The organism is Wolbachia endosymbiont of Rhagoletis cingulata (genome assembly GCF_048537655.1).
Classification (GTDB): domain Bacteria; phylum Pseudomonadota; class Alphaproteobacteria; order Rickettsiales; family Anaplasmataceae; genus Wolbachia; species Wolbachia pipientis.
Genome location: NZ_CP175927.1, coordinates 980,414 through 1,211,099, shown reverse-complemented (window position 1 = coordinate 1,211,099; position 230,686 = coordinate 980,414). Strand labels below are relative to the sequence as shown.

Here is a 230,686-nt window from a genome sequence, read left to right as displayed (position 1 = left end):
GGAATCCAGTTGTTCAACACATCAAATTCTATGCTGTTAGCATGCTGTTTAATGTTGCTGGCTCTTATGCTACCATTCTCAAACCCAAACGTTATAGAATTACCCGCATCATAATCGATGTCTACAGAATCAGGTAAAACTGCAGAACCTGCATTATTCACGAATTGGGAAAATGCATTTTTGATATTATCAAATGTGCCGTAATAATCTATGTGGTCATTGTTGATACTTGTTATGACAGCAATCTTTGCAGGGATTTTTAGCATAGTTCCATCAGACTCATCAGCCTCGATCAGAAAAGTGTCACTCCCTCCAAGTTTGAAGTTGCTCTTATAGGAATTTAATATCCCTCCTACAGTTACAGTCGCATCAATGCCAGAATGATCAAAAATGGAAGCAATCATAGCGGTTGTTGTTGTCTTTCCGCTTGAACCTGAAACCGCTATCACATATTTACCTTTCATAATTTCAGCAAGTATGTCTGATCTATGCAAAACGGTTTTATTGTTATTTTTTGCCGCAATTAACTCCACATTATCAGATTCTATTGCAGAAGAATGTACAACTATTTGAGCTTGGCTTATATTATTAGCATTGTGACCAATAAAAACCTCTATACCTAGCTTTTGTAACTTATTTATATTGTCGTTTGATTGTGCATCACTGCCTTGAACTTTGCAATTGGAATTGTGAAGAATTTCAGCAATGGCACTCATTCCGATTCCACCTATACCAATAATATGTATTATTCCTTTTTGAGTTTTGTTAATATTTAGCAGTAGATGTTTACTCATTACTAAATTTATTATAGTATAATTTAAAATCCTCATAGTATCGAACCCTCTTACCGAATACAATGATAAAAAACCTAACCTTTCTATGTCTAATATTTGTTTTGATAAGTAGCTGCAGTTTTAGCAACAGGTTTAACTGCACTGCAGGTCATTATAAAATTGGCAGCAGCTACACAATAAATGGTATAACTTATTATCCAAAAAACTGTAAACACTATGAAGAGATAGGGATAGCATCGTGGTATGGAATAGAAGATCATGGCACACTTACAGCAAATGGTGAAGCGTTTAACCGTCACTTGATCTCTGCAGCGCATAAGACTTTGCCCTTACCCTGCTTTGTTCTTGTCACTAATTTAGAAAACGGAAGAAAGCTTGTTACAAGGGTTAACGATAGAGGGCCTTTTATTGAAGGCAGAATAATAGACTTATCAGAAAAAGCAGCTCAAGTCTTAGGATTTCATAAATCTGGGCTTGCAAAAGTAAAAGTTCAATACCTAAGAAAGATGTCAGAACAATTGATACAAAATACTCCTCATTACAGAAAGCAATATGAAAAAGAAATGCAGAAACGTCATCCGAAACAAGACAGTGCAGAAAGTAAGGGATATGTTGCATTTTTTAAAAGTGCTCAGGCTGCTAAATCAGCTGCATCAAAGCTTCGCAATCAAGGAATAAAAAATGTTAGATTGCTTTTTAAGAACGATCAATATTGCGTGAAAGTGAGTTATAGGTAGTGGTGAGTGCAGAATTTGAAAGATTTGGTTAATGTAAGGAACGCTGGCTAACTATTGTAAGTTAAAAATGTGATATAAAAAAGATATCAACAATTTATAGCTATACCACCGCGATATCTCTTAGCCGCTAACACGTAGCGGAATGACGAGCTTATCGTCACGCCACCGCTAACCGTCATACCGCGATTTATTCGCGGTATCTCAGCCGCTAACAAGTAGCGAAATGACAGCAATCCTACGTCATGCCGCCGCTAACCGTCATACCGCGATTCATTCGCGGTATCTCAGCCGCTAACAAGTAGCGGGATGACGAGCTTATCGTCATGCCACCGCGAACCGTCATACCGCGATTCATTCGCGGTATCTCAGCCGCTAACAAGTAGCAGAATGACACCAATCCTACGTCATACCGTCACGGTATCTCTAGATCCCGCTAACAAGTAGCGGGATACTTGACCTTTACAGGAATGACAGTTGTCGTTTAGCTATAAATGTTAAGAAATTTACCAAATAAAAAAAAGGCAAAGAAACCCTAGGGTAGCTAGTATTCAAATTCTCCCTTGTCTATTTGACGTCTTTTACTGTCTTAAACACTTTATAAGCGCGTTTCGGCTTGTATAGGTAGAAACCTAAAAGTTTTATAAAGACATGAGGTGCACATAGTGCAAAAAATTAAGCATGATTTACGCCAAATACATTAAGTTTTTTGTCATTAATCCACTGCAGAGATTGCGAAGATAAATAAATAGCTTCAGTTTCATAATAAGGGGGTTGGCAAAATGTGTCAAGCAAGTTTTTTCGTTTCTATAAATCTGGATTTCAGCGTTATGCGCTGGAATGACAACGTGAGGTAAATTTTTCAACATCCCAAAATTACAGAATTCAGTCTGTTTAATTAAGTGTGAACTGTTACACGAAAATTTTGTAAACAGATTAATATACCCTGTTTTTGCTATTCATCTAAAAATGGAACCATAGAGTACGTTGAGGAGCGTAAGCAAATTTTAATGCAAAAATTACTATCAAAAAATAGATTATGCAAGAGGTCTAATTATTCTGCCGCAATTTTGCTCTATCACACTTGCCACATTTAATATTCCAGCTTCATCATAATAATTTCCAATCACTTGCAAGGCAAGTGGTAAACCCTCATTGGAGAGCCCAACAGGAACAGAAATAGCAGGCAATCCTGCCAGACTTGCCGGCACAGTAAACACATCATTGATGCACATAATTAGCGGATCTGGCTTTTCATTTAAGCCAAAAGCTTCTGTTGGAGCAGATGGCACAAGTATGTAATCTATTTTTTCAAACGCTTTTATAAAATCATTTCTGATTAATGCCCTGATACACTGTGCTTTTTCGTAATATTCATTGTAATGACCTGAGGAAAGCGCATAAGCGCCAATTAAAATTCTTCTTTTCACCTCTTTACCGAAACCTTCTGCTCTTGTTAGTGAATACATTTCTTCAAGGGTATCAGCATCAACCCTGAACCCATAACGCACACCGTCATAACGAGCAAGATTGGATGAAGTTTCAGCAGAACAAATTAAATAATAGACTGGTATTGCATATTTAGTATGTGGCAGAGTAACGTCAACAACTTCAGCGCCATTTTCTTTTAAATAGGAAGCAACTTTCTCCCAATTATGGACTATTTCCTCTGAAATTCCATCCATCCTATATTCTTTTGGTATACCAATACGCTTACCCTTGACATCACCATTTATAAAGCTAGAAAATTTAGGCACTGGCTTTTCGCTTGATATTGAATCTTTTGTATCATAGCCACAGATTGCTTCCAGCATTAATGCTGAATCAGAGACAGAACGAGTAATGACTCCTGCTTGATCTAGAGAACTCGCAAATGCAATCATACCAAAACGCGAGCATCTTCCATAAGTTGGCTTTATTCCAACCACTCCACAATAAGCTGCTGGTTGGCGCACAGATCCACCGGTGTCACTCCCTAGTGCTCCAGCGCATAAAAATCCAGCCACCGATGCTGCAGATCCACCAGATGATCCACCAGGAACAACTTTTTCCCCATCGCTTTTTCTAATCCACACATTTTCAACAGGGCCAAAATAGCTATTTGTGTTCGCAGAACCCATAGCAAATTCATCCATATTAAGCTTACCGAGCATGGCTGCTCCACTTTTTAAAAGCAAGTCAGACACCGTAGATTCGTAAGTCGGAACGAAATTTTCCAGCATTTTTGAGCATGCTGTTGTTTTTATTCCTTTTGTACAGAATAGATCTTTGATGCCAACTGGTACACCCATGAGCGGCGAGATTAAATCATCCTTTTGCCTAGAGAAATGTTCATCTGCAGCTTTAGCAGCTTTCATTGCTATCTCTGGGGTTTTTGTTATAAATGCATTTAATTTCTCATTTTCAACCACACTGATGTGCGCCTCTACGAGTTCAACGGCAGAAAAACTCTTTTTTTTGAGCCCGTCATGCATTTGTGTAATACTTAACTTTCTTAGTTCATTCATCAATATTTAATTTTTAGCAAGACGTTAATTATAACATGGCACGATAAAAAATCCATACATTTATAGTTACAGCTAGAAATGTAGCTAAGGTAACTTAGATTCACCGACAATCGTCATCCCGCTACTTGTTAGCGGCTAAGAGATACCGCAGCGGTATGACGTAGAAGCTATACTTTTATACTCACCAACTCAGTATCCAATCCGGATTGTATCTTAAAAAGGTCAAAAGACTATAATAAGCAAAGGAGTGATACTGTGTCTGAGTGAAAATCGTTGAGATCCCAGTGTCTGCTGCTTGCATAGCATTTATTTACAAAAAAATAGTCATGCAAGAGACTTTGCTTGGATATTTGATATAATTTAGGTCTATTAAAGCAAAAAATACTAACATGAATGAAGTGATAACATTTGGTTGTCGTCTAAATTTTTACGAGAGCGAGTTAATCAAAGAAGCATTAAAAAAAGCAAAGAGAGAAAATGTTGTTGTGGTGCATAGCTGTGCAGTGACAAACGAAGCAGAACGTCAGGTAAAGCAAAAGATACGTAAGATTTACAAAAATGATCCAAATAAAGAAATTATCGTAGTTGGTTGTGCTGTTCAGTTGGATCCAGAAGTTTACAGTAGCATTCCTGGTGTAAGTAAAGTGCTCGGTAATCAAGATAAGCTAAAAGCTGAAAATTACTTACTAAATGACGATAAAATCTTGGTCAGTGATAACCAAGTAGAACCTGTTCTAATTAATGGATTTGAAGATAAGTCAAGGGCATTTATTGAAATTCAAAATGGTTGTAATCATAGCTGCACATTTTGTTCAATTACTGAGGCAAGAGGGAATAATCGATCTGTGCCAATAAACAGTATTATAGAGCAAATCAGGATCTTTGTAGAAAATGGATATCAAGAAGTAGTGTTTACAGGGGTTGATATTACTGACTTTGGTACAGATTTGTTGGGTAAGCCATCACTTGGTTCAATGATTAGGAGAGTTTTAAAGGATATACCAGAGTTGAAGAGGCTAAGACTTTCCTCTATCGATGTTGCTGAAGTTGACGACGAATTAATGGATTTAATAGCTAATGAGTCAAGACTTATGCCTCATTTACATTTGAGTCTACAATCTGGTAATAATTTAATACTAAAGAGAATGAAGCGTCGTCACAACAGAGAACAAGTGATAGAATTTTGTCATAAAATGAAGAGCTTGAGGCCTAATATAGCATTTGGCGCTGATATTATTGCTGGATTTCCAACAGAAACTGATGAAATGTTTCAGGATACAGTTGATTTACTGAAAAAAACAAATATAGTTTACCTACATGCTTTTCCATATTCAGAGCGGAAAAATACACCTGCTGCACGAATGCCACAAGTACCAGAGAATGTGCGTAAAGAACGAGTAAAAAATTTAAGAGAAGTAAATAAAGAAATTATGAGCAGTTTTTGTCAATCCTTGATCAACACTAAGCAAAGTGTTCTGGTTGAGCAAAATAATGTCGGTAGAGCAGAAAATTTTGCATTAATAAAGCTTGAATCAAAAGCTCAAGCCAAGAGTATTGTGAAAGTTAATGTTAAAGGAGTGGAAAATAATTATCTAATTGGAAATATTTTTTCTTAATTTTTGTACATTGAAGAAATATACGATATAGTAATTATACTGTAAATGATAATTGTGAATTCATTTATGATAACTAGAATATCTATTACTTTATTTTTGATTTTCATTTCATGTGTCTATTTTTTTATTACTTATATTAGTAATGATACACACATTGAGCAAGTACAACCCTTAAAATTAGAAACAGACAATAATAAAAGTGTGATACGTTCTGAGGAGGTTACTGCAAAAGAAATACCAATAAAATATCAAGAACTTGAAAGTAGTCCACCTTCTGTTTTCCAAGTAGCTGATCAGAAAAATATGTGGTCACGTATTGCAGATCAAGCTGAGCCTACAAAAGAAAAATCAAAAAAACTTGATTTTTATGTTAGCGCTAACGGTGGTAAGGTATACCATGATAATTCAGAAATATTTGTAAAGGGTATACAAGAAATAGGAAAAAGAGTCCTAACTTTAGTTGAAAGTCATTATGGTTTTATAATAAAAAATATAGTGGCAGATGAAATTAAAAGTATACAGCAATTTGATGGTAAAATTGATTTCCAGTGGTTTAGCAGCATGTCTTTAGGTTACTATGCTGGAGAAAATGGTAAAATTGATTTTGAAGCCGCGTATTCTATAGCCAATATTGAAGATAGTAATTCTCCTCCGGTATTTGATAAATCAGCAAGTATATTTGCGTTTTTGTTAAACTTCTATTATAATCCCAGCGTTCAGGATACACAATTTGCTCCGTACATCGGTCTTGGTATAGGACCAACAGTTTTTAGATTAAAAAGGATTAATGGGTCACCCCAAAATTCAATGCCACTGAATGTTCCTTGGTTTGCTTATCAAATAAAACTTGGTGTTGATTATTCAATAATCCCAGAAATCAAAACCTTTCTCGGCTATCGTTACTTTAGCGTTCCGATACCTGTTGCAGATGACATATCTACTCACAATATTGAAGTTGGTTTGATATTTAATTTTTAGTGATAATTTAATATATATATAAATTCTTATCTTTTCTATCTAACAAACCAAATGTTGGTACTATTGTTGCTTTTAAAAAAATGACAGTTTCTACTGTTCTAATATTATTCGCTAGCCTTTTTGATTTCTGATGCAATAAGCTTTGCTTATCTTCTCTATGTTCTATAAGCCCGCCGATTACCATAATTTCACCGCTCTTAATTTTTAACATAGAGTTCATTTCTCTGATTTCAACAATTGGAATGTCGCTATTTAATTTCATTTTACTCTGCTGTGCGACGTACTCTATATCTGGATCTTTAGTGTAGCCGTTAATTCTTGATAAAGTTGGATGTATATCCATGAATATTTCACTAGTATCAATGTTAATGCTTGGGTGGATTATTAGCACAACACCTATTGGGACGCTATTCATCTTGGTAATTAAGGTCTGATTAGAGTTTCTAGTATCTTTTTGTATATCGGAGGTAAAATAAATATGGTTTTTAGTAAATGAAATCATCGCTTGCTGATTATTTATAGCATGTACTCTGGGGCTTGAAATTACAGTTGAAGTGCCAAATTTGTCTAAATTTTTTACTAAATCTCCTAGATCATTTGCACCAAAGTTCATTGCTAGGTTAATAATGGAGTTATCTTGATTTATTATAGACTTAGTTCCATCTTGTAAGTCATTTAAGTTCATACCAGAAAGGTATTTGTCATCTAGCACAACTTCAACTATTTTTGCCTCTATCATTACTTGAGAAGACGCTAACTTCTTAACCTTATTAATATATTCTTCAACAGCTTTGTGGATATCTTTTCTAGCATTCAAAATAATAACACCAGCTTCTCTGTTGGATGAAAGGAATTCGCCATCATCCACCCCGTTAACATCCATTATTGCATTCAAGCCTTTTTCTAATGAATTCCATAAGTCACTACTGTATTGAGACTTCATAACATTGTTATAGTCCCTATCAACGTTACTTCCATCACTGTTAGTAATATTGTTATTAATGACGAAACTGCTTTGAGCAGAATGTTGAATATTGATGAAGTCTACGTAATAATTTTGTGCGTATGGCAAGTCCTGCTCAATTCTAATTACACCATTACTTGTTGAGTAACGCAGTTTGGCGCTATTTGCTATACTCTGAATTACTTCGTTTATATCCTTATCTTTTAGCTTTAAAATAATATTACCTGATATTTTTGGGTCCATATCCAAGTTAACGTCAGAAAGTTTTCCTATCTCAATCAGCAAATCCTTTACTGATACTTCTTCACTAACATTAATAGAAATAAGCTGATTACTGATTGTGAGATCGGGAAACTCTATTGGTAAAGGCATAATTTCTGGTATTGCCGGTTCATTAATCTCCAAAGAGGTGTTATATTGTTGCAACGGATAATCGTGCTTATAATTGTCTATGTTAATAGGATATTGCTTGGTAGGTAGATGTGTGCAAGAAATAATGAAGAGGAGTATTAAGCATTTAAAAATAGCCATTAGAACAGCATACAAAATCTATACTAATAGATTTCTATAAAAATATTAAAAATGTATTTAGAGGTTGTCCGGAAACTAGTAAATTCAAGCATATTCCCTCTTTAACATAACCCTACTCATAGCTAGGTATATGAAATTCTCAGTGGATGTTGTGAGTAAATCATACTCCTTCGATAGCCTTCTATTCCTATTAACCCAAGCAAAAGTCCTTTCTACAACCCATCTTCTTGGCTGTACTTTAAACCCTTGTTCTCTTGTTGGTAGTAGCTCAGGTGGCGTATCTTTGTGCACCCAAAATCTACATGGAGGCCTTTTAACAATTTCAATATCTATGTCATATTCTTCCTTTATGTGATTCTTTAAATTTCTTCCTTGGTATCCCATGTCAGCCCACATTTTTTTAACTTTAGTATATTTTGTTCTCATATTGTTTAATGCTATTTTAATACCATCTCTATCATTTTCGTTAGCAGCGCCTACGTAACAACCTAGTATAAAACCCTGAGTGTCTGTAATTATATGCCTTTTTCTACCCTTTACTTTTTTACTTCCATCATAGCCTTTGATCCCCCCTTTTCTGTAGTCTTTACAGATTGACTATCTACTATACAGGCACTCGGCTGCTCATTCCTTCCTATTTTTCTTCTACTATATTTTGTAATTTCATAATTCATTTTCTCAAAAATTCCCTGCTTCTTCCATTGCCTGAACTGCTCATACACAGTCTTCCATAGCGGAAAATCATTTGGTAAATACCGCCATTGACACCCTGTACGCAATACATAGAAAATTGCTTCTAATATTTCTTTTTTGCTATACTTTGGCAGCCTTCCTCCTTTCTTGTATGATACTCTGAAGTGTTTTTCTATTCTTGCCCATTCCCTTTCGCTTAGATCTGTTGGATACTTTTTTCTCATCTTTACCCCGTACTAAAATTTCAGATATTATAGCCTTTTACTTGTTTCCGGACAACCTCTAAAAGAGTTTTCTGATCTTATTGATAAAATAAAAGAACACCCTTTTAATGTTGAATTGATAAATAATACATTAGATTATGAAAAATTCAAATTCTACCTTCAGCAGGATTTTCTGTATTGTATAGATTGCGCTCGTGCTTTTTTAATTGTTGCAGCTAGAGTTGATGATATTGAAATGATGAGTAGTTTAATCAATTTGGCACAAGGAGCATTTTATGTTCGAGAACAGTATAAAAAATATTTTGAAGATTGTGATCTATCTGATGATCACAAAAAGTCAAGAGCTTATTCTGCCTTTACTGACTTTTTCATGAGTGCCGCATATCACAATTCTGTTAATGAAGCTTTAGTAGCATCTTATTCTTGCTTTAACATATACCAAATCGTTATACGCCATATGGTAAATGAGATAACAACTAAAGGGGTTAAAAATAACAAATACAAAGAGTGGATCAACATTTATAGTAGCGAAACAGTAAATGCTGTAATTGATGAGGTTACTGATATTACAAATAAGCTATATAAAAAAGCTAGTGACTGTGAAAAAAAGAGGATGTATGAGTTTTTTAAGAAAGGGCTGGAATTAGAAATAATGTTTTGGGATGAGGCATATTACTCTAATATATCTAGCAAAGAATATTAGCAGCGGATTATTTACGTTAACTTGATCTTTTATCGGTAACTACAGTGTTCAGTGGCATAATTAGGAGCTGTTACGGGTCAAATCTTTTAAAGGATATAATTGAGCATCCTTTTAATGTTGAGTTAGCGAATAACACCCTAAATATAGAGAACTTCAAATTCTATGCTCAACAAAAGACGTTGTTCTTAGGTGATTATATTCGTACCACCTTAATTACTGCATCCAAAATGGAAGATTATAGTAGTATTATCTCGCTTGCTGAAGTAGCCCAAAGAGTAGTGACTGTTAATAGAATGCTATATGACTACTACTTTACTATGTACGGTATAAGTCGCGAAAAGAAATCTCTTGAGTGTTTTAATTTCACTAATTTTCTTTTATCCATCTCGCATAGTAATACCTATGAGGCTATGACGGTTTTGTATTCTTGCATGTTTATATACGAGACTGTCGTTGATAGCATGAAAAATAGATTCAAGAAAAATAATAGATATAGGGATTAGTTTAATTTTTGTTACAGTGATTCAGTAAAGTCTGGATGCATTATTTTGGAAAATATTGTTGATGGATATTGCAGCAGAGCAAGAGAAAACGAAAAGAGCAGAATGCTTGAGTTGTTTAGAATAACTGCACAATTTGTGTTAGATTTTTTGAACGGTGCATATAATTTTTCAAGATTCAATCAATTTCCTAAGGAACATTGACAATTTTAAGCTAATTTGTATCCTTAATAAGTATTTTTTAAAATGCTATGAAAAGTAAAGAACATGATTTTCATTTAGTGGATCCAAGCCCTTGGCCAATTGCTGTATCAGCAGCAATTCTTATTCTTGCACTTGGATTAGTTGGCGCGCTTCATAAACAAATTGTCGGAATGTTTTGTTTAGTTTTGGGAATCTCCGCAGTATCAGGGGTGCTGTTTTATTGGTGGAGAGATGTAATAAGGGAGGCCATTTATGACAAATGTCACACTGCCATTGTAAAACATGGACTCAAATTTGCAATGTACTTGTTTATTCTCTCGGAGGTCGTATTTTTTATAGTGTTCTTTTGTTCATTCTTTAAAGCCTGGCTTGATCCAGTTTTTTTATTTGAGGCGTTTTCTCCTGCAAAAAAAGTTGAATGGCCCCCTGAGGGAATTTTGCCACCTGATCCGTGGTCACTACCATTCATGAATACATTAATATTATTGCTTTCTGGTACAACAATTACTTGGGCAAATCACTCTTTACTTAAAAATGATAAAAAGAGCATGATTAAAATGCTGTCCATAACTATATTGCTTGGAGTTTTTTTTATAATAGTGCAAGCAATAGAGTATCATGAAGCGAGTTTTTCTCTACAAGAAACAGGAGAAAAGCTTATTTATACATCCAATTTTTATATGATTACCGGTTTTCACTGCGCACACGTTATAATAGGAATAATATTTTTATCAGTGTGTTTATTTAGAGCACGGAAAGGCCAATTTACACTTCAGGACCATTTGTGCTTTGAGTTTGCCTCCTGGTATTGGCACTTTGTAGATGTAGTCTGGATATTTTTATTTTTGTTTGTCTATTGGTTAAGCGTTTATTAAGTGGTTAAAATAATAGGTCTAGATCCAGGAATAAGCAAGACTGGGTGGGCCATTATCAGCCTGAACGAAAAAAATAATATTGAATTTTTGGGCGGCGGTACCATATCAACTGATGGTAAATTGGGTACAGGTGAACGCCTACATATAATTTTTGAACAATTAAAGAAAGTAATTTCCCTATACTCTCCGAATGAAGCTGCGGTGGAGAAAATTTTTGTTAATAAAAATCCTAAATCTTCACTAACTTTAGGATATGCAAGAGGGGTTGTAATTTTAGCGTTAAAAATAACAAAGCTAACTATGAATGAATATGATGCAAACTATGTAAAAAAAAGCATTACCGGAAATGGCCATGCTGATAAGGATCAGATTATATTTATGGTGAAGCAAATAGTTAAAAATTTGAGTATAAAATGCCACCATGCTGCTGACGCTCTTGCTGTAGCAATTTGTCATGCTTATACGAAAGGTTCTTGTTTTGTTGAGTAACTTTTATATGGGATTCAGTTTGAAGATTTCCAGATCTGGAAAAACTATTTGATTGTATTTATCTTGTCTAACGTTCGTTGCAAAATAATACATGCGGAGATTTTATCATCTATTTTTTTCGATTTTGTGATTGATATTCCAGTAATTTTTAGTGTATGAGTTGCGATAGATGTTGAGAAGCTTTCGTCTTGTAAGTATATATTTACTTTATATTTTTTTATTATTTTATTTGCGAATTGGATTATAGTTTTACACCATTTAGTTTCTTGCTCGTCCATTTTTAATGGTAGTCCTATTACCATTGATCCAGATTCATTTTCTTTGAATATTCTATGCAGATAACCTAAATCTTTGCTCATATTTTTTCTGTGATATATGCTATGAGCTGTGGCTATGAGCTGTGTTTTATCGCTAAATGCTATGCCTATTTGCTTTTCTCCCATGTCAAGGCACATTATGCGCTTATCTTTTGGAATAGACTTTAGAAACTCATCTGGATTTCTATGTAGCATCTATTAGACTTCCTTTAAAGTGACCTTACCAAAAAAGTGGAGAGAAAGTTAAGAAAATTTTTTACAAAAAGAATAATGAATCAAATTGCTCAGGAATGCAATAGACTTCTTGCATAACCCAAACTAAGTAGAAAAAAGGTATCATCTAAGTAGCTGACACTGGTTTCCATCCAAAAGGGCAGTGCCCCTATGATGTCATTCCAGTGCTTGACACTGGAATCCAGACTTTAATTGTTATACTTGTAAATAAGTCTGGTGAGAATAGACGTTCATCTCAAAATGCAGTATTTTTGTTGAAATAGCTCAACTGGATTCCAGCGTCACGCGCTGGAATGACACCTTTGTGTTTGCATAGCTGTACGAACATTGTGATTTGAGAGCAATCTCCACAAGGGAGGATGTCATTCCAGTGCCCAGACACTGGAATCCAGGAAAAAGAATGGTGTCATCCAAGTAGCTGACACTGGGATCCAGAAGACTTAATTTCAACCAAATAATAAAGGCTGGATCCCAGTGCTTGGCACTGGAATGACAGCAATCCTACGTCATACCGCAATTCATTCGCGGTATCTCGGCCGCTAACAAGTAGCGGGATGACGGTTATCGTTTAGCTACAAACATTAAGAAATTTACCAAACGAAAAAAAAGGCAAAAGAAGCCCCGTGGTTGGCTAATTACTTACATTATACTTTCAAGTATGGCGTTTTTTTATTCTAAACACTTAATAACCGCGATTCAGTTGCTTTTAAACCGCAACTAATCTAAATTATAAACGTTAAGAAATTTACTAAACAGAAAAAAAGGCAAAAGAAACCCTAGGGTAGCTAGTTATTCACTATCCATTTTTTAAGTTGGCGTTTTTTTATGTTTTAAACGCTTTATAAGCGCGTTTCAGCTTATGTAGGTAGAAGTTTGATAAAGACATAAGGTGCACATAGTGCAAAAAATTAAACATGAGACGCCAGATACGTGAGTTTTTTTGTCATTTAATCTGTACAGAGAAGATAAATAAATAGCTTCAATTTTATGATAAGAGGGCTGGCGAAGCTTGTCAAGTAATCTTTTGCATTTAACCCGTTTCTATGGGTAAAACAATCTGCATACCACTTAGCTAACATGAGTTTTGTTTTGACTTTTTGTGCTAATTTTGCAGAATATTAAGATTATCATTTAAATAAAATACATGACGAAAGAGGATTGGGAAGAGGTAATTGGGCTTGAGGTGCATGCTCAAGTTTCTTCTAATACGAAGCTATTTTCTAGCTCATCAACGGAATTTGGTGCTGAGCATAACACTCAAGTTTCTCTAGTTGATGCGGCAATGCCAGGTACGCTGCCAATACTAAATTATTACTGCATAGAGCAAGCAATACGCACTGGTCTTGCACTTTCTGCAGAAATTAATAAGTATTCTTACTTTGATCGGAAAAATTATTTTTATCCTGATTTACCGCAAGGTTACCAGATAACCCAGTTTTTTGAGCCAATAGTTAAAAATGGTAGAGTATTTATCAACGACAATGAAAAGGAAATAAGAATTGCGAGAATTCATTTAGAGCAAGATGCAGGAAAGAGCGTTCATGAGGAAAGCAAAACTTATGTAGATTTAAATCGTGCAGGGGTTGCTTTAATGGAAATTGTTTCAGAACCAGATCTCCGTTCATCTGCGGAAGCTGCAGAATGCATGAAAAAATTGAGGCAGATTTTGCGTTACATTGGTTCGTGTGATGGTGATATGGAAAAGGGATCACTTCGTTGTGATGCAAATGTTTCTGTCCGCCTAAAAGGCAGTAGTACATTTGGCACTCGTTGTGAAATAAAAAATCTGAACTCGATACGTTATATTGTGCAAGCTATAGACTATGAAATACAAAGACAAATTGAAATTTTAGAAAGTGGAGAAGAAATAAGTCAAGATACCTTATTGTTTGACGTTGCTTCGGGAAAAACAAAAGTGATGAGAAGCAAAGAGGATGCAAGCGATTATAGATACTTCCCTGAGCCTGATTTATTACCTGTTGAGGTAAGCCAGGATAAAATTGATTTAATTCAATCATCTTTGCCCGAGTTGCCAGATCAAAAAAAGCTGCGATACATTGAGGAATTGGGTATCAATGAATACGATGCAAACGTCATTACCTCCGATAAAGCAATTGCTGATTATTTTGAGGAATTGATAAAAAAACATGATTCAAAGCTCGCCGTTACCTGGTTAACCGTAGAGCTTTTTGGTCGTTTGAATAAAGCAGGTATTGATATTGTGAGCTCCCCAATCAAAGCAAATGCTTTGTCCGAACTCTTAGATTTTATCGTTGATGGAACAATCTCTGCTAAACTTGGCAAGCAGGTATTCGATAGTATGTTTGAAACTGGCAAACCTGCATCTTTAATTATAGAAGAGCAAGGCCTAAAACAAATAACCGATAGAGGTCAAATATCAGAAGTTATCGACAAAATCATCAATAACAACCAAGATAAAGTTCAAGAATACAAAAGCGGTAAAACAAAGTTATACGGATTCTTTGTCGGCGAAGTTATGAAACTTACCAAGGGAAAAGCCAGCCCTGATGTCGTGAATTCAATTTTGAGTGAAAGATTAAGTAATTAGTCACATTTTTTTATTTACATAACAGCACATCTCGTAGATATTCTCAGATTTACGCTACGATATCTGTATATCATGACATATAACTTTTTTACCATTTGTTGGTACTATTTTTAAAATTATGTGAGGTTGAGGATGCTTGAAGATCATCCTGTTTAGGGGGCAAAATGTTCTCGCCATGGTATTGACTATCAAGAGTTGTGGCTCATATTATTTCTCATGCGTGTGATGGATAAAAAATGTCCTTTCCGCTTAGCTACAGAATTGAAGTCAGCTGCAGGCTTTGATGATGTTGTTCTCCAATGTAAGCAAAATAAAACAACAATACATAGGTTTGTGCAAGTCAAACACAAACAAGATGGAACTGAAAAAATCAGTGTAGGTAGCTTATTAACAAAGAGTGGTGAGTTTAATTTGTTGAAATACTTTATTGCTTATTTAAAGATCAAAAGTAATGGAAAGTTTAAGGGTGAGATGAAGTATTTTGCTATTGTTACGAATATTGATTTTGATTTCACAGATTCAGCACAACATGAAGTGAGAAAGCTGAGAATGATGTCGAGTGGAAAGAATAAAGAAAAGGAAATTTCAGTTATAAGAATAGACACACAAGATGAGTTTCTGGATGTAGGTGATGGTGTAAGATATAAATTTGATAATAGTATTATCTCATACTTGCAGGAAAATAAGGATTTTATAAAGGGTAAGGTAGGTAGAGAAGTCAGTGATAAAGAAGTCGAAGACTTTTTAAATGAACTAGTGTTTGCGGTTAATTTGCCCAATGAAAGTCAGCTAAAAGAATTGTTTAAAGGTGAGATGAGTGGTAGATTGGCCAAAAAGTTTGGCTATGTTGGTGACAATGAAATCTTTTGCAATGACCTTCTGGAGAAAATATCAGACTGGGTGAAAGATATAAAAGGACGTTTTCTTTCGCCAGAAGAAGGAAAAGAATTTTTCCAAAAAGTGGAGCTATGGGCCAGCACTCTATGTGGGATAGAACGAGGGGTAAAGAAAGGGAATAAAGGAATTGATAAAATAGCAAAACAACAGCATAAGGATAGTAAAACACTGAATGAAATACATGCAGCTGTAACAGCGCAAAATAACAAGCAAAGACCCCATAAAAAACCTTATGGTCCTCGTGACAAAAAATCGAAAGCAAGAGAAGAAGGAGATATAGAAGAATCAGATGAATTTGATGAAATAGAAGCTTTAGAATTTGTTAAAAGGGCTTTGAATATAGAAAACAATTTACAGAATAAGGAAATAAAAAAGCTAGCACAGGAACTACAATATTCCCAATTGGCTTTAAAACTAGCGGTTACATATATTAGTGAAGAAAATATTGTATTTAGTCATAGGGGTAGAAAAAGGATTAGAGTTGGTGGCTATCTGAAAAAGTGTGAAAAGATAGCAGAGAAGCTACTTGACTTTAAGTCCGAATATAAAAGTGATCGTTATGCTAAGGCAACTTTCATAACTTGGAAAATTACAATTGATGCTATAGTGCAAAAAAAATTTGGGCCGGAAGCATTGAGCATTCTCGAGATAATGGCCTATTTTTCTCCTAATGAGATTTATATAGAAGAAATCTTTTCACAGCAAGTAGCTAATGATAAAGAAGCGTTGTGGAATGCTGTTGAGTTACTTAATCGATATTCAATGATTAAATTAAGGAAAGGAGTAGTAAATATTTACAGACTAGTGCAAAAGGTGACTAGATTAAAATTACAAGAGAAAGGCCGAGAAGAAGAGGTCTTAAGGAAAGCTCTAGAATTGATAAACAGTTATGATGTATTAATAGATAATTCTATTGTTGCATCTGTTTGGGGATATGTGAGTAAGTATGGTGAGTTAATTGACGAATTTTACTTTAATCCTATTTATGGTAAATGGAAATATACACCGTTGCATTCACTTGCCGAAAGTGGCAGTTATGAGGCAGTTAGGTGCGTATTAACACATATGGAAGAAAAACACCCAGATAAATTTAATTGTGTTGTTAATGCTAGGGATGGATCTGACAGCACTCCATTGTGTTCAGCTGTTGAGAGTGGAGGATTGGACATAGTGCAATATTTTATCAATAAGGGTGCAGATGGTGTGCCGTAGAGATACAAAGAATGTTCAAGTAAGAGCAAACTAAGTGCAAAAGCTGCACAGTAGATGAGGGTAGGTCCCTCGGAGCCGGTTTACAAGAGCAGGCTTCAAACAACCATAAGCTGCTTTGGTAAAGAGCCAAGGTAGTGAGCGTTATGGAAAAGGCATAATTATATGTCATGTAAGGAATAGAGAGATGAACGAAAGTGAACCACTGATGAAGTGTCGAAACCTTTTAAATGACGTCAAAACCAGGGGGTCGTTTGTAACCTGGGATAAATCTATCGGGAGCTTGTTTACTGGATAGATGGCGTCCGGCATAAAGGTGGCATGAATCCATTTCAGGCTATTGTGTGGAACTACGGGAACCTGTCGTTTCGATGATAAGGGAGAAATCCAAGGAGCTAAACTCTAAGGATGAGAGTACCGATGCGAAAAACAGGGGCGGATCAGCTCGTAGTAGTGAAGAAGTTTCTGTAATGGAAATCGAGAGAAGGGGCTGAGTTATTTAGTTTTAATGATTTATCAACCGAAAGGGAGGAGTTAATGAGTAAAACAAAGTCTTTTGATATATCAAAGCAACTTATTTGGAGAGCTTATAAACAAGTATCGAAAAATAAAGGTGCTGCTGGTGTGGATGAGGTTTCGATAACAAAGGTTGAAGAAAATCTAAAAGATAATCTGTACAAACTATGGAATAGGATGTCATCCGGAAGTTATTTTCCAGAGCCGGTAAAAGCTGTTGCGATACCAAAAGATACAGGAGGGCAAAGAATTTTATGTGTTCCTTCAGTATTCGACAGGATAGGGCAAACGGCTGCTGCTATGTATCTAGAGCCGCTGGTAGAACCAAAATTTCATGAGGATTCATATGGTTATAGACCAAATAAGTCTGCACTGGATGCGGTAGATACAGCTCGTAAAAGATGCTGGAGGTACGATTGGACGATAGATCTTGATATATCTGGATTTTTCGACAATTTGGACCACGGCTTGGCATTGCAAGCTATCAAAAAGCACACAGACTGCAAATGGGTCATACTGTATGTTGAGAGGTGGATGAAAGCCCCCATTCAGCAAGCAGATGGCAGTAAGGTAGTTAGGGATAAAGGAGTTCCGCAAGGAGGTTCAGTTAGCCCAATCATCTCTAATATATTCATGCATCATGTGTTTGATATATGGATGAAAAAGAACTACCCGACGGTACCATTTGAGAGGTATGTGGATGATGCGATAGTGCACTGCAGAACAGAGAAACAGGCAGAGTTTGTGAAAGTAATGATCGAAGAAAGATTGGCTGAGTATAAGTTGAAATTACATCCTGAAAAGACACAGATAGTGTACTGTAAGGATGACAATAGGAGTGGTGGATTTCCTAAACAAAGTTTTGATTTTCTGGGTTACACATTCAGACCCAGGTTAGCAAGAAATAAAATAGGGAAATATTTTGTCTCATTTCTCCCAGCAATTAGCAACAAGGCCAAGAAAAAGATTACTACAACCATAAGGTCATGGAAAATGCTACGAAATACGCATATAACATTAGAGGAGATGTCAGGAAAAGTAAATCCAATAGTCAGAGGCTGGTATCAGTACTATGGCAAATTTTACAGAACTGAAGTATACAAATCTCTAAAGAATATAGAGCGGCATCTAGAAAAGTGGGTGAAAAGGAAATATAAGAGACTCAGGAGTCACGGAAGACTAGCAAGACAATTTCTAGGAAAGGTGAGAAAGAGGTCTCCGGATATTTTCTATCACTGGACACTAGGGTTAGGCCAAAAGGCTGAATAATGGAAGCTGTATAAATCAAGAGGTTTACGTACAGTTTTGCGAGAGACTGGTGGGGAAGTTCCACTGGTCTACTCTCCTCAATGCTAAGAGCAGATATGGTATCACTCCGTTACATCAGGCTGTTTATGATGGAAGGGTTGATATAGTAGAATACCTTATAGGCAAAGGGGCGGACATTAACGCTAAAGATGAAAGTGGCTTCACTGCGTTACACTGGGCTACTATGATGTATAGGGTTGACGTGGCTAAGGTACTATTAAAACATAATGCAGATGTTAATGCTAAGGATAAAGATGGCGATACTTCGCTACATCTTGCTACTAAGATGGGTAGGGTTGCCGTAGCTAAGGTACTATTAGAACATAATGTAGATGTTAATGTTAAGAACGAACAAAATAGAATTTCGCTGCACTATGTTGCTAGAAGTGGAAGTATAGAAACGATAGAATGCCTCATTGAAAAAGGTGCCGATGTTAACGCTAAAGATGAAAATGGCAACACTCCGCTACACTTTGCTGCTATTATGGGAAATTTTGACACGGCTAGAGTGCTACTAAAACACAATGCAGATGTTGATACTAAGAATAATAGGGGAATGACAGCATTGCATTATGCCACTGATTTTGATCACCAAGAACTTGTGGAGTTACTTTCAGCTCGTGATACAAATTCTATTGACGATGGGATGTGTATGGTTGCTTTAGCTAAGACACTATTGAAACACACCACAAATGTTAGTGTTAAGAACGAATGCAATAAAACTCCACTGCACCATGCTGCTAAAATTGGAAGTGAAAAATTAACAAAATACTTCATTAAAGAAGGGGATGATGTTAACGCTAAAGATGAAAATGGCAACACTCCGCTACACTTTGCTGCTATTATGGGAAATTTTGACACGGCTAGAGTGCTACTAAAACGCAAAGCAGATGTTAATGCTAAGAATAATAGGGGAATGACAGCATTACATTATGCCACTGATTTTGATCATAGGGATCTTGTGGAATGGCTTTTAGCTCATGGTGCATCCATCCTGTGACTACTGAAATTTTGCATTTAATTTATAGCTCCGCTTCTATCAGGGCATAGGATGACAGAAGTGGGCTTTAATGGCTGTAGTACTATAGCTGTTATACTCCAAAAGTAAGTATTAGATATAACAAATAGAAGAAATTAGATAGAATGATTAAAGGGGCAAGGGTATAAAGGTTTAACTTAAAATAACCTGATAAAATTTGAATCACACTTCCAAGTGCTGGCACCCATGAAAGTAATGTAACTGCACAAATCAGTAGATTTTTTACGATTTTTGGTGTTTTATGCTCGTTCTCTAGTTTGCGGTATGATTTTCGTATAGAGATTGTTATTCTACCTAAATACCAGTTAACTATTCCACCAAGGCTTGATCCTAGTACTCCAAAAAATAACATCAGTAGTGGAGTGTGATACGACCTGAAATAAAGCATGGTATTGAACACAAAACCTTGATGTATGGGTAAGACTAATGATGATACTAGACTATCTGTGAATAACAGAAAGTAATTTTCCATATGAGTTTACCAGGTTGTTGTACCATCTTCATTGTCAGAAATTGTAATCCCCATTTGTTTCAACTGATCCCTTATTTTGTCTGCAGTATCGTAATTTTTATTTTTTTTTGCAATTTTTCTTAAGTCTATCAACCTTTCTATTTCTTGATGATTTACATCCACAGCAAACCACTTTTCATAACTTGACTCAAGAAGACCAATAAATCTGGCACTCTTAACAAAACTCTCAGTTAATTTTAGCTTTTCACTTTCATTACTCATTTTGTTAATTTTTGCAGCCATTTCATGTAATATAGCTAGAGCTTCAGGAATGTTTAAGTCGTTTTTTAAAGCGTCTATAAAATCTTTAGAAATCTCTGCGTTACTTTCATCAATATTTATTGTATCTAAACCACGTGATAGCCGATAAAATTTATTTAAGGTTTCCTGTGCGTCAGAAATAACGTTTTCTGTCCAATCAAGTGGTTTTCTGTAGTGAGTTTTGAGCAGTGCATAGCGTATTACTTCACCCTTTATTCCACTATCTAGCAAATCTCTTACTTTGACTATATTAAATAAGGACTTGCTCATTTTCTCTTCATTTACTGTAAGAAAACCGTTATGTATCCAGTATTTTGCAAACATTGATCCAGCAAATGCAGACTTACTCTGTGCAATTTCATTTTCATGGTGAGGAAATTGTAAATCTATGCCGCCACCATGAATATCAAAATCTTTGCCAAGGTAAGCATATGACATTGCTGAGCATTCTATATGCCATCCAGGTCTGCCCTCTCCCCATGGGCTATTCCAATAACTTGAAAGTTTGTAGTCAATATCATTTGCAGGCTTCCACAGCACAAAATCTTCCGGGTGCTTTTTATTTTCATTAACTTCAACTCTGCTACCTGGAACCAATTCATCAGTTTTTTTTCCTGATAAAGCACCATATTCATGGTAAGATTCTATATTAAAATACACATGTTTGTCAGATTCATAAGCGTGGCCTGATTGCAGCAAATGTTCAATTAATTTTATAATATAATCTACGTTTTTCGTTGCTTTTGGCTCGTGTGTTGGCTCTGCACAATTTATGCTTCTCATATCTTCATGAAAAGCCTTGGTGTAATATGTGCTGATACTTTCTATGTTGCTATTTTTTTCACTTGCTGCATTAATTATCTTATCATCAATGTCGGTTATGTTACGCACATAGGTAACTTTGCCATAACAAAACTTAAGTAGCTGAAATAACACATCATACACAACAACAGACCGTGCATTGCCTATATGTGCTGTGTCATATACTGTTGGTCCGCAAACATACATTTTCACATGATCTTTATCGATAGGTGTAAAAAGCTCCTTTTTTTTTGTTAAGGTGTTGTAAAGCCTAACCATATACGAAGCTTTTGAGAAAAGAAAATGCCCCAATGATAAGTTGTGGCCCTTTGACTACTACAACAAGAGTAAGCAATAGCCCACACAATGATATTAAAACTCCCAATATGGATAGAAACCCATCTTTACTCATAATGCCAAGCGAAATAAGAGTCGTACCAATTGCAGGAATGAAGTTAGTAAGAGGCAATGGAAGAGCTATCGATAATGCAGAAAGCAACATTACAAAAGCTAAAATCTTTTCACCGGGCCCATAGAAAATAAAAGACATTCTTGGTTTCATGAACTTTTCTATTTTTTTTAATGCTGGAGAAGTTTTCTCTACCACAAAAGCTAGTGTTGAACGCTGAAAAGACCTTCTTTCCAACCAATGCGGCATCCAAGGAGAATCAAATCCAAATAGAAGCTGCAGTGAGAATAAGATTAAAGGTATAGAAAGAATAGTTGTATAACCAGGTGGAACCGGTATAGGCACCGATAGCGGCAAGGAGAAGATGATTATTAAAATACCAAAACCACGCTCATGCAAAGCTGTTTTAATGTCAAACAAAGTTACTTTATCGCTATCATTGTTATTGGTATCTGCAACTTCTTTTAGAATATCAGAAGCTAATTTATCACTTTTAGTCAACTTATCATTTTTTGACACGAAAAACCTTTGATAAAAATAATTCTTAACACAATTATTGTTTTATTTCAATATGCATTATTCATTTTGCGCTAGTAATTCGTTCTTTTGTTAAAGTGTTGTAAAGCTTTTAAGAAGAGAAAGTGCTCCGGTTATAAGTTGTGGTCCTTTGACTATTACAACAAGAGTAAGCAACAACGCGCACAATGATACTAAAACTCCCAATATGGATAGAAACCCGTCTTTACTCATAATGCTAAGTGAAATAAGAGTTGTGCCAATTGCAGGAAGGAAGTGAGTAAAAGGTAATGGAAGAGCTATTATTATTGCACAAAGCAACATCATAAAAGCCAGAATCTTCTCACCAGGCCCATAGAAAATGAAAGACAGTCTTGGCTTCATGAATTTTTCTATTTTTTCTAATACAGGGGAAGTTTTCTCTACCACAAGAGCTAGTGTTGAACGCTGAAAAGATCTTCTTTCTAGCCAACTGGGCATCCAAGGAGAATCAAATCCAAATAGAAGCTGCAGTGAGAATAAGATTAAAGGTATAGAAAGAATAGTTGTATAACCAGGTGGAACCGGTATAGGCACCGATAGCGGCAAGGAGAAGATGATTATTAAAATACCAAAACCGCGCTCATGCAAAGCTGTTTTAATGTCAAACAAAGTTACTTTATTGCTATCATTGTTATTGGTATCTGCAACCTCTTTTAGAATATCAGAAGCTAGTTTTTTATCTTTAGTTAGTTTCTCACTTTTTTGCACAATTATCCTTTAATAAAATATTCCTCTTAAGCTAACATAGTTGTTGCTGTATTTCAATATTTGTTATTTATTTCATACCAACACTTCATCTCTTTCATTCTTTAACCTGACTAAGTTTTTAAACAGATGACATGCACTAAGGTGCATGTCACGAAGTATGAGGACGCTAACGATCTGGTTCATTAGACGATAATTTTTCTGAGTCCTTAAGCTCCTGTTTAAGGTTTTTGATGCCTTTTCCTAAATCACCCATAACTTGCGGTAATCTGCCTGCACCAAACAGAACTAAAATTATTATTAAGACTAGAAACAATTGCCATGGTCCTAAACTCATTTTCACCTCCATTTAAAATATTGACCTTTAAATATTAAAACTTGACTGAAGTCAAGTAACACATAGATTATATCACCTTTATTTAATTATAAATCAAGGTTTTTTAATTATTTTATAACAATCCCAAACTAGATTATTTTCTTGCAGCGAATAAGTGGAAACTTTTCGCTTAACTGTAGAGTAGAAGAGAGCTCACTAAAAAACTTTGCTAGCGTATCATCTTTAGGCTTATGGTATATATCGCTAGAAACTCCTGATTGAATAATTTTACCATTTTTCATTACGTAGATAAAATCTGCAACTTTCAATGCTTCTTGCGGGTCATGAGTTACTATTAGCACAGGGATATTTTTACTTCTAAAAAGGGACAATATATGTTGTCTTATTCGGCACTTGAGCAGTATATCTAAATTAGAAAATGGTTCATCTAACAACACAACATCAGGGTTTTGTGCCATCACTCTTGCTATTGCAACTAATTGTTGCTGTCCTCCAGATAAGGCGTTAGGGTACATATTTTCATATTTTTCTATATTGAGTAACTTCAAGATTTCCAATGCAATTAGGTGCTTTTCTCTCTTGGAAGAGCTGCGGATAGCAAAGGTTATATTTTCTACTACTGTTTTATGAGGAAATAATGCAGAATGCTGAAAAATCAATCCGATATTTCTATGCTCTATAGCGACTGATGCCTTATTACTTGCAACTAACCTATCATTTATAAAAATAGTTCCAGATTTTGGATTTTCTATCCCCGCAATTAATTTCAAAATTGTTGACTTGCCACAGCCAGAATGCCCCAATAAACATGCAACATTTCCTTTCTTTACTTTAATGTTTATATTGCTTAAAGCAAAGTCGTTTTGATTGTTATAGAAATAACCAATATTGTTAACTAGCATTAATCTTACTTAAACCATGTTATTAAATATAATAGCATTATACTCAAGAAGTACAGAAATGTTTTTTGTCGTCATAAATTGGTTATGCAAGAAATCTAGAAAAGAAAGGATTTTTTGCTATAACTTTACATGAATGGTAGGAAATACGGGACTATAGCTCAGCAGGATAGAGCGTTGGACTCCTAATCTGAAGGTCGTGCGTTCGAATCGCACTAGTCCCACCACATTGCTTCACAAATTTTATGGAGATTTTTTTTCACAAATACGCACACCTTTTTTTGCGGTTTTAAGATATAAATTCCCTAATAATAAAACGGGTTTTGTGTCATTCCAGTACTCCTCTCTTATAATTCACGTATTTAAGAATGACTTCTGCTAAACCTTTACTAATTCCAGGTACGTTTTGAATTTCAGCCAGAGAAGCTTTGCTTATATTTTTCACTGAACCAAAATAAGACATCAACGCTTTTTTTCTTTTGTTGCCAATGCCGGGTATTTTGCTTAATTGTGAAACTATAAACTGTTTATCGCGTTTTTTTCTATGTGAAGTTATCGCAAAACGGTGGGCTTCATTACGCAGCGATTGTAAGTAAAGCATGACTTTGCTGTCATTTGCCAGACTGAATTCTTCCCTGCCCAGCATATAAAATCTTTCATTTCCTGCGTTACGATCAGGACCTTTTGCCATACAAGCAAAAGGAACGTTTATATTCAATACTTCCAGTACATTCTGTACTATGGAAACATGTCCTGGTCCACCATCAATCAGTAAAAAATCAGGTATTATGCCTTTTATATTGCCGGAGAAACGTCTGGTTAGCACTTCCCTCATCATTTTATAGTCATCGCCTGAAAATTTTTCCTTTATAGTAAATTTTCTGTACTCACTCTTTAAAAAACCCTCCTGCCCTGCAACAATCATCACACCAATTTGCTGGCTTCCAGAAATATGGCTATTATCATAAACCTCGATACGCTTTGGAATGTTTGGTAACAAGAAGATTTTGCTAAGCTCCTCAAGCTTTTCTAGGTTATTTCTATAATCGATAAGCTTCTGCTCTAAGCTATGCTGAGAGTTATCATAAACAAATTTCAATAAATCACGCTCTTTTTTATTCTTTGCATGCAGAACTTTTACTGGCTTTTGAGCAACCTTATATAGTGCTTGTTCTATAATTTCCTTATCCACAATAGAATCTGGAACGTAAATTTGTATTGGAGGTATGTTAGCTGAATTATAAAAATTGACCAAAAAGGTGGATAAAATTTCATCATTTGAGTGATCACCACAGTTCTCGGCAAAGTAAGGAGTGCTGCCGTAGTTGTCTTTATTTCTAAACGATAACACACTAATACATGCTAGATCCTCTTCACGTACAATACTGAAGAAATCTGCATCTTTTTCAAAAGAAAAATCCGTGTGCTGTATTTGAATTTGCTCAAGAAACTTTACCCGATCTCTATATATAGCAGCAAGCTCATAGTTTTCTTCACTGCTGCACTTTCTCATTGTGAAAAGTAACTGTTCTTTCACTTCCTTATTTCTTCCAAGCAATGTATTTCGTGCCTGTTTTACTGATTGGCAGTAGTCGTCTTTTGTGATTTTGTTTATGCATGGTGCTGAGCAGCGCTTAATTTGATATTCAATACATGGTCTTTTTGTTGAGGAAAAGTATTGATCTGAACATACTCTTAGGAGAAAAGCTTTTTGCAATGACAATATAGTTTGCTTAACAGCAGCGGCAGATGTAAAGGGACCATAATAATGAAACTCATTTTTCTTAAATTTGCCTCTATATTTTGCTATTCTTGGATAATCGTGCTTGGAAATTGTTATATAAGGATAAAATTTTCCATCCTTGAGCACAATATTATAAAGTGGTTTCAATGATTTTATTAGCTGTGCTTCAAGAAGCAGTGCTTCGATTTCATTCTCAGTGATGAATATTTCAACCTTAATAACCTGTAAGAGCATAACTCTAATTCGTTCAGAAAGGTTTTCGAATTGAAGGTAGTCGGATAACCTTGACTTTAAGTTTTTTGCTTTTCCAACATATAAAACTTTATTCTTATCTCCAACCATCTTGTACACGCCACAGGATTGTGGAGATGATTTGATTTGTTCTTTATATTGCCTGAGCATTTATCCATTGTTTAACCTGTATGAGGTTAAAATCTGCTACTAAATGAAAGATGGAAACTACATTTTCAAGCAAAGATAATCTGTTTCTTCTCAGCTTATCAGAATCACAGTTAATCTTTATACTGTCCATAAACTGATTGATAAACGGAGCAAAACCAGCAAGTTCATCAAGTGCTACATTAAAGTGGTTATTTTTTATCGCTTGTTTTATGTTTTTACAAGCAGTTATAGCACAATTTGATAGCGCAATTTCTTCACTTTCAATCAAAAACCTCTTACCGTAAGATGCACTATAAGTAGTGCCATCACTTTTCCTTGCTTTGCTCATCATGTTACTGACTCTTTTGTAAGTGCTTAGAATTTGTTCACCTTCTGGAGTACTAAGATAACGATCCAATATAACAGTTCGCTTTTCTGCTGTCAGCAGATCATTAATATCGATTTTATATAGTATTGAATCTACAACATCTTGCCTTATATCTCTATTTTTTAAAATAACCTTGAATCTTTCTAAGCAAAATCTAAATACTAGTTCTGAAATTTGTTTTCTATTCGGCTTATTAACTGACGCTGTATTTTTATTAAATAGAAGCCTTGAATATAAAGATACTGACTTGTCTATCATTAGCCTAATTGGAACATGCAAATTATTTTCAAGTATTGTCCTAATTATACCAATTGTCATTCTCCGCAAACCAAATTGATCATACGAACCAGAGATTTTCTCACCTGCTGCAATTAAACCAACTAAGCTATCCACTTTGTCTGCAATTGACACAGCAATTGCAGAAGGAGATTTAGGACACTCCTGCTCTGGCCCGATTGGCTTATAATGCTCAGTTATAGCTTCCACTACTTCTTTATCTTCTTGAAAATAAGAAGCATAATATCCACCCATTACTCCTTGTAATTCTGGAAACTCTCTGACTATCGATGTTGCCAAATCAGCTTTTGCCAAATATGCAGCACGTTCAACTTTTATCAGCGAAGCATGTGGAATAAATATAGCTATATACTTTGACAGAGCCGTAATACGCTTCACCTTTTCCCCCACGCTGCCAAGTGAAGCATGAAATAATATCGAACCTAATTTTTTGACATAATAATCTAGATTTTCCTTTTTATCTTGAGATATTAAAAATTGGGCATCAGCAAGACGTGCTTCTAATATTCTTTCGTGCCCTTTAACAACTTCACCATTGTTGACGTTGACAACAGTGACAAAGTGTGAAATTCTCTTTCCATTACTTAAAGCAAGGTATTTTTGTTGTGTATTAACTATACTAAGTATTACTTCCTTCGGTAATCCAAATGACTTTTCTTGATTCACTTCACCAAACAGTACGATTGGCCACTCTATAAGCCCTGTCAATTCATTTAGTAAATAATCATTTTTCTCAAGTTGTAAATTCTGCTCTTTTGTGAATTTATTAATCTGATCTAGTATAAATTGCTTTCTTTTGTCCATTTGGAGAATTACACTGTTTTTTTCTAGCAATTCAAAATAGTCTTTAGGTGCTTTAACAGTTAACGCTGTACCACTTGAGAGAAATCGATGGCCATATGTTGTGTTAGATGCTGTGATCCCTGCAAAAGACACAGGTATTATTTCGTCATTTAAAATGCATAAAATGTTTTTGATTGGCCTAACCCACCTTTCTTTTCCTTCGCCCCATCTCATGCTCTTCAACCAAGAAAAGTTTTTGAGCATTTCCTCCAGTTGATTTTTGAGGAATTCTCTGATGTTAAATGAGCAGCTTTCTCTTTTAATGAAGTAAAAATCCTCATTATTTACTTTTCGAACGAGCAAATCTTCTTCATTTTTCTGATATTTTCTTAAAAAACCTTCGATAGCACTTTTTGGTGCGTTAATGTTTGGTCCCTTAACTTCGTTATTGGAATCCTTTAGCTCCAAAGCATTTATGTTGTCGACAAATAGGGTAATGCGACGTGCCGTTATAAAAACCTCCATTGATGTAAATTTTACATTATTTTTGTTAAAAACATTGGCAATACAGCTTTTAACTTGAGTTGCAACTACATTCTGCATTCTCGGTGGTATTTCTTCTGAAAGGCACTCAAATAATAACTGCAACGACATACGCTATTTACTCATGTACAATTCACAACATTTTTTTGTTAGCTCTCTAACTTTACCAATATAAGCTGTACGTTCATTCACACCAAGCACACCTCTTGCATCAAGCAGATTAAGTAGGTGACTAGTTTTAATACATTGGTCATAGGCTGCCATTGGTAGCTCCTTTTCAATAAGGAACTTACACAATTTTTCCGTATCTTCGAATTGCTGCTGTACCACTTTAGTATCATAATAATCTAACGCTAGATAAGAAAATTCATATTCTCTTTGTTTAAAAATATCTCCGTAAGTTACACCGTTATCGTTCCAAATTATATCGTAAACATTATCTACACCTTGTATGCACATTGCTAAACGTTCCAACCCATATGCCACCTCACCAGGAATCATCTTGCAGTCAATCCCTCCAACTTGCTGTATATAAGTAAGCTGTGTTACTTCCATTCCATTGCATGTAACTTCCCATCCAAGTCCTGATGCACCAACGCTCGGATTTTCCCAATCATCTTCAACAAACTTAATATCATATTTTTCTGTAGATATGCCAAGAACTTTTAAGCTATCTAAATAGACGTCTTGTAAATTATTACCAGATGGCTTTATTATAACTTGATATTGGTGATGTTGATACAAACGATTAGGATTATCACTATAGCGTCCATCTGCTGGCCTAATTACTGGTTGTAGATATGCAATTTTTGCCGGTTTTGTATCAATTGCAGACATAATTGTTGCAGGATGTAATGTGCCAGCACCAACTTCAGATGTGTATGGGTGAAGTATAACACATCCTTCACTAGCCCAAAAATCTTGTAACTCTTTTATTATACTTTGTAAGTTCACACAAATTGTACACTTTTTATACTAAATATATAAATAAATAAGTACTATTCAATACCTATTTTTTTAACAGTATCATGTAAATAATCACCTAAAACTGCTGAACTTTCCCTCACATACTGAATTATGCTTTTATTTAGGACAATTGCATCATGCATAGTTAAATCGCAGAATATAAATGCTGTTAAATACAGTAAAATCACCGCATAAAATGTGTGAAAAATCCCCTCAAATGTAATTGACATTGCATTATTATAGCTGAGCTGTATTGAACTTATTGGCCATGGTTTTATCACTTCTACGACATTAAAAAATACGTAAGGTATCATAAGAAAAAAGAAAAAGTGCATAAAATCATTAAACCAAAATGGGCATTGAAACATCTGCTTACATATATTCCCATAGAGTTTACTTACAGCATAATAAATCGACATCATTGCCGGCATTGAAAGTGCTACAGTCAGTACTTGCCCTGACGCTATTTGTATTACTATTTCTTCACCACTGTTTGCTGAAGGGTCTTGAGCATGAAAAATAAATATTCCAATTAATTGCATTACTAACATAACTATTGCCAATTTTGTAAAAACAGCAGCTACAACTATTCCTGAGTCTGGCATTTTATATAGTAAGTATTCGCCTCCATATGTAAGAATTAATATAACATCGACAATAAATAATATTAAAAAAGAAGACCAATAGTTCTGCCAACTTGGTAAATATCCTATTCCTAAAAGAGAGCTTACTGTTTTAGCAGGAAAAACCTTGCCTAGCATCTTTCCCAAAAATTTAAAAAAAATCCCCATGTTCTAAGTAACACTTGGTTTATATTATTTATAATACTGTATTGTAACGGACTTATCAACAACTTAAAACATGTATTGGAAAACTTTAAGTAATATGCAGCAACAGTAGAAGAACGTGCGCCAAAAATTTAATAATTTTATAGGGCTTATGCACTTAAATTTTTTGCAATATCAAGTGCAGCGTAAGTGAATATTGCACTTGCACCCGCACGTTTGAAACCAATCAAAGATTCATAAATCACCTTGTCATAATCTAGCCAGCCATTATTTGCAGCAGCTTTTATCATTGCGTACTCACCGCTTACTTGGTAAGCAAAAATCGGAAAATTAAACTTATCACTTGCTGTTTTGATAATATCTAAATATGGCATACCTGGTTTAATCATAATAAAATCTGCACCTTCATTTATATCCATTTCAATTTCGCACATTGCTTCGTGCGCATTTTTATAATCCATTTGATAACCACTTTTGTCTATAGAATGTGATAGCCCACATGAACCAACGACTTGCCTGAATGGAGCATAGAAGCTAGAGCAGTATTTCACTGCATAAGATAATATTAATACGTCTTGAAAGTTGTTATCATCTAATGATTTTCTGATTCTTCCTACTCTACCATCCATCATATCAGAAGGAGCAACTATATCACATCCTGCCTTCGCTAAAGCAAGTGCTTGCTTACACAGTACTGATATAGTTTCATCGTTTTCTACATCCATCTGATTATCTTTTAAAATGCCGTCATGGCCATGAATAGTGTATGGATCCAGTGCAACGTCTGCAATAATACCAATTTCAGGTACCTTTAATTTTACAGCACAAATTGCTCTGCAGATTAAGTTGTCAGAATTATATGCTTCTTCAGCGTTTTCAGATTTTAGTTTACTATCAACTACAGGAAAAATTGCAACAGCATTAATTCCTAAATCTTTAGCTTCCTTAACTATAGACACTAATCCATCTATTGAATAACATTTTACGCCTGGTAAGCCAGAAATTGGTTCAGTTGTTTCTTCTCTGTCATGAACAAACAGAGGAAGAACCAGATCATTTACTGATAAACTATTTTCACTTGTTAAATTGCGAACCCATTTGCTCGAGCGCCTGCGTCTTAATCTTGTATTTGGAAAATTAAACATTGGATCCAGGCAAGTTCCCAGTAAAGAGCAACACCCCTGAAATGAGTATCACCCAAAGCACCGATATTGGTAGAAATACTTTCCAACCAAGGCGCATTAGCTGATCATATCGATAACGAGGTATTGTTGCTCTAATCCAAATAAATATAAACAAAAGTATAACTATTTTCAAAATGAACCAAATTAAACCTGGAATTTTGTAAAGTAAACTGAACTCCAGCGGCGGATACCATCCTCCTAGAAAGAATATCGTCATCATAGCACTTGCTAGAATCATATTTGCATATTCTCCAAGAAAAAAGAGGGCAAAAGGCATGGATGAATATTCAACGTTATATCCAGAGACAAGCTCTGCTTCAGCTTCTGGTAAATCAAATGGGTGACGATTAGTTTCTGCAAGCAAAGAAATAAAAAATATTATTCCTATAGGCATTAGTAGCAAATCAACCCAAAATGGCATATTGTGTTTCGCTACCACCATCTCTCCAAGATTTAATGTTCCAGTGGTAATAACGACTGCAGCAACTATTAAGCCTATTGAAACTTCATATGAAATCATCTGAGCAGCCGACCGTATAGCGCCAAGGAATGCATAATTGGAGTTGCTTGACCAGCCTGCAATAATCACGCCGTATACTCCCAGCGACGATATAGCTAGCACGTAAAGCACTCCAACATTAATATTTGCTATAACCTTAGGAATAACTACTTGCTGGCCATTTTCTACAATTACTTCAGCACCAAACGGTATAACTGCCCAGGCAATTAATGCCAAGATAAAGGTAAGCATTGGAGCCATAATGAACAGTATGGTGCTCGCTCTAAATGGTATTATCGGCTCTTTAATCAGTAGCTTAATAGCATCTGCAAATGGCTGCAATAGCCCAAAAGGTCCAACTACACTCGGGCCGTGCCTTAGTTGAATTGCAGCAAGGACCTTACGCTCAAAGTATGTCAAATATGCAACTGAAAGTAGTAGCGGTACTAAAATAAATAAAATATTAACTAGTGTGTTCATAAAAAGCTTTAGTACAATCTGCCATTATTTTTGAAGCGCGACTTATTGAATCCGTCATATAAAAATTACACTCCTTTAAAGTAAAAGGTGTATCACTTAAATTTATTTTACCATTGCTAATTGGCACCCATGTGTTTTTTATCACTTGATCAGCATTTCTAAACTGTGGACCGATAGTATCTAATTTTTTTCTCACGTCAAATAAACTATCATATGGTAAGGAGAGATCCAAATATTGCGAGAGATTTTTAATAATTAACCAGTCCTCCTTTGCTTCACCTGGAGGAAATACAGCTAAATTTGTTCTTTGCACTCGACCTTCAGTGTTTACATAAGTTGCATATTTTTCTGTATATGCAGCACCAGGCAAGATAACATCTGCCACATGTGCACCCTTATCACCGTGATGACCTTGATAAATTACAAATGTGTTTTCTAACTTTGATGTGTCAATTTCATCTGCACCAAGAAGATAAACAACTTCTATTTCACCACTTTCTGCATGTTCCAATATTTGATTAATATCCCTTTCGCCTTTTTTAGGAACAAACCCAATATCTAGCCCACCAACTCTTGCTGCAGCTTTATGCAGCACATTAAAGCCATTCCAGTCATCTCTGACCATGTTAAATTCTTCTGCAATTTTGCCAGCTAGAATTAGAATTGATTCAGAATCGTCTCTTACTAATGCATCTTGACCGATAATCAGCATAGGGCTCTGAGCAGCACTCAGCAGCTTACAGAACTTATGATTTCCATTTGCTATTTCACTCAAAATATCAGGATTATCGCCCAATTTCTCAACATGATACAAATATTCAATGTTAGGACCAACACTTGCAACAGGAAAGTTGCCCTGTAAATATCTCTTTCTCAATCTTACGTTAATGATAGGTGCTTCTATCCTTGGGTTTGTATTTATAAGCAGACACAAATCCGCATTCTCTATACCTTCAATAGTGGTATTGAACACATACGATCCACGATTATTTGGTATAAGTTTTGCACCATCCTGCCTGCAATCTATATTTCCCGAGCCGAGCTTCTGCATCATTTCTTTAAGTAGAAGCATAGACTCACAATCTGCTAAATCACCTGCAATTGCAGCTATTTTATTTGATTTTGTATTCTTTAATTTCTTTGCAGCAACAGTTAATGCCTCATTCCAATCAACTGGGGCTAATTTACCATCTTTTTTTATATAAGGTCGATCAAGACGCTGAACTTTTAGTCCATCATAGGCAAAGCGGGTTTTATCTGATATCCATTCTTCATTTACCTCTTCGCTCAGCCTTGGTAATATCCTCATAACCTCCGGGCCACGATAATCAACTCTAATTGCGCTACCCACAGCATCTAGCACATCTATAGTCTCACAATGTGATAGCTCCCATGGACGCGCTGTAAAGGAGTAAGGCTTTGAAGTTAAAGCTCCTACCGGGCAGAGATCTATGATATTTCCGGATAATTCAGAACTAATATGCCTTTTTATGTAAGTGCTAATCTCTACATTTTCTCCCCTTCCGATTCCTCCAAGTTCATTTGTACCTGCAACATCAGACAAAAATCTAACACACCGAGTGCAATGAATGCATCGATTCATCGCGGTCTCAATCAGTGGTCCGAAGTGTTTTTTTGGCACAGCCCTCTTATGCTCATCAAGTCTGCTGGTTCCTTTCCCATAAGCCATCGTGATATCTTGCAAATCGCATTCACCACCCTGATCGCAAATTGGGCAATCAAGCGGATGGTTAATTAGCAAAAACTCAAGCACACCTTCACGTGCTTTTTTAACCTTAGGGGTATCAGTGTGAATAACCATCCCTTCTGCAACTGGCATTGCACAAGAGGCTACTGGTTTTGGAGGTCCACCCTCCACTTCAACCAAACACATTCTGCAATTACCAGCAATTGCTAAACGCTCATGATAACAAAAACGTGGAATTTCAACGCCCACGACTTCACAAGCTTGAATTATAGTGAGCCCATGCTCTACTTCACATTCCTCAGAATTAATAGTAACTTTAACCACAACTATTATACAGCTTCCCACTTTATAGGATTGCCGCTTACCTCATCTTCAACCAGATTGCCGTTGTCATATTGAGCAGACATATAATTCATGCGCGAATCACGATCTATATATCTAACAGGTTTTACCGGTTTATCTTTATACATTTTTTGCTCAGCTTTCTTACGCTGAGTAGGGTTATTTTTACTAGCTGTCTTTGCTTTCCCACCTGCTGCCATATAAACTCCTAAAAACTTTTCATTCTATTTTAACACTTAAGTATATAGCGTCAATATTTAATAACTTTAAAATTTCAATAGATCTCTTATTATAATCATTTTACAATCATTGTTTAAATAAAAAGTTACCCCTTGATGCCATTCCAGCGCATGACGCACAGCTGTACGAACATTGCAATTTGCAGGCAATTTGCGTGGCAGATTCAAGTAGCTGACACTGGTTTCCATCCAAGACAGCAGTAGCCCTTTCGGTGTTATTTCAGTGCTTGACACTGAAATCCAGGATTTTGATTGGATACTGAGTTGGTAAGCATAAAAGTGTAGCTAACGCGAGCTCTACGTCATACCGCGATTTATTCGCGGTATCTCAAAGCATAGATCCCGCTGCGGGATGACGATTGTCGTTTAGCTATAAACATTAAGAAATTTACCAAACGAAAAAAAAGGCAAAAGAAGCCCTGGGGTTATTATCCGCTTTAAAATATTGGCGTTTTTTATGTTTTAAACGCTTGACAAGCAAGATTAAGCTGCTTTTAATTGCAACTAACTTACGCTGCAAATGTTTAAGAAATTTACTAAGCAGAAAAAAAGACAAAGAATCCCCGAGTTAGCTAGTCTTTTACTATCTCTGTCGAGTATTGGCATTTTTTGATGTCTTGTAACGCTTTATAAGCGCGTTCAGCTTATTTAGATAAAAATCTAGATGTAGATGAAGTTTTGTAAAGACATACAGTATCTATATACTGCAAAAAATTGAACATAAGACGCCGATACATTAAGTAACCCTTACCTTTTAATCTGCAGATTGGCGAAAGCAAATACAATAGCTTCAATTTTATGATAAGGGGGCTGGCGGAGTTTGTCAAGGAAGTTTTTTCGTTTCTAACGATTGTTAACATGCTGCAAAAAACTATGCAAGAGGTCTACCACTTTATTAGGTATTTGTGCAGTTATTGGTGTTATCAAGATACTCCCTAATCTTCTTCAAGTCCTCCCAGGCTAAACGTTTTTGTGCCGGTTGGCGAAGTAGGTAAGCTGGATGAAATATAGCGGCTGTGGTGATTGAATTGGACAAATATTGGTTAGTGTACGTATGAAATCTACCACGCAAATTCGATATAGTTTTTGTGCTGTCAAGAAGGCTATAACATGCGATTCCCCCGACCAAAATTAAAATTTGTGGTGAAACTAGTGCAACGTGTTTTTCGACAAATGGTCTGCACATATCAAGCTCTAGGTCGGTTGGCTTTCTATTGCCAGGTGGACGCCAAAATACAGTATTGCTTATGTATACCTTAGTGCGATCAAGATTGATTGCATTTAACATTTTATCGAGCAACATTCCACTTGCACCACAAAATGGTATGCCTTGAAGGTCTTCATTTGCTCCTGGAGCTTCACCAACGAGCATAACTTTTGCGTTTGGATTACCATCGGAAAAGACAGTATTAGTTGCAGTTTTTTTTATCTCACAACCTTCAAATGATTCAACTGCACTTCTTAGTTCATCCACACTATTACATTTGCTTGCAAGTTTCCTTGCTTCGATTATCCAGTCACTTGGAAACATGTCTTTTCCATCTTTAGTGTCACCCCAGCGCGTATCTGCATCTTTCTTCTTGGTCCCAGTTTGGATAACAGAGGGTTGTACACTCTCTTTGCTCTCCAATTTTTTTTCCTCTTCACCCTCTGTTAGTGTGCAATCAACGCCCACTTCATGGTAAAATTTTAATAATTCTAGGTCTTTATTGCTCATAATGCTTTTTAACCTTTTGTGCTTTTTTCATGGCCATATCATACTTTAATTTAGATAAATGTCTAATATATAATATGCCGTTTAAGTGATCTAATTCATGCTGAATACACCTTGCAAGCCAACCACTAGCTTTTAGTGTTTGTTCTTCATTATCTAAGTCTTTATATTTCACAGTTAGATACTTTGGACGCTTAATTTCATGACTTTGCTCTGGAATTGAAAGGCATCCTTCCTTGAGAATTACTTGTTCATCGGATAATTCTGTAATCTCAGGATTAATCATGTAAAATTTGCCAGTTGAGCCATATCCTGCTGGCTCATTTTCAATCGTTTCTAGCTGAATATCCATAACAAAAATTCTCTTTAACACTCCAACTTGCACTGCAGCAAGGCCAAGACCTTCTGCATCATACATAGTTTCGAACATGTCGTTTACTAATTCTTTAATTTTATCGTTTATATCTGTTACTTCACTGGCACGTGTGATTAGTCTTTCATCAGGGGCAATTACAATTGGTAATATGGACATAAAAATTATAATTCTATGTTTTGCTTTTCCTTTTGTCCAGAATTTAGTGTATATTAAAATGTTGCTATATCTATAATAGAAATATAAATTATTAAAGGAAGCTACAATTTAAATGAAATTGCGTAATAAGGTTAACTAATGTACTCTGCAGTAATAGCAAAACCAAAGAGAAATGTTTTTGCTGTTTTAGACATAGGTACAACAAAGATTATTTGTCTAATCGTTAAGATAAATGGCAACTTCAGCTATAAAGTAACAGGAACGGGTTATAAGATTGCAGAAGGTGTAAACGGTGGATCAATAACTAATGTAAAACACGCAAATTACTCCATCTCATCAACTATAGGTTTAGCTGAACAAGTATCAGAAGAAACCATAGATCAGATATATGTGAACATTGCTGGATGTGGCATCTCATCTTTCAATGTACATAATGAAATTATTGCAGCTAACCATGAGATTTCTGAGCGTGATATAAGACGTGTAGTTTTTCAAACATTTGAGAAATATATTGAAGACAATGTTATCATTCACAATATACCACTAAAATATCACTTAGATGACATGACTGACATAAAAGAAGTTGGTGGATTGTACGGAAAAAGACTATCTGCTGATGTTAATGTTGTCACTGCTTCGCGTCCAGCGCTTACCAATATTGAAAACTGTATTACCAATAATGGTGGATTAAATATGGCAGGTTGTATTGCTTCTGCATATTCTGCAGGTCTTGCCTGTCTGAGTGGAGATGAAAAAGAGCTCGGGACTGCTATTGTTGATATAGGCGGTGGGTGCACTGCAATTGGAATTTTCAAAAGAGGGAAACTTGTGTATGCAAGCAGCGTTCCAATTGGTGGTGTTCATATCACTCGAGATATTGCTTACGGGCTATGCACAAGCATAGAACGTGCAGAGTATATAAAAATACTGTATGGCAGCACTATCGTAACTTCAATAGATGAGAATGAGTACATTACAATGCAAAACAACGAAAATGATGAACCTACTCAAGTATTCAAATCTGAGCTTATTAACATCATAAGACCAAGAGTTGAAGAAATACTTGAAATGGTAAGAGAGCAATTTCAAGAGCAGAAAGATCCAATTAATAAAGTAGTGATCACAGGTGGAACTAGTCAACTCACAAGCATGAAGGAAATTGCAGGCTATATATTCAATAAGCAAGTTCGAATTGGGTGCCCTGAGTCTTGTAGCGGTCTTGATGGCGAATATGATAAAAATCCTGTATTTTCTGCTGCTATAGGCTCTATAAAGCTAATAGTTGACACTTTTTATAAGAATAATTCTGGTATTTTAGGTCAGGATGGTAAAATGAGTAAATTGTATAATTGGGTTAAATCAAAAGTTACAGTCTAGATTTCTGTTTTACCACCTTTCATACAAATGACTTGACACTAGGATCCATAGGACTTATTTTTATAATATGTAAAATTATTATGTTTATGTACTTGCGAGTAAGCGTACCAATTACAATAAGACATGGAAAATATGAACATAACTATACACTCACAAGAAGATTTTGAATTTATGCGCAAGGCTGGCAGGCTTGCTGCTGAAACTCTTGATTTCATTGCACCGTACGTAAAGGTAGGGGTGACAACTAATGAATTAAATGATCTATGCCATGACTTTATAATTAATGCAGGTGCAATTCCAGCACCACTAAATTATAGGGGGTATCCAAAATCAATCTGCACCTCAAAAAATGCCGTTGTGTGCCATGGTGTTCCTGATGATACACCGCTTAAAGATGGGGATATTTTGAATATTGACGTTACGGTGATTTTAAATGGCTGGCATGGTGATACAAGTCGCATGTTTTGGGTTGGCAAGCCATCAATAAAAGCAAAACGTTTATGTGGCGCTACTTATAATGCGTTGATGGAAGCAATCAAACAAGTTAAGCCCGGCAATAAGTTAAATGAAATAGGGCTTGCTATAGAGAAATATATTAGAGATTTTGGATATTCTATCGTACGCAGCTACTGCGGACATGGTATAGGAAAAGTCTTTCATGCTCCACCAAATGTAGTGCATTTCTATGATCAAGATGAAGATCTTGTCTTAAAGGAAGGTATGTTTTTTACAATAGAGCCAATGATTAATGCTGGAAAACATGAGACTCTGCTCAGTAAACTCGATGACTGGACAGTAACAACACGCGATCTTTCACTTTCTGCTCAATTTGAGCATACACTTGGAGTAACAAAAGATGGTGCTGAAATATTCACATTATCACCTAAGAATTGGCATTTCCCACCTTATAATTAGATTTTTTTAAATTCTGCTATACTGCAACTATACTTGGTTTACTTTGGGTAATTTTGAAGAAAGCTCACCCTTAATTTGCGATATAGCAACTAGCCCAATTAATGCACAGAAAATCATGTAAAAACTAGCTGAAGTCTCTTGTCCTGTAACCTTGATAATTGTTGTGCATATAAATGGTGCAAGGCCGCCAAAAAATCCAGCAGCTATATTTCTTGATAAACCAAATCCACTGTACCGAACCTTTGTTGGAAATAATTCGCACATAAGTGCACTGACAGGACCAAGCGATGCAGCTATTGGAATTATAAAAAGAATGTGTGCCAGCAAGTAATTGCCACTACATAACATTGAAAAAACTGGATAACTCACTATTACAAAAGCTATAAATGCAAATTTCATAACTTTTTCTCTTCCTACCTTATCAGAAAGTATTGCAAACAATATTGTCAATCCTCCGAGCGCAATTTGACTCAGTATTTCCACTATATGATTAAAATGAGTATTTACTGTTAATATTTTATTCGTAAGCACATTGAAAAATACCAAATATATATAGAGAGACGCATTTTCAACCAAGTCAATACCTATTGATATTAGAACAGGCTTTTTGTAATTGTTTAATAACTCTTTTAGTGGCAATTTAGACGGATTTTTTTGTCTTTTATACTCTGGGCTTTCATCAAGTATATATCTCACATATATGCTAATTAATCCCATTGCTAAACTGAAAATGAAAGGTAATCTCCACCCCCAAGATTCAAAATCAGATACTTTTTTGCATATGAGTACCGCTATCAGGCTTAATACTGAACCAAAAGTTGCGCTTAATACTTCAATGCTGCCAAAAAATCCTTTTTTGTTTTTAGGAGCATGTTCTATTAAAAATGGTGCATTTCCTGCTTCTCCTCCAAGGGATATACCCTGCAATAGCCTTAAACAAACTACCAGAATTGATGCTAGTATTCCAATGCTTTGATAACCTGGAACAAAAGCAATTAATACGGTTGATAAAGTCATTAATATAATCGAGAGCAATAAGGCAACTCTTCTGCCATGTTTATCACCAATGTGACCAAATATAGCAGCACCGACTGGTCTCATTAAGAAACCCACTGCAAACACTCCAAAAGCCTTCAATACGCTGGTTAGTTGATCATCCGATGGAAAAAACACACCACCTATTATGTTTATTAAGTGGCCAAAAAGCATGTGGTCATACCACAATAAAGTGTTACAAATCAAACTTGAAAATATTACTTTTGTTATTTGCTGCATAATTTCCCTATAGCCTGTTTGATCTTATATATAAAAAAAAATGTGAACGTTATATGAATATTATATTAACAATATTAAACCTTGATTTTAATATTATTGCTCATATATTCCGATAAGATACCATATTTTGGCAAGAAAATCTATGTACATAAATAAAATTGATGTGAAGAGTAGAGTAGAGTAGGATATCTACACCAACTGTACTTAAATTTTTTGATATGACACACACTCCAGTTTTGTTAAAAGAGATGCTATCACTACTATCACCGCAGGATGGTGGCATATACGTGGACGCCACATTTGGAGCTGGAGGGTATAGCAAAGCAATATTGGAGTCAGCTGATTGCAAGGTATATGCAATTGATAGAGATGAAACGGTAACTAAGTTTTATGATGATTTAAGCGTTAGATATCCCGATAGAATAAAACTATTCATTGAGAAGTTTAGTAATATTAAAAGTATACTAAGCAGCGTTGAGCCATCTCCTGTCATCCCAGTACTTGATACTGGAAAAAATAACTGGTCACGCGCTGGAATGACATCAAACGGAGTGGATGGAGTGGTCTTTGACATCGGGGTTTCATCTATGCAGCTTGATAACGGAGATAGAGGGTTCTCATTTTTACATGATGGTCCACTCGATATGAGCATGGATAACTCTTCTTATATAAACGCTTCAACGTTTGTTAACGCTTTACGCGAAGAAGAAATCGCAAATACTATATATAACTACGGAGGCGAACGTCATTCTCGCAAAATTGCAAGAGCAATAATAAATGCACGGAAGAAGAAAACTATCAAAACTACATTTGAGCTTGCGGATATTGTACGTTCCGTGGTATTTCGTGGAAAAAGCAAAATTGATCCTGCAACCAGAACATTTCAGGCAATCAGAATATGGGTAAACGATGAGCTGGAAGAACTTGAAAAGGGTATTAAAGCTGCATCTGAGATTTTAAGTGAGAATGGCAAATTAATTGTCGTCACCTTTCATTCCTTAGAAGATCGTATAGTCAAAACTTTTTTTAAAGATTTATGTGCTACTGATTGCAAGACATTCTCTCTGCTAAATAAAAAAGTGATCGAAGCAAGTATAGAAGAAGTAAGTGCAAATCCGCGTTCACGCTCAGCAAAACTAAGAGCTATACAGAGGTTGTCGTGAGAACTTTCTGCATCATCTCAATAGTTATGTTTTTTCTTAGCATTGTAGGACTATTTAAGGTAAAATTACATGTTCAGTCGTTAAATAGAGAGCTAATAAAAATAAAAAGTGAAATTAATTTAGTACAAAGTGATATGAAAGTTTTACAAGCAGAATGGAGCTATTTGAATAATCCAAAAAGACTTGCAAGCCTTGTAAAGAAATACCTGAAAAATAACTCTTTAATACTGGCTAGCCAGGTTAAAAATCTTGACTCTCTAAATGGCCGCAGTGTGCTAGCACAACTTAAAATCCATGATCAACAGTGAGATTAAGTCTTATTTTTTACAGATGAGCACATCACAATAAAACTTACTTTGTATCCGTTCAGGATAGCGGCAAGGTAGTATAACCATAGAGTAAAAGTGAGTTTACAACAAATGGTGTCATCCCAGTGCTTGACACTGGGATCCAGCCTTTCCATAATCATCAAAAACATTGTATTTTAACGTAAAACAGCTATTTTTATGCTTACCAACTTAATAAAATTCCTGGATCCCAGTGTCTGGGCACTGGGATGACAAAGGAGAGCAGTGTCAGCTACTTGCATAACACCATTTGTTGTGCAACTTACTTTAGTATGAAATTGCTTGCGTAAGATTTTGGCAGCCTCTTAACATTTTTTGGCATTTCAATTATGTATTTAACGTTGCGTTTTTTTGCGTAGAATACTGCTTTTTCAAGAGAATCAAACTTTAATACAATCTGTTTTTTTGGATCTTTTGAGCCAACCCACCCCATCAAAGGTTCAATGTAGTAAGAGCCAGATTCAATTTTTAGGTGCCAGAAATTTGTATTACCTAAACCAGATTGTGTTGCAGTTCTTGTTGGTTTATAAATCCTAAAAACTACTTTATCGTCAATGCCCATAGTTCTTGTTAAATAAGCTTAAATATATATCTAAATAAATCCTTTCACAAACAATTAGTATGAAAGAATGAAGTTTGAAATAAATATTTTTATGTTATATTATTGTTAAATTATATTAAAAGGATTAGCTGAATAGGAGTAACCGATGACGCAACAGGAAATAGTAACAATTAATGCAGAGTTACGTGATATAACAAAAACAAAAGCGATGCATTCTCTAAGGAAGAAAGGAAACATCCCTGGAATCATATATGGAAAGGGCCATGATAATGTAAATTTGACATTGTCTGCAAAGGAATTCACAAAGCAATATAAGTCAGGCTCTCTTTCTGCACATTTGATAGAGCTGAATATTTCGGGCAAAAAGGAATATGCTCTTGTTCGCGATATCCAATTGCATGTAGTAAAGGATACTGTGCAACATGTTGATTTTCAGTTTGTTGATAAAGGCAGTGAAATTAAAATAGACATACCTCTATCATTTGTGAATGAAAGTAAAGCTCCAGGAATCAAATTAGGTGGAGTGCTTAATGTTTTGTGTCGTTCTATTGCTGTTAAATGCTCTCCTGATAAAATACCTCAGGTTATTGAAGTTGATTTATCCGGTAAAATGATTGGCCAATCTATACATATCAATGATGTAAAATTACCAGAAGGTGTTAAGTTTGTAGCTCATGAAGAAGAAAATTTTACCATTGTTACAATTTCTGCTGCCGATAGTGACGTTGAAGAACCTCAAGCAGAAACAGAGGAATAGTGCACCTGATAGTTGGGCTTGGTAACCCTGGTAGTCAATATGAGTTAACTCATCATAATATCGGCTTCATCGTAGTTGATACAATTTGCAAATATTGGAATTTCCATTCGTTCTCTAAAAAAGCCGATTATCTGATAACCTCTGGCATAATTAATGATAATAAAATTATGTTAATAAAGCCTTATTCATTTATGAATAATTCAGGCATCCCTGTTGCAAAAATACGAAACTTTTACAAATTATCGCTAGATAATATCGTTGTCATACACGATGACGCTAATTTGGAACTTGGAAGAATAAAAGTAAAGAAAGGTGGTAGTTCTGCTGGACATAATGGACTTAAATCCATAGATAGTTTTATTGGCAACGATTATTGGCGCTTGAGATTTGGAGTGGGTAGACCTGAAGATCAAAGAAGCTTAGCAGATTATGTGTTATCAAAATTTTCAAATTTTGATAATGTTACTCCCTTAGTGGAAAAAATAGCAAAAAATATACACTTAATGCTGCAAGGAGATAATACAGCTTTTATCAATTTGATTGTATAATATTACGAAACACAGGAAGTGTATGGTCCCAGAGTGTGATGGTGTGGATTTAGTATGAACAATTCAGGAGATTTTGTCCACTGTAAAGATATAAACTCAAAAGGTGTAAGACCCTTAAGAGTTTTGAGTCTTTTAGCATAATTGTAGGCCATAACAAAGTCATAAAGATGCTCTTTGAGTTGCTGGCGAGACTGATAGTAATACTTCTTAACAGTGGCATTCTTTAAAGTTTTGTTCATACGCTCAACTTGCCCATTTGTCCAAGGATGGCTAACTTTTGTTAGACGGTGTTCAATGTCATTTTCTTCACAAGCTCTATCAAATATATGTTGAAAAGCGTATTTATGGCGTTTTTGGTTGGTAAATTGTACACTGTTATCTGTCAAAATAGTGTGGATTTTATATGGTAAAATTTTAATCAAATTACGTAGAAACTCAGCAGCTATAAGTTTTGTAGCACTTTTATGCAACTCAACATACGTAAATTTGGATGTTCTATCTATTGCAACAAACAAATATAACTTTCCTTCTTCTGTTCTGACTTCTGCAATATCAATATGGAAATAGCCTATAGGATATTGTTTGAATTTCTTTTTTGGTTTAACTTCGCCATCAACATCTGGTAGTCTGCTAATGCTGTGCCTCTGTAAGCAACGATGTAGACTAGAGCGAGTCAAGTGTGGGATTGAGGTTTGCAAAGCGTAGAGACAATCATCTAATGGCAATAGAGTATGCTTACGAAATGCAACAATTACAGCCTCCTCTTCTAAAGTTAAAACAGTTGATCTTGCATGCTTCGGACCCATATCAGCGTCTTTGGCAAAAGACCGTTTTCTCCATTTAATGATAGTTTTTGGATTAAGGTTATAGTACCTGGAGAGTTTTGCTATGCTCTCTTTACTATTTTGTATTGCTCTACGAATTGTCTCTGTTGTTTTGGCGCACCCATGTAATATTTGTCCCATAATTCCTCCTTTGATGGTATTGTTTTCTCATATTTTATCATACCATCACACTCTGGGACCATACATCCCCCCCCTCCCCCCCTAATTCCTATATCAAACCTTTCTTTACTAGATTATATAGTCAATATAAAAAGCCATATAAAATTGCTTCCACTGCTGCCATGAGGAAATTGCTTATTCTTGCTAACTCTTTAGTCAGAGATGACAGGGTTTTTACTGAGGAATATAACTCTCTGTCTGTTTCTATCTAAGAGCCAGTATAGCTGTGGATAAGCACGTTTATACAGATAAAAGTACTTATCCACAGCTACATCAATTTTTCTATTGACTTTTAACACAACTGCTGAACAGATACATTCGTCATCCCGCTACGTGTTAGCGGCCAAGATACCGCGGCGGTATGCCGTGGGAAACCTGACTTGCATTAGCTATAAAATAGTGATTTATATAAATCCCATAGCATGCCGAATGAAGCGTTTTTTGAGGAAATTTGAATTTTCAACTGCAATCAAGCCAAGATTTCTTAGTGCTTTAGCGCAGAATATTCTGTTGGAAAACATCCTATTTAATCCATCAGTTGCAAGCGCCATTGTAAAATTATCAAAGTATCTGTTACGTGAAATTTTCTTTAATAAATAACTACTGCCAACATCAATACCAGATGCTTTTGCGGCAACTACGTGCTTTATAATACTTTCTACATCTCTAATTCCAAGATTAAGCCCTTGACCTGCAACTGGATGAATTGAATGTGCTGCATCGCCGATAAGCAAAACTCTACCCTTATATAACTTTTTTGCGAAAACAAAACTTAAAGGATAAAGTTTTCTTTCACCCTCTAATTTTATCTCTCCTAAATAAGAACCAAATCTTTTTTTAAGCTCTATAATAAATTCTTCTTCAGACAGATCCATTAGCATTTTTGAAATTTCAGATTTTTCTGTCCAAACTATCGAAGAAGTATAGCCACCCTTCATCGGTAGAATTGCAAATGGACCGCCAGGGAAAAAACGCTCCACAGCTAAGTTTTGGTGATGCAGTTCATGCTTTACATTAAATACTATGCTACTTTGTTTATAGTCAAATTTCACTGTCGGTATAGAAAATAACTCTGGTAATTTAGAGTTTTTGCCTTCAGCACAGATAAGTAGCGATGATATTAATTCCTGGTTATTATCAAGAATCACTTCCACATATCCTGAATCACAAGCAATTGTTTTATAGGAATGTGGAGAGTATATATTCAGTTTATTTAGAAAATTATTGTTGATTGCATTCCATATAGTAGCATTGTTGATAACATAACCCATTGGCTCTTCGCTAACCATTTTATGATTGTAATGCACAGTAACCGCATCTAATATGCATATATCAAGTATTGGCTCAGCTTCACTTTCCACAAACTGCCAAATCCCTAACTTTTCCAATATTTTTTTCGAGCCTTGAGAAATAGCAAATGCTCGATTATCATCTACTACACGTGGTAGACTATTTTTTTCAATCACAGCTACAGACACAGAGTCACAACTGAGGCCAATGGCAGTAATAAGACCAAGTAACCCACCACCTGAAATGATTACATCATAATTCATTTTATTTACGCTAATTGTAAAATTATATTTTATCTGTTTTGAAAATAGTTTAAACAAACTTTATAGACAAAGACCTATAGCTAACCCAAGAAAGGTTTCCCTACGTCATACCGCGATTCATTCCATAGCTGTACGAACATTGCAATGTGGCACATAGTAAACGATGTCATGAAAGTAGCTGACACTGGAATTCAGAAAAAAGGATGATGTTATTCCAGTGCCTCTATGATGTCATCCCAGTGCTTGACACTGGGATCCAGCTTTTTCATAATCATCAAAATGTTGTATTTTAACATAAAACAGCTACTTTTATGCTTACCAACTTAATAAAATTCCTGGATCCCAGTGTCTGGGCACTGCCCACTGGTGGCCCAAACTACAACGTTCGTACAGTTGTGCGCGGTATAGATTCCGCTAACTAGTAGCGGAATGACGGTTTTTCAAATTGTCGGTAAACCTAAGCCACTTTAGCTATATCATCTTGAGAACACCTAAAAGTAAACTTCTGTAATAAAATGTTAATTACTTCATGCTAAGATAGATCTTATTTTATTAAAGGTATTAGTTTATGACTACAGATTGCAAAGCAAAAATGTTAAATTGCATTAGTAAGTACAGAGAAGAACTTGGAGAAAACAAAGCAGCAATCAAACAAACTTTAACTAATGATAAAATCAATATAAGCGATCACTTTTACCAGGGTGATAAAATCTGCAACGAAGAAATATTTAATGTAGGAGGCGAGTGTCAAGATACAAAACATGGTAACTCAGAATATACGTATGATGACTGGAAGCAAAAAATTGAAAAATCTCATGCTAAAGATTTGCTAAAAATGCTACAAGATAAAGCAAAAGACAAAATATTAAAGAGTTTTGAAGATTATGAAAAGTATCATGAAAATGCTGTTGAAGCTATAAAAAGAGAATTAGACATAGATTCGAAATTAAAGGCAATATTCAGAGAAAAGCAACAACCAGAAACTGATGAAACTCGAGCATATTATGACATTATACGAGGTTTGTATGAAAATGGAGACATGGATTCTCAATTAAAGTGCAGAGATCTTGATTGTTTTGATAGAACAATAAAGGATAATCTATCCCAAAAACAATCGGAATTAACTAATATAAAGAATAACTTTTTAGATGATACACAAAACATCTTTAAATATATTCAAGTTGAAGATAATATTTGATAGACGAATATCTATTTTATAGTAAAGAGGACAGACGAATTCTTAAAGTCTCTTTGCGTAAAGCTGTGTTTTTTTTAGAATTTTACAGCTATGCAATGTTTTACTGTTTCCAAAGCAATATCTTTATAAATTTTTGCCAAATCCTCACTTAACATTAAAGGATTTCCGCAATCAGAAGCATGGCATATTTGTGGATCTAGAGGAACTCTGCCTAGAAGTTTGATGCCCAGCTCCTCAGACATTTTTTTTGCACCGTCTTTTCCAAATATGTATATTTTTGAGCCGCTTTGAATGAAATAACTCATATTTTCTACAATGCCAATAACCGGTACGCTGAGCTTTGTAAACATATCATAAATTTTGCGAGCATCGATTAAAGAGAGCTCCTGTGGAGTTGAAACTATTATCGCCCCAGTTAAGTTAAAATTTTCCATAAGACTTAAATGCACATCGCCAGTTCCAGGTGGTGTATCAACTATCAAATACTCTATATCGGACCATTTTGTTCCCATTAGCAGATTATAAAGTGCTTTTGTAATCATAGGTCCGCGCCATATTGCTGCACGATCTTTATCGATAAAATAGCCAATTGAAATAGTATGCAGTCCATACTTTTCTATAGGCATTGCTTTACTATCCTGTATTTCTGGCTTTAATTTTTCAGCGCCAAGCATTTTAGGAATTGAAGGACCATATATATCTGCATCAACCAGCGCAACTTTGTGTTTTAACTTTGCTAATGAGAGAGCAAGATTTAGCGCAACTGTGGACTTGCCCACACCGCCTTTACCAGAGGCCACAACGATTATATTTTTCACTCCTTCGATATGTAATTTAGCTTTTTGTTGCCCAGTTTGTTTTTGACAAGTAGCAACCACGGTCACTTTTGTCACCCCCGGTATAGCTTTAACAGCTTGCTCACAATTTCTTCTTAATTCTTCATTTGCTTGCGTGTTACCGGCAACTTCAAGCACAAAACCAACATCTTGACCTTTAATAATAATTGAGGATATTATGCCAAGAGCGATCACATCTTTACCGCTTTTTTGCTCTATGACTTTTTTTAAGTTCTCTCTTACAATTTTTTCGTTGATCATTAGCCTTTTAGGTGATTTCTTCCTGAAGTCGTTTAATCTCAGCTTGAGGAAGGCCGGTTGTCTGAGAGATAATATCAATAGAGATGTCAGCCTTAAGTAGGTTTTTTGCTACTTCAATCTTTCCTTCAATCTTTCCCTCATCAAGTTTTTTAGCGAGGATGCCTTCTTCTTTCCGCAGATCCATTATTCTTTCTTCATATGCTACTAAATCTTTTTCATTCCAGCTAAACCTGTCTAATTCATCGTAGGCTAACTTTATTATTGGTGCTTTTTCTGCTATTTTCCTTAAGTCTTCTTCCGTAGTTTCATCTGCATATTGTTGTCTAAGTGAAGAAGGTCGCCCCTCCTCACTCGACTTCAAAACCGTACGTGAGACTTTGCGCCTCATACGGCTTCTCTCCAATTTGGAGCTTTTCATGCACACATCCTGTGTAATTCATCGTGACAATGTCCATGTAACAAAGATAAGTTTTTGATCATGTTGTTTCGTCTATTCCGGTCTTTGTGATGTATTTCTATTGTATCATCACTTTTAAACCATAGTCTACAATTATCACATTTACTTTGTTGTAACTTCAATAGTTTTATTACTCTTAATGGCTTATCTGGTATTTTTCTCAGACGTTTACCCCAATAAACCCAATCACCATCATATGGAGATCTGGTTTTTTGCACTTTGATATGTCGTTTAATAACATGATCGCTGTGTATAATAAAATGTATCTTGTTACTTGTCATAAAACGCCAGTTATCGTTATTATACTTTTTAAAGTATTTTCTTTTTATCCAGCATTTCCCTTTGTTTGGGTGCCTAAAGACTGACCTTACCCAGAAAAAGTGGAGAGAAAGAAAAGAGTTTTTTTGGGTAAAATAAAATTTTGGAGGATTAGGTGTGCCGTAGAAGCGATCAGTTGAAGCTGCACAATAGATGAGGGTAGGTCCCTCGGAGCCGGTTTACAAGAGCAGGCTTCAAACAGCCATAAGCTGCTTTGGTAAAGAGCCATGGTAGTGAGCGTTATGGAAAAGGCGCAATTATGCGTCATGTGTAAAATGGAGAGGCGAATGCAAATGAACCACTGATGAAGTGTCGAAACTTCATAGAAGATGTCAAAACCAGGTGTTCTAGCCTAACCTGGGATAAATCTATCGGAAACTTGTTTACTGGATAGATGGCGTCCGGCATATAGGTGGCGCGGATCCATTTTGGGCTATTGTGTAGAACTGCGGGAACCTGTCATTTCGATGATAAGGGAGAAATCCAAGAAGCTAAACTTCAAGGATGAGAGTACCGATGCGAAGAACAGGGGCGGATCAGCTCGTAGTAGTGAAGAAATTTCTGTAATGGAAATGGAGCGAAGGGGCTGAGTTATTCAGTTTTAATTATTTATCAACCGAAAGGGAGGAGTTAATGAGTAAAACAAAGTCTTTTGATATACCGAAGCAAGTTATTTGGAGAGCTTATAAACAAGTATCGAAAAATAAGGGTGCTGCTGGTGTAGATGAGGTTACGATAACAAAGTTTGAAGAAAATCTAAAAGATAATCTGTACAAGCTATGGAATCGAATGTCATCTGGAAGTTATTTTCCAGAGCCTGTAGAAGCTGTAGCAATACCAAAAGGTACAGAAGGGGGACAAAGAATTTTATGTGTCCCTTCAGTATCGGACAGGATAGCGCAGACAGCAGCTACAATGTATCTAGAACCGTTAGTAGACCCGAAGTTTCATGAAGATTCATATGGTTATAGACCAAACAAATCTGCACTGGATGCGGTAGGAACTGCGAGGAAAAGATGCTGGTGGTACGATTGGACGATAGATCTTGATATAGCAGGATTTTTCGACAATTTGGACCACGAGTTGGCATTGCGAGCTATCAAAAGGCACACAGACTGCAAATGGGTCATACTGTATGTTGAAAGATGGATGAAAGCGCCAATTCAGCAAGCAGATGGAAGTAAGGTAGTTAGGGATAAAGGAGTTCCGCAAGGAGGTTCAATAAGCCCGCTGATCTCAAACATATTTATGCATCATGTATTTGATGAGTGGATGAGACGAAAGTGCCCAACAATACCATTTGAGAGGTATGTAGATGATGCGATAGTGCACTGCAAGAGTAGTAGACAGGCGGAATTTATGAGGGTAGCAATTGAAGAAAGACTGGCTGAGTATAAGCTAAAATTACATCCTGCAAAGACACAAATTGTGTACTGCAAGGATGACAATAGGAAAAATGAATTTCCTAAACAAAGTTTTGATTTTCTGGGTTACACATTTAGACCCAGGTTAGCAAGAAATAAAATAGGAAAGCATTTTGTTTCATTTCTTCCCGCAATTAGCAACAAGGCCAAGAAAAATATTACTACAACCATAAGGTCCTGGAAAATACTACGAAATACACACAAAACATTAGAGGAAATATCAAAGACAGTAAATCCAATAGTCAGAGGCTGGTATCAGTACTATGGCAGGTTTTACAGGAAAGAGATATATAAACCTCTGAGAAACATAGAGCAGCACCTAGAAAAGTGGGTCAGAAGAAAGTATAAGAAGCTTCGAAATCATGGAAGACTAGCGAGGCAACTTCTAGGAAAAATGAGGAAAGAAGGGACAAATACTTTTTACCACTGGACACTAGCTTTAGGTCAAAAGACTGAATAATGGGAGCTGTGTGAGTCGCGAGGGTGCGCCGTGGTACGCATTAAGAAATACTTAGCAGAGCTAAGCGGGGTTCAGAATAAATGGCCTCGAGGTGAACAACTAACTTTAACCCGAAAGGGAAGGAGGACAAGAGCATGTATGTAAAGCGAGAGTTATCTGAAGATGTGTAAGATAACGGCTTGCAACACCTGATCAATATGGTTAAAGCTAAACTGCTTGAATTCTAATCTTCAGGGGTGGGACTTCACATCCATGGGTATCGCATTTAAAACCCCATGTCTACGGTAAGCACAGATTAAACTTTCGTTTGTGTGACATTCTGGCTGTAGAACGATAAGTAGTGAACTTATTTAAGAGGATGAATGGAAAACCTAAGTTGATCTAGAACAGTTCTTAGTGACGGAACATGGGATGACCTAAGGAACGCGAGTTCTATGGTTACGGAGTCATCGTAGTAGTCGTGAAAGTAACGAATCACCGGGGAGCGTGGGAAAGCCACATACAGGGCAAAGGGTGACAGATAATTGAATGTTGAAATTGGGAGGTACGCAAGATGCGGAAAGCTGAAACAATACTTAACATTATACGTGAACGTGGACAAAGAAATTTGCCGGTTAAAAACGTATATCGCCTACTTTATCAGCGTGATCTTTACCTTCGAGCGTATGGCAAACTTTGTCGTAATAAAGGTGCTATGACAGAAGGTGTGACAACTGAAACAGTTGATGGTATGTCTTTGGAGAAAATCGATAAAATCATAGAGGATTTACGCTATGAGCGATATCGGTGGACACCAGTAAAACGTATCTATATTTTAAAGAAGAGTGGTAAACGCAGGCCGTTAGGATTGCCAACATGGTCAAATAAGTTACTTCAAGAAGTAATCCGATTAATATTGGAAGCCTACTATGAGCCTAAATTTAGTGAATGTTCACATGGATTTCGACCAAAGCGTGGATGCCACACTGCATTAAGAGCAGTAATGCAAAAAGGCAGAGGTACAAAATGGTTTATAGAGGGAGATCTCAGTGCATGTTATGACTCAATTGATCATACTATGTTGTTGAAAATACTGAGTGAAAGCTTCCAAGATAACCGTTTTATTCAGCTAATCAATCGACTGCTAAAAGCAGGATATATGGAAAATTGGAAGTACAATAAGAGTCATAGTGGGGTACCACAAGGTTCTATTATTGGTCCAATTTTGAGTAACATATTACTCGATCGGTTAGATAAACATGTGGAACATATACTAATACCAGCAAATAACCGAGGTAAGCGAAGAAAGACAAATCCAAAATATTTAAGGTTAACCATGCAAGTATCGATGATGAGAAAACAAGGGAACTGGGATCAAGCAAAACAACTGCGTCAATTAGTGCAGGGTATGCCATCTAAGGATTCTTGTGATCTAAATTATCGACGTCTTTGGTATGTTAGGTATGCTGATGATATTCTGGTAGGGTTTGCAGGACCAAAAAATGAAGCTGAACAAATTAAAAATGAGATTGCTAAATTCCTCAATGAGGAGCTCAAACTTATGCTTAATGAAGATAAAACGCTTATTACACACGCGTGTGATAGCAAAGCCAATTTTTTAGGTTATAAAATACACGTCTTGCATGCAGATGATAAACATGATCATCGGACACAACGATGTATTAACGGTAGTATTGGGTTACGTGTACCACATCATATAAAGCAGAAAAAGTGTTCTGAATATATGCGTTGTGGAAAGCCTATACATTTACCTCAACGTACACTTGATACAGCTTACAGTATTGTTGCTCAGTATCAAACTGAATATCGAGGAATTGTACAATATTACAAAATGGCCTACAACCTTCACACACTAAGTTATTTGAAGTATGTGATGGAAGTATCATTAGTAAAGACTTTAGCATCTAAATACAAAACAACTTGCAGGAAAATTTATAGAAAATTTGGTGCAATGATTGAAAACGACGAAGGTGAAAAACGAAAAGTCATCCAAGTCAGAGTAGATCGTTTACCATCAAAGATACCATTAATTACACACTTTGGTGCTGTGTCACTAAAATGGAATAAATGGGTAAGTATAAGTGATAACCTTATACCAATATGGAATAAGCGTAGTGAAATAGAGCAAAGACTATTGGCACAAACTTGTGAATTATGTAAATCACAAGAGCAGATTGAAGTACATCACGTACGTAAACTTGCTGATTTGCTAGGTAAACGTAATACTGAGCTACCGAAATGGAAAAAGAGAATGATTGAACGACAGAGGAAGACTCTTGTTGTTTGTCATGAATGCCATAAGAAAATCCAATATGGAAAATATGATGGTGACTCCTTAAAACGTTAGATTATTGGAGAGCCACGTGATACGGAAACGATCATGCGTGGTTCGGAGAGGGGTTGTTGGAAAAGTACTTAACAAGTAACTCGCTGGCTGCCCACTCTACTTCATGCACAGTTCTGCGAGAGACTGGTGGGGAAGTTCCGCCGGTCTACTCTCCAAATGGTAAGAGAATATACGGCAGAATTCAAATTGGAAGCTGTTAAACTGGCAAATGAACAAAGAAAGGCAGGTCAAACAATTACAAAAATAGCAAGAGATTTAGGAATAAAGGGTGGTTTATTAGGAAAATGGATAAAGAAACACAACGAAAAAAAGTCGGCGGCAAATGCATTTCCAGATGTAGCACCTTATGACAAAGAGAGGTTTGATTTACAAAGCAAGAGTAACAAGGGAAAGAGACATTTAAAAAAAAGCCCTGGCCAGTCAAAAAGAGTAAAATATTTTTTTATATAGTAACTGCTATAAAGTACAGGAATTATGTAGGATTTTCTGCTAGTGGCTACTATAAGTGGACCACAAGAAAAATAAGCAGTAGAGAATCAGCAAATAAAGAGCTACTCGCAGCTATTCAAAAAATATATCAAGTTTCTAAATGTAGATATGGAGCTCCTAAAATTCATGCTGAATTGAAGGCTTTGGGTAAAAGTTGCAATTTGAAAACGGTGCAAAGTATTATGCAGAAAAATGACATCAGGGCTATACTGAGAAGAAAGTTTAAAATTAAAAAACAACAAACAGATAATAGAGCTGTAGCTCCCAATATACTAGATCAAAACTTTATTGTTGATCAACCAAATAAAGTATGGGATTACTTACATCAAAACCAAGGAGGGATGGCTATATTTGGCAGCAATAATTCTCACGTATGGTAGTTAATGAGTAGTGCAATAAATAAACAATTGGTTATGAACTCTTTATTAATGGCCATTAATAGGCGTAAACCTGTTAAAAATCTACTGCTGCACAGTGACCAAGGTTCACAATATACTGCGCAAGGGTATCAATATCTCTTAGCTGTAAAGAATATAGATGAGTAATAAAGGCTGTTGTTACGACAATTCTGTTGCAGAAAGCTTCTTTAGCTCATTGAAAAGAGAAATACTTATTGATACTTCACAACACTCTGCTCAACAAACTAGAACTGCAATATTTGAATACATAGAAATTTTTTATAACAAACAACGTCACTATTAACTATTGCATTCCAGAACAATTTGATGCATCATTCTTTTTGTAAAAAACATTCCACACTTTCTCTCCACTTTTTCTGGGTAAGGTCACTGACTCAATACCCAGTCAATATCCTTTCCACCAGTTCTTTTACTGCCGGTACGTAGCCATTCTCATAAAATGGATCTTGCTTAAATTTGTACACATTGTGCCCGGAAAACATGAGTTCGTTCTCAATATCACCATCGTGTATAACGTTTTGCAGTGTTTTTTGTATGCAAAAACTACGCGGATCTGGCTTTCGTCCTGTTGAATGGTCACCATGATCTTTCCAATTGCTAAACAAACAATGGCTCAAACATCCCATACAATTGATTTGATCTTCTCTTATTTGTTTAAATTTATCTGGCGTCACAAAAATAACAATTGAATCTGGGGTTTTCATTGCTTCTGTGTACCCTGCTTTAGTCCATGTATTTGCCAGTTCTTTGTCTTTTGCAGTAAGGTAGATCTTCCTACCTCTGCTACCCATTGCAAATTCACTATTGGATTCTTCGCTGGCATTTTCTGAAAAATTTACTTGATGTAATTTTCGTTCCTGTAACTCACGTATAAAATTATTCCTCACCGCAGATGAGTAAAACCCTGTTGGACTGAATTTATTTAAAAATACATCACCTTCTTCTAAAGTGAGTAGCTTCTTTTTCCACTCTGCAGAAATTGGGCTTTCTTTCGTCAAAAGTGGACGAGTGCCAAACTGAAAAGCTATTGGTCCAATTTGCAGATTGTCAAACCAATGTTCCCAATCTTTCAAATGCCACACTCCTCCTGCCATAACAATTGGTGTTTCTGAAAGACCGATCTCGTTCATGAAAGATCTAAGCTCTGCAACTCTTTCAAATGGAGCCTGTGGTAGCTCTGGGTCTTCACTGTTACTCAGTCCATTGTGCCCTCCAGCAAGCCATGGATCTTCATACACTACTCCACCAAGCAAATAGGAAGATATTCTTTGGTAAGCACGCTTCCATAATGCTTTAAAAGCACGCACCGATGAGATAATAGGGTAATAATAAACCTGATATTTAGCTGCAATTTCTCCAAGCCTATAAGGCATACCAGCACCGCAGGTAATACCATGAATCAAACCTTTCGCTCCTTCTAATATGCCATGAAGTACGCGTTCTGCTGCTCCCATCTCCCAAAGTACATTCATGTGTATTCTTCCATGACCTTTTGATATTTCATTTGCTATTCTTGCCTGACTAATTCCAGCTTCAATACTATACTCAATCAATTCACTATGCTTTTCATTTCTTGTTTTGCCTTTATAAATTAGTGGCACTAACTCGCCATTATCATCAATAAGCTTAGCATTTGCACCAGAAAATGTACCCACAGCATCTGCTGCAGCAAATGCTCCGCTTGATCTCCCATCACTAACTGCAATGCCTTTACCACCTTCGATGATTGGCCACACTTCCTTTCCTGAAATTACTATCTTTTTTATCTTATTTTTCAAAACTTCCTCGCAATCTTTCACTCTATTTTACTTAATTACTAAAAAAATGATAGCTGTTTATTTTTTCTTGTATCATTAAAGCTTCTGTAGCTACTCATGCTGTTGTAGTTTGAGAGCAGTTCCCATCGGAAGGGTGTCATTCCAGTGCTTGACACTGGAATCCAGTTTTTGATCAAAAATGTTGCTATAGTGCACAATCAATTTTCCTGGATCCAAGTAGTCTGGGCTACTTGGATGACACCATAGGGGGCTACTTGGATGACAGGGGAGGGAGGCTGCTGGGATCCTGACAACCGTCATCCCGCTGCTTGTTAGCGGGATCTAGAGATACCGCGGCGGTATGACGTAGAGCTACGTGTTTAGGTTTAATGAATCCACTATATCTTTTACTTGAGAAAAAACATACTCTTTGCTTACACTGGTATCGATAATAAAGTCACTCATCTTCCTTTTCTCCTCAATAGATAACTGAACATCGGAGATTAGATTAAGCTTTTCTTTATCTATGTTGCGTTCGTTAAGTCTTTGAGCTTGCACAACGCTATCTGCATGAACAAAAACAATAAGGTCGCAATATAAATAAAATTTTGTTTCTAATAGAAGTGGCACATCTAAAACTAAAAGTTTTCTATCGATCTTTTTTTCCTTGGCAATAAAAAATTCTAATTCACGCAGCACAGCAGAGTGAACCAAAGATTGAAATTGTTTCCAATTTTCATCGTAGGCTAAGAAATATTTAGACAGTACTGTTCTATCTATTTCACCATTTACTACCACTCCAGGAAAATTTTTCTCTGCATAACTTATTATGCTTTTATCCACTTTATAAAGTTGGTGTACAACAGAATCAGCATCAAATACAACAGCACCAAACTCTTGAAAGCAATTAGCTACAAAGCTCTTTCCTACCCCAATTCCGCCTGTTAGACTTATAATCATATAACAAAATACATTCGACTTCTTTTGAAACTATAGCTAAGGTTTCTCTATATATATTAACTAGATTTTCTAGATCTCAGTGTCAAGCACATAACTATACGAACATTGCAATTTGTAGGTGGTGTTATTCCAGTCTGGAATCTAGCTTTTATGTTGTATAGTGCACAATCAATTTTCCTGGATCCAAGTAGTCAGGGCTACTTGGATAACACCCTACTTAACCGTCATACCGCCGCGGTATCTCTTAGCCACTAACACGTAGCGGGATGACGATTGTCGATAAATCTAAGTTACTTTAGCAACAGTTATTCTCCACTAAATTACTCTGAATTTTGGTTATATTATTTGCGGATTTCACTGCTGAAATCTCAAGTTTTGAGCTTGTGTTCAAAAATGATTCAACTGACCTGCCAAAAAAATCATATCTCCATCCCTTGAATAATTTATCTGTCTGTCCAGATATTGACCCGGTTAACTCATCTTTTGAAGAAACTAATTTCCTTGATATGTTACTTTCTTTACATTTACTATCTAAAATAATTGAGAGTATATCAAGTACAGATTTGTCATAATTACTCGATAAGGTGTTGTTTTGCTGCATCCAATTTCTCTCATTTTCATTAAAAATATTCACAAACTCTAGTAAATCCGCATCTTTTATATTTTTTGTATTCCTCTTGAGATCATCTAAAATCTCATCAACATGCTCTACATTTTTTTCAATAAAATCAGCTATTACAGCATTATTGATTATTTTATTACGGTTCATATTATAGCGCTGTGCTAAGGTTTCTTGCCACTCACTAACTGCTTTAACAGTTAGTATCAATCTTGGATTTACTTCATAATTAAATTTAATCCTCTTCCATGCATCTTTTGGGCTATGTAAATACTTATTTATATCAACTATTGATTCCATCTCTTCTTGAAACCAACCCATCCTATTATTTTCTTCAAGTTTATTGCACAATATTTGGTATAGGTCATATAGGTGTACCACGTCGTTTACTGCATAATCTAACTGATCTTCGGACAACGGACGCCTTAACCAATCTGAATTTTTAGCTTTAATTTTATCCAGTGCTATTCCTTGATATTGCTCCACTACTTTTGAGTAACCAATAAAGTCATGATAATAATGACAAAACATAGCAGCAACTTGGGTATCAAAAATGGGAGTGGGAATACATTTAAACACAGTGAGTAAGGATTCTATATCCTGCCGGCAGCTATGAAACACTTTGGTTATCCCCTGATTTAGCATTATTTTCTTAATGAATGATAAATCAATTTCTGGCACTAATGCGTCTACAATAAAACTCTTCTCTCCGTAAGAAATTTGAATTAACGATAATTTTGGGTAGTAGATTAAATTATTTCTAATGAACTCCGTGTCAACTGCTATAAATTTCGGCTTTTTTGCTATTAACTCTTCACATGTATTCTCCAGTTCTGATGTTGTACTAATTAGCATATATTTTTTATTCAGTGGATTTATTTTATAATTTATATTAAATTTTTGCAATTAATGACTTCTTGCAGAACTTTCTATCACTCATTGGCATCACACAAATAGCCTTTTCCATCCCAATCCCAGTGCTTCCTTCTCCTGTCATCCCAGTGCCCTGACTACTTGGATCTAGCAAGCTTTGCTTGCAAATAAGTCTAATACGCGTCGCGTTTTATGCCAAAACACAATTGGAGTTACATGCAAAATAGATCCCAGACTGGGATGACAAAAAAAGGAGCACTGGGATGACAGCAGTCCTACGTCATACCGCCGCGGTATCTCTAGATCCCGCTAACAAGTAGCGGGATGACGATTGTCGTTTAGCTATAAATATTAAGAAATTTACCAAATAAAAAAAAAGGCAAAAGAAGCCCTGGGGTTATTATCCGCTTTAAAATATTGGCGTTTTTTATGTTTTAAACGCTTGACAAGCAAGATTAAGCTGCTTTTAATTGCAACTAACTTACGCTGCAAATGTTTAAGAAATTTACTAAGCAGAAAAAAAGACAAAGAATCCCCGAGTTAGCTAGTCTTTTACTATCTCTGTCGAGTATTGGCATTTTTTGATGTCTTGTAACGCTTTATAAGCACGTTCAGCTTATTTAGATAAAAATCTAGATGTAGATGAAGTTTTGTAAAGACATACAGTATCTATATACTGCAAAAAATTGAACATAAGACGCCGATACATTAAGTAATCCTTACCTTTTAATCTGCAGATTGGCGAAAGCAAATACAATAGCTTCACTATCATGATAAGGGAGCTGGCGAAGGGTGTCAAGTAAGTTTTTCGTTTCTATAGCTACTACCACGATTGTATAGGTAATTCTTCACTTATAATAATGATTCAAGCCTTCAGCTCCTCAAACACTTCACTTGCTCTATTTAAAACAGAATCAGGAAAACCAGCAAGTTTTGCTACATGTATTCCATATGACTCATCTGCAATGCCTTCAATTACTTCATGTAGAAAAATAACCTCTCCGTTCCACTCTCTTATTTTTACACAAAAACATTTCACGTTCTTCAAGTATTTGCTTACTTTAGTTAATTCATGATAATGAGTTGCAAAAATGGCGCGGCACTTATTTACATTGTGAATATGTTCAATCACCGCCTGTGCAATAGATAATCCATCATACACCCCTGTGCCCCTACCAATTTCATCAAGTATCACCAAGGAACGGTCCGTTGCCTGATTTACTATCGTTGCTGTTTCAATCATCTCTACCATGAAGGTAGAATAACCAGCTGTTATATTATCCGTTGCGCCAACCCTGCTGAATATCTTGTCAATCACTCCAATATGTGCACTCTCTGCTGGCACAAATGACCCCATGTGAGCTAAAATTGCAATGAGAGCGTTTTGCCTCAAGAAAGTGCTTTTTCCAGCCATATTAGGACCAGTAATTAGATGTATACCAGCTAAATTGATGCTATTTGCAATGAATTTATCGTTAACTTCAACCACTGGATGTCTTCCGCTACAGATATTGAACTCTTTGCTGTCATCAATAATGGGTTTTACGTAATTATTTTGCACTGCAAGCTCTGCAAATGCGGTTCTAATATCAAGTTTTGCCAAAGCATTTGCAGCAAGAGCAATTTTTTCAGATTCTTTAGCGACTTCACTACACAGTTCACTAAAAATTTTCATTTCTAAGCCGATTGCAGCATCACGTGCCGTAAGAATTTTATTTTCTAGTTCTTTCAATTCATTAGTAGTGTAGCGCATGCTATTTGCTAAGCTTTGCCTATGAATAAATATATCCGAAGTTATTTTGTGATTTGCCGACACTTCAACGTAATAACCAAGTATGTTGTTGTGTAATATTTTGAGTGCGGCAATGCCAGTAAGATCGCGATAAGATTCACGGAGCTTAGTTACCAACTTGTTACTGTTGTTCAATATATAAGATAACTCAGATAATTCTGAGTTGTATTTTGAGTGAATAAATCCTCCTTCTTTCACGGAACTGAGGTTATTATCGAGTATAGCACTATTTAACAGTTCAAATAGGTCTTTATGATTGCCAAGGCTTTTATGTATTGTGCTTAGTTCACTCTCGTCTGATTTTACTGTTATTCCAGCGCGTGACGCTGGCTGGATCTCAGTTTGGATGACATATTGTTGTGGGAGAGATCCATTTTCACCTGATTCAATTTTACATAAGAACTCAGACAATTCTAAAGTCTTTCCTAGGCCTATTTTCAATAGGTTCATATCCTTTGGTGAACCACGCCCTAGTATTAAGCGCGATAAAGACCTTTCAATATCCGGAATGTTAGATAATATCTCTCGTATTTTTCTGCGTGAATCATGATTATTTACAAAAAATTGAGCGGTGCTGAGCCTCAAATTGATTGCCTTGGAGCAAGCAAGGGGTGAAGCGAGCATTTGTTTGAGCAGGCGTCCACCAGAAGCTGTAACTGTATGATCAATAACTGAAATTAGTGAACCTTTCTTTTCACCAAATTGAGTTGAAAACAACTCAAGATTTCTCCTTGCTGAAGCATCAATAAGCATGAAATTTTGTTGCTTATAGGTTTTTGGGAATTCAAGCCTTGGAATAGAGCCCCTTTGTGTTACTCTGACATATTCAAGCAGTGCACCACACGCCATGATTTCTACTTTGCTGAAATTTCCTATACTCCCAAGTTCCCTGATTTTATAAAACTCGCATAATGTTCTGTGAGATTTACTATACTCAAAAAAGCTCTGTGCGTGTTGCGTAATTGATATTTTATAATTTTTTAAAATCGATCTAATTTTTTCATCCTCAGTGAATTTTTCAGAAATTAATAATTCTCTTGGTGATATACGCAATAAATCACTATCTAGAGCTTTCAAACTCGTTAAAGTGTGAAAAAATTTTCCCGTCGATAATTCAAGCCAACTAATAGCATATTCGTCATTTTGTTCAACTATGGATGCGAGATAATTATTGCTTTTATCCTCCAGTAGTGAATCTTCTATAATTGTACCTGGAGTTACAACTCGCACTACATCACGTTTTACTATGGATTTATAGCCCCTCTTTTTTGCTTCATCAGCAGTTTCTAATTGATCACAGATTGCTACTTTGAATCCTAAATCTATTAGCTTGTGCAGGTAAGATTCACTACTGTGTGCTGGCACTCCACACATTGGTATTTCTTGCCCACACGAATTACCTCTCTTAGTGAGCACTATATTCAGCAATTTCGCAGCTTTAATAGCATCATCGAAAAACAATTCATAAAAATCTCCTAGCCTATAAAATAGCAGATGATCTTTGTATTGAGCTTTCAGGTTCAAATACTGCTCCATCACAGGGGTGTTTTTTTCTTTTACGAAGCTCATAATATTTTTTAATATATTGTATTGATAAACGTTATTATAGATTATATTGCACATGTGAATAACATAAATTTTAAATAGGTGTATAGAGGGGAAAATTTAAAACAATTAAATTTCTTGGATCCAAGTAGTCAGGACACTTGGATGACATAAAGAGTAGGAGTATTTGATGACAAAAAAACAAAAACACAGTTGTCATTCCAGCGCGTGACGCTGGAATCCAGAATATCCTAATTACAAGGTTTATTATTTAGTTTGAAAAATACTATAGCTTTTTCTATGTAAGTTGTGGCCCCTTTTTACCATTTGCGACAGTTGTATCATCAACAGATATTTCAGAGCTAACAGTGCTAATAGTTTTTTCTATCGCTTTAGCCTGTTCATAGTCTTGACTCAAAAAATACATGGCCAGTCCAATAGCTATACTAGCAACAAGAGAAGATGCTATCATTACACCTAGTATCATACCACCAGAAAGACTTACTGCAACACACACACCAGCTCCAAGTACAACACCAAGAAAACCACCAATTATTACGCCAGGCACCAAACTGCCTACCATAGCGCTTTCTTTTTTCGTATTAGCTTGTTTTTTCATACTTTTAATAAGCACTTCTTTTGTTTTTCCTTGAGCTAAATCTGAAGGAACTTTATTATCCGCGTTTTGTATCAAAGGATTTGCACTATATGTAACAAGCAGGGTGGTTATTTCTTCAGTTTTATTACCTATAACTGCATGATGTAGTAATGTATTTCCCTCTTCATCTTTAAAGTTTATATGAGTACGAAATTCTTCATCTAGATTTCTTATTGGGTTGTTTTTTGCATATATCCTAGATTGTATTGCTCCATCTAAGTATTGTATTACTTGTTCTAGTGATTGCTCGCCAGGATTTTGTATAAAATGAAGCAGAATTTCGTGTACTATCGCTTCCTTTGTAGTTTGTGGGCATTGTAAAGCGTAATTAAATGTCTGTGTAGTAATAACTTCTTCTTTTCTTTTTTTAAGAACAACCCTTAAATCTTCAATCGCCTTTTCACCATCTTTTATTCCAAGAATTATTGAATCCAAATTATTTATCATGCTATCCTCCTTGGTTTGATTGCATTACTCATTAATAAATAATATAATAAATCCTGCTAAAAGTCAAGCAATTAATTAATAAGTTAATATAATCCTCCAAAAGGAGCTCCTTACTTTTTGTTCAGCATGTCCATTGGATCAGACTCTTTAAGCTTGCTGTTTGCTGAATTTATTCATCACAATAGCTACAATGTGCTATCGAAGTTCTCTGTAATCTTAGTTGGTTCTTCTAGAATATTCAAAATATCAGTTGCACAATAAACCCGATCTCTCTTTCCTTGAGAAGTTTGTGAAACGATGCCTAAATCTTCAAGCTTTACGATTGCTCTTTGGGCTGTTGTAAATACGACACCTAAGTTTTCAACCACTTTCCTTATAGTAAAGTAAGGGTTTAAAGACTATTCACTAAATCATTGTCCCATTCAAATTTTGGTGGCAAGGGGCTTGGTATAAATGCCTGATAACCAGCGAATACTTTGCCTGATGGTGATCCTTTAATATACATTCATTCAACCTAGCACACTATTTTTATAGTATATATTATTTTCAAATAAAGTCAAAAATGAAAATAAGGCTTTATCTTATTTGCGTGCATGAAAATAAGAAACTCTCTTATTATTGATTTTGCTCAAAAACGAAAATAGAAGAAGCTGCTGAACTTTATATATCCTGTTTTTCTGGAGAACTGCTATAAAACTTCTGAGTGAAGTCACTTAATTTTTACACATCTATTGTAGAGTAAGAAGAACCGAATTTGAAACAAAAATGCTAACTGATGCTTGGACTTTACTGACACTTACACTACTTGAAACTATACTTAGTGTAGACAATTTAATCTTTATTTCTCTAGCAATAGATAAGGTACCAAATGCGCTGAGAGAAAGAGTGCGCCTTATGGGCCTTGGATTAGCACTATTAATGCGTTTTGTAATACTATTTTTTACATCATCTATATTATCAATGCAAAAACCTATATTTCACACTGCATCAGCAAGGGATTTACTTATGATCGCAGGGGGATTATTCCTTATTGTTAAGAGCTCTATGGAGTTACGGGATGACATCTTTGTATGTAAGAAAAATAAAAAGAAAGCAAACGTTAAATCAAAATTTTTTTTAGTTGTGCTACAAATTATATTAATAGATTTAGTTTTTTCGGTTGATTCGATATTAACTGCTATAGCACTAACTTATAACATGGTAATAATTGCTACAGCATTTACATTTTCCATGCTAGCAATGCTGTTTTTATCAAGTTATACTGCCCAGTTAATCAAATCTAACCCAGGGTTAAAAATAATCGCCATTTTATTTGTTTTACTTGTCGGTGTGTACCTCATACTTCATGGATTTCATATAGAATTACCAAAAGGATATTTGTATTCTTCATTTATGTTTGCACTGCTTGTGGAAATTATAAGCAAAATAAAGAAAATTAACCGTCATACCGCGATTCATTCGCGGTATCTCTAGATCCAGCTAACAAGCAGCGGGATCTTTTTGATTTACTCCCACTCAATAGTTGCGGGTGGTTTAGAAGTGATATCATAAACAACTCTATTTACTCCGGGAACATTATTAACAATTATACTGCCGACATTGCGTAAAAAATCCCAAAATACTAGCAAGTGTTGATCCTTATCTTCAAATGGAAATGCATCGGCTGTCATACCATCAGATGATGTTACAGCCCTTAAAGCACAAACATATCCATACGTACGACCATCTCCCATAACGCCTACAGTTTTTATTGGTAATAATACAGCAAAAGCTTGCCATATCTTATCATATAGATCGTAATTTTTCATCGTATTAATATATATTTTATCTACTTCTTGCAATATTTGCACCTTTTCTTTATCGACTTCACTTATAATCCTCACTGCAAGTCCGGGTCCAGGAAATGGATGTTGAAATATTATCTCGTCTGAAAGCCCAATTTCTTTTCCAAGTAGCCTTACCTCATCTTTAAAGAGGTAACGTAAAGGCTCCACTAACTTCAGATTCATCTTTTCTGGCAACCCACCAACATTATGGTGAGACTTAATTGTACTAGTGTTGTCTGAGGCATGCCCTGACTCAACTACATCAGAGTAGATGGTACCTTGCATCAAAAAATCCACATCACCTATTTTTTTTGCTTCTTCTTCAAACACTTCAATAAAAGTGTTACCGATAATTTTTCGCTTTTCTTCTGGATCAGTTATTCCCTTCAACCTACTCAAAAATAAATTTGATTTATCAACGTAATTTATCGGAATCTCTTTCAACATAGCGATGGTTTGGTTCTTGCGTAACAACCCAGTATCGATAAAAATACAGTTCAATTGTTTTCCTATAGCTTTATGTGTGAGAGCCGCTGCAACGCTTGAATCAACCCCACCACTTACTGCAGCGATTACTTTTTTCTCTCCTACTACATTTTTGATTTTTTCCTTTTGCTCCTCAATAAACGACTTCATTGTCCAGTCTCTTTTGCAATTTGCAATATCCAAGAAGTTAGAGAGCAATTTACTGCCATTTGTTGTGGGCTTAACCTCAGGATGGAACTGAGTACAGTAAATCTTCCGCTGTTCGTTGACAATCATTGCAATTGTTTGATTTATCACACCTGATGCGATAACAGTAAATCCCTGTGGTATAGTATCAACACTGTCCGCATGGTTCATTAATACATCCACTTCAGAATTAACATCCCAGGTATCCTTTACAATGGGGGATTCTTTTAGTATCTTGATTTTAGTTCTACCAAACTCCTGTTTGAAACTCTCTTTTACTTTTGCTCCAAGATAATGACAAATGAGTTGCTGTCCATAGCATATTCCAAGTATAGGAACGCTTGTTGCCTCATTAAGTTTTATAATTTCATGTACTACTCTACTTGTTTCAGAACAATCATCATTTACAGATTGTGGTCCTCCAGAGAGAATAAACCCATTGAATTTTGATATTGTTTCAAAACTGATGTTGCTTGGAAATATCTCACAATAAACACCCATTCCTCTTACTTGTCTTGCGATAAGCTGTGTAAACTGTGAACCAAAATCAATAATGGCAATTGCTGACAATTTGCTCCTCCATATTATTTAAAATGATATCTGATAATAAAGAAAATAATGGAGTAAGTAAACCAAGACCTGTTTAAAAGCTTTAACGCGTGGTACAAGTTAGCTATATAGCTAATTTTCCTACACCATACCGCTGCGGCGCTAACTAGTAGCGGAATGACAGCAATCTACGTCATACCGCCGCAGTATCTCAGCCGCTAACAAGTAGCGGGATTATCTTCATGCTGCCACGAACCGTCATACCACCGCGAACCGTCATACCGCGATTCATTCGCGGTATCTCAGCCGCTAACAAGAGATCCCGCTAACAAGCAGCGGGATGACGAGGTATAAACTTTATCGTCATGCCACCGCGAACCGTCATACCGCGATTCATTCGCGGTATCTCGGCCGCTAACAAGTAGCGGGATGACGATTGTCGTTTAGCCATAAATATTTAAGAAATTTACCAAATGAAAAAAAAGGCAAAAGAAGCCCCGTAGTTGGCTAATTACTTACATTATACTTTCAAGTATGGCGTTTTTTTATTCTAAACGCTTAATAACCGCGACTCAGCTGCTTTTAAATGCAACTAACCTTAGCTATAAATGTTTAAGAAATTTACTAAACAGAAAAAAAGGCAAAAGAAACCCTAGGGTAGCTAGTTATTCACTATCCATTTTTTAAGTTGGCGTTTTTTTATGTTTTAAACGCTTTATAAGCGCGTTTCAGCTTATGTAGGTAGAAGTTTTATAAAGACATAAGGTGCACATAGTGCAAAAAATTAAACATGAGACGCCAGATACGTGAGTTTTTTTGTCATTTAATCTGTACAGAGAAGATAAATAAATAGCTTCAATTTTATGATAAGAGGGCTGGCGGAGTTTGTCAAGGAAGTTTTTTCGTTTCTATTCCCAATAAAAGTGCGTTATATGGTTATGCAAGAAGTCTATTTACCCATTTGCTTAACTTTCTCTCTACTTTTTCTGAGTAAGGCCGCTATTGGCATGACAGACATTCATCGTAGTCAATATCTGTTTTTTGTTGCAATATTTCACTTTTTTTGAATATGTCATGCGAGACCTTATCGGCTCTCTGCATTGATTGTGATCTGCAGTAATATAAGCTCTTCAATCCTTTTTTCCAAGCAAGCATGTGTATTTTGTGCAAGTAACGTTTATGTACGTTGGCAGGTAAGAACAGATTTACTGATTGAGATTGACAAATATACGAAGTTCTATCACTTGCATGTTCTATAATCCATCTTTGGTCAAGCTCGTACGCTGTTTTAAATGTCAATTTTTCATGCTCACTAAGAAAATCTAAATGCTGAACGGAACCCTCGTTTGTTGAAATTGAAGACCATATTTTATCATTGTCTTGATTTTTTTCTGCTAATAGTTTTTGCAAGAATTTATTTCGCACTACAAATGAGCCTGTAAGTGTCTTTTGTATGAATACGTTTGCTGCGTATGGTTCTATTCCAGGGGAGGTATTACCTGCAATAATGGAGATCGAGGCAGTAGGAGCAATAGCGAGTTTGTGTGTAAACCTTTCCATTAGATCAACTTCTTTGGCATCAGAACATGCTCCCTTTTCTTCTGCTAATTTTTTAGAAACTATATCTGCTTGCTCGCGTAAATACTTAAATATTTTTTTATTCCATTGTTGTGCTGTTACTGATTCAAAAGGAACCATTTTGCTTTGTAAAAATGAGTGAAAGCCCATCACACCAAGACCAATACTGCGTTCTCTGGCTGCAGAATATTTTGCTCGCTGCATTTCATTCGGTGCTTTATTTATGAAATCTTCCAATACATTATCAAGAAAGCGCATTATATCTTCTATGAAGAGTTTATTGTCTTTCCATTCTTCGTAGTACTCAAGGTTTACGGATGATAGACAACACACAGCAGTGCGTGACTTATTCAGGTGATCATAACCTGTGGTTAAAGTTATTTCACTGCATAGATTTGACATCTTGATGTCTAAGTTGAGCTTTTTGTAAGATTCTGGCTTATTGTTATTTGTTGCATCAAGGAAAATAATGTAAGGTTCTCCAGTTTCAACTCTTGCTGTTAATATTTTGATCCATATATCCCGCGCTTTTACAGTTGAAATAACCTTATTGTTGTGAGGGCTTATTAAATTCCATTCTTGATCATTCTCAACAGCCTGCATAAATTTATCTGTTACTATTACAGCATGATGTATATTTAACGCTTTGCGATTTGGGTCACCGCCTGTTGGCTTGCGTAAATCTAGAAACTCTTCTATCTCCGGATGAGATACAGGAAGGTAGACTGCTGAACTTCCTCGCCTTAGGGATCCCTGACTAATTGCAAGTGTTAGAGCATTTTGCACTACAATAAATGGAACAATTCCTGATGTTTTGCCGCTACCCTTTACGCTTTCGCCTATTGAGCGTAAATTTCCCCAATAACTACCTATGCCTCCTCCACGTGCAGCAAGCCAAACATTTTCGTTCCATAGATCAACTATTCCCTGCAAGCTGTCTTCGGTTTCATTAAGAAAGCAAGAGATAGGTAACCCTCTCTTAGTGCCACCATTGCTGAGTATTGGTGTTGAAGGCATGAACCACAAGTTGCTCATGTAGTCATAAAGACGCTGCGCATGTTCTTTATTATCAGAATAGTAATTAGCAATACGTGCAAAGAGGTCTTGATAACTTTCATTTTCTATTAAATACCTGTCTGATAGAACTGCTTTTCCAAAGTCGGTTAATTTGCTGTCCTTTGCGTAATTAATGGTAATGTTATTCATAAAGTTCCTTTTATTCTTTTATTATATATAGGTACTTAAAAGTCATTTTGAGCGATTTTTAAGTTAGGTTTTTCGGATTTTTTTGTTGATGCTGTAATGCAAACAAGATACCGTCAACCTGACTGCCATATATTTTACAGTAACTCATATAACTTATTTGCATATTTATTTCTTTTGCAACATGTTGAACATAACTTTCTGAGTGACGAAAATAGTCTCCTTTGTTTACAAAGTCAATACCTTCACCTTCCTTTCTTCTTATTAAACATACAATAACTCCTTTTTTGCTCGTAGATCTTTTTGCTAATTCCAACTCTTCTTGAAAGTCATGTAGATAATGTAGCACTTCAGCAAAGATAATTACATCATACTGCTGGTTTTTCTCTTGTTTAAGAAACTCTTTCATTTCCATATGTATTAATTCATTGTAAACAGGCTTACCTTTTATAAAGCATCCTCTTGCGATATTTAGCATTCTACTTGAAATGTCAATTCCTGTTATATGGTTTCCAATACTATTTATTTTCAAGAAATGACCACATATTCCAGTTCCACAACCAAGGTCGAGTATATTGAGCTCAGAAGTGGAGTTGTTGAAGATTTTTGTAATTATCATGTGTACAAGTTCATGCCCTCTATATTGTTTGGCAATCAACCAATGCTCAACAAAATATTCACCTGTGTAATCAAAATATTGTCTTATGAGGTTTTTTGGCAATTCTGTAATAGGCGCTGAGTTTGTCATTTTTTTTATATAGTAAGACGCCTCCTCGTGGTCATTATCTAATTTTAGTGCCCTTGTTAAATAATTATAAGCTTTGTTAGTATTCCCTACCGCAAAATGACACCTTCCGATGTTATACCAGACTATAGGTAAATGGGGGTAAAATATGCTAATTAACCAAAATCGTAACTTTGCATCTGATATGCTACCTTTATAAAAGTGATATAAACCGATTTCAATGTTGGTGTTTAACAGGTTCTTAGATTTTTTAAGAAGCACTGACATTTCTTTATGAAGAGTATTATATTTATTCACAATGAAGTGTTTTACTTTCTTAATATTTAATACGCCAATGAGCTTAGACATACAATTTAAAGCAACGTTTTTTATAAAAGAGAGATTACTTTTCATACGTTAGAAATACTCCGAATGTTTATTATCATTTTTAGGCAATTGATTTTAACACATTTTATCTTACAAAATATCTTTTTTATTAATTTTTACTGTATATATAAGTTTACCACATATTTCTCAGATTATACTGTTTAGGATTGCTAGTATATTGTTGTTGATAATATAAGTAAATGTTTTGTGCAAAAGGGGTTTGACTTTTTTTTTTTTGGTTTAAAATATAAAAAAATTTATTTTGTTTTTGGGGTTTTTGGCAGGTTTTTGGGTGGGATTTATTTTATTTTAATTTCATTTTTAATAATATTTAACTCTGCATATTCTGCATATAGTCGGATAAATAAATTATTAAGAGCACTTGATGGATGCCTTGGCGTTAAGAGGCGATGAAGGACGTGGCAGGCTGCGATAAGCTGTGGGGAATTGTCAACAAATTTTGATCCGCAGATTTCCGAATGGGGAAACCCAACTAGTTTAGCTAGGTTATCATACATACTAAGTATGCGAGGCAACCTTGGTGAACTGAAATATCTAAGTAGCCAAAGGAAAAGAAATCAACCGAGATTCTGTTAGTAGTGACGAGCGAAAGCGGAAAAGGCTAGTGATTTAAGAATAAGAATTAGAATACTCTGGAAATAGTAACCATAGAAGGTGATAGTCCTGTACAAGTAGAAAGTCTTTTAAATCCTTGAGTAGAGCGGGGCACGTGAAATCCTGTTTGAATATGGGGGGACCATCCTCCAAGCCTAAATACTCCTTAACGACCGATAGTGAACAAGTACCGTGAGGGAAAGGTGAAAAGAACCCCGGGAGGGGAGTGAAATAGAATCTGAAATCAAGTGCTTACAAACAGTTGGAGCTCTATATCAATTTATTGATATTTAGAGTGACAGCGTACCTTTTGCATAATGGGTCAGCGAGTTAATCTATGAAGCAAGCTTAAGCCGTTAGGTGTAGGCGTAGCGAAAGCAAGTCTGAATAGGGCGTTTAGTTTTATGGATTAGACCCGAAACCAAGTGATCTAGTCATGACCAGATTGAAGGTGTGGTAAAACACACTGGAGGATCGAACCAGTTAATGTTGCAACATTATTGGATGAGCTGTGGTTAGGGGTGAAAGGCCAATCAAACTTGGAAATAGCTGGTTCTCCGCGAAATCTATTTAGGTAGAGCGTTGTATGTATGTTGTTGGGGGTAGAGCACTGGATAGACTAGGGGGATTCACCGTCTTACCAAATCTAACCAAACTCCGAATACCAACAATTAATTATACAGCAGACACACTACGGGTGCTAAGTCCGTGGTGAAGAGGGAAACAACCCAGATCACTATCTAAGGTCCCAAAATTACAGCTAAGTGGGAAAGGAAGTAGAAAAACCATTACAGCTAGGAGGTTGGCTTGGAAGCAGCCATCCTTTAAAGAAAGCGTAACAGCTCACTTGTCTAAATAAGTTTTTCTGCGCCGAAAATGTACCGGGGCTAAAGCTGTATACCGAAGATGTGAGTGCTTATTGATTTCGATCAATAGGCGCGGTAGCGGAGCGTTCTGTAAGCCTGTGAAGGTGCTTTGTGAAAACGGGTGCTGGAGGTATCGGAAGTGAGAATGCTGACATGAGTAGCGTAAAAGGGTGTGAAAAACACCCTCGCCAATAATCGCAAGGTTTCCTACGTTACGTTAATCTGCGTAGGGTTAGTCGGCCCCTAAGGCGAGTCCGTAAAGGAGTAGTCGATGGGAAATAGGTCAATATTCCTGTACCGATGTGTAGTGCGATGTGGGGACGGAGAAGGTTAGCTCAGCCAACTGTTGGATATGTTGGTTCAAGCCTGTAGTCGTGCCTGGTAGGCAAATCCGCCGGGCTTAGATGAGGGGTGATAACGAGTCTGCTTGCAGACGAAGTGAGTGATACCCTGCTTCCAGGAAAAGCCACTAAGCTTCAGCTACACACGACCGTACCGCAAACCGACACTGGTGCGCGAGATGAGTATTCTAAGGCGCTTGAGAGAACTCTGGAGAAGGAACTCGGCAAATTGATACCGTAACTTCGGGAGAAGGTATGCCGCAAGTAGGTGAACTTGTACAAAGGGAGCCCAAAGCGGTTGCAAAAAATCGGTGGCTGCGACTGTTTAATAAAAACACAGCACTCTGCAAACACGAAAGTGGACGTATAGGGTGTGACGCCTGCCCGGTGCTGGAAGATTAAATGATGGGGTGCAAGCTCTTGATTGAAGTCCCAGTAAACGGCGGCCGTAACTATAACGGTCCTAAGGTAGCGAAATTCCTTGTCGGGTAAGTTCCGACCTGCACGAATGGCGTAACGATGGCCACACTGTCTCCTCCAGAGACTCAGCGAAGTTGAAATGTTTGTGATGATGCAATCTCCCCGCGGAAAGACGGAAAGACCCCATGAACCTTTACTGTAGCTTTGTATTGGATTTTGAACGGATCTGTGTAGGATAGGTGGGAGGCTTTGAAGTGAGGACGCTAGTTCTCATGGAGCCGACGTTGAAATACCACCCTGGTGCGTTTGAGGTTCTAACCCAGGTCCCTTATCGGGATCGGGGACAGTGCATGGTAGGCAGTTTGACTGGGGCGGTCTCCTCCCAAAGCGTAACGGAGGAGTTCGAAGGTACGCTAGTTACGGTCGGACATCGTGACGATAGTACAATGGCATAAGCGTGCTTGACTGCGAGACTGACAAGTCGAGCAGATACGAAAGTCGGTCATAGTGATCCGGTGGTTCTGTATGGAAGGGCCATCGCTCAACGGATAAAAGGTACTCTGGGGATAACAGGCTGATGCCGTCCAAGAGTTCATATCGACGGCGGTGTTTGGCACCTCGATGTCGACTCATCACATCCTGGGGCTGAAGTCGGTCCCAAGGGTATGGCTGTTCGCCATTTAAAGTGGTACGTGAGCTGGGTTTAGAACGTCGTGAGACAGTTCGGTTCCTATCTGCCGTGGGCGCTGGAGATTTGAGAAGGCCTGACTCCTAGTACGAGAGGACCGAGAGTGGATATACCTCTGGTGTATCAGTTGTTACGCCAGTAGCATTGCCGAGTAGCTAAGTGTGGAAGAGATAACCGCTGAAAGCATCTAAGCGGGAAACTCGTTTCAAGATGAGATCTGCCGGGGCCTTGAGCCCCCTGAAGGCCGTTGAAGACTAGGACGTTGATAGGCTGGGTGTGGAAGCATGGTAACATGTGAAGCTAACTAGTACTAATAGCCTGATTGATTTATTTGCTTTCTATATGTGTGTATGCAGTGTTAAATATTAAGTTAAAATTGTTAAGTTAGAAATTTTTATTGACTTGGTGGCTATAGCAAAAATGAACCACCCGATCTCATCTCGAACTCGGAAGTGAAACTTTTTAGCGCTGATGGTACTTGAAAAGGGAGAGTAGGTCGCCGCCAAGTTTATAAAAATTTCTTTGTTAATTAGACAGTAGGTATACTTATATTTTAACTTTCTTGTTTTGTTACTATTCTTTAAGTTTTTACTTTAACTACGATATCTTTTTTTTCTTATATGTTCTTGGTCATTTTCTACATTATTTAGCATTGTTCCTACTTCCCCTAATTGATTCCCTTTTGAAGGAGAATTACTGACTTCTGGTAATATTACATTACCTCCCACTTTTTTAAATAATTCTTCTTGTTGGCGAAATGCTGACCTCCAATCTGTTCCTGTTCCTTTAGGAAGAAATAAGAATTGATACATCTGACCAAAGCCTGTGTTATTTACCTCTTTTATATGCTCTACCATTCACCACACCCATTAACTATTTTTAAAAATTTTACCTATATTATCATAAAAAATATAGTTGTAAATACCTTAATTGAGATTTTTTTTATTTTATCTTTTTTAAGCAAATAGTTAGATCTTTTTGTAAATTTTTATAACTTGCTTGCATAATGTTTCTATGAGTTAGTATTATGTAGTAGTGCCCTATATTACTTATATTTAAAATGCTAATTTTAGCAAGCATTCGTAGTTGCCTTTTTATTTTATTTCTTTTTGCTGCTTTTCCGGTTTTTTTACTGATAGCCAGAGCTACTCTAATAGTATGAATGTACTTTTCAGGTTCTCTTTCTTTTATAGCGTACAGTGATATATAAAGCCCACGATAAAAAAGACTGTTGAGTGCTAACTTATTTTTGAAAGCAGAAGAAAAATCTTTTTTTTTATACTTACTATGCGCATAATTTGTTACACCCTAATGAACGGCGCCTATTAAGGATTTTTCTTCCAGCTCTTGTTGCCATACGTGAACGAAATCCGTGTCTGCGCTTTCTTATCAAATTTTTTGGTTGAAATGTTCTCTTCATTGTTTTTATATTAATATAATTATTTATTTTAAATTGTTTTACTTTATTGTCAAATAATGGTGAACTTGTATGACATTTTCGTAGAATAAAATTTGATGCATGGAAGAATGAATTCGGTGATAGTCATACCTGTCTTACTAATCCTTTTATTTTGTTTTAGTAGGTTTCAAGAAGTAAATAAGGTTAAATCTTATCTATATCTTAGTTGTGTATGGATGCTAACTTGGTTGTTAGTATTCTATAATAATTGTTTTGTAACTTTTATTTCTATAGCGTTACTTTTTTTCATGCTTGCTTTTATCTTTAAAAATAAAAGAAATAAGATAATAAAACTTTCGTTATTTGTGGCTTTGGCCATATCATTTTTTATCACTTTATTTATAATGCTGTCTATTTTTATTCAATCCATTAGTTTTTTTAATAAAGTAGCTATTTCAGAATTCTTGTTTTGCTTGAAATGGGGCCACAATGTAGTCACTATCAATGAAGAGAAGATAGGATGTTTTGGTATAGCGCCGCTTTTAGTTGGTACATTACTTATAACTATTATAGCAATGTTAGTTGTCGTTCCGCTTGGTTTATTTTCTGCAATATATATTAGTGAATATGCGAGTGAGAAAGTGCGTTATATTGTTAATACAACTTTGCAAGTTTTGTCTGCTATTCCTACGGTTGTATATGGATATTTCGCGGTTGTGTTTTTGTCTTTCTTTATAAAGCAGGTAGCAAATTTTTTTGGTTTAAGTATACACTCAGAAAGTGCCTTAGTTGCCGGTTTATCGATTGGGATAATGATTCTTCCTTTTATTATTTCTTTACTCGAAGATGCCATAAGATCTGTTCCAAAAAGCTTGCGTTATGGCTTCATGGCACTTGGTGCAACTCCAGCGGAAACTATATGGCATATAACAATACCTTATGCAATGCCTACAATTTTAAGTGCAATTTTATTGTCAATTTCAAGAGTGATAGGTGAAACAATGATTGTGCTAATGGCTGTGGGAATCAACGCAAATTTGACTTTTAACCCTCTTAATTCAGTTACTACCATTACCGTGCAGATCGCTACATTACTTACCGGAGATCAGGATTTCAATAGTGTACAAACTCTTGCTGCTTATGCGCTTAGTTTAGTATTGTTTATTATTACTTGGCTATTAAATGCATTTGCATTGTTTGTAATGAAGCGTAACTAGTAAGCGTTTTAATGTTGCAAAATTTCTATTAATAATATAAAATTTATTTTCTTTAGAAGTTCTTTTATGGAATTATAGTGTTAGGTGATAAAAATAAAGAGATGAATATAGGTAGAGCGATTAAGGTAACTCAAGCAGTTGTTGATATAAAATTTGAAGGTGAATTGCCTAAAATATTTAATGCTTTAAAAAGCAAACTAAAATATAAGGATAAGGAGCTGGTTTTAGAAGTTTCGCAGCATATAGGTGACAATATAGTTCGTTGTATTGCTATGGATAGCACAGATGGCATGTCAAGGGGGGATGAATTTGTTGATACAGGTGCACCAATATCGGTGCCAATTGGGCGTTCAACTTTAGGAAGGATTTTTAATGTTGTTGGAGAGCTTATAGATGAGTGTGGTCCACTGAAGGGAAAGTATAACTTAGAGCCTATACACAGAGCACCTCCAAGTTTTACTGAACAGAGAATACAGGAAGAAGTTTTAGTTACGGGAATAAAAGTTATAGATCTTCTTGCACCTTATCTTAAAGGAGGAAAAATTGGCTTATTTGGTGGAGCCGGTGTTGGTAAAACAGTCCTAATAATGGAATTAATTAATAATATAGCAAAAGCTCATAAAGGATTTTCTGTGTTTGCCGGGGTAGGGGAGAGAACGCGTGAAGGTAACGATCTTTATCACGAGATGATCACTTCAAATGTAATAAATATAAATGAGCATGAAAAATCTCAAGCTGTTTTGGTTTATGGTCAGATGAATGAGCCTCCTGGAGCAAGGGCTAGAGTTGCTTTAACAGCACTTACTATGGCAGAGTATTTTCGTGACCGTGAAAACCAAGATGTTCTATTTTTTGTGGATAATATCTTTAGATTTACACAAGCTGGTTCTGAAATTTCTGCTTTACTTGGAAGAATACCGTCAGCTGTTGGTTATCAGCCAACCCTTGCAACTGATATGGGTGCAATGCAAGAAAGAATAGCTTCAACAACTTCTGGCTCTATTACTTCTGTGCAAGCTATATATGTTCCTGCGGACGATTTGACTGATCCAGCCCCAGCAACTACATTCTCTCACCTTGATGCAACCACAGTGTTGTCAAGGCAAATAGCTGAAATGGGAATATACCCTGCTGTTGATCCACTTGATTCAACTTCTCAGTCTTTATCTGCTGAAATCATTGGTGAAGAACATTATAATGTAGCTTCTGAGGTGAAACGTATATTGCAAACTTATAAATCACTGCAAGATATTATCGCAATACTTGGTATGGATGAGCTATCTGATGAAGATAAAATTATTGTTGATAGGGCTCGGAAGATTCAGAAATTTCTTTCTCAACCTTTTCACGTTGCAGAAATATTTACTGGCATGCCTGGTAAATTTGTTTCACTTTCTGATACTGTTTCCAGTTTTAAAGGGATTGTTGAAGGCAAATATGATCACTTACCAGAGGCTGCTTTTTATATGGTGGGGAATATAGATGAAGCAATAAAAAAGGCTGAATTAATACAAGCTGAAGCTAAATAAAAGTTAAAGATTATGAATACTTTTAAAGTGCAATTTTTCTCTCCTGATGATCAAATTTCATTCAGTGGAGTGGTTTCTCTTTCAGTAACTGGGCTCGAAGGGGAGCTTATGATTTTAGCTCACCATGCTCCTTACTTAATTTATTTATTGCCTGGTATGATTACTGTTAAAATGAGTAACCAAACAGAAAAGAAGGTTGTAATTGATAGTGGCGTATTAGAAGTTGCAAATAATAATTGTAGCATTATAACAAGTCAAATTCAGGTTTTTGATCGTGCAATTCATGATGAGAAATCGTTTAAAAATAAGAGAATTAGTATATATTTAAGTTATCTTGATGAGAAGTTTCTTTCTTAGTTATTTTAGGCAAAAAGTCAATTATCATTCAAGTGGCTATAAGATTTTTGCTCAGGGGGCTCTTTTTTGTCATCCCAGAAACCCCGGGGTGTCATCCCAGTGTCGGAGTACTTTAGGTGTATGATCCCAGAGTGTGATGGTATGGGACCATACACCTAATCAAATAAAAATTAAAGAAGGAGAGTTGGTTGTAACGGTTGGAGATAACGACTTTGTTTTACCTGGAATTTACGTTGGATAAACTACAAAAAATAACAGGTAAAAATCAACGTAAATTTAAGATAAATCGATTTTATTAGTATTATTAAATCAAAATCTGTTTTTAATTAATCAATAATACTTTTTTACATATTTTCATCCCCTTTCATGGATTTTTTAATTTTATAGATGATATCTAATATTATTAGAAGCATTGTAAAATATCTTATGAGAAAAGTTATAAAATATATTAGCATTATTGGTATTGCATGTTTAGTATTGTTATTTTTTATATCTAATGTGGAAACACGCGTAAAAACACAGGAAGAACAATTATTCCTAGCTGTAGAAGATGGTAATGCACAAGAAGTAAAACTATTACTCAAAAATGGTGCAGACCCAAATTGACCTTACCCAGAAAAAGTAGAGAGAAAGTTAAGACGTTTTTATCATGAGAATAAATTGTGCAGGAATGCAATAGTTAATAGTAGAATGTCTACGTTATTTGTTATAAAAGATTTCTATGTATTCAAATATGGCAGTTCTGGTTTGTTGAGCGAGAAGTATCAATAAGCAGCTCCCTTTTAAGTGAACTTTTCTGCAACAGAGTTATCGTAACAACAGCCCTTATGGCTCATGCTGGAAATGATGTTTTTTGTATTCAATAGAAATTGGTAATTTTGAGAGGTATACTGTGACCCTTGATCGCTATGTAACAGCAGATTTTTATCGGGTTTGCGTTTATCAACGGCCATCAATAAAGAATCTATAACTAATTATCATGTTACTCATTAACCACCATGCGTGAATATAGGTCAATTATTGCCGCCAACAACCTTCTTTAGTTTTTATGTAGGTAATCCCAAACTTTATTTGGCTGATCAGTAGTAAAATTTTGATCCAATGTGTTCGGAGCCACAACTCGGTTGCTTATTTGCTGTTTTTTATTTTTGAACCTTCGTCTAAACTTGGCTTTAATGCCATTTTCTTGCATAACACTTTGTACTGTTTTAATTTTTGCCTAAAGCTTTTAATTCAGCGTGAATTTTAGGGGCTCCATATCTGCATTTAGAAGCTTGATTATTTTTTGAATATCTGCTAGAAGCCCTTCTTTTGCTAATTCTTTACTGCTTTTTTCCTTAGCAACCCATACCACCAGTATAAAACCCTACATAGTTCCTGTGTTTTATAGCAATTTCTATATAAAAGAATACTTTACTCTTTTTCTTTGCCCAGGGCTTTTTTTAAGATGTCTCTTTCTCTTATTAGCTCTTTTTTTAGATCAAATCTTTCTTTGTCATAAGGAGCCTTTGCCTGGAAATGCGTATGCTCCAGACATTTTTCCATCATATTTTCTTACCTAACATACTACCATCTATACCTAGATCTTTTGCTATTTTTGTACTTGCTTGACCTGTTTCTTTAACCAGCTTAACAGCTTCTAATTTGAATTCTGCTGTATATTCTCTTCTATTTGTCATATTTTGAAAAAACGTTTTATTTTACTCCAAAAACGTCTTAACTTTCTCTCTACTTTTTCTGGGTAAGGTCACTACTTGGATGACAGATAGTAGTGCGAAAGTCTCTTACAACTTACTTTTAATTAGTCTAACCCATGCGTGCCAATCCCTCTCACCAAGATTGCTTTCAAAAGATAGGAGATCCTTTACAGCTTTTGAGCAAATTTCTTCACTTGGAATTGATAACTCCTTATTCATTGCTAACGTTAAACATTGAGTTTTGCACGCTTGTTCTAAATGATACGAGTAAAACATTGCTTCTTGTATAGTCCGACCACACGTTATAGATCCATGATTACGCATTAACATGACAAAATTTTCTTTCAGATCAGCTATTAACCTCTTTCCTTCTGTATCGCTAAGTGCTAGGGAATTATAATTATGGTAAGAGATTTTATTGTAAAAGTGCAGTGCCCATTGACTTATAGGAAGCAGCCCATCTTTGAGAGAAGAAACCGCTACAATAGAAGGTGTATGCAAGTGAAAAATTGCTTGAATATCTTTCCTTGCTTGATAAACAAAACCATGAATTATATAGCCAGTTCTATTATATTGATATTCTTTGCCTTCAATTACATCTCCATCAAATGATACTTTCATTAACGAACGTTCATCTACTTCATCAAAACGCATACCAAACGGATAAATATAAAACGACTTTTGATCTTCAGAACGCACTGAAAGGTGAGTATATGTATGATCATCGAACTTAAGGTAGGACAAAATCTGATAGGCATAGACTAGATCCCTTTTTACTCTGCTCTTTGTTAACAACACAATCCTCTGTTAGAATCTTCTGAAGGTTTATACGCGAAAAGAGACTTGTAGTAAACTAATAAGTCTATGCCACTCTGTCTTGCTTTCTGAATACCAAACACTTTTGTGTTGTAGCTTGCTTAAAAATAGTTATCGTTATTATAGAGTTTATATACAGAATTTATGTTTTTAAATTACATAATATCTTAACTACAAAAGTAATTTTCTATATAATATTTCATATGTTTTAAAGCTTCATTTTTATGTTATTATAAATGTAAGTTTCAAGATTGAAAATAATATGGTAAATATTAACACAAAAAAACAGCCAGCAGGATTTTTCATATATCTCTCTGGTCTTTCGGGAAGTGGTAAACTTTCCACAGCAATAGAATTATCTAATATGATAAACGCATTAATTGTAAATAGTAAGTTCTATAACAATGTTCAAGCTTGCTCTATATACGATGGTGTCTTTGAACGTGATCAAATACCTAAAGAAGTTCAAGATAGAATATATGGCATTATGCAAATTATGCTTCAGGTAATAGAAAATTATCCGATTCACTCAAAAAATTACATATTTATTGATGAGTTGATGGAAAATAATGACCAGAACATGAGGATGTATGATTCAATAGTAAGGCTTAGTAAAAAATGAACACAGAAATCCTTCCTGTGGTACTTAGGTGTGATCTACCGACATTACAAAAGCGTATTGCATTAAAAAGGCAAAGAAAAAATAGGAAGGTGATTAATCTAAATAGCATTGTAGAGAAATTTAGGACTGACGATTTATTTATACCACCAAGTGCCATAGAGATAGAAAATTCAGATATGAGTATAAAAGAAGTAGCTCAAGAGATAGTAAACCAGATGCACAAGCTTAGTAACATTGCATGTACGCGAAAGAATAGTCTATAATGATTTCATATACTGAGGCTCATTTAAATATAGAGCTTCAACTTCATTTAATTTTTGCTTGTTCTCTAATCTATAACGGACTAATAGCCCTGCATGGCTAGCATTTAAATTGCAATCCATATGTGTACTGCTTGTAGCGTGACACTGGGATCCAGGTGCAGATAGTGGCAATAAATTGAAATCAAATAACTGCGTATAAAACCCTTGAGCATTTTTGACTATAGCTCTGATATTTTTTTTGTTATTCGTACAAAGCAAAGATATTGCGTAGGCTTGAACTTCCAGCGCACTAACTCCGTATAATGGCTTATTTGTAGCAAGATTTATACCTTGTGCAGCTGATATACCAACTCTAATTCCAGTGAAACTTCCTGGTCCAACTACTACCACTAAATGATCTATTTTATCATAATTATAGTTGTGCTTATCAAACAAAGTATTCAGAATTTGAAAAAATGATTCTGCATGATTGTTGCTGGCGGAATTGTGCTCTACAAAACAGTTACCATCATAATCAACTATTGCTATTGAACTACCAATACCTACAGTATCAATCGCTAAAATAGACATTACTTAAGCTTATCATAGAGTTTTGTAAACATTATAGCAAAGGCACCATTACCCATAACGTTTGCTGAAGTGATTATTGGATCAAACACTATATACAGTGCTGTGATTAACGAAAGCATTTCTGGAGAAAATTTGAGGTATTTCTCAAGAATAGGTAGCATTACCATAATTCCTCCTGCCGGAACTGCCACGATAGCAAACTTAAATAACAAAAAATAGAGAAGGAAAGTTACATAGTCTGTTGTGCACAATGAATAACCGGAGGCAATTATCATTGATAATATTATAATAAAAAAGCAATCACCTACTAAATGAAAGCTAGCAGTTATTGGCACAACAGACGATGCTATGTCAGGTTGCTTTACATTTTTTTTGCTTCCTTCAAGAGTAAGCGGCATAGTTGCATTACTAGACATTGTGCTCATTGCAGTAATAAATGCCGGTATCATATTGCCTATACTAGCTATCCAGCTTGTGATCTTGAATGAATTTGCTGCTCCATATAAGAGGAAAACATAAAGGTAGGTTGCAGATGCTATAATAATGAAAATTATTGAGTAATCCTTAAATATTATAGATAAAACTTGATCATGCTGCATTTTTAAAGCAAGCCCAAGTACAAATATTGGAATAATCGGCGTCAAAAACGTCTTCAAAATAAAGAGAGTTAAATCTAACATTTTGTTCGAAAGCTCTCTGCTTTTTTTGGGTAGCAGTGTGGACACTACTATGCTGGACACAAATCCACAAGCAAGGGCATAAAAATTAGAAAGCAATGCAGGCAGTCTAAACGACCATAAGGGAACAATTGTTTCTTCATACGTTATATCTTGTATTGAATAAGTGTTTTGTGTGATAAAATGCCCAACAGAATAAGCTATTAAACTTGAAGCCAGATTCGATAAGAAGATCATTATAATAAGTAACAATATGAACTTTATAGCTGACTGCTTAAGATTGTTAACACTGCTAAAGATTAACGCAAAAATAATAAAAGGCATTATAAATAGCAAAACCTCTTTTATACTAAGGCTCGTTGAGTACAAGAAGGTTTTTACTTCCATTGGAACTAAATGACCAAAGAATGCAGCTGAAGTGATGACCGTGAGTAAGATTAATAGTTGTAGCACGTTCTTATATACCAATGTCCTATGGACATATATATGGTAAGTTAGTTGTTAAGTAAAGCAAAACTGTCTAAACTGCACAGCAAATGGTGTAATGAAAGTGGAATGACAAAAAAGAGTGAAATTAGCATTCACTTATTATTCGTGTCATTTTCAGTAAAAGCTTCTTCCCACGTGCCTTGAGTTGCTGCGCGGCTATACTCTGTTACTCTATTTTCAAAGAAATTCGTATGTTCAACGCCATTTAGTATTTCATCAAGCCACGGAATAGGATTATCATTGACATCATATATGGACTCAAGACCTAATTGCATTAACCGTCTGTTTGCTACGTAGCGTATGTAATTGCACACTTCTTCTGCGGATAGTCCTTCAACATCTCCTAAATCAAAGGCAAGCTTTATGAATTCGTCCTCAAGTTCAACGATGGTGCGACATGCAGAATATAATTCCTCTTTAAACTCGTTGTCCCAAATTTCATTATTCTCTTTAATAAATGTATTAAATAACATGATAATTGAATTGGTGTGCAAAGTTTCATCACGGGCTGACCAGGCGATTATCTGCCCCATTCCTTTCATTTTTCCAAAACGTTGGAAATTGAGCAAAATTGCAAATGATGCAAATAACTGCAACCCTTCAGTGAATGCACCAAACACTGCTAGAGTTTTAGCTACATGTTTTTTATCGTGTTTTTTGCTTTCCTCGAATTCCAACATATATTCATATTTCTTTCTCATAGCATCATACTTTAAAAATGCTTGATACTCACTTTCTGGCATGCCAATTGTGTCTAAAAGATAAGAATAAGCTGCAATGTGTATGGTTTCCATATTGGAAAAGCTTGCAAGCATCATGCATATTTCTGTTGGCTTAAATATATTTGAATAATGCCTCATGTAGCAGTTATTTACTTCAATGTCTGCCTGAGTAAAAAATCTAAAGATCTGGGTTAGTAGATTTTTTTCTACACTTGAAAGTTTAGTTTTCCAATCCTTCACGTCATCAGCGAGCGGAACTTCTTCAGGTATCCAATGGATTCTTTGTTGCTGCAGCCACGCATCATACGCCCAAGGGTAATTAAAAGGTTTGTATATTGGATCTGCTTCTAACAATGACATAAGACACCTATTATTTTCTAAAGTAAATATTATATTAAGTGATATTGAGAATCAGTCAATTTAACTTTTTTGAAATTTGACGGCAGATAATTTATTAGTGTATTATAGCTTCAAGTAATTTATCAACAGAAATGCGAGTATTAATATCTTTTATTTTATTATTTACAGTGAGCTGCACTCACACTATTCACAATCACGGAGCTCCTGGCATTAGTGTTGAATTGTGGAGCAAGATAAAAGTAGGTGACGATAAAGAAAAAGTGGTTCACACTTTAGGATCACCAACATTAGTATCAAAGTTCGATGACAATGTTTGGTACTATGTCTCATATAAAATTAAACAAGCCAATTTTTTAGGAAAAAGGAAGTATAGTAGTAAGTCTCTGCAAATTTCATTCGACCAGGACGGTAAAGTTGAAGATACAAAAGAAACTGACATCTTAGAGAGATCTTTGGCTGTTTCTGATTGAAAGTTTGCTCAGATCTTCCTACGTCATACCGCGGTTCATTCCATAACTGTACGAACATTGCGATTTGGGCCTACCAGAAGGGTGTCATGAAAGTAGCTGACACTAGTTCCTTTATGACGGCAGTGCCCAGACTACTTGGATCCAGGAAACTTAATTGCAAGTAATGCATTGGGTTTGGTAAGTATGGGTTTTGCGTTATAGAATGAAGCACTTTTGGTGAATTTGTAAAGAAAACTGGATCCCAGTGGGCTTTGTTGCATCGCTAGCTATGATGGATTAAAGATAAAAAAGATAGGGAATATCAGTAGCTTATTATTCTGGTATTTATAACAAGAACGGTCAATGAATACCTAAATTTGAGTAAAAGAAATTTCACTACCATTTACCAATCCGGCTAAAATTCAAGAATTTCAATGCTTTAGCTATTTTCAATAGAATTAAATTTATTAATATAAATAACAAATTACTATTCTTAAATTTGATCAGATTGATTGCAAAAAAACAAGATTTTCAATAGGTTGCTTATAATCCTAACTATAGTTAGCCTTTCATAAGTAGCGATGCAACAAAGCCATCCCAGTGTCAAGCACTGGGATGACACCATTTGTTGTAAACTCACTTTTACTCTATGGTTATACTACCTTGCTGCTATTCTGAACGGATACAGTGGGCTTATTAAATTATAGAATTACTTTAGCTATAGAATAAAATCTAGTGTTACTTCACGCCAAATGTGGTGGTGCTGAGTAGGCAAGCCGGTCAATGGGCTACATTTATATACTGCACGCATTGCATTATCTGCTATCGACCTGAAAAGTGGATTATTTCGATAGGAATCACTGTCTGCTACATCCGCCATAATTATCTCGCCTTGACTGGATAACAATAAGTTAATTTTTATATTAAAATTTTCTTTGTAAGCTATGCTTTCAGGAATGCTCCAGCATTTTGTGAGCTTGTCTCTTATAGAGTTAATAATTTCTGTTACAACTAATTCATCCTTTTTGCTCTCAACGCTTTTTTCGTTTCCTATTTCATTTTTTGCCCCTCTAACATCCCTTCTTAGTTTTTTCTCTACACTTTTTTTTCTTTTTGGAATTGGAATGAATTCTTTACCCTCGTTAATAATGACTTCTTCTTGCATTTCGATAATTTGCCTCGGTTGTGCTGCAACAGTGTGCTCAACTATTTCTTTTTTCCTTTGTGGTATAGGAACAGCTAACGTATCATTCGTTTGGGCTTTTGTTGAAGATAACGAAAAAAGCAAAAAACAACATAAAGACAAAAAAAGAATATAATTCGAATAGAAAAAACGCATATGTTAAGCAGCTTGTTTTACTGGTTTAAAGCTAATATTGCACGTAAAGTCAATATATTTTAGTTGATGGACGAGTTTGAAGTCAATAAGGAATCCCTTCAAAGCTGAAGGCAAGCGGAAGATTGTCTTCTCGACAGACAAAGGAATTGTATAATGGATTAAAAGGAACCGTATGACAAAAATTATAGCAAAAGAATATACAGAATTTTTAGAGCAATTGAAGGATCATATTGCAACAAACCGTTATAAAGCAGCACTTGCAGTAAATAGTAAGCTTATTTTGCTTTACCACCATATTGGTACAGAGATCCTAAAACGCCAAAAAGAACATACCTGGGGAGCTAAGGTAATTGATCAATTAAGTAAGGATTTGAGAAGTACATTTCCAGAAATGAAAGGCTTTAGCATGAGAAATCTGAAGTATATGCGTAAGTTTGCCGAAGAATATCCTGATGTTGAATTTGTGCAGGAGCCTCTTGCACAATTAACTTGGTATCACAATATCACTCTTTTGGAAAAAATAGAAAGTCATGAAATAAGATTATTTTATGTAAAAAAAGCTATTGAACATGGCTGGTCACGTAACATTATGGTGATGCAGATAGAACTTGGACTACATAAACGTCAAGGAAAAGCAATAACTAATTTTAAAGAAAAATTACCATCTCCACAATCCGATCTAGCACATTACACATTAAAAGATCCGTATATTTTTGATTTTTTAAGTATAGGTAAGGATGCTCATGAAAGAGAAGTAGAAAAAGGACTCGTAGGGCATATGGAAAAATTTCTGTTAGAACTCGGTGAAGGATTTGCATTTGTTGGTAGACAATTTCATTTAGATGTTGGTAATAAAGACTTTTATGTTGATTTATTATTCTATCATTTAAAGTTACGTTGCTTCGTAGTGATTGAACTAAAAGATAAGGATTTTAAGCCGGAATATGCTGGTAAAATGAATTTTTATCTTTCTGCAGTTGATGATTTACTGAAGCACTCGACAGATCAACCTTCTATAGGGTTAATCTTATGTAAATCTAAAGACGATGTACTTGCTAAATATACACTCCGAGACATGAACAAGCCAATAGGGCTAGCAGAATATCGAATAACTGAAAATCTACCAGAGAACATAAAAACAGCTTTACCGACGATAGAAGAATTAGAAGCTGAATTATCCAAAATTTCAGACGAGGAAAAGTAATGTTACTAAAATCATTCAAACAATTATTTAGCAAACCAAAAGCTCAGTATGAAATGCATCAGGCTCAGGAAGAAGAGTGGCAGCCAATAACTTACTCTCTCATAGCCTTGAAACTTTGGAAGCAAACAGTAACGGAGTAAGTGATTTTTATGGATTACACGCTCTAGGTGCACTATCCTATATATCATACGGTCAATACACTCTAAATGAGATGGAAAGATGAAGGCATCATTATAGCTGCTAAAAAATACGGCGATAAAAACTTAATTCTTTCTCTGTTTACAAAAAATCATGGAAAGCGCAGGGGATTAACTAAGCTAACAAACAATAGCAATTATAAGTTTCAGATAAGTAATCTATTACATGCAGAATGGAGTGCTAAGTTACCTGAAAATCTAGGTTTTTTTAAGTGCGAATTAATCGAATCTCCATTCCATCATTTCTTTCAAGATAGGTTAAAAAGCATTACTATTGTTTCTTTCTCCTCTATTTTAGAAAAAGTGCTTCCAGAAAGTGAACCCTGTGCCATGCTGTATGACAATTTTCGATATTTCATCGATGTAATTAAACACAACAATCAGTCTTGGCAAAGCCATTATCTTAACTTAGAGCTTCTGCTTCTTACGCAATTGGGATTCAAGTTAGACTTATCCAAATGCGCTGTAACAGGTGTTAAGGAAAATTTACAATTTATTTCTCCAAAAACTGGTAGAGCAGTGTCAAAAAAAGTAGGAGATTATTATGCAGATAAACTCCTACCTTTTCCACAAATGTTACATGATGTATACAATAATAACCTACAAAACAGCTACTCATTCCAAGAATTTCAGTTAGGACTGAAAGTCACAGGATATTTTTTAAATAAGTATCTATTTTTGCAGTTAAACGTGAAATTTCCAGAGCTGAGAAACCTCATGTTGTCGCTTTAATCTTAGCAGTCCTACGTCATACCGCGATTCATTCGCGGTATCTCTTAGCATAGATCCAGCTAACAAGTAGCGGGATGACGAACTTATCGTCATGCCACCGCGAACCGTCATACCGTGATTTATTCACGGTATCTCTTAGCATAGATCCAGCTAACAAGCAGCGGGACGACGGTTGTCAGGGTGTCATCCCAGCGCCCCTATGATGTCATCCCAGTGCCCAGACACTGGGATCCAGAAAAGTTTGCTTGTGAACAAGCAAACTAGCATGGAAAGTGGTTACAACGTTTTCGATGAGATTATATGGAAAACTGGATTCCAGTGTCAAGCACTGGAATGACAAGGTATAAACCTTATCGTCATGCTGCCGCGAACCGTCATACCGCGATTCATTCGCGGTATCTCAGCATAGATTCCGCTAACTAGTAGCGGAATGACGGTTGTCGGCAAACTTAAGCCACTTTAGCTATAGCCAGTAACCACTCTATTTCTACCACTGTTTTTTGCTTTATATAAATATTTGTCGGCACGTACTATAAATTCTTTAATATTGTCAAGGTCAGATTCTTGCATTTCTGCAATTCCAATGCTCACAGTTACATCGTGGGTTGTATTTTTATCCGCAAGTATAAAAGGTTTTTTAGCAATAATTTTTCGTATTCTCTCCGCAATAGTATACGCATCTGATACATTGGTATCTGGCATTACAACAACAAACTCCTCACCACCAAACCTAGCTAGTAAATCTGTCACTCTGATATTTTCAGAAATTCTTTTCTGTATTTGCTTTAAAAGTTCATCTCCAGCACTATGCCCAAAACTGTCATTCACTATCTTAAAATAGTCTATATCAAGTATCATAAGAGACAACCTTCTATCCTTTTCCACAGAGTCCTTAACAATGTTTCTTAAGTGTGCATCAAAATATCTTCTATTATAACAGTTAGTTAATGGGTCCTTTATAGACATTTCCGCATTATTAAATAAATTCATTCTCAAGGCATCTTGATATCTTTTGCGTTTTACTTGCGAATTAACCCTTGCTATTAGCTCACCCTCATCCAAAGGTACTGTTAAATAATCATTAGCACCTACATCAAGTGCTTTTACTAAATTGTTTTTATCATAATCCTCAGAAAGAATCAGAATTGGTGTATAACGTGTTTCCACCTTACTACGAAACTCAGAACACAAACGCAAGCCGTCAGTTTTTGAAAATTGCATATCAGAAATGATCAGGTCGTAACCATTCTCAATACCAACCTTCAATGCTTCCATTGGATCACTCAGTATTTTAATTGACCTAAAGCGTTGCTTTAATATATTATATATCTGCTCTGCTTGATGAACATCCTCATCTATAACAAGTACGTTAGCATCAAAAATCTGATTGGAATAATCCATAATACTGTTTCCTGCGACTCCACCAATCTCAGCGTTAGTTTCTCCTCTCAAACGCAATTCATCGATAATCATCTTTAAGCGTGTGAGAGACTTAATTCGTGAAGATAAAGCAGTTTCGTTTATTGGTTTAGTCAGAAAATCATCCGCGCCAGCATTAATACCTTGCACTCTATCATGAGTATCATGCAGCGCAGTTACCATAATTATTGGAATATGGGTTGTCAAGGGATCACTCTTTAGCTCCTTACAAACTTCAAAGCCATTCATCTTTGGCATCATGATATCAAGTAATATAATATCAGGCTGCTGCTTTGCTACTAAATCTATAGCTTCTTCACCATCATGAGCTACGATAACCGTATAGTACTCTGCTTTTAGTCGAGCTTCTAAAAGCTTGACATTAGATAGTACATCATCTACTACCAGAATCTTCGCTGTCATTATCTTTAGATGTATTATCTATATCGTAAGTAGGATAAAGCTTACCATTTTTACCAACTATGTAATTTACTTTCTCAGTATTACACTCTTTATATAAGTCTTCAATTCCGGCATCCTTCAATAACCTTCTGGCTTTTAACCTTACAATTGTAAAATACCTATATATAGTCTTAATAAAATCAATAAATACAGGTACCTTATTTTTATCAAGAACAATTATGCTCACTAAAGCTACAACTAAAATTTCTGAAAGACCTATATTGAACATTTTCCTATGAAGCAAGTACTTTAATCCTTCTGATTATAAATATTAATTTGCTTAAATCAAGTTTAGAAGCAACCATCTCATCTAAAAAACTATTATAACGTTCTATGTAGTCCTTATCATTACAAGCCCAGGTTTGAACCTTATCTTCAGGGTTATCAGTAGCTTTTATGACTTTAACAGCTAGCTTGTGATGGTAATTGCTTAAATCGTCCAATAAATCATTAACTAAGCTGCGATCCCAATAAGAAGAGCGGCTTTTCATCTTGATGGCAATTGTCCTAATCAGATCGAATCTTAACAGCGACTTTAACTCAAAGTATATTTTACCAGCATCAAGAATGGACAAAGATGTCTGTTCAGCAACAGATATAATATCCAGTGCATAAGTAAGAACGCACAGGTCAGCAATTTTTTTTGCTAGATCTTTATCTATATTAAGTTCCACTAAAGAAGTGTATCCATGATTATAGACCTTTAACAGGTGTTCATCTAAAACATCATGGCCTAAAGTTTCAATTGCATCTTTAAATTTTGTAACATCATCCAATTCTACAAAGCTAAGATTTTTTACTAACCAAAACGATACTCTGCCAATAAATTTCTGCACATTTCTCACTATTTGCAAGTATGAGTTAATATCAATTTTTCCATCCAATTCATCAATTTTCTGCCACAGGTTATTTAAATCATATAGGTGGTTAACAACGATATATATGTTAACTGCTTCGTGTACCTTAATTCCAGTATTCTCAACTAAATTATTAATAAATATACAGCCCATCCTATTTACAACATCATTTGCAATGCAAGTGGAGATAATTTCTCTACGAAGTTGGTGTTTTAATATGAAATCCTTAAACTCTGTTAACATCTTTTTAGGAAAATAACCTAGCAAGTAGTCATTAGATATAAGATCTTTTTCAGGCAGATCGGAATGTATAATTTTATTTTTTATTGCTGTTCTAGCATAAGATATTAGAATAGAAAGCTGAGGAGAACTGAAACCTTCTGCACTGGTTAACATCCTTGCTACCTCTTCGTCAGCTGGAAGAAATTCTACGCTTCGGTTTAACAGCCCAGATTTTTCTAAACTGAGCAGTAACCTGTGGTCCTGCTCCAATCTCTCTTTAGCTTGCAAACACTCAAGAAGTAATGCTTTTGTTTCAATTCTGTTGTGGTTCTCAAGCACCTTGGATGCAACTTCATCCACCATACTTGCCAGTATTTCATTCCTTTTTTCTAAAGAAATACCCCCTGCTTTCATAGCTGAAACAAATGCAATCTTAATGTTAACTTCAAGGTCCGAACATATCACTCCGGCTGAATTATCAACAAAATCTGCATTGATATATCCACCTCTTTCAGCATATTCTATTCTCCCAAGCTGTGTACAACCAAGATTTCCACCCTCTATAAACATAGAAGCTCTAATATCCTTACCGTTTACTCTTAATTCATCGTTTGCTTTGTCACCGACCATGCTATGACTTTCACTCTTTGCCTTAACAAACGTGCCGATTCCTCCGTTCCATATGAAGTCCACTTCTGCTTTGAGTAGATATCTAATCAAATCACTTGGAGATAACGTATCTTCCGTTATGTCAAAGCATTTTTTCATTTCTTGAGAAAGATTTACTTGCTTGCTGCTACGCTCAAATACCCCGCCACCCTGAGAGATCAAATCTTTGTTATAATCCATCCAGGTTGAAAATGGTAACTTAAAGAGACGTTTACGTTCTGTGAAACTCTTTTCTGCATCAGGATTTGGATCAATAAAAATATGCATATGGTTAAATGCGCCGATTAAATGTATATTTTTTGAAAGCAGCATACCGTTTCCAAATAGATCGCCAGCCATATCCCCAATTCCAATAACAGTTGCATCCTGGTAAATATCCTTATTCATTTTCCAAAAATGCCTCTGTGCTGCAATCCATGCACCTCTTGCTGTAATACCCATTTTCTTATGGTCGTAACCTACTGATCCACCAGATGCAAATGCATCGCCAAGCCAAAAGTTATATTCAGAGGCTATCTGGTTGGCATAATCAGAAAATGAAGCAGTTCCTTTATCAGCAGCAACCACGAGATATGGATCATCTTCATCATACCTAATCACATTCTCTGGTGGAATTATTTTACCATCAACCACGTTATCAGTAATATCAAGCATTCCTCTGATAAAACTCTTATAGCACTCAACACTTTTCTCTCTTAAAATATTCTTATCTTTATAAGCTTGCTTTATTACAAACCCACCCTTTGCACCAACAGGGACAATAACCGCATTTTTTGTCATCTGAGCTTTCATGAGCCCCAAAACTTCAGTGCGAAAATCTTCCGTCCTATCCGACCACCTTAAGCCACCACGGGCTAATTTCCCTCCTCTTAGATGTATTCCCTCAAAAAGGTTTGAATAAATATACAATTCACGATACGGACGAGGATCAGGTAAACCATTTATTTTACTTGAGTCAAATTTTGTAGATAAATATGGTTTATCGTCTTGATAATAACTGGTCCTTAAAATAGCCATTATCAAGTTAAATATCGAGCGCAAAACGTAATCATGTGAAACATTGCTGATCTCTTTTAGAAGTTCCTCAATTTTTTCTCTGACAATGTCCGTAGTTTCTGCTCTATCAATGTCTATGTTAGGATCAAATCTTGCATGAAATAGTTGTATCAAATACTTTACTATTTTTGGATGCTCTGAGACTACCTTTTGGATATATTCTGGATTGTAGTTAAATGACGTCTGCTTTAGGTAAGCACTTAACGCTCTAACCAGAAGCACTTCTTTCCACTTGAGCCCAGCAATAATGATCAAACTATTGAAATAGTCATTTTTAATTTCCTTGCTAAACACTTTCGCAAGTGTTATTTCAAATTGCTCTTTTAGAGTAATGTTGTCTATTAATTCATCGACTCTTGACAACACAAAATGGTGTATCCATATTCCACCGTTAATTTCTATGTAATAGCCATTATGAGATAGAATTTTAGCTCCCAAATTCTTAGTGATCCTTAATATCTTCGATAATTCAAGGCCTCCATTGTTTGGAGTATAAACCTTTAATTGATAATTAAGATTATCACGAGTAAGTCTTAAATCGACCTCGCTAACTCCTTTCTTCCTCACTATCTCCAATTTTTTCATATCGTAATATGCGTCATGAGGTTCGAAACTCTCTTGATAGCTTATTGGAAATGCCTTGCAATAACGGATGAATATATCCTCAACAGTGCTAAAAGTATTGTATAAATTGTCTATAAAACGATCTTCCCACTTTTCTGTAATGTTTCTTAATTTGTTTTCGATACGCAAAACTTCATCATCAAGAACGCTAGCATTTTTGGTCTTTAGCACTACATGCAATTTCATCAAATCATATTCATTGATAATGTGATTGTTATAAATATCTGAACTTCCTGCACTTGTCTCATCCTTCAATATGTCACGTATCTTGAACATTAGCCTAGCGCTAGCATAACGCATCGGTATCAGCACTATGCAACTAATAAAATCCCCGACTCTTCTTAAAAATAATCTGACCCTTGGCCTAATCGCAAGAGACATGATCGAAATGCAAATTTTAAATAATTCGTCTTCATTTGATTGGAATAATTCATCACAAGAGAACACTTGCAAAATAGAAATCAAAGCTTTGTTATTGTGGCCCCCGGTTACAAACCCTGCATTTTTTTCTATAACTTTAACTTTATCTCTTATTATTGGAATAGTTCTAATATCTTGGACCTCCGCTACAGAAGTAAATAGCCCGAAAAAACGCCGTTCCTTTACCACATTACCCTGGTCATCAAATTCTTTTACTCCTATACAATTCATGTATGTACGCCGATGGACTATTGAGATTAGATCTGATCTCAATATGTATAGGGAATCAAGGTTTGCAGAAGGAATCAACGTACTTTGACCTACTCTCATCAGGCCAAGGTCCTTTTTGCTGTCACAGACGAGTTTTTCATCTTTACCAGCAATATATTCTTGATAACCTAGAAATACGAAGTTATTATTCTTTAACCAAACTAGAAAATCTTTTTGCTCTTGATTTCGGTCTGGTGTCATTCCAGTGCGTGACACTGGAATCCACGTGTCCTTTTCCTGGATCCCAGCTGGGATGACAGAAAGACTTGCCTCATCAAGTTTCTTGAGCATTAAGTGCCAATTTTTCACAACGCAATTAACCGCTTTCAGCGTTTTCTGTAGAGATTCTTTTAATGTATCAACAAAGCTGTCACTTATACCTTTGATAATTACATATATGACTGACTCTTTGACTCCATTGCTTTCTTCCAAAGAGTAAATCTCGTCTATTAGGCCATCTTTTCTTTTAATGTTAATTATGCTGTTGCTGTAATAGCATATGGTTAAATCGTGCGACTTAATAGTTGCAATAACGGAGTCAACCAAAAATGGCATATCATCGTTTGTTATCTTAATCGTGGTAAAATCGCCTTCTATTCCTGGTATATCATCTATATTGCTTACTACTAACTTACTTTCATCTTTCTCTTTTTGAGAAACAAAATTGTAAGCATCGTTTACAATATATAGCAAAAACTTATCATTGGCTTTTAGGTCGCTTTTATAAACAAAACTATAAAAATACTTAATAAATTTTTTAATTTTTTCTTTATCTTGCTGATTTTCTTGATCAGCTAACTTAAATAAAGACTCAGTGTCAACATTATGATCTATACACATTTTTTTTAACAAAAATACACAGTGAACTTAAACCTTTTTAACTAAGATTTCATTATCAAGAGCGTACACTATTAGCTCATCATTTTCTACTACTTCCCCTGATAAAACTAATTTAGCTAAATTATTTTGAATACACTCTTGTATAACCCTTTTTAAGGGCCTTGCTCCATATTCAGGGTCATAGCCAGTTTGTGCTATTAGTTCTTTAGCTTCCTGCAACAAACTTATACTCAGTTTACGCTTAGCAAGTGTTTTTTGTAAATAAGAAAATTGAACATCTATAATTTTATAGATGTCATCTCTGGTTAAACTGTGGAATATAATAATTTCATCCAGCCTGTTTAAAAATTCTGGACGAAATGCTGATTTAACTATTTGCATCACTTCATTTCTTACAGAATCAACATTCCCTTTTAGCATTATCTCAGCGCCAAGGTTAGAAGTTAAAATCAGTATGGTGTTGCGAAAATCAATTAATTTACCATGACTATCAGTGAGTCTACCCTCATCCAAGATTTGCAGCAATAGATTAAATATATCTGGATTTGCTTTCTCGATTTCATCAAACAGAATAACCTGATATGGCCTTCTTCTTACCGCTTCAGTTAATCTGCCACCTTGTTCATAGCCAACATACCCTGGAGGCGCGCCAATTAACTTTGAAACAGAATGTTTTTCCATATATTCTGACATATCAAAACGCAAAAGCGCTGATTGATCGTCAAACAGAAATTCAGCTAAGGCTTTCGCAAGTTCGGTTTTACCAACTCCAGTTGGACCTAAAAATAAAAATGAACCAAAAGGCTTATTGGTATCTTGCACCCCAGAGCGGGAGCGCCTAACTGCATTACTTATCGCTTCTATTGCATCTTTCTGCCCTATTACTCTTCTTCCTATTTCATTCTCCATGTTAAGGAGTTTTTCCTTTTCACTATGCATCATATTATCAACTGGAATTCCCGTCCACTTTGAAACAATGTTTGCAATATCATCTCCAGTCACTTCTTTCTTTAAGAAACTATCAGTAACCTTTTCCTGATTTTTTAATTCATTCTCAAGCTGAGGGATCACACCATACATCAGCTCTCCTGCCCTTCCCAAATTCCCACTACGCTGAACTAATTCCAACTCTTTTCTAGCGTTATCTAATTTTTCGGCTGTTTCTTGTATTCTAGCTATTTTATTCTTTTCCATCTGCCATTTGCTGTTCAAGTCAGCAAATTTACTGTTTAGATTTTCGATCTCTTCATTTATCTTTTTTAAACGCTGTTTAGAATTTTCATCACTTTCTTTTTTTAGAGCCTCTGCTTCAATCTTTAGCTGTATAACCTTTCTCTCAAGTTCATCAATAACTTCAGGCTTGCTATCCATTTCAATTCTCACCCTACTTGCTGCTTCATCAATCAAATCAATTGCTTTATCAGGTAAAAACCTATCTGTTATATATCTATTGGATAACGTTGCAGCAGCAATTATTGCACCGTCTGTAATTCTTATACCATGATGCACCTCATATCTTTCCTTCAAACCCCTGAGTATTGAAATGGTATCAGTTTCAGTTGGTTGAGAGATAAACACAGGCTGAAAACGCCTTGCAAGTGCAGGATCTTTTTCTATATGCTGACGATATTCATCTAAAGTTGTGGCTCCTATACAGCGAATTTCTCCACGCGCAAGAGCAGGCTTCAGCAGATTCGAGGCATCCATTGCACCACTTGTTGCTCCTGCTCCAACTAAAGTATGAAGCTCATCTATAAACAAGATAACTTTTCCCTCCGCTCTCGAAAGCTCATTAATAACTGCTTTTAACCTTTCTTCAAATTCTCCTCTAAACTTAGTGCCAGCAATTAGTGCTCCAAGATCCAAAGCTAAGACCTTTGCATCATGCAAACCAAGTGGTACATCGTTTGCAACAATTCTATTTGCAAGCCCCTCAACTATTGCAGTTTTTCCAACACCAGGTTCACCGATCAGCACTGGATTATTTTTTGTCCGCCTCAGTGATACCTGCATAGTTCTTCTGATCTCTTCATCACGACCAATTACAGGATCAAGCTTTCCTTGCATAGCAAGCTCTGTAACATCTTTTGTATATTTCTTTGCCGCATTTAATTTTTCCTCACTGTTTGGCGAGTCCGCACTGCTGCCCTTTCTCATTTCTGCAACAACTGAGTTCAGTTTTTGTGGAGTCACACCATTCTCTGCCAGAATTTTGCCTACAGTATCATCTTTTTGTGCAGTGAGGCCCTGCAGTAAACGCTCGACAGCAACAAATGAATCTTTATTTCTCTTTGCAATACCAATTGAATCTTCAAAAACTTTTGCTATTTCTCTTGAAAGTTGAAGGCCACCACTTCCTGGACCTTCAATTACTGGCAACTTTTTTATTGCACTATCCACAGCATCGGAAATACTCTGCACATTTCCACCACAAGCGTTTATCAAATCCTGAACTAAACCTGATTCATCTTCAAGCATCACTTTTAGTAAATGCTCAGGCATAAAAATCTGATGCCCAGCTCCCAACGCTTTCATTTGAGCACTTTGAATTAGACTTTTTGCTTTTTCGGTAAATTTATTTAAGTCCATAACACCAGTTAAATTCGTATTTGCTGATGTATATAACAACTGATTTCATAAATTTAAACCTAAAGTTGTTTATTGTTAGGTATGAAATTTAAAACTTTCTTAAAAAAGGAACTATCATAGTAACCATACAAATATCTTGTATCTCAAGACCTTTGGTTTTTGTTGCTGAAAATGGTTGTATTATTTAAGTTATTAACAATATACAATACTAAGTTAATGTAATTTATTTGGAGATGACAGGAAAATTTATTGTAACTTTATATTTTAAATAGAATAAAGTTCTTTTGTTAGTATTGTCCTTTTTGTAAAAAATATTCCTAATTTCTTCATCATTTCTGTGGGTAAGGTCATCTGCTTCTCTACCTCAAGTGGTTAACAAAGTTTCTTGTCACGAGGGACCAAATGGAAATCTGCTCGTTTTCACGCGAATTAATGTTACAAATTCTATACATTTCGTTACAAAATGGCATTCGCTTTCTCCATTATCCTTTACCTGCATTTTCATCAGCGTTCCTTGCGGTTTGCTTGCCATATAGGCGGAAATACAGGCTTACCCTGTTCCTTCTGTCATACAACAGTGGGTTAGGTGACTTCTCTATACCGGTGATTTGCGTACATCCAGAAATGAAAAATGTCACATTACCTTTTGGTCGGAGCTTATCAGCATCTTTAGCTCTTTAATCGTTACGATACTTATGAAGCTTCACTTACGTTCACCATACCACTAAGCCTAGCTCTCCAACCACATGATGCTTGTAGTTTATGCTCCTTTCACGATTGAGCATCTTCTTTTTCAAGAGGAGGTTCATTGTCCGCATCGCTTGGCACCAACCGGTTACCCGATTCGCACTGATGCATAGACTCAGATGGCAAAACATCTGGTTTAATAAGTTTTAGAACTCTTTTAGTTTCTTTCTGAAGGAATTCCTCTCCTTTTAAACAATATGACCGAAGACTTTCAGGTCGCACCATTTCAATAATTAGCTGGGTTCCAGCAGAATCAGTACAGAAAACATCAACAATACTTTGTTTTTTAGAGGCAATCTCAGCATCCATGATAGTGCTGAGAAATTCTATTTCTTCTATTTCATCTTTGCCAGCGAAGCCCAATATATCATTGAGAAAGTGAATGAGAATATCTTTATTTTTCTCAGTGCCAAATATTCTCTTGAACGCGAAATTGTTTTTTGGATCGAGAAATTTCGAAAAGGCCATAATTAAATACAATTAGGAGACGAATAATTATACACTATTTTTCGCAAATGTTCAACCTCTGATTACTCCTTATTCTTTGCCCTTCCTGCACGCTTACGTTCATTTGGATCAAGGAATTTCTTGCGTAAACGTATAGATTTTGGAGTTACTTCCACCAATTCATCATCATCTATATACGCTATCATATCCTCCAGTGTCATTATCTTTGGTGGAGTGAGCTTTATAGCTTCATCACTACCTGAAGCTCTTACGTTTGTTAATTGCTTACCCTTTAACACATTTATCTCCAAATCATTGTCACGGCTATGCTGGCCGACAACCATGCCACAATATACCTTATCCTGTGGCTTAATAAACATAATTCCCCTGTCTTGCAAATTGAAAATTGCATATGCCACAGCCTCACCCTTATCTGTAGAAATTAAAACTCCATTGCGCCTTCCAGAAATTGGACCTCTATGTGGAGCATAACTGTGAAATAAACGGTTAATTATGCCTGTGCCACGAGAATCAGTTAAAAACTCTCCTTGATAACCGATTAATCCTCTTGATGGCACTAAAAACGTTAATCTTGTCCTGCCATTACCAGAAGGTCTCATGTCAGTTACTTCACCTTTACGGAAGCTGAGTTTTTCCATGATGATTCCACTATATTCATCATCTACATCAATTACTACTTCCTCTATAGGTTCAAGTTTTTTACCGCCTTCTTCTTTAAATAACACGCGAGGGCGTGATACCGAAAGCTCAAAACCTTCTCTCCTCATATTTTCAATTAACACTCCAAGCTGTAACTCACCACGCCCACCTACTTCAAATGCTTCACCGCTTGGTGCCAAAGTCACAGTAATTGCAACATTTGTTTCTGCTTCCGCATATAAACGATCCTTTATAGCAGTTGAAGTAAGCTTTGTACCTTCTTGCCCAGCAAAAGGTGAATCATTAACGCTCAGAGTAATCGCCATTGTTGGCGGATCAACTGGAGTTGAGCTTACTGCAGTTGTAACTTCTGGTGCTGCTATAGTATCTGAAACCGAAGCTTCCTCAAGTCCTGCAATTGCAATTATGTCTCCCGCCACAGCTTGTTCTACTGGAATGCGTTTCAAGCCAGAAAATGAGAGCAACTTAGTTAATCTTCCTCGTTCAATTACTTTGCCATCGAGGTCAAGCACCTTAAGATCTGAATTGACTTTTGCAATGCCCTGATAAACCTTTCCTGTCAATATTCTGCCAAGAAACTTATCAGACTCAAGTAGAGTGACCAACATAGCAAAAGGTGCATTTTGATTATAAACAGAAGGTTTTATATAATCTATAACCGTTGAAAATAATGGGCTTAAATCTTTTCTTTCATCAGAAAGCTCCTTAGCACACCAGCCATTTCTACCTGAAGCATACAACACTGGAAAATCTAGCTGCTCGTTGGTTGCATCAAGGTTAAAAAATAACTCATATATTTCATTTAATACTTCATCAATTCTGCTATCTGGTCGGTCGACCTTATTGATTATCACAATTGGCTTCAAATTTGCTTTTAGTGCTTTTGAGAGCACAAATTTTGTTTGTGGCATGGGACCTTCTGCAGCGTCAACCAGCAGCAACACACCATCTGCCATGCACAATACCCTTTCCACTTCCCCACCAAAGTCCGCGTGCCCTGGCGTGTCAATAATATTGATCTTTTCATCGCCCCACATTATTGATGTACATTTTGCAAGTATTGTAATTCCGCGTTCACGCTCTTGATCACCACTATCCATCACTCGTTCTTGAACTTCTTGATTCTCGCGGAATGTGCCACTTTGTTTTAACATGTTATCAAGTAAAGTAGTTTTACCGTGGTCAACGTGTGCGATTATTGCTATATTTCGGATCGATTTAAATTCGTTCATTTTCTATCATTTCAAAATTAATTTAGTAATAAGTATACATAAAATACACTTGGAGTAAATAACTAAAGCTGTGTATAAATGCTGTGTTTCCAAGATATTATAGGATTACTTTGTTAAATATTCCCTACTCCCAGGTTTTGTTATGGGTAGTTGTTTTAATTCACTTGGAAGTTCTTCCTCGCTGTAGTTTTTGATGTTCAGTTCAATCAAAGATATGACAGGAAAAGGCAGTTTCGTTTCACTATTTCTCTTTATCAAAGAAGCTTCAGCAACAACTTTACCTCCTTCCCCTTCTGCACATTCCACTGCTTCAAGTGAAGATTTACCTGTGGTTATTACATCTTCAATGAGCAATATTTTCTCACCCTTTTTGATCTTAAATCCACGGCGTAATTCAAACTTACCATTAACGCGCTCGCAAAACATTGTCTTTATTCCAAGCTGCCTGCCAATCTCATAACCCACAATTATTCCACCAATTGCAGGAGATAATATTAAATCTATGGAGCTATTTAATTCTTTTTTTATTTTATCTGCTAATAATGCGCAAACTTTCATGGCTCTGCTTGGATTTTCAAAAATCTTCGCACACTGTATGTATGTGTCACTATGCAGCCCGGATGATAAAACAAAATGCCCATGCAAAATTGCTTCTGCTTCTTTAAATTCTTTTATTATTAGGTTATTTTCGTCTAATATCATTTTTTAAGTTTCACTATTACATTCTTTATTAATTATCTGAGTGATACAAACATCAGACCACACATTTATTGCAGTTTCAAACATATCGATGATTGTATAAATAGGCAAAATCAGTCCCATAATATGCAGAGGAACATTCATCGACATGAGATAACTGGTTGCCATAAAATAGCACCCCATCGGCACTCCAGCGTTACCAATTGCAGCCCCTGTAGCTAAAAAAATCCATATCAACATTTCGCTTAAGGAAAATACGTATCCGTTCATTTCTGCAACAAACATTACAGTGATTAGTATAAATGCAGCACATGCATTCATGTTAATTGTTGTGCATATTGGTAAAATAAAAGACGATAATTTCTTTGGCACCTTTAGCTTGTTCTGCACACATTCTATAGTTGTTGGCAATGTTGCACTGGATGATTTAGAAAAAAACGCAAGTGTGAGTGCTGGCATAACCCCTTTCAGCGTTTGAATTGGTGATATGCCTTTATACCACATAAATAGCGGTAAAATCAGAAATGCCTGCACAAAATTTGCAGACATTATGCAAACAAAATACCATAAAAGATTGTAGAACTCACTACCGCCTTTTAATTCATGCAAAAAACATGTAATAAAAGACCAAACAGCAAGCGGAATAAATTTTAATAACCCTTGAGCAATTTTAAGTAGCGTATCAAAAAGTGCAGAGAATACTTGATATAATATATCCTGCTTTTCTTTTGAAAGTGAAACAATAGCTCCACCCATCAAAAAAGCGATTAATATGCTACCAATCATATTATTTTCAAGAAAAACTTGCACAAAATTAGAAGGAATGAGTGATTTTAAATATGAAAAATAACTGTGGTTATTGCTGTTAATACTCCCTATTGTATTACTTATGAAATTTTTTCTTGCTGGATCTATTAACAAATAAAACGATAATGCAACAAACGCAGCTATAATAGTTGTAAGCAGAGTATAAAATAGTGTTTTCTTAACTAAGACTTTGATTTCAATTGAGTCTTTGAGCCCGGAAATTGTGGAAACTATGGATAAAAAAACCAGAGGTAAGCTTATTAATTTGAGCAAGCTGATAAAGATATCACTAAATAGCTTTGCTATTTCAAATATGATTTCATTGTTTAGGTAGTAAGCAACTATTGCAAGCAGTATAGAAAAAAGTATTGCAAACTTGTGCATTGAAAATAAAACTTCAAAGTAACATTATACAATAATTTTGCTGTTTTGGAATCAGATTGATAGACAAAATAACTTTACAGATTAGGGAAAGATAAGAGGATGTGTTTATTCGGAGACAGTGTAAGATTTCTTAATTTAAATTTAGGTGCACTTAGCCCATTCTGGTGATAACAAATTGGAATAGATAAGATATGATAACTAACTCTTCTGCGAGTATATAGTTTTGCCGGACACAACAGTACGTACTACGTGTCCTTTTACTTTGCGACCATCGAAAGGAGAATTCTTTGATTTACTAGCAAAGTTGTCAGTTTTAATTTCCCATTCATGATTGAGGTCAACTAAAATTAAGTCTGCAGCAAGGTTTTTTTGTATACGACCACGTGGTATGTGTATTATATCTGCAGGCTTATATGTCAATTTTGCAAGCACATCAAGTAGACCCATTTGCCCACTGTGATAGAGTTCAAGTGAAAGGGGCAGCATTGTTTCAAGACCAACAATACCAAATGCAGCATTTTCAAGTGGTAGATCTTTAGAACTACGATCATGCGGAGCGTGATCAGTTGCAATGCAATCAATCACACCTGTCTTTAAACCTTCAACCATAGCTAAACGATCTTCTTCAGTGCGAAGCGGCGGATTCATTTTTGCAATTGCTCCATGTTGTTTTACTATATCTTCAGTCAAAGTGAAGTGATGAGGGGTTACTTCGCACGTAACATTTAATCCCAAATCTTTTGCACGTTTAATAGCATCAAGTGAATCTTTTGAAGAGACATGTAGAATATGGTAGTGCACATTTTCCATATCCTTCATTAGCAGTATATCACGATTTACCATAACCGATTCTGACGCACTCAAGATCCCCTTTACTCCCAATTCTTCAGAAATTTTACCTTCGTTGATTGCGCCACCAGCAGATAAATTTAAATCTTCTGCATGTTGAGCAATAGGAACATTCAGCATACTTGAATAAAGCAGCGCCTGTCTCATAATCATTGGGTTCATAACTGGCATGCCATCATCGGTGAACCCAACCGCACCTGCTTCCTTTAAAAGTGCCATTTCAGTCAGGTGTTCTTCCGAAGTGGTGATTTTAGCGTAAAATTCAACGTTTACATGTGAAGTTTCAAGTGCTCTATATTTCAAATATTTAGCCAAAATAACGCTATCAATTGCTGGAACAGTGTTTGGCTGACAAACTACAGTTGTAACTCCCCCCGCAGCTGCAGATTTGCTGCCTGTATATATAGTTTCTTTATGTTCCTGGCCTGGTTCACGAAAATGTACGTGAATGTCAATAAGGCCTGGCATTAGAACAAGCCCTTTACAGTCTATTGTTTCATCAACTCCACTTGTTGAAAATAATGATTCACCAAAGTCAACAATTTTATCCCCTTCAGTCAATAATGAACCTTTTATATCAAGTTTAGTTTCCGGGTCGATAATACGAGCATTAGTATACGCAATTTTATAGCCTTCCTTTTGCCCTGTTTGCAACAAATCCCAAGTTTGAGTCATTATATTTGAGTATCGATTATAAAATAAATCTAAAGTTTTTTTAATAAAACACAACCAAATTAAAACACAGACTAAGAGCTGTCTTGAATTAAAGTGCTTTCATTACCCTAAAGATTTGGTTCTTATAACCTAGTTAGCTCAGTTTTAACGTTAATGTGTGAAGCTCTGAGTTCTGTTGAAGGATTTTCCAGCTGAATATCTAGCTCATTCTGTATGTTCGATAAACAAATTAAAGCTGAATCAAAAATTTCATCACACTGCTTTGCTTCATGTATATCATCAATTATTTCCTCGAATTCTTCCACATCATCCATTTCTTGCGGCGCACTTTTTAATATCGCTTTTATTTGGTTTAAGTTTTGACGAATTTTCTCCTGATATCCAACAATTCTCTCTTGATATATATCAATCATTTTTTGACATGCGTTGCCTCTAAATGGATGTTCTTTTTTCTCTTTTATGTAAGAACTTTGAAAGTCTTTACAGTTAAGGATTGCTTCTCTATGTTTTTTTATGTCATTAATTGCGCTGATTATCGACTTATCTATTTTCTTTAAATTTTCTTCCCGTTCTTCTCTTTTAATTATACTTTTGGATTCATTTTTTATCTGGTTCATTTTGTCATACAGGTTTCTGCATCCTTTGTAAGATGCCATTGGTTGTAACATTCCTTCTTTTACACCTTTATTGTAAAAATTCTTCAACTCATCACTTGATAGTATTGTTATAGCATCTTCCCTTTTACCTTGTGATTTAGGATACTTTTTATTCAATAAACTAACATGATTTAACAAGAAATCTCTAACTAGCCCTTCTTTTTTTACTTCGGATAATCTTTCTAGTGTTTCTATATATTTCAGAGTTTCCGCAAAGAGCTGTCCACCAGAGGGAGCAAATCCTTGAAGTGATTTACTCTGTGCTTTACAAAAATCGGTTTGTAAAAAATCTTCAGCTTGTTTTTTTATTACTGAAAGTTCATTAAAGGCTTTTTCTGGATTGATTTTTCTCAAAATACTAATAGCTTTTCTAATCGCTTTTTCTCTCTTTTTATTATCTTGCTTTTCATTTAATATGAGATGTTCAGTTTTGGTAAAAGCATTACCTTGATCACTCTTTGCAATGTTACAAACGATGTTTTTTACAACTTCTTCGGTTGCTGCATAATCTATTTCTTTTGCAAAGCAGTCAACAAATGATTGCCAAACTTTTTTATTAACAAGTTTACTTGTCTTATTTTCAAAATCTTCTATATCTTTGAATCCTAAAATAGTATAGAGATTTTTTTCGATTATTGGTTCGGCATGTTGTTTTGCCACTTTACCTTTTATATTGAATGGAAATTTACTAATCTTAGTTGTACCCACAATATTACCTCAATATTAACGCTATCTATAAAAGTATAAAGATTTAATATTTAATTTTTAATTAATACTAGCACAGCTAACTACGGGAGCATTATGCTAGCATCAATTAACACTTTAACTTCTAACTTGTCATCAGTAATATTGTTTATATAAAAACTATAATTTTTTATGCCTGAACTTGGGAATATATTGCTATTGCTAGCCTGCTTATTGTCTTTGACATATTTGTTTTTACCGCTTAGTTCTTGTCGGTTTATTACCACTGCCATATTTTTTTGTGTATCAGCGTCAATGGCTATTTTGATCTACTGCCACATTACAAATGATTTTTCACTTGAAAACGTATACTACCACTCACACACAACAAAACCTTTGATCTACAGGATTTGTGGTGTTTGGGGAAACAAAGAAGGGTCCATGTTGCTTTGGACCTTAGTGCTTGTCATGTATTTATTACTAATGGATATTTATATACCTTCTGTCATCCCAGTTTCCCCCTCTGTCATCCCAGTCTCTTCTTCTGTCATCCCAGTGCCCAGACACTGGGATCCAGACAATTTAATTGCAAATGAGTACATCAAATGGCAGTGTAATAAAAACTGGATTCCAGTGTCAAGCACTGGAATGACACCAGAACGAACTAATGGTAGTAAATTAAAAAAAATATCTCTTATCACTCATGGGCTGATTTGCTTTTGTTTTTTGCTGTTCACTTTAATTGAATCCAGCCCCTTCACTAAAATGCCAGGCATTGAAACAGATGGATTGGGTTTTAATCCGATATTGCAGGATATAGGCCTTGCTATTCATCCACCGATATTATATTTGGGGTACCTTGGATTTAGCGTTCCTTTTTCGCTCTCTATAGCTGGATTAATTTTAAATACTGAAGGAAATGTTTGGGCTAAAATTGTCAGGCCTTGGGTACTTATTTCTTGGTCGCTGCTCACTTTGGGCATCAGCTTGGGTAGCTGGTGGGCATATCGCGAACTTGGGTGGGGTGGATTTTGGTTTTGGGATCCAGTGGAAAACGTTTCTTTGATGCCGTGGCTAATTGCAGTAGCGCTGACACATTTGTTGCTCGTGGTACGGAATTTCAATGTTTTAAGGAACTTTGCTATTTTACTTACGCTTACAACTTTTATATTGAGTGTGACTGGAACATTTCTAGTCCGCTCAGGAATACTTACCTCAGTGCACACGTTTGCAGATGACCCAAGATATGGACTATATATATTAGCTCTACTTGGTGTAATTACAGTCAGTAGCTTAGTAATATTTGTAGTATTTACGAGAAAAAATCACACGCCTGCGATGTCATTCCAATGCTTGACACTGGAATCCAGAAAGAAACTTGCTACTCAAGTGACAGAGGGTAGAAGATTCTTTTCACGCTTTACGATGATACTGATGAACAATTTATTATTCATCACTGCCTTTTTCATCGTGTTCGTTGGCACTTTATACCCTACAGTGCTTGAGTATTTAACCGGTGAATTAATTTCAGTTGGAGCACCATATTACAATTCTTTATTTAACTCTATTGCACTAGCTATTCTAGTGCTCACCATGATCGGGCAATACTGCAGTTGGCAGGGAAATAGTCTATTGCCAATATTCCGTGAATATAGATTTTCATTCTGCAGTGCTGCAGCTATTTTGCCGTTTATCTTTCACATGGAGCTAATAATTGTGCTATCAATTACTATCTCCATAGCATTATTAATCTTTGTTTTAGAAGCATACAGTAAAAGAATTCGTTTATTTAAGGTAGCATTTGGTGAATCAATTTTATTAGCAAGAAGAGTTTCTAAGTCCTACTATGCAATGATGCTTGCTCATGCTGGAGTGGCAATTCTAGTGCTTGGTATAGCTTATTCAGTTGGTTGGCAGGAGAAAAAAGAAAATTACTTAAAAATAGGGGATAGCATAACAGTCAATAAATTTAAAGTTACTTTACGCAATATTGAGCTAATAAAAGAAAAAAATTTCCATGCAGTGAGGGGTACAATGGATATCAGGAATTTGCTGAATAATAAGATATTAGGTGAAGTAACTCCTGAATATAGATTTTACCTTGCGGAAGGTCAGAAAAATGTTGAAAGCAGTATCTACCACAATTTGCTTTCTGATATTTATGTTGTAATTGGAGAGATTGATAAGAGTAAGAGCAAAATCGCAGCCAAAGTGAACTATAAACCTGGAATGTCTATAATCTGGCTTGGATCCTTTCTTATCGCTTTTGGTTCGCTCCTTGCTGCTTTTCCTTTTAGTGGACGAGCAAGGATTGTCTAGCTGTCGTGGATTTATTAACAACGCTCCTAGGTCCAGAGTGCAACGTATGAGAAATTACCGAGCTATAGATACTGATTTGCAAAGGTTAGAACCAAAGAAAGTTATATTTTTTTATTGACAGACCTATATATTACGATATTCACTAAGGGATTAGTGAGTAATGGTTATACAATATGAATGGTGGGGTATCAGGCAAGGAAAAAGTTATACGCACTCCTTTCGATTTTAAGGAGCCTTACAGCGATTGGCGTCAAATTTTTAAACGTCCTAATCAACAGTATAACCCTTCCAACTATGATTCGTCGAGCGAAATAAATGAACACGATATAGAAACTCAAAAGATTGAAGAAGGTGATGGCCATGATTCAGGTATTAGTTCCGATGATGAGGATGACCGGACAACTTATACAGCAGTACAATTAACTAATGATTCTCTTGATAGCCAAAGATATACAGGAATATGCATTCCAACACCAACTGATGGTTGGGTAGGTGAAAATAATCATCAGACTGGTTTATCAGGTGATTTGCCAGACGTGAGTAATAATCCACAAATTTTTGAAAGTACTGATTCAGTACAGCTAGATAATATTGTTTTTAGCAATCTAATTCAGCTTTCCTTGATTAGTCAAGAGCATAATTCTACCTGCAATGATCATGTAATTTGTGATTCAGGTCACAATTCTGACGATGAGGATCAGATTCCAGAGGACTTTCCTTCAAGGAAACGAGTACGATCGATTGAAATTGATCAGTTTGAACCGTTGTACAAGAAGAGGAAAATAGAAGCACAAAATAATCAAAAATATACAGAAAATGTATGTAATCCAACAAATGGTGGTTTGTTAGGTGAAAGTGATAATCCACAAACTTTTGAAAGCGATCCTTTACAGCATGGTAGTAATGGTTTAGGTTATAACTTCAATGGTTATAGTCAAGCAACTTATAGTAAATTAAGTGCTTCAGATCAAGAAGAGGGTCAAGGCTATTCTTTAGGTGGTTCTTGTGAAAATAAAGAAAATTTGACAAAGGGCGCTGGTGGTAGTAATCAGACTTTTGAAGGTGAACAGAAAAGCTCAGAATTTCCGAAAGTTGACAATTGGTCAGATAGTGATGGGAACTCAGAAGATAGTTCGGACTCAAAAAAGGGTTCGTACTATAGTTCAGGTAATCTTGATTCAATGGAGTTAACAGATGATTTGGATTCAGAAAATGATCGGGACCTAGAAGATGATAATCCTTTTCTAAAAGACTCACTTTTTATGAAACTAAAAATGTCGTTAACTCAAAGTAAACAGGATCTGATTGATAAATGCTGTGGGGAGGTGAGAGGTATAACAGAACAAAATGAACAAAAAGATATAAAAAATACTCCAGAAAGTATTAAGTGCATAGTAGCTAAATACTTAGAAAAAGAAGTAATGTTAAATTTAAAATGTAGTTGTTGTAACAAAACTGTAACAAATACAGTATTTGAAGAAATAAAAGATCTTACTAGTGGTAGTCATATAAGTAACAGAAGTAACACTTTTGTATTTGATAACTTTCCCTATCAAAGTAAAGATAAAAACTGTAACAAAGAAAGTAAAGGTCAAAACTGTAACAAAGAAAGTGAAGATCAAAACTGTAATAAAGAAAGTGAAGATCAAAACTGTAACAAAAAAAATGAAGTGTCCGAAGAGGACATTATCAAAAGCATTGTTAGTAATTTATTGTTAGAAGGTGGGAAAGTAAAACGCCATAATTTTTTCGATGGGAATGAGTTTGAGCAGATAGTTACTTGTAATGGATTTGATGATGGTCTTTCTGAGAAATGTAAGGAAATTGAAAGCAAGCTAAAAGGTTTAGCATATGAAAGTATTGTAAACAAAAGCAAGCAGACTCAAAATGTATTAGGAGTAGGCAAGGATAATAGATATTTTTGTATAGAGTACTCGCAAGATAGTATTGTTGAAGTTGCAGAAATCCTAAACAATGAAAAAGCCAAAGACTTAAATTTAAGAGTTGGCATACTCAAAATTGGAGAAAGTATAGTAAGAGTTGAAAATGTAGAAGAAATAGGGGGAAAAAGAAATTACATGGATGTCTCAAAAGGTGGTATTGAAATGTCTTTTACTACTGAGGTAGGAGAGATAAGTATTTATCTAAGTCCTAGTGAGAAAGGCAGCAATAAAATAAAAGTGGAGATTGATGGGGAAAACAGAGCAAGGCTTAATGAGTTAAAAAATAGGGGAAAAAGTTTAGGGGAAAACTGTCTTTTAGGAGGAAAAAGTGTTGAGGAAGCTATAGAGCATGAAAGTTTTGAAAGATATGGCAGTGTACCTAACACTGCTATGAAGGAACCTAGCTTAGGTTGCGTTGCTAACATAGCAAGGGGGGGATAAGCTTGCAGAGATAAAATGATGGGCCAAATTGGCAGTATTTCGCTTTTGTAATGTACTTCAAAATGGTAGTATGCAAGCTAGATAGAACTTAATTGACAGGCAAGAATTAACTGATGGAAAAATTGACATAATCAAACAATCACAGAATAAACTAGTGAATTTTTTGAAAAGTATATAAAATTCAAGTTTAAGTAAATAGCATGGCACTTAGACTCATTCCAGACAACCTCGATATCAAGTTTAGTAAATATAGGGATTTGACTGCATTAATTAGCATTATTCTTATCATCTTTTCAATATTCACTGTTGTGCTGCGTGGAGTGAACTTAGGCATAGACTTTGCAGGCGGAATTTTGATAGAGATAAAATCTTCAGATGAGAATCACTCTATTCTCGATGCATTAAAAGAAAATGGTTTTACAGTGCAGAGTTCAAAAGCGGGTGATAATTTAGTCATGCGTTTTAAAGATGAAGGAGATGAAGATAAAATCAAAAAGATAAAAAGCATACTAGAAGAAAAGCTGGGGAGCTCAATAAGCTATCGTAAAATAGACTATGTTGGCCCACAAATAAGCTCAACACAAATATTTGAAGGAATGTTATCCATGTTGATCGCGATTGTTGGAATATTTTTTTACGTTTGGTTTAGATTTAATTGGCAATGTGGATTCAGTGGAATAACAGCACTGATTCATGACGTGATTTTAACTGTTGGTTTTATTAGCCTAACTGGCATTGAGTTTAATATTTCATCAGTTGCAGCTCTCCTTACTGTCATTGGTTATTCAATCAATAACTCAGTAATTATATATGATCGGATTCGAGAGTATCGCAGGAGTGGTAAAAGTGGGCGGATGAGTGAGGTAGTAGATGCAAGTATCAACGCTACATTATTTCGCACTATATTAACTTCTGGTACAACCCTTCTTGCTGCTCTTCCTTTGGTATTAATCTGCACAGATGCAGTGAGAGACTTCAGCTTGATCATTTTTTTTGGTATTTTGATTGGCACTTGTTCTGCAATATTTATTTCTGCTCCTATATTGACCTACAGAGCTTTGATAAGTAGATTGTAGAAGTGTTTAGTCGCGGTATAATATCAACTTATTATCTCTTATAGTGAAATGAAAATACCTTAAAAAGCTCATTCCAAGTAGTGAATGAGACATAGAATGAGTGTTAACGCTTGCCTGTACATCATTAATCAAAAAATTTCCTATTTTAACTTGAGGTATTTGAACCACTCCAGCTTTTATTTGACCTTTCGCAGTTTCATATATTTTAAAATCCTGAACATTTTGTAAGTTAATACCAACATGTAATGCGTCTTTTTGTGATAGAACAATATCGGTTGCTCCAGTATCAAGCAAAAACGTTATATTGCGATCATTGACTTGAGCCTGAATATAAAAGTGTCCATCATATGACTTCGTAAATTCAATACTTCCACTATTCTGACCGCTATTTTGAATTCTTCCTTTATATGGTAAAAAAGTACTGAGAAATCTGTCGCTTAGTTTGTCCCTTTGTGAATCAATAAGCATTGCAGTAGTGGCTATTATTAGCAACCAAATAACTAGATTTTTCACCGCGTTCATATTGTTAAAATTTGAAGCTATTAAAATAAATTTTAAAGATCAGCGTTAAAAGTTATTATTAAAAATAAGTAAATTTCATTGTTTTAGTACAATATTTAGTATACACTTTAAGAAGATATGTTTGATTTAATTTCATGTCAGAAGCAAAAAGTTTAATTTTGGCAGCTATCCTTTCCATGTTAATCATGGTGTCTTGGCGTATTATTTATGATAATTTTTTTAGTACAAACCAAAACCAGCCATTGATTGAAAATATTGAACATATCGAATCTTTTAACGACCTTGCTCCTATAATATACCAAAATCGTTCTGAAATTATTAATTCTACTCGAGAACAGAGGGTTAGTTTAACCAATAACATGATTAAAGGATCAATTTCTCTGAAAGGTGCAAGGTTTGATGACTTAATTTTAACTAATTACCACTTAGAACCGAGTTCTTCTTCTCCACAAGTGGTGTTACTGTCACCTGCAGAATCAAAAGATGTATATTTTGCAGAATTTGGGTGGCTCGATCCGAGTAACAAGATTAAAGTTCCAGATTCTAAAGCAGTCTGGCGAGCAGATAAACTTAATCAAAAAGAGGTCAATTTATCTTGGGACAATGAGAATGGCATTTTATTTAGAATGAAAATTAACCTCGACGATAATTACATGTTTAAAGTTGAGCAAGTTGTTGAAAATAATACAAAGGATAATGTAGTTTTGGTTCCTTATGGTAAAATTAACCGTAAACGTGACAATATCAACGAATCTTATTGGATATCCCATGAAGGAGTACTGGGTGCATTTGATAATAAACTAGAGGAGTGGACATATAAGGATATTTCCAAAAAACATTTAATAAAAGCAAGCACGAGTGAAAAAAATTGGTTTGGTTTTGCTGATAAATACTGGCTCACAGCCATCATACCTGAAAAATCTGATAAAATAAATGTAAGCATTAAACACACAAACGTTAATAATACTGATAAATTCCAAGTAGATTTTGTCAAACCTTACAAGAGCATACTTCCTGGTGCAAGCGTTTCTAATGTGAATTATTTTTTTGCTGGAGCAAAAAAGTTGAATTTACTGGATTCTTATAAGGACACTCTCAATATACCCCTGTTTGATAAAGCTGTAGATTTTGGTGTTCTTTACTTTATAACTAAACCAGTGTTTTTACTGCTTGAATATTTTAACTTCGTTTTAAAAAATTTTGGCTTAGCAATATTATTGCTGACTTTAGTAATCAAACTTTTGATGCTTTCCTTATTTAATAGATCATATATTTCGATGTTTAAGGTAAAAAGCCTGCAGCCTGAATTAACTCGTATAAAAGAGTTGTATAAAAATGACAGCTTAAAGCAGCATAAAGAGACAATTGCATTGTTTAAGAGAAACAACGTAAATCCAATGTCGAGCATTTTTCCCATGCTAATACAAATACCGGTATTTTTTGCTCTATATAAAGTATTATTTGTTACTATAGAGATGAGGCATGCTCCTTTTTTTTTATGGATTAAGGATCTTTCAGCTCCTGACCCAACGAACATCTTTACATTATTTGGGTTGTTTAATTATAACTTTCCTATTTCTATAGGCATTTTACCTATAATTTTCGGTGCCACCATGATAATTCAGCAGAAGCTAAGTGAGAAAGATCAAACCAGTAAAGATGATATTCAAGTAAATGTTATGAAGTTTTTACCTTACATTTCTGTCTTTATTTTTTCTTCTTTTCCTGCCGGCCTGGTAATATATTGGATATTTAGTAATATTATAACTCTAATTCAACAGTCATTAATAAAGTTGTTTTTAACAAAAAAAGTGGTAGTAAATGTCGAGAATACTAATAGTTAATTCGATTTATTATACTGAAATAGCGAACCTTTTGCTTGAAGGTGCAATTGATAAATTAAAAGGCAGTAATGCCAGTTACGATGTAGTTGAGGTTCCTGGTACATTTGAGATACCAGCTACAATTCTTTTTGCAGTCAAGAGTGGGCATACTAATTATGATGGTTATTTAGCTCTTGGGTGCGTAATTCGCGGTGAAACCGATCATTATCAATATGTTTGTAAAGGAGTAATTGAAGGCTTAAATGAGGTTGTTATGCATTATGCAATACCCCTTGGTATGGGTGTAATTACCGCTGACAGCAAAGATAAAGCACTAGTTAGAGCTGATAAAAACAAAAAGAACGTTGGTGGCCATGCAGCCTCAACTGTTTTGCGTATGATAGATTTACACAATAAATTAAAATAATGGAGGAAAAACCAGTAGATAAAAAGTGGCGCATAAAAAGAAGCACGGCAAGATTTCTTGCTGTACAAATTGCTTATTCAAATATTTTCGTAGGTTACAACAAAAGCACTTTTAAACTGGAAAATTGTGAGCTTAAGGACTACATAAATAAGTTGAAAGATATATTTGAATGTGAAGAATTTGAACATCAGTTCTTAGAAAACTTGTTATATAAGGTTATAAAAAGCAGTGAAGAATATGATAAAATAATAGAGTCTTATTTACACCCAAGTTGGTCCCTTTCACGGTTAAATCTTATAAGCTTATCTATTTTGCGTGTTGCAATATGTGAGTTAGCTAATTGTGATACGCCAGTTCCAGTTGTCATTAATGAATATACTAACATTGCATCTGATTTACTTGATAAACCAAGCGAAATTGGTTTTATTAATGGGTTATTGGATAAGGCAAAAGATGCAGTTAAATTAAATAAAAATCCTTAGCAATTATAGCCAGCAAGCACAAGGTGTCATCCGAGTAGCTGCTGTATGAACATTGTCTACCAGATCCCAGTGCTTGACACTGGAATGGCTTTGTTGCATAGCAACTGAAAAAATCTGGTGGCTACTGACAAAATTCATTATAAAATAGCCATTTAACCTTGAAAGAAAAAATATGCCACAAAAAATGAGGGTCAGTAACCATAGCGAATATAACAAATTTCTAGAAAAAAGAGGAAATATTTTTCATTATATCAACGAAGCCATAGAAAAGTGGTACGAGAATGGTCCAAAAATACCAGGTGGCAACAATATTTATAGCGATAAAGTTGTAATTTTGGTGCACATAATAACTTGTTTATTTAGAATAGGCCTGAGGCAAACAGTTGGGTTTATAGCAGGATACCTTGAGCAAATTGGGAAAAATTTGCAAGTTATCAGCTATTCACAATCATCAAGAAGGTTTAAGAAACTCAATATTAAGATCAATGATTGCAGAAAATAATATGGAAGATATCGAAATTGCTATAGACAGTACAGGAATTAGTATATACAACAACACTCCTGGTCATAGCAAAGAAAATAGCGAAGATAGAAAGTATCGCAGCTATGAACAGACAAGAAAATTGCATGTAATGTTGAATACAAACAGCAAAAAAGCCATAGCTGTGAAATACAGTAACGGCTGATCACTATGGAGCTTGTGATTTGCTAAAAGAAGTCGATTTTCAGTATGTCATAAAAGTACTATATGCAGATAGGGCATGTGATAGGCACAAGTTTTATAAGTTGTGTAACGAATATGATATAAAGACAAAAATTCCACCAATAAACAATGCGGCAGAACATCCAGAAATAGATTATATGTCTGACAGGAATGCTGCTATTAGGTTAATAAAATTATACGGTGAAGATGGCATGAAAGAATGGAAAAAAGAAGTAAATTATGGGAAAAGATCTTATATTGAAGGGTTTTTCTCAAGATTAAAGCAAATATTCGGATTTAGTTTTAGGAATAAATCTGAGATAAATCGAGAAAAAGAACTAAATGCTATTTGCTTAATAAATTCACTGATATTGGTATGGCTAAATTTGAGATAGTTACATGAATTTACCATAAATCACCATCTCATAAAGTGTGATGCAACAAAGCCATCCCAGTGTCAGCTACTTGGATGACAAGAAAGGGAGCACTGGAATGACATTATCTGTTGTGCAATTTACCTTCAAAAATGAATGTTTGTACAGTTATGTGTCAAGCACTGGGATGACAAGAAAGGGAACACTGGAATTTTTGTTTCAGCATTAGCCATGCATCTAAACAGATACGTTGCCTTGAGAATCGCAACATCCATGCAGTTATGCGCGTAACACTAAAAATCAAAAAAAACAAAGAGGCAGACTTAATCTACCTCTTTTATTTCACTTGGCTATACTGTCTGTTGTTGAGAAGCAACTTGTTCAACAATAAGTGAGCCTAAATAAGTGTTAACCCCTTTAGCACCATCTTTGTCTAAACCTAATGTTTTATTCCACTTTGTTTCATTTACTGCCTCGAACTTACCTTCATCGTTTTTCTCTTTTAGTGAACCTATCTCGAAGAGTAAAGTATTGCCTAGCGTATTGGTAAGCTGATTAATATCAACAATAATACGGTAGTTCTTGCCTTCTAAGCTGAAGGCTATATAATGTTTACCCTTTTCTACCTTACCTTCTTCATCTTTAACTTGGTTATTCCTTGCCATTTCCTTAAATGTGTCTTTTGTTACTAGCAATGCTGTTTCTTTACCGTTTTTTCTATCGTTATTAACAACAATCTTCGGAGCTCTCAACTCAGATATTTCATTGTTTTTGCTGATAGCGTACATTGCTGAACTAACCAGTGCAACAGCAACAATTGCTAATATACCGATTCCAAGTGGTGTAGCTGTAAAAGCTGCAAGTGGAGCAAGCGTGCAAGTTGAAGACACCCAATATGGTGCTGAAAGTGCTACTGCTGCGCCTATGACATACAAAGAAGTAAGTGCAACAAGTGCAGTATTTGTTTTGTGGAATTGACCACAGTGATTTTTGAAAGTTAGCATAAACGACCTCAAGTATTAATATGCTTAAATAAAAAAACTGTCATAGTCAAGCTTTTTCGTAAGCTACCTGCCGCTTGAGCCAAAGCCCCCTGCATTGCGACCGGTTTCTTCTGCGCAGAATTCTTCTCTGTCATCCCAAATTACCTGAGATACAGGAGAAATAAGGATTTGTGCGATTCTATCTCCTCTTTTTATTTCGTATGGCTGATTACTTAGATTAATTAGACAAATTTTAACTTCACCTCGATAATCAGAGTCTATAGTGCCCGGAGAATTTAAGACAGTGATTCCATGTTTTGCAGCAAGACCAGAACGTGGGCGGATTTGCCCCTCAAAACCGTTTGGTATTGCAATCACAATTCCAGTTGGAACAAGTAATCTTTCAAGTGGATTTAAAACAGCAGAATCATTCAATGCAGCATAAAGATCCATGCCAGCACTCTGCGTAGTTGCATAACATGGAAGAGACAAGTCTTCTCCGTGTGATAATCTTTTTATTTCTACTTTAATTTTACTTCTTTGCACTCCAATTTACCATCTATGAAGACTCAATTATAGCATGTAAATTGTATCTGCAAAAGTGATAAATGTAAATGATGTCATTCCAGCGCGTGACGCTAGGCCATAAAATTCCTTGACAAGTTCAGTGCTCCTTTTTTTGTCATCCCAGTGCCTCTATGATGTCATTCCAGTCTGGAATCTAGTCCTTATTATGCAGCCACTTGGTTGAAATTAAGTCTTCTGGATCCCAGTGTCTGGGCACTGGGATGACATCATAAGGGCGCTGGGATGACACCCTGACAACCGTCATCCCGCTACTTGTTAGCGGGATCTAGAGATACCGCGAATGAATCGCGGTATGACGTAGATTGTTGTCATTCCAGTGTCAGCTACTTGAATGACACCCTCTTGGTATTCGTGTAGTTGCAAGCAGTATAGCTATAAATCACTCACAATCGATATGCTTGAATTACTCTCAGTAAATAAATCAAGCATAATGTTAGATATTCTACCATCAACTATGTGAACAACTCCAGCACATTCCTCCGCCATTTTAACGTATGCCATAAGCCTTTCAATAAATTTTTCCCCTTTAATTTTCCCACAATCAATCGATGCATTTAAATTTTTAACAGATATCTTCCTGCCACCAATTTTATCTATTTCTTCATCTGTGTCACTCAAGATTATCATTTTAGATGCAGAAACTGCGATTGCGATTGCGCTTGCAGTGCTATCGGCATCAATATGATATGTTTCCCCATCTTTTCCATGACCAATTGGTGCAATAACTGGTATAAAATCTGATTCTTCAATAAAAAATAATATATCAGGATTGATTTCAGTGGGTCTACCGATGAACCCCATGTCTAATATCTTTTCGATATTATTTGATCTATCTTCTCTAAGCGTAGCGGTTATTTTTTCGGCTTTAATTAAGTTACCATCTTTTCCACATAATCCAATAGCTGAACCACCAGCAGAATTTATATACTGAACAATTTTTTTATTAACTGAACCACACAGTGCCATTTCAATGATTTTCATAGTGTCTTTGTCTGTAAGTCTGATACCATTCACAAACTTACTGTTCATATCCAGCATTTTTAACACTGAGTTAATTTCATATTCTCCGTCATGAATTATTACCGGATTTATACCAAGCTGCTTCAACAAGACAACATTATGCACAAAAGTATTAAATAGTGTTTCATCTAAGATTATTGTACCACCGCATTTAATGACAAAAGTCTCGCCTACAAAGCTAGGTATGTTAGATAGCACTTCAAGTAATATTTCTTTTTTGTTCAAATGATACCTCACCCTTTAAAAATTCACTACTCTTCATTTTTTTATCTTGTAAACTTGAAAAACTCATCTCTTACCTTGGTTATTTTATGCTTAACACGGATGCTCATTTGATGAATTGACACATTCTCATTATTAATCCATTTTTGAATATCTTCTATAACAGCACCTAAGCTTTTTTGACTTACTTTATCTATTTTCGTTAGCACAATGTTAAAGTTAATGTTATTATATATTAACCAATAAATGAAGTCTTTGTCTATTTCTTTTAATCCTACCTTGCTATCTATCAACACAAACACTCTTCTTAGATTTTCTCTTTGAATTAGATAATACTCAATTAAGTTTAAATATTGTATAATTTCCTCCTTGCCTGCATGAGAGTAGCCATACCCTGGTAGATCAACAAGTCTGAACTTATCATCGTACATAGAGTAAAAATTTATTTGTCTAGTGCATCCAGGTTTAGAGGAAACTCTGGCAGCTTTTTTGCTGTTTATCAGTAAGTTGATCAGACTGGATTTTCCTACATTTGATCTACCAGCAAACGCAATCTCTGGAGCCGACTCATTTGGTAATGATTTTATATCCGAAGCTCCAAATATGAAATTGCAGTTTGATGTTATCTGTTTTGCCATTATATTCAACTAGAAGGTAGTAGGTATATTATAGTGTTATTGCTTGATATAAGAAATTTTTTATTTCAGTATATATTACTTAGCTAGATCTGTGCTATATGGATATGGAAAATAATTTACAAGACTTAAAGAAAAAATTTAATGATATAGAGAGGAATTTGGAAAATCCTACCAATTTAAGTCAAAAAGAATTCATTACCCTTTCAAAGGAATACTCTGAGCTCAGGCCAATAATCAAGATAATTGATGAATATAACACGCTGAAAGAGGAAATTTCAGACTTAGAAGAAATAATGAAAGATGAAAACAGCGAAGGTGATATAAAAGAGTTAGCAAAAGAAGAATTTTTCGAAAAGCACAAGGTATTATTACCAAAAATAAAAGCAAAATTAAAGTTAGCATTATTGCCCAAAGATGAAGATGACTCAAGAAATGCAATATTAGAAATTAGAGCAGGTACAGGCGGAGAAGAAGCAGCATTATTTGCAGCAATGTTATTTCGTATGTATCAAAAATATGCAGAAAGAAGAAATTGGAAGTTCGAGCCAATAAGCATTTCTAATACAGGTATAGGTGGATATAAGGAAGCTTCTGCACTCATTAATGGAACAGAAGTTTTTGCAAGGTTGAAATTTGAATCAGGAGTGCACAGAGTACAGAGAGTGCCAGAAACTGAATCTTCAGGAAGGTTGCATACCTCTGCCGCTACTGTTGCGATATTACCTGAAGTAGAAGAAGTTGACTTTAAAATAGAAGAAAAAGACTTACGAATAGATGTTTATAGATCCAGTGGTCCTGGAGGGCAATCAGTGAATACAACTGACAGCGCAGTAAGGGTCACCCACTTGCCAACAGGGATAGTTGTGATACAGCAAGATGAAAAATCGCAGCATAAAAATAAAGCTAAAGCGCTCAAAGTATTGAGGGCAAGGCTATACGAAATTGAAAGACAAAAAAAAGAAATGGAAAGGTCAACAATGAGGAAAAGTCAGATTGGCTCTGGTGATCGTTCCGAGCGCATAAGAACATATAATTTCCCACAATCAAGAATAACAGACCATAGAATTAATCTAACTTCACATCGGCTAGAGCAGATTATAAAAGAAGGCGAACTAGATGAATTTATTGAGGCATTAATCTCACGTAATGAAGCAGAAAGATTGGCAGGGGAAAGTTAGCAGCCTACAATGGAATATCTTTATTAATTACATAGGATCTTTTAAACGCAATAGATAGACAGTAAAAACAAGTTCTAGTACTATCGCGGATAAAACAAGAACAGCTACACTAATTGTTTGACCATTGTAAATGTAGCTTGTTAAGCCGATAAAAATAGCCATGATAAAAGCTCTAATGAACGAGAATGCAGAAGAAGCTGTGCCTTTAATTTCAGGGAAAACATTTATTGATGCATTAAAAATCACTGGCTGGAAAATTGCACAACCGATAGAAAAAATAATCATAGACAGTGTTACTAAGTAGAAAGAGTGGGGTACAATTATACTGAATATTACAAGCAATAGAGACCCAATAGCACCCACGCTCGTACCAGAAATTACACACTTTATTGCTCCAAGTTTCTGCAAGATTTTGCCAGCAAATAGACTGATGAGTGAGAAGCACCCAACTATTGCACCTTGATGTAGTGCATAAATAGTGCTAGATAAACCAAAAGTCTTCATATACAGAAAAGGTCCACAAGTAATGAATGACATATACGCAGCAGAAAAGAGGCTTGACATCAAAGACAACGTAACAAACCTCGGATTAGATAGTAGTTTTCTGTAATCTTTCATCGTTTTTTTCAAACTGAAAATATCGCGGTTCTTTTTTGTTTCTGGTAACGCTAAAAGCAGCAAAACCCAAGAGATCAAACAAAGTATTGCAACAGTTGCATAATTACCACGCTATCCTACAATTTCATTGATGAAACTGCCTAACACTGGCGCAATTGCCATGACAACTGTAAGAACAGAATTCATGATTCCAATAAATTTCACCGCTTCGTCGCCTTTGTAGCTGTCTGCAACGATTGCAAACACAACTACAGATGTGCTAACACCAATGCCCTGAATAAAGCGAGAGATTAAAAGCCAAAAAATCGACGGTGCAAAAACACAACCAACAGCGCCGATTAATAACAAAGTGTTACCTATGATCATAATTCTCCTTCTGCCATAGCATTCAGACAATGGACCAAAAAACAACCCTCCTATGCAAAAGCCTAGGAAATTATAAGCAATAGTTAATTGAATTATGCCTTCCGGTACGTTAAAATAGTGCACCATATCAGGAAAACTAGGTACGGAAATGTCAATTTCAATGAACTTGGCAATGAGAGACAGGATTAACAGAAATGGTAGTAACATTTGAGATTTTTAATTAATGAATAAAAATATCACATTTAAAGCGTTGAAAGAAAACATTTTTTACTGTTATTAAAATGGTTAGAAACACCTCATGTGAAGGAATGGTGGATAAATTGGACACTAGGGTTAATTAAAGAAAAATATGACAACTATGTTAAAGCTCTTACTCTCTGTCCTAACTTTACTTATTTCCTCTTACTTTTTCAACAGTCCGTCTAAATTACTACAAGCAGTTTAATTTTTAGTAAATATGTCATTATTCAAAAATATGCAAGAAGCTTTACAGAAACTTAACATAATTTTATCATACAAATGTCATTCTTAAGTCCTATGTAAAAACAAATTTTGGCACTAATTTAATTAACTATGAGCTGGATAAATTGGAAAATAAATTTTGTTTACTTTTACAACACCTTAAGATCTAATGTCACTTTATCAATCAAAAATATTACAATAGGCTAGTATGTTCCTTACTCTTTTTCTCAAAATATTACCTATTTATATTACAATATTTATTGGTTACTTAGCAGGAAAATATCTTAAAATTGATAGAAACACTATATCTCAAATACTTTTTTATATAGCTAATCCAATAGTGATTTTATATGGAGTCTCTCATACAGAAGTTAACTTAAAAGTAATTTCTCTGCCGATTTTGATATGGTTTATAGGTAGCACTATGTCCTTATCAGTGTATTATCTTTCTTCTTTTTTATTTAAGGATAACACAAGAAACATATTAGCATTTAGCTCGGGCAGCACAAGTATGGGTTATTTTGGCCTGCCGATTGCCATGGCTTTATTTGATGAAGATTCAGTATCTGTATATGTTGTTTGTTATATAGGAATGGCGCTATTTGAAAACAGCTTAGGATTTTACATAGCTGCAAATGGTATTTATACTGCAAAAGAATGCATATTAAAGTTGTTCAAACTTCCTTCGCTTTATGCGATGGTTCTGGGCTTCTTTTTAAGTATATACGATATACAAATACCTACTTTTTTAACAGATGTTATGATGAATATTAGAAGTACATTTGTCACATTAGGAATGGTGCTACTTGGAGTGAGCATTGCGAATATTGCAAGCTTTAAAATAGATTGGAAGCTTGCTTTGATCACTATTACAGCAAAGTACGTATTCTGGCCACTGTTTGTTTTAGGAATTGTCCTTTTAGACAAGCATGTTATAGGTATATACGATGAGAGCATATATAAAGCACTGATGTTGCTGGCTATTATTCCAGTTTCTGGGTCCAGTATAATACTTGCTAATATTTTGAATTATCAACCAGATAAAGCTACTCTGTTGCTTCTAATCAGTACTGCAGTGGGACTGTTTTATGTTCCACTAATAATATCATTATTTTTTACTAAACTTGTTCCTTTTTGATCAAAAAATTAAGCGCTTGCACAACCATTATTTGGGTAACAACACAAGACATTGATAAAACTTGAATTTATAGCTAAAGCAACTTCTACAATTTGGTAACCCGTCATCCCGCTACTAGTTAGCGCCGCGGCGGTAAATTGACCTTACCCAGAAAAAGTAGAGAGAAAGTTAAGACGTTTTTGGAGTAAAATAAAACGTTTTTTCAAAATATGACAAATAGAAGAGAATATACAGCAGAATTCAAATTAGAAGCTGTTAAGCTGGTTAAAGAAACAGGTCAAGCAAGTACAAAAATAGCAAAAGATCTAGGTATAGATGGCAGTATGTTAAGTAAGAAAATATGATGGAAAAATGTCTGTAGCATACGCATTTCCAGGCAAAGGCTCCTTATGACAAAGAAAGATTTGATCTAAAAAAAGAGCTAATAAGAGAAAGAGACATCTTAAAAAAAGCCCTGGGCAAAGAAAAAGAGTAAAGTATTCTTTTATATAGAAATTGCTATAAAACACAGGAACTATGTAGGGTTTTGTACTGGTGGTATGGGTTGCTAAGGAAAAAAGCAGTAAAGAATTAGCAAAAGAAGGGCTTCTAGCAGATATTCAAAAAATAATCAAGCTTCTAAATGCAGATATGGAGCCCCTAAAATTCACGCTGAATTAAAAGCTTTAGGCAAAAATTAAAACAGTACAAAGTGTTATGCAAGAAAATGGCATTAAAGCCAAGTTTAGACGAAGGTTCAAAAATAAAAAACAGCAAATAAGCAACCGAGTTGTGGCTCCGAACACATTGGATCAAAATTTTACTACTGATCAGCCAAATAAAGTTTGGGATTACCTACATAAAAACTAAAGAAGGTTGTTGGCGGCAATAATTGACCTATATTCACGCATGGTGGTTAATGAGTAACATGATAATTAGTTATAGATTCTTTATTGATGGCCGTTGATAAACGCAAACCCGATAAAAATCTGCTGTTACATAGCGATCAAGGGTCACAGTATACCTCTCAAAATTACCAATTTCTATTGAATACAAAAAACATCATTTCCAGCATGAGCCATAAGGGCTGTTGTTACGATAACTCTGTTGCAGAAAAGTTCACTTAAAAGGGAGCTGCTTATTGATACTTCTCGCTCAACAAACCAGAACTACCATATTTGAATACATAGAAATCTTTTATAACAAATAACGTAGACATTCTACTATTAACTATTGCATTCCTGCACAATTTATTCTCATGATAAAAACGTCTTAACTTTCTCTCTACTTTTTCTGGGTAAGGTCACCTCTTTAGGTGCTCCTTTTTTCTTTCTTATACACACAAAAATCATATAGAATTGTAAATACAGCTTTTTTATTCTGATGCTTTTCAATTCTATAGCTCTGGTTGTCTCTCTATTACTATTTTTCTACATTATCGTAAAAAAACTGAGCGAAAAGAAAGCAAACCTTGAGGGTAATTTATGTAAATTAGAGCAAGAACTTCAAGAAACAAAGCAAACTTTGCTTACGAAGAATGAAGAAATAGTTGATTTAAGGGTCAAAAAAGCAGAACTTGAAGTAACTCTGCAAAAAGAACGTGAGGAAAAGAAAAAGGAAATAGAATTACTAACAAAAGCAGAGGAGAGATTAACAAACACTTTTAAAGCGCTCTCTCTTGATGCTTTGCAGACAAATAACAATAATTTTCTGAACTTAGCAAAGGAAGTAATCGATAGTAAATTAAAAGAAACGGAAAGCGATTTCAAAAAAAGACAAGCAACGATCAACGAAGTTGTAACTCCAATAAAAGAAAAATTAGAAAAATTTGATAATGAAATACGCGAGCTGGAAAAAGAGAGGGTAGGGGCCTATGAAGGTTTAAAGGAGCAAATTGGAGCGCTGATGAACCAAACTTCCAGCCTTGCTAATGCCTTGAGAAAGCCTCACATCAGAGGAAAGTGGGGTGAAATGCAACTCAAAAGGGTGGTAGAAATGGCGGGAATGATTGAATATTGCGATTTTTTTACTCAGCCGTCAGTGGTTGATAAAAACGAGGATAATTTATTGCGTCCTGATTTAATAATCAAAATGCCATCTGGAAAGCAAATAATAATAGATGCTAAAGTGCCGCTTGATTCTTACATGGATGCTATATCACAAAATGATTTGCAAATACAAAAGGAGAAATTAAAGAATCATTCCCTGGCAATAAAAAAACACATAAATGATTTGGGTAAAAAAGAGTATTGGAATCAATTTGAAAATACGCCAGAACTTGTGGTGCTTTTCTTAACAGGGGAGGGGGTTTTTAGCGCAGCACTGGAATATGAGCCTGCTTTGATAGAGATTGGAGTGGAAAAAAAAGTGATCATTGCAACACCGATCACTCTAATTGCGTTGCTGAGAGCAATAGCGTATGGATGGAAGCAAGAGATGATAGCTGAAAACGCAAAGAAAATCAGTGAACTAGGTCATATTTTATATGAGCGCATTTGCACAATGGGTGAAAACTTTGATAATTTGCGCAGGAGCTTAAAAAGTGCTGTTGATCATTATAATAAAACTGCTGGCTCTCTTGAAGCAAGGGTGTTTCCTGCTGCTCGAGAATTCAATAAGCTTGGTATACATGCAAAAAATAAAAGTTTAAGTGCTGCAAAGGAATTAGAGTCTTTACCACGCAGTTTACATACTGAGGAGCTGAAAGTAGATTAGGCATCTTAACAGGGAATGTTCAAAAAAGTGTGTCAAACCAAAAAAAAAGTAATAAATTGATATAAAAAAAATGGAGGTTTGACAATGAGTCAGAAAGTAGTAAACAGAACTACCGGTTTGGTAGATTACAAAGAACTGGAAGCAAATATACTGTCATCAATAAGGGAAGGCAGACCATTAACAGGAAGGGATGGAGCATTTACACCATTTATAAAAAAGCTGCTGGAGGCAAGTTTGGAAGGTGAAATAGAAAATCACTTATTAGCTGAAAGTGAAGAGAGGGTTTGGTTGGAAGAAGTGGAGTAGCGAATGGATATACAAAACGCTGGGTCTATATTCAGACTATAGAATAAGGTATTACAAACCGAAAGCATCACCAGCACAATATGTTATAAACTTTGGTAAAGAATCTGCTAGGAAAGCGTAGTGCGGATGCTGCGTTTGACGAGGCGGGAGCTGGAAACGTTAACATGGGAATTTGGATTGAGGCCTATTGTGAAAACAATGGATCAGCCACCAAACCCTAAAGTAGGCGCGCCAGTTCTTGACCCTACATATTTTTTTGAAGGTTAAATCCAGCTTAGGGTCGAGAAACTTAGATAAAGCCATAGCCAAAGTGTTTAAAAATATTAATAATTATACACACAATTATTCAACCATATTTTTGAAGATAGCTATGCCGCCGCGGTATCTCTTAGCCGCTAACAAGTAGCGGGATGACGATTGTTGGTAAATCTAAGTCAGTTTAGCTATAGGCAGCAATTTTCTGTATTTATTTTAAATTGAAGGAAGCTCAAATGAAAGATCATGTTTTGCTAAAAATCACAGAATGCAGTCTAACAGTGAACGGTTACGCTTTTGATCAAAAATGTTGTATAGTACACAATCAATTTTTCTGGATCCAAGTAGTCAAGGCACTGCCTTTGTGTTTGAGGCAAAATCGGCTATAACACTTAACATACTGCCTTTGCAAACAAATGTTCGTACAGTTATGTGTCAGCTACTTGCATGACGCCATTGCCTGAACGGGTACCAATGATTACCTATCAATCTCACCAAAAACTATATCGAGTGAGCCAATAATTGCTGCAACGTCAGCAAGCATGTGTCCTTTTGCCATAAAGTCTAAGGCTTGTAAATGCGCAAAGCCAGGTGCTCTTATTCGGCACCTATAAGGTCTATTGGTACCATCTGAAACTATATACACTCCAAACTCACCTTTTGGTGCCTCAACAACTGCGTAAGCCTCACCTTCTGGTACGTGATATCCTTCTGAATAGAGCTTAAAATGGTGAATCAGAGCTTCCATAGATTTTTTCATCTCTGCTCTTGACGGTGGAGAAATTTTTCTATCTTCAGTTTTTATTTGCCCTTCAGGCATTTTCTCTATGCACTGCTTCACCAAACTGATAGATTGCCTAATCTCTGCCATTCTAACTAGATAACGGTCATAACAGTCGCCATTTTGGCCGATCGGTATATCAAAATCTAGTTGATCATATATCTCATATGGCTGGCTTTTTCGCAAATCCCAAGCAAGCCCAGCAGCGCGCAACATTGGGCCACTAAAGCCCCAATCAAGTGCCTGTTTAATTGATATTTCACTAATTCCTACAGTGCGTTGCTTCCATATCCTATTTTCTGTTAAAAGTTCATCAACATCGTCTATATATTTTGGAAATTGCTCTATAAACTTTGCAATATCCTCAATCAAATCTTCTGGAACATCTGCTGCAATTCCACCTGGCCTGATGTAAGCTGCGTGAAACCTTGCACCTGAAGCTCTTTCGTAAAATTCCAGTATTTTTTCTCTTTCTTCAAAGAGCCATAAAAGAGGGGTCATTGCTCCAACATCAAGTGCTTGAGAAGAAACGTTCAGTAAATGATTTAGTATTCTCGTCAGTTCACAAAACAAGACACGTAAATACTTTGCCCTAATTGGCACTTCACATTGCAACAATTTCTCCACACAAAGTGAATATGCATGCTCTTGTGACATTGGTGATACGTAATCAAGGCGATCAAAATAAGGCAAAGCTTGAAGATACGTTTTATGTTCTATTAATTTTTCAGTACCGCGGTGCAAAAGCCCAATATGGGGATCTGCCCTCTCGGTCACTTCACCATCCATCTCTAAAACAAGACGCAACACTCCATGTGCAGCTGGGTGCTGAGGTCCAAAATTTAACATCATTGTCTTTAGATCGGGCATGTCCAGTAGTTTAAGATATTAAAATTGTATAGGCTAAAGTGCGCTCAAAGTCAATAAACTTCTTGCATAGGCTACAACTATCATTCAATAGAAACAAAAACTTTTACAATGGCTAATAAGTGTTGGTAAAACCAAGTCACTTTAGCTATAGAATGACAAAAAAGGTTTGCATTAGCCAAATTTTTAGTTGAAGTAGCATAAGAGGTTAAAGGAAAAGCTTTGTGTTAATGGATTCATTTCAGGTATAGTATAGATAATACCACAATACTTATAAAATGGATCATGTTGTTAATGCGTATAATAGACTTGACACTCCTATAGTCAGGGGAGAAGGGGCATATCTTTTTGATAAAGATGGTAAAAAATATTTAGATTTTGCTGCAGGTATTTCTACAACTTCTTTAGGGCATTGTTATCCATACATTACAGATAAGCTGAAAGAGCAATCGAGCTCATTATGGCACTGCTCTAACATTTTCACTATTCCCGAGCAAGAAAGGCTTGCCGAGCGTTTAACAACCCTTACTTTTGCAGATAAAGTTTTTTTCTGCTCAAGTGGGCTTGAAGCAACAGAAGCTGCAATTAAGTTTATTCGTCGTTACTTTTATTCAAAAGGGCAAGCAAAACGTAATCGTATTATTACAATTGAAGGAGGCTTTCATGGCCGCAGTATTGCTGCAATTTCTGCTGGAGGCAATGAAAAATCACGCGAAGGTTTTGCTCCGCTCCTTTCTGGTTTTGATAAAGTGCCAAGAAATGACATTAAAGCATTAGAAGAAAAAATCAACAATGAAATAGCTGCTGTATTTTTAGAGCCCATACAAAGCGAAGGTGGAGTATATCCACTAGACGTAGAATATCTTCAAAAAGTAAGGGAAATAACAAAAGCTCAAGGAATAATTTTGTGCTTTGATGAAGTGCAGTGCGGATATGGACGCATCGGTTCTTTATTTCATTATCAAAATGTCGGCATTGAACCTGATATGCTAACCTGTGCGAAGGCTATGGGTAACGGTTTTCCTGTAGCTGCATGTTTAGTGAAAGATTATATAGCAGAAGCAATTACTCCAGGAACTCATGGATCAACCTATGGTGGCAATCCACTTGCCATGACTGTTGGTAATGCAGTGCTCGATATAATGCTAAAAGAAGGCTTTTTTGATCATGTTAAAAGAATTAGTAAATATTTAAAAGAAAAGCTGTTGCTTTTAGCTAAAGAATTTCCTGAGATGATTTTAGAAGTTCGTGGAGAAGGGTTACTAATGGGAATAGAACTAGCAACTCTTGTAGCTGATAAAATTATTAGTCGATCTCTTGATAAAGGTTTAATAATAACTAGGGTTTTAAACAACAAAGTAGTAAGGGTAACCCCACCACTTATCATTGAGGATGAGCATGTGAACGCAGCGTGTAATATGCTTTATGATTTGTTTTTTAAGATTAAAGGTATATAAAATTCGGCAATATAAATTCAGGCTTGCAAATGCCTCTCATAACATGTAAAATTAATTTTATTTTTTATCACAATAACATCGTACTTTAATGGATTGGTTATTGGTCTTAGTATCATCAGCAATTTTTGTTTTGTTAGTTTTATCGTTTTTGTTCTCAGGAGCAGAAATAGGCTTAACCTCAATTAGCCGTTCTCGAGTTAATAAGCTAAAGCTAGACGGTAACAAAAAAGCCAGGGTAATAGATCGCTTATTAAATAGGAAAGAATTGACAATAGGAACGGTATTGCTCGGCAATACAATTATTAATATTACTTGCTCTGCTTTATTTACAGCAATATTTATCAATCTTTTTGGAAATGAGGGCATTCTCCTATCAACAATTATAATGACATTTTGTATTTTATTGTTCTGCGAAGTTCTACCAAAAACTTATGCTATTCAAAATCCTGAAAAATTTGCATCATTTTCTGCTTATTTTGTATTGTTTTTTGTAAAGATTTTTTCTCCATTGACACTAGGTATTCAATTTATTGTTAACCTCATCCTAAAATTATGTGGGCTGCATAAAGATAAGGAAGTGATATCTGCAGCGGATGCAATGCGTAATATGATTACTCTTCACCGCAGTGAAGGAACTATGTTGCAACAGGATTTAGATATGCTAAGCAGCATACTTGATTTGGCTGAGACAGAGATATCACAAATTATGACCCATAGAAGAAACCTATTTTCTCTTGATATAGATCGGAATAAAGAAGAGTTAATAAGAGAGATTTTAACCAGCAGTCACAGTAGAGTACCTTTATGGCAGAAGGAACCAGATAACATTGTAGGTGTAATTCACGTGAAAGCTCTAATAAATGCTTTGCGTGAAAAGAATAATAAAGCGGAAGAAGTTGACATTACCCAAGTTATGTCAAGGCCTTGGTTCATACCAGAAAGTACACCGCTCAGCGTGCAACTTCACAACTTCCGTAAGAACAGGAAACACCTTGCATTTGTTATTGATGAGTATGGAGCACTGCAGGGAATTGTAACTCTTGAGGATATACTGGAAGAAATAGTTGGAGAAATTTCGGATGAACATGATTTGATTACGGAGAATTTTATAAAGAAAATATCTGATAATATGTATCACATAGAAGGAAAATCTACTATTAGGGACATTAACAGGCAGTTATACTGGAATCTCCCTGATGAAGAAGCTACAACTCTAGCAGGTATGATTGTGAATGAAATAGAGCGCATTCCTGACGAAGGCGAGGAGTTTTCCATGTATGGTTTTCGCTTTAAGATTTTAAAAAAAGATAAAAATATTATTACTGTTGTTGAAGTGCAAGTAAAAATTGGTAATATTAGTGGCAGCAATTAATTAGTGGAGTTTCATGGAAGATACAGTAAAAATAACGGCTGAAGAGTTGAAGGGTTACATAGAGAGAATCGAAAAACTTGAACAAGAAAAGAGGGATGTGCAAGATCACATTCGTGATGTATATGCAAAAGCCGCAGATGAAGGTTGGGATATAAAAGTGATGAAACAAATTATTAGGCTGAGGAAGATGGATGATGATGACAGAGAGGAACAAGAAATATTGCTTGATACCTATAAACGTGCATTGGGAATGAGCTACGAAGAAGAGTTAAGTGAATAGCAGAATTGTAATTGGAATAAGTGGAGCATCTGGTTCTATTTACGGTGTGCGTATTTTAGAAGCGTTGAAAGACGTCGATTATGAAACTCATTTAGTGATAAGTCGTGCTGGGAAAGTAACTTTAGCTCACGAGATTAAAGAAAAACTTGAAGATATTACATCACTTGCAGATTTTTACTATTCTGAAGAAAAGATTGGAGAAAAAATAGCAAGCGGCTCATTTAAAACCTCAGGGATGATTGTAGCACCATGCTCTATGAAGACAATGTCTGAAATCGCATCAGGTGTTACTTCCAATCTATTGACAAGGGCTGCAGATGTAACGCTAAAAGAAAGAAGAAAGTTAGTTCTTATGGTGCGAGAGTCACCACTGCATCTTGGGCATTTACAAAATATGTTAAAATTAACGGAGATGGGAGCAATTATTGCTCCACCAGTGCCTGCTTTTTATATTAAACCGAAATCGTTGGATGATATTATTAATCATTCTGTTGGCAAAGTATTGGATTTATTTGATATCAAATTACCCGACTTTAAGGAGTGGCAAGGAAGTGACAATTATTATTGATGGTAAAAAAATAGCAAACGACCTATGTGAGAGGCTATCACAAAAAATTGATATTTTAAAGAGAGAGTATAACATTTTTCCTTGCCTGAAAGTAATTCTCATAGGTAGCAATCCAGCAAGTCAGGTTTATGTTCGCAACAAACAGAAAAAAGCAGAATCAATAGGCATAAGTTCTGAGACCATTGTTTTGCCTAATAATATTTTAGAAGATGAATTAATTGAAAAAATCAATGAATTAAATGAAGATCCATCTGTGCATGGCATTTTAGTGCAATTGCCTTTACCAAATCATATTAGTGCAAGCAGAGTAATTAACACAGTAAGTGTTGAAAAAGATGTAGATGGCTTTCATGATGAAAACGTTGGCAAATTAGTTAAAGGTGAAAAAAACTGCCTTATACCTTGCACTCCTAAAGGTTCTTTGCATTTAATTAAGTCAATTGAAGAGAACCTTTCCGGTAAAAACGCAGTGGTAATTGGTAGGTCAAATATCGTGGGCAAGCCAATGTTTTACCTGCTATTGCAAGAAAACTGCACTGTCACCATCTTGCATTCACAAAGCAAGGATTTAGCTGAATATTGCTCTAAAGCGGATATAGTAGTTGCAGCAGTCGGAAAGCCAAATTTTGTTCAAGCAGACTGGATAAAGAAAGGTGCAATAGTGATCGATGTTGGCATAAATAGCGTTAACGTAGGAAAGCTTGTAGGTGATGTTGACTTTGAAGGAATAAAAGGGAAAGCCAAAGCTATGACCCCAGTACCCGGGGGCGTTGGCCCAATGACCATTGCATTTCTAATGATGAACACTGTTATTGCTGCTTGCTTGCAAAAGGGAGTTGATGCTTCTGATTTCATTAGTTGAGGTATGAAGAGGAAAGCTATATGAAGATAGAATGTACCATATCACAATTAATAAAAAATTGAGATTTTTGAAATTCCTCAATAGTCAAATTTATTAAATATTTAGGATCATCATCTATTCTTTTTTCTCTACAAGTATAGCTAAAGTGGCTTAGGTTTACCTACAATTTGAAAAACAACAAATTCGTCATTCCGCTACTCGTTAGCGGAATCTATGCTGAGATACCGCGGCGGTATGACGTAGGGAAACCTTTCTTGGGTTAGCTATAGTTAGTGGAATTGCAAAGTTTCTAGGCATAAAAAGCTTTGAACCTAATATATGAGCCAAACTTGATTTTCCAACCGTAGATACACCTGTAATAAAAATAATAGTCTTCATTTTGTGAATTTACTTGCTATATGAACTATCGGAGAAATTTTTTTATAGTTTATAGTATCTGACCTTACCCAGAAAAAGTGGAGAGAAAGTTTGGAATGTTTTTCACAAAGAGAATGATGAATCAAAATGCTCAGGAATGCAATAGTTAATAGTGACGTTGTTTGTTATAAAAAATTTCTATATATTCAAATATAGCAGTTTTGATATGCTGTTTAGAGTGCCGAGAGGTGTCTATTGGTAACTCCCTTTTTAGAGAACTGAAGAAGCTTTCCACAACAGAATTGTCGTAACAACAACCTTTATAACTCATCTATGTTTTTTATGGATAAGAGATATTGATAACCTTGCGAAGTATATTGTGAACCTTGATCACTATGTAATAGTAGATTTTTGGCAGGTTTACGCTTGTTAACGGCCATTAATAAAGAGTCCATAACCAATTGTTTATTTATTGAACTGCTCATTAACTACCATGCGTGAATATAGATCGATTATTGTTGCCAAATATAGCCATCCTTCTTTGGTTTTTATATAAGTAATCCCATACTTTATTTGGTTGATCGACAATAAAGTTTTGGTCTAATATATTGGGAGCTACTGTCCGTTTGTTGTTTCTTAATTTTAAATTTTCTTCTCAATATAGCCTGAATACCATTTTTCTGCATAATACTTTGCACTGTTTTTAAGTTGCAACTTTTACCCAAAGCCTTCAATTCAGCATGAATTTTAGGAGCTCCATATCTACATTTAGAAACTTGATATATTTTTTGAATAGCTGCGAGTAGCTCTTTATTTGCTGATTCTCTACTGCTTATTTTTCTTGTGGTCCACTTATAGTAGCCACTAGCAGAAAATCCTACATAATTCCTGTACTTTATAGCAGTTACTATGCTCTTTTATAAAAAAATATTTTACTCTTTTTGACTGGCCAGGGCTTTTTTTTAAATGTCTCTTTCCCTTGTTACTCTTGCTTTGTAAATCAAACCTCTCTTTGTCGTAAGGAGCCATGTTACCTCTACCTGGAAATGCATTTGCCGCTGACTTTTTTTCGTTATATTTCTTCATCCATTTTCCTAATACACTATCCCTTATTCCTAGATCTCTTGCTACTTTTGCAACTGGTTGACCTACCTTTCTTTGTTCATTTGCCAGCTTAACAGCTTCCAATTTGAATTCTGCCGTATATTCTCTTACCATTTCTAATCCTCCAAAATTTTATTTTACCCGAAAAAACTCCTTTCTTTCTCTCCACTTTTTCTGGGTAAGGTCAATATACCAGTGCCGAAAATAGTTGACAAAGATTGTGTATACTTATTACAATTGTTTGGGTACCAGAAGTTTTTACGGCAACAAAGTATGCACTAACTATAAGTAAGGAAGACTTTAAGCAGGCAATAAAAAAAATGAAGTAACGTTTAAAAGAGATTGAAGGAGAGAAGAAAAAGGTAAAAGGGAATACGGCAGAAAATGAATCTTATTACAAATAGCATAAAGGGCTTTTATTCTAGTGTTAAATCGGACCTAGATTGGCAAGCCAAACGTAGTCTTATTAGAACATTAGTAAAAGAAGTCAACATTGATCTTGATAAAGTAGATGTAGTATTTAAGATCAAAGAACTTGAAAACCCCGCCCAGAATGGACAAAATCAAAAGATGGTACATTGTCTAAGGGGTCTGGGCACTGGGATGACATCTTTTTTCTTGGTACAAATTACTCTTATGTCTCAATATTTGTACAGTTGTGTTATCGGCTGTTTGATGTTTACAACGCAGAAAGTTCATAAGGTTGTAAGTCAAGCGGTAGGATGACAAGATTTTGCAAGGGTATTTTTTTTATAGGAGATTAATATGGAAATTTTTCTTGATAGCGTTGATTTAAATGAAATTAAAGGACTAAAGGAGTTCATTGACGGCATAACAACTAATCCTTCTTTAATAGCAAAGTCCGGGCGTAAAGATAAATACGAGGATTTAGTGCGTGAAATATGCTCTATTATAAAAGGGCCTGTTAGTGTTGAAGTTGTTGCAGATAGCCATGAAGAGATGATCACAGAAGGTCTGAATTTAGCAAAAATTGCTGATAATGTTGTGATCAAATTACCTCTTACACATGAAGGATTAATTTCTTGTAAAAAGTTATGGACAGAGCATAAAATACCTGTTAACATCACATTATGTTTTTCTCCTGGACAAGCACTGCTTGCCGCTAAGGTCGGTGCTTGTTTTATTTCCCCCTTTGTTGGTCGCCTTGATGATATAAGCTATGATGGCTTATCGCTAATAGAAGATATATGTACTATATATTCTAATTACGGTTTTGATACTAAAGTTCTTGTTGCATCAGTGAGAAGCCCAGCGCATGTAATAGAAGCTGCAAGGCTTGGTGCTGATTCAATTACTGTGCCAGCAAAAGTACTTAGACAATTAATTAATCACCCACTTACTGACCAAGGGCTAGCAATATTTGAAAAAGACTGGGGTGTAAAATAATAGACGGTTACAAATGAACATAAAAATTGGCGTATCCGTTCAGGCAATGGCGTCAACTTAAGAGCCTTCATTAGCAAACTCTCCTAAAGACATGATGGCGTTTGCTACCTTATTGCGGCTGCCCTGGTCGAATTTTAACTTTATAACTAACCCAAGAAAGGTTTCCCTACATCATACCGCCGCGGCGCTAACGAGTAGCGGAATGACGAATTTGTTGTTTTTCAAATTGTAGGTAAACCTAAAGCTATAGAAAAAAAGAAGAACCAGTTTCTTAGTTCTTCATTGACATAATCCACTTCATATGCCTTAATAAAGTTTTATAGCTTGGTAGGAAATAGTGGGATCAGAATTTGAAGAAATGCTAAAGGAAATATTACAAGAAATTAATGATCAAGGCTTCAATAAAGATAATATAATTGATAAAATTAAGGATAAGCTGCAGGAAAAGGACCCACGCGTATACAACGGGTGGAAAGATAACAAGTTTGATATAGATCACCTGTTTTTACCAGGTATCATGTTGCGTATGATAGCTAAAGATACAAAATTAACAGGGTTCTTTATAGAATATGAAAGGACTCTTTTATATGTTGCTGCTGAACATGGGCACATACAAATAGTAGAAAATCTATTAGACAATGGAGCGAAAACCGGTATAAAAAATGGATATTGCAAAGAAGCTCCTTTACATGTTGCTGCTAAACATGGACACATACGAATAGTAGAAATTTTGTCAAAAAAAGAAGCAGATATCGATCTGAAAAATAGGTATGGGGAAACTCCTCTACATTATGCAGCTAAGTATGGACATACACAGGTATTAGAAAATCTATTGGGAAGAAGCACTAATGTTAATGTACAAAGTGAAGTTGGAAGAACTCCTTTACATGATGCTGCTAATAATGGTCATATAGAGGTAGTAAAACATCTTATAAAAAAAGGGGCAGATGGTGTGCCGTAGAGATACAAAGAATGTTCAAGTAAGAGCAAACTAAGTGCAAAAGCTGCACAGTAGATGAGGGTAGGTCCCTCGGAGCCGGTTTACAAGAGCAGGCTTCAAACAACCATAAGCTGCTTTGGTAAAGAGCCAAGGTAGTGAGCGTTATGGAAAAGGCATAATTATATGTCATGTAAGGAATAGAGAGATGAACGAAAGTGAACCACTGATGAAGTGTCGAAACCTTTTAAATGACGTCAAAACCAGGGGGTCGTTTGTAACCTGGGATAAATCTATCGGGAGCTTGTTTACTGGATAGATGGCGTCCGGCATAAAGGTGGCATGAATCCATTTCAGGCTATTGTGTGGAACTACGGGAACCTGTCGTTTCGATGATAAGGGAGAAATCCAAGGAGCTAAACTCTAAGGATGAGAGTACCGATGCGAAAAACAGGGGCGGATCAGCTCGTAGTAGTGAAGAAGTTTCTGTAATGGAAATCGAGAGAAGGGGCTGAGTTATTTAGTTTTAATGATTTATCAACCGAAAGGGAGGAGTTAATGAGTAAAACAAAGTCTTTTGATATATCAAAGCAACTTATTTGGAGAGCTTATAAACAAGTATCGAAAAATAAAGGTGCTGCTGGTGTGGATGAGGTTTCGATAACAAAGGTTGAAGAAAATCTAAAAGATAATCTGTACAAACTATGGAATAGGATGTCATCCGGAAGTTATTTTCCAGAGCCGGTAAAAGCTGTTGCGATACCAAAAGATACAGGAGGGCAAAGAATTTTATGTGTTCCTTCAGTATTCGACAGGATAGGGCAAACGGCTGCTGCTATGTATCTAGAGCCGCTGGTAGAACCAAAATTTCATGAGGATTCATATGGTTATAGACCAAATAAGTCTGCACTGGATGCGGTAGATACAGCTCGTAAAAGATGCTGGAGGTACGATTGGACGATAGATCTTGATATATCTGGATTTTTCGACAATTTGGACCACGGCTTGGCATTGCAAGCTATCAAAAAGCACACAGACTGCAAATGGGTCATACTGTATGTTGAGAGGTGGATGAAAGCCCCCATTCAGCAAGCAGATGGCAGTAAGGTAGTTAGGGATAAAGGAGTTCCGCAAGGAGGTTCAGTTAGCCCAATCATCTCTAATATATTCATGCATCATGTGTTTGATATATGGATGAAAAAGAACTACCCGACGGTACCATTTGAGAGGTATGTGGATGATGCGATAGTGCACTGCAGAACAGAGAAACAGGCAGAGTTTGTGAAAGTAATGATCGAAGAAAGATTGGCTGAGTATAAGTTGAAATTACATCCTGAAAAGACACAGATAGTGTACTGTAAGGATGACAATAGGAGTGGTGGATTTCCTAAACAAAGTTTTGATTTTCTGGGTTACACATTCAGACCCAGGTTAGCAAGAAATAAAATAGGGAAATATTTTGTCTCATTTCTCCCAGCAATTAGCAACAAGGCCAAGAAAAAGATTACTACAACCATAAGGTCATGGAAAATGCTACGAAATACGCATATAACATTAGAGGAGATGTCAGGAAAAGTAAATCCAATAGTCAGAGGCTGGTATCAGTACTATGGCAAATTTTACAGAACTGAAGTATACAAATCTCTAAAGAATATAGAGCGGCATCTAGAAAAGTGGGTGAAAAGGAAATATAAGAGACTCAGGAGTCACGGAAGACTAGCAAGACAATTTCTAGGAAAGGTGAGAAAGAGGTCTCCGGATATTTTCTATCACTGGACACTAGGGTTAGGCCAAAAGGCTGAATAATGGAAGCTGTATAAATCAAGAGGTTTACGTACAGTTTTGCGAGAGACTGGTGGGGAAGTTCCACTGGTCTACTCTCCTAAATGCAAGAGATAAAAATGGTTATACACCACTACACTGTGCAGTATTCGCAAAAAGTTTAGAAAATGTAAAAGTGCTGCTAAGGGAAGGGGCAGAAGTAAATACCACTCAATATATCACCGGATGTACGCCACTGCACTCTGCGTGTAAAATGGGAGGAGCAGGAGTTGAAATAATAAAGGAGCTAGTAAAGGCCGGAGCTGAAGTTAATCAACTGAATAAATATGGCGCAACACCAATGTATTACATCTGGGAAAGTGAAAAGTATTGTCTATGTGACAGCAAAGAGAGTGAAAAGGCGAGCAAATTTCTGAGAGAAAAAGGAGGAGTAACAAAAAGTAGAGAACTGACGTGCTATGGAATAGAGAAGCTAGTGGGAGAAATAGCAGACATGTTGAATGGGAGTTATTTACCAGAGTTAAAAATAATAGAGATAGAAGAAATAAGGAAGAGAGACAAATCGTTAATAAAGGAAGAATGTAAAAATTTAGCAAGCAAGATAATAAGCAAAGTGAACGAAATGATAGATGAGGCAGAAAATGTAGTAGGAAGAAAGGCTTAAAAAGGTGACTTGATTTTAAAGAAAAGGTGAGGTGGATTATGTTAAAGCTTGGAAAATTTAATAAATCAGCAAAAGAATTATTAGAGAACTCATATAAAAATATTTATGCAAGAGACAGAACAGCTCTACATTATGCAGTAGACGCAAAAACAGTGAGGGTATTAGTTGAAAAAGGAGTGAATGTAAATGCAGCAGATGTAGGAGGATATACAGCACTGCACCTAGCGGTAACGGAGAAACGTCTAGAAATCGTGAGAGAATTGATAAAATCAGGAGGGAATGTAAATGCGGAAGAATATGGAAATAAATGCACACCGCTGCACCTTGCATGTATGGTAGAAGAAAAAGAAATAGTGGAAGAATTAGTGGAAGCAGGAGCAGAAATAGAGCAAGAAGATAAGTTCGGAATGACAGCAATGGATTATGCGAAAAATAGTAAAGAAGTAACTGAAGTATTGGAGAAAGAAACAGACAGAATTGAAAAGCTATTTATGAAGGGCTAAAAATATGGAGAAAGAAATAGAAAAGAAAGTAATGAATTTAGAGAGAAAACCTTTGGATGAGCTGAGAAAAATATGGAAAAAGGTATATGGGGAAGAAGCACCTAAACATTCAAAGAAATATCTGATACCAAGATTAGCTTATAGAATGCAGGAAAAAGTATATGGAGAAATGTCAAGAAAGGGGACAAAAAGACTAGAGTATCTGGCAGATCGGCTAGAGAAAGGAAAAAGAATAAGTAGCGATAAATTACCAGTAGAAGGGACAGAATTAATACTAGAGAGAGGAGAAGAGACGCATGCAGTAATGGTAACAGATAAGGGTTTAATCTACCGAGAAGAATTTTTCACATCATTATCAGCAGTAGCCGGAAAAATAATGGGAATGAGCTACAATGGGCCGCTTCTATTTGGAATGAGAGATAAGGAGAAAGAGTGCTGAAAGAGGTAAGATGTGCGATATATACGAGAAAATCAAATGAGGATGGACTAGGTGTGCCGTAGAAGCGATCAGTTGAAGCTGCACAATAGATGAGGGTAGGTCCCTCGGAGCCGGTTTACAAGAGCAGGCTTCAAACAGCCATAAGCTGCTTTGGTAAAGAGCCATGGTAGTGAGCGTTATGGAAAAGGCGCAATTATGCGTCATGTGTAAAATGGAGAGGCGAATGCAAATGAACCACTGATGAAGTGTCGAAACTTCATAGAAGATGTCAAAACCAGGTGTTCTAGCCTAACCTGGGATAAATCTATCGGAAACTTGTTTACTGGATAGATGGCGTCCGGCATATAGGTGGCGCGGATCCATTTTGGGCTATTGTGTAGAACTGCGGGAACCTGTCATTTCGATGATAAGGGAGAAATCCAAGAAGCTAAACTTCAAGGATGAGAGTACCGATGCGAAGAACAGGGGCGGATCAGCTCGTAGTAGTGAAGAAATTTCTGTAATGGAAATGGAGCGAAGGGGCTGAGTTATTCAGTTTTAATTATTTATCAACCGAAAGGGAGGAGTTAATGAGTAAAACAAAGTCTTTTGATATACCGAAGCAAGTTATTTGGAGAGCTTATAAACAAGTATCGAAAAATAAGGGTGCTGCTGGTGTAGATGAGGTTACGATAACAAAGTTTGAAGAAAATCTAAAAGATAATCTGTACAAGCTATGGAATCGAATGTCATCTGGAAGTTATTTTCCAGAGCCTGTAAAAGCTGTAGCAATACCAAAAGGTACAGAAGGGGGACAAAGAATTTTATGTGTCCCTTCAGTATCGGACAGGATAGCGCAGACAGCAGCTACAATGTATCTAGAACCGTTAGTAGACCCGAAGTTTCATGAAGATTCATATGGTTATAGACCAAACAAATCTGCACTGGATGCGGTAGGAACTGCGAGGAAAAGATGCTGGTGGTACGATTGGACGATAGATCTTGATATAGCAGGATTTTTCGACAATTTGGACCACGAGTTGGCATTGCGAGCTATCAAAAGGCACACAGACTGCAAATGGGTCATACTGTATGTTGAAAGATGGATGAAAGCGCCAATTCAGCAAGCAGATGGAAGTAAGGTAGTTAGGGATAAAGGAGTTCCGCAAGGAGGTTCAATAAGCCCGCTGATCTCAAACATATTTATGCATCATGTATTTGATGAGTGGATGAGACGAAAGTGCCCAACAATACCATTTGAGAGGTATGTAGATGATGCGATAGTGCACTGCAAGAGTAGTAGACAGGCGGAATTTATGAGGGTAGCAATTGAAGAAAGACTGGCTGAGTATAAGCTAAAATTACATCCTGCAAAGACACAAATTGTGTACTGCAAGGATGACAATAGGAAAAATGAATTTCCTAAACAAAGTTTTGATTTTCTGGGTTACACATTTAGACCCAGGTTAGCAAGAAATAAAATAGGAAAGCATTTTGTTTCATTTCTTCCCGCAATTAGCAACAAGGCCAAGAAAAATATTACTACAACCATAAGGTCCTGGAAAATACTACGAAATACACACAAAACATTAGAGGAAATATCAAAGACAGTAAATCCAATAGTCAGAGGCTGGTATCAGTACTATGGCAGGTTTTACAGGAAAGAGATATATAAACCTCTGAGAAACATAGAGCAGCACCTAGAAAAGTGGGTCAGAAGAAAGTATAAGAAGCTTCGAAATCATGGAAGACTAGCGAGGCAACTTCTAGGAAAAATGAGGAAAGAAGGGACAAATACTTTTTACCACTGGACACTAGCTTTAGGTCAAAAGACTGAATAATGGGAGCTGTGTGAGTCGCGAGGGTGCGCCGTGGTACGCATTAAGAAATACTTAGCAGAGCTAAGCGGGGTTCAGAATAAATGGCCTCGAGGTGAACAACTAACTTTAACCCGAAAGGGAAGGAGGACAAGAGCATGTATGTAAAGCGAGAGTTATCTGAAGATGTGTAAGATAACGGCTTGCAACACCTGATCAATATGGTTAAAGCTAAACTGCTTGAATTCTAATCTTCAGGGGTGGGACTTCACATCCATGGGTATCGCATTTAAAACCCCATGTCTACGGTAAGCACAGATTAAACTTTCGTTTGTGTGACATTCTGGCTGTAGAACGATAAGTAGTGAACTTATTTAAGAGGATGAATGGAAAACCTAAGTTGATCTAGAACAGTTCTTAGTGACGGAACATGGGATGACCTAAGGAACGCGAGTTCTATGGTTACGGAGTCATCGTAGTAGTCGTGAAAGTAACGAATCACCGGGGAGCGTGGGAAAGCCACATACGGGGCAAAGGGTGACAGATAATTGAATGTTGAAATTGGGAGGTACGCAAGATGCGGAAAGCTGAAACAATACTTAACATTATACGTGAACGTGGACAAAGAAATTTGCCGGTTAAAAACGTATATCGCCTACTTTATCAGCGTGATCTTTACCTTCGAGCGTATGGCAAACTTTGTCGTAATAAAGGTGCTATGACAGAAGGTGTGACAACTGAAACAGTTGATGGTATGTCTTTGGAGAAAATCGATAAAATCATAGAGGATTTACGCTATGAGCGATATCGGTGGACACCAGTAAAACGTATCTATATTTTAAAGAAGAGTGGTAAACGCAGGCCGTTAGGATTGCCAACATGGTCAAATAAGTTACTTCAAGAAGTAATCCGATTAATATTGGAAGCCTACTATGAGCCTAAATTTAGTGAATGTTCACATGGATTTCGACCAAAGCGTGGATGCCACACTGCATTAAGAGCAGTAATGCAAAAAGGCAGAGGTACAAAATGGTTTATAGAGGGAGATCTCAGTGCATGTTATGACTCAATTGATCATACTATGTTGTTGAAAATACTGAGTGAAAGCTTCCAAGATAACCGTTTTATTCAGCTAATCAATCGACTGCTAAAAGCAGGATATATGGAAAATTGGAAGTACAATAAGAGTCATAGTGGGGTACCACAAGGTTCTATTATTGGTCCAATTTTGAGTAACATATTACTCGATCGGTTAGATAAACATGTGGAACATATACTAATACCAGCAAATAACCGAGGTAAGCGAAGAAAGACAAATCCAAAATATTTAAGGTTAACCATGCAAGTATCGATGATGAGAAAACAAGGGAACTGGGATCAAGCAAAACAACTGCGTCAATTAGTGCAGGGTATGCCATCTAAGGATTCTTGTGATCTAAATTATCGACGTCTTTGGTATGTTAGGTATGCTGATGATATTCTGGTAGGGTTTGCAGGACCAAAAAATGAAGCTGAACAAATTAAAAATGAGATTGCTAAATTCCTCAATGAGGAGCTCAAACTTATGCTTAATGAAGATAAAACGCTTATTACACACGCGTGTGATAGCAAAGCCAATTTTTTAGGTTATAAAATACACGTCTTGCATGCAGATGATAAACATGATCATCGGACACAACGATGTATTAACGGTAGTATTGGGTTACGTGTACCACATCATATAAAGCAGAAAAAGTGTTCTGAATATATGCGTTGTGGAAAGCCTATACATTTACCTCAACGTACACTTGATACAGCTTACAGTATTGTTGCTCAGTATCAAACTGAATATCGAGGAATTGTACAATATTACAAAATGGCCTACAACCTTCACACACTAAGTTATTTGAAGTATGTGATGGAAGTATCATTAGTAAAGACTTTAGCATCTAAATACAAAACAACTTGCAGGAAAATTTATAGAAAATTTGGTGCAATGATTGAAAACGACGAAGGTGAAAAATGAAAAGTCATCCAAGTCAGAGTAGATCGTTTACCATCAAAGATACCATTAATTACACACTTTGGTGCTGTGTCACTAAAATGGAATAAATGGGTAAGTATAAGTGATAACCTTATACCAATATGGAATAAGCGTAGTGAAATAGAGCAAAGACTATTGGCACAAACTTGTGAATTATGTAAATCACAAGAGCAGATTGAAGTACATCACGTACGTAAACTTGCTGATTTGCTAGGTAAACGTAATACTGAGCTACCGAAATGGAAAAAGAGAATGATTGAACGACAGAGGAAGACTCTTGTTGTTTGTCATGAATGCCATAAGAAAATCCAATATGGAAAATATGATGGTGACTCCTTAAAACGTTAGATTATTGGAGAGCCACGTGATACGGAAACGATCATGCGTGGTTCGGAGAGGGGTTGTTGGAAAAGTACTTAACAAGTAACTCGCTGGCTGCCCACTCTACTTCATGCACAGTTCTGCGAGAGACTGGTGGGGAAGTTCCGCCGGTCTACTCTCCAGCAGAAGTTTAACAGTTTAGATGCGCAACGAGTAGCATGTGAGAAGTACGTAAAGAGCAAAGAAGGCTGGGTAGCATTGGTAAAAAGGTACGATGATGGTGGCTATTCAGGGAAAAATTTAGAAAGACCAGCGATAAAGGAATTATTTGAAGATGTTAAAGGAGGAGAAGTAGATTGTGTAGTAGTGTACACACTAGACAGACTATCAAGGGAAACAAAAGACAGCATCGAAGTAACATCATTTTTTAGAAGGCATCGAGTAAATTTTGTAGCAGTAACGCAGATATTTGACAATAATACGCCAATGGGAAAATTTGTACAAACAGTGTTATCAGGTGCAGCACAACTAGAAAGAGAGATGATAGTCGAGAGAGTAAAAAATAAAATAGCGACATCAAAGGAACAAGGTCTATGGATGGGAGGAACTTTGCCGCTTGGATATGATGTAAAAGATAAGGAATTAATAATAAATGAGAAAGAAGCGAAAGTAGTAAGGCATATATTTGAAAGATATTTGGAGCTGAAGTCAATGGCAGAACTAGCAAGGGAGCTAAATAGTCAAGGTTACAGAACGAAAGCAGATATCTTTAAAAAAGCGACGGTGAGAAGAATAATAACAAACCCAATATATATGGGAAAGATAAGACATTATGAGAAAGAGTATGAAGGAAAGCATGAAGCAATAATAGGGGGAGAAAAATGGCAAAAAGCGCAGGAATTGATAAAGAATCAACCATATAGAAAGGCGAAATACGAGGAAGCGCTACTTAGGGGAATAATTAAGTGCAAGAGCTGTAATGTAAACATGACGTTGACGTATGCAAAAAAAGAGAATAAGAGATATCGATATTACGTATGCAACAATCATTTAAGAGGAAAGAATTGTGAATCAGTAAATAGAACAATAGTTGCTGGAGAAGTAGAAAAAGAAGTAATTAGGAGGACAGAGCAGCTATATGGAAAATTGGGAGAAAAAGCGGAAGAGTGGCAAAATTTAAGTTTTGGAAAACAGAAAGAAGTAGTGAAAAAGTTAATAAAAGGAGTAATGGTAAAAGAAGATGGAATAGAAATGAGTTCAGAGGATAAGGTAGAATTTATATCGATGTGGTTAAAAAAGAAAGGAAACAAATGCACAGTAGTAGAACCAGAAGCAAAAACAAACAATGCGCTACTGAAAGCAGTGGTAAGAGCTCATTTGTGGAAACGTCAGCTAGAAGAGGGAAAATATGCAAGTGTGAAGGAGCTGAGTACCAAAATTAATATAGGTACAAGACGAATACAACAAATTTTAAGGTTAAATTATTTAGCGCCGAAGATTAAAGAAGACATAGTAAATGGAAAGCAGCCAAGAGATTTGAAATTGATTGATTTAAGAGAAATACCGATGCTGTGGAGTGAGCAGATGGAGAAGTTTTACGGCTTAGCGTCGTAACGTTTATAAAAACAACAATATGAAAAAACATCGAAAAAAGTATGTGACAGAAAATTAAAAAAGGTTATTGCAAAAGGAGCTACTACAAAGGGCCACATAAAAAGATGTTGAAATTGATATAGAAGAGCAAATAAATGTTACAAAATCAATTGTGTAAAAATATCAATACAAGTAATGAAGATTTTAGCATATTAGGTGCAACAATGGTAGAAAATGATCCAATTTTAGCTGCATATTTTAATAGTAGACCTGGAGTGTAAAAGGCAGCTCAGCCAAATTGTATGTTCCATATCCTCATTTTGTAGCCAGCTTAAAAACAATATAAAAGAGTATTCTTAGAAGACATTGGTACAACTTCCTTAATCTATAAATTATAGTAGTTTATATTTAAATAATAATCTTCAACTTTTATGATCTACCTAGCCCTAGAATCAGAAGTTCTTCTTAACTCTTCACGTTCTGCCCATGAAACCTTTTTGTTGTTAGACTCGCTTATTACTTCAGGACGCATTAATCCACCAGATCTTTCAAAGTACCCATTTTCAATAGCATCATAAACCCAATCTTCACCAAGTACGCAATCATTACTTAATTCTTTTTTTCGACCTTTGAATTTTTCTAATACTTCCTCTCTATTACTCACTTCGACTATAATTTTACTTTTATCTTGTACGTCAGGATACAGTCTAACATCTACATTTCCCAAACTAGTATAGAAGGTTAATACTATATCGCTGCCTTCTATAAGATCTGTGTAATACCTTATTCCACCTTCGATTTGAATTTCTACTTCACTTTTACCAATCCTTATTATATCTCTTTCATATTCTATGCTTCCCTGAGTTAATCCTAAATTTCCTGCTCTATCTGTAATCTTTGCAACATCTATTATGCTGTCTCCAGAATATTCTAAGTAGAGAGTAGAGTTATCTATTCTTACATCATGCAACTCACCATTGGTGGTACTTTTCGCCAATTCAATAAACTTATGAGTATTGCTAATATAATTTTCATAAACTTTTACCATATTAGCTTTATGATCATTAAATTCTGATTCCAGTGCATCAATTACACCAATACCAATTTTACTGTTAAACACTGCTCCTCTTGATACCAACTTACATATTATGTTGCTGGCAACTTTAGGATTTTTCTCTAGCTTACTGATTTTTTCTATTACATGATCTACAAAATTGTATGCTTTTTTACCTTGAGAAGACTGCTTAGAAAAACCAATCCTTACTCCGGAGCTTATAGCTTCATTTACGATTTCTTCTAGTCTATACATATCTTGAACTTCAGATATCTTACTTAAAAATTCATTCAGCTTTACCTGATTCGGTGTATTCCATAAAGTTGATTTTAAACAATACTTTTCTCCCACACTATAAAAAGATCCACGACAATCTAAGAGAGAAGCTTCTTTCTTGCAAAAACTACCTGCTCCTGCTGATAGGAATAAATCTACTACTTTCTTATTAATGCACCGAGCATAATTAAGTATTTTCGAACTACCGTTTCTTTCTCGAATACTAAAAATCACCTTCAGGTCTTCGCTATTCTTGTGTTTACCTAGAAACTCTTTTAAATTTTTAGTGAGGTTAATGAGGTTAGCAGCATAACCTGAACGATCCTCATCTTTGCTCCAGATACAATCGTCATATGTACTAAAATATTTATCAAGTATACAATATAATTGCGCACTCAAACTCTTTTGGTCATTAGTGAAAAAGCATTCTTCAATATAATAGTAACGATTATCAATTGCAACTTGTAGTGGCGTTTCCCCTTTTCTATTCTGTATGGTAGGATTAGCTTTTTTCTCTAGGAGTAAATTAACATAGCCAGTATGACCAATACTAGCGGCATGATGTAATGGTGTTTCTCCTCTGTGATCTTGTATATTAGGGTTGGCCTTTCCTTTTAAAAGAGAAGCTGCACTAGCAAGAACATCAGTATAATGCAGGGGAGTCCTTCCTTTATCACTCTGTATGTTAGGATTAGCACCTGCCTCTAGGAGTAAATCTACAGTTTCATTATATCCTTGAGTTACCTTACCTACAGAAGATACTAGATGCAATACTGTTAATCCAGATTCTCCTCTTTTAAGGTTAAGAACAGCTTTGAGGTCTTGATTATTCTTATTGCTTTGTAGGAAATTTTTAAGTTTTTCAATATAGTACTCACAATGTCTATCTTCTTTTTGATCATAATGACATGGATCTAAACCTTTAACGATGTTTAGTAATTCTCTATTTAACTTCTCCTTTTGACTTCCTGTTAAATTAGGTGTACTAGCAATCCATGTACATACTATACCCTCAAACGAAAGTTTACTATCCATTAAAAGACGAGAATTAAGCGATGAAAAAAGATGTTTTTTTATCAATTGATACTCTTCATCTAATATTTTGTCAGCGCTTAAATCTTCTCCTAGCTTTTGCTCATATGCTTTTTTATCTTGCCCAGTAATACATTCATTAACAATCATATCATACCTCCTACTAGCCTAGATAGATGATATATTATGTACAATATATAATATTGGTCAAGCTAATTTCAACATAATCTTTTTACTACTCATATGATTAAGATTTTGTTAAGTTTTTATGGTGAGTACTATTAGGTTAAAAGTTGTTTATTACTGGAAGTTTTAGCCAATTTTACTATAGATCAACAAAATTGAGAACACTAGCTATATTTAATATATAGGAATATGATGGATTATGCTTTATAAGAAGTGCAAAAACTGCTGAAGCTTATACAGTAACCTGCGGAGCCACTTCAGCAGAATAAACAAACACATGCCAGTATTAGTAGAGAATTATTTATAAGTCAACTAACTTTTTCAAAAAATATTTTAGTGAAGATACCATGCTAGCTAGTGTTATAAAGAATTGAATTATTGACTCTTCCTAAGATTGCAAAAAAGGTCATATATTTGTGAGAACAAGCAGCGTAAAAATAAGGTTATAAAAATAGAAGGTTTAAATTATTTCAATAAGCTTAGGCAAAACAGTTCGTATATAAATTTAGCAAAAGTGAGCCAATATAGCTGATTTTAGCGCACAGTGAAATTACTATATAAAAAAGTTCGTATGTATCGAGTGGTAGTCCAATACATCCCAAAACAAACTCTTCTCACGTATGCTTGTTAATTATGTAAAGGTAAAATCATATTGTTGATTTAATGATAAAAAATATGAAAATATATACTAACTAAAGTGATGTTGTTAGCTATAAAAAAGTAACTTGCTTTAATAATTTTTGCTGCTATATATGCTATAAGTTTAATATAGTGGGTCTGATATGTTTGGATTAAATGAAGTAGCAGATCTATCATCTGATGGTACTGCTCTAGAAAGGTTTGTTACTAAAGAACCTATTTCCATTTTTAGTCAGATAAAAAGTGTAAAGGATGAAGAGAAAAAAGAGAAGCTAAATCAACTTTTAGGGGCATTAAGGGAGGAATTGCCTGAGGGCTTTAAGATAGGAGCTGCTGTAGGTAAAGGGGATTGTTTTTTTGATTCCGTAGCTCAAGGATTGAACGAGCTAACAGGTAAAGGTCTGGTTACAAGTAGTAAAAGATTTAGTGTAAAGTCTTTTCGGGAAAGTTGTAAGCAATATGCACAAAAAGTTAATCAATCAAAAAAAGGCTCATGGTTGGGTAATGCTTTAAAAGGAGAAGGTGAAAAACTTTGTGAATATATTCCACGTATTGAATTTACTGTAGAAGACATTGAAGGCGCAAACTCTGATTCAGAAGTAAAAGTCCTAAAATTGGAAAACGTTATATGGGGAAGATCTGAAATTGAAGGAAAAATGATATGTGAAAAGTATAGCGTAAAAATTAGGATTATAGAATTGAGAGATGAAGAGATAGATGTAGTACATGTCACTAAAGGTGAGGTGGGTACAGGTAATAATATCATTTATATAGTGAATTACAGGAACCATTTTGTACAACTTCTTAGTAATATTGAAAAAGATATAAAGAGAAGCATAAAAGTTTCTAGAGGGGAAGTTTATGGTAATGTGATAGGTTCAAACTTAAACAATATTTCACAATCTTATATTTCTATACCATTACGAGATATTGAAAATTCCTCACATAAACGAAGTGGTCATTCAAAGAGCCCTAGTAAGGAAAATTGTGAAACTGGTAGAAAACGAGGACGTTCCGTTACAGACAAAGATAATAGGGCACCAAAAAGGGCACGCATGGATATAAATGTTACTAATGATGAAGATTCAGAATTTCCTAGTGATTTACAGGATACACCTGGACAGGACGAATTGGATAATACTTCTCAAACTAAGCAGTACATTCCTCATCATTTGATTGGACTTATGTATCAATTAGACTTGTCAGTGCTTTGCTCACTTAGAAAGTCTATGTATGAATATAAATATCCTTCATTATCATTAGCGTTTGAAGATCCTGAAGTTGATGAATTTAGTAATATTGTTCTTCGTTATGAAAAGAAGTCTATTCATATACAAATTAAAAATATAGATAAGTATTATATAGATAACAGCATTAATTATACTAGATTATTTACTAAAGAGAAAAGAAGTTTTTCTATTAATAATCACTTTGATAGTTTTGTTAGACATCTAATCTCTAAGTCAGATGGTTTATCAAACAATATAGAATATCTTATTGTCTATACTAATTCAGGCTTAGATCTTACAGAAGAAAGAAGGTTAAAAAGAGGGCGATTTAAAAATTTTTATCCTTTTAAATTTGATAGCATAAATATAGAAGAATGTAATATCTTAAAAGACTTTTTGTTTACAAATAATAATACGCAAGGGTGTGGTTTTTATCAATTTTCACAGGATAAAGCAACAAAAGAAGAACTTTTAAAGCGATTAGAATTTTCGTCTGCTATGCAGAAAGTAATAAAAGAAAGAAAACTTCCTCAGGAAGAAATAAAAGAAGCATTTTTAGAGGGAATGTTCAAAGAAGTGTGTCAAACTGCATTTTTAGTTCAACTCAATTTTAAATCTATCTGGAAAGAAAATATCAAGTTGAGACATAGTTAAAGCCCAATTAGGGAGAGCCATAATCCACTTTTGCTCTACCTTTTTTATAGCACAATATACCTGTTTGTACAAGGCATTTGTACTAGTAAATGAACCCTTAGTTTTAGTAAATTTCCTGATTTGTCTATGCAACCCCTCAATTGGATTAGTGGTGTAAATCAGCTTCCTAACTGGCCCAGAATACTTAAAATAACTGGATAAGTTTTCCCAATTGTTCTGCCAGGATTTTATAATTAAAGGATACTTTTCTCCCCATTTTTCTTCCAGCTCAAGCAGATAATTCTCAGCAATTTCTTTACTTGAAGCACGATATATTTTTTTCAGATCATTCATGAAAACTTTCACATCTTTACTGGATACATATTTCAGAGAATTTCTTATTTGGTGTACTATACATAGCTGCACTTCTGCACTGGGAAATACGCTGTTGATGGCTGCAGGAAAGCTTTTTAGTCCATCTACAGATGCAATCAGAATATCTTCTACTCCTCTTTCTTTGAGGTTATTTAGCACTCCCAACCAAAAGTTATCTCCTTCACTTTCAGCCAAATAAAAACCTAATACTTCTTTTCTGCCATTTTGATCTATGCCCAATATATTGTACATACATTTACTTACGCAATGTCCATCCTCCTTGACCTTAAAGAACATCCCATCCATAAATACTATCGGGTATACTGATTGCAGTGGACGACTACGCCATTCATTGATTACTGGCAGTAATTTGTCGGTAATACTTGATATCTCTGCTGCCGATATTTTGTGATCATAAATTTCCTCAACGTGTGACGCTATATCTCTATAGCTCATACCACTGGCAAATGTTCTCAAAATCTTCGTTTCAAGCTCTGGATGTAAGCTTGTTTGCCTTTTTTTGATTATTTACGGCTCAAAACTTCCTTCTCTATCTCTTGGCGTTAACAGCTCAAATGAACCTGCACTTGTACGTAAAGTCTTTCCATTCCTCCCATTTCTGCGATTATTTTCTTCACTTTCAGCTAATAAATGGTTTTCTATTTCACCTTCTAGACTCGCCTCCAGCAGCTTTTTTATAAATGGTGTTAATGCTCCCTCCTTTCCTGTCAACGGTCTTCCTTCTCGTATAGACGACAGGATATTTGTTTCCAACTCTTTATAATCTACCAATCCGTTAGTTCTGTTTACTTGACTCATTGTCAAACCTCCATTTTTTTATATCAATTTATTACTTTTTTTCAGTTTGACACACTTCTTTGAACATTCCCCTTTCTGAGTGGCCTATACTTACGTTTAAGTACTCTACTAGCCCTTGTAAGTCCATTATTGGCTCACTCTTGAGCTTTTCTCTCAGTGCCCTTTCTAGTGTTTCCTTAACGCACATAATCATTGCTACTGCAGAATCAGTCACTCCTTCTATAACTTTCAGGTCATCCATTTCTCTACCTAAAATCCTTCCTACTCCCGTATAAGTGTTCACCAGATTTTTAGCAATTTCTTGAGCTTGTGGCCTTTCATGTACTGCACTTAGAAACGTTTCCATTATTTCACGATCAAGTAATGCTTTGCCTTTGCTTTCTAATATTCTGAACTCTATTTCCTCTTTACTTTTATTCATATAATTTACCCTTCACTAACAACAAACTTTTTTAATTATTTACTGCTGTTTTTTTATCAGCATTGGCATAAAGCCATAGCTTCCGAGTGAAGTCAAATCAATTTTTCAATCTTTTTTACTTATTTTTTCATCAAGAGGTAAAGATATTAATATATGGTGATTTTTTATTTTAAACTTGTTGAATTTTGCCTAAAGAGAGGCCTGTTATTTGCAAAATAATATCGGTAGAAATTCCTCCTTTCACTAAATCCTTTATCTTTTCTGCTCTTTTCACTTTTTCTTCGCAAATTTGTATGCTTTCAAACAGAGATTTTATTAGCGCATAGCGTAATTCTTGACTCTCAATTTTTTTGTATTCTTTTATTAAATCAGGTAGCTCACTTTCTACTATCTCATCTTCCTCTATGAGCAGATCTGTAATGCTAATTGATAATGTTTCTGCTATTGCATATAATTTTTCCAGTGGAATGGTCACACGTCCTTGCTCATAGTTCATCACGTGTTGTATCCATTTTCTCAGCCAAATCCTTTTGAGTATACTCTCTTCCATTCTTTTATCTTCTTTCCTATTTGGCAGTAAATAGAACCTCCTTTTTCTTCAACACATTCATCAGCAGACAGACCAATTGTTTTTGAAACAGTATCAACAGAAACTCCTGCTTTAACCAGACCCTTTGCAATTTTTACTTTCTCTGCTTTTTTACTACTTTTTTCACTAACTTGAATAAATTTGGTTAGTAAACAAAACATTCTACGTAATTCCTGATCATTAATCGTTTTATATTTTCTTACTAGATTTAATATTTTCTCTCCCTCACCTTCAAAACAGATTTTTTCATTTAATACAGGAATTAGGTCTACAATACCAATCGACAATATCTCTGCTATAGCATACAATTTTTCAATCGAAATTTTACGTGTTCCTTTTTCATATTGTAGTACTATTTGATACGTTACACCAATTTTTCCCGCTAAATCTTTTTGAGTATAACCTCGCTTTAACCTCCAGCTCCTTACTTTTTGTTCTATCTGATACCTTATAGAGATATTTGCCATAAATATTATACAGTTTAATACTACCAAATAAAGATATACAAAAGGGATGCTTCTTTCTATGTTTGAATTTTAGTTGAATATTTCTTCACAATTGTGTATAATTATTAATGCTTTTTATCTTACTTTCTCATGGCTCTTTCTAAGTTTCTCGATCCAAAAAATGATGTTGCGTTTCGTCGTATCTTTGGTACTGAAAAGAATAAAGACATCCTCATTCACTTTCTCAATGATATTCTGGGTTTTACTGGCAAAAATGAAATAAAGGATATAGAGTTTTTAAGTACTATTCAAGACCCTGATATTGCCTCTAAAAAGCAAAGCATTGTTGATGTATTATGTAGAGATTCCACGGGGGTGCAATGGATTATTGAAATGCAGGTCGCTAAAACCAAAGGCTTCGAAAAACGTGCCCAATATTATGCTGCTAAAGCTTACTCAAGACAGGCTGATAAAGGTGATCAATATCATGACCTTAAGGAAATTATCTTTATTGCTATAGCAGATTGTATTTTATTTCCTGATAAGTCTGAGTATAAGTCAAAGCATACCATTCGCGATGAAGATACTAATGAACATGATCTAAAAGATTTTTACTTTATATTTATTGAGTTGCCTAAATTTCCAAAAACCAAAGAAGATCAGCTTTCAAGTATAGTTGAAAAATGGGTCTACTTCTTTAGATATGCAGATGAAACTAGTGAAGAAGAGCTAGAAAAAATAATAGGAAGTGATCTAATAATTAAAAGAGCATATGAAGAACTAAATAGGTTCAACTGGTCAGAAAAAGAATTTATAGCCTATGAACAAGAGATAAAGCGTATTCGTGATGAACAGGCTGTCCTTGCTCAAAAACTCGATAATGCTAAACATGAAGGCATCCAAATCGGCCATCAAAAAGGTAAAATTGAATTTGCAAAAAACTCACTCAAGGCCGGTATCTCTATTGATGTTATCTCTGAAATCACTGACCTCTCTCAAGATGAAATCAAACAACTTCAGGAAGAAATAACCTAAAAGTTAGGTGATCTTGCTAGTTGATTATCTATTGTTGCATCACTGAAACAAGTTTCAGGGTTATCATCTATTTCATCATTAGTTTCAACATGACTATTTATTTTATCATCAAGTAAATTTACAATCTCCTTTAGATCCGCACTTTCTTGGTCTTTATCTAATTTTTTCTGAGCTATTTCTAGGCTCTGTGAACAAAATTTCGTCATGAAAAAATAAGGAAAAATGTAGTAAGAACTGGTAGTTTAACTTAGCTAGAATAGAGAAACTACCGAATGAAATATTATATAAAAGAAAGAAATTGGAAACAAATTTTTAGTTTTTTGAAAAGCGTGAAAGGAATACACAGCAAGAGCGAAGAGAAATTGAGAATATTTGTGGAAGCAGTGTGGTACATGGCCAAAAGTGGCTGCCAGTTGAGGCTTTTGCCTAAAATATATGGAAATTACAGGAGTATACACAGGCGATTTAAAAGGTGGTGTGAAAAGAGAGTTTGGGAAAAGTTGCTTAAATATACACAAGAGCCAGATTTGGAAGTGCACATAATCGACGGAACAATCGTAAGAGCTAATGCCTGTTCTGCTGGATATAAGAAAAACTCTGCGAATCAAGAAGCTTTAGGACGCAGCAAAGGTGGCTTCACAACCAAGATTCATGCTACTGTTGATGCACTTGGTAATCCACTGAAATTTGTTCTCACACCAGGTCAGAGAAACGAAATTACACAAGCTGAAACGCTGACTGAAAATATCGTTAACTCCATTGTAGTAGCTGATAAGGGATATGACAGCAATTCTTTTGTAGCCAGCCTTGAGAACAGAAAATGTAAAGCTGTGATTCCACCAAAGAGGAATCGAAAAGTGCAGAGAAACTACGACAAACATCTTTATAAAGAGCGGCATTTGATTGAATGCTTCTTTGGAAAAATCAAGAACTTTAGACGGATTTTTTCTCGATTCGACAAGACTGCTGAGGTTTTTATGGGTTTTTTAAACTTCGTTGGTTCTCTCATATGGCTTCTCTAAAATTTTGTTCACAGAGCCTAGAGAGTTCAAAATTTCTTTTAACTCTTTTAAGTGAAAATTAAAAGATTTTACTTTATCTATTACTATTCGCCCATTATCCAATACTATAATCCTTTTGCCATAATTTACAGCATCCTCTAAATTATGAGTTATCATTACTGAAGTGATGTTATGTTCTTCTATTACTTTAGCTGTTATCGCAATAATTTCTTTAGAAGCTTTCGGGTCTAAACTTGCTGTATGTTCATCCAGAAATAAAATTTGAGGTGGATGACTAATTGCAAGGGCTAATAAAATAGCTTGTTTCTCTCCTACAGAAAAATTATTTATCGGTTGATTTAAAAGAGATAAAAATTTTTTAGGGGCATAGGTTTTAGAAATTACTTCTTTACTTGTAAAACGCTCATTCTTTGGGAACCTACTTTCCCATAGAAGAATATTTTCTTCCAGAGTTAATTCAGTAAATAATCTATCTTCAGCTTTTTGGGTTAAAGTAACAACCATAAAAGCCTTTTGGATAGGTAAGATTTTATCAATAGGTAATTGATTTAAAAATACTTCTCCTTTCGTTGGTGCAAGATAGCCGGCTAGTATTTTAGCTAAGGTAGATTTACCGCTTCCATTGGCCCCAAGTAACACTACAAATTCACCTTTGTCAATATTAAGGGTAGTATCATAAATTATTGGTTTATCACGGTTCGTTACTTTAAACTCAATTTCTTTAGCATATAAATAAGATTCCATATTTTTTCTTTATCTATAATTCCTATTGCGTTGCAAGGATATAAATAATATTACCCCTAAAACAAGCTTCAAATTTACAGGATCAATTCCTATATGCAATATGCTGCTAAGGCTTACAAAGTAAAAAAATATTCCGACAAAACATGCAATTACTTGCATAAAAATATGAAAATACTGAGGATTACCTCTAAAAATATGTAATCCAATGACAATAGCTCCAACACTAGTAAGCGCAAGTCCTATTCCCATATTAATATCCGCAAATCCATTTACTTGAGCAGCAAGCGCACCTGTTAGAGCCGCGAATCCATTACTTAATGCAAGACCTATAGTTCGATAAACTTCCGGTCTTTTCCCTAAAATACCCAATAAATTTTTATTATAGCCAAATGCTCGAAGTAATAATCCTAACCTTCCATTTAGTAAAAATACTAGTGATATAATGATAATACAATTGATTATAGTTAGTGGAATCAACCAATTTTCTAAATTAAATAATGATAAGATCGTTGGCGTTCCTAATATTGATATATTATGGCGTCTAAGTATTCGCAGATTAACCGAGTATAGCATAAAGCTTGCAAGTATTCCGGCTATTAAACTATCAATACGGTCATTTTTTTGCATAAAACTAACTATGCTTCCAACTATCATACCTGCAAGCATACTAAATATTAATGCTGGAAATAGCCCAAAATCAATGGTACGGGCAAATATACCGGCCCCTAAAACATAAGTACCATCAACAGTTAAATCTGTAATTTTCATAATTTCATAACTTATATACATCCCCAAAATAAGAGGTAGTATTAAAAAGGACTGTTCTAACGCTATAAATAGTATGTCCATTATTTGTTACTCAATTTCTATACGCTGAAATGGTAAAGAAGATACTTCAAGTTTAGTTAGAATCTTTTGTCTAGAAAATGATTTAGAATTAATAAAGAGCATTAAACTATCCATAAGCTTAAAAGGAATATTTTTAGGGAGAATGCCGTTTAAAACATCTTTGGCAATTAATCCACTATTAACTCCAATTTCCTTTTCTCGTACCCCTATTGCTATAGTTGCACCGTCAATTACTGACCCTTCATCTGAAGCAATTATAGGAATTGATCTATTATCCGCTTCTTGTTTTAAGATATTTATGCCACTTGCTAGTAAATGATCCTTTAAGATTAGAAAAGCTTGCGTATTTTTAGGGCTATTTTTTACCGCTAGCGGGAGATCAGTCAAGTTATTTATCATCATTTTATGGAGAACAATATTATTTTTTTCTGCATATAATTTTAATTCTTTTACTGCAGGTGCTACTTTTTCACTACTACTATATAATAATGTTATATCATACAACGATGGTAGTTTATCAACTAACTTTATTATCGATATTTCATCATTAACCCCGGTCACCGAGGGATGATTTTTGTTATTTATTGCTGCAGCTACACAAACGATAGGTTTATTTTTTATATGAGAAATAGTCATTAGAGAGGTAGAAGAACCAATAGGCATGAGTATGTCTTGCTGCTGCATTTGCTTAATTATTGTGAGTAAAACATTAGGATCCCCATGAGCATTTTTAACTGTAATTTTAACACTCTGGTCTTGCAACGATTCTTTAATTCCATTAACAATCTGAGTCATTGCTTCATGTTCAAGAGGTACAATAATACCAATATTTTTATGATTAGCATAAACTGCAACAGTAAAAAACAGGACAGATAGAAACGCTAAAAGATACTTCTTATAATAGAAAGCTTTAAAAATGACGGAAAACAACATCGTGATACCATATAAAAACTACAATTCAAATAAAGCCTAAAATTGATGTAAAATTATTTACGCCAACGCCATCCTTGATTTAAATTATTAATTTCTACAGATATCATATATATAAATTCTATTATTATATAACTAAGTCTAATATGTTTTAAATATAATGTCAATTATATTTGAAGCAGTGAAAATAGCATTAGAAACATACTGCGAATTAGCGTCGTAAAGGATTTAATTATTTACTTTCCCCAAAAACACAAAAATAGTACATATATTTACGGGAACGCGTTGCGTAAAAATAGGGTTGTAAAAATAAAAGCTTGAAATTGTTACAACAAAATTAGGCAAACCAGTTTGTACGTAGATTTAGCGAAAGTGATCCAATATAGCTGGTTTTAGCTTACAGTGAAATTACCATATAAAAAAGTTCGTATGGTACACATGGTAGACCATCCCATCCCAAAGAAAAATGTTCTCACGGGTAGCGGTTTTTGTTGCTGGAAATGGTTGGATTATTTAAGTTATTAGCAATATATAATACTAAATTAATAGTAATTCATTTGAGAACAAAAAGAAAAATTTATGATAATTTTACATTTCAAATGGATATTGTTCTTTTTATAAAAAATATTCCTATACTATGTAAGGTCAAGTTCTAATCACATCAATTTTTCTTCCAAATTAAATCTTATCTTTTACAGTGGATCTTACGTTTAAATTATTTTATATCCAAAATTAAGGAAGTTATTCTAAACGGTACACAACTTCAGCATCTAAAGCTAGCTGATTTTAAGAAAATATCGCTCTCATGAATGTGCTTTACGGACAAAAGCTTTATTAATATCTTCTATATTATTGTTAATAAACAACCCCCCAAAAAAATATGCAGAAATAAATTAAAAGACCCATTACAACCAACGCGTAAATATGGAGTAAAGAAATACTTCATTCACCTATTAACCTCTACCTACTGCCTCTACCATTGCTATGATCATAAACTCTATTCACTCCATCAATTTCATCCAATACAGATTGCGGACCAAAATCAATTGATATCACTCTTTCTCCGCCTAATTGCAATGTTCCCCCACCTCCACGCTGTGGATATTGGAGTTCTAAAAATTGTAATAGTAATGGATCAATTTCATGTTGAATTCCTGGACGACCTTGAATCAATCTACCCCTAGGAGAAGATAGAGAATCATTTTGGAATAATTGTGAAATATTTCTTCTCCGATTTCTAAAGTATTGTTCATTTCTTTGAGGTTGTCTAGTGTCATTTCCAATTCCTGCACTAAGAAGACCACGTATATAACCTATAATACCTTCACCTTTCTCTCCAAAGTTACTATTTCCCTGTAAAGCTTGATCAATAGCTTGGTTAATATCCCTAGCATTTTCGTATGCCCATATGCCACAATTATGGCCATCTGTTTGCTGATGAACGGAAACATCATGGACATTATCATCGCTAATATCACATTCTCTTAAAGCTCCTCGAATATTATTGTCAATACGACTATCTGGACCAAGTGAATCAGCATAATACCCATAATAATTTCCATTTTGGTGGACAATAACTAATGTAACCCAATGACGATTACCTACATTAATAATAGCAGTTAATCTATCTTTTTCACCCGAATCTACTTTTTGTTTAAAGTTATCTATGTTACTACTTAATAAGTCCCTACCTGTTGGATCATTTTGATTTCCATCGACTCCTACTGAAGTTATTGCAAAATCATGACGATCATTAGTTGGATTAGATCGATCATCATGGAAAGTATATTGTCGTGCAGCGAAAAACATGTCATGAGTTTGTAGCCAATAACGGAAATTTTGATTTTCTGTTGCAAAGTCTAGTGCAAGTAGATTATGCACATCTTCTATTTCACGAGCGTTGTTTCTACGAAGGATAGTGTTTATTTGTTGTAATATTCCTTGTGCTGTAGAAGTACCACCTCCCCTTATTCTTGACCTTAATGTTTCTATTGCCTGTGCTCTAGTACCTTGCAAGTAACTAAATGGAACGTGCAGATTATCATCTATATCAAGCAAAAAAATCGAGTTCTGTCCTGGTCTTTTTTCCATGTAAAAGCGCCTGAAATTTTCACGAGTTTGATCTGACAATAGATTTTCTGGTGGATTTTCATCAATAACACTTTCAGGTCCCACTAATACTTCTGGTCTTGAGTCATGACCACGACGATCAAGTCTATGTACATACACTGCTTGTTGTGGAAGAGATATAAAGTCTTCTGCTCTCTGTGCACCTCTATTAAATACAGCATAAGACAAAACCACCTCATTTCCAGAAGTAATAGGCAAATATCCCCTTTGTTTGCTCATCAATTCTGTTATTTTGTACCTTGCCTCGTCTTGCTCCTGTTCTACTTCTTCTGCATTATCAGCAAATCCTAATACATATCCAATTGGGTGAGTATCTGCTGTAGGTTGTCTTAATAATAGAAGACCTAGTCTCTGTTCTGTAACTCTTGTAAGTATTACCCTTTCTCCTTCTTCTTCCTGCCACCTTTTTAAACTATATGTTTGACCAACTTTATACATAGCAAGCACTTTATAAGGATTATCACTAGCATAAAATGTACCATGTAGTATAGAGCGAAACTTATCTTTGCTATTTACATCTATTATCATATTGCCATGCGTATCTTCTGGCATTAATACTGCAGAAATGTTTCTAAATAATTCTTGATGCTGAAATCTATCTTGCCAGCCATCATTCATAACTTAATTTAAAGCATTATGCACATTTCCAGCATTAGGCACTTGCACAAGATTACCACCAAGAAAATTATTTGCATTATTATTTTGGTAATTGTGATATAAACCAAGGTTATCTGTATGAATATTAAGGCCAAGTTGATTATTAAGTGTGCATGAAACTTCCCGTACATGAACATTATTTCCGTCAACATTAAGATCTTGTAAATTGATGGCTCCTTGTTGTACAGCGTTGTTATCTCTAATATGAAGTATAACTATATCAGAACCTTGAGTATGGAAGACCATGGTTAAAGCATGATTCTCATCACCATATCTAAATATATACTTTCTTACACGTTGTTGAACTGCGTTTACTAATCTGAACTCTTCTAAAATACTATTCCCAAAAGCAAAACCAGTTATGCAATCAAATATTCTGTTATAATTCTCTGCATTTCTTGGTATTTCGTTAGGAAGATGTTGAAGCAAGAAATCTCTAATATTTTCTCTAATTCCTTCATCCTCCAAACACTCAAATAATCTTTGTACCAAAGGAAATCTATTCTCTAAAAACTCTACTGTATCAATACTAAAAGGATCTATATTCAGATTAAAATTTAATCCAATACAAACAGCATTTCTTGATTCAGTGTGAATAGATATAAATGAAGAAGCATGTAATCTTTTAGCATCAGCTCTAGCGCGGTTTAATGCAATATCAGACGATGTCCTCCATCTAGTAACATTAATAACGATAGGAATGTTTTCTCTCTCTGCCTGATGACATATAAGAAAAGCAACATATGAATTTCCAGGAGACAAGTCAAGGTCAATATCTATTGTGTAGAGATGAATAAAATTTGCCAACAAACCTAAGAAAAATCCGTGACTCTCAAACTTTTGACTGCGATTTTGAATGTCATTTTGTAGGCTGCCTAGGTAACTACGATAGATTCGAGTTATGTATGGCAAAATTCCTTCATTTATTCCACGTTCTATATTTATTCTTTGGTTACTTGCTAGCACTTCCATAAAACTGAAAATCCCTTGCTGACCCGGTGCAACTTGCACAAAATTGACCAAATGACCAAGCTGTACTCTCTGATCTTGATTGAGTCGTATACTTCCTATTTCCTTAACTGTCAACAAACTGCGTGGCGCAGGCGCATTAATCCCATTAAGCCTATTGCGTTCTATATGCCTAAGAAGGCTAATCTCAGACGCTGAATATTTAGCAAATCTATCTCTACCTTGAGAATCTTTTTCACGAATCACCTCGAATACTGTTGCAATCGCCTCTCCCTGACTCTTGCCCTTTCCATGCATGCATACTTTGTATTGCTCAAAATTTAGGTCTTCTTCCCTTAAATTTGGATTTTGCCCTCTAATCTCTCGCACTAGAGCATTTCTTTCCCTTGTACTGAACCTTAACCCATCACTATTAAGACGATCAGAAATACTGTAGCATCTGACAACTTGCTGTCCGTCACGATAAACAGCGACTTTTAGGTTCCCTGTATTTCTATTTCTACCACCTGTATCAATACCATGATTATCAAAACGAAAATACACTCTCTCATTTGCTTTTAAGATATTAGCATCATGAGCAGTAGCAAACATACTGAAAAAGAATACAGGAAGGAAACGTCCTGTACTTACATGATACAAGAAAAATGGACATTGATCTAAAAAGGATTCAAACTCTTGTCTAAAACCATCAAGATCTCCATCCACTAAACTTCTTATTAAAGACACAAAGCACCTCTCTATTTGCTAAGACCAGAAAAACCACTCACATTAATGAGTAGACTAGATTCTTCTTTTCTTATGAGAACCAGAAATACCACTCACACTAGGAGCTTCAAACTCAGACTGTGGGCCATCACCAGAACCATCAAGTGGCAAAGATACCTTAGATTGAGACCGCAAATTATTCCAAGGACCATCACCTACAGAAGGTAAAGTTACTTTCTCTAACTGAAGAAATAACTCTTCTGCAAACTTGCCGTAATCTACACCTTTCCTCTTTCCTTCCCTACCACATATTCTAAGATTTTCTATCATGACTTCTTTAAAAAGGTCAAACTTTTCAGGAAAGCAACCTTTGGCAAATGAAATCATATCTAATATTTCTTCTTTCTCTATTTCCCTATCGGGCTTACAAACATCTTCTCGTTTCCAATTAATGATTAATCCCCCAAGTACACTCTTTATAGGAACTGTATAATTAGAAGTATTAACAGAGGTCTCTCTGTATTCAGCAAAGCGTTCACATTTCCAAATCTCCATAATAAGGGATCTAGCTTGAACACTTAACTCAGGATTTTTCAACATCACATTTGAAAGTGAATAAAGAAAAAGTTCATAGTCTTGCTGTGAGAATATCTTGTCCGAACAGTCTCCTCCTGCTGAAACGCCTTTATAACACCAGCACTGTACCAAATCATGAACCGTATCAAAAAAACATGACTCTATTAATTCAGCAAGAAGGGAATATACTCCCTTATCTTTCTGCAATAATTTCTGTAAAAGAGTATCTTTATCGCCTATATTCCTTACACAAAAATCTAAAATAGGAGCGTCTTTCTCAACAGATTGAGGACGAGAAAGAGCAACAATAGCTTCTGTAAGCTTCTTCTCCTTATCTTTTTCCTCTAACTGATTATAAAAATACTCTACCCCTTCGCTCCACTTAAGTTTTACAGCACTGTCAAAACCTTCTACTGCATCATACTTCTTTAATTCCCCAGATTCTCTATCGATCCAGAAATCAAACACAGGACCATTTCTCTTCATGGATGATAGCAGAATGTTTCTTACATATTGATCACTGATCGGATTACCTTGACTATCTACCTCTTCTGAAGTAAATTGACCTCTAGAGAGTACAAACTGTTTGTTGAAAAAATCACCTATCTTGCCCGTTATACAGTACCTAGATGCCATACCATACCTTGGTAGTGGGTTATCGATTTCTCCTATTTTCTCTTCAGTCAATTTCTGACCTAAAACAGTATTATTTAACCTTGTACCTAACCAACAACCTTCATCTCGAAAAACATTATATAAGAATTCCAGCTTATCATCCTTAAAAAGTTTGATATACTCTATATAGGTCTCGACCCACCTTTTAATAGCTAACTTTCTTCCAGCCGCAATGTCACGATCTGTATGTTTTATCACATCTTGTAGCTTTTTAAGCACTTCAGCCTGACGTTTTGTTTCTATTGGCATTTAAACCTCCCTATATCATGAAAACAACGCTATGGTACTAAATTTGTAACTAAGTTACAACACCTAATTACTCCAGAAAGACCTATTTGATACCCAAACGTTCTGGTCAGGCCTAGAGAAATCTGTCTGGAATTATTGAGTATTTTCTAGAAATCTTAATTTGACAGCTAACACCAGGTTTTCTGGAGACTATAGGTGATGCACTTTTTCTATTTATATTCCCAAGAATAAGGTCAGTAGATATGTTGTTTTCCAGAAGAATATTAGTAAGATTAATTGGAGAAGTGCTTATGACTTTAACTAAGTGTGTTTTAACTTCGCCCTTAAGTTCTGTTCAGCAGTATCTGTTAGTGTTAGGTAAGGTTATGGTTGTAAATACAAAATCCGATCAGCAGAGGGCTGAAGATGATCTATATACTGTTTTGAGATTCAAAGAAAAAGGAGATTTTGAAAGACGGATAAGAGAACTGCTTGTTAACGATTATAAGAAACTTAAAAAACCACTGAGCAAACTCCTTGGTAAGTTAGAAAGTAAAATAAGGACTGATAAAGAGAATAACCAAGCAGCCAGAAACGTTTATGATCAAATCAAAAAATCTAAAACTAATGAAGATAAATTAAGTAATTTATTGAACTTTAAAAAACAGCTAAAAGCTTTCCTAAAAAATCAAGATGATTGTAGTATTGTGTTAAATGCGATTGACTCTGCAAGTGTTATCCCTGTTATTGAAGTTAATGGTGTGCATCCAAAAGATAGTGAGATCAAAAAGTTAAAAAAAGCTCAACCTCTCACCTCTAACAGACAAGACTTTGAAGAAGCTCTAGGATACATAGAATCACAAGAAAAAGTTATGGGGATTACATTAGAGGAAATTATGGAATACAAGCAACACTCTGTTAAGATTTTTCTACTGAACCGTGTTCATTCATGCAAAAATGGGCATTCTCAATTGCATCCTGATGTAAAAGAAGCTATAGCAATATTATCAAATGATAAGCTGAGAGCTTTCTACGATGAAGAAGTAAAGAAGAAGACGCTACAACCAATATTGTCCTACAAAGAATGTGAACAATTATATGATAAAATTAACTATGAAAAAAATGAATCTCGTATTATAATCGAAAGAGAAGAACTTGGAGAGAATGTTAGGAGGGTAATGGGAGTGAAGCGCTTTACGAATGAAAGCAGTAGAGAAGATCAGAAAAATGGTACTAGTCCAACAGGAACTTCTACAAATTATAGACAAGAGCAAGTTGCCTCTAGTGGTGATAGAACACTTTATAATAGTGATATACCTTCACTAGGTAGATCGATTAAGAGCAGCCGAAGTGCACTGTTTATGCCATTTGGAGCTTCTGTTGATACGAGTACCCCGATTAAACCTGCCAATCCATCTAACCTAGTTACCACTGGTGAGAATTATACTAGTAATGCAGATCTGAGTGATGAATTGAACGTAAGTGAAGTAACTAAAATTGTTGAACGAATGGAGCTATTATCCAATAGTTTAAAAAAAATCCAAGAAATTGTGGAAAAGCTGGGTAATACTACACTAAGTGAAGAAGTGATAGTTCATGAGAGACATTTCAAAAAGTTTATGGATTTTGTAGGAGAAATTCTCGTAGATATTGGTACAAGATTACCACAAAGTGATTCTAAAAGCATGTATCTTGAACAAAAATTGAAGGGATTGGAAAAGATGAATGAATCCTTAGATAACAGTGTTCAAGAGTTAGAGAAAAAAGTAGATAAACTTGAAAAAGAGAATAAAGATTTTCTAGCAGAAAATGATGAACTTAAGGAAAAACTTGCTGCAGCGAAAGAAGAAAAGGAATTGCTATTTAATAAAAAAGAAAAGATGCAGGAAGTTATAAATGGGCTGAATGAGAACAATCAACGATTAATGCAAAAAATAAATGGGTTAGGTGTGCCGTAGAAGCGATCAGTTGAAGCTGCACAATAGATGAGGGTAGGTCCCTCGGAGCCGGTTTACAAGAGCAGGCTTCAAACAGCCATAAGCTGCTTTGGTAAAGAGCCATGGTAGTGAGCGTTATGGAAAAGGCGCAATTATGCGTCATGTGTAAAATGGAGAGGCGAATGCAAATGAACCACTGATGAAGTGTCGAAACTTCATAGAAGATGTCAAAACCAGGTGTTCTAGCCTAACCTGGGATAAATCTATCGGAAACTTGTTTACTGGATAGATGGCGTCCGGCATATAGGTGGCGCGGATCCATTTTGGGCTATTGTGTAGAACTGCGGGAACCTGTCATTTCGATGATAAGGGAGAAATCCAAGAAGCTAAACTTCAAGGATGAGAGTACCGATGCGAAGAACAGGGGCGGATCAGCTCGTAGTAGTGAAGAAATTTCTGTAATGGAAATGGAGCGAAGGGGCTGAGTTATTCAGTTTTAATTATTTATCAACCGAAAGGGAGGAGTTAATGAGTAAAACAAAGTCTTTTGATATACCGAAGCAAGTTATTTGGAGAGCTTATAAACAAGTATCGAAAAATAAGGGTGCTGCTGGTGTAGATGAGGTTACGATAACAAAGTTTGAAGAAAATCTAAAAGATAATCTGTACAAGCTATGGAATCGAATGTCATCTGGAAGTTATTTTCCAGAGCCTGTAGAAGCTGTAGCAATACCAAAAGGTACAGAAGGGGGACAAAGAATTTTATGTGTCCCTTCAGTATCGGACAGGATAGCGCAGACAGCAGCTACAATGTATCTAGAACCGTTAGTAGACCCGAAGTTTCATGAAGATTCATATGGTTATAGACCAAACAAATCTGCACTGGATGCGGTAGGAACTGCGAGGAAAAGATGCTGGTGGTACGATTGGACGATAGATCTTGATATAGCAGGATTTTTCGACAATTTGGACCACGAGTTGGCATTGCGAGCTATCAAAAGGCACACAGACTGCAAATGGGTCATACTGTATGTTGAAAGATGGATGAAAGCGCCAATTCAGCAAGCAGATGGAAGTAAGGTAGTTAGGGATAAAGGAGTTCCGCAAGGAGGTTCAATAAGCCCGCTGATCTCAAACATATTTATGCATCATGTATTTGATGAGTGGATGAGACGAAAGTGCCCAACAATACCATTTGAGAGGTATGTAGATGATGCGATAGTGCACTGCAAGAGTAGTAGACAGGCGGAATTTATGAGGGTAGCAATTGAAGAAAGACTGGCTGAGTATAAGCTAAAATTACATCCTGCAAAGACACAAATTGTGTACTGCAAGGATGACAATAGGAAAAATGAATTTCCTAAACAAAGTTTTGATTTTCTGGGTTACACATTTAGACCCAGGTTAGCAAGAAATAAAATAGGAAAGCATTTTGTTTCATTTCTTCCCGCAATTAGCAACAAGGCCAAGAAAAATATTACTACAACCATAAGGTCCTGGAAAATACTACGAAATACACACAAAACATTAGAGGAAATATCAAAGACAGTAAATCCAATAGTCAGAGGCTGGTATCAGTACTATGGCAGGTTTTACAGGAAAGAGATATATAAACCTCTGAGAAACATAGAGCAGCACCTAGAAAAGTGGGTCAGAAGAAAGTATAAGAAGCTTCGAAATCATGGAAGACTAGCGAGGCAACTTCTAGGAAAAATGAGGAAAGAAGGGACAAATACTTTTTACCACTGGACACTAGCTTTAGGTCAAAAGACTGAATAATGGGAGCTGTGTGAGTCGCGAGGGTGCGCCGTGGTACGCATTAAGAAATACTTAGCAGAGCTAAGCGGGGTTCAGAATAAATGGCCTCGAGGTGAACAACTAACTTTAACCCGAAAGGGAAGGAGGACAAGAGCATGTATGTAAAGCGAGAGTTATCTGAAGATGTGTAAGATAACGGCTTGCAACACCTGATCAATATGGTTAAAGCTAAACTGCTTGAATTCTAATCTTCAGGGGTGGGACTTCACATCCATGGGTATCGCATTTAAAACCCCATGTCTACGGTAAGCACAGATTAAACTTTCGTTTGTGTGACATTCTGGCTGTAGAACGATAAGTAGTGAACTTATTTAAGAGGATGAATGGAAAACCTAAGTTGATCTAGAACAGTTCTTAGTGACGGAACATGGGATGACCTAAGGAACGCGAGTTCTATGGTTACGGAGTCATCGTAGTAGTCGTGAAAGTAACGAATCACCGGGGAGCGTGGGAAAGCCACATACAGGGCAAAGGGTGACAGATAATTGAATGTTGAAATTGGGAGGTACGCAAGATGCGGAAAGCTGAAACAATACTTAACATTATACGTGAACGTGGACAAAGAAATTTGCCGGTTAAAAACGTATATCGCCTACTTTATCAGCGTGATCTTTACCTTCGAGCGTATGGCAAACTTTGTCGTAATAAAGGTGCTATGACAGAAGGTGTGACAACTGAAACAGTTGATGGTATGTCTTTGGAGAAAATCGATAAAATCATAGAGGATTTACGCTATGAGCGATATCGGTGGACACCAGTAAAACGTATCTATATTTTAAAGAAGAGTGGTAAACGCAGGCCGTTAGGATTGCCAACATGGTCAAATAAGTTACTTCAAGAAGTAATCCGATTAATATTGGAAGCCTACTATGAGCCTAAATTTAGTGAATGTTCACATGGATTTCGACCAAAGCGTGGATGCCACACTGCATTAAGAGCAGTAATGCAAAAAGGCAGAGGTACAAAATGGTTTATAGAGGGAGATCTCAGTGCATGTTATGACTCAATTGATCATACTATGTTGTTGAAAATACTGAGTGAAAGCTTCCAAGATAACCGTTTTATTCAGCTAATCAATCGACTGCTAAAAGCAGGATATATGGAAAATTGGAAGTACAATAAGAGTCATAGTGGGGTACCACAAGGTTCTATTATTGGTCCAATTTTGAGTAACATATTACTCGATCGGTTAGATAAACATGTGGAACATATACTAATACCAGCAAATAACCGAGGTAAGCGAAGAAAGACAAATCCAAAATATTTAAGGTTAACCATGCAAGTATCGATGATGAGAAAACAAGGGAACTGGGATCAAGCAAAACAACTGCGTCAATTAGTGCAGGGTATGCCATCTAAGGATTCTTGTGATCTAAATTATCGACGTCTTTGGTATGTTAGGTATGCTGATGATATTCTGGTAGGGTTTGCAGGACCAAAAAATGAAGCTGAACAAATTAAAAATGAGATTGCTAAATTCCTCAATGAGGAGCTCAAACTTATGCTTAATGAAGATAAAACGCTTATTACACACGCGTGTGATAGCAAAGCCAATTTTTTAGGTTATAAAATACACGTCTTGCATGCAGATGATAAACATGATCATCGGACACAACGATGTATTAACGGTAGTATTGGGTTACGTGTACCACATCATATAAAGCAGAAAAAGTGTTCTGAATATATGCGTTGTGGAAAGCCTATACATTTACCTCAACGTACACTTGATACAGCTTACAGTATTGTTGCTCAGTATCAAACTGAATATCGAGGAATTGTACAATATTACAAAATGGCCTACAACCTTCACACACTAAGTTATTTGAAGTATGTGATGGAAGTATCATTAGTAAAGACTTTAGCATCTAAATACAAAACAACTTGCAGGAAAATTTATAGAAAATTTGGTGCAATGATTGAAAACGACGAAGGTGAAAAACGAAAAGTCATCCAAGTCAGAGTAGATCGTTTACCATCAAAGATACCATTAATTACACACTTTGGTGCTGTGTCACTAAAATGGAATAAATGGGTAAGTATAAGTGATAACCTTATACCAATATGGAATAAGCGTAGTGAAATAGAGCAAAGACTATTGGCACAAACTTGTGAATTATGTAAATCACAAGAGCAGATTGAAGTACATCACGTACGTAAACTTGCTGATTTGCTAGGTAAACGTAATACTGAGCTACCGAAATGGAAAAAGAGAATGATTGAACGACAGAGGAAGACTCTTGTTGTTTGTCATGAATGCCATAAGAAAATCCAATATGGAAAATATGATGGTGACTCCTTAAAACGTTAGATTATTGGAGAGCCACGTGATACGGAAACGATCATGCGTGGTTCGGAGAGGGGTTGTTGGAAAAGTACTTAACAAGTAACTCGCTGGCTGCCCACTCTACTTCATGCACAGTTCTGCGAGAGACTGGTGGGGAAGTTCCGCCGGTCTACTCTCCAACAAAAGTTTAATAGTCTTGATGCGCAACGAGTAGCATGTGAGAAGTACGTAAAGAGCAAAGAAGGCTGGGTAGTATTGGCCACAAGGTACGATGATGGCGGCTATTCAGGAAAAAACTTAGAAAGACCAGCAATAAAGGAATTGTTTGAAGATGTAAAAAAAGGAGAAGTAGATTGTGTAGTAGTATATACATTAGACAGACTATCAAGGGAGACAAAAGACAGCATCGAAGTAACGTCATTTTTTAGAAGGCATAGAGTAAATTTTGTAGCAGTAACGCAGATATTTGATAATAATACGCCAATGGGAAAGTTTGTACAAACAGTGTTATCAGGAGCAGCGCAACTAGAAAGAGAAATGATAGTAGAAAGGGTAAAAAATAAAATAGCAACATCAAAGGAGCAAGGTTTATGGATGGGAGGAACTTTGCCATTTGGGTATGATGTAAAAGATAAAGAATTAATAATAAATGAGAAAGAAGCAAAAGTGGTAATGCATATATTTAAAAGGTATATGGAGCTAAAATCAATGGCACAACTGGCAAGGGAGCTAAATAGTCAAGGTTACAGAACAAAATCAGATATCTTTAAAAAGGCGACGGTGAGAAGAATAATAACAAATCCAATATATATGGGAAAAATAAGACATTATGAGAAAGAGTGTGAGGGAAAGCATGAGGCAATAATAGAAGAAGAAAAATGGCAAAAAGCACAAGAATTGATAAAGAATCAACCATATAGAAAAGCAAAATATGAGGAAGCGCTACTTAGGGGAATAATTAAGTGCAAAAGCTGTGATGTAAACATGACGCTAACGTACTCAAAAAAAGAGAATAAAAGGTATCGATACTACATATGTAATAATCACTTAAGGGGGAAGAATTGTGAATCAATAAATCGAACAATAGTTGCTGGAGAAGTAGAAAAAGAAGTAATGAAGAAAGCGGAGCAGCTATATGAAGATTGGAAAGAAAAGACCGAAGAAAAATGGAAAAATTTAAGTTTTAGAAGACAGAAAGAAGTAGTGAAAAAGTTAATAAAGGGAGTAATGGTAAAAGAAGATGAAATAGAAGTAAGTTCTGAATCAGAGGAAAAATTTATATCAATAAAGAAGAAAGGAAACAAATGCACAGTAATCGAGCCAGAAGGAAAAACAAATAATGCATTGCTAAAAGCAGTGGTGAGAGCTCACCTATGGAAACGGCAACTAGAGGAAGGAAAATACGCAAATATAAAAGAGCTGAGTGCCAAAATTAATATAGGTACAAGACGTATACAGCAAATTTTAAGGTTAAATTATTTAGCACCAAAAATTAAAGAAGAAATAGTAAATGGGAGGCAGCCAAGAGGTTTGAAGTTATCTGACTTGAGGGAAATACCGATATTGTGGAGTGAGCAATTAGAGAAATTTTATGGTCTTAATTTACAAAAGCAACAGGAGATAGATGTGCTAGAAATTGAGGAAAATCAGTGTTAAAAGCTTAATTGTATAATGAAAATAGTGATAATCTTAACTTACATGTGAAACGACCTCAGAGTTTCAAAATTATTGCGTAACAGCCTAATGTTTCTGATAGCCCTTCTTCCGTTGAATCATGTAGTTGGTTTGATAAAGGAAATTCTGTAGATATCATAAAAGTCAATTCAATCAAACACAAAATTCGAGAAAGTAGAAAGTGTGGAGCAGTCAGTCTTTTTTGAATCAAACACAAAAGGCTATATCTATAAAAGAATAAATACCAAGAAAGGAAAATAATTTCTTTAGAAGAACCTCTAAATTATTAACTCAACACTTATTCCCCTACTATTTCTCCTCACCTTGAGCGTATGGTTTATACCTCAAAAAATCTTGCTTTGAAGATACATCAATTTTTTTACCCTCCAAGATCTTTCTTTTGTTTAATAATTTTAGTTGACTTTATTAACACACTGCTATTTCTTTCGAAGCCCCCATCTTTTGCAGTTGGTCTAAACTATTGATTGGCCTCATAAGAGTAGATGGAATACCTGATTCTTTCACTACAAAATCTGATTGTTTAATAGTTTCAGCTAACTCTATAAGTATTTGACCGTTTCTTTCAAAACCTTTATCTTTTATAGCTTGTAGAACACTTTTCCCTCCTAAAAGGCAGCTTTCCCCTAAACTTGATTGATCTTTTAATTTGTCAAACTTCTCCTGGTTCTCTTCATCAAGATTTACTTTTATTATATTACTACCTTCATCACTAGGACATAGATGAATACTAATCTTGCCTACTTCAGTGATAAAGGACATTTCAATGCCACCTCCTAAGACATCTGTATAATTTCTTTTTCTTCCTATGCTTTCAACTCTTATTATACTTTCCCCGATCTGTAAGATGCTACTTTCTATACTGAAATTTTCATTCACCTTACTATTCATAACCTTTGTAACTTCAACGATACTATTTTGTGGCCATCTGAAAAAAACAAGATTGTTATCTACTTCTACTTTCAGATCATCATCTTGAACTTGTTCATTCTTATTTATTAAACCTTCATATGCGATACTTTTCAGTTTGTCCTTAATTTTTTTACACTCTGTAAAAATAGGCTCATCACTTCCCCACATAATTTCATCTATCATTCTATCATTGTAAAAATCAGACTCTATTTTTGCACCTGCTGATAGTAGCTTATTGACAATATTGAATAAAGGTTCTAAAGCTTCTTCCCACTCATCTATTGCCTCTTCTCTATCATTTTTATACCGTGATCTAGTAGTAGGCGTTATACGCATAACACTACTGGCATTAGCAATATCAATTATTTTTTTGAATACAAAATTTGACACAGTGCATTCATATTGATCACAGCGTAAATTTAGCTTTATTTTTCTTTTCAAATATTCATCTATTAAACGTTCCATCTTTTCTAGAGTTACCTTTGCAGAATTTTCGTATCTATTTTCATGAAACCGTTTCATTATACTTTCCATCTTTTCATGAAATTCATCAATCGAAACTTTTTCGCTCTCAGTTAACAGATTTGCTAAATTCATCAAAATTGAGTTTTCTGGAATAAAAGAACTTTCAACAACAGTATTTTTGTCTTCAATAACGGACTCATGCCAGTCACCATCACTTTGTTCTTGACTTAACGATGATGTGCTTCCTTCAAGAGTGTGCTGACCAAAACGCTCCGTATGCTGTTCTTCAGTAGCTAACCTACCATTTGCACAAACCTGCTCATTCTTTAAAATATATTCTAAGACCATACTCCCTCCTCAATCTATAAATACATTACGTACAATAATTAGCATGAATAAAAGCCAATGCAAGTATAATTTTTCTAACTTTCATATTTTTTAGAGAGTTGTATTCTCTTACTGTAACTTCATGTAACCCTGAGCCTGTTATCTTTGCTATTCAACAAGATCGTTTCCAGACAAACTCGGGAATTTAGTGCAAACTGCCATATAAATTTGACCAGTATAATCTATTGTACACCTAATTTGATATGTAAATTCTCAATAACCCTCATCTGCCAGGAAGATCATCTGCAGAACTGTGTCCTAAGGTGTCCTTTATACGAAGAACATCCTTAACTGATATAAGAGTATCTGGCCTCTGCGCACGATCATTCCATATAGCGTACGATAAAACTACTGTGTCTCCATCGGTAATACGCTTATAACCTCTACAATGCATATAATCATCTAGTTGGTTATTTGCTTCCCGCTTTTTACTCTGTAATTCACCAGTACCAGAAAACTTTAACTCTATTCCTATCGGGTGAACACCATCTCTACTATCTGGAGACCGTAATAATACCAGATCTAATCTCTCTCCTCCTCCCAGTTGAAATTCAATAATTACCCTAGCTGGATTATCACAGGCGTAAAATAACCCATGCAGTATGGAATGAAATCCAGCCTCTCTAGCGTTATCCCTATTTACTATCCACCTTAACGGAAATAGCACATTAGAAATTGCTTGAAATATTTGTGCATGACGATTTTGTACTTGCCAACCAGTATTCATCATTATATCTGCAGTGCTGTGCACGTTACTGACACCACCTATCTGTGAAAATTCACCTAGAAAAGATCCACCTACTTTACTTTGTAAATAGAGGGCAGGTGAGTCAAATGGTGTTACACCAACAGTTAAACCAAGATCATCCTCGGCTCTTCTTGTTGGTTCCAATCCACATACTACCTCATACACTCTAGCGTTTGGCCAACGTGATAGATCTAGGCCTCGTTCTGGAAATTGGTGAGTTGCTAGTACATGACGTATATTAAGTATAATAACCCTTTCCTCTCTTCCTAATAATGCATGTAAAATCATGGTCAAGGCACGATTTCCAACATTTATCTGTGTAACCCCTCCTTGCAGGTCTAGCATTTTATCGTCATTGTGATAATGGAATAAGTGTTTGGTTACATCTACCCAAATTCCTCTTGTTAACATAATTCTTTTCTTTGCAAATGTAGCATTCCCAAAGGTAAAGCCGGTTGTATAGAGAAATATTCTCCTATCCCTAGCACTAACACCATCCCTATTTCTAATGCCTGGTACAGCAGGTACACCAAACGCTAGGTATAGTAAATAATCTCTAACGCTCTCTTCAATTTCGGCTATTGGTCCATTAAATAGCCTTTTCAATAAAGAAGATTCTCTTTCCAAAAAGCTTTGAGTACTAAGCTGTAAACGTTCATTGTTATCTAAATCAAAATTTAATCCTGCACAAACAGCATCCTCCGACGAGGTGTGTATGGATATGGAAGAAACGGGACATCTTGTAACGTAATTTTCAGCTTGCGCCAATGCTCGATCAGCATATCTATCCCTTGCTTGTCCTGCCTTGAGTTCAATTATAATAGGAACAGAATCCATCAATCGTTGTACACCACGTACAAGAAAAGTAATATCTATATATCCACCCCCCACAAATAACTCAAGGTAAATACCAGCTGTATGACGATACCTAAAATTCATCAAAAACCCTGACAAAAAACCATGATAGTCCGACTCCTTGCTATTGAAGTTCAGTTGCTGATTATACCTATTGTAGAGATTAATTATGTACTGCAAAACATCATCAATAGTATCAACAACATCATCTGCATTATTACTTGCCAAGTCTCCTAATAAACCTGACAGAAAACCTTGTTGTATACCAAAGTTCCTGGTGATCTCTTCAAAGCCATTACATAGAGATGCTGAATTTCCAGTAAATGCGTTTCTTTCACGAATTTTTACACATTTTACTGCTTCCTCTTCTTCGTCTTCTCCCAGATTTTCTGCCCATGCAAATGTTTTATACTCTTCCCATGCAAACCGCCCAGCCCGTGATGCAACATTCTGCTGTTGTAAATTATTCTCTATCCACAATTTCTCTTGCTGACTAAATCTTGAACCAAAACTATTTTGTCTATCGGCAATAGTAAAACATCTTACAATTCCGTAGCCTCTTCTATCTCTGTCATTAGTTAATACAGCAACCTTTAAGTTTCCTTTTCTAGGTTCATTCGGATTGTTGTCAAAACGAAAATAAATTTTTTCATTATCTGCAACATCAGAATCAAACGCAGTAGCAAACATACCAAAAAAGAATGCAGGAAAAAAGCGATCCTTACCCACCGAGTGCAAAAAAGATGGACACTGATCCAAGAAAGATTCAAACCTTTCTACAAACTCTTGGCAATTTCCGTTTAACAAACTTCTAATCAGTCCAATATTTTCACCATTGTTATGCATAAAACACCTCTATTTACTACGACCAGATAAACCGCTAACGCCAGGAGATCCTAACATAGACTGCGGGTCACCAGAGCCACCAAAGTCACCGCCACCTCTATGAGGAATAGGTAACTTATCTAGCTCAGAAAACAACCCCTCTGCCAGCTTGCCATAATCAACACCACTCTTCATACCAGGTCTACCAACCATTTTTAGGTTGCTAATTAAATAATCTTTAAAATTCACAAAATCCTCCTGCGTACAATACTCTTTTGCAAACTGTAAAATCTCTAACAGCTCGTCTTTTTTTCCAGTATCACCTTCACCTAAAGCACAACCGCGCTCCCAATCTACAATTAATCCAGCAAGCATGCGTTTGATAGGGACTCTACCATTTGAAAAAACAGCAGCCTTTTTATTCTCATTAAAGCGATTGCACCTCCAAATATCCATAGTAATTGATCTAGCTTGAACACCTGACTCAGGACTTTCTAGCATTACATTTGAAAGTGAGGAAAGAAGGAGTGCATAATCATGATGTGAAAGTATTTTGTCTGCAGGTACTGAAACTTCTTCATAGCACCAGCGCTTTACCATATCTCGAACTGTACCAAGAAAACTCCAACGTATCAAACCATTAAGAAGTGAATATACTCCTTGATTTTTTTCTAACAACTTAAGCAATAGCTCATGTTTTGCTGGATCATCCATTTTATACAGGCAAAAATCTAAAACGGTAGCACGATTGTAGTTACATTGAATAGTGGACAAGGTAGTAACTGCACTAATAGCTTCCTCCTCTCTTTCTTGCCGGCTTAAAAGGTTATAGAAATATTCTACCCCCTCGCTCCATTTAAGATCTACAGCTTCTCGGAAGCCATCTACGTTATTATATTCCTTTAATGTTCCAGATTCTCTATTAATCCAAAAGCTAAATACAGGATCATAACTTCCCATAGACTCAAGCAAATCACTTCTTATATATTTGTCATCTACAGGATTACCATCCATGTCTACTGCACCGGGAGAGACTCTACCTTTGTAAGACTCAAATTGCTCTTGAAAGAGCGGATAAATTTTATCTACCACACAATACCTACAAGCCATGTTATACTTACAAAATGGATTCTCTATTTCATCTATTTTTTTCTCAGTTAGCTTCTGTCCTAGGATGTGATTATTTAATTTTGTATCCGACCAGCAACTTTCATCGCAAAATATGTTGTATAAGAATTGCCACTCACTATCTTCTAAATACTCTATTTGTTCAATGTAGGTTTTCACCCATCTTTCAATCGCTAAACGCCTTTCAGAAGCAATTTTAGAATCTTTATGTTCAATAACACTTTGTAACTTATTAAGTACTGTAGCATAACGTTTTGTTTTTCTTGGCATTTGATCTCCTAAAAAAATATTTATGGCATTATGTAAAAGTTAGAATTAAATAGCAACCTAAAATTACTAGGGATAAAAAAACTTCATGAAAAACATTTTCTATATTGAACGGATACAAAAATTCTATTGGAATTTACAGACAATACCTTAATTTCTCAGCGTCATAAAAATTTTAAATGTTTACTTTGTTTAAAAAGAACAAAGATCGTATATTTGTGAGAACAAGCAGCGTAAAAATAAGGTTATAAAAATAGAAGATTTAAATTATTTCAATAAGCTTAGGTAAAACAGTTCATATGTAGATATAGATCAAATGGGCTAATATGGCTAGTTTTAGCGTATAGCAAAGTCAGAATATAAAAAAGTTCGTATGTATCGTGTGGTAGACCATCCCATCCCAAGAAAAACACTTCTCACCGCCCTTGGTTTTGAGTGGTAGAAATGGTTATATTATTTAATTCATTAGCAATATATAATATTAAATTAATAGTAATTCATTTGACAATAAGTATTAAGATAAACTTATAAAAAACAGAATTTAAAATAAACAAAACGTCATGTATCTCTCATATTAAGAGGCTTTTGTTGAGAGTTATTCAAGTCTAAAAAAAATTTTCAAATTGAGGATTGACAAAACCTAAAAACGTGATATCTTGCTTGAAATGGCATCAAGTTACTATAGTGTATGTTAGACGTAACAGTTTCCATTTTTTTCCATTCATAAAGAGGTGATCATGCTACGTTCAGATATTCCAAAAGTTTTATTTTCGTCTATTAAAGAGGATGATCCTTATAGAGCATCTAAGCTTTTTCAAATTGAACGCTGGTGCTATGCAAATTGGCATCTGCACCAAAAAAGTGGCAAAAAAGGACGTAATTTTCTTGCACAGGTATTGTCTAGTGAGGATTGTTGGAAAAAAGTAGACAATTTACATGGAGTTAAGCTTGATAGGCAAGTCGTAGGCAAAAAGTTAATTGCGCCAGATTCAGGTAATCTCTTTGATAAGTATGCCATTGCCTGTCGTTGCTGTCTAGAAGAAGATATTATTGCTTTGTTTGAGGAAAGAAAAGAGGAATTATCAGCTCAAGGTAAGAGTAGTCTATTGGAGTATGAGCACTTAGTTAGGTGTTGCGGATCTGGTCTTTTAGCGCAGTTTTGGTCACATTTTGTTAGTGGTTACATCTCTAAACTAAATTTAGATGGCTGTCATCCATATGAGTACGGGCTTAAATGTGCTGTGAGTCTTAAGCAAGAGCAGGCAGTGGAATTCTTCTGGAATAAAATAAAATCATTACCTGAAAGTGAGATGAGCGAACAGAAAAAGGATGAAATCTTGATGAAGACAGCAGTATATGTAGCAGGGAACCGTTGTAATAGTTATCCTGAAATATTCGAGTTTTGTTTTAGTCAAATAAGTCCTGATAAATATCCAGAACTTCTAAAAAGAGACTTAGCTGAAAATGGTTATTATGGTAGTCTAAACACGCTACAGGGTGCACTTCGCTTTGATCAATTTCAGGAATTATTTGATTGTTTAAAGCCAAATGATGTTCCAGAAGATGATTATAATATCTGGTTAGACATGGAAATCAAAAAACATTCAGAGCCTTATGTAAGTGAAAGTGTAAAGCTTTTTATGCATATGTGGATGAAGGAAGGATTTGATAGCCATCGTGCTTTAGTGATAAGAGAGGAACTAGAGGATAAATCACCTCTTTTCTGTACAGTTTTATTAACACCTTTAGTAGAAAAGGGCTGTATGGAACCAGTATGGGCGTTATTAAATAAAGCTAATTCTGATCAGGTTAAAGAGTTTATGTGTTCTAAACAGGCAGGCTACATACGATCTATATTGGAAAAAAGAGATGCTGATTCATTGAATAAGTTTCTAGCATATAGAAAGTCTACAGATGAAGAGTTCACTAGCTTAACTGAAGTTGAATTAAGCAAAGCATGTGAGCAATTAGGGTTAAGCAATTAAGGTATTATAAGGCAATTCTATAAAGTAGGTGGTGGTTTCTTGTTACTACTTTAGCTTCTGTCAAAAAGATGTTGCATTGTAATACAAATGTTATATACACAAGTCAGCATGTAGGCAAAAATAGCTTTTATTATTGATATCTCTGATGGTTATACAATAAGCTTGGTATAGTGGGTTTAGTATAATATAATGAAGGGGGTTTATGTTCAAGATACAATATCCAACAGATCATCTAAAAAAAGAAGATGTTAATTCAAAGATTACTGAATTATCGGATGAAGTGCAATATATAGAGCAAGCTAGAGAATTTTCTCAACTTAAGCGTTATCGGAGATCTGATGTTGATTCCGAAAGTGGAAGTCAGATTAAGAGAATCGATGTTCCAGGAGACGGTAGTTGCTTGTTTTGGTCTGTTACTATGGCTTACTTAATACCCGTCAGAAACGACGATGCTTTATTTCGACAAAGGTATGAAGTACTATTTGGAAATGATGGAACTGTAACCCAAAATTTAGATCATATTAGAGGTTTGGTTCGGAATTTAGGTGCTGCGAATTATGATGATACATTTGCAAATTTAGTAAGAAACTTATTTCGTAATCGAGTAGTTGATCACATAAGTTCTTATAGAAATGAGTTCAGAGATTTTGTTGAAGGTGATTTTGAGCGTTACTTGGAAAACATGAGGAACCCTGATACTTGGGGAGGTGAACCTGAAATAAGAGCAATGAGTGGAATGCTTAGCGCAACGATTAGTGTTTCTGGTGAAGTTGAGACTCAATATGGTAATGGGGATATTCAAATACAATTATTTCATGTTGGTGCACCAGGTAAACGAAACCATTATAATTTTGGTCTTGAAAGGAATATTATTGATAATGATAAAGAGCTTGCAAAAGGCTTAAAAAGAGTCATGGGTAAAGTAAGACCACAAGACTTTGAGTTAATACAGTTATTGATAGAGGAAGCAGATAAAGAAGTTGGTATAAGCCGGCAAGATGAGGATTTTAAATCTTTTGAACCGAGATTTCAGTCATTTGTGGATCAGATTCCATCTTATTTACACTCTGTAGAAAAAGCAGGGTTTTTTACACACTTCTTCCTAGGTAGTTTTTCTACTTTGTTGGATACAGAGATGGCAAAAAAGCTAGACATCAAGGAGATTTATTTTAGCTTTGACGGTGCAAAGACTTTGAAGGTAGCTATTATAAAAAATGGTGAAATGAAGAGTCAAAAAGATGTGATCGATAAAGTAAAATTATTTGTTATATCAGAAAGTGGTTCTCATTCTTACACTCAAGAGTTTGATCAAGGTGAATTGAAGGAGGTATTAGGCAAGCTTTACTCTCTTATTGAAAATAACCTAGATAAAATTAAAGTTAAATCAATAAAAATCATTAAAGATGCCGGTCATCAGGGAGAAATAGTTGTTGATGTGAAAGATAAAGGAGTAGACATAGAACATAATTCTGAAGTTCAATTTAAAAAAGTGAGAAAAGGGTTATGGAGGGATCCCGAAGTCGATATAGCGAAGCTAGCTATTTCCAATCAGCGAACAGTTAAAGCATCTTTAAGGAGAATTCTTGATAAGATTTACACAATTCACTCCGAATATGCAGACTCACTAATCTATGCTAGCAGAGCACGTGAAGCAGCACATCATGGATTTATGGTAGGCGTTTTCATGAATTTCCACTATAGGTATAATCTTAGAGTTTACCCAGAGCAATTTGCAGGAAGGGGTTATGCAGATATTATCTTGCTGGCTCGTGGTCCTGATCGTGCATTGGATTCTATTCCCATTATTATTGAATTAAAAGCGGGAGCAGGTTCTAATGCTACTCCAGATAAGGCTTTGCAGCAAGCAGAAAAGTATGCACAAGGCTTTCAACCAAATGTTCAGCGAGTTCTAACCACTGCAGATGACATTTTATGTGTTGGTGTCAATCTTGATAATCCATCTCCTATCTCTGATATTAAAGTATCAAATCGTGGAGAAGAAATAATTCCTCTTTTTCAAGATATGCTAAAATCTGCTGATGACTGGGATACGCAAAGGATTGGAACAATAGAATTAAAGGGACAGGTGAAAGATAATCTAGAACGTATTTATCATACGTTTCCTGGTACACCTGAGAAGGGAGATAATCATTATTTTAGTAGGTTTTTACTAGGGCAATCACTATTGTTAAATAGAGTTGAAGATTTAAAAACTGGTTTTAAAAAATACATTTTTATCTATGGAGACAATATACCTACTGAAGTGCATCCTAATCTTCGTAGGCTTAGACGTCCAGCAGCTGAAAGAGCCAGAGAAAGATTGTCAGCTAATCTTGATGCAAGCCATGCAGTTGTAACGATGGTGCTCATTCCAGAAAATATAGAGAAGTTGGTTTATGTGATAAATATTATTGAAGCTAATAGAAAAGATGTTCTGAACATGCTAAATGAAGTGCTCCCTCTTGAGAGGTTAAACAGAGAAATAGGAAATAGAGAAATAGTCGAATTAAATCTTAATTTTGATACTAGATACAAGTCAGATTTTAAAAGATATCTTACTGTTTGGACTGAAAAATATAATTCTTTACAAGAATACAACAATGGAGCTGAGAGATTTCAAGGTACTTTCAAAAAAGTTACTTATCCTAATGAGTTAAAAGAAACATTTGATAAAGCACTAGATATCCAATCCTTATCAATAAGAGGATATAGTAGATTATTAGAAAAAATTGGAGAAGGAATCTTTCCTTTTAAGAGTCTCGTTAATAAAGAAGCTCATTTCCAGGGAATATTGAATGGAGTGTTTAGTTATTATAGTGACTTAAAATTACAGGAATCACCAGAAACTAGAGCATTAGTTTTAACTGAGTTTCAAACTGGTAGAGGGGAACGTATTGACATGCTAGTTCATGGTATTAAGTTTGTGGCTCAAGGTGGAAATGCTGAGGAGTACACTCCAATAGGGTTAGAACTTAAGGCATCAAGGCAGGGTAAAGGGGCTCAAGCTTTATTGAGGGAAGCAAATGATCAAATAAATGAAGAGTACAAAGAAGGTGTTACCTATAAAACACTTACAGATGGTGATGAGGTAAAATTTATCGGTGTTGTTTTCGATAAAGGATCTAATAATCCGAATAAACTTATTTTAACAAGTAGGACAACCGAGGAAGGATTTATTCCTGTTGGAGTAGTTCATAGTTCACATCATATGTTGCCTACTGTAGGGCAGTGTTCTAAAAGAAAATCTTCATCGCCGGAGTATCCACCAAGTAAAAAGCCAAGAAGAGAAAGAAGTGTAAGTATGGCCTGCATAGATTCGTTTGATGAAGAAAAGATTACAAAGGAAGAAAAAAAGCAACGTGTTAAAGAGCTATTTGATATTGATAATGCTAAGGATTTAACTAATGAAATTGTAGATATAGGTCGTGAGCAAGTGTTTGATATGATAGGCAATGCTGATAGGACTGATGTAAAAGTAAAAGATAACAATGGTAATGATAAAAAATTGATAATAGGTGATATTATAGAAATGAAGAATGCAGAAAGATATTTTGTAGATGATTATAGTGATGGTATTGAGATCTTAGTAAAAGTAGGCAGAGATAAGGATCGCGTTATAAAAGAAAAAATAAAAGGACAAAATATTGAGTATTATTTAAGCATCGATGGCTATGAAGTAAAATTCGATGATATAATTAAAAATTTTACTACAGATGCAGAAAGAGAGAAAATTCATAATAAATTACATCAACTATCAAATGATAAGCAGTTGTTAGAGAATAAAAAATACATTGAAGATATAGGTGATGTTCAAACTAATCAAGATTACTCTAATATTGTAGAGGAAATTAAACAGAACTTGCTAGCAAAAGGTGTTAGGGAAGATACTTTTGATACGTTTAAAAATCATTTTGATGATCTTGGTGAAAAAGTTTTTGCAGATTATATTAGTAATGTAGAAAGCAGCCTTCAAGAAAAAGGAATTGCATTTGATCGTGATAAATTTGATTCAGCGAAAATAAAAGGAGCAAAAGGTGGAAAGTTTTTTTCCATGATGGCTATATATGACTTGCTTGATAGTATAAGTGATACAGCAACACTTGGACGACATGATAATAATGCTTTAAAGCAAGTATTTGGTATCAATGGTATACTAGATGCTATGGATGATGTTAGGACAAGCGTAAGTATTTCTCCTAATAGTAAAGTGGGAAAATTGATTAGTAAGGTACCACAGCCTGTACGTCAAACGTTTGTTAAGATTATCAGTAATCCTATAGTTCAAAGTATTACATTTGCAACTATTGCTTATCAATTTGGATATAGTATAAACGAAATAGCTCAAGGTAATCATCATCCACTAAATTATTATTGGACAGCTAGTAGTGGTATAAAACTAGCAAGCATGAGTATAAGGCCTATAAGTGCAGGAGTTAGTTTTACAATAAAAAGTGTAAGTGCTACTACTAAGATTTTAAGAGGGTTATCTGCTGCAGGCAAAGTTTTAGGTAGGATGTCAGTATTTACTATGGTTCCTGATATTGTGTTTTCATTGCATCAGTCCTTATACAGTAGAACAATGGAAGCGCAAGCAATAGCAGCACAAATTCCTATATCTAATATCGATCGTACTAAAATATTTTTTTCAAATTCCGAAAAAGCAATATACGAAGACTATATAAGGATAAAGGGTTATTTAAATACTGTGAAAAGCAATGCCATAAATTACCTTAATTCTGACCCTAATATAGCTGCAGTTGTACAATATGTTTCTTCCATTCAGGAAAAGTACCATGAGGTAATTACTACCATTAAAGAAAGGACCATTTGTATGGGTAGCGGGATTGGTTGCAATACTGTGTGGGAGTGTGAATTAGAAAAAAAATATGATGGCATCTCCTTTGATGTAACTTCTAATATAAAAACTGATTTATCTTCATTAAATATATCTAGACCTCTCTACTTAGAATTTTATCAGCTGGATGACATAGGCGCTACAAGATTTAAGAGTACTAAAAAATATGAAGAGTTTCTTGCAAAACAAGAAAAGAAAAAAGTTTATTTGATTAGTAAAGAGGCAAAGTACCTTCCCCATATAACTCAAGACGAGTACAATAGCGGGCTGAGAGTCGTAATGGCCCCATCAGGACATTTAATACCACAACATCAATGTAGTGGCATAATTAATGAACAACGTATATTCCGGCCCTACGCTTTGGATAAGGTATATATGCCTTGCAATACTGGCAAAACCTATAGAAACTGTCAAGAGAGCTTTACTCTCTCAGGTGAACCTTTTATTTTTACTAGTCCAACAATAAAAGATCCTAGTAATACAAAAAAGCAAACCTTTCCTAAAGGATCAGTATTATACATTTCAGGACCGAAAACATTGACAGCAGCTGCAAATTATCCAGCAGTAATGCATATTCCAGAGGGTAGTAATATACGTTATATTGGCTCTAAAAACAATGAAACTATTTTTATTATTAATAATTCTATGTCTGGTACCCTCAAAGGTGGAGCAGGAAAAGAAAATACTCTAGTAATGAATGTTAAAGCTAATAATATCGCTGCAAATTTGCATAGTGGAACTATACGTTATGGTAATAGTAATAACATAAGATTGGTTAACACATATAACTATGTATCTAACTCTGACAACAAGCAAAATATTACTACTCACTGTGAAACGAGATTAATTAATGTAAAAAACGCGGAAGTTTGGCAAAATTCATCTAACTGCACAGATAAAGATTATGAAGTTAGAGTGGTCAACAAAGAAAATGTACATCACAGAGGATTGAAGCAAACAGTGTTTATTATTAATGAAAACAGTGATAGTGCTAGGATAGTAAGTGATTTAGGCAGTACAGGAAAAATAAAGGGGAATATTGACGTAATAAGTGTTCAAGTTGCTAATATCACACAGTGGGGAATAAGTGAAGATATAGAAAAGGTCGGCTATAGCTTAGATCTTTTAGCTAATGATACACAAAGTATTGTTTCAAGTACTAAAATCGATGATTTTAAAAATCTAATAATTCAAGTAAACTGTAGTGGAGTAACAGAATCTGTTGCAATACAAGACAAGTCTTTGTTTGATACGGCGGAGGATATTAGGTATCAAAAGTTGAAAAATTCAGGCAATGATATTAGTGGAGAAGTTATACAGGATAGTGAAAAGAAGTTAAAAGCATTTATACAAGCAAGTATTCTAGGTCAAGAATTGCCTAGCACTTACCAAATTGCAAAAGATATTGCTAGTAAGAGTAATTTGGACATACCAATATCTCAAATAGAAGTCATCAAAAATCACATGGGAATACCTAGTGAAAAAGTGATAATTGCTGATATGTACTCAGGTCAGGTAGTTGTTGATTTTAGCTATAATAATTCTGATGTTACAAGTAGTTATCAGAAATATCATAATAATGGAGGAAGCCTTAATTATGATCGCTATATGGTAGCATGTAATCACTATCAAGATGTGACGGTAGAAGGAGAAAAAGGGCAACATCAGTATGTTATCAGACTACCAGATACATTAAATCACGAAATCTCGTTATTCCCCATAAGACTTAATTTAAAAATAAAAAGCAAAGCAGTGCCTTATCAGAACGTACCTTACAATATTATTGATTTTGCTGGGTTGAATGTAACAGATATTGATAGTATAGGTATAGAAGAAGGTGAAAGGAGTTATATAAATGAATGTTATAACAAATCAATCTCTGACCTTACAGAGGACAGTTTAGAGATAAAAGATATTACAGTACTTGATAGCAAAGGTACTAAGTGGTCTTTGTCTATTGGTTTAGTTGATTACTTTAAAAGTCCAGAGCATCAGCAAATTGTATTACAAATGAACAATAAGCTTTATAAAATTGACAGTACAAATTTAAAGCTTGAGCATGTAGAGATGGATCCTAACTCTTTCAGATACTATCAGCCAGATGAACAAGGATTACAGATTTATCATAATCAACCTATTGACAAGAATGATGTTGGGTTGGTTGATTTTAGAGATAAGTCTATATTGGGTTTTGATATGGAGATTGTTGATGATAGTTTAGTGCTATCATATGGAAATAGTACCATTGCAAAAGTGGAGAATTGGAGTAATTATCAGCCTGCAAGAGAAATGATGTTCGCTTTTAATGATACAATGGTTTCTAATGCGGAATGCATATTCTCTGCTTGTAATTCAGAAGATATTATAGAGGACTTTAATAAGGAGAAAGTGACTTTATTAAAGGAGCAAATGTTTGATGCTATAGTGCGAGATAATATTAATGAAGCTAAAGATTTAATTAGAAAAATTGAAAGTATTAATATTGAAAGTAGGCATGAATTAACACCTTTGTACGTTGCTATTCAAGCAGGTAGGCTGGACATAGTAGAAATTCTTTTTGATAGGAAGCATTTTAGTGTTAAAGATAAAGACATCCATCCCCTGCACTGGGCCGCTCAGCAAGGCAATTTGAATATAGCTAAGTTTCTTGTGGATCAAGGTGCTGATATTGGAGCTAAAGATAATAATGGTAGAACTCCTCTGCGTGTAGCCGCTTATAGTGGTGACCTAGATATGGTCAAATTTTTTTTTGATAGGAACATGAATATTGAGGTTAAAAATAATGATCCATATAAGGTGATGGGAGTAGTTGAGGGCGTAAAGAACGAAATTATTAACCAAGCAGATACTGCACCTAATGTAAAAAGATGGGCAGAGTTTTTTGTAGAGAAGTTAAGATATTCAATAAAAAGTGTAGCAAAAGAGAAGCTAAAGGATGGCATGTTGCATAATAGGTATAGTTCAGTTAATGAACTTGCTAATGAAATTTATAAATCAGATGGAAAGCTGTTTGATGATATAATTAAAGAAGTTGTAGATGATGCATATGGAAGAGTAGATACGAAAAAAATATTAAGCTGTGTACATAATCATGGTGATATTGGTCAGTTGATTTCAGGTTACATAGCTGTATTTGATGCAATGCAAAAGAGTGGTGATCTAAATGATAATGCAATATTTAAGTTAGCTTCTTACATTAAAGAAGCAATGGAGATGAAGGATTATCCTAATGTTCCTTTAGAAAAAAGATCTAGCCTTGAAAAGCTAGAAAATAGATTACCAAAATCAGTAAGGAATGCAATATTTGCTTCAAAAGTATGTATTAAGAATGTTTATCAGGGTGAATATTTATATGCTGCTAACAAATGTTTCAATTATGATAATGACAGACGAATGGCATTTACTTGGACTCCAAAGAATGAAAAAAATGATAAGTTTAGGTGGAAGATTAAACTTGATGGTGACAATTTTTATATAGTGAATGTTGCATTTAATGAAACCTTGTATGCTGCTAGTAACTATTTTAATTATGATAATGATAGACGAATGGTATTTACTTGTATTTCAGGAGGAAGAGTTGCACGAGATGTGTGGAAGCTTGGACCTGATGGTGATCACTGTTCTATAATGAATGTTAAGCTTAATGAATATTTATATGCTGCTAATTATGCTAAATATGACAATGATAGGCGTAGAGTATTTACTTGGATTCCAGGAGGTCAGGTTCCGCAAGGGATGTGGGTGATTGAAGATTGTGGGTCTAATGTAAGAAAAGTGAGAAATGCAGATGCTGGTTCTAGTTTAGATATAGTAAAGGTTTCAAGGCAAGCACAATTAGATCATGCATTGTTGAATGTAACAAAAGTTGGCAATATTAGTGAAGTAACAGGCCTTGTTAATCAAGGAGCTAATGTTAATACTGAAGACAGAGATGGTAATACCCCTGCACGCAATGCTGTATTAAAAGGTCACTTTGGTATATTTAAATACCTTGTTGAAAATGGTGTTAGTTTAGAGGGTAAAGATCATCGTTGTGGTCCCTCTATATGTGATGCTTCTTATAGTGGTAATTTGGATATACTAAAGTACCTTATTAGCAAATGTGTTGATATTAATGATACTGATAAAAATGGTTGGACACCGCTACATTTTGCTGCATGGAGAGGCTACTTAGAAGTTGCTAACTTTTTAATAGAAAAGGGTGCTGATATTAACGCTGAGAACATTTTTGGCAGAAAACCTATACACATTGCCGCTGAAAACAATAACAAAGACATTATAGATTTTTTTCTCAGCAAGGGAATGAGCATCGATGATTTTGATAGATATGGTCGAACACCACTATACTGTGCTTCTTGGAATGGTCACTTGGGTATAGTAAAGTACCTTGTAGATAGGGGAGCTGACGGTGTGCCGTAGAGATACAAAGAATGTTCAAGTAAGAGCAAACTAAGTGCAAAAGCTGCACAGTAGATGAGGGTAGGTCCCTCGGAGCCGGTTTACAAGAGCAGGCTTCAAACAACCATAAGCTGCTTTGGTAAAGAGCCAAGGTAGTGAGCGTTATGGAAAAGGCATAATTATATGTCATGTAAGGAATAGAGAGATGAACGAAAGTGAACCACTGATGAAGTGTCGAAACCTTTTAAATGACGTCAAAACCAGGGGGTCGTTTGTAACCTGGGATAAATCTATCGGGAGCTTGTTTACTGGATAGATGGCGTCCGGCATAAAGGTGGCATGAATCCATTTCAGGCTATTGTGTGGAACTACGGGAACCTGTCGTTTCGATGATAAGGGAGAAATCCAAGGAGCTAAACTCTAAGGATGAGAGTACCGATGCGAAAAACAGGGGCGGATCAGCTCGTAGTAGTGAAGAAGTTTCTGTAATGGAAATCGAGAGAAGGGGCTGAGTTATTTAGTTTTAATGATTTATCAACCGAAAGGGAGGAGTTAATGAGTAAAACAAAGTCTTTTGATATATCAAAGCAACTTATTTGGAGAGCTTATAAACAAGTATCGAAAAATAAAGGTGCTGCTGGTGTGGATGAGGTTTCGATAACAAAGGTTGAAGAAAATCTAAAAGATAATCTGTACAAACTATGGAATAGGATGTCATCCGGAAGTTATTTTCCAGAGCCGGTAAAAGCTGTTGCGATACCAAAAGATACAGGAGGGCAAAGAATTTTATGTGTTCCTTCAGTATTCGACAGGATAGGGCAAACGGCTGCTGCTATGTATCTAGAGCCGCTGGTAGAACCAAAATTTCATGAGGATTCATATGGTTATAGACCAAATAAGTCTGCACTGGATGCGGTAGATACAGCTCGTAAAAGATGCTGGAGGTACGATTGGACGATAGATCTTGATATATCTGGATTTTTCGACAATTTGGACCACGGCTTGGCATTGCAAGCTATCAAAAAGCACACAGACTGCAAATGGGTCATACTGTATGTTGAGAGGTGGATGAAAGCCCCCATTCAGCAAGCAGATGGCAGTAAGGTAGTTAGGGATAAAGGAGTTCCGCAAGGAGGTTCAGTTAGCCCAATCATCTCTAATATATTCATGCATCATGTGTTTGATATATGGATGAAAAAGAACTACCCGACGGTACCATTTGAGAGGTATGTGGATGATGCGATAGTGCACTGCAGAACAGAGAAACAGGCAGAGTTTGTGAAAGTAATGATCGAAGAAAGATTGGCTGAGTATAAGTTGAAATTACATCCTGAAAAGACACAGATAGTGTACTGTAAGGATGACAATAGGAGTGGTGGATTTCCTAAACAAAGTTTTGATTTTCTGGGTTACACATTCAGACCCAGGTTAGCAAGAAATAAAATAGGGAAATATTTTGTCTCATTTCTCCCAGCAATTAGCAACAAGGCCAAGAAAAAGATTACTACAACCATAAGGTCATGGAAAATGCTACGAAATACGCATATAACATTAGAGGAGATGTCAGGAAAAGTAAATCCAATAGTCAGAGGCTGGTATCAGTACTATGGCAAATTTTACAGAACTGAAGTATACAAATCTCTAAAGAATATAGAGCGGCATCTAGAAAAGTGGGTGAAAAGGAAATATAAGAGACTCAGGAGTCACGGAAGACTAGCAAGACAATTTCTAGGAAAGGTGAGAAAGAGGTCTCCGGATATTTTCTATCACTGGACACTAGGGTTAGGCCAAAAGGCTGAATAATGGAAGCTGTATAAATCAAGAGGTTTACGTACAGTTTTGCGAGAGACTGGTGGGGAAGTTCCACTGGTCTACTCTCCTTTATACTCAAGACAAAGGTGGTAAAACATTGCTGGATATTGCTACTGATCAAAAACACAATAATATTGTAGAGTATTTAAAACAAGTGCAATTAGATAAAGAATTATTGATTGCAGCACAATATGGAAATCTTAGCAAAGTTGAAGATCTTGTAAGTCAAGGGGCTAGCTTAAGTGCTAAGTATAGCGATGGCCGAACTCTTATGCATTGTGCTGCTTATGGGGGCGAGCTAAATGTAGTAAAATATCTTGTGGTAGGTGAAAAGAGTAGTTTAAAAATTAAAGATAATAGTGGTAGAATTCCCCTTCACTATGCTGCTTACAATGGTAAACTAGATATAGTAAAATATTTTATAGACGAAGAAAAAATTGATGTTAATATTAAAGATCATGGTGGCTGGGCGCCTCTATATTATGCTTCTTGTAGTGGTTATTCTAATGTAGTAAACTACCTTGATAAAATACATAATTTAGATTTGATAAGTAACTTACAAGAAAATTCTGCGTCTTTAGAAATCCCAAGTAGTAATAACATTGAGGTTCAAGACAAACTTGGTAGAACGCCCTTACATCTTGCTGTCAAAGCAGGTGATCTGAGCAAAATAAACCTTCTTTGTGATTATGGTGCTAATATTGAAGCTCAAGACAATTTTGGTTGTACACCAATTTTTTTCGCTATTCGATCAGGAAAATTGAATGTAGTGAGTCTTGTTCTTTATTATGGTGCTAATATTAATGCTCAAGATATGTATGGTTCTACGCCTTTACACTATGCTGCTCAAGAAGGTAACTTAGGTATGATTCAGCTTCTTCTTAGTAGATGTGCTAGGATTGAGCTTCTAGATAGGAATGGTTGGACACCTATACTTTTTGCTGCTCGAGAAAGTAAATGGAATGCAGTAGAACTTCTCGTTAGTAAGGGTGCTAAATTTAATAATGAAATAACGTATCAGGGAACACCTTTACATTTTGCTGTTCTAGAGGGTAATTTGGATACGGTTAAATTTCTTATTGATAAAGGTGCTAATATTGAGTCTCAAGACGACTATAATAACAAACCTTTACATCTTGCTGTTAGGGTGAACAGATTGGATATAGTAAAATTTCTTCTTGATAAGCACGCTAACATTGAGGCTAAAGACATGGATGGTGATATACCTTTAGAATTGGCTATTCAAAGTGGTTACAAAGATATAGAGGAAGTTTTAAGGCAAGCACAATTAGATCTAGATAAAGAATTATTGAATGCTGCAAAAAGCGGAGACCTTGATAAAGTTAAAGAATGTATAAAACGGGGTGCTTATATTAATACTAAGAGTAGTAATGGAAGGACTTCTCTACACTGGGCTGCATTTGAAGGTTGCTTACCAGGAGTAGAGTATCTTATAAAGGAAGTTGCTGACATTAATGCTAAGGATAACACTAGTAGGGCTCCTCTACACTATGCTGCTAGAAATGGTCATTTAGATGTAGTAAAATACTTTATAGAAGAAGGTGCTAACTTTGATGTTAAAGATAAAGATGATAAAACACCGTTGGATCTTGCCTCTTGGCAAAAACATAATGATGTTGTAAAATATTTAGAGGAAATCAAAGAAGAAAAAGACAAAACTGTTCAACGCAAACGCCGTCATCACCATGGAGATCATAGTCGTCATCATAATCACTTATCGCGTAAACCTCTTGCTATAGATTTAGGTGATCGACCTGAGATAGCAACAAGTAGTGGAGCAAGACCATCTTCATGGATAAATAATTTGTTTAGTTGGGTAAAAAGCTCTGTAGGTGGATTATTAAATTCTAAACCTACATTACCTGAGGAAACATCAAGCACTTCAAGTCCAATATCACAAGTAGATGCAAAAATGGATGTAAATGGTTCAATAATGTTATTTGACTTATTGATTAGAAGGGTTACAGGTCAGAAGTATATTTCCACAGTAGTTCAGTCTATATCACCATTAGAAGCACAGGGCTATGCATTAAATATTATAGAGGAATTTGAGAAAGTAGTAGAGCAAGCTGGATTAAAAAGTGATGTATCAATGCACCGGTTAAATATTGATTATATGGGAATGCAGAAAGAGATTACTAGAAAAGTCATGAGTGGTAAATTTGATGAGGTTTCAGGGATTTTAAGCTCATATGTAGAGAAAGCGTGCCCTGGTAGAGAAGCAGGATGCCCTGGTAAATTAAGCGAGAAAAGGTTTAATGAGTTTATGGCTAAATTTAATAAAGGATTAGATGTAACATTAAATCAATCAATAGAGCAGATATTACACAACGGAGGTGATACATTAGAGGTTAATAATATAGAAGAACAGCAAGGACCTAGGAGTTATTTAAATAATACTTCTATTCAAGGCCATTTGACTCGGAATAAGGTTAAATTAATTTCTTAATCTCATCTAAAGAAAGGCCGGTTATTTCAGCGATAACATCAATAGATACACCGGCCTTGAGTGAGTTTTTTGCAACTTCAATTTTACCTTCAATTTTACCTTTTTGATGTCCGATGAGGATGCCTTCATGAAGTTTTTCTTCAAGACTAGATAAATAATCATCGGTACGTTTCTTAGCTTGGTCATAAGCAAGACGTTCTTCTTTACTCCAATTATATTGGTTCAGCTCATCATAAGCCCTGCCAATAATTAAATCACTTCCTATTATTTTTTTTAGATCATCTTCACTTGTTTCACCGGCGTGTTTAAAAAAATAACACCATTTCTCTACTACATTTTCTAATTGATCTTCTCTTTTTTTAAATTTAGGTAACTCTATAAAAGTAAAACTAAAGTCTTTGAGATCATGTTCAAAAGTTATCTTATCAAAAGTAACATGATCAGACTTATAAGCTAGCTTATTAGGAAATAAGATAAAATCGGCAATGGCAATAAAGATAACGCCTTTAAGATCATGATACTGATCACCTACATCAGCTTGACTTGAATAGGCCTTAGCGGCATAGTATTGGGCACGTTTTTCAAAGCCAGTAGTTTTAGCGACTTGCATCTCAATTATTGTTTTTATGCCTGTAGAATCAACACAGAGAACATCAACAATGCTTTGCTTTTGAGAAGCAATGACAGGGTCTTGAATGGGACTGAGAAAGGAGACATCTTTAATCTTATTGTCATCGGTAAGACCTAGTATATCATTAAGAAAGTGAATAAGAATATCTTTATTTTTTTCGGTACCAAAGATACGGCGAAAAGCTATATCATTGCGAGCATCAAGAAACTTCGAAAGAGCCATGAGAAAGTAAGTTAAAAAGTATTAATGATTATACACAATTGTGAAGAAATGTTCAACGTTTTTATGCTGAAGTCTATTAAAGTGGTAAATTTAGCTAAATTTCAAGAGTTGGCAAAAAACTACCTTCATAGATGACCCTAGAATGCTACTACGCATCTTAGACGGTCCCTTTCTATATCTTTTTATCACCCTTCTGTAAAGTGCCTTAAAAGACCAGCAAATGGATATCATGAATTTAAAGCTGTGGGAGACATCAAATTGGTGTATAAAAACACGAATCTACAACGACATCGCTTAAGGAAATCAGTATCTATTAATATATTAATTTATTCATAAAAAAATAAATAAAAAAGATTTAAAAATTGATTTGACTTCACTCGAAAGCTATGGCTCTATGCCAATGCTGATAAAAAAACAGCAGTAAATATTTAAAAAAAGTTTGTTGTTAGTGAAGGGTAAATTATATGAATAAAAGTAAAGAAGAAATAGAATTCAGAATATTAGAAAGCAAAGGCAAAGCACTACTTGATCGTGAAATAATGGAAACGTTTCTAAGTGCAGTACATGAAAGGCCACAAGCTCAAGAAATTGCTAAAAATCTGGTGAATAGCTATACGGGAGTAGGAAAGATTTTAGGCCGAGAAATGGATGACCTGAAAGTTATAGAAGGAGTAACTGATTCTGCAGTAGCAATGATTATGTGTGTTAAGGAAACGCTAGAAAGAGTACTGAGAGAAAAGCTCAAGGGAGAGCCAATAATGGACTTACAAGGGCTAGTAGAATACTTAAACGTAAGTATAGGTCACTCAGAAAGGGAATGTGTAAAAATACTGTATTTGAATAAAAGGCGCCAACTAATTGGAGAAGAATTCTATATTGGTGAAATGGAAAAGGCGCCAGTATACATAAAGGAGATTATAAGAAAAGCATTAATAAAAAATGCAGCATTAATAATAATGTCACACAACCACCCTGGGGGAAGTTTAGAACCTTCAGAAGAAGATCAAGCAGTAACAAAGAACTTAGCAGCAGCATGTAGTACTGTAAGCGTTAGATTGTTTGACCATATTATCATCACAAGTGGAGGCTATTTCAGCTTTCGAGAAAACGGATTGTTATAGCAGAAAGTATTTGCAAATCTACTCATTATAATTTATATTGAGTAATAGAGTATATAAACTAAGATTTATATACTTAAAAAGTATTTTTAATATGGGGGTTATATGACTAGTAAAGACAAGTTATTGAAGAAAATATTTGGTGCTCTTGAAGGCGTTGATATAAAGCAGTCTAAGTTTGTGAGCAAAATTAATAATCAGAAGGAGATAAAACCGGAAGATACAATGCCTTTCCCTAGCAGAAACGTTCACGAAAACAAAATCAACTATGGAAAAGGACTTGACTACATATATGGCACAAAACCTTTGAGTAATCAAGTAGATTATCCAGAAGGGTTGAATCCATTTGCTTCAGCTTTGCAAAAAATAAAGCCAAGTCCAGAAAAGTTGAGCTGGTTTAAAAGTGCTGTAGTAAGAGCAAAAAGTCCAAGTGAACTGCACAAGGCTGTAGACGAAGCACTAGCTGCTGGAGCAAGGCTAAATACATGTAATGATGGGGAATGGAGCTTCGCGGAATATGTGATACTGGGCACACATTTTCATAAATTTGATAAGGCTGATCGTAAAAAGCTAATACGTAAATTAATGCTAAACGGTGCAGAGTTTCATGATACTTTATTGGAGAATAAATTGATAGGTGAAATCTATAATGAGCTACAACCAGAAGTTCAGCCACAGATAGATGAGAGACTAGAAGAACTAGAGAAAGCTGGCGAAAGTGCTGTGCAAGAAGGAGAATTAATAGATGTTGAGATAGACAATACAACATCGTATATAGAGTTCTCTGAAAATAGTAAGATAGAAGTAGCCAAAATACTGAGAGAGTTAGGAAGTAATATTTTAAAAATTGGCAATGATGCAGTTGAGGTTAAAAGTGAGAAGGGAGGTATAAGAAACTATACCGATATTTCAGATGGCAGCTCTGTCATGTTAGAATTTCCTACGAGCATTGGTAAGCTAAATATTATATTGTACCAAGAGGCAGATCAGGTGCAAGTGAGAGTAGAAAATAAGGAAATGTGGGCTGAGTTACAAAAAAGAGGCGAAGAAATAGGAAAAAATTGCCTCTTTGGGGGAGTGAAGCTTAAGGAAGTGGTAGAAAGAGGTAATTTCACTAGATGTGGCATATGGAATGAAAAGTATGCTATAAAAGAGATTAGCAATGATGAAGTATTGTCTTCATGGGTAAATAGGGTATGTGGAGGTAGTAAAGAAACCTTTAGGGAACTTTAATGCGTCTACAGCAAACTTTAAGGTTCCAGAGGTTTTTTCTACCGTTATATCTGGAGCCTTTGAGCTATAGTAGAAAATATTATACGCATGGTTGTTTTCGTGGAAAAAAGTCTAGACTGTGAAGTAGGGGAAAAAGTAAAAAATTGGAGGTTAGGTGTGCCGTAGAAGCGATCAGTTGAAGCTGCACAATAGATGAGGGTAGGTCCCTCGGAGCCGGTTTACAAGAGCAGGCTTCAAACAGCCATAAGCTGCTTTGGTAAAGAGCCATGGTAGTGAGCGTTATGGAAAAGGCGCAATTATGCGTCATGTGTAAAATGGAGAGGCGAATGCAAATGAACCACTGATGAAGTGTCGAAACTTCATAGAAGATGTCAAAACCAGGTGTTCTAGCCTAACCTGGGATAAATCTATCGGAAACTTGTTTACTGGATAGATGGCGTCCGGCATATAGGTGGCGCGGATCCATTTTGGGCTATTGTGTAGAACTGCGGGAACCTGTCATTTCGATGATAAGGGAGAAATCCAAGAAGCTAAACTTCAAGGATGAGAGTACCGATGCGAAGAACAGGGGCGGATCAGCTCGTAGTAGTGAAGAAATTTCTGTAATGGAAATGGAGCGAAGGGGCTGAGTTATTCAGTTTTAATTATTTATCAACCGAAAGGGAGGAGTTAATGAGTAAAACAAAGTCTTTTGATATACCGAAGCAAGTTATTTGGAGAGCTTATAAACAAGTATCGAAAAATAAGGGTGCTGCTGGTGTAGATGAGGTTACGATAACAAAGTTTGAAGAAAATCTAAAAGATAATCTGTACAAGCTATGGAATCGAATGTCATCTGGAAGTTATTTTCCAGAGCCTGTAAAAGCTGTAGCAATACCAAAAGGTACAGAAGGGGGACAAAGAATTTTATGTGTCCCTTCAGTATCGGACAGGATAGCGCAGACAGCAGCTACAATGTATCTAGAACCGTTAGTAGACCCGAAGTTTCATGAAGATTCATATGGTTATAGACCAAACAAATCTGCACTGGATGCGGTAGGAACTGCGAGGAAAAGATGCTGGTGGTACGATTGGACGATAGATCTTGATATAGCAGGATTTTTCGACAATTTGGACCACGAGTTGGCATTGCGAGCTATCAAAAGGCACACAGACTGCAAATGGGTCATACTGTATGTTGAAAGATGGATGAAAGCGCCAATTCAGCAAGCAGATGGAAGTAAGGTAGTTAGGGATAAAGGAGTTCCGCAAGGAGGTTCAATAAGCCCGCTGATCTCAAACATATTTATGCATCATGTATTTGATGAGTGGATGAGACGAAAGTGCCCAACAATACCATTTGAGAGGTATGTAGATGATGCGATAGTGCACTGCAAGAGTAGTAGACAGGCGGAATTTATGAGGGTAGCAATTGAAGAAAGACTGGCTGAGTATAAGCTAAAATTACATCCTGCAAAGACACAAATTGTGTACTGCAAGGATGACAATAGGAAAAATGAATTTCCTAAACAAAGTTTTGATTTTCTGGGTTACACATTTAGACCCAGGTTAGCAAGAAATAAAATAGGAAAGCATTTTGTTTCATTTCTTCCCGCAATTAGCAACAAGGCCAAGAAAAATATTACTACAACCATAAGGTCCTGGAAAATACTACGAAATACACACAAAACATTAGAGGAAATATCAAAGACAGTAAATCCAATAGTCAGAGGCTGGTATCAGTACTATGGCAGGTTTTACAGGAAAGAGATATATAAACCTCTGAGAAACATAGAGCAGCACCTAGAAAAGTGGGTCAGAAGAAAGTATAAGAAGCTTCGAAATCATGGAAGACTAGCGAGGCAACTTCTAGGAAAAATGAGGAAAGAAGGGACAAATACTTTTTACCACTGGACACTAGCTTTAGGTCAAAAGACTGAATAATGGGAGCTGTGTGAGTCGCGAGGTTCATGCACAGTTCTGCGAGAGACTGGTGGGGAAGTTCCGCCGGTCTACTCTCCAGCAGAAGTTTAACAGTTTAGATGCGCAGCGAGTAGCATGTGAGAAATATATAAAGAGCAAAGAAGGCTGGGTAGCATTGGCCAAAAGGTACGATGATGGTGGATATTCAGGGAAAAATTTAGAAAGACCAGCAATAAAGGAATTATTTGCAGATGTTAAAGGAGGAGAGATAGATTGTGTAGTGGTATATACGCTCGATAGGCTCTCGAGAGAAACAAAAGACAGCATCGAAGTAACGTCATTTTTTAGAAGACATCGAGTAAATTTTGTAGCAGTAACGCAGATATTTGATAATAATACGCCAATGGGGAAGTTTGTACAAACAGTGTTATCAGGAGCAGCACAACTAGAAAGAGAAATGATAGTAGAGAGAGTAAAAAATAAAATAGCAACATCAAAAGAACAAGGTCTATGGATGGGTGGAACTTTACCGCTTGGGTATGATGTAAAAGATAAAGAATTAATAATAAATGAGAAAGAAGCAAAGACAGTAAAGCATATATTTGAAAGATATGTGGAGCTGAAGTCAATGGCAGGGTTGGCAAGGGAGTTAAATAGTCAAGGATACCGGACAAAATCAGATATCTTTAAAAAAGCGACGGTGAGAAGAATAATAACAAACCCAATATATGTGGGAAAAATCAGACATTATAACAAATATTATGAGGGAAAGCACGATGCAATAATAGAGGAAGAAAAATGGCAAAAAGCGCAAGAATTGATAAAGAATCAACCATATAGAAAAGCAAAATATGAGGAAGCGCTACTTAGGGGAATAATTAAGTGCAAAAGCTGTGATGTAAACATGACGCTAACGTACTCAAAAAAAGAGAATAAGAGATATCGATATTACGTATGCAACAATCACTTAAGGGGAAAAGGCTGTGAATCAGTAAATCGAACAGTAGTAGCCGGAGAAGTGGAAAAAGAAGTGATGAGGAAGACAGAGCAGCTATATGAAAATGGAAAAGAAAAGAGCGAAGAAAAATGGAAAAATTTAAGTTTTGGAAAGCAGAAAGAAGTAGTGAAAAAGTTAATAAAGGGAGTAATGGTAAAAGAAGATGGAATAGATGTACGTTCTGAATCAGAGGAAAAATTTATACCAATAAAGAAGAAAGGAAATAAATGCAGAGTAATCGAGCCAGAAGGAAAAACAAATAATGTGTTACTCAAAGCAGTGGTAAGAGCCCATCTGTGGAAACGGCAACTAGAAGAGGAAAAATATAGAAGTGTGAAAGAGCTGAGTGCCAAAATTAATATAGGTACAAGACGTATACAACAAATTTTAAGGTTGAATTATTTAGCTCCGAAGATTAAAGAAGATATAGTAAATGGGAGGCAGCCAAGGGGTTTGAAGTTAGCTGACTTGAGGGAAATACCGATAGTGTGGAGTGAGCAATTGGAGAAATTCTACGGTTTTATTTATAAAAGTAACAGAAGAGTATGTGCCAGAAGGAGCCGCTACAAAGGGCCATGCCAAGAGATATTGAGATTGATATAGAAAAGTAAGTCAATGTTACAGAATCAATTATGCGAAAATATCAATATAAATGATGAAGATTTTAGCATATCGGACACAACAGTGATAGAAAATGTATCCAATTTTAGCTGCATATTTTAATGGTAGATCTGGAGAGAAATTCTGTATAGCCTTTCTTATAATAATCCGAATTCGATAAGATACGTATTGATGGCTATAGCAGACCAGTAGCATATCACGGTCTGTAAAGAGCTATAAAAGGCAGCTCAGCCAATTGTATGTTCCATATCCTCATTTTGTAGCTAGCTTAAAAACAATATAAAAGAATATTCTTAAAAGACATTGGTACGAATTCCTTAATATATAAATTATAGTAGTTTGTATTTAAATAATAATCTTTAACTTTTATGATCTACCTATCCCGAAAATCAGGACCTCTTCTTGAATCCTTATCTATACGTTCTACCCATGAACCCTTCTGCTTATTGGATTCACTTATAACTTCAGGACGCATTAATCCACCAGATCTTTCAAAATATCCCTGTTTAATAGCATAGTAGACCCAGTAGTCACCTAGCGCGCAATCATTGCCTAACTCTTCTTCGCGACCTTTGAATTTTTCTAATATTTCCTCTCTATTACTCACTTCGACTATAATTTTACTTTTATCTTGTACGTCAGGATACAGTCTAACATCTACATTTCCCAAACTAGTATAGAAGGTTAATACTATATCGCTGCCTTCTATAAGATCTGTGTAATACCTTATTCCACCTTCGATTTGAATTTCTACTTCACTTTTACCAATCCTTATTATATCTCTTTCATATTCTATGCTTCCCTGAGTTAATCCTAAATTTCCTGCTCTATCTGTAATCTTTGCAACATCTATTATGCTGTCTCCAGAATATTCTAAGTAGAGAGTAGAGTTATCTATTCTTACATCATGCAACTCACCATTGGTGGTACTTTTCGCCAATTCAATAAACTTATGAGTATTGCTAATATAATTTTCATAAACTTTTACCATATTAGCTTTATGATCATTAAATTCTGATTCCAGTGCATCAATTACACCAATACCAATTTTACTGTTAAACACTGCTCCTCTTGATACCAACTTACATATTATGTTGCTGGCAACTTTAGGATTTTTCTCTAGCTTACTGATTTTTTCTATTACATGATCTACAAAATTGTATGCTTTTTTACCTTGAGAAGACTGCTTAGAAAAACCAATCCTTACTCCGGAGCTTATAGCTTCATTTACGATTTCTTCTAGTCTATACATATCTTGAACTTCAGATATCTTACTTAAAAATTCATTCAGCTTTACCTGATTCGGTGTATTCCATAAAGTTGATTTTAAACAATACTTTTCTCCCACACTATAAAAAGATCCACGACAATCTAAGAGAGAAGCTTCTTTCTTGCAAAAACTACCTGCTCCTGCTGATAGGAATAAATCTACTACTTTCTTATTAATGCACCGAGCATAATTAAGTATTTTCGAACTACCGTTTCTTTCTCGAATACTAAAAATCACCTTCAGGTCTTCGCTATTCTTGTGTTTACCTAGAAACTCTTTTAAATTTTTAGTGAGGTTAATGAGGTTAGCAGCATAACCTGAACGATCCTCATCTTTGCTCCAGATACAATCGTCATATGTACTAAAATATTTATCAAGTATACAATATAATTGCGCACTCAAACTCTTTTGGTCATTAGTGAAAAAGCATTCTTCAATATAATAGTAACGATTATCAATTGCAACTTGTAGTGGCGTTTCCCCTTTTCTATTCTGTATGGTAGGATTAGCTTTTTTCTCTAGGAGTAAATTAACATAGCCAGTATGACCAATACTAGCGGCATGATGTAATGGTGTTTCTCCTCTGTGATCTTGTATATTAGGGTTGGCCTTTCCTTTTAAAAGAGAAGCTGCACTAGCAAGAACATCAGTATAATGCAGGGGAGTCCTTCCTTTATCACTCTGTATGTTAGGATTAGCACCTGCCTCTAGGAGTAAATCTACAGTTTCATTATATCCTTGAGTTACCTTACCTACAGAAGATACTAGATGCAATACTGTTAATCCAGATTCTCCTCTTTTAAGGTTAAGAACAGCTTTGAGGTCTTGATTATTCTTATTGCTTTGTAGGAAATTTTTAAGTTTTTCAATACAGTACTCACAATGTCTATCTTCTTTTTGATCATAATGACATGGATCTAAACCTTTAACGATGTTTAGTAATTCTCTATTTAACTTCTCCTTTTGACTTCCTGTTAAATTAGGTGTACTAGCAATCCATGTACATACTATACCCTCAAACGAAAGTTTACTATCCATTAAAAGACGAGAATTAAGCGATGAAAAAAGATGTTTTTTTATCAATTGATACTCTTCATCTAATATTTTGTCAGCGCTTAAATCTTCTCCTAGCTTTTGCTCATATGCTTTTTTATCTTGCCCAGTAATACATTCATTAACAATCATATCATACCTCCTACTAGCCTAGATAGATGATATATTATGTACAATATATAATATTAGTCAAGCTAATTCAACATAATCTTTTTACTACTCATATGATTAAGATTTTGTTAAGTTTTTATGGTGAGTACTATTAGGTTAAAAGTTGTTTATTACTGGAAGTTTTAGCCAATTTTACTATAGATCAACAAAATTGAGAACACTAGCTATATTTAATATATAGGAATATAATGGATTATGCTTTATAAGAAGTGCAAAAACTGCTGAAGCTTATACAGTAACCTGCGGATCCACTTCAGCAGAATAAACAAACACATGCCAGTATTAGTAGAGAATTATTTATAAGTCAACTAACTTTTTCAAAAAATATTTTAGTGAAGATACCATGCTAGCTAGTGTTATAAAGAATTGAATTATTGACTCTTCCTAAGATTGCAAAAAAGGTCATATATTTGTGAGAACAAGCAGCGTAAAAATAAGGTTATAAAAATAGAAGGTTTAAATTATTTCAATAAGCTTAGGCAAAACAGTTCGTATGTAGATATGGATAAAATAGGCAATGATCAAATTTACGCACAGGGCAAACTTAAATAAAAATGTGATATAAAAAGAAGTAAGACGACTATTTCTTAAGACTAAATCACTGATTAACTGCTCGAGATGGACCTGCTTGTTGAACATAAGGTTGTTGGAGATTACCTGGCTGTTGACCAAAAGCAACCACAGAACTATGTCTTACATCTACCTCTACAAACTCATCACTAATTTTTATAAGGGAACCTTCATCTGTTGCACCTTCATTAAAAACAGCATACACCAGTTTCACTTTGCCAGCATCAGTAATTACCTTATACGCTTCACCTTCTTTATATCTTGTCAACTGGTCCTTAGCCTCTTTTTCTTTTTTATCCAAATCTCCTTTCTTAGCAAATTTTAGCTCTATTCCAACTGGGGGGTATTCTTTTTTTTGATCAGTAGCATTTATAACCAACATAACATCCAACTTCTCTCCACCACCTATTTGAAATTCAGTAATAACTTTTATATTATCTTCTCCGTAGCTACTAAATAAACCATGCAATACAGCTTGAAATGTAGCCTCATTGCTTATTAATGATTTGAAAGGATGTAGTATATGAGAAATTTCTTCAAATAGTTTTTTGTAATCATCATATTTACCAGATTTTATAGCTTTGCTCAAAGCTGCTTTAAATTTTTTATTTTCCACAATTGGAGTAAAATTACCTTGTAAAATTTCTTTACCTCTTTTATATTGATCCAATGAGTCATACGTATTTACTGTAATCCCCTTATTCTTATTACAGTACTGATCAAATGGATTCTTATTACTAGGTGTATCATCCAGATGGCAATTCACCTCACTTATTTTTATATCTTTAATTTTTTTAACTCCTTCTATATTTTCAATGGGACTGATTTTATTATCTTTCATCGCCTCTACTTCATGTATAACGAAATTACCCAAAGCAGCTTTTAAGCTTTTTTTATTATCTTCAGACATCTCAGTAATATTCAATACAAGTACTTTATTACCTAAAATTAATACGGTAGTCGTAACACAATCTAAAGCGTACTTATCTATAACGTTTGGACGATTTCTCGAGGTTCGTTCTGATGTACCTTGATTACAAATAAAAATACGTTTGCTTAATTTTTCATCTTCAATTCTATCAGGAATAAGCATTAACTGTCCTATAATAAACCGACTTACGTAATGTATATTATCACTACCTCCATTGCTCCAAACAATTCCATAGTAAAGATACTCTAGCTGTGTTCTTATCACCTCAGCATTCGCTGCTTCAGTGCCAAGTAACTTTTCTATTACAGAATTACCTTCTCGACTAAGAAAATTTTCTACATCAATTTTAACATTTTCGTGATGAACCATGTCAAAATTTAATCCTACACAAATAGCTTCATTAGCTATAGTAATCATTCTTATAGAGTTAGAAAAAGAGCCCTTAACATAATCTTCTGCTTGCTTCAATGCTTTTATCACTGTACTTATCTCACCAGTACCTGCTTTAAGCTCAATAATAATAGGAATAGAGCTTAGAGGTTGTCCGGAAACTAGTAAATTCAAGCATATTCCCTCTTTAACATAACCCTACTCATAGCTAGGTATATGAAATTCTCAGTGGATGTTGTGAGTAAATCATACTCCTTCGATAGCCTTCTATTCCTATTAACCCAAGCAAAAGTCCTTTCTACAACCCATCTTCTTGGCTGTACTTTAAACCCTTGTTCTCTTGTTGGTAGTAGCTCAGGTGGCGTATCTTTGTGCACCCAAAATCTACATGGAGGCCTTTTAACAATTTCAATATCTATGTCATATTCTTCCTTTATGTGATTCTTTAAATTTCTTCCTTGGTATCCCATGTCAGCCCACATTTTTTTAACTTTAGTATATTTTGTTCTCATATTGTTTAATGCTATTTTAATACCATCTCTATCATTTTCGTTAGCAGCGCCTACGTAACAACCTAGTATAAAACCCTGAGTGTCTGTAATTATATGCCTTTTTCTACCCTTTACTTTTTTACTTCCATCATAGCCTTTGATCCCCCCTTTTCTGTAGTCTTTACAGATTGACTATCTACTATACAGGCACTCGGCTGCTCATTCCTTCCTATTTTTCTTCTACTATATTTTGTAATTTCATAATTCATTTTCTCAAAAATTCCCTGCTTCTTCCATTGCCTGAACTGCTCATACACAGTCTTCCATAGCGGAAAATCATTTGGTAAATACCGCCATTGACACCCTGTACGCAATACATAGAAAATTGCTTCTAATATTTCTCTTTTGCTATACTTTGGCGGCCTTCCTCCTTTCTTGTATGATACTCTGAAGTGTTTTTCTATTCTTGCCCATTCCCTTTCGCTTAGATCTGTTGGATACTTTTTTCTCATCTTTACCCCGTACTAAAATTTCAGATATTATAGCCTTTTACTTGTTTCCGGACAACCTCTTAGCGACTTATCAGAACCGCGCACAAGTAAAATAATGTCTGCGTAACCTTTTCCAGCAAATAATTCGAGATAAAGTTTTAGGTGAAAACGATACTTAAAATTTATCAAAAACCCAGCTAAAAACCCATGATGACTTGATTCTTTACCGCTAAATAGAGTTTCTTTTTCATATTTCTTATAGACATTTGTAATATAATTAAACATTCTTCTAGCGTTCTTTTTTACTTCTTCGAAATCTTGATTACTCAATTTTGAAATTAAGCTCTCTAGGTCTTGTTGGTCACGATCTTTTTCTATTTCTGTAAAACCTTTTTGTGAATAATCAGTCTTTTTACTAAAAGCTGGATCAACATTTCCGTACTTTACTTCTTTTCCTGTAATTGTTATTTCATGCTCTTCTTTTTCTAGTTTATCAAACTCTGCTCCCCTTTTCCATTTCTGTGCTATTTTTTCTAACTCTCCTTGAGAGAACTTTAAATGCATGTTACCATCAACTTGATCAGACACCGTTATACACTTAAGTCCCTCATTAGTTAATATAGCTATTTTTAAAGTTCTATTATCATCAAAACGAAAATGAAGTTTTTTGATACCAATTTTAGTAGCAAGTTCTGTGTCTAATACAGTAGCAAACATACCAAAAAAGAAACTAGGGAAAAAGCCTGGCTTTCCAACTGAATGCAAAAAAGAAGGAGATTGATTGATAAACGATTGGAACCTTTTGTGAAAATCTAGGAACTCGTCTTTTGATTTATTTCTCATCAACAGAAGCTGTACCAACTCAAGCGGCTTGACATTACTTGGCACATTACTCTCCTATTTGCTATGGCCTAAAGATTTTATATTATATGGGGTATCAGTCGTACTGAGATTTGACTGTGGCAAAGTATCACCAGCTTCACGCAAAATTGATTCTTTAGAAGCTTCTTGAGCTAATTTAGAAAATACTTGTTCTCCTAATTGCAATTTTTTACCCCCATGAAATAACTGAATTTTGCTTAATACAGAATCTTTAACCTTTATCATCCCTTCACCACTCATTTCCTTTACGTGCTTTAATATCTTCCCTAATATTTCTTCTTTACTTACCCCTTGTCTACTTGGATCCACAATTAAATTTGCTATTGTATATGTAACTGAATAGTCTACAAAAATAGAGGAAATAGATTGCTCCCCGCAGTCTTGAGTTTTTAATTTTATTATACGTTCCCAAACATTCATCATACATTTTTTTGTTTCTTCAGACAGATCTGGATTCTTCAGTACTTGATCTGATAATGAAGATAAAAAAGTTGTGTAACGTTCACATTCAATCTGACTACACAATCGGCTTAATTCCAAAAAAGAATCAAAGTAATACTGACCTACTAGCACATTCAACACTGCATAATAAGTATTTTCCTTATAATCTCTATCTAGTAATTTTTTCTTTTGCTCATCATCCATTTTAGACAGGCAAAACTCTATGGTGTCTACTTCTTTGTAACCCTTTACTGCAGATAAAGCTGCTTCAATTAACAGATCATCTTTATCTTGACTAGAAATATTAGGATCTCTGTGCAATTTATTATAAAAGTATTCTATACCCTCTTCCCAATTTTTACGTGAGTTTACTCGTATGGCTTCTTTTAAACCTTCAACTGTTGTATATTCGTTTAGTTTTCCAACCTGTTTATTAATAAGGGAAGACCAAAAAGCTTTTATAGGGCTACTCTCTTTATGGTGATCCAAAAGCTCATCTTTTAGCTCATCATCAGAAACATCTTCTTCAAATGCACTATTTTTAAACTTTATAAATACTTGCTCAAATAATCTAGGTATCTCACCTTCTAAGCAGTATTTACATGCTAAGTAATATCTTTTAGAAATGTTTAATGGATTCTCTTTTCCATTTTTATTTTTTTCTTCAGTTAACCTTTCACCAACAATTTCATTTTTTAATCTTACTCCATCCCAACAAGAATTATCAGAGAATATATCAGAAAAAAAAATTAGTTTTTCCTCATCAAAATCTTCAATTAATTGAATATAAACCCTCAACCATCTTTCTACTCTAAGATGTTTTCTTGCTTTAACTTGATTATCGTCGCCTTTAATAGCACCTTTTAATATATCAAGTATTTTATTGTAATTGTGATCCAAATCAGATTCCATACCCGTAACCCCATTTTGTATTTTAATATAAACTTTAGTCTAGTAAATTATCGTTGCCAAGCCAATCTTTTTCTCCAAACCTTACCACTGCACAACAGGAAATTTCTTGAGAGCCAAGTATGATATTTTCATTCTAATAATTAATTGTAAAACACTTTTACTTACGAAAAAATAGACCTTGCTTTAACTAAAGAAATTCCTATTTTAGTGCTACAAAAATTTGAATTATTGACTCCTCCTAAGATTGCAAAAAGGGTCGTATATTTGTGAGAACAAGCAGCATAAAAATAAGGTTATAAAAATAGAGGATTTAAATTATTTCCATAAGCTTAGGCAAAACAGTTCGTATGTAGATGTAGATGAAATGGCCTAATGTAGCTAGTTTTAGCGTATAGCAAGATCAATATACAAAAAAGTTCGTATGTATCGCTTGGTAGTCCAACGCATCCCAAAACAAACTCTTCTCACGTCTCTTGATTTTGAGCGCTGGAAATGGTTATTTTGCTTGAGATCTTAATAATATATTTTGCTAAATTAATATTGATTTACTTGCGGAAGAATAATGAAGACAAGCTCATGACGAAACAAAATTCAAAATAAATAAAATCTCATGTATTGAGTCTATTAAGGGTCTTTTGCCTAAAACTACTTTGGGTTAGAAAATTTTTCTATACATAATGGTAATTGACAAAGTTTTAAAGGTAGAGCAACATGTCTAAAATATATTAAATCTTGTTAGGAGGTAAGTATGGGTTACGAAAATGTACAAAAGGTATTACTAACTTCCATTAAAGAGGATGATCCTCATAAAGGGCTTAAAGAGTTAGAGATTAAAAGATGGTGTATTGCATATCAGACATTGCTGAATAAATGGGATAGCACAATAATACCACCCCTTTTTAAGAAAGTTTTAGAAGATGAAACTTGTTGGAAGATAGAAGATGCTTCAGGACAAATTAGACTCAATAGGTATACTTTCGGGGAAAAATTGTTAGCCTTGAAAACTTTAGATGGGCAAAGAAGTCTTATTAGACCCTTTGATCGCTACAGAATTGCCTGCTGGTGTTGTTTTGAAGACGAGATAAGAGCTATTTTTGAGGAATTTAAATTAACATTAGGTAATAAGCCAGTAGAGAGTTTAGTTAAGGGATGTGATAACGGGGCTTTAATGATCTACTGGTCACATGCTATGAATAACCAGGAACATCAGTTAGAACTAAATAATGAGCACCCATACGTTTACGCTTTTAAATGTGCAATGCTGGAAAAGCATGTCGAAGCCTTGGAGTTCTTTTGGAATAAGTTGCAATCAATTGATTCCGTATCCTCAGAAAGAAAAGAAGATTTATTAATGGAAGTAGCGTATAATAAAGGGCGTTTTTCTGCTGATAATGTTGGTATGGTTGATTTTTGCCTACGTTATCTTGATCTTGACAGATATCATGAATTATTAAAAAGAGATTTTAAACAAAATAAGTATCATTATACGTTAAGTACGCTCACAGGAAGTTACTCCTTTGAAAGTGCTAAAAGGTTATTTGAACATTTAAAGTCAGAAGATTTATCTCCTGAAGGTTATAGTACATCAATGTTTGGAGCATTGGATTCACTTGTTTCTGTATCAGATGATAGTTTTATTAAGTCTGGTAGTGACATGCTTGCCTACATGTGGAATCGTTCTGGCTTTGAAGCTCATAAGCAACACTTTTTAGATAAGTTGGGTATAGGATATGCATCTAGAAATAGAATTGCTTGTCTGATAAAAAAGAATGCGGATATTAAGGTATTGCCGGAAATTATTAATTCACTTAGTCAAGAGCAAATGCAATCTATTATGGAAGAAGATAAATCAATACATGAGATATTCACTAGAATTAGAAATAAGCAACTAGTTGGTGGAGGAGATGATCAGTTGCCAAATTCATCATTAGATGTAGAAGCTATACAACAGAAGGTGACTGATGTTAGAAGCAAAGTGTAGTGTTAAGATAAAGTTATTTAGTTACTTAAACTTAAACGAAAGCATGCAAAGAATTTTAGTGAGAGTAAAAATTGTAAAAGGTTAAAATCAGGAGGCGGTTATGGTTGATAACAATCAACACCAAGAAAAACCACAAGATTTCGAGTTAATTGAGTTGCTTTTTGGGAAAGTAGATTCTTCAACTTCTAATGCAGTAGATCAGTTAGATCAATCTTTTGAAGCAAGATATCAGTCATTGGTTGATCAAATACAATCTTATTTACATTCTAGTGAAAAGCCTGGCTTTTTTCCTCATAGATTTTTAGGTTCTTTTTCCAGTGTATTAGATACTAAACTTAATGATAAGCTAGGCATAAAAAAATTGCACTTTCGTTTTGAGGGGGCAAGAACTTTAAAGATTGTAGCAGAAACAGAATCCAAAATACATGTTTTTATTTTCACTGAAGATATAGAAGCTCAACATTCTAAACAAACAAATACTAAGAATTTTGAATTCACCACAGGTGAGTGGAAGAATGTGATGGGTAGAGATTATACTCCATTAGACGAACGTAAGCTTCAAATTGATGTGATAAAAATTCTAAAAGATAAATATGAGTTAGTAAAAAGCAGACCAAAGTCAGACAAAGATGTTAAGTCGAAGAAGTTACATTTATATCTGAAGAATAACATATTGGAATGTAAAGCTAAGGATATATATGGAAATATTCAAACAATGCAAATTGATTCTGGTGAATTAAAGGGTAATGATGCGTTTAAAAATAAATTTTTTAATGAAATCAAGCAGTTTCTAGGTAAGTCAGGTAAAGATCTTAGTGATGATGTTAGAAAAGAATTATCAAGACTTACGTCAGTAAAGGGATATACCTTAAAGAGTGATGGAGAAGATGAAAAAATAAACATTAAGGTAGAAAGTAAAAAGAAAATTGTAGATCAACCCATTGAGCCTACAGTAAAGTTTCAGGAAGTGACAAAAAAGCTGGGTAAGTCTATTTACCTAGAGGATTATATAGAAAAGCTTGTCAGTTCAGATACACGTCAAGCTAAGGAAAATCTCGAAGACATTCTAAATTATATTAAAAAAGTTCATACCAATTTAGATTTACAAGGTAATGTTTATGGCATTAAAGCTCGCGAAGCTGATCAACATGGTTTTGTAGCAGGAGTATTTGATAACTTTCGATATCGTGATAATACCAAGGTCTACCTGGAGCAATTTGCTGGAGGAGGTTACGCTGATATTGTTTTGCTTGTTCGTGGTCCTAATCGTGCTATTGATTCAGTGCCAATTCTTATTGAACTTAAGGCTGGAACTGAAGGACAAGTTGATCCAAGTGATGCGCTGAGACAAGCTGAGAATTATATAAAAGGTTTTAGAACAAACAAGATGAGGGTTTTAACCAATGCAGATAATGCTATTGCTGTTGGGTTAAATTTAGATAATGCGGAACCGTTTAAAACTGAAGTAAAACCTATAAAACAACCACCAGCTCCTTTGATGGAGGAATTTATCGAACTAGTTGGCGAGTGGGATAATCAATCAATTTCTGAGGAAGTTTTTAAGCGAAAGGTAAAAGATTTGTTATCAAGCGAATACCATACTTTTCCAGCGAATAAAGAAACAAAAGATCATTACTATTTCAGTAGAGATATATTAGGTCAATCAATTTTAATTAACAAGATTGGTCAAGATCAGGGTAACGTAAAAAAATATATATATTCATATAATGAGTATCCGCTAAATTGGCCTCAGGGAACGGAGTACACTTTATCTAAAAGCCCTGTTACAACATTAATATTTGTTCAAGGTAATGAAGGGCAAGAAAACACAGCATTCATTTTTCATATACGAGAGTCCAATACAAAAGAATTCTATGCTGATAAAAAAATTCCAGTGCTGAACATACCTGGAATAGGAGGAGTAGGCAATGTCATAGAAACTAAAATGAGTCTTAAAAAATATGAAACAGGGTTATCTTTTGAAGAACTTTTTGAAATAGAACAGATAAGCAAATATAAACCAAGTAGTGCAGATCAACAATTTGCAGGTAGTTTTCTTAAGATACCTAATTCTGATGAATTGAAGGCAAAACTTGATCAAGCAATCACTTCTCAACATGCTTCTGACGGTGAGGTTTCATTGCAAGCCTATAAAGTGTTGCTTAGTGAAGTGGCAGATACGGTTTACCCTATTAAAGATTTGATTACTAATGAAGCAAGATTGCAAGCTGTGCTTAATGGTTTACTTAGTAGCTACAGTGATTTGAAGCTAAAAGAGACTGCCACAAAACAAGAAGATTCTGCAAAGACTGTAATTATACCTGAATTTCAAGTAGGAGCAGGTGGTCGTGTAGATATGGTAATTCAAGGTATTGGTCCTTCACCTCAGGGTACTAAAGAATATACTCCTATAGCACTGGAATTTAAGCTTATAGATAAAAACTTAAATCAAGATCAGCTGAAACAGGAAGTTGATAAATTAACAAAAGAACAAAATATTAGATATGCTAAAGGGGCAGCACTGAAAGCAATCACAGATAGTGACAAAATGCTTTTCGTGGGTGTAGTTGTTAATGTGAAGGCTAAAGACAAAAATTCTTTAATACTAATGAGTGATAAATTTGTTCCTGCTAAAGTAGTCCATAGTTCTGTACTTCTGATTGGTGGTGATAAAGTTATTGATAAACCCAAGGGGAAGCCTTTAGGATTAGTAGAAGAAGTAATACATAAAATCGAATATTCATCTATACAAGAAGAAGATTGGCGGACTTTAGAATCTGCAACAGCAGCAGAACATTATGACTATTGGCTGCAGCAATATGATATAGCTGATATTGCAAGAACAAAATATGGTTATGGAATTGATGGAGCTGACACATTATTTGAAATAGTGGGATCACCAGAACACATAGTCAATCAATTGCAACAGTTTCAAAATAGCGTAAGAGGTGGTGAAAAAAGGCCATTAACTTTAATTGTTAATTTAGATAATAATCACTGGGTTACGTTAATCATTTCCCATCAAAATGGGCAATATGATGGATATTATGCAGACTCATTGGGTAATAATGTTCCAAATAGTATTCGTCAAGTTTTACAAGATGCTCAAATTAACGTTAATGATGTTTATATTACTCAACAAACAGATGGTCACAATTGCGGCTTATGGGCATTGGAAAATGCTAGAGATATTAATGCTGTATTGCAGGAAGGTAGAAGTAACATTCCTAATGAAATACGTAATCGTTTACAAGTTCAAGGAAGAGATGAGAATTATTTTATAGATATGAGGAAAGATGTTTCAGGGGCATTAAGTATAGATCCACAACGTATAGCTAACTTAGAGGCTGTACTTGCTGAAACACAACAACCCAGATCTCACCTAGATGCTTGTATAGGGCGAGGTAGTAGAAGTAAAAGGAGCACTAATAATTGTTTATTTTCAAAAGATGATGTGGAGAAATTTAGTAAAGGAAAGGTAGATGAAAATAATGTAGACAAAATTATAATTGATAGTGAAAAGTTTCTTACTTATGTTAAAAGTGGTCAAGATGAAGGAAAAAATGCTCAGCTAGTAGAGTTTATTGGAGATAAAAGTATTGAAGGTGATCACAGGTACTTACTTGACAAAGTGATTGGAGATCAAGGATACGAGCGCTATATTCAGAATGAGCGTATCAAAGATTTATATAGTGACGTTTTACGGCAAAGCAGTGATTTAACAAAAAACCCGAAATTAAAGAGTAGGTTAATGAATGCTGCAGGTGGAATACAATTAATAAGAGGAATTCATGGTGCTATTGTATCTTGCAAGGATGGAACAGCAACGGATTGTGGATTAAATTTAGGCGGAATAGGATGGTCTTTTGCATCTCAACCAATTGAGAATGTAATGGTTAAAATTACTCCAAAAGTTGTAGCATCAGCTGAAAAGGTTGTGGGAAAAATTGTACCAGGTACTTTAGGTAAACAGGCAAAATTTGCTGTCCGGGTTGTAGGGGTAAAATTTGGAGGTGCGGTAGCAAGAGGTACAGCAGGGGCCTTAGCTGGTGTCTTTGATATTGTTGATATAGGCATGTCAGCAAGTAATCTTGTAGATTGTAAAAAAAGAGAGAATGGTGATAATCCATGTGGAGAAAAGGAGATAAGAGATAATATAGCATCTATAGCCTTTTCTAGCACTTCATTTGTTTCTGGTGTTGCTCTTACAGCACTTAGCATGCCTGGAGTTGGTATTGCAGTTGGAGTCGCATTGATGGTAGCTTCTGGGGTTTATAGCGGTGTTAGCAATATCGTGGAGTACGAGAAAAAGTACGATACAACCCATGATGAAAATTGGCGTATTTTTTGGCATACATTTGCTTTTCAACCTATACCACAAGATGTACAACGTCTTGCAGCAAGAAAGGAAATGGTTAATAGTCTCACTAAAGGAGCGTGGCAAGCTTTAAATAATAGCCCTAATAGTACTGTTGCTTATGGTATTGGTCTTGGAAAAGTAAGCGGTAATACTCTTCGTCCAGATTATGCAAAGATTCTTATGAATAAAGCAGAAAGAGCCAATACGAGAAATCTTTCACGTATTATACCTCATAGTATTGAAGGTGCTAGCAGGGTTTGTTTACCACAGGTTACTGACCAAGATTATGAAAAAGAAGGTACAAAAAATTCATTCGACTTTGCTTCGTATTATTGTGAAAATTCAGTGGTTATTAGTCACGATAATAGGGTAAAAGCGAAACAAAAGGATAAAACAATTGTTTATGATTTAAGTAATGTAGACAAAGGTACCATCATAGGGAGTGATGAATGGAACAATAATTTTCTAATTGACTCAAGTACAGCAGAAATAGTTGGTGGTAGTAATAAGGTAGTAAATAGGTTTGTTGTAAATAACGTTGACTTCTCAGGTAAAATTATTGGTGGAAGTAACTCCATTAATATACTTGATTTAAGCCAATTGAAAGATCCAGTTATAGGAATGAACGTTAACTATCGTTTTAAGCCTAATGCCTCTGGGTCATTAAAGGCAAGAGTAAATGGTCGTTGGTTAATCAATGATCAAATTGATAATAATGGCATCTTTAATTATTACTATGTTGGAAGAAAGAACAAGGTGGATGAGGTTTTGTGCATGGGTTACTCTGAACACTTTACAGGAATCGATGATCGTGATGTTATCATAGATAGTGGTGGTGGCTCTAACAACAATGAGAAAGATATAGTTGAAAATTGCAAAAAAGTAATTATTTTGCCGTATACTACAGTCAAGGGTGGAAAGAGCAACTATACTTTTTACGTAAAAGCTGCAGACTACAAAGGTAAGGGTTTGCATTCAGAAATTGATGTAGATGGAACAGGAACTGTAATTTTTCCGGAAATTAATTTATTAGGTGATTGTGATCAAATAACTTACTTTAAAAACAGTAATACTTTATCTTTAAAAATAAATTTTGGTCAAAACAATCAATTTACTCTTGATGTAAAAAATTATGTTGAGCAAAGCAGTAATAAACCTCGCTTTGCACTAATAGATAAAAATGGTAGTAATATTGTTCCTAAGATTGAAAGATCAGACTCATCAACTATAAAAATTACTTCATTTGAATTATATTCAGAACATTCCTTAGATAATTTTGACAATGTTGAAAGTCATTACAAGAAAATTCTAAACAATAACAAGGATTACAAAGTCTTTAGTGTTATCAGAGATAGAGTACAGAATCATGGTAATAGTGCAGTTCCAAATATGGTTTTTGGTTCTCAGGAAGATGATGTAATGAACTTCGATCAAGGTACTATATTTGCGAGAGGAGGAAAAGGAAGTGACGTGTATATTATTGCTGATGGTATAGGTAACAAAGAAATTCAGATTGATAATTATTCAGATGATGAAAAAGCGGATACGCTATTTATGCCAGAGGTTGAAAAAGATTTTTTAGTCCAACAATGTAACTTACATTTAAACTATAATAATACTAGTATTCAAGTAAAAAACTATCTTCAAGATCGTAATTATAGACATCTCGTAATTATGAATAAAAAAGGAGAAACATTTATTCCTTATGTACAGTCAATGTCGTGTTCTTCCTCAGAAAAAGGTAAATTAGTTCCTTTTTTCCACGCTACACAAGCTCAAAACATGTTTGTGTTACCTAAAGATTTTCAAGATAATCATGTAGTGATAGATTCCCGTCTTGAAGATATTGAGCGATATAGAAACAAAGATCATCTTTTACTGATAAGGAATAACGAGGTTCCTTTTATAATAAAAGTAGAAAATTTTTATGATAATCAAAGTAAATGGAGAAACGTTAATTTTTTTCTGTGGAATGATGGTAATTTTTCCTCATATCTTGGCTTACAGCAAGAAGTTAATGGAATAATGGACTATCAAGATAAACTTAAGAGTGATTATGAGAAAACTGTAAAAGAATACACTATAGACTTCACTGAGTCTGTCGATATTACACATAATCAAAATGGTACTTTAAATTCGATAGAGGAAGATGAAAAGCGTATAGGAGTAATGATACTAAAGAATATTACTCCAGATCGGATTAGAGTTTCTAGTAGTAACACAGATTTGGTGTTTTCTGATGAAGTATCCAATCACACAATCAATATAAAGAATTGGAATAATTCTGAGTCTCATAGAATTTCTACGTTGGAGTTTGATCTAGGTTTAGAACCAATAACGCTCGGTAGATTAGATAGGTTTAGCTTATATGAAGTAGGGAAAGTACAAGACCTAATTGAAAAAGCTTCAGAGAATTATAAAAATAAAAGTAAATATGCTCCTAAAGTAGAAAATGACTTTAAATGTTTAGTATCGATTGATAATTTTATAATGGAAAACAAGAACCCAATATACCAATGTTTAAGTTTTTCTTCACTTCAGGACCATGTAAGCTTTACAGAAAATTCCTGTAGTTTAGAACAAATTGAGGAATTAAAAAATAAAACGCCAAGTAGTAATCAGATTTTAACATTGCTTGAAAAGTTAGAAAACAACCTTTTGCTGAATGGCTATGATTCAAACATAATAGATCAGTGCAATAATTGGATGATCTCTTCAGGGTTGGGAGTATTGAAACCTTTGGTAAGTACAGCAGTTTATGAAGGTAAATGGGATGAAGTTAAAACCCTTCTTGATAAAACTGCTAAAAAAAGTAATGTTGATATTGAATATAAAAATCAGTGTTCACAGAACTGGACGCCTTTGCATTATGCTACTTACAACGGTAATGTAGAATTAAGCAAGAGTGTATTCAAAGCATTTTTAGAGAAGAAAGGTAATATTAATGCTTTAGAGAGTACTAGTTGCAACAGTGATAATTGGGCGCTTTTGCACTATGCTGTTCATTATGGTAATCCTGATATGGTTAGCTTTCTTATAGATAAAGGTGCTAGTATTGAAATTAGAAGTAAGGAGGGTAAGACACCCCTGCATTTGGCTGTTGAAGAAGCCAAGCAAAACGTAATTAATCTTCTTCTTGATAGAGGTGCTGATATCGAGGCTAAAAACAACGATGGTAGAACACCTCTATATTTAGCCGCTTACAATAATGACTCAGGTGTAATTGAACTTCTTTGTAACAGGATCAAGACTAAAAGTAATGACGCATTTAAAATGATAAAACAGGTTGAATTTTTAAAGAAGGAAGTTGTTAACCAAGCAAATATTCCATCTAACGCAAAAAGATTGGTAGAGTTTTGTATAAGTAGTTTAAAAGGTTCGATAAAAAGTACAGCAAAAAAGGTGCTAAAGGATGGTATGCTGCATAATCGTAGTGCTTCGACTATTGAACTTTTGGATGAGATTTATAATTTTGATGAAAAGTTGTTTGATAGAGCAATTAAGGAAGCTGTAAGTGACGTATACTGGCAAGTAGATAAAAAAGAAATATTAAGGTTTATATACAGTCATAATAACCCTGGTCAGAGTATCTCAGGTTATATGGCTGTGTTTGATAAAATGCCGAAGAACGATGGTGCAGTATTTGAGTTAGCTCACTGTATTAAAAGTACAGTGAACTCTAATAAATATTCCGGGGTCAGTTCAGAAAAAAGATCTGATCTTGAAAGGCTAAAAAGTAAATTACCAGAGTCAGTGAGAAATGCGGTATTTTCATCAGAGGTATGTATTAAAAATGTTGAGTATGGAAGGTACTTGTACTCACCTAATAATGATTGTATGTACCACTTAAACAATTGTGATAGGGATAGGCGGTATGTGTTCACTTGGCCTTCAAATGGAAATAGTGATCAATTTAAGTGGAAGGTTGAGCTCAATGGCGATAATGTGTATCTAAAGAATGTTGAGTATGGAAGGTACTTGTACTCACCTAATAATGATTGTATGTACCACTTAAACAATTGTGATAGGGATAGGCGGTATGTGTTCACTTGGCCTTCAAATGGAAATAGTGATCAATTTAAGTGGAAGGTTGAGCTCAATGGCGATAATGTGTATCTAAAGAATGTTGAGTATGGAAGGTACTTGTACTCACCTAATAATGATTGTATGTACCACTTAAACAATTGTGACAAGGATAGGCGGTATGTGTTCACTTGGAAATCAGGGGAAAGTGTTATCAATGGTGTTTGGAAGATTGAAGATTGTGGATCTACTCGCAAGAGACGTAGTATACAAGGGTCAAATGGTTATAATCAAAGTGTAGTAGACTATCAGTCAATATTGACTGAAGAAAATAGTCAGCAAATAGCAAGTAGAACATCTGCTATGGTTGAAGATGTTGAAAGGCACACCTTTTTAAATCAGTCAAAAAATAAGTTAGATTTAGATAGTTGTTTAAATAATAGAGGGAGAAGCAACGCTGCGGATTCTATGAGGAGAGATGTTTGTAGTGAACTCAATGCAAGTGGGAGAAAAAATATTGTTCTAAGCGGAAACGATGTATGTACAATTACTTCAGGTCATGAAACACTTGATATTGAAAACTTCCCTATTCAAGAGGTAATCATTAATGAGGATGTCAATGGAAAGAAAAGTTTAAGAAGTATATTAGATTTACATCAGCTGGTACAGCAAGTAGATAGGGATTTGAGTATAAAACCGACACCAACGATTATTAAAGACAAAAATGATTTATTAATTAAGTTATCTATATCAGCTACCGGCTTGCAGCAAGATGTAATAACAGTTAGGCTGAAGGATGCACTTATAAATAAGTGGTATAAAAAACTACAAATTATTTTTGATAATGCACCGGTGGAAATAGATGGTAATCTAGATTTAAAGTCTTCATTCTTTATTTCTGATGAGAAAATTATTGTAGTAAGACCTCAAGACATAGAAGAAAATAGTAAACTAATTATATCTAAAAAAGCAGGGCGGTATACCTACCTTCATGATAAATATGACTTGATAGTTACCAATGCCTTTAATGCTGGCATAGAAGCAAATGAGTTGTGTATTATATATTTTAGAGATTTCTATAAAGAACCTGAAATGAAAACATTATCTATAAAATTTACTGACAAAGAGATATTATTAAGTAATGAAGTAGATAAAATACATAATTCAGATAGTATTGATAAATTAAATAATGTGAGTTCTATTGTTAATTCACAAGAGAGTTCTATACATTTAGAGGTTCCAAACAGTGGAGACATAAATGCTCAAGGTAAACTTGACAGAACACTGTTGCATCTTGCTTCCGAGGCGGGTGAATTTGATAAGGTTAAACTTCTTCTTGATAGAGGTGCTAATATTGAAGTTCAAGATAAATTTGGGTACACACCAATATTTCTTGCTACTCAATCAGGTAAATGGAGCGTGGTAGAACTTCTTCTTGATAGAGGAGCTAATATTGATGCTCAAGACAAGGAAGGTAAAACACTTTTACACTTTGCTGCATCAGGAAATAATTTGGATATGGTTCAATTCCTTCTTGACAGAGGTGCAAGTATCGAAGTTCAAGACGGGCGTGATTGGACACCGATACTTTATGCTGCTCAGTCAGGTAAATGGGGTGTGGTCAAACTTCTTATTAGTAACGGTGCAAAATTTAATAATGAGATAACGTATCAGGGAACGCCTTTACATTTTGCTGCTCAAGGGGGTAATTTGGATATAGCTCAATTTCTTCTTGATGAAGGTGCTGTCATCGAATCTCAAGACAAAGATGATAAAAAGCCTTTAGATCTTGCTGTTGAAGCAGGAAGGTTGAACGTAGCAAAACTTCTTCTTGATAGAGGTGCTAGTGTCAATGCTAAAGATAAGAATGATAGAACACCTTTAGACTTAGCTACTAAAGGAGATATGATAGAGCTTTTGAAGAGAGCGCAGATGGATCAAGGATTGTCAATCAATGCACGAGAGGGCACTTTTGATAAAGTGGAAGATCTTATTGCTCAAGGTGCTAATTTAGAAGCTAAAGATAATAATGATAATACTCCTCTACATAATGCTTGTAATAATGGTCACTTTAACGTAGCAAAATATCTTATCGAAAAGGGAGCTAGTTTAAAGGCTAAAAATAAAGACAATAAAACACCTTTAGAGTTGGCTGATCACAAGGGTTACATAAATATAGTAGAAATGATAAAGCAGATACAATCAGGATTAGATGAAGAATTGTTGTCTGCGGTGAAAAATGGTGATCCTAATAAAGTTGATGATCTTGTTAGCCATGGTGCTAGCTTGGAGGTGAAAGATAGCAATGGTAACACTCTTTTACATTATGCTTCTCAAAATGGTCATTTAAAAGTAGTAGAATATCTTATCGAAAAGGGAGCTAGCTTAAAGGCTAAAAATAAAGATGGTAACACACCTTTAGACTTGGCTGTTAAAGAAAATATAAAAGAATTTTTGAAAAAAGCACAGTCAGGTTTAAATAAAGAATTGTTGGCTGTAGTAAACGGTGATAATCTTAATAGAGTCAAGGCTCTTGTTAGCCAAGGTGCTAGTTTAGAAGCGAAAGATAATAGTGATAATACTCCTTTACATAACGCTTGTAATAATGGTCATGTGAAAGTAGTAGAATATCTTGTCGAAGAGGGAGCTAGCTTAAAGGTTAAAAATAAAGATGGTGAAACACCTTTGCATGTAGCTGCTCAACATGATAGTACACTTGAAGTAATTGAATTTATTTTGAACAGAGATCTTAGTGGTATTAATGATATAACTAATAACGGTAGAACACCTTTACATTTAGCTATACAAGGAAATAAACCAAGTACAGTCAAACTTCTTCTCAATAAAGGTGCTAATATTAACGCTAAAGACAAGGATGGTAAAACACCTTTGGATTTGGCTATGCAAGAAGGTTATACAAATATAGTGGAGATGATAGAGCAAGTACAATCAGATTTAGATGAAGGATTGTTGACTGCAGTACAAGATGGTAATCTCAATGAAGCTGAAGATCTTGTTAGTCGGAATGCTAATGTTAATACTACAGATATATACAGTTGGACACCACTACATTGGGCTGCATTTGAGGATCGTTTAGAAATTGCAAGGTTTTTGATAAAAAAAGGCGCTGATATTAATGCTGCAGATAAAGGCCCTTATGGTAAAAAGCCTGTGCATGTTGCTATTGAGAACAATAGTAAAGATATCATAGGGTTTCTTCTCAGCAAAGGAGTGAGTATTAATGATACTGACAAGCAAGGTTATACACCACTGCACTATGCTGCATGGAGAGGACGTTTAGAGATTGCTGAGCTTCTCGTTGATAAGGGAGCTAGTATCAATACTGCAGACGCCTCTACTGCTGGTAAAAAACCTATACATGTTGCTGCTGAAAATAATAGTAAAAGTATTATAGAGTTTCTTATCAGCAAGGGGGTAAACGTTGATGAGGCTGATAAAAATGGTTGGGCACCTTTACACTATGCTGCTAAGTTTGATCAATTAGAGGTTGCAAAATTCTTGATAGAAAAAGGAGCTAATATCAATGCTGCAGATACTTCTACTATTGGTGAAAAACCTATACATGTTGCCGCTGAGAATAATAGTAAAAACATTATAGAGTTTCTTATTAGTAAGGGAGTGAGTGTTAATGATACTGACAAAGATGGCAGGACACCGCTGTACTGGGCTTCTTGGAATGGTCGTCTGGATGTAGTAGAGTATCTTATAGGTAAAGGAGCTGATATCAGTGCTAAAGATAAGGATGGTAGAAACCCGCTAGATGTGGCTAAAGGTCACCAATATGATAATGTTGTAGAGTATTTACAACAAGCAGAATTACGGCTAAATAAACAATTGTTGACTGCAGTACAAGATGGTGATTTTGAAAAAGTTAAAGATCTTGTAAGCCGAGGTGCTAGCTTGGACGCTGCTAACATTGATGCTCAAGATAAGGATGGTAAAACACCTTTGCATTTTGCTGCTCAAGAAGGTAATCTGGACATGGTCCAGTTTTTTCTTAATAGAGGTGCTAACATTAAGGCTAAAGACATGTATGGTTGGACCCCTTTACACTTTGCTTCTGCTTACGGTAAGTTTGATGTAGTTAAATTTTTTCTTGATAGCAATATTAACATTAGAGCTAAAGATAGATATGGTGATACACCTTTACATTTGGCTGCCCAAAATAATGATAAATCTGAAATAGTTGAGTCTTTTTTAGATAGTGATGCTAATAACATTAACGATAGAACTAATAATGGTTGGACACCTTTACATGTAGCTGTACAAGGAAATAAGCCAAGTACAGTTAAACTTCTTCTTGGTAGAGGTGCTGACATTGAGGTTAAAGATACTTACGGCCAAACACCTTTAGACTTAGCTACTCAAAAAGGTTACACAGATATAGTCAAGATTTTAGAACAAGAACAATTAGGCAAAGAGTTGTTTACTGCTGTAAGAGAATATGATTTTTCTAGAGTTGAAAAGCTTATCAGTCGAGGAGCTAATATTGATACTAAAAACAAGAATGGTAAGACGCCGCTAGATATTGCTATTAATACAAAGAACACTCTTGAAGAGAATCAAGGATCTCTCAATAATGCATTATTGCTTGGCCAACAAGGTCGTATAGTGAGAATTTTAGAACATGAACAATTAAACAGGAAGTTATTTACTGCTGTAAGAGAAGAAAATCTCCCTAAAGTTAGAGAGCTTATCAGTCGAGGGGCTAATATCGATACTGAAAGGGATGGTAAAACACCACTAGATATTGCTAAAGAAAAACTTAGAGAACATAGTAAAAATGAAGAATGTAGTGATGTTGTGCAGTGCTTAGAAAAACTTAATCAAGAAAGAGAAAAGCCTGTACAACGTAAACGCCGTCATCACCATGGAGATCACAATCATCATCATATGTCAAGAAAACCTCTTGCTATAGATTCAAGTGATCAACCTGAGATAACAGCAAGTAGTGGTACAAGACCATCTTCATGGATAAATGATTTGTTTAGTTGGGTGAAAAGTTCTGTAGGTGGGTTTAGAGCTGCTTTATCTGAGGAAGCATCAAATACTGCAAGTTCAATACCACAAGTTGATGAGCAATTTGCCAAAGCTTCGGTAAGTAATAGTAGTTCAACAAGTACCACACTACCATCTGATGGTACAGATAAAAAACAAGAAAATGGAGGTTTCTTTCGAGACAACATTGATTATGTAAATGCAAATATAAAACAAATGCGTGAAAGGCAAACACCTGTTAAATTTAAACCTAGTAGCGGAAATATAATACTAGAAATGGGAGATCACTATCTATCACATGTTGATTTTAATGGTACAATAATGTTACTTGATTTATTAATTAGAAAAGTTACAGGTCAGAAGTATATTTCTACAGTAGATCAGTCTATATCCCCACTAGAAGCACAGGGCTATGCACTCAATATTACAAAGGAATTTGAGAAAGTAGTAGAGCAAGCTGGATTAAAAAGTGGTGTATCAATGCATCGATTAAATATTGATTATATGGAAATGCAGAAAGAAATTACTAGAAAAGTCATGAGTGGTAAATTCAATGAAATTTCAGGGATTTTAAAATCGTATGTAGAGAAAGCATGTCCTGATGAAGAAGCTGGTAAATTAAGTCCGAAGAAATTTGAAAAGTTTATGGCTACATTTAATAACAAGCTAGATGTATCACTAAATCAATCAATACACCAAATGCTACATAATGAAAATAACGTACTAAAAATGGATAATATAAAAGAACCGCAAAGCTTAGGTTTATCTGGACCTAGAATTAGGTTAGATGATGTATTAATTGCGGGCAATGCCAGAGAATTAGTCGCTGGAAGAAGGTAGTAGACTAAAAAGTTTCTTCCTTAAGTTGTGTAATGTCAGCCTGAGGAAGGCCAGTTGTCTGGGAAATAACATCAATAGAAATGCCAGCATTAAGTAGGTTTTTTGCAACTTCGATTTTTTCTTCTTGTCTACCTTTTTCGTGACCTACTTTAAGACCCTCATCAAATTTTTGAGCTAAAGCAGCTACCTCATCCATTATGCGTTTTTTCATTTGTTCATATGCTAGTAACTCTTCTTCTGACCAATTAAACTTATTCATCTCTTCATAAGCTCGTTTTATTATTACGTCACTACCAACTATTTTATCTAGGTCCTCTTCGTTTGTTTCTGCTGCATATCGAAAAAAGTAACACCATTTTTCTACTATATTTTCTAGTTGGTCTTCTTTTGTCTTTGTAAATTTTGGTAGTTCTATGAATACGAAGTAAAAATCCTTTAAGTCATGTTCAAAGCTATTTTGATCTAAAATGACATGATTAGATTTGTACTCAGCCTTATCTGGAAAAATAATACAATCAGCAACAGCTATGAAGATAATTTCCTTGAGATTATGATAATTATCACCTTGATCAGCTTGACTTGAGTAGGCTTTAGCAGCATAATATTGAGCACGCTTTTCGAAGCCTTTGGTCTTAGTGAACTGCATTTCTATAATATATCTGGAACCTTGAGAGTCTTTACAAAGAACATCGACAATACTCTGCTTTTTAGCGGCAATTTCAGGGTCCAAAATGGTAGCCAAGAATTCAACATCGTGAATAGCAGCTAAGCCAGTGAAGCCTAAAATATCGTTCAAGAAATGAATAAGGATATCTTTATTCTTTTCAGTGCCAAATATTCTTTTAAAGGCATAATCATTGCGTGCATCAAGAAACTTCGAAAGAGCCATAAGAAAGTAAGATAAAAAGCATTAATAATTATACACAATTGTGAAGAAATATTCAACCCTTTTGTTTTTCTAAGCTTTGAATGTGTTGATGAAAAAAAACATCTGTCAAAGATCACCTGAGAATTACATTTTAGGCTTTAGATGTAGTGTTAGTCATCGTTTTATAACTGCCTTAAAACCCTAGCAAATGAACTGATAAGCTATAAAAAGTTTCAAAAACACTTTGGTGTAGGCTCCAAAAAAATGCGAGTACAAAGACTCAAATATGATTACCTAACATCGAGAGGACGGGCTCCCTACACCTTGTATATGATAAAGATCTTGAAACTTCATGTCAACATTTTCAGTAGCAAATTTACGTTGAATCTATATCCTGTAAGTATGGGCGAAAAAAAGAAGGTTATAATATATACAGATGGAGCATGTTCTGGAAATCCGGGGCCTGGTGGATGGGCAGCCGTGGTGATGTATGAAAATAAAAGTGTCTTTATCAAAAAACGCATCTCTGGAGGTGAAGAAAACACAACGAATAACAAAATGGAATTAAAGGCTGTGATTAATGGGCTAAAGATGTTGAAAGTTTCTTGCAAAGTTATTTTACACACTGATAGTCGTTATATTAAGCAAGGTATAACAGAGTGGATCAATAAATGGAAGGTAAATGGTTGGAAGACAACCGATAAAAAGCCAGTGAAGAACAGGGAATTATGGCAGGAACTAGAAGAAGTTGCTTTGCAGCATGATATTAATTGGAAGTGGATTAGAGCTCACAACGGTAATATGTACAATGAGGAGGCAGATAGACTTGCTAGAAAGGAATCTAAAAAGCTAAAATATAGAGATTGTGAGGTCAAGAAATCACCAAAAAATAGAGGGAACTCTAAGTTTCATAGATTGGGTGGAGTATTATGGCAATAATTCTTTTAGACACAAAAACTATAAATCGTATAGCAGCGGGAGAGGTAATAGAGAGGCCAGCAAGTGTAGTAAAGGAATTAGTTGAAAATGCAATAGATGCTGGAAGTTCAGAGATAGAGATCAAAATAGAAAGTGGTGGGCGTAATCTTATAACTGTGACAGATAATGGAAATGGAATAGAAAAGGAAGATTTGGAACTTGCGTTTATGCGCTACGCTACTTCAAAATTAAGCGATAGTGAGTTAATAGAGATCAAGCACCTTGGGTTTAGAGGAGAAGCTTTACCTTCAATTGCAGCAGTAAGCAGAATGAAATTATCGTCTAAGGCAAGTGGAGCAAAGGAAGCATGGTCTATAAGGTATGAGGGAGGAGAAAAAATAAGAGAGATTACACCTTGTTCTTTGCTACAGGGTACATATATTGAAGTTCGTGACTTATTTTTTGCCACTCCAAATAGATTAAAATTTCTAAAAACCGAGAGGGCAGAAACACAAAGCATTGTTGACATTGTAAATAACTTAGCAATGATTAACTATAGTATTGGGTTTACTCTCACTTCCGGTAATAAAAAGCTCTTAAAATATGTTAAGCAAACTTCATTATTTAACAGATTATGTGAAACAGAAGAAGAATTTCAGAGCAATTCGCTGGAAGTTAAAGAGGAAGAAGACGGCATCAAACTTACGGGACACATCTGTAAACCAACTATTAGTCGTGGCAATTCAACTCAGATCTATACGTTTGTTAATGGAAGGCCAATAAAAGATAATCTACTTATTGGTGCAATTAGATATGCGTATCAAGATTTTATTCTAAGTGGGAGGTATCCTTTTGCAGTGCTGCACTTAGAGATACCATACGATCAAGTAGATGTAAATGTGCATCCAAATAAATCGGAAGTAAGATTTCAGAATAAAAGGCTAATATATGAAATAGTGAGAAGAGGGATAATAAAAGCATTATCAACGAGGTTTGCAGCAAGTGGTCAAGGTATTGAAGAGTTTAATGATAGTAAAAGCCAAGAACAGGTTAATAGTAAAGAGAAAAAAAATCAAAAAGAGTTTTACGAGAAGAGACCAAGTCTTTTAGAAAATCGTCTAATGGAAGAATTCAATGCACCAGATGAAAGAAGGCAAAGCTTACCAGAAACGTTTAAGTATGGAGAATCTCCACCCCAAAAGGAAGCGATGGTTCTAGAAAGGGAGCAAATTGATTTAATAGAGGATCATCCTCTAGGGTATGCACGCTGTCAGGTCCACAGTACTTACATTATTGCTGAGGCTAAAGGCAAATTAATTATAGTAGATCAGCACGCAGCTCATGAAAGATTGATATACGAGTGCTTAAAGCAAAAATCAAGCATAAAAAGACAGAAACTTCTTCTTCCTGAAACAGTTAAAATCAAAAACCAAGCTGGAATGGGGATGATTGAAACTTATAAAGATGAGCTTTTTGAAATGGGTTTTGGTATTGAAATAGAATCAGAAGATAAAGTAAGGGTGAAAGAAATACCTGCAATCTTAGGAACAATAGATATAAAAGAGATGCTAGTTGATATAGTAGATAAGTTAACGGAAATGGAAGATACGTTGCCAATAGAGGATAAGGTGAATAAAATATCAGCCACAATCGCTTGCCATGGAGCAGGAAGAAAAATGGAATTGGAAGAGATGAATGAGATACTAAGACAAATTGAGAAAACTCCATATTCTGGTCATGAAAGACCAACTTATATAGAAATGAAACTAAGAGGTTGTCCGGAAACTAGTAAATTCAAGCATATTCCCTCTTTAACATAACCCTACTCATAGCTAGGTATATGAAATTCTCAGTGGATGTTGTGAGTAAATCATACTCCTTCGATAGCCTTCTATTCCTATTAACCCAAGCAAAAGTCCTTTCTACAACCCATCTTCTTGGCTGTACTTTAAACCCTTGTTCTCTTGTTGGTAGTAGCTCAGGTGGCGTATCTTTGTGCACCCAAAATCTACATGGAGGCCTTTTAACAATTTCAATATCTATGTCATATTCTTCCTTTATGTGATTCTTTAAATTTCTTCCTTGGTATCCCATGTCAGCCCACATTTTTTTAACTTTAGTATATTTTGTTCTCATATTGTTTAATGCTATTTTAATACCATCTCTATCATTTTCGTTAGCAGCGCCTACGTAACAACCTAGTATAAAACCCTGAGTGTCTGTAATTATATGCCTTTTTCTACCCTTTACTTTTTTACTTCCATCATAGCCTTTGATCCCCCCTTTTCTGTAGTCTTTACAGATTGACTATCTACTATACAGGCACTCGGCTGCTCATTCCTTCCTATTTTTCTTCTACTATATTTTGTAATTTCATAATTCATTTTCTCAAAAATTCCCTGCTTCTTCCATTGCCTGAACTGCTCATACACAGTCTTCCATAGCGGAAAATCATTTGGTAAATACCGCCATTGACACCCTGTACGCAATACATAGAAAATTGCTTCTAATATTTCTCTTTTGCTATACTTTGGCGGCCTTCCTCCTTTCTTGTATGATACTCTGAAGTGTTTTTCTATTCTTGCCCATTCCCTTTCGCTTAGATCTGTTGGATACTTTTTTCTCATCTTTACCCCGTACTAAAATTTCAGATATTATAGCCTTTTACTTGTTTCCGGACAACCTCTAAGTGATATAGAAAAATTGTTTGAAAGGAGATGAGTTCAGTTTGTCAAAAAGGTTCTCAATTAAGCATACGTAACAGCTCTTCTGGTTATGGAGTATAAAATGTGAAAAAAGAGAATAATTACTCTAATTTTTTATATTATAAAGTAGTAGGACAGAAAGTAAGAAGTTGTAGGATAGCAAAGGGGTATACTCAAAAAGATTTAGCAAAAAAAATCAGTGTAACGTATCAAATAGTACTACAATATGAAAAAGGAACACGAAAAATTTCGATTGAAAAGTTGTGCGCTATAGCAAAGGTGTTATCAATTAATATTACGGATCTTATTCCTGTATCAAATGAAAAAATCTGTCTTGAAGATGAGGGAGAAGAAATATTAAATCTAGTAAGAAAATATAAAACGATTAATGATCAAGAGTTGCGCAAGGTGTTTTACTTGCTAACAAAATTTACCCGAGTTGGTGAGAAAAGTAGTAAAAAAGCAGAGAAAGTAAAAATTGCAAAGGGCCTGGTTAAAGCAGGGATTTCTGTTGATATTGTTTCACAAGCAATTGGCCTCTCTGCTGATGAATGTGTTGAAGAAAAAATAGGTTCTATATACTGCAAAATAGGAAAGAAGATAAAGGAATGGAGGATAGTGAGAGAGTATACTCAAAAGGATTTAGCAGAGAAAATGAATACAACCCGTCATGAAATAAGCAACTATGAACAAGGAAGGACTGCTGTTCCACTGGGAAGATTATATGAGATAGCGAAGGCGTTATCGATTAATATCATGGACCTACTTGAACTAACAGAGGATAAAGTGGAAAATGAATTACCGAATTTAATTGAAGAATACAAAGAAATTGAGAGTCAAGAATTACGGTATGTGCTAATAAAATCTCTGCTTGAAGGCATACAAATTTGCGAAGAGAAAGTGAAAAGAGCAGAAAAAATAAAAATTGCAAAGGATTTAGTGAAAGGAGGAATTCCAATCAACATTATTTTGCAAACGTTGGGCATCTCTTTGGACGAAATTCAACAATAAAAAAATCATTATATATTAATATTTTCACTTTTTGATGAAAAAATAAGTAAAAAAGATTTAAAAATTGATTTGACTTCACTCGAAAGCTATGGCTTTATGCCAATGCTGATAAAAAAACAGCAGTAAATATCTAAAAAAAGTTTGTTGTTAGTGAAGGGTAAATTATATGAATAAAAGTAAAGAAGAAATAGAATTCAGAATATTAGAAAGCAAAGGCAAAGCACTACTTGATCGTGAAATAATGGAAACATTTCTAAGTGCAGTACATGAAAGGCCGCAAGCTCAGGAAATTGCTAAAAATCTGGTGAATACTTATGCAGGAGTAGGAAGGATTTTAGGTCGAGAAATGGATGATCTGAGAGTTATAGAAGGAGTAACTGATTCTGCAGTAGCAATGATTATGTGCGTTAAGGAAACGCTAGAAAGAGTACTGAGGGAAAAGCTCAAGGTTGAGCCAATAATGGACTTACAGGGGCTAGTAGAATACTTAAACGTAAGTATAGGTTACTCAGAAAGGGAATGTGTAAAAATACTGTACTTGAATAAAAGGCGCCAACTAATAGGAGAAGAATCCTATATTGGTGAAATGGAAAAAGCACCAGTGTACATAAAGGAGATTATAAGAAAAGCATTAATAAAGAATGCAACGTTAGTAATAATGTCACATAACCATCCTGGAGGAAGTTTAGAACCTTCAGAAGAAGATCAAGCAGTAACAAAGAGCTTAGCAGCAGCATGTAGTACTGTAAGTGTTAGATTGTTTGACCACATTATCATCACAAGTGCAGGCTATTTTAGTTTTAAGGAAAGTGGATTGTTATAGCAGAAAATATTTGTAAATCTACTCACTACAATTTATAATAAGTAATATAGTGTATAACAACTGAGTAATAAAGTTCGTTATACACTTAGAAAGTATATTTAATAGCGGAGGCTAATATGGTTAATAAAATAATTGTACCTTTTGGTGATAAGGAAGGAGGCATCTATGAGTTAAACGTTGATCTTGATAAATTATCGAAAGGTGAGATGTTAAATGCTATTGTAGGAATTGGTCGTACTAGCCAGCAACTCACTTCTACAGGCGATAAGTCGGGAATATTAAGTGGTCTTAGTTGTAATAGCTTTGTAAGCAAAATTAATAAGGCTAAAAAGCTTGGAGAGGTGCCTTTTCCTAGCAAAAACGTTCGCGAAAACAAAATCAACTACGGAAAAGGACTTGATTACATATATGGCACAAAACCTGTAAGTGATCAAGAAGATAAAAATCCATTTGCTTCAGCTTTGAAAAAAATAAAGCCAAGTGCAGAAAAGTTGAGCTGGTTTAAGAGTGCTGTGGTAAGAGCAAAAAGTCCAAATGAACTGCACAAGGTTGTAGACGAAGCACTAGCTGCTGGAGCAAGGCTAAATGCGTGTAATGATGGAGAGTGGAGCTTCGCGGAATATGTGATACTGGGCACACATTTTCATAAATTTGATAAGGCTGATCGTAAAAAGCTAATACGTAAATTAATGCTAAACGGTGCAGAGTTTCATGATACTTTATTGGAGAATAAATTGATAGGTGAAATCTATAATGAGCTACAACCAGAAGTTCAGCCACAGATAGATGAGAGACTAGAAGAACTAGAGAAAGCTGGCGAAAGTGCTGTGCAAGAAGGAGAATTAATAGATGTTGAAATAGATAATACAACATCGTATATAGAATTTTCTGGGGATAGCAAGGTAGAGGTAGCCAAAATACTGGAAGCAAAAAGAGAGCTAGGAAGTAATATTTTAAAAATTGGCAATGATGCAGTTGAGGTTAAAAGTGAGAAGGGAGGTATAAGAAACTATATCGATATGTCAGATGAAAGCTCTATTATATTAGAATTTCCTACAAGCATTGGTAAGCTAAATATTATATTGTACCACGATGTAAAAAAATATGATCAAGTACAATTGAGAGTAGAAAACAAGGAAATGTGGGCTGAATTACAAAAAATAGGAGAAGAAATAGGAAAAAACTGTCTCTTTGGAGGAGTAAAACTTAAAGAAGCAGTAGAGAGAGGTAGTTTCACTAGATGTGGCATATGGAGTGAAAAGTATGCTATAAAAGAAGTTAGCAATGATGAAGTATTGTCTCCGTCTTCGTGGGTGAATAGGATACGTGAAGGTAGTAAAGAAACCTTTAGAGAACTTTAATGCGTCTACAGCCAGCTTTAAGGTTCCAGAGGTTTTTTCTTACCGTTATATCTGGAGCCTTTGAGCTATAGTAGAAAATATTATATGTATGGTTCTTTGCGTGGAAAAAATTCTAGACTATGAAGTAGGAGAAAAAGTGAAAAGTTGGAGGTTAGGTGTGCCGTAGAAGCGATCAGTTGAAGCTGCACAATAGATGAGGGTAGGTCCCTCGGAGCCGGTTTACAAGAGCAGGCTTCAAACAGCCATAAGCTGCTTTGGTAAAGAGCCATGGTAGTGAGCGTTATGGAAAAGGCGCAATTATGCGTCATGTGTAAAATGGAGAGGCGAATGCAAATGAACCACTGATGAAGTGTCGAAACTTCATAGAAGATGTCAAAACCAGGTGTTCTAGCCTAACCTGGGATAAATCTATCGGAAACTTGTTTACTGGATAGATGGCGTCCGGCATATAGGTGGCGCGGATCCATTTTGGGCTATTGTGTAGAACTGCGGGAACCTGTCATTTCGATGATAAGGGAGAAATCCAAGAAGCTAAACTTCAAGGATGAGAGTACCGATGCGAAGAACAGGGGCGG

General features: G+C 35.2%; 163 protein-coding genes, 1 tRNA gene, 2 rRNA genes and 19 pseudogenes (2 of these 185 cut by a window edge). 98 read left to right on the top strand and 87 right to left on the bottom strand.

The features are described from left to right. A protein-coding gene (gene murC / locus ACJZL3_RS05475; RefSeq protein WP_419198715.1) for a UDP-N-acetylmuramate--L-alanine ligase crosses the window boundary here: on the bottom strand, positions 1 to 830 show its 5' portion. The gene continues 667 nt to the left of window position 1, outside the view; the window shows 830 of its 1,497 coding nt (coding positions 1-830); it begins with the start codon at positions 828 to 830; the stop codon falls past the left edge of the window. Positions 831 to 856: 26 nt separating this feature from the next. Between murC and ACJZL3_RS05470 the strand changes: the two genes are divergently transcribed. Next, a complete protein-coding gene (locus ACJZL3_RS05470; protein WP_010082236.1) occupies positions 857 to 1,531 on the top strand; it encodes a septal ring lytic transglycosylase RlpA family protein in 675 nt (224 codons plus the stop codon). Between the two features lie 1,034 nt (positions 1,532 to 2,565). Here ACJZL3_RS05470 and gatA read toward each other — a convergent pair. Continuing rightward, the gene (gene gatA / locus ACJZL3_RS05465) at positions 2,566 to 4,035 is read right to left on the bottom strand and encodes an Asp-tRNA(Asn)/Glu-tRNA(Gln) amidotransferase subunit GatA (protein WP_419198714.1); all 1,470 of its coding nucleotides are present in this window, start codon (positions 4,033 to 4,035) and stop codon (positions 2,566 to 2,568) included. Between the two features lie 389 nt (positions 4,036 to 4,424). On the opposite strand from gatA, the gene mtaB reads away from it, so the two are divergent. Together mtaB and ACJZL3_RS05455 are read left to right on the top strand one after the other, a co-directional pair. Further along, on the top strand, positions 4,425 to 5,651 hold the full coding sequence (gene mtaB, locus ACJZL3_RS05460) for a tRNA (N(6)-L-threonylcarbamoyladenosine(37)-C(2))-methylthiotransferase MtaB (protein ID WP_010082135.1): 1,227 nt from the start codon (positions 4,425 to 4,427) through the stop codon (positions 5,649 to 5,651). A 66-nt stretch (positions 5,652 to 5,717) separates the two neighbouring features. Beyond that, positions 5,718 to 6,629 carry an outer membrane protein gene (locus tag ACJZL3_RS05455; protein ID WP_070357048.1) on the top strand — a complete coding sequence of 304 codons (912 nt, stop codon included), beginning with the start codon at positions 5,718 to 5,720 and terminating at the stop codon, positions 6,627 to 6,629. Between the two features lie 7 nt (positions 6,630 to 6,636). On the opposite strand, the gene ACJZL3_RS05450 is transcribed toward ACJZL3_RS05455, so the two are convergent. Further along, positions 6,637 to 8,124 carry a type II secretion system protein GspD gene (locus tag ACJZL3_RS05450; protein WP_015588942.1) on the bottom strand — a complete coding sequence of 496 codons (1,488 nt, stop codon included), beginning with the start codon at positions 8,122 to 8,124 and terminating at the stop codon, positions 6,637 to 6,639. 84 nt (positions 8,125 to 8,208) lie between these two features. Continuing rightward, positions 8,209 to 9,041, bottom strand: a protein-coding gene (locus tag ACJZL3_RS05445; protein WP_264374449.1) for an IS5-like element ISWpi1 family transposase whose coding sequence is annotated in 2 segments (ribosomal slippage) — positions 8,209 to 8,672 and positions 8,672 to 9,041 — 834 coding nt in all. Because the reading frame shifts where the segments join, the coding sequence is not laid out codon by codon here. Positions 9,042 to 9,156: 115 nt separating this feature from the next. On the opposite strand from ACJZL3_RS05445, the gene ACJZL3_RS05440 reads away from it, so the two are divergent. From ACJZL3_RS05440 to ruvC, 5 genes are read left to right on the top strand one after another with little or no spacing between them, the layout of a single operon-like run. Beyond that, positions 9,157 to 9,744: a TenA family protein gene (locus ACJZL3_RS05440; RefSeq protein ID WP_419198713.1), complete on the top strand. Its 588-nt coding sequence runs from the start codon at positions 9,157 to 9,159 to the stop codon at positions 9,742 to 9,744. A gap of 44 nt (positions 9,745 to 9,788) precedes the next feature. Beyond that, positions 9,789 to 10,247, top strand: coding sequence for a hypothetical protein (locus ACJZL3_RS05435; RefSeq protein WP_419198712.1), 459 nt, complete (start codon positions 9,789 to 9,791; stop codon positions 10,245 to 10,247). 45 nt (positions 10,248 to 10,292) lie between these two features. Further along, the gene (locus ACJZL3_RS05430; RefSeq protein ID WP_395462591.1) at positions 10,293 to 10,448 is read left to right on the top strand and encodes a hypothetical protein; all 156 of its coding nucleotides are present in this window, start codon (positions 10,293 to 10,295) and stop codon (positions 10,446 to 10,448) included. 47 nt (positions 10,449 to 10,495) lie between these two features. Beyond that, positions 10,496 to 11,323, top strand: coding sequence for a cytochrome c oxidase subunit 3 (locus ACJZL3_RS05425; protein ID WP_006279354.1), 828 nt, complete (start codon positions 10,496 to 10,498; stop codon positions 11,321 to 11,323). After that, the gene (gene ruvC / locus ACJZL3_RS05420) at positions 11,324 to 11,812 is read left to right on the top strand and encodes a crossover junction endodeoxyribonuclease RuvC (RefSeq protein ID WP_038199503.1); all 489 of its coding nucleotides are present in this window, start codon (positions 11,324 to 11,326) and stop codon (positions 11,810 to 11,812) included. Between the two features lie 44 nt (positions 11,813 to 11,856). Here the strand turns inward: ruvC and ruvX are convergent, their stop codons facing one another. Further along, the gene (gene ruvX / locus ACJZL3_RS05415; RefSeq protein ID WP_010082183.1) at positions 11,857 to 12,324 is read right to left on the bottom strand and encodes a Holliday junction resolvase RuvX; all 468 of its coding nucleotides are present in this window, start codon (positions 12,322 to 12,324) and stop codon (positions 11,857 to 11,859) included. 1,183 nt (positions 12,325 to 13,507) lie between these two features. Between ruvX and gatB the strand changes: the two genes are divergently transcribed. The 5 genes from gatB (at position 13,508) to ACJZL3_RS05390 (ending at position 19,862) form a co-directional block, all read left to right on the top strand. Beyond that, positions 13,508 to 14,932: an Asp-tRNA(Asn)/Glu-tRNA(Gln) amidotransferase subunit GatB gene (gatB, locus tag ACJZL3_RS05410; RefSeq protein WP_419198711.1), complete on the top strand. Its 1,425-nt coding sequence runs from the start codon at positions 13,508 to 13,510 to the stop codon at positions 14,930 to 14,932. A gap of 225 nt (positions 14,933 to 15,157) precedes the next feature. Then, complete coding sequence (locus tag ACJZL3_RS05405) at positions 15,158 to 17,041, top strand: ankyrin repeat domain-containing protein (RefSeq protein ID WP_419198710.1); 1,884 nt, start codon at positions 15,158 to 15,160, stop codon at positions 17,039 to 17,041. Between the two features lie 368 nt (positions 17,042 to 17,409). Then, the gene (locus ACJZL3_RS05400; RefSeq protein ID WP_419198602.1) at positions 17,410 to 17,532 is read left to right on the top strand and encodes a hypothetical protein; all 123 of its coding nucleotides are present in this window, start codon (positions 17,410 to 17,412) and stop codon (positions 17,530 to 17,532) included. A 43-nt stretch (positions 17,533 to 17,575) separates the two neighbouring features. Further along, positions 17,576 to 18,823 (top strand): group II intron reverse transcriptase/maturase, encoded by a 1,248-nt coding sequence (ltrA, locus tag ACJZL3_RS05395; RefSeq protein WP_419198601.1) that lies wholly within the window; start codon positions 17,576 to 17,578, stop codon positions 18,821 to 18,823. A 49-nt stretch (positions 18,824 to 18,872) separates the two neighbouring features. Further along, positions 18,873 to 19,862: an ankyrin repeat domain-containing protein gene (locus tag ACJZL3_RS05390; RefSeq protein WP_419198709.1), complete on the top strand. Its 990-nt coding sequence runs from the start codon at positions 18,873 to 18,875 to the stop codon at positions 19,860 to 19,862. A 91-nt stretch (positions 19,863 to 19,953) separates the two neighbouring features. Here the strand turns inward: ACJZL3_RS05390 and ACJZL3_RS05385 are convergent, their stop codons facing one another. The 6 genes from ACJZL3_RS05385 to ACJZL3_RS05360 form a co-directional block, all read right to left on the bottom strand. Further along, positions 19,954 to 20,373, bottom strand: a complete 420-nt coding sequence (locus ACJZL3_RS05385) for a YqaA family protein (protein ID WP_010962395.1) — start codon at positions 20,371 to 20,373, stop codon at positions 19,954 to 19,956. A gap of 6 nt (positions 20,374 to 20,379) precedes the next feature. Then, the gene (cysS, locus tag ACJZL3_RS05380; RefSeq protein WP_419198708.1) at positions 20,380 to 21,753 is read right to left on the bottom strand and encodes a cysteine--tRNA ligase; all 1,374 of its coding nucleotides are present in this window, start codon (positions 21,751 to 21,753) and stop codon (positions 20,380 to 20,382) included. Next, a complete protein-coding gene (locus ACJZL3_RS05375; RefSeq protein ID WP_010962396.1) occupies positions 21,746 to 22,402 on the bottom strand; it encodes an exopolysaccharide biosynthesis protein in 657 nt (218 codons plus the stop codon). The genes cysS and ACJZL3_RS05375 overlap by 8 nt, the downstream gene beginning before the upstream one ends. A gap of 90 nt (positions 22,403 to 22,492) precedes the next feature. Beyond that, positions 22,493 to 23,149, bottom strand: coding sequence for an exopolysaccharide biosynthesis protein (locus tag ACJZL3_RS05370; RefSeq protein WP_010962397.1), 657 nt, complete (start codon positions 23,147 to 23,149; stop codon positions 22,493 to 22,495). Positions 23,150 to 23,315: 166 nt separating this feature from the next. Then, complete coding sequence (gene tatA / locus ACJZL3_RS05365; protein WP_006013840.1) at positions 23,316 to 23,483, bottom strand: twin-arginine translocase TatA; 168 nt, start codon at positions 23,481 to 23,483, stop codon at positions 23,316 to 23,318. Positions 23,484 to 23,611: 128 nt separating this feature from the next. Beyond that, on the bottom strand, positions 23,612 to 24,385 hold the full coding sequence (locus ACJZL3_RS05360; RefSeq protein ID WP_182318996.1) for an ABC transporter ATP-binding protein: 774 nt from the start codon (positions 24,383 to 24,385) through the stop codon (positions 23,612 to 23,614). Positions 24,386 to 24,532: 147 nt separating this feature from the next. Between ACJZL3_RS05360 and ACJZL3_RS05355 the strand changes: the two genes are divergently transcribed. After that, positions 24,533 to 24,609: transfer RNA gene (locus tag ACJZL3_RS05355), tRNA-Arg, on the top strand. Between the two features lie 101 nt (positions 24,610 to 24,710). On the opposite strand, the gene uvrC is transcribed toward ACJZL3_RS05355, so the two are convergent. The 10 genes from uvrC to def all read right to left on the bottom strand — a co-directional run bounded on the left by uvrC (position 24,711) and on the right by def (position 36,970). Continuing rightward, on the bottom strand, positions 24,711 to 26,528 hold the full coding sequence (gene uvrC / locus ACJZL3_RS05350) for an excinuclease ABC subunit UvrC (protein WP_010082305.1): 1,818 nt from the start codon (positions 26,526 to 26,528) through the stop codon (positions 24,711 to 24,713). Continuing rightward, the gene (glyS, locus tag ACJZL3_RS05345; protein ID WP_419198707.1) at positions 26,512 to 28,629 is read right to left on the bottom strand and encodes a glycine--tRNA ligase subunit beta; all 2,118 of its coding nucleotides are present in this window, start codon (positions 28,627 to 28,629) and stop codon (positions 26,512 to 26,514) included. Before glyS ends, uvrC begins: the two co-directional genes overlap by 17 nt. Before the next feature lie 3 nt (positions 28,630 to 28,632). Then, the gene (locus ACJZL3_RS05340) at positions 28,633 to 29,472 is read right to left on the bottom strand and encodes a glycine--tRNA ligase subunit alpha (RefSeq protein ID WP_010082308.1); all 840 of its coding nucleotides are present in this window, start codon (positions 29,470 to 29,472) and stop codon (positions 28,633 to 28,635) included. A gap of 44 nt (positions 29,473 to 29,516) precedes the next feature. Continuing rightward, positions 29,517 to 30,275, bottom strand: coding sequence for a phosphatidylglycerophosphatase (locus tag ACJZL3_RS05335; RefSeq protein ID WP_138265045.1), 759 nt, complete (start codon positions 30,273 to 30,275; stop codon positions 29,517 to 29,519). Between the two features lie 146 nt (positions 30,276 to 30,421). Then, complete coding sequence (hemB, locus tag ACJZL3_RS05330) at positions 30,422 to 31,417, bottom strand: porphobilinogen synthase (RefSeq protein ID WP_010962401.1); 996 nt, start codon at positions 31,415 to 31,417, stop codon at positions 30,422 to 30,424. Then, entirely contained in the window at positions 31,410 to 32,435 is a 1,026-nt protein-coding gene (nuoH, locus tag ACJZL3_RS05325) for an NADH-quinone oxidoreductase subunit NuoH (protein ID WP_038199678.1), read from the bottom strand. The genes hemB and nuoH overlap by 8 nt, the downstream gene beginning before the upstream one ends. Beyond that, positions 32,419 to 34,467, bottom strand: coding sequence for an NADH-quinone oxidoreductase subunit NuoG (gene nuoG / locus ACJZL3_RS05320; RefSeq protein WP_419198706.1), 2,049 nt, complete (start codon positions 34,465 to 34,467; stop codon positions 32,419 to 32,421). The genes nuoH and nuoG overlap by 17 nt, the downstream gene beginning before the upstream one ends. Before the next feature lie 5 nt (positions 34,468 to 34,472). Further along, positions 34,473 to 34,685 (bottom strand): hypothetical protein, encoded by a 213-nt coding sequence (locus ACJZL3_RS05315; RefSeq protein WP_006279675.1) that lies wholly within the window; start codon positions 34,683 to 34,685, stop codon positions 34,473 to 34,475. A gap of 934 nt (positions 34,686 to 35,619) precedes the next feature. Further along, the gene (locus ACJZL3_RS05310) at positions 35,620 to 36,441 is read right to left on the bottom strand and encodes a uracil-DNA glycosylase (protein WP_010082207.1); all 822 of its coding nucleotides are present in this window, start codon (positions 36,439 to 36,441) and stop codon (positions 35,620 to 35,622) included. Beyond that, complete coding sequence (gene def, locus ACJZL3_RS05305) at positions 36,431 to 36,970, bottom strand: peptide deformylase (RefSeq protein WP_010962405.1); 540 nt, start codon at positions 36,968 to 36,970, stop codon at positions 36,431 to 36,433. The genes ACJZL3_RS05310 and def overlap by 11 nt, the downstream gene beginning before the upstream one ends. Before the next feature lie 138 nt (positions 36,971 to 37,108). Here def and ftsA point away from each other — a divergent pair, with 138 nt between their 5' ends. Continuing rightward, positions 37,109 to 38,347: a cell division protein FtsA gene (gene ftsA, locus ACJZL3_RS05300; RefSeq protein WP_010962406.1), complete on the top strand. Its 1,239-nt coding sequence runs from the start codon at positions 37,109 to 37,111 to the stop codon at positions 38,345 to 38,347. A gap of 132 nt (positions 38,348 to 38,479) precedes the next feature. Next, complete coding sequence (gene map / locus ACJZL3_RS05295) at positions 38,480 to 39,262, top strand: type I methionyl aminopeptidase (protein ID WP_419198705.1); 783 nt, start codon at positions 38,480 to 38,482, stop codon at positions 39,260 to 39,262. Between the two features lie 27 nt (positions 39,263 to 39,289). On the opposite strand, the gene ACJZL3_RS05290 is transcribed toward map, so the two are convergent. Next, positions 39,290 to 40,537, bottom strand: coding sequence for an MFS transporter (locus ACJZL3_RS05290; RefSeq protein ID WP_419198704.1), 1,248 nt, complete (start codon positions 40,535 to 40,537; stop codon positions 39,290 to 39,292). A 218-nt stretch (positions 40,538 to 40,755) separates the two neighbouring features. Here ACJZL3_RS05290 and rsmH point away from each other — a divergent pair, with 218 nt between their 5' ends. Together rsmH and ftsL are read left to right on the top strand one after the other, a co-directional pair. Further along, on the top strand, positions 40,756 to 41,700 hold the full coding sequence (rsmH, locus tag ACJZL3_RS05285; protein WP_010962409.1) for a 16S rRNA (cytosine(1402)-N(4))-methyltransferase RsmH: 945 nt from the start codon (positions 40,756 to 40,758) through the stop codon (positions 41,698 to 41,700). Beyond that, positions 41,697 to 42,008, top strand: a complete 312-nt coding sequence (ftsL, locus tag ACJZL3_RS05280; protein WP_010962410.1) for a cell division protein FtsL — start codon at positions 41,697 to 41,699, stop codon at positions 42,006 to 42,008. The genes rsmH and ftsL overlap by 4 nt, the downstream gene beginning before the upstream one ends. A gap of 301 nt (positions 42,009 to 42,309) precedes the next feature. Here the strand turns inward: ftsL and ACJZL3_RS05275 are convergent, their stop codons facing one another. Then, positions 42,310 to 42,609 carry an NADH dehydrogenase ubiquinone Fe-S protein 4 gene (locus ACJZL3_RS05275; protein WP_010962411.1) on the bottom strand — a complete coding sequence of 100 codons (300 nt, stop codon included), beginning with the start codon at positions 42,607 to 42,609 and terminating at the stop codon, positions 42,310 to 42,312. Between the two features lie 145 nt (positions 42,610 to 42,754). Between ACJZL3_RS05275 and ACJZL3_RS05270 the strand changes: the two genes are divergently transcribed. Together ACJZL3_RS05270 and pth are read left to right on the top strand one after the other, a co-directional pair. Next, positions 42,755 to 43,366, top strand: a complete 612-nt coding sequence (locus ACJZL3_RS05270; protein ID WP_010962412.1) for a 50S ribosomal protein L25/general stress protein Ctc — start codon at positions 42,755 to 42,757, stop codon at positions 43,364 to 43,366. Further along, the gene (gene pth, locus ACJZL3_RS05265; protein ID WP_419198703.1) at positions 43,366 to 43,914 is read left to right on the top strand and encodes an aminoacyl-tRNA hydrolase; all 549 of its coding nucleotides are present in this window, start codon (positions 43,366 to 43,368) and stop codon (positions 43,912 to 43,914) included. The genes ACJZL3_RS05270 and pth overlap by 1 nt, the downstream gene beginning before the upstream one ends. Positions 43,915 to 43,916: 2 nt before the next feature. Here pth and ACJZL3_RS05260 read toward each other — a convergent pair whose 3' ends face one another. Together ACJZL3_RS05260 and ubiH are read right to left on the bottom strand one after the other, a co-directional pair. Further along, positions 43,917 to 44,879: an IS481-like element ISWpi4 family transposase gene (locus ACJZL3_RS05260; protein WP_419198702.1), complete on the bottom strand. Its 963-nt coding sequence runs from the start codon at positions 44,877 to 44,879 to the stop codon at positions 43,917 to 43,919. Positions 44,880 to 45,322: 443 nt separating this feature from the next. Next, positions 45,323 to 46,471 (bottom strand): 2-octaprenyl-6-methoxyphenyl hydroxylase, encoded by a 1,149-nt coding sequence (ubiH, locus tag ACJZL3_RS05255; protein WP_010082229.1) that lies wholly within the window; start codon positions 46,469 to 46,471, stop codon positions 45,323 to 45,325. 568 nt (positions 46,472 to 47,039) lie between these two features. On the opposite strand from ubiH, the gene ACJZL3_RS05250 reads away from it, so the two are divergent. Beyond that, on the top strand, positions 47,040 to 47,669 hold the full coding sequence (locus ACJZL3_RS05250) for a hypothetical protein (RefSeq protein WP_010082230.1): 630 nt from the start codon (positions 47,040 to 47,042) through the stop codon (positions 47,667 to 47,669). A gap of 74 nt (positions 47,670 to 47,743) precedes the next feature. Here ACJZL3_RS05250 and ACJZL3_RS05245 read toward each other — a convergent pair whose 3' ends face one another. From ACJZL3_RS05245 to ACJZL3_RS05235, 3 genes and pseudogenes are all read right to left on the bottom strand, one after another. Beyond that, complete coding sequence (locus ACJZL3_RS05245) at positions 47,744 to 48,766, bottom strand: Mrp/NBP35 family ATP-binding protein (protein ID WP_010082231.1); 1,023 nt, start codon at positions 48,764 to 48,766, stop codon at positions 47,744 to 47,746. 7 nt (positions 48,767 to 48,773) lie between these two features. Further along, positions 48,774 to 49,085: pseudogene (locus tag ACJZL3_RS05240) on the bottom strand (hypothetical protein); the annotation flags it as partial. Between the two features lie 95 nt (positions 49,086 to 49,180). Beyond that, positions 49,181 to 49,504: an HNH endonuclease signature motif containing protein gene (locus ACJZL3_RS05235; protein ID WP_419198701.1), complete on the bottom strand. Its 324-nt coding sequence runs from the start codon at positions 49,502 to 49,504 to the stop codon at positions 49,181 to 49,183. Between the two features lie 504 nt (positions 49,505 to 50,008). Between ACJZL3_RS05235 and ACJZL3_RS05230 the strand changes: the two genes are divergently transcribed. The 4 genes and pseudogenes from ACJZL3_RS05230 to ACJZL3_RS05215 all read left to right on the top strand — a co-directional run bounded on the left by ACJZL3_RS05230 (position 50,009) and on the right by ACJZL3_RS05215 (position 55,006). Beyond that, positions 50,009 to 50,131, top strand: coding sequence for a hypothetical protein (locus ACJZL3_RS05230; protein ID WP_419198591.1), 123 nt, complete (start codon positions 50,009 to 50,011; stop codon positions 50,129 to 50,131). 43 nt (positions 50,132 to 50,174) lie between these two features. Further along, on the top strand, positions 50,175 to 51,425 hold the full coding sequence (gene ltrA, locus ACJZL3_RS05225; RefSeq protein WP_419198671.1) for a group II intron reverse transcriptase/maturase: 1,251 nt from the start codon (positions 50,175 to 50,177) through the stop codon (positions 51,423 to 51,425). A gap of 553 nt (positions 51,426 to 51,978) precedes the next feature. Continuing rightward, entirely contained in the window at positions 51,979 to 53,772 is a 1,794-nt protein-coding gene (locus ACJZL3_RS05220) for a reverse transcriptase/maturase family protein (protein WP_253309139.1), read from the top strand. Positions 53,773 to 53,928: 156 nt separating this feature from the next. Continuing rightward, a pseudogene (locus tag ACJZL3_RS05215) lies at positions 53,929 to 55,006 on the top strand (IS3 family transposase). Between the two features lie 48 nt (positions 55,007 to 55,054). Here the strand turns inward: ACJZL3_RS05215 and ACJZL3_RS05210 are convergent. The 7 genes from ACJZL3_RS05210 to ACJZL3_RS05180 all read right to left on the bottom strand — a co-directional run bounded on the left by ACJZL3_RS05210 (position 55,055) and on the right by ACJZL3_RS05180 (position 63,699). After that, a complete protein-coding gene (locus ACJZL3_RS05210) occupies positions 55,055 to 56,458 on the bottom strand; it encodes an NAD(P)H-dependent flavin oxidoreductase (protein ID WP_419198593.1) in 1,404 nt (467 codons plus the stop codon). 351 nt (positions 56,459 to 56,809) lie between these two features. Next, a complete protein-coding gene (gene coaE / locus ACJZL3_RS05205) occupies positions 56,810 to 57,397 on the bottom strand; it encodes a dephospho-CoA kinase (protein WP_006280338.1) in 588 nt (195 codons plus the stop codon). A gap of 295 nt (positions 57,398 to 57,692) precedes the next feature. Beyond that, positions 57,693 to 58,871, bottom strand: a complete 1,179-nt coding sequence (locus tag ACJZL3_RS05200) for a ribonuclease D (RefSeq protein ID WP_419198594.1) — start codon at positions 58,869 to 58,871, stop codon at positions 57,693 to 57,695. Positions 58,872 to 58,908: 37 nt separating this feature from the next. Beyond that, entirely contained in the window at positions 58,909 to 59,043 is a 135-nt protein-coding gene (locus ACJZL3_RS05195; protein ID WP_010962423.1) for a hypothetical protein, read from the bottom strand. Positions 59,044 to 59,754: 711 nt separating this feature from the next. Next, positions 59,755 to 62,250 (bottom strand): DNA mismatch repair protein MutS, encoded by a 2,496-nt coding sequence (gene mutS / locus ACJZL3_RS05190; protein ID WP_095742633.1) that lies wholly within the window; start codon positions 62,248 to 62,250, stop codon positions 59,755 to 59,757. A 274-nt stretch (positions 62,251 to 62,524) separates the two neighbouring features. Further along, positions 62,525 to 63,331, bottom strand: a complete 807-nt coding sequence (locus ACJZL3_RS05185) for an ankyrin repeat domain-containing protein (RefSeq protein WP_010962425.1) — start codon at positions 63,329 to 63,331, stop codon at positions 62,525 to 62,527. Between the two features lie 185 nt (positions 63,332 to 63,516). Beyond that, complete coding sequence (locus ACJZL3_RS05180) at positions 63,517 to 63,699, bottom strand: hypothetical protein (protein WP_006279522.1); 183 nt, start codon at positions 63,697 to 63,699, stop codon at positions 63,517 to 63,519. A gap of 397 nt (positions 63,700 to 64,096) precedes the next feature. On the opposite strand from ACJZL3_RS05180, the gene ACJZL3_RS05175 reads away from it, so the two are divergent. Then, positions 64,097 to 64,804 (top strand): TerC family protein, encoded by a 708-nt coding sequence (locus ACJZL3_RS05175; RefSeq protein WP_010082284.1) that lies wholly within the window; start codon positions 64,097 to 64,099, stop codon positions 64,802 to 64,804. Positions 64,805 to 64,836: 32 nt separating this feature from the next. Here ACJZL3_RS05175 and guaA read toward each other — a convergent pair whose 3' ends face one another. From guaA to ACJZL3_RS05160, 3 genes are all read right to left on the bottom strand, one after another. Beyond that, positions 64,837 to 66,399: a glutamine-hydrolyzing GMP synthase gene (guaA, locus tag ACJZL3_RS05170; RefSeq protein WP_419198700.1), complete on the bottom strand. Its 1,563-nt coding sequence runs from the start codon at positions 66,397 to 66,399 to the stop codon at positions 64,837 to 64,839. A 978-nt stretch (positions 66,400 to 67,377) separates the two neighbouring features. After that, positions 67,378 to 69,162: a ribonucleoside-diphosphate reductase subunit alpha gene (locus ACJZL3_RS05165; RefSeq protein WP_006280151.1), complete on the bottom strand. Its 1,785-nt coding sequence runs from the start codon at positions 69,160 to 69,162 to the stop codon at positions 67,378 to 67,380. A gap of 58 nt (positions 69,163 to 69,220) precedes the next feature. Continuing rightward, positions 69,221 to 70,297, bottom strand: a complete 1,077-nt coding sequence (locus ACJZL3_RS05160; RefSeq protein WP_419198699.1) for a methyltransferase domain-containing protein — start codon at positions 70,295 to 70,297, stop codon at positions 69,221 to 69,223. A gap of 335 nt (positions 70,298 to 70,632) precedes the next feature. Here ACJZL3_RS05160 and ACJZL3_RS05155 point away from each other — a divergent pair. Both ACJZL3_RS05155 and rrf read left to right on the top strand, forming a co-directional pair. After that, positions 70,633 to 73,535 (top strand): 23S ribosomal RNA (locus tag ACJZL3_RS05155). A 66-nt stretch (positions 73,536 to 73,601) separates the two neighbouring features. Continuing rightward, a 5S ribosomal RNA gene (gene rrf, locus ACJZL3_RS05150) occupies positions 73,602 to 73,708 on the top strand. Positions 73,709 to 73,793: 85 nt separating this feature from the next. Here rrf and ACJZL3_RS05145 read toward each other — a convergent pair. The 3 genes and pseudogenes from ACJZL3_RS05145 to rpmH all read right to left on the bottom strand — a co-directional run bounded on the left by ACJZL3_RS05145 (position 73,794) and on the right by rpmH (position 74,620). Beyond that, on the bottom strand, positions 73,794 to 74,057 hold the full coding sequence (locus tag ACJZL3_RS05145; RefSeq protein WP_010082134.1) for a hypothetical protein: 264 nt from the start codon (positions 74,055 to 74,057) through the stop codon (positions 73,794 to 73,796). A gap of 85 nt (positions 74,058 to 74,142) precedes the next feature. Further along, positions 74,143 to 74,418 (bottom strand): annotated as a pseudogene (rnpA, locus tag ACJZL3_RS05140) (ribonuclease P protein component); the annotation flags it as partial. A 67-nt stretch (positions 74,419 to 74,485) separates the two neighbouring features. Continuing rightward, the gene (gene rpmH, locus ACJZL3_RS05135) at positions 74,486 to 74,620 is read right to left on the bottom strand and encodes a 50S ribosomal protein L34 (protein ID WP_006279898.1); all 135 of its coding nucleotides are present in this window, start codon (positions 74,618 to 74,620) and stop codon (positions 74,486 to 74,488) included. 107 nt (positions 74,621 to 74,727) lie between these two features. Here rpmH and pstC point away from each other — a divergent pair, with 107 nt between their 5' ends. From pstC to ACJZL3_RS05115, 4 genes are all read left to right on the top strand, one after another. After that, positions 74,728 to 75,816 (top strand): phosphate ABC transporter permease subunit PstC, encoded by a 1,089-nt coding sequence (pstC, locus tag ACJZL3_RS05130; protein ID WP_038199744.1) that lies wholly within the window; start codon positions 74,728 to 74,730, stop codon positions 75,814 to 75,816. A 101-nt stretch (positions 75,817 to 75,917) separates the two neighbouring features. Next, complete coding sequence (gene atpD / locus ACJZL3_RS05125) at positions 75,918 to 77,345, top strand: F0F1 ATP synthase subunit beta (protein ID WP_010962432.1); 1,428 nt, start codon at positions 75,918 to 75,920, stop codon at positions 77,343 to 77,345. 12 nt (positions 77,346 to 77,357) lie between these two features. Further along, a complete protein-coding gene (locus ACJZL3_RS05120) occupies positions 77,358 to 77,702 on the top strand; it encodes a F0F1 ATP synthase subunit epsilon (protein WP_006279902.1) in 345 nt (114 codons plus the stop codon). Between the two features lie 426 nt (positions 77,703 to 78,128). Next, positions 78,129 to 78,308, top strand: a complete 180-nt coding sequence (locus tag ACJZL3_RS05115; RefSeq protein WP_223823054.1) for an ankyrin repeat domain-containing protein — start codon at positions 78,129 to 78,131, stop codon at positions 78,306 to 78,308. 93 nt (positions 78,309 to 78,401) lie between these two features. Here the strand turns inward: ACJZL3_RS05115 and ACJZL3_RS05110 are convergent. Next, positions 78,402 to 79,381, bottom strand: a pseudogene (locus tag ACJZL3_RS05110) (IS3 family transposase). Positions 79,382 to 79,486: 105 nt separating this feature from the next. Then, the gene (locus ACJZL3_RS05105; RefSeq protein WP_010082280.1) at positions 79,487 to 80,197 is read right to left on the bottom strand and encodes a class II aldolase/adducin family protein; all 711 of its coding nucleotides are present in this window, start codon (positions 80,195 to 80,197) and stop codon (positions 79,487 to 79,489) included. A 280-nt stretch (positions 80,198 to 80,477) separates the two neighbouring features. On the opposite strand from ACJZL3_RS05105, the pseudogene ACJZL3_RS05100 reads away from it, so the two are divergent. Next, positions 80,478 to 81,100: pseudogene (locus tag ACJZL3_RS05100) on the top strand (hypothetical protein). Here the strand turns inward: ACJZL3_RS05100 and tsaB are convergent. From tsaB to ACJZL3_RS05085, 3 genes are all read right to left on the bottom strand, one after another. Further along, the gene (tsaB, locus tag ACJZL3_RS05095) at positions 81,095 to 81,670 is read right to left on the bottom strand and encodes a tRNA (adenosine(37)-N6)-threonylcarbamoyltransferase complex dimerization subunit type 1 TsaB (protein ID WP_010962437.1); all 576 of its coding nucleotides are present in this window, start codon (positions 81,668 to 81,670) and stop codon (positions 81,095 to 81,097) included. The pseudogene ACJZL3_RS05100 and the gene tsaB overlap by 6 nt on opposite strands. Continuing rightward, positions 81,670 to 82,800 carry a cation:dicarboxylate symporter family transporter gene (locus tag ACJZL3_RS05090; protein WP_419198697.1) on the bottom strand — a complete coding sequence of 377 codons (1,131 nt, stop codon included), beginning with the start codon at positions 82,798 to 82,800 and terminating at the stop codon, positions 81,670 to 81,672. The genes tsaB and ACJZL3_RS05090 overlap by 1 nt, the downstream gene beginning before the upstream one ends. 128 nt (positions 82,801 to 82,928) lie before the next feature. Next, a complete protein-coding gene (locus tag ACJZL3_RS05085; RefSeq protein WP_419198696.1) occupies positions 82,929 to 83,918 on the bottom strand; it encodes a ribonucleotide-diphosphate reductase subunit beta in 990 nt (329 codons plus the stop codon). Between the two features lie 131 nt (positions 83,919 to 84,049). On the opposite strand from ACJZL3_RS05085, the gene ACJZL3_RS05080 reads away from it, so the two are divergent. Next, positions 84,050 to 84,388 carry an outer membrane protein assembly factor BamE gene (locus ACJZL3_RS05080; RefSeq protein WP_006279908.1) on the top strand — a complete coding sequence of 113 codons (339 nt, stop codon included), beginning with the start codon at positions 84,050 to 84,052 and terminating at the stop codon, positions 84,386 to 84,388. A 697-nt stretch (positions 84,389 to 85,085) separates the two neighbouring features. Here ACJZL3_RS05080 and ACJZL3_RS05075 read toward each other — a convergent pair. Continuing rightward, positions 85,086 to 85,706, bottom strand: coding sequence for a hypothetical protein (locus ACJZL3_RS05075; RefSeq protein ID WP_419198695.1), 621 nt, complete (start codon positions 85,704 to 85,706; stop codon positions 85,086 to 85,088). 172 nt (positions 85,707 to 85,878) lie between these two features. On the opposite strand from ACJZL3_RS05075, the gene ACJZL3_RS05070 reads away from it, so the two are divergent. From ACJZL3_RS05070 to ACJZL3_RS05055, 4 genes are all read left to right on the top strand, one after another. After that, positions 85,879 to 86,910, top strand: coding sequence for a PDDEXK nuclease domain-containing protein (locus tag ACJZL3_RS05070; protein ID WP_419198694.1), 1,032 nt, complete (start codon positions 85,879 to 85,881; stop codon positions 86,908 to 86,910). After that, positions 86,910 to 87,050 carry a hypothetical protein gene (locus ACJZL3_RS05065; protein ID WP_007548500.1) on the top strand — a complete coding sequence of 47 codons (141 nt, stop codon included), beginning with the start codon at positions 86,910 to 86,912 and terminating at the stop codon, positions 87,048 to 87,050. Before ACJZL3_RS05070 ends, ACJZL3_RS05065 begins: the two co-directional genes overlap by 1 nt. Positions 87,051 to 87,116: 66 nt before the next feature. Beyond that, a complete protein-coding gene (recO, locus tag ACJZL3_RS05060) occupies positions 87,117 to 87,839 on the top strand; it encodes a DNA repair protein RecO (RefSeq protein ID WP_010082260.1) in 723 nt (240 codons plus the stop codon). A 172-nt stretch (positions 87,840 to 88,011) separates the two neighbouring features. Next, complete coding sequence (locus ACJZL3_RS05055; RefSeq protein WP_010962440.1) at positions 88,012 to 88,176, top strand: hypothetical protein; 165 nt, start codon at positions 88,012 to 88,014, stop codon at positions 88,174 to 88,176. Positions 88,177 to 88,298: 122 nt separating this feature from the next. Here the strand turns inward: ACJZL3_RS05055 and ACJZL3_RS05050 are convergent, their stop codons facing one another. The 11 genes and pseudogenes from ACJZL3_RS05050 to ACJZL3_RS05000 form a co-directional block, all read right to left on the bottom strand. Beyond that, positions 88,299 to 89,681, bottom strand: a complete 1,383-nt coding sequence (locus tag ACJZL3_RS05050) for a PleD family two-component system response regulator (RefSeq protein WP_010082259.1) — start codon at positions 89,679 to 89,681, stop codon at positions 88,299 to 88,301. Then, the gene (gene tatB, locus ACJZL3_RS05045) at positions 89,653 to 89,949 is read right to left on the bottom strand and encodes a Sec-independent protein translocase subunit TatB (RefSeq protein ID WP_010082258.1); all 297 of its coding nucleotides are present in this window, start codon (positions 89,947 to 89,949) and stop codon (positions 89,653 to 89,655) included. The genes ACJZL3_RS05050 and tatB overlap by 29 nt, the downstream gene beginning before the upstream one ends. Positions 89,950 to 89,953: 4 nt before the next feature. Next, on the bottom strand, positions 89,954 to 94,678 hold the full coding sequence (locus tag ACJZL3_RS05040; RefSeq protein WP_419198967.1) for an NAD-glutamate dehydrogenase: 4,725 nt from the start codon (positions 94,676 to 94,678) through the stop codon (positions 89,954 to 89,956). A gap of 27 nt (positions 94,679 to 94,705) precedes the next feature. Next, entirely contained in the window at positions 94,706 to 97,267 is a 2,562-nt protein-coding gene (gene clpB / locus ACJZL3_RS05035) for an ATP-dependent chaperone ClpB (RefSeq protein ID WP_095742641.1), read from the bottom strand. Positions 97,268 to 97,655: 388 nt separating this feature from the next. Beyond that, positions 97,656 to 97,799: a hypothetical protein gene (locus tag ACJZL3_RS05030; protein ID WP_173862872.1), complete on the bottom strand. Its 144-nt coding sequence runs from the start codon at positions 97,797 to 97,799 to the stop codon at positions 97,656 to 97,658. A gap of 437 nt (positions 97,800 to 98,236) precedes the next feature. After that, positions 98,237 to 98,482, bottom strand: a pseudogene (locus tag ACJZL3_RS05025) (PD-(D/E)XK nuclease family transposase); the annotation flags it as partial. Between the two features lie 62 nt (positions 98,483 to 98,544). Next, positions 98,545 to 100,374, bottom strand: a complete 1,830-nt coding sequence (typA, locus tag ACJZL3_RS05020) for a translational GTPase TypA (protein WP_010962447.1) — start codon at positions 100,372 to 100,374, stop codon at positions 98,545 to 98,547. 105 nt (positions 100,375 to 100,479) lie between these two features. Further along, positions 100,480 to 101,076 carry an orotate phosphoribosyltransferase gene (gene pyrE / locus ACJZL3_RS05015; RefSeq protein ID WP_006279657.1) on the bottom strand — a complete coding sequence of 199 codons (597 nt, stop codon included), beginning with the start codon at positions 101,074 to 101,076 and terminating at the stop codon, positions 100,480 to 100,482. A gap of 3 nt (positions 101,077 to 101,079) precedes the next feature. Next, complete coding sequence (locus ACJZL3_RS05010) at positions 101,080 to 102,264, bottom strand: dicarboxylate/amino acid:cation symporter (RefSeq protein ID WP_010082165.1); 1,185 nt, start codon at positions 102,262 to 102,264, stop codon at positions 101,080 to 101,082. 198 nt (positions 102,265 to 102,462) lie between these two features. Continuing rightward, positions 102,463 to 103,788 (bottom strand): dihydroorotase, encoded by a 1,326-nt coding sequence (locus ACJZL3_RS05005; protein WP_022626228.1) that lies wholly within the window; start codon positions 103,786 to 103,788, stop codon positions 102,463 to 102,465. 122 nt (positions 103,789 to 103,910) lie between these two features. Continuing rightward, positions 103,911 to 105,152, bottom strand: coding sequence for a hypothetical protein (locus tag ACJZL3_RS05000; protein ID WP_095742638.1), 1,242 nt, complete (start codon positions 105,150 to 105,152; stop codon positions 103,911 to 103,913). Between the two features lie 168 nt (positions 105,153 to 105,320). Here ACJZL3_RS05000 and ACJZL3_RS04995 point away from each other — a divergent pair, with 168 nt between their 5' ends. From ACJZL3_RS04995 to secF, 3 genes are all read left to right on the top strand, one after another. After that, positions 105,321 to 107,447: a cytochrome c-type biogenesis CcmF C-terminal domain-containing protein gene (locus tag ACJZL3_RS04995; protein WP_419198693.1), complete on the top strand. Its 2,127-nt coding sequence runs from the start codon at positions 105,321 to 105,323 to the stop codon at positions 107,445 to 107,447. 173 nt (positions 107,448 to 107,620) lie between these two features. Then, positions 107,621 to 109,831: a hypothetical protein gene (locus tag ACJZL3_RS04990; RefSeq protein WP_419198692.1), complete on the top strand. Its 2,211-nt coding sequence runs from the start codon at positions 107,621 to 107,623 to the stop codon at positions 109,829 to 109,831. A 200-nt stretch (positions 109,832 to 110,031) separates the two neighbouring features. Continuing rightward, positions 110,032 to 110,907 (top strand): protein translocase subunit SecF, encoded by an 876-nt coding sequence (gene secF / locus ACJZL3_RS04985; protein WP_010082185.1) that lies wholly within the window; start codon positions 110,032 to 110,034, stop codon positions 110,905 to 110,907. Positions 110,908 to 110,913: 6 nt separating this feature from the next. Here secF and ACJZL3_RS04980 read toward each other — a convergent pair whose 3' ends face one another. Beyond that, complete coding sequence (locus ACJZL3_RS04980) at positions 110,914 to 111,429, bottom strand: TIGR02281 family clan AA aspartic protease (RefSeq protein ID WP_006279648.1); 516 nt, start codon at positions 111,427 to 111,429, stop codon at positions 110,914 to 110,916. A 134-nt stretch (positions 111,430 to 111,563) separates the two neighbouring features. Between ACJZL3_RS04980 and yidC the strand changes: the two genes are divergently transcribed. The 4 genes and pseudogenes from yidC (at position 111,564) to ACJZL3_RS04960 (ending at position 115,267) form a co-directional block, all read left to right on the top strand. Beyond that, positions 111,564 to 113,273, top strand: coding sequence for a membrane protein insertase YidC (gene yidC / locus ACJZL3_RS04975; RefSeq protein ID WP_095742636.1), 1,710 nt, complete (start codon positions 111,564 to 111,566; stop codon positions 113,271 to 113,273). Then, the gene (locus tag ACJZL3_RS04970) at positions 113,251 to 113,679 is read left to right on the top strand and encodes a 6,7-dimethyl-8-ribityllumazine synthase (RefSeq protein ID WP_006279647.1); all 429 of its coding nucleotides are present in this window, start codon (positions 113,251 to 113,253) and stop codon (positions 113,677 to 113,679) included. The genes yidC and ACJZL3_RS04970 overlap by 23 nt, the downstream gene beginning before the upstream one ends. Beyond that, positions 113,679 to 114,161 (top strand): transcription antitermination factor NusB, encoded by a 483-nt coding sequence (gene nusB, locus ACJZL3_RS04965; protein ID WP_007549265.1) that lies wholly within the window; start codon positions 113,679 to 113,681, stop codon positions 114,159 to 114,161. The genes ACJZL3_RS04970 and nusB overlap by 1 nt, the downstream gene beginning before the upstream one ends. 172 nt (positions 114,162 to 114,333) lie before the next feature. Next, positions 114,334 to 115,267 (top strand): annotated as a pseudogene (locus tag ACJZL3_RS04960) (IS5 family transposase). A gap of 321 nt (positions 115,268 to 115,588) precedes the next feature. Here ACJZL3_RS04960 and ACJZL3_RS04955 read toward each other — a convergent pair. The 4 genes and pseudogenes from ACJZL3_RS04955 to yihA all read right to left on the bottom strand — a co-directional run bounded on the left by ACJZL3_RS04955 (position 115,589) and on the right by yihA (position 118,689). After that, positions 115,589 to 116,242, bottom strand: coding sequence for a hypothetical protein (locus ACJZL3_RS04955; RefSeq protein WP_419198691.1), 654 nt, complete (start codon positions 116,240 to 116,242; stop codon positions 115,589 to 115,591). Positions 116,243 to 116,305: 63 nt separating this feature from the next. Next, positions 116,306 to 116,767 (bottom strand): dUTP diphosphatase, encoded by a 462-nt coding sequence (gene dut, locus ACJZL3_RS04950; RefSeq protein ID WP_006279458.1) that lies wholly within the window; start codon positions 116,765 to 116,767, stop codon positions 116,306 to 116,308. A 414-nt stretch (positions 116,768 to 117,181) separates the two neighbouring features. Beyond that, a pseudogene (gene argB / locus ACJZL3_RS04945) lies at positions 117,182 to 118,091 on the bottom strand (acetylglutamate kinase). 4 nt (positions 118,092 to 118,095) lie between these two features. Then, the gene (gene yihA / locus ACJZL3_RS04940) at positions 118,096 to 118,689 is read right to left on the bottom strand and encodes a ribosome biogenesis GTP-binding protein YihA/YsxC (RefSeq protein ID WP_010962460.1); all 594 of its coding nucleotides are present in this window, start codon (positions 118,687 to 118,689) and stop codon (positions 118,096 to 118,098) included. A gap of 98 nt (positions 118,690 to 118,787) precedes the next feature. Between yihA and prfA the strand changes: the two genes are divergently transcribed. Beyond that, positions 118,788 to 119,867, top strand: a complete 1,080-nt coding sequence (gene prfA / locus ACJZL3_RS04935; protein WP_007548640.1) for a peptide chain release factor 1 — start codon at positions 118,788 to 118,790, stop codon at positions 119,865 to 119,867. A 27-nt stretch (positions 119,868 to 119,894) separates the two neighbouring features. Here prfA and ACJZL3_RS04930 read toward each other — a convergent pair. Continuing rightward, a pseudogene (locus ACJZL3_RS04930) lies at positions 119,895 to 121,058 on the bottom strand (multidrug effflux MFS transporter). A gap of 16 nt (positions 121,059 to 121,074) precedes the next feature. Between ACJZL3_RS04930 and ACJZL3_RS04925 the strand changes: the two are divergent. The 6 genes and pseudogenes from ACJZL3_RS04925 to ACJZL3_RS04900 form a co-directional block, all read left to right on the top strand. Further along, positions 121,075 to 121,217, top strand: a pseudogene (locus tag ACJZL3_RS04925) (N-acetyltransferase); the annotation flags it as partial. Between the two features lie 304 nt (positions 121,218 to 121,521). Next, a complete protein-coding gene (locus tag ACJZL3_RS04920; protein ID WP_006279391.1) occupies positions 121,522 to 122,451 on the top strand; it encodes an AEC family transporter in 930 nt (309 codons plus the stop codon). 209 nt (positions 122,452 to 122,660) lie between these two features. Further along, positions 122,661 to 123,640 (top strand): annotated as a pseudogene (locus tag ACJZL3_RS04915) (IS3 family transposase). A gap of 173 nt (positions 123,641 to 123,813) precedes the next feature. Then, positions 123,814 to 125,145, top strand: coding sequence for a DNA recombination protein RmuC (gene rmuC, locus ACJZL3_RS04910; protein WP_038199773.1), 1,332 nt, complete (start codon positions 123,814 to 123,816; stop codon positions 125,143 to 125,145). Between the two features lie 84 nt (positions 125,146 to 125,229). Next, positions 125,230 to 125,424, top strand: a pseudogene (locus ACJZL3_RS04905) (IS256 family transposase); the annotation flags it as partial. A 589-nt stretch (positions 125,425 to 126,013) separates the two neighbouring features. Further along, a complete protein-coding gene (locus tag ACJZL3_RS04900) occupies positions 126,014 to 126,157 on the top strand; it encodes a hypothetical protein (protein WP_153296793.1) in 144 nt (47 codons plus the stop codon). 27 nt (positions 126,158 to 126,184) lie between these two features. Here the strand turns inward: ACJZL3_RS04900 and ACJZL3_RS04895 are convergent, their stop codons facing one another. Further along, positions 126,185 to 127,357: an NADH-quinone oxidoreductase subunit D gene (locus ACJZL3_RS04895; RefSeq protein ID WP_419198690.1), complete on the bottom strand. Its 1,173-nt coding sequence runs from the start codon at positions 127,355 to 127,357 to the stop codon at positions 126,185 to 126,187. Between the two features lie 275 nt (positions 127,358 to 127,632). On the opposite strand from ACJZL3_RS04895, the gene ACJZL3_RS04890 reads away from it, so the two are divergent. The 5 genes from ACJZL3_RS04890 to folD all read left to right on the top strand — a co-directional run bounded on the left by ACJZL3_RS04890 (position 127,633) and on the right by folD (position 131,893). Continuing rightward, a complete protein-coding gene (locus tag ACJZL3_RS04890; protein ID WP_419198689.1) occupies positions 127,633 to 128,811 on the top strand; it encodes an aspartate aminotransferase family protein in 1,179 nt (392 codons plus the stop codon). Positions 128,812 to 128,899: 88 nt separating this feature from the next. Next, positions 128,900 to 130,183: an HlyC/CorC family transporter gene (locus ACJZL3_RS04885; protein ID WP_010962674.1), complete on the top strand. Its 1,284-nt coding sequence runs from the start codon at positions 128,900 to 128,902 to the stop codon at positions 130,181 to 130,183. 13 nt (positions 130,184 to 130,196) lie between these two features. Then, positions 130,197 to 130,463 carry a DUF2312 domain-containing protein gene (locus ACJZL3_RS04880; protein WP_010082293.1) on the top strand — a complete coding sequence of 89 codons (267 nt, stop codon included), beginning with the start codon at positions 130,197 to 130,199 and terminating at the stop codon, positions 130,461 to 130,463. Then, on the top strand, positions 130,456 to 131,031 hold the full coding sequence (locus ACJZL3_RS04875; RefSeq protein WP_010082294.1) for a UbiX family flavin prenyltransferase: 576 nt from the start codon (positions 130,456 to 130,458) through the stop codon (positions 131,029 to 131,031). Before ACJZL3_RS04880 ends, ACJZL3_RS04875 begins: the two co-directional genes overlap by 8 nt. Then, complete coding sequence (gene folD, locus ACJZL3_RS04870; protein ID WP_010082295.1) at positions 131,015 to 131,893, top strand: bifunctional methylenetetrahydrofolate dehydrogenase/methenyltetrahydrofolate cyclohydrolase FolD; 879 nt, start codon at positions 131,015 to 131,017, stop codon at positions 131,891 to 131,893. Before ACJZL3_RS04875 ends, folD begins: the two co-directional genes overlap by 17 nt. 480 nt (positions 131,894 to 132,373) lie before the next feature. Here the strand turns inward: folD and ACJZL3_RS04865 are convergent. Further along, positions 132,374 to 133,468: pseudogene (locus tag ACJZL3_RS04865) on the bottom strand (IS3 family transposase). A gap of 270 nt (positions 133,469 to 133,738) precedes the next feature. On the opposite strand from ACJZL3_RS04865, the gene ACJZL3_RS04860 reads away from it, so the two are divergent. From ACJZL3_RS04860 to ACJZL3_RS04795, 14 genes are all read left to right on the top strand, one after another. Continuing rightward, complete coding sequence (locus ACJZL3_RS04860) at positions 133,739 to 134,080, top strand: hypothetical protein (protein ID WP_010082297.1); 342 nt, start codon at positions 133,739 to 133,741, stop codon at positions 134,078 to 134,080. Positions 134,081 to 134,119: 39 nt separating this feature from the next. Next, positions 134,120 to 134,761 carry a fructose-6-phosphate aldolase gene (gene fsa, locus ACJZL3_RS04855; protein WP_007552982.1) on the top strand — a complete coding sequence of 214 codons (642 nt, stop codon included), beginning with the start codon at positions 134,120 to 134,122 and terminating at the stop codon, positions 134,759 to 134,761. Between the two features lie 337 nt (positions 134,762 to 135,098). Further along, complete coding sequence (locus ACJZL3_RS04850) at positions 135,099 to 135,722, top strand: ankyrin repeat domain-containing protein (protein WP_419198688.1); 624 nt, start codon at positions 135,099 to 135,101, stop codon at positions 135,720 to 135,722. A 368-nt stretch (positions 135,723 to 136,090) separates the two neighbouring features. Next, positions 136,091 to 136,213, top strand: a complete 123-nt coding sequence (locus tag ACJZL3_RS04845) for a hypothetical protein (RefSeq protein WP_419198602.1) — start codon at positions 136,091 to 136,093, stop codon at positions 136,211 to 136,213. A gap of 43 nt (positions 136,214 to 136,256) precedes the next feature. Further along, on the top strand, positions 136,257 to 137,504 hold the full coding sequence (gene ltrA, locus ACJZL3_RS04840; protein WP_419198601.1) for a group II intron reverse transcriptase/maturase: 1,248 nt from the start codon (positions 136,257 to 136,259) through the stop codon (positions 137,502 to 137,504). Positions 137,505 to 137,553: 49 nt separating this feature from the next. Continuing rightward, the gene (locus ACJZL3_RS04835) at positions 137,554 to 138,144 is read left to right on the top strand and encodes an ankyrin repeat domain-containing protein (RefSeq protein WP_419198687.1); all 591 of its coding nucleotides are present in this window, start codon (positions 137,554 to 137,556) and stop codon (positions 138,142 to 138,144) included. A 38-nt stretch (positions 138,145 to 138,182) separates the two neighbouring features. Next, the gene (locus ACJZL3_RS04830; RefSeq protein WP_208571770.1) at positions 138,183 to 138,647 is read left to right on the top strand and encodes an ankyrin repeat domain-containing protein; all 465 of its coding nucleotides are present in this window, start codon (positions 138,183 to 138,185) and stop codon (positions 138,645 to 138,647) included. Between the two features lie 4 nt (positions 138,648 to 138,651). Continuing rightward, positions 138,652 to 139,086, top strand: coding sequence for a DUF2924 domain-containing protein (locus ACJZL3_RS04825; protein ID WP_419198686.1), 435 nt, complete (start codon positions 138,652 to 138,654; stop codon positions 139,084 to 139,086). A 403-nt stretch (positions 139,087 to 139,489) separates the two neighbouring features. Beyond that, positions 139,490 to 139,612 (top strand): hypothetical protein, encoded by a 123-nt coding sequence (locus tag ACJZL3_RS04820; protein ID WP_419198591.1) that lies wholly within the window; start codon positions 139,490 to 139,492, stop codon positions 139,610 to 139,612. Positions 139,613 to 139,655: 43 nt separating this feature from the next. Then, positions 139,656 to 140,906, top strand: coding sequence for a group II intron reverse transcriptase/maturase (ltrA, locus tag ACJZL3_RS04815; RefSeq protein ID WP_419198617.1), 1,251 nt, complete (start codon positions 139,656 to 139,658; stop codon positions 140,904 to 140,906). Between the two features lie 553 nt (positions 140,907 to 141,459). Continuing rightward, the gene (locus ACJZL3_RS04810) at positions 141,460 to 142,887 is read left to right on the top strand and encodes a reverse transcriptase domain-containing protein (RefSeq protein WP_419198685.1); all 1,428 of its coding nucleotides are present in this window, start codon (positions 141,460 to 141,462) and stop codon (positions 142,885 to 142,887) included. A gap of 66 nt (positions 142,888 to 142,953) precedes the next feature. Next, positions 142,954 to 143,253: a hypothetical protein gene (locus ACJZL3_RS04805; protein ID WP_419198684.1), complete on the top strand. Its 300-nt coding sequence runs from the start codon at positions 142,954 to 142,956 to the stop codon at positions 143,251 to 143,253. A gap of 126 nt (positions 143,254 to 143,379) precedes the next feature. Next, positions 143,380 to 144,840, top strand: a complete 1,461-nt coding sequence (locus ACJZL3_RS04800) for a recombinase family protein (RefSeq protein ID WP_419198683.1) — start codon at positions 143,380 to 143,382, stop codon at positions 144,838 to 144,840. Positions 144,841 to 144,974: 134 nt separating this feature from the next. Next, positions 144,975 to 145,100, top strand: coding sequence for a hypothetical protein (locus ACJZL3_RS04795; RefSeq protein ID WP_279630789.1), 126 nt, complete (start codon positions 144,975 to 144,977; stop codon positions 145,098 to 145,100). Positions 145,101 to 145,255: 155 nt separating this feature from the next. Here ACJZL3_RS04795 and ACJZL3_RS04790 read toward each other — a convergent pair whose 3' ends face one another. Next, positions 145,256 to 147,331, bottom strand: a complete 2,076-nt coding sequence (locus ACJZL3_RS04790; protein WP_419198682.1) for an ankyrin repeat domain-containing protein — start codon at positions 147,329 to 147,331, stop codon at positions 145,256 to 145,258. A gap of 818 nt (positions 147,332 to 148,149) precedes the next feature. Between ACJZL3_RS04790 and ACJZL3_RS04785 the strand changes: the two genes are divergently transcribed. Then, on the top strand, positions 148,150 to 149,889 hold the full coding sequence (locus ACJZL3_RS04785; protein ID WP_419198681.1) for a hypothetical protein: 1,740 nt from the start codon (positions 148,150 to 148,152) through the stop codon (positions 149,887 to 149,889). Here the strand turns inward: ACJZL3_RS04785 and ACJZL3_RS04780 are convergent. The 3 genes and pseudogenes from ACJZL3_RS04780 to wmk (ACJZL3_RS04770) all read right to left on the bottom strand — a co-directional run bounded on the left by ACJZL3_RS04780 (position 149,830) and on the right by wmk (ACJZL3_RS04770) (position 152,539). Then, positions 149,830 to 151,062: pseudogene (locus tag ACJZL3_RS04780) on the bottom strand (IS256 family transposase). The gene ACJZL3_RS04785 and the pseudogene ACJZL3_RS04780 overlap by 60 nt on opposite strands. Before the next feature lie 31 nt (positions 151,063 to 151,093). Then, positions 151,094 to 151,483 carry a DNA repair protein RadC gene (locus tag ACJZL3_RS04775; protein WP_419198680.1) on the bottom strand — a complete coding sequence of 130 codons (390 nt, stop codon included), beginning with the start codon at positions 151,481 to 151,483 and terminating at the stop codon, positions 151,094 to 151,096. A 169-nt stretch (positions 151,484 to 151,652) separates the two neighbouring features. Further along, positions 151,653 to 152,539 (bottom strand): annotated as a pseudogene (wmk, locus tag ACJZL3_RS04770) (WO male-killing family protein Wmk). Between the two features lie 129 nt (positions 152,540 to 152,668). Between wmk (ACJZL3_RS04770) and ACJZL3_RS04765 the strand changes: the two are divergent. Beyond that, positions 152,669 to 153,553, top strand: coding sequence for an Rpn family recombination-promoting nuclease/putative transposase (locus tag ACJZL3_RS04765; RefSeq protein ID WP_419198679.1), 885 nt, complete (start codon positions 152,669 to 152,671; stop codon positions 153,551 to 153,553). Here ACJZL3_RS04765 and ACJZL3_RS04760 read toward each other — a convergent pair. Next, complete coding sequence (locus tag ACJZL3_RS04760; RefSeq protein WP_419198678.1) at positions 153,550 to 153,759, bottom strand: hypothetical protein; 210 nt, start codon at positions 153,757 to 153,759, stop codon at positions 153,550 to 153,552. The genes ACJZL3_RS04765 and ACJZL3_RS04760 overlap by 4 nt on opposite strands. 66 nt (positions 153,760 to 153,825) lie before the next feature. Between ACJZL3_RS04760 and ACJZL3_RS04755 the strand changes: the two genes are divergently transcribed. Then, a complete protein-coding gene (locus tag ACJZL3_RS04755) occupies positions 153,826 to 154,575 on the top strand; it encodes an IS5 family transposase (RefSeq protein ID WP_419198677.1) in 750 nt (249 codons plus the stop codon). Here ACJZL3_RS04755 and ACJZL3_RS04750 read toward each other — a convergent pair. The 5 genes and pseudogenes from ACJZL3_RS04750 to cifA form a co-directional block, all read right to left on the bottom strand. Continuing rightward, complete coding sequence (locus ACJZL3_RS04750) at positions 154,540 to 155,319, bottom strand: ATP-binding cassette domain-containing protein (RefSeq protein WP_419198676.1); 780 nt, start codon at positions 155,317 to 155,319, stop codon at positions 154,540 to 154,542. The genes ACJZL3_RS04755 and ACJZL3_RS04750 overlap by 36 nt on opposite strands. 9 nt (positions 155,320 to 155,328) lie before the next feature. Beyond that, positions 155,329 to 156,168, bottom strand: a complete 840-nt coding sequence (locus tag ACJZL3_RS04745) for an ABC transporter permease (protein ID WP_419198675.1) — start codon at positions 156,166 to 156,168, stop codon at positions 155,329 to 155,331. A 6-nt stretch (positions 156,169 to 156,174) separates the two neighbouring features. Next, positions 156,175 to 157,101: an ABC transporter substrate binding protein gene (locus ACJZL3_RS04740; RefSeq protein ID WP_419198674.1), complete on the bottom strand. Its 927-nt coding sequence runs from the start codon at positions 157,099 to 157,101 to the stop codon at positions 156,175 to 156,177. Positions 157,102 to 158,058: 957 nt separating this feature from the next. Then, positions 158,059 to 161,559, bottom strand: a pseudogene (cifB, locus tag ACJZL3_RS04735) (cytoplasmic incompatibility factor CifB). Between the two features lie 75 nt (positions 161,560 to 161,634). Beyond that, positions 161,635 to 163,059, bottom strand: coding sequence for a cytoplasmic incompatibility factor CifA (gene cifA, locus ACJZL3_RS04730; RefSeq protein WP_155968735.1), 1,425 nt, complete (start codon positions 163,057 to 163,059; stop codon positions 161,635 to 161,637). Positions 163,060 to 163,301: 242 nt separating this feature from the next. On the opposite strand from cifA, the gene ACJZL3_RS04725 reads away from it, so the two are divergent. From ACJZL3_RS04725 to ACJZL3_RS04705, 5 genes are all read left to right on the top strand, one after another. Then, the gene (locus ACJZL3_RS04725) at positions 163,302 to 164,996 is read left to right on the top strand and encodes a coiled-coil domain-containing protein (protein WP_419198672.1); all 1,695 of its coding nucleotides are present in this window, start codon (positions 163,302 to 163,304) and stop codon (positions 164,994 to 164,996) included. A gap of 341 nt (positions 164,997 to 165,337) precedes the next feature. Then, entirely contained in the window at positions 165,338 to 165,460 is a 123-nt protein-coding gene (locus ACJZL3_RS04720; protein WP_419198591.1) for a hypothetical protein, read from the top strand. A gap of 43 nt (positions 165,461 to 165,503) precedes the next feature. Continuing rightward, positions 165,504 to 166,754, top strand: a complete 1,251-nt coding sequence (gene ltrA / locus ACJZL3_RS04715; RefSeq protein WP_419198671.1) for a group II intron reverse transcriptase/maturase — start codon at positions 165,504 to 165,506, stop codon at positions 166,752 to 166,754. Between the two features lie 553 nt (positions 166,755 to 167,307). Further along, positions 167,308 to 169,101: a reverse transcriptase/maturase family protein gene (locus ACJZL3_RS04710; RefSeq protein ID WP_253309139.1), complete on the top strand. Its 1,794-nt coding sequence runs from the start codon at positions 167,308 to 167,310 to the stop codon at positions 169,099 to 169,101. Between the two features lie 126 nt (positions 169,102 to 169,227). Beyond that, positions 169,228 to 170,733 (top strand): recombinase family protein, encoded by a 1,506-nt coding sequence (locus tag ACJZL3_RS04705; protein WP_419198670.1) that lies wholly within the window; start codon positions 169,228 to 169,230, stop codon positions 170,731 to 170,733. Positions 170,734 to 171,177: 444 nt separating this feature from the next. On the opposite strand, the gene ACJZL3_RS04700 is transcribed toward ACJZL3_RS04705, so the two are convergent. The 3 genes from ACJZL3_RS04700 to ACJZL3_RS04690 form a co-directional block, all read right to left on the bottom strand. Then, a complete protein-coding gene (locus ACJZL3_RS04700; RefSeq protein ID WP_419198669.1) occupies positions 171,178 to 172,494 on the bottom strand; it encodes a hypothetical protein in 1,317 nt (438 codons plus the stop codon). A gap of 262 nt (positions 172,495 to 172,756) precedes the next feature. Beyond that, positions 172,757 to 174,982, bottom strand: coding sequence for a hypothetical protein (locus ACJZL3_RS04695; protein WP_419198668.1), 2,226 nt, complete (start codon positions 174,980 to 174,982; stop codon positions 172,757 to 172,759). Positions 174,983 to 174,991: 9 nt separating this feature from the next. After that, entirely contained in the window at positions 174,992 to 176,359 is a 1,368-nt protein-coding gene (locus tag ACJZL3_RS04690) for a hypothetical protein (protein ID WP_419198667.1), read from the bottom strand. Between the two features lie 734 nt (positions 176,360 to 177,093). On the opposite strand from ACJZL3_RS04690, the gene ACJZL3_RS04685 reads away from it, so the two are divergent. The 5 genes from ACJZL3_RS04685 (at position 177,094) to ACJZL3_RS04665 (ending at position 191,876) form a co-directional block, all read left to right on the top strand. Continuing rightward, the gene (locus ACJZL3_RS04685) at positions 177,094 to 178,341 is read left to right on the top strand and encodes a hypothetical protein (RefSeq protein ID WP_208571571.1); all 1,248 of its coding nucleotides are present in this window, start codon (positions 177,094 to 177,096) and stop codon (positions 178,339 to 178,341) included. Positions 178,342 to 178,543: 202 nt separating this feature from the next. After that, complete coding sequence (locus ACJZL3_RS04680; protein WP_419198666.1) at positions 178,544 to 187,615, top strand: ankyrin repeat domain-containing protein; 9,072 nt, start codon at positions 178,544 to 178,546, stop codon at positions 187,613 to 187,615. Positions 187,616 to 187,983: 368 nt separating this feature from the next. Beyond that, positions 187,984 to 188,106 carry a hypothetical protein gene (locus tag ACJZL3_RS04675; RefSeq protein ID WP_419198602.1) on the top strand — a complete coding sequence of 41 codons (123 nt, stop codon included), beginning with the start codon at positions 187,984 to 187,986 and terminating at the stop codon, positions 188,104 to 188,106. A gap of 43 nt (positions 188,107 to 188,149) precedes the next feature. Beyond that, entirely contained in the window at positions 188,150 to 189,397 is a 1,248-nt protein-coding gene (gene ltrA / locus ACJZL3_RS04670) for a group II intron reverse transcriptase/maturase (RefSeq protein WP_419198601.1), read from the top strand. Positions 189,398 to 189,446: 49 nt separating this feature from the next. Continuing rightward, the gene (locus tag ACJZL3_RS04665; protein WP_419198665.1) at positions 189,447 to 191,876 is read left to right on the top strand and encodes an ankyrin repeat domain-containing protein; all 2,430 of its coding nucleotides are present in this window, start codon (positions 189,447 to 189,449) and stop codon (positions 191,874 to 191,876) included. Here the strand turns inward: ACJZL3_RS04665 and ACJZL3_RS04660 are convergent. Then, positions 191,860 to 192,729, bottom strand: coding sequence for an Rpn family recombination-promoting nuclease/putative transposase (locus ACJZL3_RS04660; RefSeq protein ID WP_208571569.1), 870 nt, complete (start codon positions 192,727 to 192,729; stop codon positions 191,860 to 191,862). The genes ACJZL3_RS04665 and ACJZL3_RS04660 overlap by 17 nt on opposite strands. A 464-nt stretch (positions 192,730 to 193,193) precedes the next feature. Between ACJZL3_RS04660 and ACJZL3_RS04655 the strand changes: the two genes are divergently transcribed. The 5 genes from ACJZL3_RS04655 (at position 193,194) to ACJZL3_RS04635 (ending at position 198,582) form a co-directional block, all read left to right on the top strand. After that, entirely contained in the window at positions 193,194 to 193,850 is a 657-nt protein-coding gene (locus ACJZL3_RS04655; RefSeq protein ID WP_419198664.1) for a JAB domain-containing protein, read from the top strand. A 102-nt stretch (positions 193,851 to 193,952) separates the two neighbouring features. Further along, positions 193,953 to 195,080, top strand: a complete 1,128-nt coding sequence (locus tag ACJZL3_RS04650) for a hypothetical protein (protein WP_419198663.1) — start codon at positions 193,953 to 193,955, stop codon at positions 195,078 to 195,080. Positions 195,081 to 195,586: 506 nt separating this feature from the next. Beyond that, positions 195,587 to 195,709 (top strand): hypothetical protein, encoded by a 123-nt coding sequence (locus ACJZL3_RS04645; RefSeq protein ID WP_419198591.1) that lies wholly within the window; start codon positions 195,587 to 195,589, stop codon positions 195,707 to 195,709. A gap of 43 nt (positions 195,710 to 195,752) precedes the next feature. Next, the gene (ltrA, locus tag ACJZL3_RS04640) at positions 195,753 to 197,003 is read left to right on the top strand and encodes a group II intron reverse transcriptase/maturase (RefSeq protein ID WP_419198617.1); all 1,251 of its coding nucleotides are present in this window, start codon (positions 195,753 to 195,755) and stop codon (positions 197,001 to 197,003) included. 49 nt (positions 197,004 to 197,052) lie between these two features. Then, a complete protein-coding gene (locus tag ACJZL3_RS04635; RefSeq protein WP_419198662.1) occupies positions 197,053 to 198,582 on the top strand; it encodes a recombinase family protein in 1,530 nt (509 codons plus the stop codon). Positions 198,583 to 198,973: 391 nt separating this feature from the next. On the opposite strand, the gene ACJZL3_RS04630 is transcribed toward ACJZL3_RS04635, so the two are convergent. Continuing rightward, positions 198,974 to 201,055 carry an ankyrin repeat domain-containing protein gene (locus tag ACJZL3_RS04630; protein ID WP_419198661.1) on the bottom strand — a complete coding sequence of 694 codons (2,082 nt, stop codon included), beginning with the start codon at positions 201,053 to 201,055 and terminating at the stop codon, positions 198,974 to 198,976. Positions 201,056 to 201,484: 429 nt separating this feature from the next. On the opposite strand from ACJZL3_RS04630, the gene ACJZL3_RS04625 reads away from it, so the two are divergent. Further along, the gene (locus ACJZL3_RS04625) at positions 201,485 to 201,646 is read left to right on the top strand and encodes a hypothetical protein (RefSeq protein WP_419198660.1); all 162 of its coding nucleotides are present in this window, start codon (positions 201,485 to 201,487) and stop codon (positions 201,644 to 201,646) included. Positions 201,647 to 201,692: 46 nt separating this feature from the next. On the opposite strand, the gene ACJZL3_RS04620 is transcribed toward ACJZL3_RS04625, so the two are convergent. The 4 genes and pseudogenes from ACJZL3_RS04620 to ACJZL3_RS04605 form a co-directional block, all read right to left on the bottom strand. Then, the gene (locus ACJZL3_RS04620) at positions 201,693 to 203,159 is read right to left on the bottom strand and encodes a hypothetical protein (RefSeq protein WP_419198659.1); all 1,467 of its coding nucleotides are present in this window, start codon (positions 203,157 to 203,159) and stop codon (positions 201,693 to 201,695) included. Continuing rightward, a pseudogene (locus ACJZL3_RS04615) lies at positions 203,156 to 203,988 on the bottom strand (IS5 family transposase). Before ACJZL3_RS04615 ends, ACJZL3_RS04620 begins: the two are co-directional and overlap by 4 nt. Before the next feature lie 27 nt (positions 203,989 to 204,015). After that, on the bottom strand, positions 204,016 to 204,855 hold the full coding sequence (locus tag ACJZL3_RS04610) for a hypothetical protein (RefSeq protein ID WP_419198658.1): 840 nt from the start codon (positions 204,853 to 204,855) through the stop codon (positions 204,016 to 204,018). A 9-nt stretch (positions 204,856 to 204,864) separates the two neighbouring features. After that, positions 204,865 to 206,202: a hypothetical protein gene (locus tag ACJZL3_RS04605; RefSeq protein ID WP_419198657.1), complete on the bottom strand. Its 1,338-nt coding sequence runs from the start codon at positions 206,200 to 206,202 to the stop codon at positions 204,865 to 204,867. Between the two features lie 748 nt (positions 206,203 to 206,950). Between ACJZL3_RS04605 and ACJZL3_RS04600 the strand changes: the two genes are divergently transcribed. Beyond that, positions 206,951 to 208,183 (top strand): hypothetical protein, encoded by a 1,233-nt coding sequence (locus ACJZL3_RS04600; RefSeq protein WP_419198656.1) that lies wholly within the window; start codon positions 206,951 to 206,953, stop codon positions 208,181 to 208,183. Positions 208,184 to 208,283: 100 nt separating this feature from the next. Then, positions 208,284 to 222,425: an ankyrin repeat domain-containing protein gene (locus ACJZL3_RS04595; protein WP_419198655.1), complete on the top strand. Its 14,142-nt coding sequence runs from the start codon at positions 208,284 to 208,286 to the stop codon at positions 222,423 to 222,425. A 4-nt stretch (positions 222,426 to 222,429) separates the two neighbouring features. Here the strand turns inward: ACJZL3_RS04595 and ACJZL3_RS04590 are convergent, their stop codons facing one another. Beyond that, positions 222,430 to 223,314 (bottom strand): Rpn family recombination-promoting nuclease/putative transposase, encoded by an 885-nt coding sequence (locus ACJZL3_RS04590; protein WP_250120258.1) that lies wholly within the window; start codon positions 223,312 to 223,314, stop codon positions 222,430 to 222,432. 381 nt (positions 223,315 to 223,695) lie between these two features. On the opposite strand from ACJZL3_RS04590, the pseudogene rnhA reads away from it, so the two are divergent. Together rnhA and mutL are read left to right on the top strand one after the other, a co-directional pair. Further along, positions 223,696 to 224,130, top strand: a pseudogene (gene rnhA / locus ACJZL3_RS04585) (ribonuclease HI); the annotation flags it as partial. Between the two features lie 92 nt (positions 224,131 to 224,222). Further along, positions 224,223 to 226,031: a DNA mismatch repair endonuclease MutL gene (mutL, locus tag ACJZL3_RS04580; RefSeq protein WP_419198654.1), complete on the top strand. Its 1,809-nt coding sequence runs from the start codon at positions 224,223 to 224,225 to the stop codon at positions 226,029 to 226,031. Here mutL and ACJZL3_RS04575 read toward each other — a convergent pair. Continuing rightward, positions 226,006 to 226,838 (bottom strand): annotated as a pseudogene (locus tag ACJZL3_RS04575) (IS5 family transposase). The gene mutL and the pseudogene ACJZL3_RS04575 sit on opposite strands and share 26 nt — an antisense overlap. Positions 226,839 to 227,000: 162 nt before the next feature. Here ACJZL3_RS04575 and wmk (ACJZL3_RS04570) point away from each other — a divergent pair. The 4 genes from wmk (ACJZL3_RS04570) to ACJZL3_RS04555 form a co-directional block, all read left to right on the top strand. Continuing rightward, the gene (wmk, locus tag ACJZL3_RS04570; RefSeq protein WP_419198653.1) at positions 227,001 to 227,927 is read left to right on the top strand and encodes a WO male-killing family protein Wmk; all 927 of its coding nucleotides are present in this window, start codon (positions 227,001 to 227,003) and stop codon (positions 227,925 to 227,927) included. A gap of 166 nt (positions 227,928 to 228,093) precedes the next feature. Next, the gene (locus ACJZL3_RS04565) at positions 228,094 to 228,750 is read left to right on the top strand and encodes a JAB domain-containing protein (protein WP_419198652.1); all 657 of its coding nucleotides are present in this window, start codon (positions 228,094 to 228,096) and stop codon (positions 228,748 to 228,750) included. A 116-nt stretch (positions 228,751 to 228,866) separates the two neighbouring features. After that, the gene (locus ACJZL3_RS04560) at positions 228,867 to 230,111 is read left to right on the top strand and encodes a hypothetical protein (protein ID WP_419198651.1); all 1,245 of its coding nucleotides are present in this window, start codon (positions 228,867 to 228,869) and stop codon (positions 230,109 to 230,111) included. Positions 230,112 to 230,618: 507 nt separating this feature from the next. Further along, positions 230,619 to 230,686: the 5' portion of a hypothetical protein gene (locus ACJZL3_RS04555; RefSeq protein WP_419198591.1), read on the top strand. Its footprint extends 55 nt past the window's final position; the window shows 68 of its 123 coding nt (coding positions 1-68); it begins with the start codon at positions 230,619 to 230,621; its stop codon lies off the right edge, out of view.

Coding starts and splice junctions, on each gene's coding strand:
- ACJZL3_RS04755 (WP_419198677.1), top strand. CDS start 153,826: ATGAAATATTATATAAAAGAAAGAAATTGGAAACAAATTTTTAGTTTT.
- pyrE (WP_006279657.1), bottom strand. CDS start 101,076: ATGATATTAGACGAAAATAACCTAATAATAAAAGAATTTAAAGAAGCA.
- ACJZL3_RS05250 (WP_010082230.1), top strand. CDS start 47,040: ATGACTACAGATTGCAAAGCAAAAATGTTAAATTGCATTAGTAAGTAC.
- ACJZL3_RS05360 (WP_182318996.1), bottom strand. CDS start 24,385: ATGCTAGTTAACAATATTGGTTATTTCTATAACAATCAAAACGACTTT.
- coaE (WP_006280338.1), bottom strand. CDS start 57,397: ATGATTATAAGTCTAACAGGCGGAATTGGGGTAGGAAAGAGCTTTGTA.
- ACJZL3_RS05455 (WP_070357048.1), top strand. CDS start 5,718: ATGATAACTAGAATATCTATTACTTTATTTTTGATTTTCATTTCATGT.
- ruvX (WP_010082183.1), bottom strand. CDS start 12,324: ATGCTACATAGAAATCCAGATGAGTTTCTAAAGTCTATTCCAAAAGAT.
- ACJZL3_RS05040 (WP_419198967.1), bottom strand. CDS start 94,678: ATGTGTATAGATCATAATGTTGACACTGAGTCTTTATTTAAGTTAGCT.
- tsaB (WP_010962437.1), bottom strand. CDS start 81,670: ATGTCTATTTTAGCGATTGATACTGTAGGTATTGGTAGTTCAATAGCA.
- ACJZL3_RS04860 (WP_010082297.1), top strand. CDS start 133,739: ATGAATCTTATTACAAATAGCATAAAGGGCTTTTATTCTAGTGTTAAA.
- ACJZL3_RS05175 (WP_010082284.1), top strand. CDS start 64,097: ATGCTAACTGATGCTTGGACTTTACTGACACTTACACTACTTGAAACT.
- ACJZL3_RS05080 (WP_006279908.1), top strand. CDS start 84,050: ATGCGAGTATTAATATCTTTTATTTTATTATTTACAGTGAGCTGCACT.
- atpD (WP_010962432.1), top strand. CDS start 75,918: ATGAATATAGGTAGAGCGATTAAGGTAACTCAAGCAGTTGTTGATATA.
- ACJZL3_RS05220 (WP_253309139.1), top strand. CDS start 51,979: ATGCGGAAAGCTGAAACAATACTTAACATTATACGTGAACGTGGACAA.
- ACJZL3_RS04825 (WP_419198686.1), top strand. CDS start 138,652: ATGGAGAAAGAAATAGAAAAGAAAGTAATGAATTTAGAGAGAAAACCT.
- hemB (WP_010962401.1), bottom strand. CDS start 31,417: ATGTTTAATTTTCCAAATACAAGATTAAGACGCAGGCGCTCGAGCAAA.
- ACJZL3_RS04820 (WP_419198591.1), top strand. CDS start 139,490: ATGATAAGGGAGAAATCCAAGAAGCTAAACTTCAAGGATGAGAGTACC.
- mutL (WP_419198654.1), top strand. CDS start 224,223: ATGGCAATAATTCTTTTAGACACAAAAACTATAAATCGTATAGCAGCG.
- ACJZL3_RS05005 (WP_022626228.1), bottom strand. CDS start 103,788: ATGACTCAAACTTGGGATTTGTTGCAAACAGGGCAAAAGGAAGGCTAT.
- def (WP_010962405.1), bottom strand. CDS start 36,970: ATGTCCATATTACCAATTGTAATTGCCCCTGATGAAAGACTAATCACA.
- ACJZL3_RS05310 (WP_010082207.1), bottom strand. CDS start 36,441: ATGAGCAATAAAGACCTAGAATTATTAAAATTTTACCATGAAGTGGGC.
- ACJZL3_RS05245 (WP_010082231.1), bottom strand. CDS start 48,766: ATGATCAACGAAAAAATTGTAAGAGAGAACTTAAAAAAAGTCATAGAG.
- ltrA (WP_419198617.1), top strand. CDS start 139,656: ATGAGTAAAACAAAGTCTTTTGATATACCGAAGCAAGTTATTTGGAGA.
- ltrA (WP_419198601.1), top strand. CDS start 17,576: ATGAGTAAAACAAAGTCTTTTGATATATCAAAGCAACTTATTTGGAGA.
- ACJZL3_RS04955 (WP_419198691.1), bottom strand. CDS start 116,242: ATGCTAACTTTCAAAAATCACTGTGGTCAATTCCACAAAACAAATACT.
- fsa (WP_007552982.1), top strand. CDS start 134,120: ATGGAAATTTTTCTTGATAGCGTTGATTTAAATGAAATTAAAGGACTA.
- ltrA (WP_419198617.1), top strand. CDS start 195,753: ATGAGTAAAACAAAGTCTTTTGATATACCGAAGCAAGTTATTTGGAGA.
- uvrC (WP_010082305.1), bottom strand. CDS start 26,528: ATGCTCAGGCAATATAAAGAACAAATCAAATCATCTCCACAATCCTGT.
- ACJZL3_RS04795 (WP_279630789.1), top strand. CDS start 144,975: ATGTTACAAAATCAATTGTGTAAAAATATCAATACAAGTAATGAAGAT.
- ACJZL3_RS04680 (WP_419198666.1), top strand. CDS start 178,544: ATGTTCAAGATACAATATCCAACAGATCATCTAAAAAAAGAAGATGTT.
- ACJZL3_RS05070 (WP_419198694.1), top strand. CDS start 85,879: ATGACAAAAATTATAGCAAAAGAATATACAGAATTTTTAGAGCAATTG.
- ACJZL3_RS04675 (WP_419198602.1), top strand. CDS start 187,984: ATGATAAGGGAGAAATCCAAGGAGCTAAACTCTAAGGATGAGAGTACC.
- ACJZL3_RS04920 (WP_006279391.1), top strand. CDS start 121,522: ATGTTCCTTACTCTTTTTCTCAAAATATTACCTATTTATATTACAATA.
- ACJZL3_RS05085 (WP_419198696.1), bottom strand. CDS start 83,918: ATGTCATTGTTAGAAGCAGATCCAATATACAAACCTTTTAATTACCCT.
- nuoH (WP_038199678.1), bottom strand. CDS start 32,435: ATGAACACACTAGTTAATATTTTATTTATTTTAGTACCGCTACTACTT.
- ACJZL3_RS04710 (WP_253309139.1), top strand. CDS start 167,308: ATGCGGAAAGCTGAAACAATACTTAACATTATACGTGAACGTGGACAA.
- ACJZL3_RS05290 (WP_419198704.1), bottom strand. CDS start 40,537: ATGCAGCAAATAACAAAAGTAATATTTTCAAGTTTGATTTGTAACACT.
- nusB (WP_007549265.1), top strand. CDS start 113,679: ATGGAGGAAAAACCAGTAGATAAAAAGTGGCGCATAAAAAGAAGCACG.
- ACJZL3_RS04765 (WP_419198679.1), top strand. CDS start 152,669: ATGGCTCTTTCTAAGTTTCTCGATCCAAAAAATGATGTTGCGTTTCGT.
- ltrA (WP_419198671.1), top strand. CDS start 165,504: ATGAGTAAAACAAAGTCTTTTGATATACCGAAGCAAGTTATTTGGAGA.
- ACJZL3_RS04750 (WP_419198676.1), bottom strand. CDS start 155,319: ATGGAATCTTATTTATATGCTAAAGAAATTGAGTTTAAAGTAACGAAC.
- ACJZL3_RS04995 (WP_419198693.1), top strand. CDS start 105,321: ATGCCTGAACTTGGGAATATATTGCTATTGCTAGCCTGCTTATTGTCT.
- ACJZL3_RS04790 (WP_419198682.1), bottom strand. CDS start 147,331: ATGATTGTTAATGAATGTATTACTGGGCAAGATAAAAAAGCATATGAG.
- ACJZL3_RS04740 (WP_419198674.1), bottom strand. CDS start 157,101: ATGTTGTTTTCCGTCATTTTTAAAGCTTTCTATTATAAGAAGTATCTT.
- ACJZL3_RS04630 (WP_419198661.1), bottom strand. CDS start 201,055: ATGATTGTTAATGAATGTATTACTGGGCAAGATAAAAAAGCATATGAG.
- rpmH (WP_006279898.1), bottom strand. CDS start 74,620: ATGAAGAGAACATTTCAACCAAAAAATTTGATAAGAAAGCGCAGACAC.
- ACJZL3_RS04970 (WP_006279647.1), top strand. CDS start 113,251: ATGTCGAGAATACTAATAGTTAATTCGATTTATTATACTGAAATAGCG.
- ACJZL3_RS04655 (WP_419198664.1), top strand. CDS start 193,194: ATGAATAAAAGTAAAGAAGAAATAGAATTCAGAATATTAGAAAGCAAA.
- ACJZL3_RS04895 (WP_419198690.1), bottom strand. CDS start 127,357: ATGCCCGATCTAAAGACAATGATGTTAAATTTTGGACCTCAGCACCCA.
- ACJZL3_RS05400 (WP_419198602.1), top strand. CDS start 17,410: ATGATAAGGGAGAAATCCAAGGAGCTAAACTCTAAGGATGAGAGTACC.
- ACJZL3_RS04565 (WP_419198652.1), top strand. CDS start 228,094: ATGAATAAAAGTAAAGAAGAAATAGAATTCAGAATATTAGAAAGCAAA.
- ACJZL3_RS04695 (WP_419198668.1), bottom strand. CDS start 174,982: ATGCATAACAATGGTGAAAATATTGGACTGATTAGAAGTTTGTTAAAC.
- ACJZL3_RS05405 (WP_419198710.1), top strand. CDS start 15,158: ATGGATAAAAAATGTCCTTTCCGCTTAGCTACAGAATTGAAGTCAGCT.
- ACJZL3_RS05335 (WP_138265045.1), bottom strand. CDS start 30,275: ATGGGGATTTTTTTTAAATTTTTGGGAAAGATGCTAGGCAAGGTTTTT.
- ACJZL3_RS04690 (WP_419198667.1), bottom strand. CDS start 176,359: ATGCCAAGAAAAACAAAACGTTATGCTACAGTACTTAATAAGTTACAA.
- ACJZL3_RS05075 (WP_419198695.1), bottom strand. CDS start 85,706: ATGCGTTTTTTCTATTCGAATTATATTCTTTTTTTGTCTTTATGTTGT.
- yidC (WP_095742636.1), top strand. CDS start 111,564: ATGTCAGAAGCAAAAAGTTTAATTTTGGCAGCTATCCTTTCCATGTTA.
- ftsA (WP_010962406.1), top strand. CDS start 37,109: ATGTACTCTGCAGTAATAGCAAAACCAAAGAGAAATGTTTTTGCTGTT.
- ACJZL3_RS04980 (WP_006279648.1), bottom strand. CDS start 111,429: ATGAACGCGGTGAAAAATCTAGTTATTTGGTTGCTAATAATAGCCACT.
- ltrA (WP_419198601.1), top strand. CDS start 188,150: ATGAGTAAAACAAAGTCTTTTGATATATCAAAGCAACTTATTTGGAGA.
- ACJZL3_RS04885 (WP_010962674.1), top strand. CDS start 128,900: ATGGATTGGTTATTGGTCTTAGTATCATCAGCAATTTTTGTTTTGTTA.
- gatA (WP_419198714.1), bottom strand. CDS start 4,035: ATGAATGAACTAAGAAAGTTAAGTATTACACAAATGCATGACGGGCTC.
- ACJZL3_RS05425 (WP_006279354.1), top strand. CDS start 10,496: ATGAAAAGTAAAGAACATGATTTTCATTTAGTGGATCCAAGCCCTTGG.
- ACJZL3_RS05315 (WP_006279675.1), bottom strand. CDS start 34,685: ATGGCAGCAGGTGGGAAAGCAAAGACAGCTAGTAAAAATAACCCTACT.
- ACJZL3_RS05385 (WP_010962395.1), bottom strand. CDS start 20,373: ATGGAAAATTACTTTCTGTTATTCACAGATAGTCTAGTATCATCATTA.
- ACJZL3_RS05200 (WP_419198594.1), bottom strand. CDS start 58,871: ATGCTAATTAGTACAACATCAGAACTGGAGAATACATGTGAAGAGTTA.
- ACJZL3_RS04720 (WP_419198591.1), top strand. CDS start 165,338: ATGATAAGGGAGAAATCCAAGAAGCTAAACTTCAAGGATGAGAGTACC.
- ACJZL3_RS04990 (WP_419198692.1), top strand. CDS start 107,621: ATGAATGGTGGGGTATCAGGCAAGGAAAAAGTTATACGCACTCCTTTC.
- ACJZL3_RS05010 (WP_010082165.1), bottom strand. CDS start 102,264: ATGCACAAGTTTGCAATACTTTTTTCTATACTGCTTGCAATAGTTGCT.
- ACJZL3_RS05030 (WP_173862872.1), bottom strand. CDS start 97,799: ATGGCAAGCAAACCGCAAGGAACGCTGATGAAAATGCAGGTAAAGGAT.
- recO (WP_010082260.1), top strand. CDS start 87,117: ATGAGATGGAAAGATGAAGGCATCATTATAGCTGCTAAAAAATACGGC.
- mtaB (WP_010082135.1), top strand. CDS start 4,425: ATGAATGAAGTGATAACATTTGGTTGTCGTCTAAATTTTTACGAGAGC.
- ACJZL3_RS04725 (WP_419198672.1), top strand. CDS start 163,302: ATGTTGTTTTCCAGAAGAATATTAGTAAGATTAATTGGAGAAGTGCTT.
- ACJZL3_RS05235 (WP_419198701.1), bottom strand. CDS start 49,504: ATGACAAGTAACAAGATACATTTTATTATACACAGCGATCATGTTATT.
- ACJZL3_RS05115 (WP_223823054.1), top strand. CDS start 78,129: ATGAGAAAAGTTATAAAATATATTAGCATTATTGGTATTGCATGTTTA.
- ACJZL3_RS04880 (WP_010082293.1), top strand. CDS start 130,197: ATGGAAGATACAGTAAAAATAACGGCTGAAGAGTTGAAGGGTTACATA.
- ACJZL3_RS05260 (WP_419198702.1), bottom strand. CDS start 44,879: ATGGGACAAATATTACATGGGTGCGCCAAAACAACAGAGACAATTCGT.
- map (WP_419198705.1), top strand. CDS start 38,480: ATGAACATAACTATACACTCACAAGAAGATTTTGAATTTATGCGCAAG.
- glyS (WP_419198707.1), bottom strand. CDS start 28,629: ATGTCGTTGCAGTTATTATTTGAGTGCCTTTCAGAAGAAATACCACCG.
- ltrA (WP_419198601.1), top strand. CDS start 136,257: ATGAGTAAAACAAAGTCTTTTGATATATCAAAGCAACTTATTTGGAGA.
- pstC (WP_038199744.1), top strand. CDS start 74,728: ATGAATTCGGTGATAGTCATACCTGTCTTACTAATCCTTTTATTTTGT.
- ACJZL3_RS05050 (WP_010082259.1), bottom strand. CDS start 89,681: ATGACAGCGAAGATTCTGGTAGTAGATGATGTACTATCTAATGTCAAG.
- ACJZL3_RS04560 (WP_419198651.1), top strand. CDS start 228,867: ATGGTTAATAAAATAATTGTACCTTTTGGTGATAAGGAAGGAGGCATC.
- ACJZL3_RS04650 (WP_419198663.1), top strand. CDS start 193,953: ATGACTAGTAAAGACAAGTTATTGAAGAAAATATTTGGTGCTCTTGAA.
- ltrA (WP_419198671.1), top strand. CDS start 50,175: ATGAGTAAAACAAAGTCTTTTGATATACCGAAGCAAGTTATTTGGAGA.
- ACJZL3_RS05160 (WP_419198699.1), bottom strand. CDS start 70,297: ATGAAAAGTAATCTCTCTTTTATAAAAAACGTTGCTTTAAATTGTATG.
- ACJZL3_RS04600 (WP_419198656.1), top strand. CDS start 206,951: ATGGGTTACGAAAATGTACAAAAGGTATTACTAACTTCCATTAAAGAG.
- ACJZL3_RS05230 (WP_419198591.1), top strand. CDS start 50,009: ATGATAAGGGAGAAATCCAAGAAGCTAAACTTCAAGGATGAGAGTACC.
- ACJZL3_RS04785 (WP_419198681.1), top strand. CDS start 148,150: ATGTTTGGATTAAATGAAGTAGCAGATCTATCATCTGATGGTACTGCT.
- secF (WP_010082185.1), top strand. CDS start 110,032: ATGGCACTTAGACTCATTCCAGACAACCTCGATATCAAGTTTAGTAAA.
- ACJZL3_RS04660 (WP_208571569.1), bottom strand. CDS start 192,729: ATGGCTCTTTCGAAGTTTCTTGATGCTCGCAATGATATAGCTTTTCGC.
- gatB (WP_419198711.1), top strand. CDS start 13,508: ATGACGAAAGAGGATTGGGAAGAGGTAATTGGGCTTGAGGTGCATGCT.
- ACJZL3_RS05275 (WP_010962411.1), bottom strand. CDS start 42,609: ATGGGCATTGACGATAAAGTAGTTTTTAGGATTTATAAACCAACAAGA.
- ACJZL3_RS05270 (WP_010962412.1), top strand. CDS start 42,755: ATGACGCAACAGGAAATAGTAACAATTAATGCAGAGTTACGTGATATA.
- cysS (WP_419198708.1), bottom strand. CDS start 21,753: ATGGTTAGGCTTTACAACACCTTAACAAAAAAAAAGGAGCTTTTTACA.
- tatB (WP_010082258.1), bottom strand. CDS start 89,949: ATGTTCAATATAGGTCTTTCAGAAATTTTAGTTGTAGCTTTAGTGAGC.
- ACJZL3_RS05065 (WP_007548500.1), top strand. CDS start 86,910: ATGTTACTAAAATCATTCAAACAATTATTTAGCAAACCAAAAGCTCAG.
- mutS (WP_095742633.1), bottom strand. CDS start 62,250: ATGAGCTTCGTAAAAGAAAAAAACACCCCTGTGATGGAGCAGTATTTG.
- ACJZL3_RS04830 (WP_208571770.1), top strand. CDS start 138,183: ATGTTAAAGCTTGGAAAATTTAATAAATCAGCAAAAGAATTATTAGAG.
- ACJZL3_RS04900 (WP_153296793.1), top strand. CDS start 126,014: ATGTTGTATAGTACACAATCAATTTTTCTGGATCCAAGTAGTCAAGGC.
- ACJZL3_RS04595 (WP_419198655.1), top strand. CDS start 208,284: ATGGTTGATAACAATCAACACCAAGAAAAACCACAAGATTTCGAGTTA.
- ACJZL3_RS04645 (WP_419198591.1), top strand. CDS start 195,587: ATGATAAGGGAGAAATCCAAGAAGCTAAACTTCAAGGATGAGAGTACC.
- clpB (WP_095742641.1), bottom strand. CDS start 97,267: ATGGACTTAAATAAATTTACCGAAAAAGCAAAAAGTCTAATTCAAAGT.
- ACJZL3_RS05165 (WP_006280151.1), bottom strand. CDS start 69,162: ATGAATAACATTACCATTAATTACGCAAAGGACAGCAAATTAACCGAC.
- ACJZL3_RS04810 (WP_419198685.1), top strand. CDS start 141,460: ATGCGGAAAGCTGAAACAATACTTAACATTATACGTGAACGTGGACAA.
- ACJZL3_RS04845 (WP_419198602.1), top strand. CDS start 136,091: ATGATAAGGGAGAAATCCAAGGAGCTAAACTCTAAGGATGAGAGTACC.
- ACJZL3_RS05120 (WP_006279902.1), top strand. CDS start 77,358: ATGAATACTTTTAAAGTGCAATTTTTCTCTCCTGATGATCAAATTTCA.
- prfA (WP_007548640.1), top strand. CDS start 118,788: ATGGATATGGAAAATAATTTACAAGACTTAAAGAAAAAATTTAATGAT.
- rmuC (WP_038199773.1), top strand. CDS start 123,814: ATGCTTTTCAATTCTATAGCTCTGGTTGTCTCTCTATTACTATTTTTC.
- ACJZL3_RS04605 (WP_419198657.1), bottom strand. CDS start 206,202: ATGGAATCTGATTTGGATCACAATTACAATAAAATACTTGATATATTA.
- typA (WP_010962447.1), bottom strand. CDS start 100,374: ATGAACGAATTTAAATCGATCCGAAATATAGCAATAATCGCACACGTT.
- ACJZL3_RS05185 (WP_010962425.1), bottom strand. CDS start 63,331: ATGATAAATAATTTGGATTCAATAATTCTTGGAATAAAAGATGGTGAA.
- rsmH (WP_010962409.1), top strand. CDS start 40,756: ATGACACACACTCCAGTTTTGTTAAAAGAGATGCTATCACTACTATCA.
- ACJZL3_RS04775 (WP_419198680.1), bottom strand. CDS start 151,483: ATGAATAAAAGTAAAGAGGAAATAGAGTTCAGAATATTAGAAAGCAAA.
- ACJZL3_RS04590 (WP_250120258.1), bottom strand. CDS start 223,314: ATGGCTCTTTCGAAGTTTCTTGATGCACGCAATGATTATGCCTTTAAA.
- ACJZL3_RS05470 (WP_010082236.1), top strand. CDS start 857: ATGATAAAAAACCTAACCTTTCTATGTCTAATATTTGTTTTGATAAGT.
- ubiH (WP_010082229.1), bottom strand. CDS start 46,471: ATGAATTATGATGTAATCATTTCAGGTGGTGGGTTACTTGGTCTTATT.
- ACJZL3_RS04890 (WP_419198689.1), top strand. CDS start 127,633: ATGGATCATGTTGTTAATGCGTATAATAGACTTGACACTCCTATAGTC.
- ACJZL3_RS05450 (WP_015588942.1), bottom strand. CDS start 8,124: ATGGCTATTTTTAAATGCTTAATACTCCTCTTCATTATTTCTTGCACA.
- yihA (WP_010962460.1), bottom strand. CDS start 118,689: ATGGCAAAACAGATAACATCAAACTGCAATTTCATATTTGGAGCTTCG.
- tatA (WP_006013840.1), bottom strand. CDS start 23,483: ATGAGTTTAGGACCATGGCAATTGTTTCTAGTCTTAATAATAATTTTA.
- ACJZL3_RS04700 (WP_419198669.1), bottom strand. CDS start 172,494: ATGGTCTTAGAATATATTTTAAAGAATGAGCAGGTTTGTGCAAATGGT.
- ACJZL3_RS04760 (WP_419198678.1), bottom strand. CDS start 153,759: ATGACGAAATTTTGTTCACAGAGCCTAGAAATAGCTCAGAAAAAATTA.
- ACJZL3_RS05145 (WP_010082134.1), bottom strand. CDS start 74,057: ATGGTAGAGCATATAAAAGAGGTAAATAACACAGGCTTTGGTCAGATG.
- ACJZL3_RS04685 (WP_208571571.1), top strand. CDS start 177,094: ATGCTACGTTCAGATATTCCAAAAGTTTTATTTTCGTCTATTAAAGAG.
- cifA (WP_155968735.1), bottom strand. CDS start 163,059: ATGCCAATAGAAACAAAACGTCAGGCTGAAGTGCTTAAAAAGCTACAA.
- ACJZL3_RS04745 (WP_419198675.1), bottom strand. CDS start 156,168: ATGGACATACTATTTATAGCGTTAGAACAGTCCTTTTTAATACTACCT.